Annotated in this window: 220 protein-coding genes, 1 other RNA gene and 4 pseudogenes (2 of these 225 running past the window's edge); 114 read left to right on the top strand and 111 right to left on the bottom strand. The window is 61.5% G+C overall.

The features are described 5' to 3' along the window. The 5 genes from J3P90_RS25530 to tagQ all read left to right on the top strand — a co-directional run. Positions 1-668: the 3' portion of a serine/threonine-protein kinase gene (locus J3P90_RS25530; protein ID WP_434675567.1), read on the top strand. 2,395 nt of this gene lie to the left of the window's left edge; only the last 668 of its 3,063 coding nucleotides appear in the window; its start codon lies beyond the left edge, outside the window; it ends in the stop codon at positions 666-668. After that, the gene (locus tag J3P90_RS25525) at positions 668-1,384 is read left to right on the top strand and encodes an ABC transporter ATP-binding protein (RefSeq protein WP_420767175.1); all 717 of its coding nucleotides are present in this window, start codon (positions 668-670) and stop codon (positions 1,382-1,384) included. Before J3P90_RS25530 ends, J3P90_RS25525 begins: the two co-directional genes overlap by 1 nt. After that, positions 1,384-2,580, top strand: coding sequence for an ABC transporter permease (locus J3P90_RS25520; protein WP_434608843.1), 1,197 nt, complete (start codon positions 1,384-1,386; stop codon positions 2,578-2,580). Before J3P90_RS25525 ends, J3P90_RS25520 begins: the two co-directional genes overlap by 1 nt. Beyond that, complete coding sequence (locus tag J3P90_RS25515) at positions 2,573-4,300, top strand: formylglycine-generating enzyme family protein (protein WP_434608845.1); 1,728 nt, start codon at positions 2,573-2,575, stop codon at positions 4,298-4,300. Before J3P90_RS25520 ends, J3P90_RS25515 begins: the two co-directional genes overlap by 8 nt. 85 nt (positions 4,301-4,385) lie before the next feature. Continuing rightward, positions 4,386-5,327, top strand: a complete 942-nt coding sequence (gene tagQ, locus J3P90_RS25510) for a type VI secretion system-associated lipoprotein TagQ (RefSeq protein ID WP_434675566.1) — start codon at positions 4,386-4,388, stop codon at positions 5,325-5,327. 525 nt (positions 5,328-5,852) lie between these two features. Here tagQ and J3P90_RS25505 read toward each other — a convergent pair. Then, positions 5,853-6,023, bottom strand: a pseudogene (locus J3P90_RS25505) (DUF6124 family protein); the annotation flags it as partial. 225 nt (positions 6,024-6,248) lie between these two features. Here J3P90_RS25505 and J3P90_RS25500 point away from each other — a divergent pair. Further along, complete coding sequence (locus J3P90_RS25500; protein ID WP_434675565.1) at positions 6,249-6,629, top strand: helicase; 381 nt, start codon at positions 6,249-6,251, stop codon at positions 6,627-6,629. A gap of 163 nt (positions 6,630-6,792) precedes the next feature. Here the strand turns inward: J3P90_RS25500 and J3P90_RS25495 are convergent, their stop codons facing one another. The 6 genes from J3P90_RS25495 to exbB form a co-directional block, all read right to left on the bottom strand. Continuing rightward, positions 6,793-8,190: an aminoacyl-tRNA deacylase and HDOD domain-containing protein gene (locus J3P90_RS25495; protein ID WP_420767150.1), complete on the bottom strand. Its 1,398-nt coding sequence runs from the start codon at positions 8,188-8,190 to the stop codon at positions 6,793-6,795. A 78-nt stretch (positions 8,191-8,268) separates the two neighbouring features. Beyond that, entirely contained in the window at positions 8,269-10,344 is a 2,076-nt protein-coding gene (recG, locus tag J3P90_RS25490) for an ATP-dependent DNA helicase RecG (RefSeq protein WP_434675564.1), read from the bottom strand. Positions 10,345-10,353: 9 nt separating this feature from the next. Continuing rightward, entirely contained in the window at positions 10,354-11,274 is a 921-nt protein-coding gene (locus J3P90_RS25485; RefSeq protein WP_039593629.1) for a hydrogen peroxide-inducible genes activator, read from the bottom strand. Positions 11,275-11,585: 311 nt separating this feature from the next. Further along, positions 11,586-12,341: an energy transducer TonB family protein gene (locus tag J3P90_RS25480; RefSeq protein ID WP_434561619.1), complete on the bottom strand. Its 756-nt coding sequence runs from the start codon at positions 12,339-12,341 to the stop codon at positions 11,586-11,588. Beyond that, positions 12,338-12,766: a TonB system transport protein ExbD gene (exbD, locus tag J3P90_RS25475; RefSeq protein WP_030142181.1), complete on the bottom strand. Its 429-nt coding sequence runs from the start codon at positions 12,764-12,766 to the stop codon at positions 12,338-12,340. Before exbD ends, J3P90_RS25480 begins: the two co-directional genes overlap by 4 nt. Positions 12,767-12,772: 6 nt before the next feature. After that, positions 12,773-13,744: a tonB-system energizer ExbB gene (gene exbB, locus J3P90_RS25470; protein ID WP_434675563.1), complete on the bottom strand. Its 972-nt coding sequence runs from the start codon at positions 13,742-13,744 to the stop codon at positions 12,773-12,775. Positions 13,745-13,932: 188 nt separating this feature from the next. Between exbB and J3P90_RS25465 the strand changes: the two genes are divergently transcribed. Then, the gene (locus tag J3P90_RS25465; RefSeq protein WP_434675562.1) at positions 13,933-14,790 is read left to right on the top strand and encodes an SDR family oxidoreductase; all 858 of its coding nucleotides are present in this window, start codon (positions 13,933-13,935) and stop codon (positions 14,788-14,790) included. Between the two features lie 127 nt (positions 14,791-14,917). Here the strand turns inward: J3P90_RS25465 and J3P90_RS25460 are convergent, their stop codons facing one another. The 6 genes from J3P90_RS25460 to J3P90_RS25435 form a co-directional block, all read right to left on the bottom strand. Continuing rightward, positions 14,918-15,658 (bottom strand): hypothetical protein, encoded by a 741-nt coding sequence (locus J3P90_RS25460; protein WP_434675561.1) that lies wholly within the window; start codon positions 15,656-15,658, stop codon positions 14,918-14,920. Between the two features lie 55 nt (positions 15,659-15,713). Beyond that, positions 15,714-16,094 carry a RidA family protein gene (locus tag J3P90_RS25455; protein ID WP_030142177.1) on the bottom strand — a complete coding sequence of 127 codons (381 nt, stop codon included), beginning with the start codon at positions 16,092-16,094 and terminating at the stop codon, positions 15,714-15,716. 33 nt (positions 16,095-16,127) lie between these two features. Further along, complete coding sequence (spoT, locus tag J3P90_RS25450; protein WP_030142176.1) at positions 16,128-18,233, bottom strand: bifunctional GTP diphosphokinase/guanosine-3',5'-bis pyrophosphate 3'-pyrophosphohydrolase; 2,106 nt, start codon at positions 18,231-18,233, stop codon at positions 16,128-16,130. A gap of 60 nt (positions 18,234-18,293) precedes the next feature. Beyond that, the gene (rpoZ, locus tag J3P90_RS25445; protein ID WP_003177259.1) at positions 18,294-18,557 is read right to left on the bottom strand and encodes a DNA-directed RNA polymerase subunit omega; all 264 of its coding nucleotides are present in this window, start codon (positions 18,555-18,557) and stop codon (positions 18,294-18,296) included. A 167-nt stretch (positions 18,558-18,724) separates the two neighbouring features. Beyond that, entirely contained in the window at positions 18,725-19,345 is a 621-nt protein-coding gene (gmk, locus tag J3P90_RS25440; protein WP_047735756.1) for a guanylate kinase, read from the bottom strand. Between the two features lie 12 nt (positions 19,346-19,357). Further along, positions 19,358-20,221 (bottom strand): YicC/YloC family endoribonuclease, encoded by an 864-nt coding sequence (locus J3P90_RS25435; protein WP_420767156.1) that lies wholly within the window; start codon positions 20,219-20,221, stop codon positions 19,358-19,360. 265 nt (positions 20,222-20,486) lie between these two features. Between J3P90_RS25435 and rph the strand changes: the two genes are divergently transcribed. From rph to gltS, 3 genes are all read left to right on the top strand, one after another. Continuing rightward, the gene (gene rph, locus J3P90_RS25430; RefSeq protein WP_420767157.1) at positions 20,487-21,209 is read left to right on the top strand and encodes a ribonuclease PH; all 723 of its coding nucleotides are present in this window, start codon (positions 20,487-20,489) and stop codon (positions 21,207-21,209) included. Between the two features lie 30 nt (positions 21,210-21,239). Continuing rightward, positions 21,240-21,608, top strand: a complete 369-nt coding sequence (locus J3P90_RS25425) for a DUF4870 domain-containing protein (RefSeq protein WP_434675560.1) — start codon at positions 21,240-21,242, stop codon at positions 21,606-21,608. A 492-nt stretch (positions 21,609-22,100) separates the two neighbouring features. Further along, positions 22,101-23,309: a sodium/glutamate symporter gene (gene gltS, locus J3P90_RS25420; protein ID WP_434675559.1), complete on the top strand. Its 1,209-nt coding sequence runs from the start codon at positions 22,101-22,103 to the stop codon at positions 23,307-23,309. Between the two features lie 96 nt (positions 23,310-23,405). On the opposite strand, the gene J3P90_RS25415 is transcribed toward gltS, so the two are convergent. Beyond that, positions 23,406-24,185: an exodeoxyribonuclease III gene (locus J3P90_RS25415; protein ID WP_013694557.1), complete on the bottom strand. Its 780-nt coding sequence runs from the start codon at positions 24,183-24,185 to the stop codon at positions 23,406-23,408. A gap of 83 nt (positions 24,186-24,268) precedes the next feature. Here J3P90_RS25415 and pyrE point away from each other — a divergent pair, with 83 nt between their 5' ends. Next, the gene (pyrE, locus tag J3P90_RS25410) at positions 24,269-24,913 is read left to right on the top strand and encodes an orotate phosphoribosyltransferase (protein ID WP_434675558.1); all 645 of its coding nucleotides are present in this window, start codon (positions 24,269-24,271) and stop codon (positions 24,911-24,913) included. 174 nt (positions 24,914-25,087) lie between these two features. On the opposite strand, the gene argB is transcribed toward pyrE, so the two are convergent. From argB to coaBC, 4 genes and pseudogenes are all read right to left on the bottom strand, one after another. Next, a complete protein-coding gene (gene argB / locus J3P90_RS25405; protein WP_030138216.1) occupies positions 25,088-25,993 on the bottom strand; it encodes an acetylglutamate kinase in 906 nt (301 codons plus the stop codon). Positions 25,994-26,019: 26 nt separating this feature from the next. Then, positions 26,020-27,435: pseudogene (locus J3P90_RS25400) on the bottom strand (phosphomannomutase/phosphoglucomutase); the annotation flags it as partial. Between the two features lie 236 nt (positions 27,436-27,671). Continuing rightward, positions 27,672-28,127, bottom strand: coding sequence for a dUTP diphosphatase (dut, locus tag J3P90_RS25395; protein WP_030138214.1), 456 nt, complete (start codon positions 28,125-28,127; stop codon positions 27,672-27,674). A 5-nt stretch (positions 28,128-28,132) separates the two neighbouring features. Further along, positions 28,133-29,341 carry a bifunctional phosphopantothenoylcysteine decarboxylase/phosphopantothenate--cysteine ligase CoaBC gene (gene coaBC / locus J3P90_RS25390; RefSeq protein WP_420767159.1) on the bottom strand — a complete coding sequence of 403 codons (1,209 nt, stop codon included), beginning with the start codon at positions 29,339-29,341 and terminating at the stop codon, positions 28,133-28,135. Between the two features lie 144 nt (positions 29,342-29,485). Here coaBC and radC point away from each other — a divergent pair, with 144 nt between their 5' ends. Beyond that, positions 29,486-30,160, top strand: a complete 675-nt coding sequence (gene radC / locus J3P90_RS25385) for a RadC family protein (RefSeq protein ID WP_434675557.1) — start codon at positions 29,486-29,488, stop codon at positions 30,158-30,160. Between the two features lie 134 nt (positions 30,161-30,294). Here radC and J3P90_RS25380 read toward each other — a convergent pair whose 3' ends face one another. Continuing rightward, complete coding sequence (locus J3P90_RS25380; protein ID WP_434675556.1) at positions 30,295-31,881, bottom strand: ABC transporter substrate-binding protein; 1,587 nt, start codon at positions 31,879-31,881, stop codon at positions 30,295-30,297. A gap of 448 nt (positions 31,882-32,329) precedes the next feature. On the opposite strand from J3P90_RS25380, the gene rpmB reads away from it, so the two are divergent. Both rpmB and rpmG read left to right on the top strand, forming a co-directional pair. Then, on the top strand, positions 32,330-32,563 hold the full coding sequence (rpmB, locus tag J3P90_RS25375; protein ID WP_003177273.1) for a 50S ribosomal protein L28: 234 nt from the start codon (positions 32,330-32,332) through the stop codon (positions 32,561-32,563). 11 nt (positions 32,564-32,574) lie between these two features. After that, positions 32,575-32,730, top strand: coding sequence for a 50S ribosomal protein L33 (gene rpmG, locus J3P90_RS25370; RefSeq protein ID WP_003177274.1), 156 nt, complete (start codon positions 32,575-32,577; stop codon positions 32,728-32,730). A gap of 115 nt (positions 32,731-32,845) precedes the next feature. Here the strand turns inward: rpmG and J3P90_RS25365 are convergent, their stop codons facing one another. Next, positions 32,846-33,208 (bottom strand): cupin domain-containing protein, encoded by a 363-nt coding sequence (locus J3P90_RS25365; RefSeq protein ID WP_420767161.1) that lies wholly within the window; start codon positions 33,206-33,208, stop codon positions 32,846-32,848. Positions 33,209-33,440: 232 nt separating this feature from the next. Between J3P90_RS25365 and J3P90_RS25360 the strand changes: the two genes are divergently transcribed. Next, positions 33,441-34,934: an aldehyde dehydrogenase gene (locus J3P90_RS25360; RefSeq protein ID WP_434675555.1), complete on the top strand. Its 1,494-nt coding sequence runs from the start codon at positions 33,441-33,443 to the stop codon at positions 34,932-34,934. Positions 34,935-35,378: 444 nt separating this feature from the next. Further along, the gene (locus J3P90_RS25355) at positions 35,379-36,521 is read left to right on the top strand and encodes an MFS transporter (protein WP_434675554.1); all 1,143 of its coding nucleotides are present in this window, start codon (positions 35,379-35,381) and stop codon (positions 36,519-36,521) included. 74 nt (positions 36,522-36,595) lie between these two features. Here the strand turns inward: J3P90_RS25355 and J3P90_RS25350 are convergent, their stop codons facing one another. Continuing rightward, entirely contained in the window at positions 36,596-38,161 is a 1,566-nt protein-coding gene (locus J3P90_RS25350; protein WP_420767164.1) for a phospholipase D family protein, read from the bottom strand. 274 nt (positions 38,162-38,435) lie between these two features. Between J3P90_RS25350 and J3P90_RS25345 the strand changes: the two genes are divergently transcribed. From J3P90_RS25345 to J3P90_RS25335, 3 genes are all read left to right on the top strand, one after another. Then, positions 38,436-39,086 carry a DUF1120 domain-containing protein gene (locus J3P90_RS25345; RefSeq protein ID WP_434608869.1) on the top strand — a complete coding sequence of 217 codons (651 nt, stop codon included), beginning with the start codon at positions 38,436-38,438 and terminating at the stop codon, positions 39,084-39,086. Positions 39,087-39,219: 133 nt separating this feature from the next. Continuing rightward, positions 39,220-39,924, top strand: coding sequence for a fimbria/pilus chaperone family protein (locus tag J3P90_RS25340; RefSeq protein WP_434608871.1), 705 nt, complete (start codon positions 39,220-39,222; stop codon positions 39,922-39,924). Next, the gene (locus tag J3P90_RS25335; RefSeq protein ID WP_434675553.1) at positions 39,924-42,338 is read left to right on the top strand and encodes a fimbria/pilus outer membrane usher protein; all 2,415 of its coding nucleotides are present in this window, start codon (positions 39,924-39,926) and stop codon (positions 42,336-42,338) included. Before J3P90_RS25340 ends, J3P90_RS25335 begins: the two co-directional genes overlap by 1 nt. 39 nt (positions 42,339-42,377) lie before the next feature. Here the strand turns inward: J3P90_RS25335 and J3P90_RS25330 are convergent, their stop codons facing one another. Further along, positions 42,378-43,808 carry a PLP-dependent aminotransferase family protein gene (locus tag J3P90_RS25330; RefSeq protein WP_434675552.1) on the bottom strand — a complete coding sequence of 477 codons (1,431 nt, stop codon included), beginning with the start codon at positions 43,806-43,808 and terminating at the stop codon, positions 42,378-42,380. Positions 43,809-43,989: 181 nt separating this feature from the next. Between J3P90_RS25330 and J3P90_RS25325 the strand changes: the two genes are divergently transcribed. Beyond that, positions 43,990-44,235, top strand: a complete 246-nt coding sequence (locus J3P90_RS25325) for a DUF1127 domain-containing protein (protein WP_420767169.1) — start codon at positions 43,990-43,992, stop codon at positions 44,233-44,235. Positions 44,236-44,281: 46 nt separating this feature from the next. Here the strand turns inward: J3P90_RS25325 and J3P90_RS25320 are convergent, their stop codons facing one another. Next, positions 44,282-45,595 carry an NAD(P)/FAD-dependent oxidoreductase gene (locus tag J3P90_RS25320; RefSeq protein WP_434675551.1) on the bottom strand — a complete coding sequence of 438 codons (1,314 nt, stop codon included), beginning with the start codon at positions 45,593-45,595 and terminating at the stop codon, positions 44,282-44,284. 146 nt (positions 45,596-45,741) lie between these two features. On the opposite strand from J3P90_RS25320, the gene J3P90_RS25315 reads away from it, so the two are divergent. Next, positions 45,742-46,095: a YkgJ family cysteine cluster protein gene (locus J3P90_RS25315; protein WP_420767171.1), complete on the top strand. Its 354-nt coding sequence runs from the start codon at positions 45,742-45,744 to the stop codon at positions 46,093-46,095. A 5-nt stretch (positions 46,096-46,100) separates the two neighbouring features. On the opposite strand, the gene J3P90_RS25310 is transcribed toward J3P90_RS25315, so the two are convergent. Then, on the bottom strand, positions 46,101-46,589 hold the full coding sequence (locus J3P90_RS25310) for an Lrp/AsnC ligand binding domain-containing protein (RefSeq protein ID WP_003206849.1): 489 nt from the start codon (positions 46,587-46,589) through the stop codon (positions 46,101-46,103). Positions 46,590-46,743: 154 nt separating this feature from the next. Between J3P90_RS25310 and dadA the strand changes: the two genes are divergently transcribed. The 5 genes from dadA to J3P90_RS25285 all read left to right on the top strand — a co-directional run bounded on the left by dadA (position 46,744) and on the right by J3P90_RS25285 (position 52,584). After that, positions 46,744-48,048: a D-amino acid dehydrogenase gene (gene dadA, locus J3P90_RS25305; protein ID WP_420767172.1), complete on the top strand. Its 1,305-nt coding sequence runs from the start codon at positions 46,744-46,746 to the stop codon at positions 48,046-48,048. A 127-nt stretch (positions 48,049-48,175) separates the two neighbouring features. Beyond that, positions 48,176-49,249, top strand: coding sequence for an alanine racemase (gene alr / locus J3P90_RS25300; protein ID WP_434561645.1), 1,074 nt, complete (start codon positions 48,176-48,178; stop codon positions 49,247-49,249). A 128-nt stretch (positions 49,250-49,377) separates the two neighbouring features. Next, positions 49,378-49,926, top strand: coding sequence for a cupin domain-containing protein (locus J3P90_RS25295; protein WP_030138196.1), 549 nt, complete (start codon positions 49,378-49,380; stop codon positions 49,924-49,926). A 184-nt stretch (positions 49,927-50,110) separates the two neighbouring features. Beyond that, positions 50,111-50,524 carry a c-type cytochrome gene (locus J3P90_RS25290; protein ID WP_434611694.1) on the top strand — a complete coding sequence of 138 codons (414 nt, stop codon included), beginning with the start codon at positions 50,111-50,113 and terminating at the stop codon, positions 50,522-50,524. Positions 50,525-50,661: 137 nt separating this feature from the next. Further along, positions 50,662-52,584 carry an acetyl-CoA hydrolase/transferase C-terminal domain-containing protein gene (locus J3P90_RS25285; protein WP_434649683.1) on the top strand — a complete coding sequence of 641 codons (1,923 nt, stop codon included), beginning with the start codon at positions 50,662-50,664 and terminating at the stop codon, positions 52,582-52,584. 55 nt (positions 52,585-52,639) lie between these two features. Here J3P90_RS25285 and J3P90_RS25280 read toward each other — a convergent pair whose 3' ends face one another. Both J3P90_RS25280 and rep read right to left on the bottom strand, forming a co-directional pair. After that, entirely contained in the window at positions 52,640-53,212 is a 573-nt protein-coding gene (locus J3P90_RS25280; protein ID WP_420765163.1) for a xanthine phosphoribosyltransferase, read from the bottom strand. 46 nt (positions 53,213-53,258) lie between these two features. Continuing rightward, positions 53,259-55,268, bottom strand: a complete 2,010-nt coding sequence (rep, locus tag J3P90_RS25275) for a DNA helicase Rep (RefSeq protein ID WP_420765162.1) — start codon at positions 55,266-55,268, stop codon at positions 53,259-53,261. A gap of 275 nt (positions 55,269-55,543) precedes the next feature. Here rep and J3P90_RS25270 point away from each other — a divergent pair, with 275 nt between their 5' ends. Beyond that, entirely contained in the window at positions 55,544-57,214 is a 1,671-nt protein-coding gene (locus J3P90_RS25270; RefSeq protein ID WP_434561649.1) for a putative bifunctional diguanylate cyclase/phosphodiesterase, read from the top strand. Between the two features lie 42 nt (positions 57,215-57,256). On the opposite strand, the gene J3P90_RS25265 is transcribed toward J3P90_RS25270, so the two are convergent. After that, positions 57,257-58,657, bottom strand: a complete 1,401-nt coding sequence (locus J3P90_RS25265; RefSeq protein ID WP_434561651.1) for a NorM family multidrug efflux MATE transporter — start codon at positions 58,655-58,657, stop codon at positions 57,257-57,259. A gap of 152 nt (positions 58,658-58,809) precedes the next feature. Here J3P90_RS25265 and J3P90_RS25260 point away from each other — a divergent pair, with 152 nt between their 5' ends. The 3 genes from J3P90_RS25260 to J3P90_RS25250 all read left to right on the top strand — a co-directional run bounded on the left by J3P90_RS25260 (position 58,810) and on the right by J3P90_RS25250 (position 63,425). Continuing rightward, positions 58,810-59,730 carry a LysR substrate-binding domain-containing protein gene (locus J3P90_RS25260; protein WP_420765159.1) on the top strand — a complete coding sequence of 307 codons (921 nt, stop codon included), beginning with the start codon at positions 58,810-58,812 and terminating at the stop codon, positions 59,728-59,730. Positions 59,731-59,913: 183 nt separating this feature from the next. After that, the gene (locus J3P90_RS25255; RefSeq protein ID WP_434675550.1) at positions 59,914-61,890 is read left to right on the top strand and encodes a methyl-accepting chemotaxis protein; all 1,977 of its coding nucleotides are present in this window, start codon (positions 59,914-59,916) and stop codon (positions 61,888-61,890) included. Positions 61,891-62,210: 320 nt separating this feature from the next. Continuing rightward, complete coding sequence (locus tag J3P90_RS25250; protein ID WP_434675549.1) at positions 62,211-63,425, top strand: aldose 1-epimerase family protein; 1,215 nt, start codon at positions 62,211-62,213, stop codon at positions 63,423-63,425. 6 nt (positions 63,426-63,431) lie between these two features. On the opposite strand, the gene J3P90_RS25245 is transcribed toward J3P90_RS25250, so the two are convergent. Next, entirely contained in the window at positions 63,432-64,925 is a 1,494-nt protein-coding gene (locus tag J3P90_RS25245; protein WP_434649687.1) for a YifB family Mg chelatase-like AAA ATPase, read from the bottom strand. A 257-nt stretch (positions 64,926-65,182) separates the two neighbouring features. Continuing rightward, positions 65,183-65,443, bottom strand: a complete 261-nt coding sequence (locus tag J3P90_RS25240; RefSeq protein WP_420765155.1) for an accessory factor UbiK family protein — start codon at positions 65,441-65,443, stop codon at positions 65,183-65,185. Between the two features lie 413 nt (positions 65,444-65,856). Here J3P90_RS25240 and glnK point away from each other — a divergent pair, with 413 nt between their 5' ends. The 4 genes from glnK to sutA all read left to right on the top strand — a co-directional run bounded on the left by glnK (position 65,857) and on the right by sutA (position 68,627). Continuing rightward, a complete protein-coding gene (glnK, locus tag J3P90_RS25235; protein WP_002555808.1) occupies positions 65,857-66,195 on the top strand; it encodes a P-II family nitrogen regulator in 339 nt (112 codons plus the stop codon). A 33-nt stretch (positions 66,196-66,228) separates the two neighbouring features. Next, the gene (locus tag J3P90_RS25230; RefSeq protein WP_420765154.1) at positions 66,229-67,563 is read left to right on the top strand and encodes an ammonium transporter; all 1,335 of its coding nucleotides are present in this window, start codon (positions 66,229-66,231) and stop codon (positions 67,561-67,563) included. 213 nt (positions 67,564-67,776) lie between these two features. Next, the gene (locus J3P90_RS25225; RefSeq protein ID WP_420765153.1) at positions 67,777-68,202 is read left to right on the top strand and encodes a secondary thiamine-phosphate synthase enzyme YjbQ; all 426 of its coding nucleotides are present in this window, start codon (positions 67,777-67,779) and stop codon (positions 68,200-68,202) included. Positions 68,203-68,303: 101 nt separating this feature from the next. Then, positions 68,304-68,627, top strand: coding sequence for a transcriptional regulator SutA (gene sutA, locus J3P90_RS25220; RefSeq protein WP_420765152.1), 324 nt, complete (start codon positions 68,304-68,306; stop codon positions 68,625-68,627). Positions 68,628-68,741: 114 nt separating this feature from the next. Here the strand turns inward: sutA and J3P90_RS25215 are convergent, their stop codons facing one another. From J3P90_RS25215 to lptM, 6 genes are read right to left on the bottom strand one after another with little or no spacing between them, the layout of a single operon-like run. Further along, complete coding sequence (locus J3P90_RS25215; RefSeq protein WP_434675548.1) at positions 68,742-69,446, bottom strand: HAD family hydrolase; 705 nt, start codon at positions 69,444-69,446, stop codon at positions 68,742-68,744. Beyond that, positions 69,443-70,342 (bottom strand): tyrosine recombinase XerC, encoded by a 900-nt coding sequence (gene xerC, locus J3P90_RS25210; RefSeq protein ID WP_434651219.1) that lies wholly within the window; start codon positions 70,340-70,342, stop codon positions 69,443-69,445. The genes J3P90_RS25215 and xerC overlap by 4 nt, the downstream gene beginning before the upstream one ends. Positions 70,343-70,344: 2 nt before the next feature. Beyond that, complete coding sequence (locus J3P90_RS25205; RefSeq protein WP_420765150.1) at positions 70,345-71,067, bottom strand: DUF484 family protein; 723 nt, start codon at positions 71,065-71,067, stop codon at positions 70,345-70,347. A 13-nt stretch (positions 71,068-71,080) separates the two neighbouring features. After that, complete coding sequence (gene dapF / locus J3P90_RS25200) at positions 71,081-71,911, bottom strand: diaminopimelate epimerase (RefSeq protein ID WP_420765149.1); 831 nt, start codon at positions 71,909-71,911, stop codon at positions 71,081-71,083. Positions 71,912-71,915: 4 nt separating this feature from the next. Then, positions 71,916-73,163, bottom strand: a complete 1,248-nt coding sequence (gene lysA, locus J3P90_RS25195; RefSeq protein ID WP_434675547.1) for a diaminopimelate decarboxylase — start codon at positions 73,161-73,163, stop codon at positions 71,916-71,918. A 9-nt stretch (positions 73,164-73,172) separates the two neighbouring features. Further along, positions 73,173-73,343 (bottom strand): LPS translocon maturation chaperone LptM, encoded by a 171-nt coding sequence (lptM, locus tag J3P90_RS25190; RefSeq protein ID WP_033034938.1) that lies wholly within the window; start codon positions 73,341-73,343, stop codon positions 73,173-73,175. A 225-nt stretch (positions 73,344-73,568) separates the two neighbouring features. Here lptM and cyaY point away from each other — a divergent pair, with 225 nt between their 5' ends. The 3 genes from cyaY (at position 73,569) to rnk (ending at position 74,702) form a co-directional block, all read left to right on the top strand. After that, positions 73,569-73,901, top strand: coding sequence for an iron donor protein CyaY (gene cyaY, locus J3P90_RS25185; RefSeq protein ID WP_420765147.1), 333 nt, complete (start codon positions 73,569-73,571; stop codon positions 73,899-73,901). Positions 73,902-73,905: 4 nt separating this feature from the next. Continuing rightward, positions 73,906-74,124 carry a DUF1289 domain-containing protein gene (locus J3P90_RS25180; RefSeq protein WP_420765146.1) on the top strand — a complete coding sequence of 73 codons (219 nt, stop codon included), beginning with the start codon at positions 73,906-73,908 and terminating at the stop codon, positions 74,122-74,124. Between the two features lie 167 nt (positions 74,125-74,291). Beyond that, positions 74,292-74,702 (top strand): nucleoside diphosphate kinase regulator, encoded by a 411-nt coding sequence (rnk, locus tag J3P90_RS25175; protein ID WP_420765145.1) that lies wholly within the window; start codon positions 74,292-74,294, stop codon positions 74,700-74,702. An 8-nt stretch (positions 74,703-74,710) separates the two neighbouring features. Here the strand turns inward: rnk and J3P90_RS25170 are convergent, their stop codons facing one another. From J3P90_RS25170 to J3P90_RS25160, 3 genes are all read right to left on the bottom strand, one after another. After that, positions 74,711-77,554, bottom strand: a complete 2,844-nt coding sequence (locus J3P90_RS25170) for a class I adenylate cyclase (protein ID WP_434675546.1) — start codon at positions 77,552-77,554, stop codon at positions 74,711-74,713. Between the two features lie 178 nt (positions 77,555-77,732). Beyond that, complete coding sequence (locus J3P90_RS25165) at positions 77,733-77,978, bottom strand: TIGR02647 family protein (RefSeq protein WP_030129110.1); 246 nt, start codon at positions 77,976-77,978, stop codon at positions 77,733-77,735. A 145-nt stretch (positions 77,979-78,123) separates the two neighbouring features. Further along, complete coding sequence (locus J3P90_RS25160; protein WP_420765143.1) at positions 78,124-78,414, bottom strand: hypothetical protein; 291 nt, start codon at positions 78,412-78,414, stop codon at positions 78,124-78,126. A gap of 124 nt (positions 78,415-78,538) precedes the next feature. Here J3P90_RS25160 and J3P90_RS25155 point away from each other — a divergent pair, with 124 nt between their 5' ends. Further along, positions 78,539-79,198 (top strand): glutathione S-transferase family protein, encoded by a 660-nt coding sequence (locus J3P90_RS25155; RefSeq protein ID WP_434675545.1) that lies wholly within the window; start codon positions 78,539-78,541, stop codon positions 79,196-79,198. A gap of 130 nt (positions 79,199-79,328) precedes the next feature. Here J3P90_RS25155 and argH read toward each other — a convergent pair whose 3' ends face one another. Further along, positions 79,329-80,723, bottom strand: a complete 1,395-nt coding sequence (gene argH / locus J3P90_RS25150) for an argininosuccinate lyase (protein ID WP_434608903.1) — start codon at positions 80,721-80,723, stop codon at positions 79,329-79,331. Between argH and J3P90_RS25145 the strand changes: the two genes are divergently transcribed. The 9 genes and pseudogenes from J3P90_RS25145 to J3P90_RS25105 all read left to right on the top strand — a co-directional run bounded on the left by J3P90_RS25145 (position 80,722) and on the right by J3P90_RS25105 (position 87,620). After that, a complete protein-coding gene (locus J3P90_RS25145; RefSeq protein WP_434608905.1) occupies positions 80,722-80,994 on the top strand; it encodes a hypothetical protein in 273 nt (90 codons plus the stop codon). The genes argH and J3P90_RS25145 overlap by 2 nt on opposite strands. Positions 80,995-81,037: 43 nt before the next feature. Beyond that, positions 81,038-81,187, top strand: a pseudogene (locus tag J3P90_RS25140) (sensor histidine kinase); the annotation flags it as partial. Then, positions 81,184-81,930, top strand: coding sequence for a LytR/AlgR family response regulator transcription factor (locus tag J3P90_RS25135; protein WP_434675544.1), 747 nt, complete (start codon positions 81,184-81,186; stop codon positions 81,928-81,930). The pseudogene J3P90_RS25140 and the gene J3P90_RS25135, both read left to right, overlap by 4 nt. 127 nt (positions 81,931-82,057) lie before the next feature. Further along, the gene (gene hemC, locus J3P90_RS25130; RefSeq protein WP_434561665.1) at positions 82,058-82,999 is read left to right on the top strand and encodes a hydroxymethylbilane synthase; all 942 of its coding nucleotides are present in this window, start codon (positions 82,058-82,060) and stop codon (positions 82,997-82,999) included. Further along, positions 82,996-83,694: pseudogene (locus J3P90_RS25125) on the top strand (uroporphyrinogen-III synthase); the annotation flags it as partial. The gene hemC and the pseudogene J3P90_RS25125, both read left to right, overlap by 4 nt. Positions 83,695-83,778: 84 nt before the next feature. Further along, on the top strand, positions 83,779-84,909 hold the full coding sequence (locus tag J3P90_RS25120; protein ID WP_434676604.1) for a uroporphyrinogen-III C-methyltransferase: 1,131 nt from the start codon (positions 83,779-83,781) through the stop codon (positions 84,907-84,909). After that, positions 84,906-86,153: a heme biosynthesis protein HemY gene (locus J3P90_RS25115; protein ID WP_420765138.1), complete on the top strand. Its 1,248-nt coding sequence runs from the start codon at positions 84,906-84,908 to the stop codon at positions 86,151-86,153. The genes J3P90_RS25120 and J3P90_RS25115 overlap by 4 nt, the downstream gene beginning before the upstream one ends. 287 nt (positions 86,154-86,440) lie before the next feature. Continuing rightward, entirely contained in the window at positions 86,441-86,983 is a 543-nt protein-coding gene (locus J3P90_RS25110) for a disulfide bond formation protein B (protein WP_434675543.1), read from the top strand. Positions 86,984-87,161: 178 nt separating this feature from the next. Then, positions 87,162-87,620, top strand: a complete 459-nt coding sequence (locus tag J3P90_RS25105) for an Rsd/AlgQ family anti-sigma factor (RefSeq protein ID WP_039590209.1) — start codon at positions 87,162-87,164, stop codon at positions 87,618-87,620. Positions 87,621-87,677: 57 nt separating this feature from the next. On the opposite strand, the gene J3P90_RS25100 is transcribed toward J3P90_RS25105, so the two are convergent. Beyond that, positions 87,678-88,343: an FKBP-type peptidyl-prolyl cis-trans isomerase gene (locus J3P90_RS25100; RefSeq protein WP_420765136.1), complete on the bottom strand. Its 666-nt coding sequence runs from the start codon at positions 88,341-88,343 to the stop codon at positions 87,678-87,680. A gap of 193 nt (positions 88,344-88,536) precedes the next feature. Between J3P90_RS25100 and J3P90_RS25095 the strand changes: the two genes are divergently transcribed. Next, positions 88,537-89,712 carry an AlgP family protein gene (locus J3P90_RS25095; protein WP_434649699.1) on the top strand — a complete coding sequence of 392 codons (1,176 nt, stop codon included), beginning with the start codon at positions 88,537-88,539 and terminating at the stop codon, positions 89,710-89,712. Here the strand turns inward: J3P90_RS25095 and J3P90_RS25090 are convergent. Beyond that, positions 89,709-90,173 (bottom strand): TIGR02444 family protein, encoded by a 465-nt coding sequence (locus tag J3P90_RS25090; protein WP_434608916.1) that lies wholly within the window; start codon positions 90,171-90,173, stop codon positions 89,709-89,711. The two genes, J3P90_RS25095 and J3P90_RS25090, sit on opposite strands and share 4 nt — an antisense overlap. A gap of 50 nt (positions 90,174-90,223) precedes the next feature. Here J3P90_RS25090 and J3P90_RS25085 point away from each other — a divergent pair, with 50 nt between their 5' ends. From J3P90_RS25085 to rhtB, 3 genes are all read left to right on the top strand, one after another. Beyond that, positions 90,224-92,134: an ATP-binding cassette domain-containing protein gene (locus J3P90_RS25085; protein ID WP_420765133.1), complete on the top strand. Its 1,911-nt coding sequence runs from the start codon at positions 90,224-90,226 to the stop codon at positions 92,132-92,134. Next, positions 92,134-92,715, top strand: coding sequence for a mechanosensitive ion channel domain-containing protein (locus tag J3P90_RS25080; RefSeq protein ID WP_420765132.1), 582 nt, complete (start codon positions 92,134-92,136; stop codon positions 92,713-92,715). The genes J3P90_RS25085 and J3P90_RS25080 overlap by 1 nt, the downstream gene beginning before the upstream one ends. A 98-nt stretch (positions 92,716-92,813) precedes the next feature. After that, the gene (rhtB, locus tag J3P90_RS25075) at positions 92,814-93,446 is read left to right on the top strand and encodes a homoserine/homoserine lactone efflux protein (protein WP_420765131.1); all 633 of its coding nucleotides are present in this window, start codon (positions 92,814-92,816) and stop codon (positions 93,444-93,446) included. A gap of 57 nt (positions 93,447-93,503) precedes the next feature. On the opposite strand, the gene J3P90_RS25070 is transcribed toward rhtB, so the two are convergent. The 4 genes from J3P90_RS25070 to J3P90_RS25055 all read right to left on the bottom strand — a co-directional run bounded on the left by J3P90_RS25070 (position 93,504) and on the right by J3P90_RS25055 (position 96,715). Next, the gene (locus J3P90_RS25070) at positions 93,504-94,247 is read right to left on the bottom strand and encodes a penicillin-binding protein activator LpoB (protein ID WP_420765130.1); all 744 of its coding nucleotides are present in this window, start codon (positions 94,245-94,247) and stop codon (positions 93,504-93,506) included. Between the two features lie 3 nt (positions 94,248-94,250). Next, positions 94,251-94,838, bottom strand: coding sequence for a penicillin-binding protein activator LpoB (lpoB, locus tag J3P90_RS25065; RefSeq protein WP_030138155.1), 588 nt, complete (start codon positions 94,836-94,838; stop codon positions 94,251-94,253). A gap of 92 nt (positions 94,839-94,930) precedes the next feature. Beyond that, positions 94,931-95,302 carry a DUF1425 domain-containing protein gene (locus J3P90_RS25060; protein WP_420765129.1) on the bottom strand — a complete coding sequence of 124 codons (372 nt, stop codon included), beginning with the start codon at positions 95,300-95,302 and terminating at the stop codon, positions 94,931-94,933. An 18-nt stretch (positions 95,303-95,320) separates the two neighbouring features. Beyond that, positions 95,321-96,715 carry a COG3014 family protein gene (locus J3P90_RS25055; RefSeq protein WP_434608919.1) on the bottom strand — a complete coding sequence of 465 codons (1,395 nt, stop codon included), beginning with the start codon at positions 96,713-96,715 and terminating at the stop codon, positions 95,321-95,323. Positions 96,716-97,028: 313 nt separating this feature from the next. Here J3P90_RS25055 and J3P90_RS25050 point away from each other — a divergent pair, with 313 nt between their 5' ends. Both J3P90_RS25050 and J3P90_RS25045 read left to right on the top strand, forming a co-directional pair. Next, positions 97,029-98,927: an FTR1 family protein gene (locus J3P90_RS25050; protein ID WP_434675542.1), complete on the top strand. Its 1,899-nt coding sequence runs from the start codon at positions 97,029-97,031 to the stop codon at positions 98,925-98,927. Between the two features lie 113 nt (positions 98,928-99,040). Then, positions 99,041-99,496, top strand: a complete 456-nt coding sequence (locus J3P90_RS25045; protein WP_420765126.1) for a YaiI/YqxD family protein — start codon at positions 99,041-99,043, stop codon at positions 99,494-99,496. A 35-nt stretch (positions 99,497-99,531) separates the two neighbouring features. Here the strand turns inward: J3P90_RS25045 and elbB are convergent, their stop codons facing one another. Next, positions 99,532-100,200, bottom strand: a complete 669-nt coding sequence (gene elbB, locus J3P90_RS25040) for an isoprenoid biosynthesis glyoxalase ElbB (protein WP_434561681.1) — start codon at positions 100,198-100,200, stop codon at positions 99,532-99,534. 125 nt (positions 100,201-100,325) lie between these two features. On the opposite strand from elbB, the gene J3P90_RS25035 reads away from it, so the two are divergent. Next, entirely contained in the window at positions 100,326-101,558 is a 1,233-nt protein-coding gene (locus J3P90_RS25035; RefSeq protein ID WP_434675541.1) for a sterol desaturase family protein, read from the top strand. Here J3P90_RS25035 and J3P90_RS25030 read toward each other — a convergent pair. Beyond that, complete coding sequence (locus J3P90_RS25030; RefSeq protein ID WP_434675540.1) at positions 101,542-102,162, bottom strand: DedA family protein; 621 nt, start codon at positions 102,160-102,162, stop codon at positions 101,542-101,544. The two genes, J3P90_RS25035 and J3P90_RS25030, sit on opposite strands and share 17 nt — an antisense overlap. 206 nt (positions 102,163-102,368) lie before the next feature. Between J3P90_RS25030 and hemB the strand changes: the two genes are divergently transcribed. After that, on the top strand, positions 102,369-103,382 hold the full coding sequence (gene hemB / locus J3P90_RS25025; protein WP_420765122.1) for a porphobilinogen synthase: 1,014 nt from the start codon (positions 102,369-102,371) through the stop codon (positions 103,380-103,382). Positions 103,383-103,399: 17 nt separating this feature from the next. Then, a complete protein-coding gene (gene ppk1 / locus J3P90_RS25020) occupies positions 103,400-105,616 on the top strand; it encodes a polyphosphate kinase 1 (RefSeq protein ID WP_434649709.1) in 2,217 nt (738 codons plus the stop codon). Positions 105,617-105,798: 182 nt separating this feature from the next. On the opposite strand, the gene ppx is transcribed toward ppk1, so the two are convergent. The 5 genes from ppx to J3P90_RS24995 form a co-directional block, all read right to left on the bottom strand. Then, on the bottom strand, positions 105,799-107,301 hold the full coding sequence (ppx, locus tag J3P90_RS25015) for an exopolyphosphatase (protein WP_434608934.1): 1,503 nt from the start codon (positions 107,299-107,301) through the stop codon (positions 105,799-105,801). Between the two features lie 119 nt (positions 107,302-107,420). Then, the gene (locus tag J3P90_RS25010; RefSeq protein ID WP_434608936.1) at positions 107,421-108,155 is read right to left on the bottom strand and encodes an amino acid ABC transporter ATP-binding protein; all 735 of its coding nucleotides are present in this window, start codon (positions 108,153-108,155) and stop codon (positions 107,421-107,423) included. Further along, positions 108,142-108,792, bottom strand: coding sequence for an amino acid ABC transporter permease (locus tag J3P90_RS25005; RefSeq protein ID WP_434675539.1), 651 nt, complete (start codon positions 108,790-108,792; stop codon positions 108,142-108,144). The genes J3P90_RS25010 and J3P90_RS25005 overlap by 14 nt, the downstream gene beginning before the upstream one ends. Then, a complete protein-coding gene (locus J3P90_RS25000) occupies positions 108,789-109,457 on the bottom strand; it encodes an amino acid ABC transporter permease (RefSeq protein ID WP_434675538.1) in 669 nt (222 codons plus the stop codon). The genes J3P90_RS25005 and J3P90_RS25000 overlap by 4 nt, the downstream gene beginning before the upstream one ends. 21 nt (positions 109,458-109,478) lie before the next feature. After that, entirely contained in the window at positions 109,479-110,264 is a 786-nt protein-coding gene (locus J3P90_RS24995) for a transporter substrate-binding domain-containing protein (protein WP_434561687.1), read from the bottom strand. Between the two features lie 254 nt (positions 110,265-110,518). On the opposite strand from J3P90_RS24995, the gene J3P90_RS24990 reads away from it, so the two are divergent. The 6 genes from J3P90_RS24990 to J3P90_RS24965 all read left to right on the top strand — a co-directional run bounded on the left by J3P90_RS24990 (position 110,519) and on the right by J3P90_RS24965 (position 116,708). Next, a complete protein-coding gene (locus tag J3P90_RS24990) occupies positions 110,519-111,226 on the top strand; it encodes a FadR/GntR family transcriptional regulator (protein WP_420765115.1) in 708 nt (235 codons plus the stop codon). 121 nt (positions 111,227-111,347) lie between these two features. Continuing rightward, positions 111,348-111,677 carry a thioredoxin TrxA gene (trxA, locus tag J3P90_RS24985; RefSeq protein WP_003206727.1) on the top strand — a complete coding sequence of 110 codons (330 nt, stop codon included), beginning with the start codon at positions 111,348-111,350 and terminating at the stop codon, positions 111,675-111,677. Positions 111,678-111,917: 240 nt separating this feature from the next. Continuing rightward, complete coding sequence (gene rho, locus J3P90_RS24980; RefSeq protein WP_003206716.1) at positions 111,918-113,177, top strand: transcription termination factor Rho; 1,260 nt, start codon at positions 111,918-111,920, stop codon at positions 113,175-113,177. Positions 113,178-113,297: 120 nt separating this feature from the next. Further along, positions 113,298-114,764 carry a 4-hydroxy-3-polyprenylbenzoate decarboxylase gene (gene ubiD, locus J3P90_RS24975; protein ID WP_420765114.1) on the top strand — a complete coding sequence of 489 codons (1,467 nt, stop codon included), beginning with the start codon at positions 113,298-113,300 and terminating at the stop codon, positions 114,762-114,764. After that, on the top strand, positions 114,764-115,732 hold the full coding sequence (locus J3P90_RS24970; protein WP_434561693.1) for a CDP-6-deoxy-delta-3,4-glucoseen reductase: 969 nt from the start codon (positions 114,764-114,766) through the stop codon (positions 115,730-115,732). The genes ubiD and J3P90_RS24970 overlap by 1 nt, the downstream gene beginning before the upstream one ends. 307 nt (positions 115,733-116,039) lie before the next feature. After that, complete coding sequence (locus J3P90_RS24965; RefSeq protein ID WP_434675537.1) at positions 116,040-116,708, top strand: gamma-glutamylcyclotransferase; 669 nt, start codon at positions 116,040-116,042, stop codon at positions 116,706-116,708. Here the strand turns inward: J3P90_RS24965 and glpT are convergent. Continuing rightward, positions 116,684-118,033 carry a glycerol-3-phosphate transporter gene (glpT, locus tag J3P90_RS24960; protein ID WP_434561697.1) on the bottom strand — a complete coding sequence of 450 codons (1,350 nt, stop codon included), beginning with the start codon at positions 118,031-118,033 and terminating at the stop codon, positions 116,684-116,686. The genes J3P90_RS24965 and glpT overlap by 25 nt on opposite strands. Before the next feature lie 219 nt (positions 118,034-118,252). Beyond that, on the bottom strand, positions 118,253-119,230 hold the full coding sequence (locus tag J3P90_RS24955; RefSeq protein WP_420765110.1) for an NADPH:quinone oxidoreductase family protein: 978 nt from the start codon (positions 119,228-119,230) through the stop codon (positions 118,253-118,255). 150 nt (positions 119,231-119,380) lie between these two features. Here J3P90_RS24955 and J3P90_RS24950 point away from each other — a divergent pair, with 150 nt between their 5' ends. Then, on the top strand, positions 119,381-119,788 hold the full coding sequence (locus J3P90_RS24950) for a flagellar basal body-associated protein FliL (RefSeq protein ID WP_420765109.1): 408 nt from the start codon (positions 119,381-119,383) through the stop codon (positions 119,786-119,788). 135 nt (positions 119,789-119,923) lie between these two features. Here J3P90_RS24950 and J3P90_RS24945 read toward each other — a convergent pair whose 3' ends face one another. After that, positions 119,924-120,376, bottom strand: a complete 453-nt coding sequence (locus tag J3P90_RS24945) for an EVE domain-containing protein (RefSeq protein WP_434608942.1) — start codon at positions 120,374-120,376, stop codon at positions 119,924-119,926. Positions 120,377-120,571: 195 nt separating this feature from the next. On the opposite strand from J3P90_RS24945, the gene J3P90_RS24940 reads away from it, so the two are divergent. After that, positions 120,572-120,718, top strand: a complete 147-nt coding sequence (locus tag J3P90_RS24940) for a hypothetical protein (protein WP_420765107.1) — start codon at positions 120,572-120,574, stop codon at positions 120,716-120,718. A 39-nt stretch (positions 120,719-120,757) separates the two neighbouring features. Here the strand turns inward: J3P90_RS24940 and J3P90_RS24935 are convergent, their stop codons facing one another. From J3P90_RS24935 to J3P90_RS24920, 4 genes are all read right to left on the bottom strand, one after another. Beyond that, complete coding sequence (locus J3P90_RS24935; protein WP_434675536.1) at positions 120,758-121,360, bottom strand: 5-formyltetrahydrofolate cyclo-ligase; 603 nt, start codon at positions 121,358-121,360, stop codon at positions 120,758-120,760. Positions 121,361-121,477: 117 nt separating this feature from the next. Beyond that, a non-coding RNA gene (gene ssrS, locus J3P90_RS24930) (6S RNA) lies at positions 121,478-121,657 on the bottom strand. 30 nt (positions 121,658-121,687) lie between these two features. Continuing rightward, the gene (locus J3P90_RS24925) at positions 121,688-122,005 is read right to left on the bottom strand and encodes a cell division protein ZapA (RefSeq protein ID WP_039590276.1); all 318 of its coding nucleotides are present in this window, start codon (positions 122,003-122,005) and stop codon (positions 121,688-121,690) included. Next, the gene (locus J3P90_RS24920) at positions 122,002-122,211 is read right to left on the bottom strand and encodes a TIGR02449 family protein (protein ID WP_030138125.1); all 210 of its coding nucleotides are present in this window, start codon (positions 122,209-122,211) and stop codon (positions 122,002-122,004) included. Before J3P90_RS24920 ends, J3P90_RS24925 begins: the two co-directional genes overlap by 4 nt. Positions 122,212-122,340: 129 nt before the next feature. On the opposite strand from J3P90_RS24920, the gene J3P90_RS24915 reads away from it, so the two are divergent. From J3P90_RS24915 to gcvH, 8 genes are all read left to right on the top strand, one after another. After that, a complete protein-coding gene (locus J3P90_RS24915) occupies positions 122,341-122,895 on the top strand; it encodes a YecA family protein (protein WP_420765105.1) in 555 nt (184 codons plus the stop codon). Positions 122,896-122,922: 27 nt separating this feature from the next. Then, the gene (pepP, locus tag J3P90_RS24910; RefSeq protein WP_434649717.1) at positions 122,923-124,257 is read left to right on the top strand and encodes a Xaa-Pro aminopeptidase; all 1,335 of its coding nucleotides are present in this window, start codon (positions 122,923-122,925) and stop codon (positions 124,255-124,257) included. Continuing rightward, positions 124,254-125,441, top strand: a complete 1,188-nt coding sequence (ubiH, locus tag J3P90_RS24905; protein ID WP_434561703.1) for a 2-octaprenyl-6-methoxyphenyl hydroxylase — start codon at positions 124,254-124,256, stop codon at positions 125,439-125,441. Before pepP ends, ubiH begins: the two co-directional genes overlap by 4 nt. Positions 125,442-125,502: 61 nt before the next feature. Further along, on the top strand, positions 125,503-126,720 hold the full coding sequence (locus J3P90_RS24900) for a 2-octaprenyl-3-methyl-6-methoxy-1,4-benzoquinol hydroxylase (protein WP_434564068.1): 1,218 nt from the start codon (positions 125,503-125,505) through the stop codon (positions 126,718-126,720). A 209-nt stretch (positions 126,721-126,929) separates the two neighbouring features. Then, positions 126,930-127,934: an extracellular solute-binding protein gene (locus J3P90_RS24895; protein ID WP_434675535.1), complete on the top strand. Its 1,005-nt coding sequence runs from the start codon at positions 126,930-126,932 to the stop codon at positions 127,932-127,934. Between the two features lie 214 nt (positions 127,935-128,148). Next, a complete protein-coding gene (locus J3P90_RS24890; RefSeq protein WP_420765101.1) occupies positions 128,149-129,774 on the top strand; it encodes an ABC transporter permease in 1,626 nt (541 codons plus the stop codon). Between the two features lie 168 nt (positions 129,775-129,942). Continuing rightward, on the top strand, positions 129,943-131,025 hold the full coding sequence (gene gcvT, locus J3P90_RS24885; protein WP_434608950.1) for a glycine cleavage system aminomethyltransferase GcvT: 1,083 nt from the start codon (positions 129,943-129,945) through the stop codon (positions 131,023-131,025). Between the two features lie 53 nt (positions 131,026-131,078). Next, positions 131,079-131,462 (top strand): glycine cleavage system protein GcvH, encoded by a 384-nt coding sequence (gene gcvH, locus J3P90_RS24880; protein WP_434561707.1) that lies wholly within the window; start codon positions 131,079-131,081, stop codon positions 131,460-131,462. Between the two features lie 95 nt (positions 131,463-131,557). On the opposite strand, the gene J3P90_RS24875 is transcribed toward gcvH, so the two are convergent. From J3P90_RS24875 to J3P90_RS24850, 6 genes are all read right to left on the bottom strand, one after another. Further along, the gene (locus tag J3P90_RS24875; protein WP_434675534.1) at positions 131,558-132,226 is read right to left on the bottom strand and encodes an outer membrane protein; all 669 of its coding nucleotides are present in this window, start codon (positions 132,224-132,226) and stop codon (positions 131,558-131,560) included. A gap of 212 nt (positions 132,227-132,438) precedes the next feature. Continuing rightward, on the bottom strand, positions 132,439-132,756 hold the full coding sequence (locus J3P90_RS24870; protein WP_186633889.1) for a DUF2388 domain-containing protein: 318 nt from the start codon (positions 132,754-132,756) through the stop codon (positions 132,439-132,441). A gap of 68 nt (positions 132,757-132,824) precedes the next feature. Then, complete coding sequence (locus J3P90_RS24865; protein ID WP_434675533.1) at positions 132,825-133,274, bottom strand: NfeD family protein; 450 nt, start codon at positions 133,272-133,274, stop codon at positions 132,825-132,827. 7 nt (positions 133,275-133,281) lie between these two features. Further along, the gene (locus J3P90_RS24860; RefSeq protein WP_434675532.1) at positions 133,282-134,202 is read right to left on the bottom strand and encodes an SPFH domain-containing protein; all 921 of its coding nucleotides are present in this window, start codon (positions 134,200-134,202) and stop codon (positions 133,282-133,284) included. 125 nt (positions 134,203-134,327) lie between these two features. Continuing rightward, a complete protein-coding gene (locus J3P90_RS24855) occupies positions 134,328-136,112 on the bottom strand; it encodes a GspE/PulE family protein (RefSeq protein ID WP_434608956.1) in 1,785 nt (594 codons plus the stop codon). A gap of 150 nt (positions 136,113-136,262) precedes the next feature. Further along, entirely contained in the window at positions 136,263-136,601 is a 339-nt protein-coding gene (locus J3P90_RS24850; RefSeq protein WP_434608958.1) for a hypothetical protein, read from the bottom strand. A 126-nt stretch (positions 136,602-136,727) separates the two neighbouring features. Between J3P90_RS24850 and J3P90_RS24845 the strand changes: the two genes are divergently transcribed. Then, positions 136,728-137,198 carry an Lrp/AsnC family transcriptional regulator gene (locus J3P90_RS24845; RefSeq protein WP_434608961.1) on the top strand — a complete coding sequence of 157 codons (471 nt, stop codon included), beginning with the start codon at positions 136,728-136,730 and terminating at the stop codon, positions 137,196-137,198. Positions 137,199-137,342: 144 nt separating this feature from the next. Here J3P90_RS24845 and J3P90_RS24840 read toward each other — a convergent pair whose 3' ends face one another. Then, on the bottom strand, positions 137,343-138,710 hold the full coding sequence (locus J3P90_RS24840) for an inorganic triphosphatase (RefSeq protein WP_434608963.1): 1,368 nt from the start codon (positions 138,708-138,710) through the stop codon (positions 137,343-137,345). A gap of 157 nt (positions 138,711-138,867) precedes the next feature. Between J3P90_RS24840 and argE the strand changes: the two genes are divergently transcribed. The 3 genes from argE to J3P90_RS24825 all read left to right on the top strand — a co-directional run bounded on the left by argE (position 138,868) and on the right by J3P90_RS24825 (position 143,254). After that, the gene (gene argE, locus J3P90_RS24835; protein ID WP_434675531.1) at positions 138,868-140,025 is read left to right on the top strand and encodes an acetylornithine deacetylase; all 1,158 of its coding nucleotides are present in this window, start codon (positions 138,868-138,870) and stop codon (positions 140,023-140,025) included. 137 nt (positions 140,026-140,162) lie between these two features. Further along, a complete protein-coding gene (gene argA / locus J3P90_RS24830; RefSeq protein ID WP_420765091.1) occupies positions 140,163-141,461 on the top strand; it encodes an amino-acid N-acetyltransferase in 1,299 nt (432 codons plus the stop codon). 473 nt (positions 141,462-141,934) lie between these two features. Next, entirely contained in the window at positions 141,935-143,254 is a 1,320-nt protein-coding gene (locus J3P90_RS24825) for an OprD family porin (protein ID WP_420765090.1), read from the top strand. A gap of 83 nt (positions 143,255-143,337) precedes the next feature. Here the strand turns inward: J3P90_RS24825 and hepT are convergent, their stop codons facing one another. Together hepT and mntA are read right to left on the bottom strand one after the other, a co-directional pair. Next, positions 143,338-143,766 carry a type VII toxin-antitoxin system HepT family RNase toxin gene (gene hepT, locus J3P90_RS24820; protein WP_420765089.1) on the bottom strand — a complete coding sequence of 143 codons (429 nt, stop codon included), beginning with the start codon at positions 143,764-143,766 and terminating at the stop codon, positions 143,338-143,340. Further along, positions 143,756-144,151, bottom strand: a complete 396-nt coding sequence (gene mntA, locus J3P90_RS24815) for a type VII toxin-antitoxin system MntA family adenylyltransferase antitoxin (RefSeq protein ID WP_434608969.1) — start codon at positions 144,149-144,151, stop codon at positions 143,756-143,758. The genes hepT and mntA overlap by 11 nt, the downstream gene beginning before the upstream one ends. A gap of 331 nt (positions 144,152-144,482) precedes the next feature. Between mntA and J3P90_RS24810 the strand changes: the two genes are divergently transcribed. The 7 genes from J3P90_RS24810 to J3P90_RS24780 all read left to right on the top strand — a co-directional run bounded on the left by J3P90_RS24810 (position 144,483) and on the right by J3P90_RS24780 (position 150,077). Further along, positions 144,483-145,121 carry a peroxiredoxin gene (locus J3P90_RS24810; protein ID WP_304551669.1) on the top strand — a complete coding sequence of 213 codons (639 nt, stop codon included), beginning with the start codon at positions 144,483-144,485 and terminating at the stop codon, positions 145,119-145,121. A 298-nt stretch (positions 145,122-145,419) separates the two neighbouring features. Then, a complete protein-coding gene (gene ssuE / locus J3P90_RS24805; protein ID WP_434561727.1) occupies positions 145,420-146,013 on the top strand; it encodes an NADPH-dependent FMN reductase in 594 nt (197 codons plus the stop codon). Positions 146,014-146,104: 91 nt separating this feature from the next. Beyond that, positions 146,105-147,070, top strand: coding sequence for a sulfonate ABC transporter substrate-binding protein (locus tag J3P90_RS24800; RefSeq protein WP_434675530.1), 966 nt, complete (start codon positions 146,105-146,107; stop codon positions 147,068-147,070). A gap of 24 nt (positions 147,071-147,094) precedes the next feature. Then, on the top strand, positions 147,095-148,243 hold the full coding sequence (ssuD, locus tag J3P90_RS24795; protein ID WP_434608975.1) for an FMNH2-dependent alkanesulfonate monooxygenase: 1,149 nt from the start codon (positions 147,095-147,097) through the stop codon (positions 148,241-148,243). A gap of 7 nt (positions 148,244-148,250) precedes the next feature. Continuing rightward, entirely contained in the window at positions 148,251-149,033 is a 783-nt protein-coding gene (ssuC, locus tag J3P90_RS24790) for an aliphatic sulfonate ABC transporter permease SsuC (protein WP_420765084.1), read from the top strand. Continuing rightward, complete coding sequence (ssuB, locus tag J3P90_RS24785; RefSeq protein WP_434675529.1) at positions 149,030-149,836, top strand: aliphatic sulfonates ABC transporter ATP-binding protein; 807 nt, start codon at positions 149,030-149,032, stop codon at positions 149,834-149,836. The genes ssuC and ssuB overlap by 4 nt, the downstream gene beginning before the upstream one ends. Positions 149,837-149,861: 25 nt before the next feature. Next, positions 149,862-150,077, top strand: a complete 216-nt coding sequence (locus J3P90_RS24780) for a TOBE domain-containing protein (RefSeq protein ID WP_003177394.1) — start codon at positions 149,862-149,864, stop codon at positions 150,075-150,077. 75 nt (positions 150,078-150,152) lie between these two features. On the opposite strand, the gene J3P90_RS24775 is transcribed toward J3P90_RS24780, so the two are convergent. Both J3P90_RS24775 and J3P90_RS24770 read right to left on the bottom strand, forming a co-directional pair. Next, positions 150,153-150,785, bottom strand: a complete 633-nt coding sequence (locus J3P90_RS24775; RefSeq protein ID WP_434561735.1) for a TetR/AcrR family transcriptional regulator — start codon at positions 150,783-150,785, stop codon at positions 150,153-150,155. Between the two features lie 239 nt (positions 150,786-151,024). Continuing rightward, positions 151,025-152,401, bottom strand: coding sequence for a glutamine synthetase family protein (locus J3P90_RS24770; protein ID WP_420765081.1), 1,377 nt, complete (start codon positions 152,399-152,401; stop codon positions 151,025-151,027). A 278-nt stretch (positions 152,402-152,679) separates the two neighbouring features. Between J3P90_RS24770 and J3P90_RS24765 the strand changes: the two genes are divergently transcribed. The 8 genes from J3P90_RS24765 (at position 152,680) to J3P90_RS24730 (ending at position 161,868) form a co-directional block, all read left to right on the top strand. Then, a complete protein-coding gene (locus J3P90_RS24765; protein WP_434608980.1) occupies positions 152,680-153,456 on the top strand; it encodes a gamma-glutamyl-gamma-aminobutyrate hydrolase family protein in 777 nt (258 codons plus the stop codon). 40 nt (positions 153,457-153,496) lie between these two features. Continuing rightward, on the top strand, positions 153,497-154,855 hold the full coding sequence (locus tag J3P90_RS24760; protein ID WP_030138097.1) for a glutamine synthetase family protein: 1,359 nt from the start codon (positions 153,497-153,499) through the stop codon (positions 154,853-154,855). 55 nt (positions 154,856-154,910) lie between these two features. After that, positions 154,911-156,275 carry an aspartate aminotransferase family protein gene (locus J3P90_RS24755; protein WP_420765079.1) on the top strand — a complete coding sequence of 455 codons (1,365 nt, stop codon included), beginning with the start codon at positions 154,911-154,913 and terminating at the stop codon, positions 156,273-156,275. A gap of 198 nt (positions 156,276-156,473) precedes the next feature. Continuing rightward, positions 156,474-157,571, top strand: coding sequence for a polyamine ABC transporter substrate-binding protein (locus J3P90_RS24750; RefSeq protein ID WP_420765174.1), 1,098 nt, complete (start codon positions 156,474-156,476; stop codon positions 157,569-157,571). A gap of 184 nt (positions 157,572-157,755) precedes the next feature. Beyond that, positions 157,756-158,853: a polyamine ABC transporter substrate-binding protein gene (locus tag J3P90_RS24745; RefSeq protein WP_434561741.1), complete on the top strand. Its 1,098-nt coding sequence runs from the start codon at positions 157,756-157,758 to the stop codon at positions 158,851-158,853. Positions 158,854-158,924: 71 nt separating this feature from the next. Then, positions 158,925-160,067, top strand: coding sequence for an ABC transporter ATP-binding protein (locus J3P90_RS24740; RefSeq protein WP_420765077.1), 1,143 nt, complete (start codon positions 158,925-158,927; stop codon positions 160,065-160,067). Then, positions 160,064-160,981 carry an ABC transporter permease subunit gene (locus J3P90_RS24735; protein ID WP_420765076.1) on the top strand — a complete coding sequence of 306 codons (918 nt, stop codon included), beginning with the start codon at positions 160,064-160,066 and terminating at the stop codon, positions 160,979-160,981. Before J3P90_RS24740 ends, J3P90_RS24735 begins: the two co-directional genes overlap by 4 nt. Then, the gene (locus J3P90_RS24730) at positions 160,981-161,868 is read left to right on the top strand and encodes an ABC transporter permease subunit (RefSeq protein WP_420765075.1); all 888 of its coding nucleotides are present in this window, start codon (positions 160,981-160,983) and stop codon (positions 161,866-161,868) included. The genes J3P90_RS24735 and J3P90_RS24730 overlap by 1 nt, the downstream gene beginning before the upstream one ends. A gap of 128 nt (positions 161,869-161,996) precedes the next feature. Here the strand turns inward: J3P90_RS24730 and J3P90_RS24725 are convergent, their stop codons facing one another. Next, positions 161,997-162,635: an HD domain-containing protein gene (locus J3P90_RS24725; RefSeq protein ID WP_434561743.1), complete on the bottom strand. Its 639-nt coding sequence runs from the start codon at positions 162,633-162,635 to the stop codon at positions 161,997-161,999. Between the two features lie 184 nt (positions 162,636-162,819). Between J3P90_RS24725 and J3P90_RS24720 the strand changes: the two genes are divergently transcribed. After that, on the top strand, positions 162,820-163,785 hold the full coding sequence (locus J3P90_RS24720; RefSeq protein WP_434564069.1) for a GlxA family transcriptional regulator: 966 nt from the start codon (positions 162,820-162,822) through the stop codon (positions 163,783-163,785). Between the two features lie 2 nt (positions 163,786-163,787). On the opposite strand, the gene J3P90_RS24715 is transcribed toward J3P90_RS24720, so the two are convergent. The 3 genes from J3P90_RS24715 to J3P90_RS24705 all read right to left on the bottom strand — a co-directional run bounded on the left by J3P90_RS24715 (position 163,788) and on the right by J3P90_RS24705 (position 167,333). Then, positions 163,788-164,129 (bottom strand): carboxymuconolactone decarboxylase family protein, encoded by a 342-nt coding sequence (locus tag J3P90_RS24715; protein ID WP_434675528.1) that lies wholly within the window; start codon positions 164,127-164,129, stop codon positions 163,788-163,790. Between the two features lie 99 nt (positions 164,130-164,228). Continuing rightward, positions 164,229-166,637 (bottom strand): penicillin acylase family protein, encoded by a 2,409-nt coding sequence (locus tag J3P90_RS24710; protein WP_434675527.1) that lies wholly within the window; start codon positions 166,635-166,637, stop codon positions 164,229-164,231. Positions 166,638-166,745: 108 nt separating this feature from the next. After that, a complete protein-coding gene (locus tag J3P90_RS24705) occupies positions 166,746-167,333 on the bottom strand; it encodes a DUF6436 domain-containing protein (RefSeq protein ID WP_434608988.1) in 588 nt (195 codons plus the stop codon). 107 nt (positions 167,334-167,440) lie between these two features. Here J3P90_RS24705 and J3P90_RS24700 point away from each other — a divergent pair, with 107 nt between their 5' ends. Further along, a complete protein-coding gene (locus J3P90_RS24700; protein WP_434675526.1) occupies positions 167,441-168,388 on the top strand; it encodes an alpha/beta hydrolase in 948 nt (315 codons plus the stop codon). A gap of 98 nt (positions 168,389-168,486) precedes the next feature. Here the strand turns inward: J3P90_RS24700 and J3P90_RS24695 are convergent, their stop codons facing one another. After that, a complete protein-coding gene (locus J3P90_RS24695; RefSeq protein ID WP_420765070.1) occupies positions 168,487-169,230 on the bottom strand; it encodes a DUF2059 domain-containing protein in 744 nt (247 codons plus the stop codon). A 140-nt stretch (positions 169,231-169,370) separates the two neighbouring features. Between J3P90_RS24695 and J3P90_RS24690 the strand changes: the two genes are divergently transcribed. Both J3P90_RS24690 and J3P90_RS24685 read left to right on the top strand, forming a co-directional pair. Further along, the gene (locus J3P90_RS24690) at positions 169,371-170,000 is read left to right on the top strand and encodes a 2OG-Fe(II) oxygenase (protein WP_420765069.1); all 630 of its coding nucleotides are present in this window, start codon (positions 169,371-169,373) and stop codon (positions 169,998-170,000) included. A gap of 2 nt (positions 170,001-170,002) precedes the next feature. After that, positions 170,003-170,494 (top strand): DUF523 domain-containing protein, encoded by a 492-nt coding sequence (locus J3P90_RS24685; protein WP_434561753.1) that lies wholly within the window; start codon positions 170,003-170,005, stop codon positions 170,492-170,494. Between the two features lie 156 nt (positions 170,495-170,650). Here J3P90_RS24685 and J3P90_RS24680 read toward each other — a convergent pair whose 3' ends face one another. Then, a complete protein-coding gene (locus J3P90_RS24680; RefSeq protein WP_434675525.1) occupies positions 170,651-172,024 on the bottom strand; it encodes a GTPase/DUF3482 domain-containing protein in 1,374 nt (457 codons plus the stop codon). Continuing rightward, complete coding sequence (locus J3P90_RS24675) at positions 172,017-173,384, bottom strand: DUF2868 domain-containing protein (protein WP_434675524.1); 1,368 nt, start codon at positions 173,382-173,384, stop codon at positions 172,017-172,019. The genes J3P90_RS24680 and J3P90_RS24675 overlap by 8 nt, the downstream gene beginning before the upstream one ends. Before the next feature lie 77 nt (positions 173,385-173,461). Here J3P90_RS24675 and J3P90_RS24670 point away from each other — a divergent pair, with 77 nt between their 5' ends. Beyond that, complete coding sequence (locus J3P90_RS24670; RefSeq protein WP_434561759.1) at positions 173,462-173,974, top strand: dihydrofolate reductase; 513 nt, start codon at positions 173,462-173,464, stop codon at positions 173,972-173,974. Between the two features lie 49 nt (positions 173,975-174,023). Here the strand turns inward: J3P90_RS24670 and J3P90_RS24665 are convergent, their stop codons facing one another. Further along, positions 174,024-175,415, bottom strand: coding sequence for an L-cystine transporter (locus tag J3P90_RS24665; protein WP_434609001.1), 1,392 nt, complete (start codon positions 175,413-175,415; stop codon positions 174,024-174,026). A 241-nt stretch (positions 175,416-175,656) separates the two neighbouring features. Between J3P90_RS24665 and J3P90_RS24660 the strand changes: the two genes are divergently transcribed. After that, a complete protein-coding gene (locus J3P90_RS24660; RefSeq protein ID WP_434675523.1) occupies positions 175,657-176,712 on the top strand; it encodes a haloacid dehalogenase-like hydrolase in 1,056 nt (351 codons plus the stop codon). 124 nt (positions 176,713-176,836) lie between these two features. On the opposite strand, the gene ilvD is transcribed toward J3P90_RS24660, so the two are convergent. The 6 genes from ilvD to J3P90_RS24630 form a co-directional block, all read right to left on the bottom strand. Further along, positions 176,837-178,678, bottom strand: coding sequence for a dihydroxy-acid dehydratase (gene ilvD, locus J3P90_RS24655; protein ID WP_420765062.1), 1,842 nt, complete (start codon positions 178,676-178,678; stop codon positions 176,837-176,839). Positions 178,679-178,945: 267 nt separating this feature from the next. Then, positions 178,946-180,151, bottom strand: coding sequence for an MFS transporter (locus tag J3P90_RS24650; RefSeq protein WP_434676603.1), 1,206 nt, complete (start codon positions 180,149-180,151; stop codon positions 178,946-178,948). After that, complete coding sequence (locus tag J3P90_RS24645) at positions 180,144-181,097, bottom strand: diiron oxygenase (protein ID WP_434675522.1); 954 nt, start codon at positions 181,095-181,097, stop codon at positions 180,144-180,146. The genes J3P90_RS24650 and J3P90_RS24645 overlap by 8 nt, the downstream gene beginning before the upstream one ends. Then, complete coding sequence (locus J3P90_RS24640; protein WP_434609009.1) at positions 181,094-182,161, bottom strand: SagB family peptide dehydrogenase; 1,068 nt, start codon at positions 182,159-182,161, stop codon at positions 181,094-181,096. Before J3P90_RS24640 ends, J3P90_RS24645 begins: the two co-directional genes overlap by 4 nt. Positions 182,162-182,583: 422 nt before the next feature. Continuing rightward, complete coding sequence (locus J3P90_RS24635; protein WP_434609011.1) at positions 182,584-183,780, bottom strand: class I SAM-dependent rRNA methyltransferase; 1,197 nt, start codon at positions 183,778-183,780, stop codon at positions 182,584-182,586. Positions 183,781-183,889: 109 nt separating this feature from the next. Continuing rightward, complete coding sequence (locus J3P90_RS24630) at positions 183,890-184,429, bottom strand: type 1 glutamine amidotransferase domain-containing protein (RefSeq protein ID WP_434561773.1); 540 nt, start codon at positions 184,427-184,429, stop codon at positions 183,890-183,892. 178 nt (positions 184,430-184,607) lie between these two features. Between J3P90_RS24630 and J3P90_RS24625 the strand changes: the two genes are divergently transcribed. Genes J3P90_RS24625 through J3P90_RS24615 form a run of 3 tightly spaced genes read left to right on the top strand, consistent with a single transcriptional unit; the run spans position 184,608 to position 186,697 of the window. Beyond that, entirely contained in the window at positions 184,608-185,477 is an 870-nt protein-coding gene (locus tag J3P90_RS24625) for an HDOD domain-containing protein (RefSeq protein WP_434609013.1), read from the top strand. Between the two features lie 30 nt (positions 185,478-185,507). Then, a complete protein-coding gene (gene mutM, locus J3P90_RS24620; protein WP_420765055.1) occupies positions 185,508-186,320 on the top strand; it encodes a bifunctional DNA-formamidopyrimidine glycosylase/DNA-(apurinic or apyrimidinic site) lyase in 813 nt (270 codons plus the stop codon). Positions 186,321-186,376: 56 nt separating this feature from the next. Then, positions 186,377-186,697 (top strand): multidrug transporter, encoded by a 321-nt coding sequence (locus tag J3P90_RS24615; RefSeq protein ID WP_420765054.1) that lies wholly within the window; start codon positions 186,377-186,379, stop codon positions 186,695-186,697. Positions 186,698-186,819: 122 nt separating this feature from the next. On the opposite strand, the gene J3P90_RS24610 is transcribed toward J3P90_RS24615, so the two are convergent. The 5 genes from J3P90_RS24610 to J3P90_RS24590 form a co-directional block, all read right to left on the bottom strand. After that, entirely contained in the window at positions 186,820-187,071 is a 252-nt protein-coding gene (locus J3P90_RS24610) for a YfhL family 4Fe-4S dicluster ferredoxin (protein WP_009683359.1), read from the bottom strand. A 145-nt stretch (positions 187,072-187,216) separates the two neighbouring features. Next, positions 187,217-187,696: a pantetheine-phosphate adenylyltransferase gene (gene coaD, locus J3P90_RS24605; RefSeq protein ID WP_007897855.1), complete on the bottom strand. Its 480-nt coding sequence runs from the start codon at positions 187,694-187,696 to the stop codon at positions 187,217-187,219. Between the two features lie 115 nt (positions 187,697-187,811). Next, a complete protein-coding gene (locus J3P90_RS24600) occupies positions 187,812-189,407 on the bottom strand; it encodes a GMC family oxidoreductase N-terminal domain-containing protein (RefSeq protein WP_434675521.1) in 1,596 nt (531 codons plus the stop codon). Between the two features lie 49 nt (positions 189,408-189,456). Continuing rightward, complete coding sequence (locus tag J3P90_RS24595; RefSeq protein ID WP_420765052.1) at positions 189,457-190,002, bottom strand: twin-arginine translocation pathway signal protein; 546 nt, start codon at positions 190,000-190,002, stop codon at positions 189,457-189,459. 27 nt (positions 190,003-190,029) lie between these two features. Further along, positions 190,030-191,460 (bottom strand): coniferyl aldehyde dehydrogenase, encoded by a 1,431-nt coding sequence (locus J3P90_RS24590; RefSeq protein ID WP_434675520.1) that lies wholly within the window; start codon positions 191,458-191,460, stop codon positions 190,030-190,032. A gap of 148 nt (positions 191,461-191,608) precedes the next feature. On the opposite strand from J3P90_RS24590, the gene J3P90_RS24585 reads away from it, so the two are divergent. Together J3P90_RS24585 and J3P90_RS24580 are read left to right on the top strand one after the other, a co-directional pair. Then, positions 191,609-192,280: a TetR/AcrR family transcriptional regulator gene (locus tag J3P90_RS24585; RefSeq protein WP_420765050.1), complete on the top strand. Its 672-nt coding sequence runs from the start codon at positions 191,609-191,611 to the stop codon at positions 192,278-192,280. Positions 192,281-192,317: 37 nt separating this feature from the next. Beyond that, positions 192,318-193,172: a sulfurtransferase gene (locus J3P90_RS24580; RefSeq protein ID WP_434675519.1), complete on the top strand. Its 855-nt coding sequence runs from the start codon at positions 192,318-192,320 to the stop codon at positions 193,170-193,172. 122 nt (positions 193,173-193,294) lie between these two features. On the opposite strand, the gene J3P90_RS24575 is transcribed toward J3P90_RS24580, so the two are convergent. The 4 genes from J3P90_RS24575 to J3P90_RS24560 are packed head-to-tail and all read right to left on the bottom strand — an operon-like array spanning position 193,295 to position 197,774. Further along, entirely contained in the window at positions 193,295-194,293 is a 999-nt protein-coding gene (locus tag J3P90_RS24575; protein WP_434675518.1) for a hydrolase, read from the bottom strand. Positions 194,294-194,324: 31 nt separating this feature from the next. Then, on the bottom strand, positions 194,325-194,936 hold the full coding sequence (rsmD, locus tag J3P90_RS24570) for a 16S rRNA (guanine(966)-N(2))-methyltransferase RsmD (protein WP_420765047.1): 612 nt from the start codon (positions 194,934-194,936) through the stop codon (positions 194,325-194,327). Then, positions 194,936-196,426 carry a M16 family metallopeptidase gene (locus J3P90_RS24565; RefSeq protein WP_420765046.1) on the bottom strand — a complete coding sequence of 497 codons (1,491 nt, stop codon included), beginning with the start codon at positions 196,424-196,426 and terminating at the stop codon, positions 194,936-194,938. The genes rsmD and J3P90_RS24565 overlap by 1 nt, the downstream gene beginning before the upstream one ends. After that, entirely contained in the window at positions 196,419-197,774 is a 1,356-nt protein-coding gene (locus J3P90_RS24560) for a M16 family metallopeptidase (RefSeq protein ID WP_420765045.1), read from the bottom strand. Before J3P90_RS24560 ends, J3P90_RS24565 begins: the two co-directional genes overlap by 8 nt. 344 nt (positions 197,775-198,118) lie before the next feature. Between J3P90_RS24560 and ftsY the strand changes: the two genes are divergently transcribed. From ftsY to rpoH, 4 genes are all read left to right on the top strand, one after another. Continuing rightward, on the top strand, positions 198,119-199,546 hold the full coding sequence (ftsY, locus tag J3P90_RS24555; RefSeq protein WP_434561787.1) for a signal recognition particle-docking protein FtsY: 1,428 nt from the start codon (positions 198,119-198,121) through the stop codon (positions 199,544-199,546). Then, complete coding sequence (gene ftsE / locus J3P90_RS24550) at positions 199,543-200,214, top strand: cell division ATP-binding protein FtsE (protein ID WP_024778908.1); 672 nt, start codon at positions 199,543-199,545, stop codon at positions 200,212-200,214. Before ftsY ends, ftsE begins: the two co-directional genes overlap by 4 nt. Next, on the top strand, positions 200,211-201,233 hold the full coding sequence (gene ftsX / locus J3P90_RS24545; RefSeq protein ID WP_434675517.1) for a permease-like cell division protein FtsX: 1,023 nt from the start codon (positions 200,211-200,213) through the stop codon (positions 201,231-201,233). Before ftsE ends, ftsX begins: the two co-directional genes overlap by 4 nt. 113 nt (positions 201,234-201,346) lie before the next feature. Then, positions 201,347-202,201: an RNA polymerase sigma factor RpoH gene (gene rpoH / locus J3P90_RS24540; RefSeq protein ID WP_003177476.1), complete on the top strand. Its 855-nt coding sequence runs from the start codon at positions 201,347-201,349 to the stop codon at positions 202,199-202,201. Between the two features lie 193 nt (positions 202,202-202,394). On the opposite strand, the gene mtgA is transcribed toward rpoH, so the two are convergent. Beyond that, entirely contained in the window at positions 202,395-203,117 is a 723-nt protein-coding gene (gene mtgA, locus J3P90_RS24535) for a monofunctional biosynthetic peptidoglycan transglycosylase (RefSeq protein ID WP_420765042.1), read from the bottom strand. A gap of 74 nt (positions 203,118-203,191) precedes the next feature. Between mtgA and J3P90_RS24530 the strand changes: the two genes are divergently transcribed. From J3P90_RS24530 to trmB, 4 genes are all read left to right on the top strand, one after another. Then, positions 203,192-203,572, top strand: coding sequence for a DUF423 domain-containing protein (locus J3P90_RS24530; RefSeq protein WP_420765041.1), 381 nt, complete (start codon positions 203,192-203,194; stop codon positions 203,570-203,572). A gap of 91 nt (positions 203,573-203,663) precedes the next feature. Beyond that, positions 203,664-203,864 carry a sulfur carrier protein ThiS gene (gene thiS / locus J3P90_RS24525; protein WP_434675516.1) on the top strand — a complete coding sequence of 67 codons (201 nt, stop codon included), beginning with the start codon at positions 203,664-203,666 and terminating at the stop codon, positions 203,862-203,864. A 54-nt stretch (positions 203,865-203,918) separates the two neighbouring features. Further along, positions 203,919-204,713: a thiazole synthase gene (locus J3P90_RS24520; RefSeq protein ID WP_060740195.1), complete on the top strand. Its 795-nt coding sequence runs from the start codon at positions 203,919-203,921 to the stop codon at positions 204,711-204,713. A gap of 9 nt (positions 204,714-204,722) precedes the next feature. After that, complete coding sequence (gene trmB, locus J3P90_RS24515) at positions 204,723-205,448, top strand: tRNA (guanosine(46)-N7)-methyltransferase TrmB (protein ID WP_434561791.1); 726 nt, start codon at positions 204,723-204,725, stop codon at positions 205,446-205,448. A gap of 129 nt (positions 205,449-205,577) precedes the next feature. On the opposite strand, the gene J3P90_RS24510 is transcribed toward trmB, so the two are convergent. From J3P90_RS24510 to J3P90_RS24470, 9 genes are all read right to left on the bottom strand, one after another. Beyond that, the gene (locus J3P90_RS24510; protein WP_014340681.1) at positions 205,578-205,901 is read right to left on the bottom strand and encodes a DUF3392 domain-containing protein; all 324 of its coding nucleotides are present in this window, start codon (positions 205,899-205,901) and stop codon (positions 205,578-205,580) included. Positions 205,902-205,919: 18 nt separating this feature from the next. Continuing rightward, positions 205,920-207,053 (bottom strand): radical SAM family heme chaperone HemW, encoded by a 1,134-nt coding sequence (gene hemW / locus J3P90_RS24505; RefSeq protein ID WP_434676602.1) that lies wholly within the window; start codon positions 207,051-207,053, stop codon positions 205,920-205,922. 62 nt (positions 207,054-207,115) lie between these two features. Next, positions 207,116-207,712 carry an RdgB/HAM1 family non-canonical purine NTP pyrophosphatase gene (gene rdgB, locus J3P90_RS24500; protein ID WP_434561795.1) on the bottom strand — a complete coding sequence of 199 codons (597 nt, stop codon included), beginning with the start codon at positions 207,710-207,712 and terminating at the stop codon, positions 207,116-207,118. Continuing rightward, a complete protein-coding gene (locus J3P90_RS24495; protein WP_434561797.1) occupies positions 207,709-208,143 on the bottom strand; it encodes a DUF4426 domain-containing protein in 435 nt (144 codons plus the stop codon). Before J3P90_RS24495 ends, rdgB begins: the two co-directional genes overlap by 4 nt. Positions 208,144-208,168: 25 nt before the next feature. Beyond that, entirely contained in the window at positions 208,169-208,789 is a 621-nt protein-coding gene (gene metW, locus J3P90_RS24490) for a methionine biosynthesis protein MetW (RefSeq protein ID WP_420765036.1), read from the bottom strand. A gap of 7 nt (positions 208,790-208,796) precedes the next feature. After that, positions 208,797-209,936, bottom strand: coding sequence for a homoserine O-succinyltransferase MetX (gene metX / locus J3P90_RS24485; RefSeq protein WP_420765035.1), 1,140 nt, complete (start codon positions 209,934-209,936; stop codon positions 208,797-208,799). 281 nt (positions 209,937-210,217) lie between these two features. Beyond that, positions 210,218-210,808: a YggT family protein gene (locus J3P90_RS24480; protein ID WP_420765034.1), complete on the bottom strand. Its 591-nt coding sequence runs from the start codon at positions 210,806-210,808 to the stop codon at positions 210,218-210,220. A gap of 10 nt (positions 210,809-210,818) precedes the next feature. Then, a complete protein-coding gene (gene proC, locus J3P90_RS24475) occupies positions 210,819-211,637 on the bottom strand; it encodes a pyrroline-5-carboxylate reductase (protein WP_420765033.1) in 819 nt (272 codons plus the stop codon). Positions 211,638-211,664: 27 nt separating this feature from the next. Beyond that, positions 211,665-212,357, bottom strand: a complete 693-nt coding sequence (locus J3P90_RS24470; RefSeq protein ID WP_434675515.1) for a YggS family pyridoxal phosphate-dependent enzyme — start codon at positions 212,355-212,357, stop codon at positions 211,665-211,667. A 56-nt stretch (positions 212,358-212,413) separates the two neighbouring features. Between J3P90_RS24470 and J3P90_RS24465 the strand changes: the two genes are divergently transcribed. Beyond that, positions 212,414-213,448 carry a type IV pilus twitching motility protein PilT gene (locus J3P90_RS24465; protein WP_198796877.1) on the top strand — a complete coding sequence of 345 codons (1,035 nt, stop codon included), beginning with the start codon at positions 212,414-212,416 and terminating at the stop codon, positions 213,446-213,448. A gap of 164 nt (positions 213,449-213,612) precedes the next feature. Here the strand turns inward: J3P90_RS24465 and J3P90_RS24460 are convergent, their stop codons facing one another. Continuing rightward, entirely contained in the window at positions 213,613-214,224 is a 612-nt protein-coding gene (locus J3P90_RS24460; RefSeq protein WP_420765030.1) for a C40 family peptidase, read from the bottom strand. Between the two features lie 249 nt (positions 214,225-214,473). Here J3P90_RS24460 and J3P90_RS24455 point away from each other — a divergent pair, with 249 nt between their 5' ends. Beyond that, entirely contained in the window at positions 214,474-214,902 is a 429-nt protein-coding gene (locus J3P90_RS24455; protein ID WP_420765029.1) for an NINE protein, read from the top strand. A 133-nt stretch (positions 214,903-215,035) separates the two neighbouring features. Here J3P90_RS24455 and J3P90_RS24450 read toward each other — a convergent pair whose 3' ends face one another. From J3P90_RS24450 to gshB, 7 genes are all read right to left on the bottom strand, one after another. Continuing rightward, on the bottom strand, positions 215,036-216,307 hold the full coding sequence (locus tag J3P90_RS24450) for a dihydroorotase (RefSeq protein ID WP_434609044.1): 1,272 nt from the start codon (positions 216,305-216,307) through the stop codon (positions 215,036-215,038). Next, positions 216,304-217,308: an aspartate carbamoyltransferase catalytic subunit gene (locus J3P90_RS24445; protein ID WP_420765027.1), complete on the bottom strand. Its 1,005-nt coding sequence runs from the start codon at positions 217,306-217,308 to the stop codon at positions 216,304-216,306. The genes J3P90_RS24450 and J3P90_RS24445 overlap by 4 nt, the downstream gene beginning before the upstream one ends. A gap of 24 nt (positions 217,309-217,332) precedes the next feature. Continuing rightward, entirely contained in the window at positions 217,333-217,839 is a 507-nt protein-coding gene (gene pyrR / locus J3P90_RS24440; protein WP_420765026.1) for a bifunctional pyr operon transcriptional regulator/uracil phosphoribosyltransferase PyrR, read from the bottom strand. 82 nt (positions 217,840-217,921) lie between these two features. After that, a complete protein-coding gene (gene ruvX / locus J3P90_RS24435) occupies positions 217,922-218,359 on the bottom strand; it encodes a Holliday junction resolvase RuvX (protein WP_434649767.1) in 438 nt (145 codons plus the stop codon). Then, positions 218,359-218,928, bottom strand: a complete 570-nt coding sequence (locus J3P90_RS24430) for a YqgE/AlgH family protein (RefSeq protein WP_186612059.1) — start codon at positions 218,926-218,928, stop codon at positions 218,359-218,361. Before J3P90_RS24430 ends, ruvX begins: the two co-directional genes overlap by 1 nt. 180 nt (positions 218,929-219,108) lie before the next feature. After that, on the bottom strand, positions 219,109-220,005 hold the full coding sequence (locus J3P90_RS24425; protein ID WP_420765024.1) for an energy transducer TonB: 897 nt from the start codon (positions 220,003-220,005) through the stop codon (positions 219,109-219,111). Positions 220,006-220,101: 96 nt separating this feature from the next. Beyond that, positions 220,102-221,073, bottom strand: coding sequence for a glutathione synthase (gene gshB / locus J3P90_RS24420; protein WP_420765023.1), 972 nt, complete (start codon positions 221,071-221,073; stop codon positions 220,102-220,104). A 222-nt stretch (positions 221,074-221,295) separates the two neighbouring features. Between gshB and pilG the strand changes: the two genes are divergently transcribed. Both pilG and pilH read left to right on the top strand, forming a co-directional pair. After that, on the top strand, positions 221,296-221,724 hold the full coding sequence (gene pilG / locus J3P90_RS24415) for a twitching motility response regulator PilG (protein ID WP_434561813.1): 429 nt from the start codon (positions 221,296-221,298) through the stop codon (positions 221,722-221,724). Positions 221,725-221,769: 45 nt separating this feature from the next. Beyond that, positions 221,770-221,964 carry the 5' portion of a twitching motility response regulator PilH gene (pilH, locus tag J3P90_RS24410; protein WP_420765021.1) on the top strand. 171 nt of this gene lie beyond the right edge of the window, so only the first 195 of its 366 coding nucleotides appear in the window; it begins with the start codon at positions 221,770-221,772; the stop codon falls past the right edge of the window.

Below are 221,964 nucleotides of genomic sequence, written 5' to 3'. Positions count from 1 at the left end.
GTAAGTTCGGTGATCGGGTCGACGAAATCGGCTCGGTGTTCGCCGACCTCGTCCACCAGGTGCGCAGCAACAAGCCGCAAAGCGTGCCGCTGCTCAGCGCCGCGCCGAGCCTGGCCGACAAATCGGCAGCGGTCGGCTACGCGATGCACATGGACTTCCTGGGGCGCAAAGCCGCCAGCCAGGCGCCGCAATTGGTCAGCGCCTGGACCGCCGACCGCGACCTGACCAACCCGGCGCTGCCGGCATTCCAGGTCTGCGTGATGCTGACCAAGCTGCAACTCAACGACCTGCAGCAATCGCTGAAGCTCATCGTCGACGCGGCCCGCAAAACCCAGAGCTCGCCCAAGGATTTCTTCCAGGAAATCGCCAGCGCCAGCGCCTATATGAGCCGCGACCCATCGGCCCTGCGCAAAGGCGGCAACCTCGCCACGGGTGGGATTCTCGGCGAGTACCTGGAAGGGCTGCCGTACCGCAGCAAATCGCTGAACATGACCCAGGATTTGTGGCTGTCGTTGAGCGTGGCCGAGCAGGAGGATTTCATCGACGAGCTGGAATCAAAGATCCGCCTCTACGAAACCTTCCACAACGACCTCGCCAATTGGGTGCGCTTCGGCGATGCCGAGCCGGGCGACGCCTTGTACCGCGTTCCGTTGTCGACGCTGCCGTGATGCTGAACCTGAGCGCAGTGCACAAGAGCCGGGGCGCCGGTGGCCAACGCTACAGCCTGGTGATTCCACGGCTGCAACTGCGCGCCGGTGAACAGCTGGCGGTGGTCGGTCCCAGCGGCTGCGGCAAGAGCACCTTGCTGGACTTGCTGGCGCTGGTGCTGGCGCCGGATCAGGCGGGGCAGTTCGACTTCACGCCGGCCAACGCGCCGCTGGACATCGCCAAACTGTGGCGCACGTCGCAACAAGGCACCTTGGCTGAGTTGCGCGGCCGCCACCTGGGCTATGTTCTGCAAACCGGTGGCCTGCTGGGCTTCCTGGACGTACGCGGCAACATCGCGTTGTCGCGCAAACTGCTGGGCTTGAAGGATGACGGCAGCGTGAAGCGCCTGGCCGGACAATTGGACATTGCCGATCAACTGGACAAGAAACCCGCGGATCTTTCCGTCGGCCAGCGCCAGCGGGTCAGTTGCGCCCGCGCCTTGGCCCATGGCCCGCGCCTGCTGCTGGCCGACGAACCGACCGCCGCCCTCGACCCGCTGAACGCCGAGCGCGTCATGCAGTTGTTGGTCACCCAGGCCCGCGAGCAGGGTGTCTGCTGTGTGGTCGCCACCCATGACGAGGCGCTGGCCCGCGCCAGCGGCTTGCAAGTGCTGCGCATCAGTTGCCGCCGCGATGCCGACGGCGGCGTCACCGCTACGCTCGGGGAGGCCTGCTGATGCGCGGCGCGCTGGTGGCTTCCCTGGCCTGGCAGGATTACCGCAACGACGCTTGGCTGTCGGCGTGTTCGGTGCTGGCGTTGGTGGCCGTGGTGGCGCCGTTGCTGGTGCTGTTCGGCCTGAAGTTCGGCCTGGTCAGCAGCCTGACCGAGCGCCTGGAACGTGACCCGGCTACCCGGGAAATCATCCCGTTGGGCGGTGGCCGTTTCAGTGCCGCCTTCGTCGAGCAATTGGGACAGCGCAGCGACGTCGCCTTCGCCTTGCCGCGCACCCGACAGATCGCGGCCACGGCGGATCTGAGCAGCGAGGCTGCCGCCGTCACGGTCGAGATGATTCCCACGGCCGCTGGCGACCCTTTGTTCGATCGCCTGCCGGTGCCGCAGGGCTTGGATCAAGTGGTGCTCAGCCAGACCGCCGCCGAGAAACTCGGCGCCAAGGCTGGTGATTGGTTGCAGGCCGGTTTCGGCCGGCAAGTGGCCGGTCGCAGCGAGGCGCAGCGCGCTCGCGTGCAGGTGATGCATGTGCTGCCACTGGAAGCCTTCGCCCGGGACGGCCTGTTTGCCCCGCTGGCGTTGCTGGAGGCCGCCGAGGATTACCGCGACGGCCGTGCCGTGCCCGCGTTCGGCTGGCCGGGCGATGCAGTGGGCGAGGTTGGGCAGCGGGTCTATCCGGCGTTCCGCCTGTACGCGCGCAACCTTGGTGATGTCGAGCCGCTGCGCCAGTACTTCGCCAGGCAGAACCTGTTGGTGTCGACCCAGGCCCAGACCATCGCACAGGTGCAATCGTTGAGCCGCAACCTGTCGATCGTGTTCTGGATCATCGCCGGGTTGGCGTTGGCCGGCGCGTTCGCAGCGATTTTTGCCGGGGCCCTGGCAGCGGTGGAGCGCAAGCGTCGGGAGCTGTCGGTGCTGCGCCTGCTGGGCGTGTCCACGGCGGCGCTGTTGTTGTTCGTGGTGTTGCAGGCGCTCTACAGCGCCACGTTTGCGGCCCTGCTGAGCGCCGGGCTGTATGGCCTGGCGCAGTCGGGCCTCAATTATTTATTTGCGCAGATGCCCGGCGAGTACGCCAGCCATCTGCTGGTGCGTCATTACACCTTGGCCCTGGTGGCCGTGCTCGGCATCAGCGCCGTCGCGGCGGCGTGTGGCGGCTGGCGGGTGGCGCGCATCCAGGCATGTGAAGGAATTCGCGATGTATAAGTTATTGGGCGCCGCCGTGGCGCTGAGCCTGGCCGGTCTGGTCTGTGCCGATGAAGGCACGGACAAGCTGGACAACCCCAAGCCGTTGCCCGACGACGTCAGCCTGCCGCTGCCGTGTGAAGGGCAAATGGTGTTTCGCTACGTCTACATTCTTGCCCAAGGGACCCTGGACGACCGCGAGATCAGCCTCGGCTACCCGTTCAGCGAAGGCGAGGCCGGCTACCAGCAGTCGTTCATTTCCGGCTACCGGCGTGACTTCATCAATGGCCAGTTCACCCTCAAGGATTTGCCCAAGGATTGGAACAAGACCATCACGCCGTTGATGCCCAAGACCGACGCCAAGACGCCGCTCAAGCCGATGCTGTACTTCATCGGCAAATACGAAGTCACCGCTCGCCAGTACGCTCAGGTCATGGCCCAGGCGCAATCCCTGGCCAGCGGCGAGCCGGCGCCGGCCTGCGAAGCCTTGCAAGCCGAGTTGCCCCAGGGTATGGCCGGGCGCTTGCCGAAGGTGAAACTGTCGAAATTCGAGGCCGAGCGCTTTGCGGCGGTGTACAGCGCCTGGCTGATGAAATACCACAAGGACCTGCTGCCAGTGAGCGGTCGCGGCGCATCCGCCGAAGACGGCGGCCTGGGCTTCGTGCGTCTGCCCACCGAAGTGGAGTGGGAATTCGCCGCCCGAGGTGGGCAAGCTGTGAGCCGTCAGGACCTGGAAGGGCGCTTGTTCCCCCGGCGCCTTGAAGGCAGTGAAAGCGACGGGCCGCTGGCCGATTGGGCAGTGTTCAACCAAGTCGCCGGCGGCACGGGCCAAGCGGCGCGTTTGATGCCCATCGGCACCAAGTTGCCGAACCCCATCGGCCTGTTCGACGTGGTGGGCAACGCCGCCGAAATGGTCCAGGAATCATTCCAACTGGTGCACGCCGGTCGCCGTCAGGGCGCCTATGGCGGCTTCGTGGTCAAGGGCGGCAACTACCTGGAAGGCGAGGGCACGTTGTTCACCGGCATGCGCCGCGAGTACCCGTTGTTCGCCGCGGACGGCACCGAGCAAAACAACGAAACCACCGGTTTCCGTGTGGCTGTCGGCGCGTTGTCGGCGCCGCGTTCGCGCTACAAGGAACTGTACGCCCAGTGGCAGAAAGAGGGCCGGCTCGCGTCCCTGACCGACGCCATCGACGACGCCGAAGACCCGACCAAGCGCCTGGACAGCATCATCGCCGCCAGCGCCGACCCGCGCCTTCAAGCGGAGTTGGGCCTGGTCAACGAAGAGCTCAAGCGCAACGTCTCGCTCATCGCCCAACAGCGCGAGGAAGCGGCGGGCAACCTGATCCAGTCTTCGGCCCTGGTGGCCGAGACCATCAACAACTACAACATTCGCCTGACCAACCTGCAGAACAGTCGGCAGGCGGCCCTGGATGCCAAGGACGACGCCAGCGCCACGCTGTTTGCCACGGCCATTGAAAATGGTCGCAGTGCGCTGGACGGCGCGGTGGCGATCTACATCGACAACCTGGCGACCGGCACGCGCTACACCGATGCCGTGATCCAGGCGCAATTGCAGCGCATCAAGGAAGAGCTTGAGCGCAAACCGGTACTGGGCAAGAGCCTGGTGGCGCGTGCAACGTTATTCGTTCGCCATGTCGGGGATTATCGTCAGCAGAAACGAGCCGACCCGGCGGCGATATTGAAGCAATTGCTCGCATCGAGCGCTCAGCGGTCTTGAGTGTTCGTTGTCAGCGAGCTTGGAAGGGACTCAGGCGGCGATGGGGCCGTGCTGAGCTGGTCAAAACTTAAACGAGAACACAACTATGCTTTTCTCCCGTAAACCTTTTGCTTCGGTTTCCAAGCGTCATTTGCTGATGGTTGCTGTGGGCTTCAGCACCGTACTGACTGGCTGCGCTTCGTCGCCGACGTCCAAGGTCGCCTCGAGCACCAAGGTCGAGTACTACCCCAACTGCTACGAGCCGGTGCAGCACCTGCGCTCCACCGAAGGGAACATGACCAAGTCGGTCGTCACCGGCGCAGCCGTCGGTGCCGTCGGTGGTGCGCTGCTGGGCGCCTTGACCGCCGACAAGGAAGACCGTGGCCGTAACGCCGCCATCGGTGCCGCGGGCGGCGCCTTGGCCGGTGGCGCTACCGGTTACTACACCGAGCGCCAGAAGCAGATCGCCGATGACAACATGCGCATCGCCTCCTACGCCGCCGACGTCAGCAAGAGCGCTTCGGACATCGACCGCAGCACCGCCTACGCCAAGGCGTCGCAACAGTGCTACCAGAACGCGTTCAGCAAACTGGTCGCCGACCGCAAGGCCAAGACCGTCAACGACACCGAAGGCCGCAAGCGCCTGGCAGAAATCGTTGCCGGCCTGAAAGAATCCAATGACCTGATCGTCGCGGTGAACGGCAAGGCTTCCGAAGACCTGAACAACTACACCCAGGCCTACGAGAAGGACCTGCAGCAAGTGGGTGTGCAGCGTACTGACGTGGTGACCGTGGCCACTGCTGACACCACGCAGGTTGTGGCGGCGCAGGCCAGCACCAAGACCAAGAAGAAAGTGACGCCGGCGAAGAAGAAAGAACTGCCAGCCGTGCCGAAAGAAGCGGTCGCTACCGAGAAGACCCTGCAGACCGCCAAGGCCAAGCAGGATGAAAGCAAACAGGTTGCCAGCGCGGGTACTACGCAGGTGAACAGCATGTGCAAAAACCCGGACCTGGGCGATTGGGCACCGGTGCCTTGCCCGAATGTTTGATCGGGGGCATATCCGTTGCTGCGGTAACGGCTGCTTAGGGTTTCGCCCTTACGGCGACTCACTTTTTTTCAGACGCCAAAAAAAGTGAGCAAAAAAGCTTGGCCCCACCACTCGGTGCCTCGCCTAGGCTCGGCATGCCCTCACTCCGGCATTGCTCCGTGGGCCCGCCGCGAAGGGTCATCCATGACCCAGCGCGGCTAACCCGGCATCCATGCCGGGTTGCCCACTCCACAATGCCTGCGTTCAGCCATCGTGGTTAACGGGGCCTGACAGATCAAAAGCCGAGCCGAGGCGGCCTTGAAGCCGACCTGGCTCTCGGTGGGACCGCGTTTCCCCTGTGGGAGCGAGCTTGCTTGCGAAGGCGGCCGTTCAGCTTGCATCGATGGCGACTGATCGACCGCTTTCGCGAGCAAGCTCGCTCCCACATTTGTTTTGTGGTGACTGAAATATTTGCGACAACCCCGATCCCTTGTGGGAGCGAGCCTGCTCGCGAAGGCGTCGGTTCAGCTTGCCACTATGTCCGTCCTATCCCTTGGCTGCAGACGCCGCCACCCCCTTCGTCTCCAAATGATCCAACGCGCGCTCGACCAACAACTGAACCCCATCGGCCATACGGCTGATCGCCAGGGCTACACAGCGGCGGGATTCGTCGATGTCGTCGGCCAGGTCGGCGGCGATTTTTGCGATGACGAATAGAGGTTAGCCGCGCTCGGTTGCCCTGCCTAGTTCATGAACAGCCCGGTGTTTTGAAGGAAATCTCCGACGGGTCTGAAGGCCATGGAATGCCGCTTCTAAACATGACTTGGCAGTCATCGTGCGCAAAATGCGGGCGATCTTCCTTAAACCGGATTCGATGATGGCGTTCCGCTGGGGAAACGATAAACTGCGCCAGCCGTTCATTTTTCTCACGAGGCTGTGCCGATGAAATTTCGTTTCCTGTTGTGGATGCTGGGGTGGTTGATGGGCAAGGCCAGCCGCAGCAATCCAGCCTTCCAACAACAGCTTGGCGACAAGGACCTGGTGTTCCAACTGCAAACCCTGGACGGCAAGATCGCTCGGTATTTCACCGTGAAGAACCAGCGCATCACCAGCCAGTCGGGTGTTTATGCAACGCCGGCCTTCGCCATCGCCTTCAAGGACGCAGCCTATGGCTTCGCCACGATGCAGGCGAAGAACAAGCAGCTGGCGTTCATGACCGGGATCCAGGACAAGTCGATCCAGATCAAGGGTAATCCGGCGCTGGTGATCTGGTTTCAGGGGTTGATGAAGTATTTGAAGCCGAGGAAGGCCAAGAAGGTCTAGTCGAGAACCCCGTGGCGAGGGAGCTTGCTCCCGCTGGGCTGCGAAGCAGCCCCAAATAGGCTAGTGCGTTTGCGCTGACGGATCGCGTCGGCAGGTTTTGCGTCTGCTGCGCAGCCGAACGGGAGCAAGCTCCCTCGCCACAACAGCCCTTGTGCCGCTGCGTTTAATGGCTGAACTGCGACGCCAATTCCCGCAGTAGCACCTCGGCTTCAAGCACCTTGCTCACCACATCATTGGCCTTTTCCCGAGTCAGCCCAACGCGTTCGAGCAGGGCATCGGGGATGTCCTCATCCGGTCCGGAGCCGATGCTGCGTGAGCGCAGCAGGCGTACGGCCAGGCACACCAGGTTCGGGTAGGCGGCGTATTCGCCGTCGTAGTGGGGGTCGTGCTGGAAGCGCAGGGCGGTGGCCAGTTCGTCGGGCATGTCCCAGTAGCGCATCAGCCAGGCGCCGATCTGCTCGCGGCTGATGCCCAGCAGGTGTTGCTCCACATAGCTGTGGCACAGGTGCGGGTTGACTTCCAGGTGCCGGCAGATCAAGGAGAAATGCGGCGGGAAGACGTGGGCCAGCAGCAGGTAGCCAAAATTGTGCAGCAAGCCCGACAGGTAGGTCAGGCCGCCCTCCGGGCGCTGGGCGCGGGGCATGGCGCGGGTCAGGCCTTCGATGACGGCGGCGGTGTAGATCGATTGCTGCCAGTACGGCGTGGTGTGTTGCGGGTGGTCCTTGGGCAGGCTCAGGGTCTTGCCCAGGGCCAGGCCCAGCGCCAGGTTGATCACCAGGTCGAAGCCCAGCACCCGGACGATGGCGTCTTCCACCGAGCGAATCTTGCCCGGCGATGCGTAATACGGCGACGCGGCCCAGCTCACCACTTGGGCGGCCAGTGCGGGGTCGGTTTCGACCACGCCGGTGATGTCGTCGATGGTGGCGTCAGGGTCGACCCGCAGCTTGATGATTTTTTGCGCGGTTTCGGCCAGCGGCGGGATCTCGATGGTCTCTTCCAGCCGTTGCTGGATACGCCGGGCGGTGAATGCCTGGACGGCTTGGGTGATTTCCTTGCGGTCGTCATCTGGGCGGTCCAGGTTCGGGGAGATATTGCCCAAGGGTTCGCCAAACGTCGCGGCGCTGGCCTTGGTGAGCATGGTCTTGAAGGCTTCGCTGGTGACTTCCAGCAGCAGCCCCGGCTCGCCTGAGTTGATCAGCAGCTTGGGCTCGCGCAGCAAGCCTTCTTCGTACAGGCATGGCGAGCTGGTCAGCGCGGGTAGGCCCGGCAGCAGGCTTAGGCTGTGCTTGCCCAGCATGCGCTCCAGGCGCTCGGTCGGCACCGCCGTGAGTTTGCGGCCAGTGAGTTCGGCCAGACGGTTGAGGTCCAGCAACTGATTTTGTGGAAACAGGACCATGAGCGCGCCGACGGCATCGTGCAGCAGCACGGCTTGCACTTTGCGAGCAGGATTCAGGCCCGGTCGCTCGATGATTTCGTCGAAGGCGATGCCCAGTTTTTCGAGCAATTGCCGAATAACAGACGGAGCGTGCGGGGTTACGGGGACGAGGGCAGCTTCGGTCATGGTCGGTGTCCGTATTCTACAAGTGGGTCAGTATAACCAGCTTGTCCAGAAGGCGCGTCCAGAAAACTGAGCGCGTGCTCACACTTGGCCGTATTGCTGCCCATGGCGCAGCCAGCGATCCAGCAGCGGGCTCACATGGTCGGGCCAGCGCTCCAGCAGCGCCTGGGCGGCGTCGCGAACCGCCGGGAGCAGGTCGGCGTCGCGCATCAGGTCGGCCACCTTGAATTGAAGCAGACCGGTCTGGCGCGTGCCGAGCATTTCGCCTGGGCCGCGCAGTTCGAGGTCTTTTTCGGCGATCACGAAACCGTCGTTGGTTTCGCGCATGATGCCCAAGCGCTGGCGGCCGATCTGTGACAGCGGCGGGTGATAAAGCAGCACGCAATGGCTGGCGGCACTGCCCCGGCCGACCCGGCCGCGCAGCTGGTGCAACTGCGCCAGGCCCAGGCGCTCGGGGTTTTCGATGATCATCAAGCTGGCGTTGGGAACATCGACGCCGACCTCGATCACGGTGGTGGCGACCAGCAGTTGCAGGACGCCGGCCTTGAACTCGGCCATGACCGCCGCTTTTTCGGCAGGCTTCATGCGGCCGTGGATCAGCCCGACTTTCAACTCGCCGAGGGCGGCGGTGAGGTCTTCAAAAGTAGTCTCGGCTGCCTGGCAGGTCAGCTCTTCCGACTCTTCGATCAGGGTGCACACCCAATAGGCTTGCCGGCCTTCGGCGCAGGCGCTGCGTACGCGCTCGATCACTTCGACCCGCCGGGTATCGGTGACCAGCACGGTATTGACCGGCGTGCGACCGGGAGGCAGTTCGTCGAGGATCGAGGTGTCGAGGTCGGCGTAGGCGCTCATCGCCAGGGTCCGTGGGATCGGCGTCGCGGTCATGATCAACTGGTGCGGGCACATGCGCCCGCCGACGCCTTTCTGCCGCAGGGCCAGGCGCTGTTGGACGCCGAAGCGGTGTTGTTCGTCGATGATCACCAGGGCCAGGTTCTTGAACTGCACTTCGTTCTGGAACAGAGCGTGGGTGCCGACCACCATCGGCGCGCCTTCGGCGATCTGCGCGAGGGCGGCGGCGCGGTTCTTGCCCTTGAGCTTGCCGGCCAGCCAGGCGACTTCGATGCCCAGGGGTTCGAGCCAGCGCTGGAAGGTGATGAAATGTTGCTCGGCCAGGATCTCCGTGGGCGCCATCAAGGCCACTTGATAACCAGCCTCCAACGCTTGCAGCGCGGCAAGGGCGGCGACCACGGTCTTGCCCGCGCCGACGTCGCCCTGGATCAGCCGCAGCATCGGCTCTGGCTGGCTCAGGTCGTAGGCGATTTCGTTGCCGACCCGCTGCTGCGCGCCGGTGGGGGTGAAACCGAGGTTGGCCAGGTAACGGGCCGGCAGCTTCGTCGCCTTGGGCATGGCCGGGGCGCGCAGCGAGCGCAGGCTTTCGCGCAGGCGTTGCTGGGACAGTTGATGGGTCAGCAGTTCTTCAAAGGCAAGGCGATGCTGGGCCCAGTGATGTCCGAGAGCGAGCTCTTCCACATCTGCATCGGCGGGCGGGTGATGCAGATAGCGAATCGCGTCGGCCAGTGGCGCGAGCTGATAGTCCCGGGCCAACTCCTTGGGCAGCCAGTCCGGCAGGCTGGTGGGGCCGAGCATTGTCAGGGTCTGCTGGCAGAGTTGGCGCAGGCGCTGTTGGGTCAGGCCTTCGGTGAGCGGGTAGACCGGCGTCAGGGTTTCCGCGACGGGCGGCGGTTCGTCGCCGGTGATGGCGCGGTATTCCGGATGATAGATCTCCAGCCCCGAGGCTCCGGGCCGCGCCTCGCCGTAGCAGCGCACGCGGGTGCCACGCTTGAGGCCTTCCTTTTGCGCATTGCTGAAATGATAGAAACGCAGACTGAGCCCGCCGGTGCCGTCCTGCAGGCGCACCACCAGGCTACGACGCCGGCCCATGACCACGTCGGCGCCGCTGACGGTGCCTTCCACCACTGCATCCTGCCCAGGCCGCAAATGGCCGATGGGCACCACGCGGGTGCGATCCTGATAACGCAGCGGCAGGTGGAACAGCACGTCCTGGAGGGTTTCCAGGCCGACCTTGGCCAACTTTTCGGCCATGGCTTCACCGACACCCTTGAGTGCCGTGACCGGCACTTTCGACAGCTCAGTCATGGCAGCGGCTTACTTGGCGGCGGGCGGCTTGGCCACGGAACACAGGCGGATCGAGTCGGCGAGGATCTCGATGGCCTTGGGTCGCGGGAAGCTGGCGCGCCAGGCAATGGCAACGGTGCGGAACGGCACGGGCGCGGTCAATGGGCGGACTTCGATCACGCCGGGGGAGTAATGATGGCTGTCCACCGCCGACAACGGCAGGATGGAAATGCCCAGGCCGGAAGCAACCATGTGGCGAATGGTTTCCAGAGAGCTGGATTCCACCGTGGTGTGTTTGGCGCCTTCGCTGCCCTTGGTCAACGTCGGGCAGGCTTCCAGCACCTGGTCGCGGAAGCAGTGGCCTTCGCCCAGCAACAACAGGCTCTTGTCGTTGAGCAGACCGGCGTCGATGGTTTTTTTCTGGGTCCAGGGGTGCTGGGCCGGCATCAGGACGTAGAACGGCTCGTCGTAGAGCGGCAGGGTCAGGACATCGGCTTCGTTGAACGGCAGGGCGATGATGATTGCGTCCAGCTCGCCGTTGCGCAGCTTGTCGCGCAGCACGTGGGTGAAGTTTTCTTCGATGTACAACGGCATCTGCGGGGCGACCCGGTGCAGTTGTGGAATCAGGTGCGGGAACAGGTACGGGCCAACGGTGTAGATCGCGCCGACTTTCAATGGGGCGGTCAGCTGGTTCTTGCCGGCCTGGGCCAGCTCGCGAATGCCCTGGGCCTGTTCCAGGACCTTTTGCGCCTGGGCCACGATGCCTTCACCGACCGGGGTCAGGCGCACCGCGCTTTTGCTGCGCTCGAAAATAAGCACACCGAGTTCGTCTTCAAGCTTTTTCACACCCACCGACAGTGTCGGCTGGCTGACATGGCAACGCTCGGCCGCATGGCCGAAATGCTGCTCTTGGGCGAGGGTCACGATGTAGCGTAATTCTGTGAGGGTCATGGCGAAACGTCCGTGAAGTTGCGAGCCAAGCATACCGGCTGCAATCGATAGACGCACGTTATCAGACTGGAGGCGCGGTGCGACACTGTCGAATGTCTGTGTGGTCGTTGCCGGATATGAAAAAAGGCATCTCTCGATGCCTTTGTTTGATTGTGGCGAGGGAGCTTGCTCCCGCTGGCCTGCGCAGCAGGCCCCGGTTCGGTGGATGCGACCAGCCTGATGCATCGCGTTCACCGGTTTGGGGCCGCTTCGCGGCCCAGCGGGAGCAAGCTCCCTCGCCACCAGGTTCACCCTGTCATCGGGTGTTTGGGTCAGCGGCGTCGCTTGTCGATGGAGTACAGGAACGGCGCCGTCAGCTCGACCGTGCCGTTGGTCAGCAGGTCGGCCGGTGGCTTGGGCAGCGGTTGGGCGCGACGGATCATGTCCAGGGTGGCCCGGTCCAGATCGGCGTTGCCTGACTTGCCCACCAATTCGAAGGACAACACGTTGCCTTCGGCATCCACCACGAACCGCAGGCGGTTCATGCCTTCCTTGCCGCGTGCCTGGGCGCTGGCCGGGTACTTCTTGTATTTGCCCAGGTGCGCCAGCAGTGTGCCTTGCCAGCTCGCCTTGGCCGCCATTTGCGCGGGCGACGGGCCAGGGGCCGGTTGTGCGGACTTTTCGGTCGGCGCCTGGGTGGGCTGAGTGTCGGCGGGCTTTTGCTCCGACGGCGTTTCCTTCGGCGGCTCCGGTTTTTTCTCCACCGGCTTGGGCTTGGGCGGCTGGGGCTTCGGCTTGGGCTTGACCGGCTTGGGCACGGCGATTTCCGCCTTCGGTGCTTCGGCCAGTTTTGGCAATGGCAGCTCTTCCACCGGCTCCGGAGGCGTCGGCGGTGTGACGACTTTCGGCGGTGCAGGCGGTGGCGGGGCAGGAACCGGCGCCAGCTCGACCATCATCGCCTGGGGCGGCAATTCGAGGGGCGGACGCGTCGTCCAGTTCAGCGCCAGCGCGATGGCAAGCGCGTGAACGCCCAGCACCACGGCGAGGCTACCGCTGTAACGCGTCAGTTTTTGGCGCGTCGTGATCATTTCTTCGGCGCCGTCTCGAGTCCGACCAGGCCGACCTTCAAGTAACCGGCGCCGCGCAGGGCGTCCATCACGCTCATCAGGTCGCCATAGTCCACGCCTTTGTCGGCCTGGAAGAAGATCGTCGTGTCTTTCTTGCCCTGGGTCTTGGCATCGAGGGTCGGGCCGAGGCTCTCGACCTTGATTTCCTCTTCGCCCAGGAACAGGCGCTGGTCCGCCTTGACGCTCAGGAACACCGGTTTCTCGGGCCGTGGCGACGGCTTGGCCGTGGACGCGGGAAGGTCAACCTTGATGTCCACGGTGGCGAGCGGGGCGGCCACCATGAAGATGATCAACAGCACCAGCATCACGTCGATGAACGGCGTGACGTTGATTTCGTGGTTCTCGGCCAGATCGTCGTCTGCGCCTTCTTTCAAATGCAGGCCCATGGCCAATTACCCCACTTTCACCATGTGTGGTTGCGAGCCACGCTCGGGCGGCAGGTGATCGAGGTCGCGGCTGACCAGCAGCAGGACTTCGGCCGAAGCGTCGGAAACCTGGGCCTTGTAGCCGGCGATGGAGCGGGCGAAGACGTTGTAGATAACCACCGCCGGGATGGCCGCGACCAGGCCCAATGCGGTCGCCAGCAAGGCCTCGGCGATACCGGGGGCAACGACGGCAAGGTTGGTGGTCTGGGTCTTGGCGATGCCGATGAAGCTGTTCATGATCCCCCACACGGTGCCGAACAGGCCGACGAACGGCGCAGTGGAACCGATGGTGGCCAGTACACCGGTGCCGCTGCTCATGTTGCGACCGCAGGCCGCGACCAGGCGCTCGAGGCGGAAGCTCACGCGCTCCTTGATGCCCTCCTTCTCGCGGCTGTTGGCCGACAGGCGCATTTCTTCGAGCGCATCGTGGACCAGCAGGTTGGCGAGTGTGCCTTCCTTGCCGGCGGTGGCACTGGCTTCCTTGAGAGTGGTGGCTTTTTTCAGCGCGGCGATTTCACCCCGCAGGCGACGCTTGGCGCCAAGCAGTTCAAAGCCTTTGGCGATCCAGATCGTCCAAGTGATGATCGAGGCGATGGCCAGGCCGATCATCACGGCTTTGACGACCACGTCGGCGTTTTTGTACATGCCCCACGGCGACAGGTCGTGGGCCATGCCCAGGGTATTGTCGGCTTCGAGCACTTGAGGCGCCTCGGCCTCGACGGCCTGGCTCGGATCGGCGGCCACGGGCGTTGCAGCAGGTGCGGCCGGGTCCGCCGGTGCCTGGGTGGCAGCAGGCGTGGTGGCGGGGGTCGATACGGGCGTCTGCGCATCAGCGAAGGCGGCGCTCGGCGCCAGCATCAGACTGAGCAGCAAGGCTGCCACGGCGCCCCAGGCGCGGGGTCGGTTGGTTGGCGAAGCGGAAGAGAAAGAACGTGTCATGCTGGCCGGACCTGAGAATAAAAGAAGGTTGATGTTCTTCCAGGCCTCGTGAGGCCGAGAACAAAAGTGGCGAGCATTATTGCAAGTAATTCTTGTTAACAAAAGTAATACAGTAACTTTTTTTGCTTCATGGCTAGCCGCTCGTCCAGTGCGAAGGCTAGTCTGCGGCTTTCCCAGAGGAGTTCTTGATGTCCGCGCCTTCTGTTTTGATCGCCGGTTGTGGCGATATAGGCGGCCGCCTGGCGAGCCAGCTCGTGGCCGAACATTGGCGGGTCCATGGCTTGCGGCGTACGGTTTCGAACCTGCCGGCCGGGGTTGTCGGTGTCGCGGGGGACCTGTTCAGTGCGCAGTGTCCCGTCGACTGGCCTGTGGGGTCGTTGGATTATCTGGTGTACAGCGCCGCCGCTACCGATCATGACGAGGCGGGCTATCGTGCCGCTTATGTCGAAGGGTTACAGCATGTGTTGGGCTGGCTGGAACAGCATGGCCAGCGGCCCAAACGATTGCTCTTTGTGTCCAGCAGCAGCGTGTATGGACAGCAGGGCGGGGAGTGGGTGGACGAAAGCTCGCCCACCGAGGCGGGCGGTTATTCCCGGCGAGTGATGCTGGAAGCCGAGCAGGTGGCACTCGACAGCGGCATCCCGGCCAGTCGCATACGCCTGACCGGCATCTACGGACCGGGGCGGGAATGGCTGCTGAGCCAGGTGCGCCAAGGCTATCGCGTGGTGATCGACCCGCCGCTCTATGCCAACCGCATCCACGCCGACGATGCCGCCGGCCTGCTGGCGTTTCTGCTGAAAGCTGATCATCAGGGCAAGACGCTGGAAGACTGCTACATCGGCGTCGATGACGCCCCCGCGCCGCTGGCCGAGGTGGTGGGTTGGTTGCGTGACTACATGGGCGTTACCGAATGGGCCGACGACGCCAGCGTGCGCCGCGCCGGCAGCAAGCGCTGCAGCAACGCCCGGGCCAAGGCGTTGGGCTGGACGCCGCGTTATCCGAGCTTTCGCGAGGGGTATGCGGCGATTCTGGAAGGTCGTTGCTGATTCGCCTGACAGCCCCAAACCAACTGTGAGAGCGAGCTTGCTCGCGATGAGGCGCTAACAGTCAACACCAAGGTTGACCGTTACACCGCCATCGCGAGCAAGCTCGCTCCCACAGGGGCACACCGGGTTACTGCTTTTCAAGCACCCACTTGCGATCACCCGGCGTGAATGACGGCATTTCATCCGCCAGCGCCGCGTTCACGGTCTGGAAGATTTCCAGTTTCTTGCCGTCGCGGGAAAAAATCCAAGTGTTGCCCTGACCGTTCTGTTGCAGCCAGATGTTGTCGTTGCCACCGCTCATGGAGGCGCAGTCGCCAGCCAGACACAAGGCGTAGCGATCAGTACCCGGCAAGCCGCTGACTTGACCATCGGGCTGGAATTGCACGGTGGCGCCCTGGCCAGGACCTTCGGCAATGTTCCAGATGCCGCCGAGATAAGCCGAATACAGGGCGCGCTCGAAACTGGCGCCAATCGGCGCGCCTTCCGGTACCTGTACTTGGGCGCGGTCGAACACTTGCTGTGGTTCGTTTTCGGTGGCGGCCTGGCTCAACTGGTCGCCGTCGCGCTTGAGTTCGCTGGCCGAGCTGCCGTAGAAGTCGACTTTCCAGGCGCCGTCTTCTTCGCCCAGCAACTTGCCTTCGACATTCTCAAAACCATTGGTGTAACGCGCCTGGCCAGCCCGGGTGTTGACGTCCCATTCCAGGTTCGGGCCATAGGTCTGCAATGCTTCGCGAAGCGGGCCGCCTTTGGCGGCAGCGTCGATGGCGGCCTGGTTGATCCAGGTGCCGCTGATGTCACGGTCTGCAGGGTCGCTGGCGCAGCCGCCCAGGAGCAGGGCGAGCAGGGAGAAAGCAAGCGCTTTGCGCATGGTGGAATCCTTTCAGAACGAAAACGGCGCAGCGGGAAAGGCTGCGCCGGGCGTTTTACTCGATGACCAGGATGGCATCCATCTCGACCTGGGCGCCTTTTGGCAAGGCAGCCACGCCAATGGCAGCGCGGGCAGGGTAAGGCTGGTCGAAATACTTGCCCATGATCTCGTTGACCTTGGCGAAGTGGCTCAGGTCGGTGAGGAAGATGTTGAGTTTGACGATGTCCTTGAACGAGCCGCCGGCAGCTTCGGCCACGGCTTTCAGGTTCTCGAACACTTGCACGGTCTGGGCTTCGAAGCCCTCGACCAGCTCCATGGTTTTCGGGTCCAGCGGGATTTGCCCCGACATGTAAACGGTGTTGCCCGCCTTGATCGCCTGGGAATAAGTACCGATGGCGGCCGGGGCCTTGTCGCTGGAGATAACGGTCTTGGTCATTCATGACTCCTTGTAATGAGGGCGAGTGAGACGCTATGCGCGCATGCGAGTGATGCGGATGACCCCTGTCAGGGCGCGCAGTTTCTTGATCACGCGGGCCAGGTGTACGCGGTCGTGCACGCTGACCACCAGTTGGACGACGCTGATGCGACCGTCGCGTTCGTCCATGCTGATTTTCTCGATGTTGCCGTCGGCGGCGTTGACGCTGCTGGCCAGCAGTGCGATCAGGCCGCGCTGGTGCTCCAGCTCGACGCGCAGTTCAACATTGAATTCGCCGGTGACATCCTTGGCCCACGAAAGCTGGATGCATTTTTCCGGGTTGTGGCGGATTTCGCTGATATTGCGGCAGTTGTCCAGGTGCACCACCATCCCTTTGCCGGCGGACAGATGGCCGACAATCGGATCGCCAGGAATCGGCGTACAACACTTGGCGTAACTGAGGACCAGGCCTTCGGTGCCGCGAATCGCCAGCGGACCTTCAGGGCTCGGCAATTGTTCGCCTTCGCCGAGCAGTCGGCGGGCGACGACGTAGGCCATGCGATTGCCCAAACCGATGTCCTCGAGCAGATCTTCGATCAATTCGAGACGGTATTCGTGGAGCATGACCTGTACGCGCTCGGCCGGGATCTTGTCCAGGGAACTGTCGAAGCCGTTCAGTACCTTGTTCAGCAGGCGTTCGCCCAGGCTGATGGACTCGGAGCGACGTTGCAGCTTCAGCGCATGGCGGATATGCGTGCGGGCCTTGCCGGTGACCACAAAGTTGAGCCACGCCGGGTTGGGGCGCGCGCCGGGGGCGCTGACGATTTCCACCGTGGAGCCGCTTTGCAGCGGTTCGGACAACGGTGCCAGGCGACGATTGATGCGACAGGCAATGCAGCTGTTGCCGACGTCGGTGTGCACGGCGTAGGCGAAATCCACCGCTGTGGACCCTTTGGGCAGCTCCATGATCCGGCCCTTGGGCGTGAAGACGTAGACCTCGTCCGGGAACAGGTCGATCTTCACGCTCTCGATGAATTCCAGGGAATTGCCGGCCCGTTGCTGCATTTCCAGCACGCCCTTGACCCACTGCCGCGCGCGGGCGTGAGTGCTCTTGGGTTGCTCGTCGCCACTGGATTTGTACAACCAATGGGCGGCGATGCCGTTGTTGGCCATCTCTTCCATTTCACGGGTGCGGATCTGGATTTCGATCGGTACGCCGTGCATGCCGAACAGCGTGGTGTGCAGCGACTGGTAACCGTTGGCCTTGGGAATCGCGATGTAATCCTTGAAGCGCCCAGGCAGCGGTTTGTACAAATTATGGACAGCACCCAGCACGCGGTAGCAGGTATCGACCTTGTCGACGATGATCCGGAACGCATAGACGTCCATGATTTCGTTGAAGGCCCGGCGCTTGCCGCGCATTTTCTTGTAGATGCCGTACAGGTGTTTCTGCCGCCCGCTGACTTCGCCTTCGATGCCGTCGATGGCCAGACAGTGGCTCAGGGACTCTTCGATCTTGTTGACGATTTCCTTGCGATTGCCCCGGGCGCGCTTGACGGCCTGGTTGATGCGCGCCGAACGCATCGGGTGCATCGCCTTGAAACCCAGGTCCTCGAACTCGATGCGAATTGCGTGCATGCCCAGGCGATTGGCGATGGGTGCGTAGATTTCGAGGGTTTCCTTGGCGATTCGCCGGCGTTTCTCGCCGGACAGCACTTCCAGCGTGCGCATGTTGTGCAGGCGGTCGGCGAGCTTGACCAGGATCACGCGGATATCGCGGGCCATGGCCATGGCCATTTTCTGGAAGTTTTCGGCCTGGGCCTCGGCCTTGGTTTCGAAGTTCATCTGGGTCAGCTTGCTGACCCCGTCGACCAGTTCGGCCACGGTTTCGCCGAACTGCGCTTGCAGCGCTTCCTTGGCAATGCCGGTGTCTTCGATCACGTCATGGAGCATGGCCGCCATCAGGCTCTGATGGTCCATGTGCATGTCGGCAAGGATATTCGCCACCGCGAGCGGGTGCGTGACGTACGCCTCGCCGCTGCGGCGGCGCTGGCCGTCGTGGGCTTGTTCGGCGTAGAAATAGGCTCGGCGGACCAGGTTGACCTGGTCCGTGCCGAGGTAGGCCGATAAGCGATCGGCGAGGGCGTCTATGCTCGGCATGATAGTGACTCCTGCCGTGTGCTGTGACCCCGCGCCGTGCTACGTCGACCAGGCATAGGCTTAGACCGCCTCGTTGGACTCGTCCTCGAACGCTGCGAACAGCGGTTCGTCTTCAACGATTTCAGCGTTGGCGATGAACTCGTAGCTCATCAGGCCTTCGGCGATTTCACGCAGCGCTACCACGGTAGGCTTGTCGTTTTCCCACTGGACCAATGGCTCTTTGCCGCCGGTGGCCAGTTGACGGGCACGCTTGGTAGAGAGCATGACCAGCTCAAAGCGGTTTTCCACGTGTTCTAGGCAGTCTTCAACGGTTACGCGGGCCATGGTATTCCTCGGAGCGAATGCAATATGCGCGCTGCCCGGTTGGGCGAGCGGACTCGACAGTTTAAAAAAACACCAGCGTTTAGGGAAGCGCTGATTTTTTGATCAAACCCCTCGGCGCGCTGCGAGTACCAATGTAAAGCCGTCGCAGCGGTTTTGGGAAGGGCTGTTCAGCCCAGCAGTTCAGCCAAAAGCTTGCCGAAACGTTGCTGTTGGCGCTTCTGTTGCAGCTGGCTGGCGCGGAAAATCGCCTTCAGGTCGTCCAGCGCGTGGGCAAAATCGTCATTGATGATCAGATAATCGTAATCGACGTAATGGCTCATTTCGCTGACCGCTTCACGCATCCGGCCTTCGATGATTTCATCGCTGTCCTGGCCGCGGTTGGTCAGGCGTTGGCGCAAGGCTTGCTGGCTCGGCGGCAGGATGAAGATGGAGCGGGCCTGGGGCATCAGCTTGCGAACTTGCTCGGCGCCTTGCCAGTCGATTTCCAGGATCAGGTCGTGGCCTTCATCGAGGGTTTGCTGGAGGTAGCTCTGCGAAGTGCCGTAGAGGTTGCCGAAGACTTCGGCGCGCTCGAGGAAGTCGCCGTGCTCGGCCATCCTCACGAACTCTTCACGGTCAACGAAGTGATAGTTCACGCCATTCACTTCGCCCGGGCGCATGGCGCGGGTGGTGTGCGAGACCGAGACGCGGATCTGCGGCTCGGCATCGATCAATGCCTTGACCAGGCTGGTCTTGCCAGCGCCCGAGGGCGCGGAAATGATGTAGAGAGTGCCGGTGCTGTGGGTCATGTCGGGTTAGCCTTACTCAATGTTCTGCACTTGTTCGCGCATTTGCTCGATCAACACCTTGAGGTTGACCGCCGCCTGCGTGCTGCGCGGGTCGAAGGCTTTGGAGCCCAGTGTATTGGCTTCGCGGTTGAGCTCCTGCATCAGGAAGTCGAGGCGGCGACCGGCCGCGCCGCCGGATTTGAGCACCCGGCGAACTTCGATGATGTGGGTGCTCAGGCGATCCAGTTCTTCGGCCACGTCGCTTTTTTGCGCGAGCATGACCATTTCCTGTTCCAGGCGCTGCGGGTCCAGCTCGGCCTGCATGTCGGCGAAGCGGTCGAGGACTTTCTGGCGTTGGGTGGCGAGCATTTGCGGGACCAGTTCGCGCAGGGTGACGACATCTTCTTCAATAGAGGTCAGGCGCTCGTTGATCAGACGGGCCAGCTCCGCGCCTTCACGCTCGCGACCCGCCTTGAGTTCCTTCAGCCCTTGAGTGAAGAGTGCCAGCGCCTCGGCATTCAGCGCTTGGGGATCGCTCGCATCGCCGACCAGTACGCCTGGCCAGGCCAGTATTTCCAGCGGATTGAGGGCGGCGGGGTTCTTGATCAAGCCGGCGACGGTTTCTGCGGCCGCGACCAGTTGCGCAGCGCGTTCGCGATCGACCTGCAGCGTCTTGCCACTGCTTTCTTCGGTGAAGCGCAGGGTGCATTCCAACTTGCCCCGGGACAAGCCCTGGCGCAGCGCTTCGCGCACGCTGCCTTCCAGGTCGCGGAAGGATTCGGGCAGGCGCAGATGCGGCTCCAGGTAGCGGCTGTTGACCGAGCGCAATTCCCAGCTCAGCGTGCCTTGGGCGCCGGCCTTTTCGACTCGGGCGAAGGCGGTCATGCTGTGCACCATGGGGATTCCTCGCAATGCAAGCCGGCCACAATCGGTCGTCGTGGGGCCTGGGGTCTGTGGGTTGATGCTGAAGGACAGCAAAGGCGCAGGATTGTAGCGCAGTGCGACGCAAGCGCCCAAACAGCTCCGGTAACAAAGCGCTGCAGCCCGTCGGCCGGGGCTTTGAGCGCGTTCGTCCGTCGCGTTGGATTTTTAGGCCTGCCTTATGGCAGCGCACGGCTTTATAATGCCCAGCAGTTTTCCGTCCCCTGTACAGGTGTTCCCTATGAAACGTCCAAGTGGTCGCGTTGCCGATCAGCTTCGCTCGATCCGCATTACCCGCAACTACACCAAACACGCCGAGGGATCTGTACTGGTCGAATTCGGTGATACCAAGGTCATCTGCACCGTCAGCGTCGAAAACGGCGTGCCTCGCTTCCTGAAGGGCCAGGGGCAAGGCTGGTTGACCGCCGAATACGGCATGCTGCCGCGCGCCACCGGCGAGCGGAACCAGCGCGAGGCCAGCCGTGGCAAGCAGGGCGGCCGGACCCTGGAGATCCAGCGATTGATCGGCCGTTCCCTGCGCGCTGCGCTGGACATGTCCAAGCTTGGTGATGTGACGCTGTATGTCGATTGCGATGTGATCCAGGCTGACGGCGGCACCCGCACCGCTTCCATCACCGGCGCGATGGTTGCGTTGGTCGACGCCTTGAAAGTGATCAAGAAACGCGGTGGCCTCAAGGGCGGTGACCCGCTCAAGCAAATGATCGCCGCGGTGTCGGTGGGCATGTACCAGGGCGAGCCGGTGCTGGACCTGGACTACCTCGAAGACTCCGCCGCCGAAACCGACCTGAACGTGGTCATGACCAGCGCTGGCGGCTTCATCGAAGTCCAGGGCACTGCCGAAGGCGCGCCGTTCCAGCCGCAAGAGTTGAACGCTATGCTGGAGCTGGCGAAGAAAGGCATGACCGAAATCTTCGAATTGCAAAAGGCCGCGTTGGCCGACTGATTGTTGTGCGCTTCAGACAAGGAGAATGTCATGAGTGATGAGCAAGTCCTGTTGCCCCAACCGAGCAAAGAAGCGCGGCAATGGGCAATGTTTTGTCACCTGTCTGCACTGTTGGGAATTTTCATTCCGTTCGGTTCGCTGATCGGGCCGCTGGTCATCTGGCAGCTCAAGCGTGAGTCCGACCCGTTCATCGATGCCCAGGGCAAGGAAGCGCTGAACTTCCAAATCACTGTGGCGATCGCTGCGGCGATCAGCTTGCTGCTGATGATCGTGGTGATCGGTTTCTTCCTGTTTGGCCTGGTCGCCATCGGTGCGCTGGTGCTGAGCATTATTGGCGGTGTGAAAGCCAATGAGGGGCAGCCGTACCGATATCCCTTTACCTGGCGGTTGGTTAAATAGCGAACAGCGCTGCGATATAAAAATGCCCCGGTTATCGGGGCATTTTTATTAGGAGTGCGAAACTTGGTGTTTCTATAAAAACAATCGGAAAAGTCTGATAACGCTTCGTAGAAATGGATTCTTGCTTGATGTGATTCCATCACTGATGGAAGTATCGAAACAAGAAGTTAAGAACTCAGAGGTTGATGTCACAAAACCGTTCATTGCAACAGCCGTCGTGTCCAGCTGCGCATGGTCTCTTGTAGGTATATTGCCGCTCTTAAACTTTTAGTCACAACTGATCGATGCTCGCGTGGCCCATATGCTTGGCATCGATAGTCTTCGGTTGATAGAGTCGCTCCAAGCAATATTCTCCGTGAAATATTTCGATATATTCAAGCCATTGAAGGCGTTTGAATTAAAGACCAATCAGTGTTGAGCATTCAACCTGCTCAAGTGGCGTGTCCAGGTAAAAAGTTCGCCCTTGAATAGATACAGAAAAGATGGATATTCATGTTTCAGCTCGATTTCTACGGCACGCTTGTCGCCGCCTCCCTGGTACTTTTACTGGGGCGTGGGCTTGTGGGCCGTGTTGGTTTTCTGCGTGTCTACAATATCCCCGAGCCTGTAGCAGGCGGGCTGGTAGTGGCTTTGGTTCTTTTGGCTTTGCGCGCACTTGATATTGAAGTCCGGTTTGATACTTCGTTGCAAACGCCATTGATGCTGGCTTTTTTCGCCACGATCGGCCTGAGTGCGGATTTCGCCAGCCTGAGAAGAGGCGGGCGCGTGGTGGGGATTTTCCTGTTGGCGGTGACCGGCTTGCTGGTGGTCCAGAACGCCATGGGCATCGGGCTGGCAAAAGCGCTGGGGCTCGACCCCTTGATGGGATTGCTGACCGGCTCGATTAGCTTGGCGGGCGGCCATGGAACAGGCGCAGCGTGGGGAACGGTGTTCAGTGAGAAATACGGCCTGGCTTCCGCTTCCGAACTCGCGATGGCTTCTGCGACGTTTGGCTTGGTGTTGGGCGGTTTGATCGGTGGTCCGGTTGCTCGCCTGCTCATCAAGCGTGTCCAAGTGCCCGGTTGCCTTGAGTCGCAAAAGCCTCGCGCGCCCAAGGGGTTCGAGCAGCCGAACGAAGAACGCTCGATCACGCCGTTCTCGTTCATCGAGACACTTGCTCTTATCGCTGTCAGCCTGTTGGCTGGCACGCTCCTGAGCGGGCAGCTCCACGGTACTGCATTCGAGTTGCCGACGTTCGTTTGCGTCCTGTTCGTGGGGGTAATCTTGCGCAACGGTCTTTCGGCGCTTGGCTTGTATCAGGTTTTCGAGCGTGAAGTGTCTGTGCTTGGCAACGTCAGCTTGTCGCTGTTCCTGGCGATCGCCCTCATGTCGCTCAAGTTGTGGGACCTGGCGTCACTGGCCTTGCCAATCTTCATCATTTTGGCAGTCCAGACGTTGATCATGGCTTTGTTTGCGATTTTCGTGACGTTCAGGCTGATGGGTAGCCACTACGACGCCGCGGTCCTGGCGGCAGGGCATTGCGGTTTCGGGCTGGGGGCTACGCCGACGGCGATTGCCAACATGCAGGCGGTGACCCAGCGCTACGGACCCTCGCAGATAGCGTTTCTGGTGGTACCCATGGTGGGAGCGTTCTTCATCGATATCGTCAACGTCATCGTCATCAAGCTGTACCTTGCCCTGCCGTTATTTGCTGCGGCTTGAAGCCTGAAGCGGAAACATGCTCCAAAAAAAATACCCGTATCTCGCGATACGGGTATTTTTTATGACCGGTCGGCCTGAAGCAGCTCGTCCATACGCTTAGATCGTCAGCGTCCAATCGTAGTCCACGATCAGCGGCGCGTGCTGCGAGAACCGTGGCTGGCGCGGCAGGCGGGCGCTGCGTACGAAGCGGCGCAGCCCAGGCGTCAGCAACTGGTAGTCGAAACGCCAGCCGAGATTGAGCATCTCGGCCTGCTCGTTGTCCGGCCACCAGCTGTACTGGTCGCCTTCGCGGCTGACTTCACGCAGGGCGTCGACATAGCCCATGTTGCCAATGATCTCGTCCATCCAGGCCCGTTCCGGCGCCAGGAAACCAGGAGATTGCTGGCTGTCGCGCCAGTTCTTGATATCCAGCTTCTGTTGCGCCACGTACAGCGAGCCACAATAAATGTACTCGCGACGTTTGCGCCGCTGTTTATCAAGGTAACGGGCGAAGTCGTCCATCAACTTGAATTTCTGATTCAAATCTTCATCGCCGTTCTGCCCCGAAGGGAGCAGTAAGGTCGCGATGCTGACCTTGTCGAAATCGGCTTGCAGGTAGCGCCCGTAGCGGTCCGCCGTCTCGAAACCGAGACCGTTGATGACAGCCTTCGGTTGCAGCCGCGAGTACAAAGCCACGCCACCCTGGGCGGGGACTTCGGCATCGCAGGCATAAAGGAAGTAACCATCCAGTTGGAAGGCTGCATCGTCCAGTTCAAAGGCGGAGGCGCGGGTGTCCTGCAGGCAGATGACGTCGGCATTCTGTGCTTGCAGCCAACTGAGCAAACCACGCTCCACTGCAGCCTGAATACCATTGACGTTCACACTGATGATCCGCATAAATGGCCCCAAAAATCACGTGCGTGTATGATACACGCCGTGTACCTATTTAGCTAAATCCGCGGTATTTGAGGCTTTTTTTCATGCAGGCGTATCAGCGCGATTTCATTCGCTTTGCCATCGATCGCGGTGTTCTGCGCTTCGGTGAGTTCACCCTCAAGTCCGGGCGCACCAGTCCGTACTTCTTCAACGCCGGCCTGTTCAACAGCGGCACCGCCCTGGCGCAGTTGGGTCGGTTCTATGCCGCGGCCATCGTCGAGAGCGGCATCCCGTTCGACGTATTGTTCGGGCCCGCCTACAAAGGCATCCCGCTGGCCGCCACTACCGCCGTCGCCCTGGCCGAACACCATGGCCGCGACCTGCCCTGGTGCTTCAACCGCAAGGAAGCCAAGGCCCATGGCGAGGGCGGTAGCCTGGTCGGCGCGCCGCTGAACGGCGATGTGCTTATCATTGATGACGTCATCACCGCCGGCACCGCCATTCGCGAAGTGATGCAGATCATCGCCTCGCAAGAAGGCGCCAAGGCCGCCGGCGTGCTGATCGCCCTGAACCGCCAGGAGCGCGGCAATGGTGAGCTGTCGGCAATTCAGGAAGTTGAGCGCGACTTCGGCATCCCGGTGATCAGCATTGTCTCGCTGAACCAGGTGCTGGAATTCTTGGCCGATGATCCGCAGCTCAAGCAGCATCTGCCGGCGGTGGAAGCCTACCGCGCCCAGTTCGGCGTCTAAAGATTTGCACATTCCCTTGTGGGAGCGAGCCTGCTCGCGAAGCGGTTTATCATTCAAAACTAGTGCTGACTGATTCCCCGCTTCGCGAGCAGGCTCGCTCCCACAGGTAATCGGTGCATAAAAAAAGACCCCGCTCAACCAGGTTGAGCGGGGTCTTTTTTTTGCAGGTATCGCTTAAGGACGCTTGCGATTGCTGATCAACGTACCCACGCCGGTATCGGTGAAGATCTCCAGCAGGATCGCATTCGGCACGCGACCGTCGATGATCAACGAACTTCCCACACCGCCCTGTACCGCTTCCAGCGCGCAACGAATCTTCGGCAGCATGCCGCCGTAGATGGTGCCGTCGGCGATCAAGTCGTCGACTTGCTGGGTCGACAAGCCGGTCAGGACCTTGCCGGTCTTGTCCATCAGGCCGGCAATGTTGGTGAGCAGCATCAGCTTCTCGGCCTTCAGCGCCTCGGCGACCTTGCCGGCCACCAGGTCGGCGTTGATGTTGTACGACTCACCGTTGGCGCCCACGCCGATTGGCGCGATGACCGGGATGAAGTCGCCCTTGACCAGCAAATTCAGCAGGTCGGTGTTGATGCCGACCACTTCGCCCACCTGGCCGATGTCGATGATTTCCGGCTGGGTCATCTCCGGGGTCTGGCGCGTAACGGTGAGCTTCTTCGCGCGGATCAGCTCGGCGTCCTTGCCGGTCAGGCCGATGGCGCTGCCGCCGTGACGGTTGATCAGGTTGACGATGTCCTTGTTGACCTGGCCGCCGAGCACCATTTCCACTACATCCATGGTCTGTGCGTCAGTGACGCGCATGCCGTCGATGAAATGGCTCTCGATGGAGAGGCGCTTGAGCAGGTCGCCGATCTGCGGGCCACCACCGTGCACCACCACCGGGTTGATGCCCACGGCCTTCATCAGCACGATGTCGCGGGCAAAGCCGGTTTTCAGCTCCTCGCTTTCCATCGCGTTGCCGCCGTACTTGATCACCAGGGTCTTGCCGACATAGCGTCGGATATAAGGCAACGCTTCGGACAGGACCTTGGCGGTGTTGGCGGCGGCTTCGCGTTCGAGGGTCATTCAGGGCTCCGGTGGTGATTCAAAAATCAGAACGGTAGTTGGAGATCGGGTGCAACACGTTTGAGTTGGGTGTGGAACACGTCCTTGATGCGCTGCAGTTCGGCCTCGTTGTCGGCCTCGAAGCGCAGCACCAGCACCGGCGTGGTGTTGGAGGCGCGAACCAGGCCCCAGCCTTGTGGGTAGTCGACCCGCACACCGTCGATGGTGGTCAGTTCGGCGCCTTCGCCCCACTGGGCATCGTGCAGTGCATCAATGATGCTGAATTTGCTCTCTTCGGTCACATGGATATTGATTTCCGGCGTAGAAATATCGTTCGGGAAGGTTGCGAACAGTTCTTCCGCAGTGGATTTTTCCTTGCTCAGAATCTCCAGCAGGCGTGCCGCGCTGTAGATGCCGTCATCAAAACCGAACCAACGCTCCTTGAAGAAGATGTGGCCGCTCATTTCGCCGGCCAGCAGGGCACCGCTCTGTTTCATTTTCTTTTTGATCAACGAATGGCCGGTTTTCCACATCAGCGGACGGCCGCCGTATTCCTTGATCAGCGGCACCAGGCGACGGGTGCATTTCACGTCGAAGATGATTTCCGCATCGGGGTTGCGTGCCACGACGTCCTTGGCGAACAGCATCAGCAGGCGGTCCGGGAACACGACGCTACCGGTCTCGGTCACCACGCCCACGCGGTCGCCGTCGCCGTCGAAGGCCAGGCCCAGGTCGGCATTGGTTTCCTTGACCTTGGCGATCAGGTCTTGCAGGTTTTCCAGCTTGCCCGGGTCCGGGTGGTGGTTCGGGAAGTTGCCGTCGACTTCGCAGAACAGCGGGATAACTTCGCAGTTCAGGGCTTCGATCAGTTGAGGGGCGATCACGCCAGCCGCGCCGTTGCCGCAATCGACCACCACTTTCAGGCGGCGAGCGAGCTTCACGTCCTTGACGATCTCATCGTTGTAGCGCGGGAGAATGTCGACCTTGGTCACGCTGCCCTGGCCGCTGCTCAAGTCATTGGTCTTGAGGCGGGTGTGCAGGGCCTGGATCTGCTCGTTGGCGAGGGTGTCGCCGGCGATGACGATCTTGAAGCCGTTGTAGTTCGACGGGTTGTGGCTGCCGGTGAGCATCACGCCGGATTTACCAGCCAGCACGTTGGCGGCGTAGTACAGCGCCGGTGTTGGCACCAGACCGACGTCGCTGACATGGCAACCACTGTCGGCAATGCCCTTGATCAATTGCTCGACCAGTTCCGGGCCGGACAAACGACCATCGCGGCCGACGTTCACGTTCGGTTCGCCCTGGGCCAGGCTCTGGGAACCAATGGCGCGGCCAATCCAGTAAGCGGTTTCAGCCGTCAGGGTTTCCGGCACGACGCCACGGATGTCGTAGGCGCGGAAGATACTGTCAGGAAAGATCGGGGCGATTGCGGCTGGGGTGTTCATGGGCGGGCGCTCTATCAGGAAAGTGACTGGACACGCCGACAGGGGCGTCGGCAGGCTCAAGCTGAAGGGTATGACGGCGTTTTTGGCAGAGAGTTCGCGGTGGGAGCGTGCCATGAGACAGCGGTATCCCGGTCTGAACCGTCTAAAACCTTGATTCCCGGTGGGAAACCTTGTCGCCAGCCGTTGCGCATTTTTCGTCCTGAAACAGAAGCTTAATAAAGCAGCCAGGCAAGGTGCCCGGCTGCGACGCAGTATCAATGACTGCCGGAATGCCCGAAGCCGCCGGCGCCACGTTGGCTTTCATCGAATTCCTGGACCAGTTCGAAGTGGGCCTGGACCACTGGCACCAGCACAAGCTGAGCGATGCGTTCGCCCACTGCGATGTTGAAAGCGGTCTGGCCACGGTTCCAGCAGGACACCATCAGTTCGCCCTGGTAGTCCGAATCGATCAGGCCGACCAGGTTGCCCAGCACGATGCCGTGCTTATGGCCCAGGCCCGAGCGTGGCAGGATCAGCGCGGCAAGGCCCGGGTCACCGATATAGACCGACAGGCCGGTCGGAATCAGCAGGGTCTGGCCCGGCTCCAGGACGGTGTCCTGCTTGAGCATGGCCCGCAGGTCGAGGCCGGCGGAGCCCGGTGTGGCGTACTGCGGCAATGGAAATTCGTTGCCGATGCGTGGGTCGAGGATCTTGGCTTGTAGAGCGTGCATTGAAATTAAACCTGGTTCAGCCGTTCGGCGATGAAAGTGATCAGTTGGCGGGCGATCTTGCCCTTGCTGGTCTGGGCGAAAAGCGTGGCGTGCAACTGGCGGTCGATCACGCTGCAGGCGTTTTCCTCGCTGTTGAACCCAATGCTCGGGTTGGCGACGTCGTTGGCGACGATCAGGTCCAGATTCTTGTCCTTGAGCTTGCGCGCGGCGTAATCGAGGAGGTGTTCGGTCTCGGCGGCGAAACCCACGCTGAACGGACGGTCGGGGCGGGTGGCGATGGTGGCTAGAATGTCAGGATTGCGCACCATTTGCAGGAGCAGGCCGTCGCCGCTCGTAGGGTCTTTCTTCAATTTTTGCGGGGCGACGACTTCAGGCCGGTAGTCCGCCACTGCCGCCGAGGCGATGAAGAGGTCGCACGGGATGGCGGCTTCGCAGGCGGCAAGCATGTCCCGGGCGCTGACGACGTCGATGCGCGTAACCCGGTCTGGGGTCGGCAGGTGCACGGGGCCGGTAATCAGCGTCACCCGGGCGCCAGCCTCTACGGCGGCTTCGGCCAGGGCGAAGCCCATTTTCCCTGAGCTGTGGTTGGTGATGTAGCGCACCGGGTCGATGTTTTCCTGGGTCGGCCCGGCGGTGATCAATACGTGCTTGCCCGTCAGGGCTTCGCGCTTGAAGCAGTCGGCGGCGCATTGGGCCAGGTCGGTGGCTTCTAGCATGCGGCCCATCCCGACATCGCCGCAGGCCTGGCTGCCGGAAGCTGGACCGAAGACTTTCAGGTTGCGACTTTCAAGCAGTTCCAGATTGGCCTGGGTGGCCGGGTCGCGCCACATGGCCTGGTTCATGGCCGGTGCCACGGCGACCACCGCGTCGGTGGCGAGCACCAGGGTGGTCAACAGGTCATTGGCGATGCCCTGGGCCAGGCGGGCGATGAGGTCGGCCGTGGCCGGGGCGATCAACACCAGGTCGGCCCACTTGGCCAGTTCGATATGGCCCATGGCGGCTTCAGCCGCCGGGTCGAGCAGATCCAGGTGGACCGGGTGGCCGGACAGGGCCTGCATGGTCAGCGGCGTGATGAATTCACTGCCGCCACGGGTCATGACGACCCGCACTTCCGCGCCCTGGTCGATAAGCCTGCGAACCAGCTCGGCGCTCTTGTAGGCGGCAATGCCGCCGCCGACGCCCAGAACGATGCGTTTCCGATACAGCCGCTGCATAGGCCTGCCTTTCGATTTCAGTGGTCAGCGCAGAGCGAAACCCTTGGCGTGAGCTGCCTGGGTGAAAATCGCCTGCAAAAAAGATGGGCTAAGATATCACAGCGTCCGCTATGGAACAGCGGCGCCCACTATCAGGGAGATGCCATGAGTATTCGGGATTGGCCCGTGGCCGAGCGGCCGCGGGAAAGGTTACTGGCGTCGGGAGCGGAGAGTCTTTCGGACGCCGAGTTGCTGGCGATTTTCTTGCGCACGGGAGTGGCGGGCAGAAGCGCGGTGGATCTGGCGCGACACCTATTGAGTCAATTTGGCTGCCTGCGCGCGCTGCTTGAAGCGGACCAGGTTACGTTCAGCGGTCAGATGGGCCTGGGCCCGGCGAAATTCGCACAGTTACGGGCAGTTCTCGAAATGGGCCGGCGACATCTGGCAGAGCGGATGCGGCAAAAATCAATGCTTGGGGATCCGCAGGCTGTTCGTGACTATCTGAAGTCAATGCTGCGCCACGAGCCTCATGAGGTTTTTGGTTGTCTGTTCCTTGATTCACGGCACCAGGTGCTGGCGTTTGAAGCACTGTTTCGCGGCTCGATCGCCACGGCCACCGTTCACCCTCGGCAAGTGGTCAAGCGGGCCCTGGCCCACAATTGCGCTGCCGTGATCCTGTGCCACAACCACCCCTCCGGCAACACCGAGCCCAGCCAGGCCGACCGAATGCTCACCGAGCGGCTTCAGGAGGCGCTGGAGCTGATCGATGTGCGGGTGCTCGATCATTTCATCGTTGGCGATGGGGAGCCACTGTCCATGGCGGAGTATGGGTGGATGTAGGTTCGATCTGACGAACAAGACCCTTTGTGGGAGCGAGCTTGCTCGCGATAGCGGTTGCTCAGTCAGCATTGATGTGTCTGATGCGCGGCTATCGCGAGCAAGCTCGCTCCCACAGGGGGGCTGTGGGGCTGGGGTTACTTGAAGCTGACCTTGGAGTAATCCTGGCGCCCAAACGGGTTCACCGCATACCCCTGCACATCCTTGCGGGTCAATGCGAAGGCGGTCGGGTGCGCCAACGGCAACCAAAGGGCCTGCTGCTGGATCTGAGCCTGTGCCTGTTCGTAGAGCTTGGTGCGGACACCTTGCTCGCCAGTGGTCTTGCCGGCACTGATCAGCTTGTCCAGATCCGGGTTGCAATAACGGGCGAAGTTGGTGCCGGACTTGACCGCCGCGCAGGAAAATTGCGGCGTGAGGAAATTGTCCGGATCGCCGTTATCACCGGCCCAGCCCATGAACAGCAGGTCATGCTCGCCAGCCTTGGCGCGGCGGATCAGCTCGCCCCATTCGATCACGCGGATTTCCGCCTGGATGCCGATTTCCGCCAGGTCCGATTGCAGCAGTTGGGCGCCAAGGCTCGGGTTGGGGTTGAGCAGGCTGCCGGAAGGGCGAGTCCAGATGGTGGTCTTGAAGCCCTCTTTCAACCCGGCCTTGGCCAGCAGGTCCCGAGCTTTGGCCGGATCATGGGCATAGCCGGGCAGGTTTTTGGCGTAGCTCCAGGTGTTTGGGGGGTAAGGACCGTTGGCCGCTTCGGCGGTGCCTTCGAAAACGGTCTTGAGGTAGCTGGGCTTGTCAAACGCGAGATTGATAGCCTGACGGACTTCAGGTTTGTCCAAGGGGGGATGCTGGCTATTAATCGCCAGGAAGGCGGTCATGAAGGCGTCAGTCTGTTCCACTTTCAAAGTAGGCTCTTGCTTGGCGGCCTGTACGTCCAACGGCTTGGGCGACAACGCGATCTGGCATTCATTGCGCCGCAGTTTCTGCAGGCGAACATTGGCGTCCGGGGTGATGGCGAAAATCAGGGGGTCGACCTGAGGCTTGCCGCCAAAGTATTCGCTGTTGGCCTTGTAGCGGATCGAGGCGTCTTTCTGGAAACGGCTGAAAATGAACGGGCCGGTGCCAATGGGCTGGCTGTTGAGTTGTTCCGGCTTGCCGGCCTTCAGCAACTGGTCTGCGTATTCGGCTGAATAGATTGACGCAAAGCCCATGCTCAGCGTCGCCAGGAAGGTCGAGTCGGCATGGTCCAGTGTGAATCGCACCGTTAGCGGGTCCAGGGCGTCGATTTTTGTGATCAGCGACGGCAATTGCATGGATTGAGCGTGTGGGAAGCCACTCTGCGCCACTTTATGCCAAGGGTTGGCGGGATCCAGCATGCGGTCGAAGCTGAACTTGACGTCTTCGGCGGTCAAGTCGCGGTGCGGTGTGAAATAGTCGGTGTGGTGGAACTTGACCCGAGGACGCAGCTTGAACACATAGGTCAGTCCATCGGGCGACACTTCCCAGCTGTCGGCCAGGCTCGGGACCACTTTCCCGCTGGCCGTATCGAAGTCCACCAGGCGGTTCATCAGCACGTCGGCCGAAGCATTGGTGGTGGTCAACGAGTTGTATTGAACGACATCGAACCCTTCCGGGCTGGCCTCGGTACATACGCTCAGGGCGGCGGCCTGGGCCAGCGGGCTGATCAGCAGAGGGGCGAGCATCAGTGGTAGGGCAGCGAGGCGCATGATTTGATTTCCTGTGCAGGTCGGAGGCCCATCTGCGAGTGCAGTCTGGAAAAGGTCTACCCTAGTGGGCTCGCCTGCAAATGACTATCCCCATTTTGCATTTTCCGGCACTCTTTCCTGCGCTTCGCAGGAGGTGCCCAGGGTTGGAACCCGGCATCGATTGAAAAAAACCTGCGCGCCGCGACGAGCGGTAAGGCCATCGCCGGCCCTTGCCCCAGCCGCCCGGGGCTGCCGATTGATGATTTCCAACGAAGACAAATCACACCGGCTGTTGTTGTGCTTGGGTCTTTCTGGTATAAAGCAGCGCTCTTTTCTAGGGGCCCGGTTCCTTCACTGTAGGTGTAGCCGGTAAGACCCTTAAAGAAACGCGGCGCCTGGCGCCAAATGACTGAGAGATTAAGCGGCCAACCCATGCCGGGTTGGGCATGTGGTTTTAGAGGGCTGAGGCATGTCGAGAGTCTGTCAAGTTACCGGTAAGGGTCCGGTGACTGGGAATAACATTTCCCACGCAAACAACAAAACCCGTCGTCGTTTCCTGCCGAACCTGCAGCATCACCGCTTCTGGGTTGAAGAAGAGAAACGTTTTGTACGTCTGCGCGTATCTGCCAAGGGCATGCGCATCATCGACAAGCGTGGCATCAGTGTCGTGCTGGCCGAACTTCGTCGCGATGGCAAGGTTTAAGGGAGCTAATCATGCGTGAATTGATTCGTTTGATCTCGAGCGCCGGTACTGGTCACTTCTACACTACCGACAAGAACAAGCGTACTACCCCGGACAAAATCGAGATCAAGAAATATGATCCGGTTGTTCGCAAGCACGTGATCTACAAGGAAGGCAAAATCAAGTAATTGATTTTTCCTTCTTTACGAAAAAGGCCCGTATCGCGAGATACGGGCCTTTTTTGTTAACGGTGTCTTGTCTGTCAGGGCGCCCTCGCGAGCAAGCCCAGACAGCACAAAGCCCTCAGGCCTTCTGCTCGAACACCACATAAATCTTGCGGCAAGGCTCCAGCACTTCCCAGGTGCCCTTGAACCCGGCCGGAATCACGAAGCGATCGCCCGCCCGAAGTGTCTTGGCATTGCCTTCGGCATCCCGCAGCACCGATACGCCCTGAACGATTTCGCAGTATTCGTGTTCCGTATAGTTGACCGTCCACTGGCCGACCGCACCTTCCCAGACCCCGGCATTCATCTGGCCGCATGGGCTGTTGTAATGATTGAACACCGCCTGTTCAGGATCACCCTTGAGTATTTTGGTGGGGTCCGGGCGATAGCGTTCGGGGGTAGTGTTGGCCTGGCTGAAATCGACGATGTCCTGAATATGCATGCAAGTGATCCCCGGAGATAGCGTGGAAGGCCTCGAGTCTATGTTTATTAAAACGAACATCGCAAGGCCGTTTGCCAGCGTTATGTCAAATATATTGAAACATTAGCAGCGGCTGGTTTAGGGTGGCGGATGTTCCGTGCCGATAACAGCGCCGAAAACGGGCTGGCCGGGCAGAATTCTTGAGCGCTGCGGGTGCCGCGGCGTTCCTACCCAATAAGAGGAGGACACTCGCATGACCACCCTGACTCGTGCCGACTGGGAACAGCGTGCCCGCGACCTGAAGATCGAAGGCCGCGCTTTCATCAACGGCGAATACACCGATGCGGTGTCCGGCGAAACCTTCGATTGCCTCACCCCGGTCGATGGCCGCCTGCTGGGCAAGGTCGCCAGCTGTGACGTGGCCGATGCCCAGCGCGCCGTCGAAAATGCTCGCGCCACGTTCGATTCCGGCGTCTGGTCGCGCCTGGCGCCGAGCAAGCGCAAAGCCGCCATGATTCGCTTCGCCGGGCTGCTCAAGCAGAACGCCGAGGAGCTGGCCCTGCTGGAAACCCTGGACATGGGCAAGCCGATCAGCGATTCGCTGAATATCGACGTGCCCGGGGCCGCCCAGGCGCTGAGCTGGAGCGGTGAAGCCATCGACAAGATCTACGACGAAGTGGCCGCGACGCCCCACGATCAGTTAGGCCTGGTGACCCGCGAACCCGTCGGCGTGGTCGGCGCCATCGTGCCGTGGAACTTCCCGCTGATGATGGCTTGCTGGAAGCTCGGCCCTGCGTTGTCCACCGGTAACTCCGTGGTGCTGAAACCATCGGAAAAATCCCCGCTGACCGCGATCCGTATCGCCGCCCTGGCAATTGAGGCGGGTATTCCCAAAGGTGTGCTGAACGTTCTGCCGGGCTACGGCCATACCGTTGGCAAGGCGCTGGCCTTGCACATGGATGTCGATACGCTGGTATTCACCGGCTCGACCCGGATCGCCAAGCAACTGATGGTCTATTCCGGAGAGTCCAACATGAAGCGCGTCTGGCTGGAAGCCGGCGGCAAGAGCCCGAACATCGTGTTTGCCGATGCCCCGGACCTGCAAGCCGCCGCCGAATCCGCCGCCAGTGCCATTGCCTTCAACCAGGGCGAAGTCTGCACCGCCGGCTCGCGCCTGCTGGTGGAGCGTTCCATCAAGGACACCTTCCTGCCGCTGGTGATCGAGGCCCTCAAGGGCTGGAAGCCTGGCAACCCGCTGGACCCGGCCACCAATGTCGGTGCCCTGGTCGATACCCAGCAGATGAATACCGTGTTGTCCTACATCGAGGCCGGTCACAGCGACGGCGCCACGCTGGTGGCGGGCGGCAAGCGGATCCTCGAAGAGACCGGCGGCACTTACGTTGAACCGACGATCTTCGATGGCGTGAGCAACGCAATGAAGATCGCCCAGGAAGAAATCTTCGGCCCGGTATTGTCCGTCATCGCCTTCGACAGCGCCGAAGAGGCCATCCAGATCGCCAACGACACGCCATACGGCTTGGCTGCCGCGGTGTGGACCAAGGACATCTCCAAGGCCCACCTGACCGCCAAGGCGCTGCGCGCCGGCAGCGTCTGGGTCAACCAGTACGACGGCGGTGACATGACCGCGCCGTTCGGTGGCTTCAAGCAGTCCGGTAACGGCCGGGACAAGTCGTTGCATGCGTTCGACAAATACACCGAGCTGAAGGCGACCTGGATCAAGCTCTGATGAAATGACGGCTCCGGATCCGGTTCGGGCCCTCAAGTAGCGCTAGTCCCCTGTGGGAGCGAGCTTGCTCGCGATCAGCGGTATGACAGTCGACGACATCGTTGAATGTCGCGCCGCCATCGCGAGCAAGCTCGCTCCCACAGGTTTTTCTGGCGTTCAGAAATCATCATTCCAGCCCAGCCACAGTGGCGAGGGAGCTTGCTCCCGCTGGGTTGCGAAGCGGCCCCAGCTTTTACGACTGCTTCGCAGCCGAGCGGGAGCAAGCTCCCTCGCCACGGGGTAGCGTCGTCGCTGATCGCTGATATTCCGCGTTCTGTGACCTCTGTGTGGGAGCGAGCTCGCGATAGCGGTGTGACAGTCGGCAAATATGATGAATGTATGACCGCCATCGCGAGCAAGCTCGCTCCCGCATTGGTTTTGAATGATTGCTACAGGAGCGGGGAAATGCGTTGGGCGACTTATTTCGCCGTGTTGGCGTCTGTCCTGAGTGTCGGCCTGGCCCTGGGCGTGAGCATGCCGCTGGTGTCGCTGCGCCTGGAGGGCTGGGGTTACGGTTCGTTCGCCATCGGCGTTATGGCCGCCATGCCGGCCGTTGGGGTGCTGGTCGCGGCCAAGGTATCGAGCCGATTGGCGGCGCGCTTCGGCACGGCGGCATTGATGCGCCTGTGCCTTTGGGGCGGGGCGCTGTCCATCGGGTTGCTGGCGCTGTTGCCCAGTTATCCGGTGTGGTTGCTGCTGCGGCTGTTGATCGGCGTGGTCCTGACGCTGGTGTTCATCCTTGGCGAGAGCTGGATCAATCAATTGGTCGTCGAACAATGGCGCGGCCGGTTGGTCGCGCTGTACGGCAGCAGCTATGCGTTGAGCCAACTGTCCGGTCCGTTGCTGCTCGGCGCCCTTGGGACCGACCACGACTATGGCTTCTGGGTGGGCGTCGGCCTGCTGCTGGTCTCGCCCTTATTGTTGCTTGGCCGTAGCGGGGCGCCCAGCAGTGAAGCAAGCAGTGTCACCTTCAAGGATCTCTGGGGCTTTTGCCGGGGCTTGCCGGCGATTGGCTGGGCCGTGTCGTTGTTCGCCGCCTTTGAAGCCATGATCCTGACGTTGCTGCCCGTCTATTGCTTGCGCCAGGGCTTCAGCGCCGATGTCGCGCTGGCGATGGTCAGCACAGTGGTGGTCGGCGATGCCTTGCTGCAATTGCCCATCGGTGCGCTGGCCGATCGCCTTTCGCGTCGCTCGCTGTTCACTGGCTGCGCGGTGGTCTTGATGTTGTCCAGCCTGGCAGTGCCGCTGCTGATCGACACGCTCTTCATCTGGCCGCTGTGGGTGCTGTTTGGTGCCAGCGCGGGAGGGCTGTTCACCTTGTCGCTGATTTTGATCGGCGAGCGTTATCGCGACGATGCGTTGGTCCGGGCCAACGCTCATATTGCCCAGCTTTGGGGCATTGGATGCCTGGTTGGACCTTTGTTGGCGGGGGCGGGCAGCCAATGGATCAGCGGGCACGCGCTGCCCCTGTTCATGGCTGCGGGGGCGTTCGGGTTGGTGATTCTGTTGTTGCGACAAGGCGCGTTCGGAGCGACACAGCCCGCCTGAAGTTAGAAGAGGCCGGCGACGAGGGAGCTTGCTCCCTCGCCACAAAGGCGGACTGCCAGAAAAGCAGTCAACCCTCAGAGCATGCTCTCAAGCCCGATCGTCGTGGCGAACCAGGCATTGAACCGGCGCCACCAACTGCCTGGCTCGCGGTCCAAGTCGTGTAGCTTGCCGTTGTCTTCGGTGGTCCATACCATTCTTCCCTCTTCAAGCCGCGCTTGATAACTCAGGGTCGGCGCCATCCCCTGTAACGCCAGCTCGCGCACCTGGTCGGCAAGCTCCGGGCTGTCCACCAGGACACCGACCTCGGTGTTCCACAGGACCGAACGCGGGTCGAAGTTGAACGAGCCGATGAAGGACTTCTGCCGGTCGAAGATGATCGCCTTGCTGTGTAGGCTGGAGTCCGACTCGCCGTAGGATTTGCTATAGAACAGATGTGGGCTGCTGCCATTGTCGCCCGGCTGTCGTCGCAGTTCGAACAGGCGCACGCCGTGCTGCAACAGGGCCTTGCGATACGGCGCGTAGCCGCCGTGAACAGCGGGCACATCAGTGGCTTCCAGGGAGTTGGTCAGCAGACTCACCGATACGCCGGCATCGGCGCGACTGGTCAGGTACACCAGGCCCGGCTGGCCGGGGACGAAGTAGGCCGAGATCATGATCAATTCCTTGCTCACTCCGGTCAGCTCCGGCCCCAGTTGCGTTGTCAGCAGCAATTGGGGGTCAGGCTCATCCCTTGACAGTACTTTGCTAGGCGCGTCCCACAATGCCTGGTTCCAGGCCCAGATCAATTGACTGCGCCAGGTGTCCAGGCGTGGCTGGGTCTTGTAGGTGGTCAGCTGTTGATACAGCGCCTGGTTTTCCTTGTGCGTCTGATCAAGGGACGCTTGCAGGCGCAAGCGGCTGTCGGCCAAGTCCTGGGCAGTGGGCCGATGGGACATGAACTGCTCGATGGGCTTGCTCAGGGCGCTGTTCCAATACTGGTCGAAGCTATGTCCCAGCTGCTCGGCCACCGGCCCGACGCCGAGCAGGTCGATGTCGGTGAAGTTCAGGTTGGGTTCGGCATCGAAATACTCATCCCCCAGGTTTCGGCCTCCGACGATCGCCATGCTGTTGTCCGCCAGCCAAAGCTTGTTGTGCATCCTTCGATGCTGCAACGACAGGTTGAACAGCCGCCCGAGGCCGCGGGTCACGCCGGTGGCGCGGCCAAGATGCAAAGGGTTGAACAGGCGGATCTGGACGTTGGGGTGGGCAGCGAGCGTCGCGATGGTCTCCTCTTGCCCGTCGCTGGTGGTGTCATCCAGCAAGATGCGCACGCGTACGCCCCGGTCGGCGGCCTTGAGCAACTCGTCCACCAGCATTCGCGTGCTGATCCCGTCATGGACGATGTAGTACTGCAAGTCCAGGCTGCTTTGAGCGTTGCGGATCAATTCGGCACGGGCGGTGAACGCCTCGGAGCTGTCCGACAGTAGACGAAAGCCCGAGCGGCCCTCGTGAAGAGCGGCTTGGGCCTGGACTGAGCGACCGAAGGTCGAATGCTCCGCCGCTAGCGCCTGGCTGGGCTCGCGAGTGATATCCAGGCTCGCGCAGCCGCAGAGAGTCGTGGCGAGCAACAGAGCGAATGTCAGGGGAACGTGGGGTTTCAAGTCGAATCATCCCGGGTCGTTGCGAAGGAGTATGGCACGGCTTTTTGATCCGTCATGCCTGCGAGATGCGATGCCCCTTGGGTGTGGGACACCGCCTCCAAGGCCAAGAGAGCCACGCGTTTTGCTGAAAAACATGGCGCGTCGAGGAGCCTTTTCCTACAGAAAAATCCCATCTGGTAGGCAACGATACGCAGGCATTGCTGCCGGTGGCTGGTTTCCTTCCCTGATAGCCATCGCATGACTCCACTCCCTCCCATTCCACAGGTAAGTAATCATGAAAAAAATATTCCTGGCCAGCATGCTGGCTGCTGCTTCCACGCCCATGATCGCCCAGGCGGCCAGTGTTGATTTGAATGTAACTGGCCGGGTCATTCCGACCTCCTGCGTTCCGGCATTTGCCGGTGGTAGCGATGTCAACCTAGGCCGGATTTTTTCGTCCACCCTGGCCCCCGATCGGCAGAACGATCTTCCTCAGCGGGACGTCAGCCTGCAAATCACCTGCTCCGCTCCGGCGGCCGTGGAAATTGCCGTGACTGACAACCGCGGTGCTTCCAAAGTGCCGGGCCTGTCCTTCAACGGAAGCCGAGGCGATGATCTGTATTACGGCCTGGGTAGCACCCAGGGGGTCGGCATCGGTGGTTTCGGTTTGTTGGGTGGCCAGCCTCGGGCCGACGGCGCTTTGCAGTCACTGCTGCTACGAACGGCGGCCAATCCGGGCTGGAGCGTGCCGACCAATGGTTTGGTGACCAATGCGCCAACGACTTACTCCTGGGGGGGTAGCCCGGCAGCCGGTCCCGCACCGGCTCGTCTTCACACCTTCCCGATGAAAGTCGCCGCGGTCATTCGCGCCACGTCCGAATTACCGGCTACCACCGATGACTTCGATCTCGACGGTTCGGTTACGTTCGATGTGTTTTACCTCTGACTCCTGGCGCATGCGACGCGTGATGCGCGTCTGAAGGGCTATCGATTCGCCTGAGGAGCCGTGCTCCTGCGGGTAGGTTTGATGCCGACGAGACGTGCCTGGCATGTCTCGGTCGGTGCCTCTGGAGATTCCCATGTTTGTTCGAAATTGCTCGCTGTGGACGAGTGCGATGGCAGCGCTGTGCCTGCCATTCATAGGCCTTGGCGCCCAGGCGGCCGGAATGGTCCCGGAAACGCCGGTTGTGATTGTCGACCAGGGCATAGGGGAGGCGACCCTGAATGTCAGGAATACGGACGATCAACCGGCATTGCTCTATAGCGCTGTCCTTGACCTTCCGCAGGACAAGGAACCGTTGCTCCTGGTCAACCCTCCCGTGGCTCGACTGGAACCCGGCCAGAGCCAGCAAGTGCGTTTTATCCTTCACAGTGCCGCTGTCTTGCAGACGGAGCGGCTCAAGCGCGTCGTGTTCGAGGGCATCAAAGCGCGTCCGGCGGCGAGCGGCGCACAAATCTCCATGGGCGTGCGCCAGAACATCCCGGTGATTATTCGTCCGGCTGGCCTGGCAACGGAGCGAATGCCTTGGAAACGGCTGGTCTGGAGCGCCAGGACCGGTGAGATAAGCGTGAGCAATCCCAGCCCCTATGTTGTGAGGCTGGCACGGTCGGTGAGTCTGATTCCCGGTGGTGCAACACTGGATATCGGCCGTACCTATATCCTGCCGGGGGAAACGCTGGCGTTCGCCACGCCATCGAGCCTGGGCACACATGTCCGGTTGTTCCCAGCCACCACCTACGGGTTTGCCGCTGGTAGCCACGACGCACGTTTGAGCTTGCAGTAGTGGGCCTGGGTGTCTTCTGGCGGCCTGTCGGCAGCCTGGTCCTGATGTCGATTGCCTGGACCGAAGCCTCGGCACAGGCGTCCGATGAATTTGACCGTTCGGTGCTCGAAGCGCGAGGGATCGATCCGAATGTCGCCGAGTACTTTCGCAGCGCCGCGCGGTTTGCCGCAGGACGCAACCGCGTCGCCCTGAATGTCAATGGCGTACCTTCCGGGCAGATCTTCGTGACGTTCGATGACGAAGGGCAGTTGTGCGCCGATGCGAACTTGTTTGAGCACGTGGGAGTCGCCGCGCCGTCGAACGTGAATCCAGGCGTTGATGAGGCGCTTTGCCTGTCTGCCGTACAAGCGTTGGCCGGCTTCCAGGTGCAGCTTGATCCGGGACAGAACCTAGTTTCATTGGTGGTGCCCGCCGACTTGCTGGCGACGCCAGGGCAGCGTCCCGGCGGCTGGGACTCCGGAGGGGTGGCGGGTGTGTGGAATTACGATGCTCTGGTCATCGACGGTTCCGCTGCGGGGCAGTCCAGCCACTATCGCAGCTTGGGCACTGAGCTGGGTTTCAATGCCGGAGATTGGGTCGTACGCAGCCGCCAGAATTACACGTCGTTCCAGGGCGTGACGCGTTTCGAGACGCTGTACACCCAAGCATCCAAGACCTGGGAGCGATTTGGCGCGCAGGTGCAGTTGGGCCAGTTGAACATGCGTTCCTCGTTGTTTTCCACGGGCCCGTTCACCGGGGTGCAAATCTTCCCGGAAACGGCGCTTTCCGCGGATGCGGGTGGGCTGGGCGCGGGATCCGAGGTCCAAGGGTTGGCCTATTCGACGGCCCGAGTCGAGGTCCGTCAGAGTGCCATCGTGATCTATACCACTCTGGTCCCCCCCGGGCCGTTCACCTTGCGCGACCTGCCGCTGATCAGTGATAGGTTGGATCTGGAAGTCAGCGTGTTCGAAGAAAGCGGTGAGCGTCGCGACTTTCATGTGCCTGCCGCGCAAGTGCGTCCCGCGAGACTAGGCACCCTGCCCAGTTATGGATTGGCGGCAGGCAGGATCGGGCAGATCGGGCGTGACCGTGACACTCCGTCATTTTTTGCCGCCAGCCGGGACTGGCGATGGGGCCCGCGGACGCAGACGAGCGCAGGGTGGATGGGGGCCGACGGTTACCAATCCATTGGATGGGGCGTTTCTCAAGCGCTGACCCCAGCGACCGTGCTGACCCTGCAGCAGCTCGGTTCACGCACGACACGAGGCATCGGCGGCCAAGAGATCCAGGCCACACTCAACACGACGCTGGGCGTCGGGCTATCGGTCGGTTTGACAGCGGGCCAGCGCAGCCTTGGGTTTCGATACTTGTCTGAGGCCGGGCGTGATGCCGTTGGAGGTGACCCGTTTGCCCGCGCGGCCAATCACTGGAGCCTATCGCTGAGGAGAGCGGATCCGGCTTGGGGTGCGCTGAGCGGATCATTGGCTCGCTATCAGGGCGGGGGTGGAAAAGCTCATTCGAGGGTCAGCGCGGCATGGTCGCGGGGTTTCGACTGGGCGACGTTTTCGCTGAGCCTTGAACACGACAGGTTTGAGCAAGCGGTTAGATCAGGTGCGTTCGTCAACGTGGGTGTGCCCCTGGGACGCAACCGAAGAATAAGCACTTCTGTACGTTACGATGATTCGAGAGGAGTGCGCAGTGGCGCACGTTATTCGGAGCAGGTCAGTGACAGCCTTGGCTATAGCATCGGTGCCGATCGCTTCGCCGACGACCGGAACGACTTCAACGCCAGGCTTAACGCCGTGCCCCGTTATACCAGCGCAGAACTGGGGTATTCCCGGAGCAGCGCCGGCGCGCGCCATTATGACCTGACGCTACGCGGGGGGTTGGCTTTGCACGACGAGGGCGTGACGCCTTCGCCGTATCCGCTGCGCGACACGTTTGGCCTGCTCAAAGTCGGCGACTACGCCGGAGTCAAGATTGGAACGCCCCAGGGGCCCGTCTGGACCGATGGAGCCGGGCGTGCGGTGGCGGCTGAACTGCCGCCTTACCAGGCGAGCCGTGTTGAAATCGACACGGTTAGCCTCCCTCGCAACATTGAGGTGCCAAATGGTTACCAAGAAGTGCGGGCAGCGCGCGGCGCTGTGCCGCGGCTCGACTTCCAGGCCGCCAGGGTTCGTCGCTTGTTGCTATACGTGCGCAACGAAGAGGGGGTGCCCATGGCCAAGGGCCTTGGGGTTTACGACCACGCGGGTCAGTACTTGACGACGGTGGTCGATACGGGCCTGGTATATCTGGAGGATGCCCCTGTCGTGGCAAAACTCTCTATAGCGCTTGCCGATGAGCAAATCTGCCGCTTGGAAATCGATACTCGCCAGATGCCGGCATCCTCAGCGCCTATTGATCGTCTTGAGGTGGCTTGCCAGGTTGGCTGAGCGTACCTGCACCGCCGATCACTCAGTGAGCGATGAGCTTCATTGGACGTTGGCGACATCGCTCAACAGCTTGCTCGCGGCGGCACCCACCTTGCGTACAGCATCTTCGATTTGCGCCGTTGGCTTGGCAGCGTAGTTCATGCGCAGGCAATTACGGTATTTGCCAGATGCCGAGAAAATACTGCCGACCGCGATCTGGACCCCTTGGTCATGAAGCATGCGGTTGAGCTTCAGCGTATCGAAGCCTTCCGGCAACTCGACCCAGAGCATGAAGCTGCCACGAGGGCGGCTGGCGCGGGTGCCCTGGGGGAAATATCGGCTGACCCAGTCCATCATTACGTCGCGATTGCGCTGGTATTGCCCGCGCATGCGGCGTAAATGCGGCTCGAAATGACCAGCCTTGAGAAACTCGGCAATAGCGATCTGGGGCTGCGGCGCGGTAGATCCCGTGCTGATGTACTTCATGTGCAGCACCCGTTCCAGATAGCGGCCGGGAGCAACCCAACCCACTCGCAGGCCCGGCGCCAAGGTCTTGGAAAAAGAACTGCAGAGCAGGACGCGCCCATCTTCGTCGAAAGACTTTATGGTGCGCGGACGCGGGTAGGTGTAGGCCAGTTCGCCATACACATCGTCTTCGATAATCGCCACATCAAAGCGCTGTGCCAAGGTCAGGAGGGCGCGTTTGTTGGCCTCGAGCATGATGTAACCCAAGGGGTTATTGCAGCTAGGGGTCAACTGTATGGCCTTGATCGGCCATTGCTCCAACGCCAGTTCCAAAGCTTCCAGGCTGATGCCAGTGAGTGGGTCGGTGGGGATTTCCAGGGCTTTCATGCCCAGGCCTTTCAGCGTCTGCATGGCGCCATGGAAGCTGGGTGAATCCACCGCGACGATGTCACCTGGCTCGCAGGTGGCGCGGACGCTCACTGACAGCGCTTCGTGGCAGCCGGTAGTGACAATCAGATCGTTGGCGCCCAGTTGGCAGCCGGAGTCCAAGGACAGCCGGGCGATCTGTTCCCGCAGTTCCAGGTTGCCGTAGATGTTGTCGTAATACAGGCCGGGCATGTCTTGCCGTCGGCTGATCTGCGCCAGGCTGCGAAGCAATGGCTTCATGGTTGGCGAATGGATATCCGGCATCCCGCGACCCAGCTGCACCACGTCTTTGCGCGGTACGGCGCGTATCAGTTCCAGCACTTGGTCCCATTGTGAAATGTCCACCGGGCGCTGGGCTGGACGGCCCACCGCCGGCAGGTCCGGCAGTTCCCGGCTGACCGGCACGAAATAGCCAGACTTGGGTTTCGGCATTGCCAGCCCGCTGTCCTCCAGCACGCGATAGGCCTGCTGGACCGTGCTCAGGCTGACCCCGTGTTCGGTGCTCAAGGCGCGCACCGACGGCAGCCGGTCACCGGGGCGGTAGAAGCCTTGTTCGATACGGGTGCCGAGCAGCTCGGCGAGGTTCACGTACAGCGTCATGGTGCGTTCTCAGTGAAGTGGGAAAGCGACAACCAATACAGTTGCGGCGCAAAACTTCGATTCAGTGCCGAAAACGCCGATTCTGTATGCTTATAAAAGACATCGCCTGAATCTGTATTGCTTTTGGCCGTCCGCGCATCATGAAAGCTCTGGCTACCCAAGTAAACAGGAGCGATCAAAAATGAACGGCTTGAGCGATGTACGGCTGACGTTACACAGTCAGGAACTGGCGGCTGGGCAGGAAAAGGAGCTGCGCAGCGGGGCTTTGCGCAATGCGCCAGCCGGCCTGAGTCGCTGGGGACTGTTCTGGCATCGTTTGCATACACGCAAAGCCCTGTTGGACATGTCGACCGAACAGTTGCGTGATATTGGACTGAGTCGGGAGCAGGCGCGGGCGGAAGGCTTGAAGCCGTTCTGGCGGATTTGAATCGATAAGAAACCTGTGGCGAGGGAGCAAGCTCCCTCGGCCCCTGTCACACCAGTTCTTTCAATCTATGCCACAACATCCCCAATGCCAGCAGCGGTGAGCGCAAATGTTTGCCCCCTGGGAATGTCATGTGCGGCACCTTTGCAAAAAGATCGAAGCCACCTCCCTGTTGCCCACTGATTGCTTCGGCCAGCAGTTTGCCCGCCAGGTGCGTGGCGTTTACGCCATGGCCCGAGTAGGCCTGAGCGTAATACACGTTCGGCTGACCCTTGAGGCGGCCGATCTGTGGCAAGCGGTTGGCGCCGATGCCGATCATCCCGCCCCATTGATAATCGATTTTCGCGTCCGCTAACTGAGGGAAAACCTTGAGCATTTTCGGACGCATATAGGCGCCGATGTCCTGCGGATCGCGCCCGGAATAATGACAAGCCCCGCCGAACAACAAGCGGCGATCCGCCGAAAGCCGGTAATAATCCAGCGCCACCCGCTGATCACAAACGGCCATGTTCTGCGGTAATAGCGCATGTGCCTGAGTTTCGCTCAACGGCTCGGTCGCGATGATGTAGCTGCCGGCCGGCAGCACTTTGCCGCTCAACTCCTGGTTCAAGCCATTGAGGTAGGCGTTGCAGCCCAGCACCAGGGTATTGGCGCGGACCGAGCCGTGCTCGGTATGTACTTTTACTTGATGGCCATAGTCGATGCGGGTGACGGCTGATCGTTCGAACAGTCGAACTCCCAATTGCTGGGCCGCCATGGCTTCTCCCAGCGCCAGGTTGAGCGGATGCAGGTGACCCGAACCCATGTCGACCAAGCCGCCAACGTAACGATCCGAGCCCACCACGCTGTGCATTTCGTCAGCGCGCAGCAGTCGGGTCTCGTAGCGGTAGCCCAGGCTGCGCAATTCTTCGGCGTCTTCGGCGAAGCCCTCGAGGTCGCCGGGTTTGTTGGCAAGGTCACAATAACCCCAGGTCAGGTCGCAAGAAATCTGAAAGCGCTCGACTCGTTGTCGGACGATTTCCACCGCCTCAAGCCCCATCAGTTTCATCTGACGGACGCCGTCGTTACCGACGACCGAAGCAAACTGGTCGAGGCCGTGCCCAACGCCGCGAATCAACTGGCCGCCGTTGCGTCCGCTGGCACCCCAGCCAATTTTATGTGCTTCGAGCAACACCACGCTCATCCCGCGCTCGGCCAGTTCGATGGCCGTGTTCAACCCGGAGAACCCGCCGCCGACCACACAGACGTCCGCGATCAGCTCGCCTTGCAACACCGGATGGTCCGGCTGCGGCAGGCTGCTGGCGGCGTAATAAGAGGCGGCGTGCGCGTGGCTCGGGACAGGTTGCTGAACACGGGCGTTCATGTGCGTAATCCTGATTGATGTGTTTGAGAAATTTTACGGAGCATAAGCCGTGCTTTCCTCCATCGGCAACTCTGGTCGGCTGACGCTGTCTGGCCTGCGCCTTTTGAGGCAGAATCCAAGGCTGTCCCGACCCGGTACTCGCCTCGATGAGCTGCAACAGCCAAAAAATCCGCACGCTGCGTCAGCAGATCCCTACGTTTGAGTGCGTGCCGGGCTGTCACGACTGCTGCGGCCCGGTGACCACCTCGCCCGAGGAAATGTCCCGGCTACCGCGCAAGACCCGCGCCGAACAGGACGCCGCCATGGAAGCGCTCGATTGCGTGCACCTGGGGCCGAACGGTTGCACGGTCTACGACGAGCGGCCGTTGATCTGCCGTCTGTTCGGCACCACGGCGACCTTGCCATGTCCCAATGGTCGACGGCCGGTGGAGCTGATCCACCCGCGTGTCGAGAAGCAGATTCATGAGTACATGGCGAGTACCCGGCAGGTGTTGGTCTAGGCCTCTCAATCCGGGATCGGCAGGTTCAGGCTCTCCTTCACTTCTTCCATCACGATATAGCTCTTGGACTCACGCACGTGGGGCAGCTTGAGCAGGATGTCGCCCAGCAGCTTGCGGTACGAGGCCATCTCGGAAATCCGCGCCTTCACCAGATAATCGAAGTCGCCCGACACCAGGTGGCATTCCAGGACGTGTGGCAATTTCAGCACTGCGCGTCGGAATTCTTCGAAGGTATCGCCGGACTTGTAGTCGAGGCTGATCTCGACAAACACCAGCAGGCTGCCCTTCAGGTGCTGCGGATTGAGCCGGGCGTTGTAGCCCATGATGATGCCTTCGCGCTCCAGGCGCCGGACCCGCTCGGTACATGGCGTGGTGGAGAGACCGACCTTTTCGCCCAGTTCGGTGAAGGAAATCCGCCCGTCCGCCTGGAGGATGCGCAGAATGTTGCGGTCGATCTTGTCCAGCTCGCGCTTGGTCTGGGTATTGGTACGCACAGGTGATGCGCCTCCATGAAAAGGGTTTTTGCCGAGAATTCTCGCCAAATATAGGGATTTATATAGTGAAAAGCACTGGCTGATCTTTTTTACACTGCGCCCATCTAAGCTTTGTACAACAAACGTCAGCGGTCATCCGCGATGAGGATTCAACATGCGCGTTCTGGTCTTGGGTAGCGGCGTCATCGGTACCGTCAGTGCTTACTATCTGGCCCGTGCCGGGTTTGAAGTGGTGGTGGTCGACCGTCAGCCGGCGCCGGCCATGGAAACCAGCTTCGCCAACGCCGGCCAGGTGTCGCCGGGTTACGCCTCGCCGTGGGCCGCGCCCGGTGTGCCGCTCAAGGCCATCAAGTGGCTGTTGCAGCGTCACGCGCCGTTGGCGATCAAGGCCACTGCCGACATCGATCAATACCTCTGGATGGCGCAGATGCTGCGCAATTGCACTGCCAGCCGCTACGCAATCAACAAGGAGCGCATGGTCCGCCTGTCCGAGTACAGCCGTGACTGCCTGGACGAGTTGCGCGCCGAGACCGGCATTGCTTACGAGGGCCGCAGCCTGGGAACTACTCAACTGTTCCGCACCCAGGCCCAGCTCGATGGCGCGGCCAAGGACATCGCCGTGTTGAAGGAGTCTGGCGTGCCGTTCGAAGTGCTCGACCGCGCAGGCATCGCCCGGGTCGAGCCGGCGTTGGCCAACGTCACCGACATCCTCGCTGGTGCGCTGCGCCTGCCCAATGACCAGACCGGCGACTGCCAGATGTTCACCACCCGCCTGGCGGAAATGGCTGTCCAGCTCGGCGTGCAATTTCGGTTCGACCAGAATATCGAGCGCCTGGATTTCGCCGGTGACCGCATCAACGGCGTCTGGATCGACGGCAAGCTGGAAACAGCCGACCGCTACGTCCTGGCCTTGGGCAGCTACTCGCCACAGTTGCTCAAGCCCCTCGGTATCCGCGCGCCGGTGTATCCGCTCAAGGGCTATTCCCTGACCGTGCCGATTACCGACCCGGCGATGGCGCCGACCTCGACCATTCTCGATGAGACCTACAAGGTCGCGATCACCCGGTTCGACAACCGTATTCGCGTCGGCGGCATGGCCGAAATCGCTGGATTCGACCTTTCGCTGAACCCGCGTCGGCGCGAAACCCTGGAGATGATCGTCAACGACCTTTATCCTCGGGGCGGCGACCTGGCCCAGGCCAGTTTCTGGACAGGCCTGCGCCCAACTACACCGGACGGCACGCCTATTGTGGGCGCTACCCCGTTCAAGAATCTGTTCCTGAACACTGGCCACGGCACCCTCGGTTGGACCATGGCCTGTGGTTCCGGTCGCCTGCTGGCGGACCTGATGGCGAAGAAAAAGCCACAGATCAGCGCCGAAGGCCTCGACATTTCCCGTTATGGCAGCAAACCCCAGGAGTCCGCAAAACATGGCAATCCAGCGCCAGCTCACCAATGACTGCTTGAGTGTTTCGGCCGCGCTGCCCTGACAGCTGTCAAAACTCTCCCTCTCCCGGCGCTGTTGGTGGTTGATGCTGTCAGCCTGCGCCGGTTTTTTATCCATGACTGCCTAGAAGCGTGCCGCCATGCGTCCTGCCCGTGCCCTGATCGACCTCCAAGCCTTGCGTCATAACTATCAATTGGCCCGCGAAGTCACGGGGGCCAAAGCCCTTGCGGTGATCAAGGCCGACGCCTATGGGCACGGGGCGGTGCGCTGCGCCGAAGCCTTGCAGGAAACGGCCGACGGGTTTGCCGTGGCCTGTATCGAAGAGGCCCTGGAGCTGCGAGCGGGCGGTATTGGTGGACCGATCCTGCTGCTGGAAGGATTTTTCGAGGCCGATGAGCTTGCCTTGATCGTCGAACATGATTTCTGGTGCGTGGTGCATGCGTTGTGGCAACTCGAAGCGATCGAGCGCGCGACGCTGGGCAAGCCGATCACGGTCTGGCTCAAGCTCGATTCGGGTATGCATCGGGTCGGATTGCATCAGGACGAGTTCCAGCCGGCGTATCGTCGCCTCCTGGCCAGTGGAAACGTGGCGAAGATCGTATTAATGAGTCACTTCGCCCGTGCCGATGAACTGCATGACCCCAGCAGCCTGCAACAATTAGCGGTATTCGAGCAGGCCCGCCAGGGCCTGATGGCAGAGGTCAGCCTGCGCAATTCTCCGGCGGTGCTGGGTTGGCCGCAGATCCCCAGCGACTGGGTGCGGCCCGGCATCATGCTGTACGGCGCAACGCCTTTCGAGGAGGCCAATGCCGTTGCTTCGCGCCTGCAGCCGGTTATGACGCTGGAGTCTAGAATCATCAGCGTGCGCGAGCTTCCCGTCGGCGAGCCCGTGGGTTATGGCGCACGCTTTGTCACGGCGCAACCGACACGCGTGGGCGTGGTCGCCATGGGCTACGCCGACGGCTACCCGCGCCAGGCGCCCAACGGCACGCCGGTGCTGGTGGACGGGCAGCGTAGCCAACTGGTCGGGCGGGTATCGATGGACATGCTGTGCGTGGACTTGACCCATATCCCCCAGGCCGGGCTCGGCTCCACGGTCGAGCTATGGGGCAAAAATGTCCTCGCCAGCGACGTGGCGATGGCTGCCGGCACGATTCCCTACCAGATATTCTGCAACCTGCGGCGGGTGCCAAGGCTCTATTCCAAGGGGTGAGGCTGAGCGCTATCTACCGAAAGTCGCTTCACCGCACAGGATTCGGGCCAAAGTGTTGTAAATACTGAACGCTGTCGCCATGATAACGCTCACTTTACACACAACCTGATTCCCTGGAGGCTCCAGCATTGGACGTCGGTGAACGACTGCAATCCATTCGTAAACTCAAAGGCCTTTCCCAGCGTGAACTCGCCAAGCGCGCGGGCGTCACCAACAGCACCATTTCGATGATCGAGAAAAACAGCGTGAGCCCCTCGATCAGCTCGCTGCGCAAGGTCCTTGGCGGGATTCCCATGTCCATGGTCGAGTTTTTCTCCGAAGAAATCCTCCAGGAGAAACCGACCCAGATCGTCTACAAAGCCAACGAACTGATCGACATCTCCGATGGCGCCGTGACCATGAAACTGGTGGGCCGGGCGCATCCGAGCCGGGCGATTGCGTTTTTGAACGAAATCTATCCGCCTGGCGCCGACACGGGCGACGAGATGCTCACCCACGAAGGCGAAGAAACCGGGATCCTGGTGGAAGGGCGGTTGGAATTGGTGGTGGGCGCCGAAACCTTCGTGCTCGAAGCCGGTGACAGCTACTATTTCGAAAGCACCAAGCCCCACCGCTTCCGTAACCCGTTCGACGTGCCGGCGCGACTGATCAGCGCAGCCACACCGGCCAATTTCTAGACCAAGAGGCGCCGAGCCCGCAGGGGCAAAGGCGCCCGAAGGTTGGCCTGTCATGACAAACAAGACCCTTGCGACTTTGGGGTTGTTTCGGAGTGACAGGCTTACCGCTATACTTGCGCCCGCCTGCAAACCGTGGCCGCAGGCGTGACTAGCCACCATTGAGGGTGTACGCGTGAACCTAATTATGAAAATGCTGGCTGCACCAGCAACCGTATTGGCCCTATGGGCTGCGAGCGCTCAAGCGGCGCCCAACGATGACATCGCCAAGCGCCTTGAACCCGTCGGCCAGGTTTGCGTCCAGGGCAAGGAATGCAAGGGGATGGAAGTGGCTACAGCGGCGGGCGGTGCCGGCGGTGCCAAGGCGCCAAAAGACGTCATTGCCAAACATTGCAACGCTTGCCACGGTACTGGTCTGCTGGGCGCGCCGAAAATCGGTGACAAGGCAGCCTGGAAAGAACGCGCCGACCACCAGGGCGGTCTCGATGGCATCCTGGCCAAGGCCATCACGGGCGTCAACGCCATGCCGCCTAAAGGCACCTGCGCCGATTGCACCGATGATGAACTCAAAGGCGCCATCAAAGAGATGTCCGGTCTGTAACAGGCATTCATCTTCCGCAAAAAAGCCGCTTACGAGCGGCTTTTTTGTGCCTGGGATTTTTTTCCGGACTGGTCATCGCAACCAAGACCCGGCAAGCTCGGTCCAACCCACATTCATGGAATGTCCCGGAGGGTCGGATGGTGCAGTTGTGTTCAATCGAACAGGCGGTGGATGACGTACTCGAGCGTCTGCCCGCGCATATCCACCTCGGCATGCCCCTTGGGCTGGGCAAACCCAATCTGTTCGCCAACGCGCTGTACCGGCGCATCGCGCAACTGCCCGAGCGACAGCTGACCATTTACACCGCCTTGAGCCTGGGGCGGCCGACCTTGGGCGATGGGTTGCAGAAGCGCTTCCTGGAACCCTTCGTCGAACGGGTCTTTGGCGATTATCCCGAACTCGATTACCTGGCCGACCTGCAGCGCGATAGCCTGCCGGCCAATATCCGCGTCCAACAATTCTTCATGCAGCCCGGCAGCCTTTTACACAGCGCGTCGGCCCAGCAGGACTATGTCAGCAGTAACTACAGCCACGCGGCCCGGGACATCAACGGGGCAGGCTTGAACCTGATCGCCCAACTGGTGGCGAGCGACCCGGAGCACCCGGATCGCCTTAGCCTGAGTTGCAATCCGGACATTACCCTGGATCTGTTGCCGATGATCGCCAAGCGGCGCGAGGCGGGGGAGACCATTCTCCTGGTGGGCCAAGTCCACAGCGACTTGCCGTACATGCCCGGTGACGCGGAAATCGGCATCGATGGCTTCGACTTGTTGATCGACGAGAAGGACAGCCACACGTTGTTTTCCACGCCCAACATGCCGGTGGGGTTCCAGGATCACTTGATCGGCCTGCATGCCAGCACCCTGGTGCGCGATGGCGGTACGTTGCAAATCGGCATCGGCTCCATGGGCGACGCACTGACAGCGGCACTGCTGGCGCGCCAAGCCGATAACGCCGGTTACCAGGCTCTGTTGGCGGAACTGAACCTCAGCCAGTGGGCGCAATTGATCGAGCGCGAAGGCGGGGTCGAGCCTTTCGCCAAGGGGTTGTACGGTTGCAGTGAGATGTTCGTCAACGGTTTGCTGGTGCTGGCGGAAGCCGGAATTATCCGGCGCAAGGTCTACCCCGACGAGCCGACTCAGGAGCGGGCCATTGCCGGAACCCTCGACGAGGCGGCGCAACCCGATGGCATCTGCATTCATGGCGGGTTCTTCCTCGGCCCGCGCAGTTTCTACGAGCGCTTGCGCGAGTTGCCGCAGAGCCGTCTGCTTGAATTCAACATGACGCGTATCAGCTACATCAACGAGCTGTACGGTCAGGAGCAGCTCAAGCGCTTGCAGCGCCTCGATGCTCGGTTCATCAACACGGTCTTCACCATGACTTTGATGGGCGCGGGAGTGGCTGACCAATTGGAAAACGGGCGGGTGCTCAGCGGCGTCGGTGGGCAGTATAACTTCGTCGCCCAGGGCCACGCGCTTGAAGGGGCGCGTTCGATACTGCTGTTGCGTAGCTGGCGGGAATCGGGAGGGGTGGTCAGTTCGAACATTGTCTGGGAATACGGTCACTGCACGATTCCACGCCATTTGCGTGACATTGTGGTAACCGAGTACGGCATCGCCGACCTGCGGGGCAAGACCGACGCCGCGGTGATCGAGGCCTTGCTGAACATCAGCGATTCACGCTTCCAACCCGGATTGATCGAGCAAGCGCAAAATGCCGGCAAGCTGCCGAAGGACTTTCGCCTCGATCCACGCTTTGCCGACAACACCTCGGAGCGTTTGCAGGGGATCCAGGCGCGGCATCCCAACCTGTTTCCGGAGTACCCGTTGGGCTGTGATTTCGATGAGGTCGAGCGGGACTTATTGCGGGCGCTGAATTGGCTGAAAAGCAAATTCAAGCTCACCGAGATCCTGGATCTGGGCAAAGCCGCCCTGGATGCGCCGCAGCCCTGGGAATATGCCGGGCATCTGGAGCGAATGCAGCTGACGAGCCCGGAGGGGCTGAAGGAAGAGCTGTATCAGCGGCTGTTGCTGGCGGGGCTCAAGGCGACCGCGCCTTAGAAATCGGCCATCCCCTGTGGGAGCGAGCAGGCTCGCTCCCACAGGGGAATGGGTATTAGTCGAGGAAGGTCACAACCCCACCCGCCAACGACTTCACCCGGGCCAACGATTCGACGCGATAGCCCTGGGCATCCAGTTCGGCGCGGCCGCCCTGGAACGACTTCTCGATCACGATCCCCAGCCCGGCGACGGTGGCGCCGGCCTGCTTGATGATGGAAATCAGCGCCTGAGAGGCTTTGCCGTTGGCCAGGAAATCATCAATGATCAGCACGCGGTCGCTGCTGGTCAGGTGGCGCGGGCTGATGGCGACGGTGCTTTCGGTCTTCTTGGTGAAGGAATACACGGTGGCCGACAGCAGGTTCTCCGTCAGGGTCAGGGACTGTTGCTTGCGGGCGAAGATCACCGGCACGCCAAGATTCAGCCCGGTCATGATCGCCGGGGCGATGCCCGAGGCTTCGATGGTGACGATCTTGGTGATGCCCGAATCCTTGAACAGTGCGGCAAATTCATCACCGATCAGCTTCATCAACTGCGGATCGATCTGGTGGTTGAGAAACGCATCGACCTTCAATACCTGGTCGGAAAGCACGATGCCTAGCTCTCGGATTTTCTGGTGCAGGGCTTCCATGAAGCCTCCTCTGGGACGCGTTCAGCGCCTGAAATAGTGGAAAATTCTAGCGCTTCAACATCGCGCGTATATCCGCCAAGGCACTGTTGCCGCGAACGGCTTTGACCTCTGTCGGCGTGTCGTCGTTGCCTTCCCAGGCCAAGTCGTCGGGCGGCAACTCATCGAGGAAGCGGCTCGGGGCGCAGTCGATCACTTCGCCGTATTGCTTGCGCTTGGCGGCGAAGGTGAAGGCCAGCGTCTGGCGCGCCCGGGTAATCCCGACGTAGGCCAGGCGCCGTTCTTCTTCGATGGTGTCGGCCTCGATGCTGGAACGGTGCGGCAGGATTTCTTCTTCCATGCCCATGATGAACACGTAGGGAAACTCCAGGCCTTTGGAGGCGTGCAGCGTCATCATTTGCACACCTTCGGCGCCTTCTTCCTCTTCCTGCTGGCGTTCGAGCATGTCCCGCAGCACGAGCTTGCCGATGGCGTCCTCGACGGTCATGTCGCCGTCTTCGTCTTTTTCCAAGGTGTTCTTCAACGCCTCGATCAAGAACCAGACGTTGCTCATGCGGTAGTCGGCGGCCTTGTCGCTGGAGCTGTTGGTGCGCAGCCAGTTTTCGTAGTCGATGTCCATGACCATGCTGCGCAGCGCAGAGATCGGATCTTCCCCGGCGCACTGCTCGCGGACCTTGTCCATGAAACGCTTGAAGCGCGCCAGGCGATCGGTGAAGCGGCTGTCCAGATGCTCGCCAAGGCCGATTTCGTCGGTGGCGGCGTACATCGAGATCTTGCGCTCGGTGGCGTAGTTGCCGAGTTTTTCCAGGGTGGTCGAACCGATTTCCCGGCGCGGCACGTTGATCACCCGCAAGAAGGCGTTGTCGTCGTCCGGGTTCACGATCAGGCGGAAGTAGGCCATCAGGTCCTTCACTTCCTGGCGGCCGAAAAAGCTGTTGCCCCCCGACAGACGATAGGGAACCTGGTGATGCTGCAGTTTCAGCTCGATCAGCTTGGCCTGGTAGTTGCCGCGGTACAGGATCGCAAAATCGCTGTACGGCCGGTCGGTGCGCAAGTGCAGGCTGAGGATTTCCATGGCCACGCGCTCGGCTTCGGCGTCTTCGTTGCGGCAACGGATCACGCGGATCTCGTCGCCGTGGCCCATCTCGCTCCACAGTTGTTTTTCGAACTCATGGGGGTTGTTGGAAATCAGCACGTTGGCGCAGCGCAGGATCCGGCTGGTGGAGCGGTAGTTCTGTTCCAGCATCACCACTTTGAGCGACGGGTAGTCTTCCTTGAGCAGCATCAGGTTTTCCGGCCGCGCGCCGCGCCAGGCGTAAATCGACTGGTCATCGTCGCCCACCACGGTGAACTGGTTGCGTTTGCCGATCAGCAGTTTCACCAGCAGATACTGGCTGGCGTTGGTGTCCTGGTATTCGTCCACGAGCAGGTAGCGGACCTTGTTCTGCCATTTCTCGAGGATGTCGGCGTGGTCCTGGAACAGTTTGACCGGCAACAGGATAAGGTCGTCGAAGTCCACCGCATTGAACGCCTTGAGCGTGCGCTGGTAATGGGCGTAGACGATAGCGGCGGTCTGTTCCTTGGGGTTGCGGGCGTTTTCCAGTGCTTCGGGCGGCAGGATCAGGTCGTTTTTCCAGGCGCCGATCATGTTCTTGATCTCATCCACGCCGTCGTCGCCGGAATATTCCTTCTGCATGATGTCCGTCATCAGGGCCTTGACGTCGGCCTCGTCGAAGATCGAGAAGCCCGGTTTGTAGCCCAGCCGCGCATGTTCCTTGCGGATGATGTTCAAGCCCAGGTTGTGGAAGGTGCAGACCGTCAGGCCGCGACCTTCGCCGGCGCGCAGCAGGCCGCCGACCCGCTCTTTCATTTCCCGGGCGGCCTTGTTGGTGAAGGTCATGGCGACGATGTACTGGGCGCGGATGCCACAATTCTGGATCAGGTGCGCGATCTTGCGGGTGATCACGCTGGTCTTGCCGGAGCCTGCACCGGCGAGCACCAAAAGAGGGCCGCCGACATAGTTCACGGCTTCTTGCTGCCGGGGGTTGAGTCGGGACATGACAGGGTTCAGGGAGTCGTTTGCGAAATGGGCCGGCATTTTAACAGGCTCTGAGAATTGTGCTGCCCTGTCCGACTTGTGACGTTGCGCATCATTGCAATTGCCGCTTTCGTCACTTTCCCTCAGGATGCGGACGGAAATTGGTTCCAACGTTCGTTTTTTGAGATGAAAAACCTTCAAAAAGCGGGTATCTGAGAACCATTGGCATTGGTGATTGCCCATCGGCGCGTCATAATGCCCCGCGCCTACCACCTTGCAGAGTCTAGGGAGTCAGCTTGTCCACGCCTGTCGAACCCTTGCGTTTGCTGTTGTTGGCCGAAACGCCTGAGTGGTCAGCGATATTGCGCGAGTGCCTGGCGCCCATGGGGCCCTCGGTCGTGTTGATCAGCGCCCCGAACTGGGACTCGGTCAGCAGCTTGTTCGAGGACAACCGCAACGCGGTGCTGCTCACTGTTGCCGCCCTGCAGCCGGCACCGGGTCGTTGTCGTTTGCCGACAGTTCTGTTGCTCGAGCATGAACCTTCGGTTTCCCCGGATGGCGTCAGCGACTGGCTGGTGCGCGACGCCCTCGATGAGGCGACCCTGCGTCGTTGCCTGCGTCACGTGCGCGAGCGGGGGATGCTCGAAAACACCCTGCAACGGCTCGCCGAGCAGGACCCGTTGACAGGCATCGCCAACCGCCAGGGCTTTCAGACCTTGCTGGCGGCTCGCCTGGCTGAAAACGAAGGCCGTGGCCTGGCCCTGGGTCACCTGGACCTCGACAATTTCCGCCACGCCAATGACGCCCTCGGCCACCAGGCCGGCGATCGGCTGATCCTGCAGGTTGTCTCGCGGCTCAAAGGCGCGCTTGAGGCCGGTGATCAGCTGGCACGGCTGGGGAGCGACGAGTTCGCCTTGTTGATCGACACCCGCCGGGCGCCTCAGCGAGCGGAGTGGATGGCAGAGCGCATCATCGAAGCCATGGCCGAACCCTACTGGGTCGACGGTGAAAGCCTGTTGATCGGTTGCAGCCTGGGCATTGCCCACGCCCGGGCGCAAGCCGGTGCGGACCCCTTGATGTGGCACGCCCACATCGCCATGCAGCAGGCCAAGAGCACCCAAGGCTGCACCTTTCATATTTTCAACGAGCGCATCAACCGCAACGCCCGCAGCCTCGCCGACCTGGAAAGCGAGCTGCGGCGGGCGTTGCGACGTGATGAGCTGGAATTGCATTACCAGCCTCGGCTGAACCTGGCAGATGGCACGATTGTCGGCCTCGAAGCCCTGGTGCGCTGGCGCCATGGCGAGCGCGGCTTGTTGCCACCGAGTGAGTTCGTGCCGCTGGCCGAGCAGAGCGGGCTCATCGTGCCGTTGGGTTACTGGGTGATTGCCCGAGCCCTTCGGGACATGCAGGACCTGCGTGAACGTGGGCAGGCGCCGTTGCACATGGCGATCAACCTGTCATTCCGGCAGTTCCAGGACAGCCAGTTGCTGCCGACCCTGAGCCGGTTGATCGCCGAACGGGGTGTCGAGGCCCAATGGCTGGAGTTCGAGCTCACCGAAACCGCCGTGATGCGTCGCAGCGAACTGGTCAAACAGACCATGGATGCCCTGGGTCGCCTGGGGGTACGGTTCTCCCTGGATGATTTCGGCACCGGATTCTCCTCGTTCGTGCACCTCAACAGCCTGCCCATCGCCCTGCTCAAGATCGACAAGAGCTTCGTCGGCGGCATGGAGCAGCGCGAAGAGAACCGCAAGCTGGTCCACGCGATGATCAACCTGGCCCATAACCTCAACCTCGAGGTGGTGGCCGAAGGCGTCGAGACCCGCGAGCAACTGGAGTTGCTGCGCGGTTTCGGATGCGACCAGGTGCAGGGGTTCCTGATCAGCAAGCCGTTGCCGCTGGCGGAGTTGGTTGAATACCTGATGTCCGAGGGTGATCAGCAGTCGATGCTGGAAATCAGCTAACCCAAAACCCGGTGGGAGCGAGCTCCCACAAGGGGCTTTGTTTCATTTGGCCTGGATCGCTTCGAAACCTTGCTGTCCCGGCTCGCTGCGAATCATCCGCTTCATCTTCCACTCGAACGCCAACGTCAGGCTCACCGCCGCGCAGGCCAGGCCCAGGGCGAGGCCCCACCAGACGCCGGTCGGGCCCCAATGCAAATGGAACGCCATCCACCACGCCGCCGGCGCGCCGATCAACCAATAGCAACCCAGGCCCACCAGGAACGTGGTCTTGGCGTCCTTCAATCCGCGGATGCAACCCATCGCGATGGTTTGTGTGCCGTCGAACAGCTCGAACCACGCCGCCACGGCCAACAGGCTCACCGCCAGGTCGATGACCGCGCGGAACGCCGGGTCCTCATGGTCCAGGAACAGGCCGATCAATTGATTCGGCAGCAGCCAGAACACCATGGCGAACGCCAGCATGGCGGCCGCGCCAAAACCAATCCCGACCCTCCCGGCCAGGCGCGCCATGAGCAATTGCCCGGCACCGTAATGCTGGCCGATACGCATGGTGATGGCGTAGGACATGCCCGCCGGAACCATGAAGGCCACCGAGACGATTTGCAGCGCGATCTGATGGGCCGCCAGCGGCGTGCTGCCCATGGTGCCCATGCACAGGGCGGCGAATGCGAACAGGCCGACTTCCACCGCGTAAGTACCACCAATCGGCAAGCCCAGTCGCCACAGTTCCTTGAGGTATTGGCGATTGGGTCGCGACAGGCCGGCAAGCAATGGATAAGCGCGGTAGGCCGAGTGCCGATGAATGTGCCAGGCCAGCGCCAGGGCCATGCAGTTGGCGACGATGGCCGTGACCAGGCCGATCCCCATCAGGCCGAGCTTCGGCAGGCCGAACATGCCGGTGATGAGCGCATAGTTGAGAAGGAAGTTGGCCACCGTGCCGCCGAGGCTGATCACCATCACCGGCGTGGCCCGCCCGATGGCGCTGGTAAAGCCACGCAGGGCCATGAAACTCAGGTAACCGGGCAGGGCGAACGGCAGTGCCAGCAGGAATTGCCCGGCAGAGAGCACGTTGGTTTCGGTCTGGCCGAACATCAACAGCACCGGCTTGAGATTCCACAACAGCAGGCCCGCCACCAGCGCCATCAACCAGGCCAGCCATAATCCGGCCTGGGTCAGCCGGGTGGCGCCTTCGATGTCGCCCGCGCCCTGGCGGATCGCTACCAGGGTGCCCACCGCCGCGATCACGCCGATGCAGAAAATCGATACGAATGAATAGCTCGCCGCCCCGAGCCCGCCGCCTGCCAGGGCTTCGGGGCTCAGGCGAGCCATCATCAGGGTGTCCGTCAGCACCATCAGCATGTGCGCCAACTGCGAAGCAATCAACGGTCCCGCCAGGCGCAGGATGGCCCAGAGTTCGGTACGCACAGGATGCCGCATGATCATCACACTCCATGTTCCAGCAAGGCAGTAAGACGAAGATTCTCGGCCCTCCCGCCGGATTGCACAAAAGGATAAAAAAGATCGCTGGCATGATTAAAACTCATGCTGAATGGGTTTCTGGTAGGGTTTGCAAACCACGCCATGGAGCTTTTGCGATGTCACGCCGTCTTCCTCCGCTTTATGCGCTACGGGCATTCGAAGCCGCGGCGCGCTACAGCTCGTTTACCCGCGCCGCCGAGGAGCTGTCGATCACCCAGAGCGCCGTCAGCCGGCACATCCGCACACTCGAAGATCACTTTGCCTGTCGACTGTTCCAGCGCAGCGGGCGCAACCTGCAACTGACCGAGTCGGCGCGCCTGCTGCTGCCGGGCGTGCGGGAGGGCTTCATGGCGCTGGAGCGGGCTTGCCACACATTGCACGGAGAAGACGGCATCCTGCGGATGAAGGCGCCATCGACCCTGACCATGCGCTGGCTGCTGGCGCGCCTGAGCCGCTTTCGCCATCTGCAACCGGGCAACGAAGTGCAGCTGACAAGCGCCTGGATGGACATCGACTCGGTGGATTTCAATACCGAGCCCTTCGATTGCGCAGTCCTGCTGGGCAATGGGCATTTCCCTGCGGACTGGGAGGCCAGCCTGCTGTTTCCCGAGGAGTTGATACCGGTCGGCGCTCCGAACCTGCTCAATGACCAACCCTGGGATGTGGCGCGATTGGCCAAGGCCGAGCTATTGCATCCCACTCCGGATCGCCGCGACTGGCGCAATTGGCTGCAGCGCATGGGCTTGGCTGACAAAGTCTCGCTCAGGGGCGGTCAGGTGTTCGATACCCTGGAACTGGGCATGATCGCGGCCGCGCGCGGCTACGGCGTATCCATGGGCGATTTGTTGATGGTGGCCGAGGACGTTGCCCAGGGGCGCTTGAGCCTGCCATGGCCAACCGCTGTCGCCAGCGGCGAGCATTATTACCTGGTCTGGCCGAAAACCCGGCCCGGGGGTGAACGTTTGCGCCGGCTCAGCGACTTTCTCCAGAGCGAGGTGAAGGCCATGCAACTACCTGAGGTCAAGCGCCTGGGCTGAAACGTTGCAGTCGCCGTGCTAGCCACTTGGTATTATTCCTTCCAAAGCCCTCAAGTATTCGGCGTTACGGCCGAAGGTGAACATAGAACCTTCGTTCAGAAAGGGCCAATACCTACCTCATCGAATCAGATGCCGAGCGTGCGATGTGATCAAGATGATCCAGTCTCTCGGCCAGGAGCCGTCATGTCTCAACCTCGTGCCCGGATCGCCTCACAGCTAGGCCTTGCCCTTGCCGTGATACTGGCGGTCGTGATCTCCGGCAGTACTGTCTTTGCCTTGCGTTCGCTTGACGCTGCAAACCTTTCTACCCGTGAAGAGCATCTCGCGAGCGAAGCGCGGCTGATGGCCGATCAGCTCAACACGTTCCACAGCACGTTGCGCGAAAGCACCCAACGGCTGGCGGGTCTGTTCGAAAAGCGTTTCAGCGCCGGCTTGAGCGTGCATCCGGACCAGCCGGTGACGGTGGCGGGCGTTCAGACGCCTGGCTTGAGCCTTGGCAGCGAAGTGTTGAACAACAATTTCAAGGAAGTGGATGATTTCAAGACGATGACCGCCGGCGTGGCCACGGTATTCGTGCGCAGCGGCGACGATTTTGTCCGCGTCAGTACATCCGTCAGCAAACAGGACGGTACGCGCGCCATCGGTACTGTGCTCGACCGCGCCGGACCGGCCTACGGCCCGGTGATCAGCGGCCAGAGCTACATTGGCCGGGCGTTGCTGTTCGGGCGCTTCTACATGTCGCAGTACACGCCTGTGCGTGATGGCAGCGGCAAGATCATTGCCGTGTTGTACGTAGGATTCGATTACACCGATGCGCAGAATGCGCAGCTCGAAAACCTCAAGCGCTTCCGAATCGGACAGACCGGCTCGCTGGCGTTATTGGACGAGCAGAACAAATGGTTGGTGCCGCCGGCCGGTGTGCAGGCACTGGACCGTGCTACCGCGGCCATCACAGCGTTGGTCAAGAAGCCTGGCAAGGGTGCTTTCTGGGACGACACCGCGGAAGAGTTCTATAGCGTTGCCGTGCCGTTCGAGGGCGGGCCCTGGTCGGTCGTGGCGAGCATGCCGAAAACCGAGATCAACGCAGTGACCTGGAACGTCGGTACGCAACTGGCGATCGGCAGTTTGCTGGCGATGTTGCTGGCGGTCGGTGCGGCGGTATGGCTGTTGCGCAGCAAACTGGCTCCCCTCGGTGACTTGGTGCGTCAGGCCGAAGCCTTGGGCGCCGGCGACCTGAGCGTGCGCCTGAATGTGTCGAGCCACGACGAGATCGGCCAACTGGCCCGTGCGTTCAACCAGATGAGCCAAGCCTTGTCGACCATGGTCGAGCACATTCGCAAAGCCTCCCAAGAGGTCAACAGCCGTGCCCAGGCGCTCTCCGGATTGTCCAGTGGCGCCTATGAAGGGATGGAGCAACAGTCCGGCGAGATCACCAGCATGGCCGGGGCGGTGGAAGAATTCAGCGCCACCTCCCTGAACATCGCCGACAACATGGGCAATACCGAGCGCCTGGCCCAGGACAATGCCCAACAGACTCGCATCGGCCGTACCTCGATGGACGAAGCGTCATCGTCCCTGGAACAGATCGCGGGCGCCTTGAACAGCACTGCAACGGTCATCAACACGCTGGGCCAGCGCTCCCAGGAGATCGGCGGCATTGTCGGTGTGATCACTTCGATCGCCGAGCAAACCAACCTGCTGGCGTTGAACGCCGCCATCGAAGCTGCACGGGCGGGCGAGCAGGGTCGTGGTTTTGCCGTGGTAGCTGACGAGGTTCGGAGCCTGGCCTCGCGCACTCGCCAGGCCACTGACGAAATTTCCGGCATGATCAACAGCATCCAGCAGGAAACCGGCAACGCCATCAGCACCATGGAGAAGGGCAACCTGCTCATGCAGGAAGGCCTGTCGCGTAACGCCAACGTGGCCTCGGCCCTGGCGCGTATCGATGAGCAAAGCCGCTCGGCCGGCCAGCAATTCGCCGCGATCACTACGGCTACGCAGGAGCAAAGCAGCACCGCGACCCTGCTCAGCAGCAACCTGCAGAGTATTGCCATGGCCAACAGCGAACAGCGCGAAGTGGTTTCGAACCTGGCGATCACCGCCAAGGAACTGGAAAAACTGGCGCAGGACCTTCGCAAAGAAGTCGATCGGTTCCGCTGAAACCGTCCCCTCACGAGCAAGCCAACCCAATCCCGTTGCAAGGGAGCTTGCTCCCGCGGGCCTGCATAGCAGGCCCGTGGCTTTTCAGGCAGACCTTATCGTCGCGTCTTGCGACTGCTGCGCAGTCGAGCGGCAGCAAGCTCCCCCGCCACCGGTTCTAGGCTGCATAGGCAAAAAATCACCGCGAGCAAGCTCGTTTCCCGCAAAAAATCTCCAATCTGTAGCCGTGTGCTTTTTCAGGTAGTTGCTGTTTTTTTGGCTTGCTGAAACGTTTCTTCAAGTCTATAAAAACCGCACAACTCCAACAAAAGGCCGTCTCCATGAATTCCCTAAGACTCTTCGTTGCCCTCGGCGCCTTGGGCGTAGCTTCCCATGCGATGGCGTGGGATTACGTACTGCTCGACTCCGATAAAGCCGCCCAACCCTGGCAAATCACCAGCCAACAACTGGGCGTGAAAACCGATAAGCCGTTTTCCGTGACGATGCGCACCCTCCACGGGGGGCGTCAGGAAGGCGTGAGCATTGTCGACATCGACAACGGCACTCTTAAGCTGTCAGTCGTCCCGACCCGCGGCATGAACGTGCTTCAAGCCTCGGTCGGCGATGTGCGCATGGGCTGGGATTCGCCGGTCAAAGAAGTGGTCAATCCAGCATTCATCGAACTCAACGGCCGAGGTGGCCTGGGCTGGCTCGAAGGCTTCAATGAGTTGGTGACCCGCTGCGGCTATGAGTGGGTCGGCCACCCCGGCATCGACAACGGTGAACTGCTGACCTTGCATGGGCGCGCCGCGAACATTCCGGCGAACAAAGTCACCTTGCACATCGATGAAAAGCCACCTTACGCCATCACCCTGCGAGGCGAGTTGAAGGAGCAGGCGTTCAAGAAGGTTGACTTCTCGGTCCAGACTGAATTGGTCACCGAGCCCGGCAGCGTGACCTTTTCCCTCAACGACACGCTGACCAACAATGGCGATTATCCAAAGGAATACCAGGCGCTCTATCACAGCAATTTCAGCACGCCATTCCTGGAGCAGGGGGCCCGCTTCGCCGCCCCGGTCAAACAGGTTTCGCCGTTCAACGACAAGGCCAAGGGCGACCTGAAGGATTGGACCACCTATCGAGCTCCCACCAAGGACTACGATGAAACCGTTTACAACGTCGTGCCTTACGCCGACGCCAAGGGCGATACGCTGACCGTCCTGCACAACAAGGCCGGTAGCCTCGGCGTTTCCGTGGGCTTCAATACCGGGACGCTTCCGGTGTTTTCCCTGTGGAAAAACACCGATACCCAAGGCCAGGGCTACGTGACCGGCTTGGAGCCAGGTACCAGTTTTTCCTATAACCGCCGCTACCAGCGTCCGCTGGGCCTGGTGCCCAGCATCGCACCGAAAGAGCGCAAGCAGTTCCAGATCCACTACAGTCTTCTGGCGGACAAGGGGGCCGTGGACAAAGCCCTCAAGCGCATTGATGACATCCAGGGCGATCGAAAAGTCGAGGTGCGAGACATACCGCTGGTGGACCTGAGCAAGCCGTGACCTGTTTCATGGCGTTGCGGGCCGGTATTGCAGGGCTTCGGCCAGGTGCTCGCGGCTGATCCGTTCCAACTGCTGAAGGTCGGCCAGCGTGCGGGCGACCTTCAGCAAGCGGTGGGCGGCTCGCAGCGACAGGGACAGTCGTTCGCAGGCGGTTTCCAGCCACGCCTCGTCGGTCGAGGACAGTTTGCAATGGCGGCGCAGCCCCGGTAGATCGAGGAATGCGTTGGCACAGCCTTGGCGGGTTTGCTGGCGTTCCCGGGCTTCGGCCACCCGCTCGGCCGCGGTGGCGGTGTCGTCACCCGGTTCGCCTTTGGGATTGAGCGCCGTTGCTTCCCGCGCCACGGTCAGGTGCAGGTCGATGCGGTCGAGCAAGGGGCCGGACAGCTTGTTGCGATAGCGCTGCACCATGTCCGGTGTGCACGAGCAGCGGCCGCTGGGCTCGCCAAGGTATCCACAGGGGCAGGGGTTCATGGCCGCTACCAACTGGAAGCGGGCCGGGAAGCGCACGCGATCGCGGGCGCGCGAAACCACGATATGCCCCGACTCCAAGGGCTCCCTCAGGACTTCCAATACCTTGCGATCAAACTCTGGAAGCTCGTCCAGGAACAGCACGCCGTGGTGGGCGAGGGTGATTTCCCCCGGTTGCGGCTTGGAGCCTCCACCCACCAGGGCAGGGCCGGACGCCGAATGGTGTGGCTGGCGGAACGGCCGTTGCGGCCAATGGCTCAAGGGCACGCAACTGGCGACCGACTGTATAGCCGCGACCTCCAGGGCCTCGCTTTCGGCCAGCGGTGGCAGCAACCCCGGCAAACGACTCGCCAGCAGCGTCTTGCCCGTACCGGGTGGGCCACTGAACAACAGGTTGTGAGCTCCCGCTGCCGCGATCAGCAGGGCGCGCTTGGCTCCGGCTTGACCTTGTACTTCGCTGAGGTCGGGATAGGGTTTGCTGGCCGAGAGCAGCCCGTTGGACACAAAAGGCTCGACTGGGACGTGGCCGTTGAAATGCGCCACTGCTTCGAGCAGATGGTCCACGGCGATCACCTTCAGCCCCGACGCCAGGCAAGCTTCCTCGGCGTTGGCCCGGGGTACCAACAGCATGCGTCCAGCCTTGCGTGCCGCCAGCGCCGCGGGGAGCACGCCGCGTACCGGTCTCACGGCGCCGGACAATGCCAGTTCGCCGAGGCACTCCACGTCGTCCAGCATCAAGGTCGGCACCTGCACGCTGGCCGACAGGATTCCCAAGGCAATCGCCAGGTCGAACCGGCCTCCGTCCTTGGGGAGATCCGCTGGCGCCAGGTTCAGGGTGATGCGCCGCGCCGGGAAATTGAGCCCTGAATTGATGATCGCGCTGCGCACCCGGTCCTTGCTCTCCTTCACCGCCGCCTCCGGCAGGCCGACCATCGTCAGTGACGGCAAGCCGTTGGCCAGATGAACCTCAACGGTAACGGCAGGGGCTTCGACCCCCACTTGGGCGCGGCTGTGGACGATGGCGAGCGACATGAAGCGTTCCTTGACTGATGGAGAGCCGCATCCTGCGGCTCTTGAAGACTAGTCCGGGGAAACTGAGAGGGCGGGGCAATTGAAGGGGCAAATTTTCGCAGGATGTTGCGCAAGTGGGGGCATGAATGAACAACCGTCATTCAGACGGTTGTTTTTCAGTTGCCGTTACAGGCGGCGAGCCCCTGCCGGCGCTTTGGATGATCTGGTGGGCCTGGGACAAATCACGCGCTTAAGGCCGCATCCCTGGCGCGAGGTACTCACTCGTCCTTGGGGTCGAGTCGCGCCTCCAGCTCGGCCACCTTGGCTTCCAGGCTCTCCAGCCGTGCCCGGGTCCGGGCCAGCACGACCATCTGGCTGTCGAATTCTTCCCGGCTGACCAGGTCCAGCTTGCTGAACCCGCTTTGCAGCAGGGCCTTGAACTGGCTTTCGATTTCATTCTTGGGGAGTGGCGTGTCGCCGCTCAACAGGCGGGAGGCGTGGCCGCTCAGGGCGTCGAGGAGGTCTTTGGGCGCGAGCATGTCAGGTGTCCTGGAAACAATGGCGGGCAGTGTATCACGCAGTGTCTATAGTCAATTCGCGGCTCGGGTTGCACGCTTTTCGCGCACGGCCCCGGGCATCATCGCACCGTTGTTGTGCGTATCGCTGCGGTTCGTGGTTCGGCGCAGACCGGCGCAACGGGTAAAGGGTTGAAATCAGGGGGGTTGGGTACAGATGGCAAGCTTTCTGCTTAGTGGCTGGTGACCCATGCACTGATGCAGTCGCTGTGACGAATGCAGTGCAGCAGGCGGAGCGCGGAGTTTCGTCAGGAGTAGTCAGCTGGCACCGGTCGGGCAACTTGGGCCGACGACGCGTTACAAAGCCAGGCACTGCGCTTAGACTTGAGTCGGGTTTGTTTTCCTGGGGCAAGTCCACCAATTCGGGAGAGAGTTTCATGAAGCTAGTCACTGCCATCATCAAGCCGTTCAAGCTGGACGACGTACGCGAGTCGCTGTCCGAAATCGGCGTGCAGGGCATTACCGTTACTGAAGTCAAAGGCTTCGGTCGGCAGAAAGGTCATACCGAGCTGTATCGCGGCGCGGAATACGTGGTCGACTTCCTGCCCAAGGTGAAGATCGATGTCGCCATCGACGACAAGGATCTTGATCGGGTCATCGAGGCGATTACCAAGGCCGCCAACACCGGCAAGATTGGTGACGGAAAGATCTTCGTGGTCAATCTGGAACAGGCCATTCGCATCCGTACCGGCGAAACCGATACCGACGCTATCTAAGCCGTCAAACCCAACGCCCCAGGAGAAAACAATATGACTCTGCGTAAATTCGCAGGGCTAGGAGCCCTGTTGTCCTTCGTAATGCCTGGCCTGGCCATGGCGGAAGAAGCGGCAGCCCCAGTCCTCAACTCCGGCGACACTGCCTGGATGCTGACTGCCACGATTCTCGTCCTGTTCATGACCATCCCTGGCCTTGCGCTGTTCTACGGCGGCATGGTTCGGTCGAAAAACATTCTTTCGGTGATGATGCAGTGCTTCGCCATCACCGGTCTGATCAGCGTCCTGTGGGTCATCTACGGCTACAGCATCGCGTTCGACACCACTGGCATGGAACAGGGCGTCGTCAACTTCAATTCCTTCATCGGCGGCCTGGGCAAGGCATTCCTGGCGGGCGTCACCCCGGCCAGCCTGACCGGTCCGGCTGCATTGTTTCCAGAAGCGGTGTTCATCACTTTCCAGATGACCTTCGCCATCATCACCCCAGCGCTGATCGTCGGTGCCTTTGCCGAGCGGATGAAATTCTCCGCCATGCTGATCTTCATGGGCGTGTGGTTCACCCTGGTGTATGCGCCGATTGCGCACATGGTCTGGTCCGGCAACGGCGGCCTGATGTGGGATTGGGGCGTGCTGGACTTCGCCGGCGGCACCGTGGTGCATATCAACGCCGGTATCGCCGGTCTCGTAGCCTGTCTGGTATTGGGCAAGCGCAAAGGTTTCCCGACCACCCCAATGGCACCGCATAACCTGGGTTATACCCTGATGGGCGCGGCCATGCTGTGGGTAGGCTGGTTCGGCTTCAACGCCGGCTCCGCCGTCGCGGCCAACGGCACTGCCGGCATGGCGATGCTGGTCACCCAGATCGCCACGGCTGCCGCGGCACTGGGCTGGATGTTTGCCGAGTGGATCACCCACGGCAAGCCAAGCGCGCTGGGCATTGCCTCGGGCGTGGTGGCCGGCCTGGTTGCAATCACCCCGGCTGCCGGCACCGTGGGCCCGATGGGCGCCTTGGTCATCGGCCTGGCGGCGGGCGTGGTGTGCTTCTTCTGCGCCACCACCCTCAAGCGCAAGCTCGGCTATGACGACTCCCTGGATGCCTTCGGCGTACATGGCATCGGCGGTATCCTCGGGGCGATCCTGACCGGTGTATTCGCTGCACCGGCACTGGGTGGCTTCGGCACCGTGACCGATATCGGCGCACAAGTGTGGATTCAATTCAAAGGCGTGGGTTTCACCGTGATCTATACCGCGGTCGTGACCTTCATCATTCTCAAGGTACTGGACGCCGTCATGGGCCTGCGTGTCTCCGAGGAAGAAGAAGCCGTGGGCCTGGACTTGGCCCAGCACAACGAGCGTGGTTACAACCTGTAAGCAACGCGCAAAAAAAATGCCCGGTTCGCCGGGCATTTTTTTGTCTGGAATTTGTCATTGCTCACAAGGTTCGCCGGTTTTTTCCGACGCCTTTTGTTGTGTATACGACATGGGTTTTTCTACCGCCAAAGACTTACATCGAGGCAGGAATATTAGGCCCTTTGTTTTTTTCCAGAGCGCGCTAGAATGCGCGCCGAACGTGCGGAGATCTGTATGTGGCAACAGACGCTGATAACCCTGCGGGCGAGGCCCCGGGGCTTTCATCTGGTGACGGACGAGCTACTCGCCGGCCTGCCTGAACTCAAGGCATGTCGTGTCGGTCTGTTGCATCTGTGGCTGCAGCACACCTCGGCCTCGTTGACCATCAACGAGAACGCCGATCCGGCGGTACGTCGAGACTTCGAACGATTTTTCAATCGGCTGATCCCACAAGGAACCGCCGGCTATGAGCACAACGACGAAGGCCTGGACGACCTCCCGGCGCACTTCAAGGCCAGTGTGCTGGGATGTCAGCTCAGCCTTCCGGTGACGGCGGGACGGTTGGCGTTGGGTACCTGGCAAGGCGTTTATCTGGGCGAGCACCGAGATCATGGCGGTGCTCGTAAAGTCCTCGCCACCTTGCACGGTGAAGGGGCATGACCGCTGCTTGTCAGCGGATCTTGAATTTTTTCTGGCAGCCTTCGACAGATGGCGAAGCTGGGCTATAACTAATCTGCTTTTCGCAAGTCATGAGGTAGAACATGAGCGACGATGATCTGGAAAACGACGACCTCGAAGTAGGTGACGAAGACGAGACCGAAGAAGGCCTGGAAGCGGCGGCTGAAGATGTTGCCGACGACGAAGGTGCCGATGTTCCGGTCCCCACTGCCAAAGGCAAGGCCAAGGCAGCGGTATCAGTCGACGAGTTACCGAGCGTAGAGGCCAAGAACAAGGAGCGTGACGCGCTTGCCAAGGCCATGGAGGAATTCCTGGCCAGGGGCGGAAAGGTGCAGGAAGTGGAGGCCAACGTGGTCGCCGATCCGCCCAAGAAGCCCGACAACAAGTATGGCAGTCGCCCTATCTGAGCCTCTGTTTCTTGCTTGCTGAAAAAGCCCGCCGTCGCTGCGGGCTTTTTCATGGGCGGGATAAACTCCCCTGACAGGCTCGGCCCTGTGGGAGCAAGCTCGCTCCCACAAGGTTCAGGGTTGGCTATGCCACGCCGCTAATAATCCTGGCAGTTCGGTCAGGCTGCGAATCTCCGCATCCGGTGCGTGATCGGCATCCCAGGCCTTGCCCATCGGGTTGAACCACACCGCACGCAGGCCGGCCTGCTGGGCGCCGGCGATGTCGTCGCCCGGGTGATCGCCTACATGCACGGCGGTCTGTGCCGTGGCACCGCCGCGCTGCAAGGCTTCCTCGAACAGTCTTACGTCAGGCTTGGCGATGCCAATGTCCTCGGCGCACAGGGCAAACTTGAAATAATCCGCCAGCCCCAGGCGTCGCACGTCGGCGTTGCCGTTGGTGACGACGCCAAGTGCGAAATGATTGGCGAGGATTTCCAGGGTCGGCTGTACGTCTGGAAAGATCTCCAGTTGATGGCGGGCATGCAGGAATGCTTCGAATCCTTGGTCCGCCAACTCAGAGGCTCGCCACTGGTCGTAGCCGGCATCTTGCAGCGCCCGGAACAGCACGCGCCTGCGCAACGCACTGATGCGGTGCTTGAGGTTCGGTTCTTCGCTGAGCACTTGGGCGCGGATCGCCCACAAGCGCTCCACGGGAAAATCGCCCAGGTCGGGTGCGTTGTCGGTCAGCCATTGACGTAGTACGGCTTCGGCGCTGGCGATCACCGGCGCGGTGTCCCACAGCGTGTCGTCCAGGTCGAAGGTGATGAGCTCGATGGTCATGATTCGTCGCCTTTGATGCGTTTGGCCCTGGGGTGGGCACTGTCATAGACCGACGCCAGGTGCTGGAAATCCAGGTGGGTATAGATCTGGGTCGTCTTGATGTCCGAGTGGCCAAGCAGTTCCTGGACGGCACGCAGGTCCTGGGAAGATTCCAGCAGATGACTGGCGAACGAATGCCGGAGCATATGCGGGTGCAGGTTCTGACCGAGCTCCCGTTCGCCGGCGGCCTTGACCCGCAGCTGGATGGTACGTGGGCCCAGGCGTCGGCCTTGCAGGCTGACGAAGACCGCGTCATCGACGGGGTTGGTCAGCGCTCGTAGTGGCAACCAAAGCTCCAGGGCTTCTCGGGCCTTGCGGCCGATAGGCAGCAAGCGGGTCTTGCTGCCTTTACCGAGTACCTGAACCAGGCCGTCGGCCAAGTCCAATTGGTCCAGGTTCAGCCCCGTCAGCTCGGAAAGCCGCAGGCCTGAGGAGTAGAAGAGTTCGAGGATCGCCTGGTCCCGTCGCGCCATGAAATCATCCTCGACGGCGCCATCGAGCAATTGCAAGGCACGGTCGGTGTCGAGGGTCTTCGGCAACCGGCGTTCGCCCTTGGGGGGTGCCAGGCCTGTGGCTGGATCGTGATCGCACAGGCCCTCGCGATTGAGGTATTGATACAGGCCGCGCACCGCCGACAACAGTCGCGCCAGGCTGCGGGAGGATTGCCCTTGCTGATGCAGGCGAGCAACGAGGCTGCGCAGGCGCTGGATATCGAGGGCCGACCAGTTGTCGATGTTTTGCTTCTGGCACCAGCCCCGCACCTTTTCGAGGTCACGACGGTAGGCCGACAGGGTGTGAGGGGACACCTGGCGCTCACTGCGCAGGTGTTCGCAGTAGGCGTCCAGTTGCCGCTCCATCATCAGCGTACCGAACGCAGCGAACCGGCAACCCGTGGCAGCACACGGCCGGTCACTTCGGCGATATAGCTCAGGAACAGCGTACCCACCGAGCTCTTGTAGTGCTGCGGATCGCGACTGGCGATGGCCAGCACGCCATGCACGCCTTGGTGGGCGATGGCGACAACGGCGGTGGAGCCGATCTGCTTGCGCTGTTCTTCGCCAAACAGGAAATCCAGCTCATGTTCGCGCAGGCTGCCACTGACGCTTTTGTTTTCGGTAAGCAGCCCGCCAATGGCCGTCTGCGCGTCGGCGTGGGTGACCCAGCGGCCCACCGGCATCGCGTTGTCGCCAAACAGGATCAGGCTGACAAAGGGCACCTGGAAATCCTGGCGCAGGCTGTCTTCGACGCTCATTACCAGGTCTTCAAGAGTACTGGCGTCCATCAGCGCGAGGATCAGCCGACGGGTCTTGTCGAAGAGCCGGTCGTTGTCCCGGGCGACGTCCATCAGGTGCGAGAGGCGATGGCGCATTTCGATGTTGCGTTCACGCAGGATCTTCATCTGGTGCTCGACCAGCGACACGGTATCGCCGCGCCGGTGGGGGATCCGCATCGTTGCAAGCAGGTCTTCATGCTCGACGAAGAAGTCCGGATGCGCCTCCAGGTAGGCGGCCACGGCCGCGGCGTCTGAGGGGCTCGAGGATTCGTCGGGCTGCGGGGCTGGAACCTTTGGCTTGTCGGTCATGGGTTTGGCTCACTCAAAGACGAACTTGTCCTTCGTATACGCGTACGGCCGGGCCGGTCATCATCACCGGTTGGCCTGGGCCTGCCCATTCGATGGACAGACGCCCGCCGGGCAGGTCGATCAGCAGCGGCGAATCCATCCACCCCTGGCTGATCGCGGCGACGGCTGCGGCGCAGGCGCCCGTGCCGCATGCCTGGGTTTCCCCGGCGCCACGTTCCCATACACGCAGTTGGGCGCGGTGGCGATCGATGACCTGCAAAAAGCCGACGTTGACGCGCGCCGGGAAGCGCGGATGGTTTTCGATCTTTGGTCCCAGGTCGTGTACGGCAGCGCTGTTGATGTCGTCCACGCGCAGTACGGCATGGGGGTTGCCCATGGAGATCGCCGCCAGTTCCACCGCGGTGCCGTCGACGTCCACGGTATAGCTCAGGGCTTGGGCTGGCGCTTGGAATGGGATATCCGCCGGCACCAGGCGCGGGGCGCCCATGTTGACGCCGATCTGGCCGTCACTGCGCACATCCAGTTCGATGATGCCGCTTTTGGTCTCGACGCGAATCTGCCGCTTGGCGGTCAGGCGCTTGTCCAGCACGAAACGGGCGAAACAGCGCGCGCCGTTGCCGCACTGCTCCACTTCCGAACCGTCGGCATTGAAGATCCGGTAGCGGAAATCCACGTCCGGGTTGTTTGGTGCCTCGACGATCAGCAATTGGTCGAAACCGATGCCGGTGTGCCGGTCGCCCCATTGTTTGGCGTGCTTGGGCAGGATATGCGCGTGCTGGCTGACCAGGTCGAGGACCATGAAGTCATTGCCCAGGCCGTGCATCTTGGTAAAACGCAGCAGCATGGTTTTACTCCGGCAGCAGGCTTTCGCCGGCAAACAGTTCGGCTACCGTCTCGCGGCGGCGTACTTCGAATGCCTGATCACCGTCCACCAGCACCTCGGCGCAGCGGCCGCGGGTGTTGTAGTTGGAACTCATGACAAACCCGTAGGCGCCCGCCGAATGAACGGCCAGCAGATCGCCTTCTTCCAGCGCCAACTCCCGGCCCTTGGCAAGGAAGTCGCCGGTTTCGCAGATCGGCCCGACGATGTCGTAGGGGCGGGCCGCGGTATCGCGAGGGCGCACGGCTGTGACGTCCATCCAGGCCTGGTACAGCGCCGGGCGGATCAGGTCATTCATCGCCGCGTCGACGATGGCGAAATCCTTGTGCTCGGTTTGCTTGAGGTACTCGACCTGGGTCAACAGCACGCCGGCGTTAGCGACGATGTAGCGGCCGGGCTCGAACATCAGCGCCAGGTCACGGCCTTCGAGGCGCTCGCGCACGGTCTTGATGTAGTCGGCCACCAGCGGTGGCTCTTCATCGCGATAGCGCACGCCGACACCGCCGCCCAGGTCGATGTGACGCAGGTAGATGCCGCAATCGCCGAGGCGATCGACAAGCGCCAGCAGGCGGTCGAGGGCGTCAATGAACGGTTCCAGGGTGGTCAGTTGCGAGCCGATGTGGCAATCGACGCCCAGCACTTCCAGGTTCGGCAGTTGGGCGGCGCGTACGTACACGTCCTCGGCGTCGGCAATGGCGATGCCGAACTTGTTTTCCTTAAGGCCCGTGGAAATGTACGGGTGGGTGCCGGCGTCGACGTCCGGGTTCACGCGCAGGGAAACCGGCGCACGAACACCCAGTTCGGCGGCGACGACTTGCAGGCGCTCCAGTTCGTCAGTGGATTCGATGTTGAAGCAGTGCACGCCGACTTCCAGGGCGCGACGCATGTCTTCGCGGGTCTTGCCGACGCCGGAGAACACGATTTTGTCGGCACTGCCGCCCGCGGCCAGCACGCGCTCCAGCTCGCCACCTGACACGATGTCGAAGCCTGCGCCCAGGCGCGCCAGGACGTTGAGCACGCCCAGGTTCGAGTTCGCTTTTACAGCGAAGCACACCAGGTGCGGCATGCCTTCGAGGGCATCGGCGAACGTCCGGTACTGGGCTTCGATGTGGGCCCGGGAATAGACGTAGGTCGGCGTGCCGAAACGTTCGGCGATCGCGGACAGGGCAACCCCTTCCGCGAACAGCTCCCCGCCACGGTAGTTAAAAGCGTCCATGGCGGTCCCTTAGTAAGTGGTCTGGGTGTCGTGCGAGTGGGACTTGGATTGCGACGACTTGGCCTGCTCTTCAGGGGACTTGCTGTCATCAGGCAGGTACAGCGGACCTTTTTGACCACAGGCTGTCACAAGGCAGGCAACCGCGACGAGCGCAGCAAGGGAAGAGATCAGGCGCTTCATGGCGAAATCCTTGAAAATGCGTTAATTGCGCCGGAGTATACCGGCCACCCGACAGCTTGCCTATGCAACGGGGCGCCCGTCCGGCGGGCCTTGGGCTCCAGGGGCGTTCATTCGATGGACAATGTTCAGCACCCACGGGCCCTTGGTCGTTATCCTTTGCATTCAGCCGGGCGCGTCCGTATCTTGCGGCGCTTGAGCATGATCAGACATTTTGAGGTTGTCGCAATGAGTTTGACTGAAGCCCGTTTCCACGATCTGGTCGATGAAACCCAGGAAAAGCTGGAGGATATCTTCGACGAGAGCGACCTGGACATCGACCTGGAAATCTCCGCCGGCGTACTGACCGTCAAGTTCGAAAATGGCACCCAGCTGATTTTCAGCCGCCAGGAGCCGTTGCGGCAGTTGTGGCTGGCGGCGGTGTCCGGTGGTTTCCACTTCGACTACGACGAGGAAAGCGAGCGCTGGATGTGTGACAAGAGCGAAGAGCAACTGGGCGAGATGCTCGAGCGCATCGTCAAGCAGCAGGCTGGCGTCGAATTCGATTTCGAAGGTTTGTGATTCCGTGAGCCAGACCGTCCCGGCGCGGCCGCCCAAGCCGCTCTACAGCAATGTCAGCCCGGCCGTGCCGTCGCCGTGCACCAGTGTGTGCAAGCTCGATGAACGCAAGGTCTGCCTGGGGTGTTTCCGGCATGTGGAGGATATACGCGAATGGCGCTCGGCTGATGATGAGCGTCGGCGGTTGATTTGCGCCGAGGCGCTCAAGCGCAAGTCGCTGGTTTAATCGCTGGATTGGCGAGAGCGCTTTTGTGGCGAGAGCCCTTGGGTTGTATATTTTTTGAGCTGTGGTAGTGTCCAGCAACGCCTCAACTCATCGAGGCGCGTGAAAACCCCGTCTTTATGTGGCGGGGTTTTGCTTTTTCGTGCAGAAGAAAGGAGTCTGCCTGAATCATGACCGCACCTTCCATCACCCTTACTCGCTTGGACGTGCAGCGTCTGGAGCGTTTGATCGACAGCCTGGATGAAACGCTTCCCGGCGTGATCGCCTTGCAAACCGAACTGGATCGCGCCGAGAACCTGGTGGGTCACGATGAAGTGCCTGCCGATGTCGTAACCATGAACTCGCGGGTGCACTGTCGCGAGGAAAGCAGCGGCAAGGATTATCACCTGACGCTGGTCTACCCCAAGGATGCCAACGCCGACGAGGGCAAGATTTCGATCCTGGCGCCGGTGGGCAGCGCCTTGCTGGGCTTGAAAGTCGGCCAGCACATCGACTGGCCGGCGCCGGGCGGCAAGACCTTGAAGCTGACATTGCTGGAGGTCGAGTCGCAGCCGGTCAACGGTGGCGACTGCGCATTCTGAAGCCCGCCTCAGACCTGGTTCAGCGCCTCGTTCAGTGCCCGTTCCAGGTCGGCTTTGTAGCGCAGGAACAGGATACTTGGGCTGGCGCCGTCACCCACCAGGCCCGAGAGGTCCAGGTCGGTGATGTAGCAACGATAGCGTTCGGCGTCGCGGCGCTGCCCGACAATTTCCCTGGCGACCACATGAAACAATTGGTCGCCATGCTCCAGTTCCGAAAATTCCCGCTGATCGCAATACAGGGTGACGTGCACTTGTCCGTGCGCCGCTTTGCCGATGATTGCTTGTACGTCATAGAACGGTTTGTTGACCGGCGTCTGCGGCGCCTGTCGTGATTCGACCCTCCGGGCCCGCCCGTTCCCTGAAGGCAGGAGCTGGTAATAGAGCATTTCCAGCGTGACCGGCTGGGCAGCGTCCATCGGTAGCAACGCATCGCGGCGGTACAGCACCGATTGCAGGAACCGCTGCAGCGGTACCAGCAGGCTCTGTTCGTCGTGATAAGGCAAGCGCTGCTGCCACAAGGCGTTGAGCTCATCGAGCACGTACAGCTCGGCTTCGTCCTCATAGACCCGGTAGAACACCTGGATGCACTCGGGTTGGCCCATGGGCAGGATCAGCGCCACATCGTGATCTTCCAGCGCCATTGAATCCAGGTGCAGCGGGCTATAGGCCGTCAGCTCTTCCCCCAGATAATCCATCAATGCCGACAGGCTGCCCAGCGCCACGTGGCTGACCTGGCCCGGCACCAATTCCAGTACGTGGTAGTGCTGCTGGACTTGCAGCAGATAACGGTAATTGAGCTTGCTCAATAGCAGGGTCTGGGTGGTCTCGATGACTTCTTCGACCCGGCGTGCGATGAATTGCGCGCGGTTGTGACAGAAGCACCGGACCTGCAAGCGCGGCTGGCGTTGTATCGCAGGCAAGGCGTTGAGGTAGTCGCGCAAGCAATCGAGCAGGGCATGCTCGCCGTCGAAGCGGTTGACCAGCACTTCATTCCAGCTATTGAGCGTGACCTGGTCGAGGGTCAGCACCAGGTTTTCCCGGACCCCGGCGTAGCTCAGGGAATCGGTGCGCTCGGTGGTCATCAGGATGTTCAGGTCGCGGTGATGCTTGAGTGGGTCGACGCCCACGTTTACCAGAATCAACACTTCACTGGGCACGCTGGCGTGGAGCAACTGTTCTTCGTCGACCGTGGCCAGGGGCAAAGCGATGGCCTGCTGCAAACTGCCCAACAGGTTGAACAGTTCAAACTCGCTCAGGTCGCTTTCGCCCGGGTGCAGTGCCAGACGCGTGCTGCTGTCGACCACACCGTTGCGATGGCACCAGGTGAGTAATTCAAGCAGCTCGCGGCTGCGTTTGATGGGGGCGAAATTTTCCCATTCCAGCGCGTTCAGGCTGCCGTTGTACAAACCCCATTGGTTTTGCCCGGGCTCTTTCTTGTTCGGCGACTGGACCAGGGTCAGGGTGTCTTCCGCCAGGTCCGGGGCAATCCCGGGATTGATGAACTCGACCTTGTCGGCCTTGCGCTCGAAGGCCGCGTACAGCCGGCGACCGAGAACATTGAGGTCGCGCTTGTTGATCAGGCTGACGGTTTTCTCGGTGCGGGCGAACTGGGTCAGGAAGCGATAGCTGTAGGTCAGCTCGTTGACCAGGGCCCGCCGCTCGTTGCTGACTTGGCGCACCTTCCACTGGCTGCGGCTGTCCAGCAGCGCCAGTTGACGTTGGTCCCAGCCCCAATCCCGGGCCAGGCGCTCCAGCAGGTTGCGCTGCCAGCCGCTGCTGCGAGCATGGCCGGTGAGCTTGCGATTGACCTTCAGGTACAGGGCGCGCCGGATCAGTTCCAGACGTTCCGGCTCGCCGCGGGCGATCAGGTATTCCTCGAGGCGGCGATAAACGACCATGTACGGATCCAGCTCATCCAGATCCAGGTGATTGGCGAACACCGCCTGCTTGAAACGCAGGCTCAGGCAGCGGACATCCGGATGTTCGCTGGCGTAGACCTCGGTCAGCAGTAGCTTGAGCACCGACTTGTAGGGCGATTCGATTCCCTTGAATAACTGCCAGAGCCCGGCGCCGATGAATTCTCCCGGCGGGATGTAGGCCAGGTGACCCAAGTCCAGAGTCTCGTCCGCACGAATGAAACGCTTGGAGATCAGCGTATGGGTGTACTGCTGGTAGTTTTCCTCTTCGTAGACCGGCACCAGCCACCAGATTGGCGTACGCCCGGCCAGCCAGATCGCGGTGCGATAGAACTCATCCAGCAACAGATAATGCTGGGTGGTTCCACAGTCGTCGGAGCTGAGCTGATTGTCCCGTTCGCCGCGGACGAATCGCTGCGGGTCGATGAGGAAGAAGTGCGCTTCGGCGCCCTGGGTGGCCGCCCAAGTCTCCAGCAACTGGCATTTCTTTCGCAGTTCGGCCAGTTCGTCGTCGCTCAGGTCCGGGCCATGGCACACCCAAACGTCCATGTCGCTCTGATCGGCCTGGGCCAAGGTGCCGAGACTGCCCATCAGGAACAGGCCGAGGATGGGCCGCGGTGGGTTGCTGCCGTGGCGAGGTTTGTACGAGAACGAGCGAGTCAGCCGCTGGGCCTCGGCGAGGACGTCGGTGTCGGGTTCGTAATTGGACAGCCCGGCCGGTGTGCTGCCCGAGACATAACCGGGCAACAAGGGATGGTTGACATGAAAAAACAGCGGAAGCAGCGTCAACACGCCCTGCTGGCGGGTCGACAGCCCTTCGAGGGCGCGCTCCATTCGGCCGCTGTTGAGCTTGAGGAAACGCGCGCGCAGCTGGCTCAGGACCTTGCGGTCGATTCCCTCGTCCAGATCGGGGCGTATTTCATGGTTGCGGGTCATGTCAGCTCAAACCGGATCGCGGCGTCGAACGTGGGGAAAAAAACAGGTGATGGCAGGATAGCGCCCGGTTCCTGGAATTCTTGAGCTGGAAAACGCGGTCGAGCCAAGTATTTTTACGGAGGCGCCACGCGCCTGCGGAAATCCCGAGCAGAGGGATTCCCGTGGGCGAGGCGGAAAATCAGGCGGTTTCTTGGACGCTAAGAATCGTCAGGACCGTTTGCACATTCTGTGCGGCATCACGGCCCAGGCTGGTCAGGTAACCGCCATCGGGTTGGGTGATGAGTTCTTTGTCAAACAGGCGTTGGGCAGCGGCGATGGCTTTGGGGGCAGCGGTCTGATGAATTTTCAGGCCTTCCTGGGAACTGTCCAGGTTGAAGAGTGCAAGGATTTCCAGTTCGGCAACCAGCTCAGGGGTAAGCGACATAAGGACTCCAGACTTTCTAGGAATTTGGACGACAGCGTCACTAAGGTGAGCGCACTTGGGCGAGCTGTCCAGTGTCAGAGTCATGGTTTTTTGTCCGGGAACTTTTTCATGGCGAGGGAGCCAGCTACCTCGCCACAAGAACAGCTTAGTTTTTTTCCGGCGGCAACTCGGGCAGGGCGCGCAATGCAGCTTCGTACCACTCGGTATTGAACGGACGGTCTTCTTCGAGGATCGCGTCGATTTCCACCGCCAGTACGTGGGCCATCAGGTTGAGAATTTCTTCACGCTCATAACCCACCAGGGTCAGCTTGTTGAACGTGGCCTTGGCCGCTGGTGGATTGTCGCTTTCGATCTGATTCTCGATGGCCTGGATCAGCGTATTCTCGACGAACTCTTCTTCGTCAATGTCGTTGCCGTTGTCGATGGGCTCGCTCATGGCAGCCTCCTCTGGGAAAAGGCGCCAGTTTACCTGTATTCAGCGGCGTGATGCGCCTGGCGCGAAACACGCCGGCGGTCTATAACCCAAGGCTGCCAACCCCGCACGGCCTGGAGGCTATGGAATGCTCAAGCTTTATGGTTTTTCTGTCAGCAATTATTACAACATGGTCAAGCTGGCTCTCCTGGAGAAGGGAGTGCCCTTCGAAGAAGTCCAGTTCTTTGGCGCCCAGACTCCGGAAGCGCTGGCCATCAGCCCGCGCGGCAAGGTTCCGGTGCTGAAGACCGAGCAGGGTTTCATCAACGAGACCAGCGTGATCCTTGAGTACATCGAGCAAACCCAGCCAGGCAAGGCCTTGCTGCCAACGGACCCGTTCGGGCGAGCCCAGGTATTGGCCTTGTGCCGGGAAATCGAGCTGTACATCGAGCTGCCGGGGCGCGCCTGTTATCCGGAAGCGTTTTTCGGCATGTCGGTGCCCGATGCGATCAAGGAAAAGGCCAGAGGTGAATTGCTGTTGGGGTTCGCTTCGCTCCGCCGGCACGGCAAGTTTTCGCCTTATGTGGCGGGAGAGGCGTTCAGCATCGCGGACCTGTATTTCTACTACAGCCTTTCGTTGGTTTTGCAGGTGGGCAGGAAAGTCTTCGACATCGATCTGTTGGCGGACATGCCGGCAGCCAGGAGCTTGATGGAGTTGTTGGAGCAGAATCCGCACGTGCAGCGGATCGCGGCGGATCGGGATGCTGAGATGCCCGCGTTTTTGGCGAAGATCGCTGCCAGGAAATGAAATTCTAGCGCCTTGCAGATCGCCATCGCGAGCAGGCTCGCTCCACGGTTAGATCTTCAGTGAACACATATTGTGTGAGCCTGCGCAGATCAAATGTGGGAGCGAGCCTGCTCGCGATGCTTTTGGCTTTTTAGCGGCTGGCAATCAGCGCCTGGCCACGCATCACGGCGGCCTTGACCTGCGCCGGTGCGGTGCCGCCAATGTGATCACGTGCATTGACCGAACCTTCCAAGGTCAGCACGGCGAACACGTCTTGCTCGATCTGGTCGCTGAACTGGCGCAGTTCGTCCAGGCTCATCTCTGCCAGGTCCTTGCCGCTGTCTACGCCATACTTCACGGCATGGCCGACGATTTCATGGCAGTCCCGGAACGGCAGGCCACGGCGCACCAGGTAATCGGCCAGGTCAGTGGCGGTGGAGAAGCCGCGCAGGGCCGCTTCGCGCATGACCGCATGCTTGGGCTTGATGGCTGGGATCATGTCGGCGAACGCCCGCAGCGAATCACGCAGGGTGTCGGCAGCGTCGAACAGCGGCTCCTTGTCTTCCTGGTTGTCCTTGTTGTAGGCCAGCGGTTGGCCTTTCATCAGGGTCAGCAGGCCCATCAATGCGCCGAACACCCGGCCGCTCTTGCCGCGTACCAGTTCCGGTACGTCGGGGTTTTTCTTTTGCGGCATGATCGAGCTGCCGGTGCAGAAACGGTCGGGCAAATCGATGAACTGGAACTGCGCGCTGGTCCAGAGCACCAGCTCTTCGGAGAAGCGCGACAAGTGCATCATGGCAATGCTCGCGGCGGCGCAGAATTCGATGGCGAAATCGCGGTCCGAGACATTATCCAGCGAATTGCCACCGACGGTGTCGAAGCCCAGCAACTGGGCGGTGTATTCACGGTCGATCGGGTAGGTGGTGCCGGCCAGCGCGGCGCTGCCCAGGGGCATGCGGTTGGTGCGCTTGCGGCAATCCACCAGGCGCTCGTAGTCACGGCTGAGCATTTCGAACCAGGCCAGCATGTGATGCCCAAACGTTACAGGTTGGGCGGTCTGCAGGTGCGTGAAGCCCGGCATGATGCTCTCGGCCTCGCGCTCGGCTTGTTCCAGCAGACCTTTTTGCAAGCGGGTGATTTCGGCCAGGATCAGGTCGATCTCATCGCGCAGCCACAAGCGGATATCGGTGGCGACCTGGTCGTTGCGGCTGCGGCCGGTGTGCAGTTTCTTGCCGGTCACGCCAATGCGATCGGTCAGGCGCGCTTCGATGTTCATGTGCACGTCTTCGAGGTCAACGCGCCAGTCGAATTGGCCGGCCTCGATCTCGCCCTGGATGGTCTTCAGGCCATCGATGATGCTGTCGCGCTCGGCATCGGTCAGCACGCCGACCTTGGCCAGCATGGTGGCGTGGGCAATCGAGCCCATGATGTCGTGGCGATACAGGCGCTGGTCGAAGTTGACGGAGGCGGTGAAGCGGGCGACGAAAGCGTCGACGGGTTCACTGAAGCGGCCGCCCCAGGACTGATTGGTCTTGTCAGTGCTCATGAATTCGCTCGTGATCGGCTGGAAAAAGATAACGGTTAACGCTGGCCCGGATGATAACAGGGTTGCCGGGGCTGGCGCTGGCACTGCTCGGCAGGTTTTTTACCGTGCGGGTCAACCATTGCATGGGTTTTTTGCACAAGGATATTTTTCGATTGAGCAATATCGTCGTGGCAACCGTCTACAGTGGACGGTAGGTCTTTGCTTTTTCATCCTGGACGCATCGGACGCACCATTAAAGGGGGGTGCTCATATTGGTCAGATCGAGTCTTAACAAACCCTGTGGCGACGCTGTGCGACAACAGGCCTCGAGCATCGGTGGGCAAGCGCTGGTAAAGATCGACAACCGCCTCGCGGCACTTTTTGGCCCTCGGACGAGTCTTAGCGTGGATCGCGGTGACGGATGTCACTTCCCCTGTCTACGCTATCCTTGTGCGAGACTCACGCAGGAATCCAGCGCTATATGAATGTCCTGATCGTTGACGACGAACCACTGGCCCGCGAGGACCTGAGCCGATTGCTCCGTGAACTCGAGGGTTACAGTGTCCTGGAGCCGAGCGCCACCAATGGCGAAGAGGCATTGGCCCTAATCGACAGCCACAAGCCGGATATCGTGCTGCTCGACATTCGCATGCCGGGTCTCGACGGCTTGCAGGTCGCGGCGAAGCTCTGCGAGCGCGAGTCACCTCCGGCGGTGGTGTTTTGCACCACGCGTGACGAGTTTCCTCCCGAGGTATTGCAGACCGGTGCCGTGGGCTATCTGCTCAAGCCAGTGTCCATCCAGGCGCTGGAGGAGGCGTTGCGCAAGGCCGAGCGGCCGAACCGCACGCAGTTGGCGGCGCTCACCCGCCCGGCCGCCGAGACTGGCAGTGGCCCACGCAGCCACATCAGCGCGCGGACCCGCAAGGGCATCGAATTGATCCCCTTGAACCAAGTGGTTTATTTCATAGCCGACCACAAGTACGTGACCTTGCGTCACGAAAGCGGTGAAGTGTTGCTGGACGAGCCGCTCAAGGCTCTCGAGGATGAGTTCGGCGAGCGGTTCGTGCGTATCCACCGCAACGCCCTGGTGGCCCGCGAACGTATCGAGCGCTTGCAGCGTACGCCGCTGGGGCATTTCCAGCTGTACCTGAAGGGATTGAATGGCGATGCGCTGATCGTCAGTCGGCGGCATGTCGCCGGCGTGCGCAAGATGATGCAGCAGCTCTAGCGCGACGTCCTCGAGCGTTCCGTTTCCAGGATAGGCGGCCAGGGAGGCCGCGACGTCGTGATTCAAGTCAAAGCGGTTTTGGCTGAGCTGTTATTATCTGCCGTATCTTTTAAGTACGGATTGATCCATGTCCCCTCGCGAGATCCGCATCGCCACCCGTAAAAGCGCCTTGGCCCTCTGGCAGGCCGAATACGTCAAAGCCCGCCTCGAAACGGCCCATCCGGGGCTGGTCGTGACGCTGGTGCCCATGGTCAGTCGCGGCGACAAGCTGCTGGACTCGCCACTCTCGAAAATCGGTGGCAAGGGCTTGTTCGTCAAGGAACTGGAAACAGCCTTGCTGGACAATGAAGCCGATATCGCCGTGCATTCAATGAAAGACGTGCCCATGGACTTCCCCGAAGGCCTGGGCCTTTTTTGCATCTGCGAACGAGAAGATCCGCGCGACGCATTCGTCTCAAACGACTTTTCCAGCCTTGACGCGCTGCCCGCCGCGAGTGTGGTGGGCACATCGAGCCTGCGCCGCCAGGCACAGCTGCTGGCCCGTCGCCCTGATCTGCAGATCCGCTTCCTGCGGGGCAACGTCAACACGCGCCTGGCCAAGCTCGACGCCGGCGAGTACGACGCGATCATCCTCGCCGCAGCGGGCCTGATCCGTCTGGGTTTCGAAGAACGCATCACCTCGGCCATCAGCGTCGATGACAGCCTGCCGGCCGGAGGGCAGGGGGCGGTGGGCATTGAATGCCGCAGCGCCGACAGCGAGATTCACGCTCTGCTGGCACCGCTGCACCATGAAGACACGGCTATCCGAGTCTTCGCCGAGCGGGCACTCAACAAGCATCTGAACGGCGGCTGCCAGGTGCCGATCGCCTGCTACGCCGTCCTTGAAGGTGAGCAGGTCTGGTTGCGGGGCCTGGTGGGCGATCCGAGTGGCGGCCAACTGCTCGCCGCCGAGGCCCGGGCGCCGCGTCGCGATGCCGAGGCGTTGGGCGTGCGCGTCGCCGAGGACCTGTTGAGCCAAGGCGCCGACGATATTCTCAAGAAAGTCTACGGCGAGGCCGGCGACGCGTGACGGGATGGCGGCTGCTACTGACCCGGCCGGCGGACGAGTCGTCTGCGTTGGCGGCCGTTCTGGCGCAGGCGGGCATCCATAGCAGCGCCATGCCGCTGCTGGATATCACGCCGGTCCCCCTGTCCGAGTCCGAGCGAGACAAGTTCCAGGCTCTGGATCGGTACAGCGCGGTGATCGTCGTCAGCAAGCCTGCGGCACGCTTGGCCGTGGAGTTGCTGCGTCAATACTGGCCGCGCCTTCCAGAGCAACCCTGGTTCAGCGTAGGCGCCGCGACCGGGCAAATTCTGGCCGATGCCGGCCTCCGCGTTTTTTACCCCGAAAACGGTGACGACAGCGAAGCCCTGCTTGAGCTGGCGGCGTTGCGCCAGGCTATCGACCGGCCTGACGCACGTGTCTTGATCGTGCGTGGCGAGGGTGGGCGCGGTTTGCTGGCAGAGCGTTTGCGAGAGCAAGGTGCTAGTGTCGACTACCTGGAGTTGTACCGTCGCGGCTTGCCGCACTACGGCGAAGGCGAGTTGCCAGCGAAGGTCGAGGCGGAACGCTTGAACGCGCTGGTGGTCAGCAGTGGGCAGAGCTTCGAGCGTCTGCACCGGCTGGCCGGTGACGCGTGGCCCGCCCTGGCGCGGCTACCCTTGTTTGTTCCAAGCCCCAGGGTCGCCGAGATGGCGCGTGCCGCCGGGGCCAGGACAGTTGTGGATTGTCGTGGCGCCAGTGCCGCGGCTTTGCTGGCGGCTTTACGGGAACAGTCCGTGCCGTTTTCTAATGCAAAGGATGGATACGTGAGCGAAACAGCCTTGCCAAAAGATCAAGATCAGCCAGCGGTCGAAGCTCCGACTGACCCGTCGGTGCCGGTGGCGCCGCGTCGCGGTAACGGGCTTGCGATTGTCGCGTTATTGTTGGGCGCTGCCGGCGTGGCCGTGGGCGGATGGGGTATCTGGCAAGTGCGTCACCTGCAAGCCAATACCCAGCAGCAGGCCGCTCAGGTCCAGGCACTCAACGACCAGGCCCAGAACCTCAAGCTCAACGAGCAGCGGCTGAGCGAACGCCTGGAGCAGTTGCCTGCGGCTCAAGAGCTGGAAGAGCGGCGACGTCAGGTCGCCCAGTTGCAAGGCGACCAGCAGCGCCTGAACCAGCGCCTGGAAACCGTGCTTGGTTCCAGCCGCAAGGACTGGCGCCTGGCCGAAGCCGAGCACCTGTTGCGCCTGGCCAGCCTGCGACTTTCCGCCCTGCAAGACATCAACAGTGCCCAGGCCCTTGTGCAGGGTGCCGATGAAATCCTTCGCGAGCAAAACGATCCCGGGTCCTTCGCTGCCCGCGAACAGCTGGCCAAGACCCTCGCTGCGTTGCGCAGCACAGAGCAGCCAGATCGCACCGGCCTGTTCCTCCAGTTGGGCGCCCTGCGTGACCAGGTCTTGCAGTTGTCGGAAATCGCTCCCGAATACAAGGACCGCGGTGAATCCCTGCTGGGGCTGACCGCCGATGGCGACGGCGCCAGCCAGTGGTCGCAGTGGTGGGATCGTATTTCGCGCTACATCCGCATCGATTTCAATGCCGATGAAAATGTCCGTCCGCTCCTCGCCGGCCAGAGCCTGATGCAGGTGCGCCTGGCCTTGAGCCTGGCCCTGGAGCAGGCGCAATGGGCCGCCCTCAACGGCCAGGCGCCGGTGTACACCCAGGCACTGGCCGAAGCCCGTGACGTCCTCAAGAACAATTTCAACCAGGACAACCCGCAAAGCAAAATCATGCTGGAACGAGTCGTTGAGCTGGGCAAGATGCCGGTGACGGTGGTCACGCCAGACCTTACCGGCACGCTCAGCGCCGTCCAGGCCTATCTTGAACGCCGCAACGTGAATGCCGAAGAATCGGTCAAGCCGTTGCCCAAGGCAGGTGAGCAGGAGGCCACGCCATGAAGCGCCTCTACGTGATTCTGTTCGTGGTCATCGCCGTTGCCGCTGTGCTGGGCGTCGCGATTGCCGAGCATTCGGGTTACGTGTTGGTGGCGTACAAGAACTTCCGCTACGAGGCCGGGTTGTGGGTCACGCTGGCATTGATCGCGGTGCTTTGGTTGCTGTGGCGAGGTGTCACCGCGCTGATTGGGCTGGTGACCACCTCGACCGGCGTGGTCAACCCGTGGTCGCGGCGCAACCGCAGTCGTCGAATCCAGGTTGCAATCGAGCACGGACAGTTGGACCTGGCAGAGGGACGCTGGGCCAGCGCCCAACGGCACTTGCATCGTGCCGCCGAAGCCGAGCGGCAGCCGTTGCTGTATTACCTCGGCGCCGCTCGCGCTGCCAACGAGCAGGGCCTTTACGATCAGAGCGACAGCTTGCTGGAGCGCGCCTTGGAGCGTCAGCCCCAGGCGGAGCTGGCTATCGCGCTGACTCACGCCCAGTTGCAGATGGACCGTGGCGACACAGACGGTGCATTGACTACCCTGCAAGCCATGCACGAACGCTACCCCCATAACACCCAGGCCTTGCGTCAGCTGCAACGCTTGCACCAGCAGCGGGGGGATTGGCCGGCGGTGATCCGGTTGCTGCCCGAGTTGCGCAAGGACAAGGTCCTGCCTGCCGCCGAACTGGCAGAACTGGAGCGCCGGGCCTGGGGCGAAAACCTCACCCTGGCAGCCCACCGCGAGGCCGATGGCAGTGTTGGCCTGCAATCGCTTGATCGCGCGTGGCAGCAACTGACTTCCGCCCAGCGCCAGGAACCGGCACTGGTATTGGCCTACGCCGAGCAGCTTCGGCAGCTGGGTGCCCAGGTAGAGGCGGAAGAGGTGCTGCGCGCTGCGCTCAAGCGCAACTACGACAGCCACCTGGCGCGCCTGTATGGCCTGGTTCGTGGCGCGGATTCGAGCCGGCAACTGCAGGTGGCTGAAGGCTGGCTCAAGGATCATCCGAATGATCCGAGCCTGCTCCTGACGCTCGGGCGCCTGTGCCTGCAGAACAGCCTGTGGGGCAAGGCAAGGGATTATCTGGAAAGCAGCCTGCGCATGCAGCGCAACCCCGAAGCTTGCGCCGAGTTGGCGCGGCTGCTGGCGCAGTTGGGGGATGCCGAGCGAAGCAACCAGCTGTTCCAGGAGGGGTTGGGGTTGCTGGATGAGCGCTTGCTTGCGGCGCCGCTGCCGGTTTCGCCTCAAGTCCTGTCAACTTGAGGCGGGACGAAGACTCTTTGAGGTGGGTATGAACCGCAGGGAAGGGAGAGCACACTCTCTCGCCACGGCGTCGTGCCCATCCTGAGGCAAACGGTGGCGAATCCCGGCCCGGTTTTTGGAGGTCTGACCAAGCGCTCAGCGAAGTCCTACAGCACACTGAGCTGAATCCTCTTTGGCCTGTCGGGAATTCCCTACACCTCTGGTGAAGTGTCTGCGCGGGGCTGCCTTGAAAGGCCCAGGGGCTTTCCTCTACCGTTACAGCTTGTCTCTTCTGTTACGGATCCGCCATGTCTCTGGCCAGCTCACGCTTCTTGTTTCTCATGGCTTCCATCGCTGCTGCCCTGGCTATGGGCGTCGCCAGTTATCTGGAATACGCGGTTGGCCTGTCCCCTTGCAGCCTGTGTATCTTGCAGCGGCTGTGCCTGATGCTCTTCCTGGTGAATTGCCTCGTGGCGTGCGTGCATGGCCCAACCCGCAAGGGCTGCATCGCCTATGCAGCGATGGGGGCTGCCTTTGCATCGGCAGGGTTGGCGTTGGCTTGGCGCAATGTACTGGTGCAAAGCGAGTCACATGAGCTGCTGCCTGACTGCATGGCCCAATTGCCGGAGGTGGACTCGTGGTGGAGTGCCGCGCATCGCGTCGCCAATGGTGCCCCCGACTGTGCGAGTGTCACCTGGACGCTGTTCGACCTGAGCATCCCCGAATGGAGCCTGCTGTTCTTCCTCGCCGTTGCTGTCTCGATGACTTACCTGCTGTTGCGCCTGGTCTGGGATGCCCTGGTACGGCCGCTCGGCGGCGAGACGTCGCAGTTGGTCCGGGCGCTGGATTAAACACTTGTATGAACTTTCTCTCCTGCGTACCTTGAAGCAGTTGTCGCGCGGGCATAATCTGGCCCGCACGTATCATTGGAATCATGCCACTCGATCATGTTGTGTCTGGCTTGCTCCTGATCATTCAGGCGGGTGTTTCAGACGGCGAGGGGCGTGACTCAGAAGGGAAGAAATCACCATGCTCGAAAGTTGTCAGAATGCTCAGGAACGCTGGGGTGGGGTGCATCTGCTGATCGACCGCTGGTTGCAGGAGCGTCACGAACTGGTTCGAGCCTATGATGCTCTTGGCGACAAGCCTGAAGCACTGAGTGAAAGCCGCAAGCCCTTGCAAGAGTTCTGTGGTGTGCTGGTGGACTATGTGTCCGCGGGTCATTTCGAGATCTACGAGCAACTCACGGGCGAGGCCAAGGCCTTCAATGACAAGCGCGGCCTGGAACTGGCCGACACGATTTACCCGCGCATCGATGTCATCACCGAGAAGCTGCTGGCCTTCAACGACCTGTGCGATGAAGGCAAATGCGTGGCGGAAAAATTCAAGGAACTGGGCGGCTTGTTGCACGAGCGTTTCGAGCTGGAAGACTGCCTGATCGAAGTGCTGCACAACGCCCACAAGGAAGAAGCTGCGGTCCAGGCTTGAGAACATCTTCGGGACAGAAAACGGTGCGCATTGCGTGCCGTTTTTCTTTTCAGGGCGTCAAGTCGTCGCGCCCAGCAGTTCAATTTCAAATACCAGGGGCGTGAAAGGTGGAATAACGTCTCCGGCACCTTCGGCGCCATAGGCCAAGGCTGAAGGAATCACCAACCGCCACTTTGCGCCTACGGGCATCTGCGGTAATGCACTGCGCCAGCCATCGATCACGCTATCAAGATTGAACCACTGTGCCTGATGGTTGGAATCGAACACCGTGCCGTCCGGCAGACGACCGACATACAACACTTGGACCTTGCCGTGGGGGCCGGCTTTCGTGCCACTGCCCGGCTTGAGTTCGGTCAACAGGATGCCGTCCGGCAATTGCTGGACGCCTGGCCGGCCTTTTTCCTCGTTGAGAAACTTCTGCTCGGTCTTCAGCGCCACTTGGTCTTGCGGCGTCGCCGATTGCGCCGTCAACTGCGCCTGGTGTTCGGCCAGGATCCTTTCGATGCGTTCATCATCCAACGCCAGCGGCTTGCCAAGATAGGCCTGTTGCAGGCCTTCGACCAAGGCTTGTATCTGCAGGTCGGGTACGTCTTGGCGCAGGCGTTCCCCCAGGCTCGCGCCAAGACTGTAGGCCAGCTCCCGGGCTTCGTTTGCGTTGGGTTTTTCTGTGGCTTGGGCCACTGGGAAAATCATGCAAAGAAGTAAAAAAAGATGACGCGACATGTGTACTTTCTCCGGCCTCGATTCGAGGGATTATGCCAGTGCCGCAAACAGTAAAAGTGAATTGCCCAGGCGCCGGCGCAGAAGATTTCTTGTGCCGTGCAACGCAACGCCTTGTGTAGTGTCAACATGCCCTAGCGGCGGTTGCAGCAGAGGTCTAGTATGAGCCGCACTCACGTCAGTCAGGAGGTAAACCATGTCGGCCACTAAGAAGCCTGTAAACACTCCGTTGCACTTGCTCCAACAACTGTCGGGCAGCTTGCTCGAGCATCTGGAAAATGCCTGCTCCCAAGCCCTGGCTGATGCTGAAAAACTACTCGCCAAGCTGGAAAAACAACGCGGCAAGGCGCAGGAAAAACTTCACAAGTCGCGCACCAAACTGCAAGACGCGGCAACCGCTGGCAAAGCCAAGGCACAAGCCAAGGCCAAGGATGCCGTGAAGGAACTCGAAAACCTGCTCGATGCCCTGAAGGATCGACAATCCGAAACCCGCGCCTACATCCTGCAACTCAAGCGTGACGCCCAGGAAAGCCTGAAGCTGGCCCAAGGCGTAGGTCGCGTCCAGGAAGCCGCAGGCAAGGCGCTGACGCTTCGCGCGGCCAAGCCTGCCGCTGTATCGGCCAAGAAGCCAGCGGCTAAACCTGTCGCGGCAAAAACTCCAACAAAAGTGGCCGCCAAGCCAGTGACCAAGGTAGGAGCGAAGGCAGCCAGCAAACCAGTGGCCAAACCTGCCGTGAAAAAACCGGTTGCTGCCAGCGCGGCGAAACCCGTTGCGAAAAAATCGGCCGCCAAAGCTGCCGCCAAGCCTGCCGTAAAAGCAGCCGCTGCCAAACCTGTCGCCGCTAAGCCTGCTGCCAAAGTGGCTGCCAAGCCCGCTGCGAAAACCGCTGCCGCCAAGCCTGCGGCAACGAAAGCCACCGCTGCCAAACCGGCTGTGAAAGCGGTCGCCAAACCCGCTGCGAAGCCGGCTGCCAAGCCAACTGCGACCAAGGCCACTGCTGCCAAACGTGCTGCTGCCAAACCTGCTGCGAAATCCGCGGCCAAGCCAGTCGCCGCCAAGGCGCCTGCCAAAGCTGCGGCTAAGCCTGCGGCTAAACCGGCTGCAGCCAAACCAGCGAGCACCGCTGCCGCCAAGCCTGCCGCGACCAAGCCTGCCGCCAAACCTGCCGCCGCCAAGCCCGCTGCGAAGCCGGCCGTGAAAAAGCCAGCCGCCGCCAAGCCAGCCGCTGCAAAACCGGCAACCGCTCCGGCTGCCAAACCTGCTGCGCCAGCTCCGGCGGCGACCCCCGCGCCAACGGTTGGTACGCCAGCACCGGCACTGAACCCGAGTGTAGCCACCGTCCCAAGCCCCACTCCAACCCGCGCTTCCTAAGTGCCGGAAACCGCGACGCGCAGCTGATGCAGCGCGTCGTGGTTGGCTTGGCCGGCATTTGCCGCAAGCCTTTGCAGCCACTGCGCTGAATCCAAGGATTGTCCCGTTGGCCATTCCTTGACCGTTGCCTCCAGCCGCTCAAGCAATAGCCGTTCGGCTTCCAGTTCCAGTTTCTTGACCTGTTCGCGCAAGCCACCCAGCCCTGGATCCTGAAGGGCAAGGTTTTTCCATTGGGTGCGTAACTTGCGCAACGGTTGCACGACGGTCGAGTCCCAAGGTCCGGCCAGATGCTTAAGCTGCTGCAGCTTTTGCTCATCACAGCTCACGCCGCGTTGTTCCAACCACAGCCCACAGAGCAGCAGGCACACGTTCGCGCCCCCTGTCTGTAGTGCCAGGCACGCGGATTCCACACCAGGCTTGGCGTAGAGGTTGATCGAAAAGCTCCACAGATCAGACGACATCGTGCTACTCGCGCCAGTTGCGGGCGAAGCTGGTAGACTCCGCCGCCATTATGATTCGACTTCAGAACCTGACTTTACAGCGTGGCCCGCAACGTCTGCTAGAAGACGCCGAGCTGACCCTGCACGCCGGCCACAAAGCCGGCCTCATCGGTGCCAACGGCGCCGGCAAATCGAGCCTGTTCGCCTTGTTGCGCGGCGAGTTGCACCCGGACTCCGGCAATTGCTTGCTGCCCGCCGATTGGCGCATCGCCCATATGCGTCAGGAGGTCGACACCCTCGAACGCCTGGCGGTGGATTATGTGCTCGATGGCGACCTGCGCCTGCGTCAGGTCCAGCGCGACCTCGCCGCAGCCGAAGCCGCCCATGACGGCGCCGCCCAAGCTCGCCTGCACGCGGAGCTCGACAGCGCCGACGGTTATACCGCCGACGCCCGGGCTCGTAAATTGCTCGCCGGGCTGGGCTTTACCAATGAACAGATGGACCGTCAGGTCGGTGATTTCTCCGGGGGTTGGCGGATGCGCCTGAACCTGGCGCAAGCCCTGATGTGCCCGTCGGACTTGCTGTTGCTCGACGAACCGACCAACCACTTGGACCTCGACGCCATCATCTGGCTCGAAGACTGGCTCAAGAGCTATCCGGGCACGTTGTTGTTGATTTCCCACGACCGGGATTTCCTTGACGCCGTGGTGGACCACGTGGCCCATGTCGATCAGCGCAAGCTCACCTTGTATCGCGGCGGCTACAGCGCCTTCGAGCGTGCCCGCGCCGAGCGCCTGGCCCAGCAACAGCAAGCCTATGAGAAACAGCAGGCGCAGCGCGCGCACATGGAAAGCTACATCGCTCGCTTCAAGGCCCAAGCCACCAAGGCTCGCCAGGCGCAGAGCCGGATCAAGGCCCTGGAGCGGATGGAAGAGCTGTCGGCGGCCCATGTCGATTCGCCATTCGATTTTGTTTTCCGCGAGTCGTCGAAGATCTCCAGCCCGTTGATTGACCTGTCGGATGCACGACTGGGCTATGGCGAAAAAACCGTGCTGGAGAAGGTCAAGTTGCAACTGACCCCCGGCGCGCGGATCGGTCTGTTGGGGCCTAACGGCGCCGGTAAATCGACCCTGATCAAAAACCTTTCCGGTGAGCTCCAGCCCCTGGCCGGGCGCCTGACGCGCGGTGAAAACACCGTGGTCGGCTACTTTGCCCAGCATCAGCTGGATTCCCTCGATGCCAAGGCCAGCCCGCTGCTGCACTTGCAGCGCCTGGCGCCAACCGAGCGTGAGCAGACACTCAGGGACTTCCTCGGTGGTTTCGATTTCCGCGGGGCGCGCATCGACGAGCCGGTTCTGAATTTCTCCGGCGGCGAAAAAGCCCGCCTGGCCCTGGCGTTGATCGCCTGGGGGCGGCCGAACCTGCTGTTGCTCGACGAACCGACCAACCACCTGGACCTGGAGATGCGCCTGGCCCTGACCATGGCCTTGCAGGAATTCAGCGGCGCGGTGCTGGTGGTTTCCCACGACCGGCACTTGCTCAAGAGCACCACGGACAACTTTTATCTGGTCGCGGACGGTAAAGTCGAAGAGTTCGACGGCGACCTTGAAGACTATGCGCGCTGGCTGGTGGATTATCGCCAGCGCAACGCACCGGTTAGCAGCGCGCCGGTCAACCCGGACAAAACCGACAAGAAAGCCCAACGCCAGGCCGCCGCGGCGTTGCGCCAGCAACTGGCGCCGCACAAGCGCGAAGCCGACAAGCTCGAAGGCGAGCTGGGCAAGCTGCATGAAAAGCTGCAAAAAATCGAAACCAGCCTCGGGGACAGTGGTCTCTACGAGGCGGCACGCAAGGACGAGCTGCGTGATCTGCTGGCTGAACAGGCCAAGCTGAAGGTTCGGGAAGCGGAACTTGAGGAGGCGTGGATGCAAGCCCTGGAGTTGCTGGAAAACCTGCAAGCGGAGCTGGAGGCGTTGTCCTGATGGAAGCGTTGTCCTTGCCCATACCGGTCCTGTGGATCGAGCCGATCTGGCTCGGTGTGCAAATCCTGCTGATCCTGTTGGTAGGTTATGTTGCCCAGCGGTTCGTGGCGCGCTTCCTCACGGGGCTCGGCGAGCGCTATCCATTGCCGACCCAGCTGATGATCATCCTGCGCGGCGTGCTGCGCTGGTTGATCATGGGCAGCGCAGTGCTGGTGGCGCTGGAGCGCCTCGGTGTCTCGGCCACGGTGCTCTGGACCGCGCTGTCGGGGTTCGTTGCCGTTGCGGCGGTCGCGTTCTTTGCCATCTGGAGCGTATTGTCGAATTTGCTGTGTGCCATCCTGATCTACACCGTCGGCCCGTTCCGCCTGGGCGATGTAGTCGAGCTGGTGGAAGCCACCGACAAGCCAGGCATCAAGGGGCGGGTGGTGGCGATCAATCTGCTCTACACCACGTTGATCGAACCCGAGGAACTCGGCACCGGCAGTTCCATGGTTCAGGTGCCCAATAGCCTGTTTTTCCAACGGTCGGTGCGGCGCTGGCGCGGCAGCGAGGCGTTTCCGGTCGGCGGTTTCGTCGAATAACCCGACACCTACCCTGGCGACCCCTGAAAAAAAGAATGGCCACCGGCCCGGCGGCGCATTAGCTTAGTCGTTTCGATGGATCTGAGCCGAGGTGTGCAATGTTGCTGGAAACGTGGCTGGCGTTTTTCGCCGCTTGCTGGGTCATCAGTCTTTCGCCGGGCGCCGGTGCCATTGCATCGATGTCCAGTGGCTTGCAATACGGCTTCTGGCGCGGTTATTGGAACGCCTTGGGCCTGCAATTGGGCCTGGCGCTGCAAATCGCAATTGTCGCGGCAGGCGTGGGCGCGATCCTCACCGCGTCGGCAACCGCCTTCTATGCAATCAAGTGGTTCGGCGTGGCATACCTGGTCTACCTGGGCGTCAAGCAGTGGCGGGCCGTCCCCGGCGACCTCAGCGACGACGCGGCGGTGCGCCCCATCGGCAAGCCCTTGGCGCTGGTGTTTCGCGGCTTTCTGGTCAACATCAGCAACCCCAAGGCCCTGGTGTTCATGCTCGCCGTGCTGCCACAGTTCATCGATCCCCATGCACCTTTGGTCAAGCAATACCTGATCCTTGGCGTGACGATGATTTGCGTCGATCTGATTGTCATGGCCGGGTACACCGGACTGGCGTCCAAGGTGTTGCGCCTGTTGCGTACCCCTAAGCAGCAACGGCGGATGAACCGGACCTTTGCCGGATTGTTCATTGGCGCGGCGGGTTTGCTGGCGACGATCCGCAAGGCTGCGGTGTAAACCAATGGGGTGAGGGGAGCCATCCCCTCACCCCAAAATCAGTTACCCGACTGAGGATCAGCGCAGGATCACTGGCGCCGTGTCCCTCGGCAGATTGTTGCGCTGCACAGGTTCGCCGGCTTGCTCCTGGATCGGGCCGCCGAGCTGTTCGCTCAACTGCCGTGCCACATCCTCCCCCAGCGCCTTGGACACTTCACGCACGACCCGCGGACGATTGAGGCTGATGCGCACGTCACGGTGGTTCAGTAGCTTGGTGTCCTGGCCTTCGCCCATGGCGGTGAAGGCCGAGGTGATCTCAAAGGTCTTGGTGTTGATCAGGCTGAAATCCGCCACCAACGTCAGGGCCAGCACCGCCGAGTAGCTGTCGGCTGTGCCAAGTTCATTGATGTCGCGGGTGAAGTCGATGTCCGACACAGTGCCGAACAGCACGTAATCGGCCCCCTTGAAGTTCCCCGCCTTGATACGCTTGATCACGTCGTATACGTCGCCCTTGGACGACGCGGTATAAGGCGTACCCTGCACCAACTGGAACATGCCGCTGCGCAGCATCTCGCCCTTGATATCACCGGTGAACTTGCGCAGCTCACCCTGCTCGATGTAACTGCTGGTGGCCTCCATCTCGTCGTAGCTCGACGACGCGCTGGCGCTGTACGGGCTCGCCTGGAAGTTGCTTTGGGCCGAAACCGTGTGGATGTATTCCTCGACGCGTTCTTGGTACGCCAGATCCGTCACCGCGACTTTTGGGGCCGCTTGCGCAGTGAATGCGCAAGCCAGGGCCATCATTGCGATCCATGTGCGCATGGCTTAACGCTCCGTGGTCTTGCGGATTTCTTTTTCGTCCATCCATTCGGCCAGGCCGCTTTCGACGTCGATCAGTTGCAGGCTGAACTTGTAGAACACGTCCTTGTAATCTTCGCTGCGCTTGACGATCGAGCTGATGGAGCCCTCGATACGATATTTGGCGGCGATCATGTTGCCGGTCTTGGCCACGGTGCTCTTTTTGTACAGGCCGCTCTGGTTCTGCAACTTCAGCTGGTCGACCTGGCTGTCCATGGCGTTGTTGTCGCTGGCGAAGCGCGCCGCGCCAGTCTTCATGAGTTGGGTCTTGATGCTGGTGGTGATTTCCCGGGTATCGATGTACTCGCTGGTCTTGTTCTTCACGTCATAGACCTGGACCACTGGGCGACCCTGCAGCACGCCGGACTGGGCGAGGGAGCGGGTCATGGATTCGGCGATCATTTGCAGATCGGTGGAGCCGAATTCGTTGGTGACGGTTTCCACGGCCTTGGTGTCGCCATAGCTGATGTTCTTGTTGCCCAGGACCGGTGAATTGTTCGCACAGCCGCTGACGAGCAGGGCGGCGAGGGCAAGGGAGGAAATGCGTAGGAACATAGGGTTGCTCTCAAAAGCTGAATAAAGGGATCAGGCATCACTCGGGGGCTGGTGTGGGAGCGAGCAAGCTCGTTCCCACAGGTTTCAGCACCTCACGGGGTGTTGATTTCCAGTCGGAAATCCACCGCCTTGGGTGTCGGTGCGATGGCCGGCAGGAAGCGGGTCTGTTCGCCGTACAGCGTCAGGCTTTTCCAGCTTTCTTCCTCGGCGATGGGGAAGCCTTCCGGTCCCAGCCAGGCGAAGCGGTAATACATGTTCTTGTTGTTGAAACTGGTGTTGCTCAGCTGCACATTGACGGTCATGTAGCCGTTTTCCCGAGCGACGCGCATGGCGCCCACCACGATGTTCTTGGTCTTGCCCATTGCCACGACCTTGCTGGCGGCGCTGCCCGGCTCCGGTGGCGGTGGGGTGGCGCAGCCGGCCAGCAAGGCCAGGGCGCCGACGGCGATCAGTTTTAAACGCATGTGAACAAGACTCCGTTCTTAAGGTTGCTTGAGGGCGATGGCGGTGGGATTGGCGCTCGGGATTACCTGGGCCGCCAGGCCGCCGGCGAACACCTGGTTGCCCACCGCCCGCAGGGTGATGACCTGGTAACGCTGATCGACCTTGACCTTCACCACCGAGCCGCCGACCACGCTTGGCAAGGTGACCTGGTGCTCGCCTTTTTTCAGGCGCAGGCGCACCACCTGGGTGTAATCCGGCAGGGTGCGCCAGGTCCGGGTGTCGGCCCCTTCAAGCACGGCCGAGGTAATGCCCACGGCCAGGCCGGCCAGGGGATTGGTTTCGTTGATCTGCTTTTGCGCCACGCCACGGCTCACCGCGCGTACGGTGGTACGCAGGATGATCCCCGGCATGTCATCGCGCAGGGCGCGGCGCGACATGGCCGTGGTGCTGTTGAGTGAGGTCAGGTCCAGTTGCCGGCCGTCGACGCCGATCTGGGCGAAGGTGGCGGTGGACGTGTCCGGCTTGATCAGCGGGAATGACAACGGCGTGATAACCACGTTGCCGCTGATGGGCAGGGGCAGCGGGATACGGATCGAATCCCGGGAGGGCGCCAGCCCGCTCTGCACCACGATCAGGATATCGCTGTCGTCGTCCTTGGCGGCGGGCTTGTCGAGATTGAGCAGCGCCTGCTCCAGCAGAGGGGTATTGGGGCGCAGTTCGGCGGCTTTACGGTAACCCGGCGCGGCCAGGTCTTTTTCGCCCAACGCCTCGTACACGAAGCCCGCCAGGTAATGGCTGAACGCGCTCTGGTAACTGTTTTTCAGGCTGACCACTTCCGGTGCGTCCAGGCTGGCAACCGGGTAACCCTTGAGGTCCTTGTATTCGGTCTGGACTCCTTGCTTTTCGGCGTCCTCTTCACGCTTGAGATATTCCTTGTCCCGCAGGTCGGCAATCACCGCTTCGCGCTCGTGGGTCTTTTTGATCTGCATCCGTGCGCCGTCGAAGTCATTCACCGCCAGCAGGTTCAAGGCCATCTGCGTGGTGAGCATGACCTTCTCATAGTCATAACCCTCGTAGCGCCGGACCTTGTCGTTGACCAGGAAGCTGCCGAACTGCGCCAGGTACTTGGCGGTGTCGAGCTTGACCGCGTCTTCCCATTGGCCAACCTGCTGGTCTGCGCTGCCCCAGGCCGCCTGGCTGCCGGAGAGGTCACCCTTGGCCCGCAGCAATTCGCCCTTCTCGAAGAAATACAGCAGGTCTTTATCTTGGCTGGAGTTGTTCTTCTCCAGCAGGGCCAGCGCCGCGTCGACATTGCCGGAGGTCAATTGCTGATTGGTCTGGGCCAATTCACTGTCGTAGTTGCGAAAGGCCGAGCAGCCGGACAGCAGAGTGATCGCGCAGAGGGCGACCGGAAAACAGGCACGGGATGCCATGAACACTTCTTCCCTGAATATCAGCCAGGTGTGCGGGTCGGGCTGGGGCGATCCACGAACGGGGCACTGGAGCGCCGTCGGTTCCTCATGGACAGAGGAGCTCTTATGCCTTCAACAAATAAGAGGGCGGCGCATTATAAACAGGAGGATTGACCGCGTAGTGGCTTTTTAATCGCCAAATGATGTTTTTGTGATGTCACTTCCAAACCATGAAGATCCGATGAAAATGTGCGTGGAAAGCACATCGGTACTTGAGCCAAGCGCATTGGGAGTGAACAATATGTTACTTCTTATTTCCAATCGAGAGTCATTCATGCCTGCCCCGTTTCGTTTCCTGGCTTGGCTAGCGCTGCCGTTGTTGGCGCTGTGCAGCGTCGATCTGCTGGCCGATACCACTGAAGGCGCTCCCCAGGCCTTGCACCTGCTTGATTACATCGGCGCGGATTACCCAGCGACTGTCGAAGCGGGGAAAGTCATCGACGATTCGGAATACCGCGAGCAACTGGAGTTCACCCAGGTGTTGGAGGGGTTGATTGCTGCGCTGCCGGCCAAGCCGGAAAAGGCTGAGTTGACCCAAGGCATCGGCACGTTGCGCGGGGCTATCACCGAACGCCGGGACGGCGACGACGTCGCCCGCCTGGCTCGGCAGTTGGGGGCAAGGCTGGCGGTGGCGTACGAAGTCAGCCAAGCGCCGATCATTACCCCGGATCCGGCGCGCGGTGCGCCGTTGTACGCGCAGAATTGCTCGGTTTGCCATGGTGACACCGGTGCTGGCGATGGTCCGGCCGGCGTCGGCCTGGAGCCGCCACCGGCGAACCTGCGTGATGGCCAGCGCCTGGATCGCCTGAGCCTCTACGCGATCTACAACACCCTGGGCATGGGCGTCGAGGGCACGGACATGCCAGCTTTCGCCGACCAGCTCGACGACCGCCAGCGCTGGGACCTGGCAACTTACATTGCCAGCTTCAGCGCCGACCCGGCCGCGAAAAAAAGCGAGCTGACCTACAATCTGGCCGATCTGGCCCGCCAGACTCCGGCCGAAATCCTGGCTGCCCAAGGGCCCGCGGCAGCAGCGACGTTTCGCGCCCAACGTGCCCAGCCGCCGCAAGTGCAGCGCGGCCCGGCGCAGTTGCTCGACTACACCGCCACGACGTTGGACAAAAGCATCGCGGCGTATCGCGCCGGTGATCATGACCAGGCCTACGACCTTTCGGTCGCGGCTTACCTGGAAGGCTTCGAGCTGGTGGAGAGTTCGCTCGATAACGTCGACGCCAATGTGCGCAAGGACACCGAAAAGGCGTTGATGGCTTTCCGTCAGTCTTTACAGGATGGCTTGCCAGTGGACCAGGCCCAACAACGCCTGGACGCGGCGAAGGCCAAGTTGAAGGAATCCGCCGGCCTGTTGGGTGGCGATGGCTTGAGCTGGTCGTTGAGCTACATCTCTGGCTTGCTGATCCTGTTGCGCGAGGGGTTGGAAGCGATCCTGGTGCTCGCGGCAATCCTGGCATTCTTGCGCAACACCGGCCAGCAGTCGGCGGTTCGCAGCGTCAACATCGGCTGGGGGCTGGCATTGCTCGCCGGCCTGGCGACGTGGGGGCTGGCCGCCTATGTGATCGACGTCAGCGGCGCCCAGCGTGAGTTGCTCGAAGGCGCCACCGCGTTGTTCGCCAGCGTGATGGTGTTGTGGCTGGGTGTCTGGATGCACGACCGGCGTCACGCCGCGGCCTGGCAGGATTACATCAAAAGCAGCCTGGTGGGCGGCGGTGGCCGTTTCGGATTCGCGATCCTGGCGTTTTTCTCGGTCTATCGCGAATTGTTCGAAGTGATCCTGTTCTACGAGACCCTGTGGTTGCAGGCCGGTCCCGCCGGTCATGACGCCGTATTGGCTGGCGGCGCGACGGCGATGGTGTTGCTGGTCGGGTTGGCCTGGGTGATCTTGCGGGGCTCTGCGAAACTGCCCCTGGCGCTGTTCTTCAGCATCAACGCCGCGTTGCTTTGTGCGCTGTCGGTGGTGTTCGCTGGCCATGGCGTGAAGGCGCTGCAGGAAGCCGGGATATTCGGCACGCGGCCGGTGGCATTCTTCGAGTTCGACTGGCTGGGCATTCATGCCGATGCTTATTCGCTGACCGCCCAGGTGGTGGCGATCCTGGCGATCGTCGTACTGTACGGGCGCAGTTGGGTGGCGGAGAAGCGTCGGGTCCAGGTTTCCTGAACGGCCGCATTCGCTGCGCTCATAATCGCGAGCAAGCTCGCTCCCGCAGGATGTAGGCTGTCTCTGTGGAAGCGAGCTTGCTCGCGATGCTTTTTAGATAGAGGAAACCACTTATGCGCGTATGGATCGACGCTGACGCCTGCCCCAAGGCCGCGAAGGAACTGGTGGTCAAGTTCGCCTTGAAGCGCCAGTTCGAAGTGGTGCTGGTCGCTGGGCAGCCGCAAATAAAGCCGGGCCTGGCCCTGGTCAAGCTGATCGTGGTGCCAAGCGGTCCTGATGCGGCGGATGACTACCTGGTGGAGCACGCCGTCCCGGGTGAGTTGGTCATCTGCAGCGACGTGCCGCTGGCGGACCGCCTGGTCAAGAAGGGCGTCGCCGCCCTCGATCCGAGGGGCAAGGAATTCGACGCGCAGAACATGGGCGATCGACTGGCGGTGCGCAACCTGTTTACCGACTTGCGTGAGCAGGGCCATGTGGGCGGCGGCCCGGCGGCGTACAGCGAGCGGGACAAGCAGGGTTTCGCCAATGCGCTGGATCGGATATTGACGCGGTTGGCTCGCTTGTCCTGATGCTGGCCCCCTCCCACAGGAAAGAGGAAATGGGGTCAGGCGTCGTTCTCGTGGGTCAATTCCAACACCCGGTCCACCAGCTTGTTGATTCCCGAAGCCGCCTCGCTGATGTTCTTCGCCAGCATATAGGCGGGTGTGCTGACGAGTTTGCGCGCAGTGTCCTCGACGATATCGGTGACCAGGCATTCTTCATGGGTGCCGCCCATCTTGGTCACGGCAGCGGCGGTATCGGCATCCGTGCCGATGGTGCACGTCACGCCGGGGCCGTAGATCTTCGCCGCCAGGGCCGGTGAGATGCACATCAGCCCCACGGGTTTCCCCGCTTCGGCGAAAGCCTCGGTGAGCGCCAGGACGTCCGGCTGCACGACGCAACCGGCCCCTTCGACAGCGAAGTTGGACAGGTTTTTCGCCGAGCCGAAACCACCGGGCACGATCAGCGCGTCAAAGTCCTCGGCCTTGGCTTCGCGCAGGTCTTTCACATCGCCTCGGGCGATGCGCGCCGACTCCACCAGCACGTTGCGGCTTTCGGGCATTTCCTCGCCAGTCAGATGGTTGATGACATGCAGCTGGGCAATGTTCGGGGCGAAACATTGGACCTGTGCGCCTCGCTGGTCGAGACGCAGCAAGGTAATCACGCTTTCGTGAATCTCCGCGCCGTCGTACACGCCACAGCCGGAAAGGATCACTGCAACTTTTTTGCTCATGGGCTTTTTCTCCAGATTCATGGCGTTAAATGTCTACTAATTTGTCACTCGTTGCCATAGGGGTCTCGGGCAGCTACACCTAATCTGCCGACTATCTTCCTTGCCTTGCCTGCCCGGGTCGCATCATGAATTTCATTCTGTATGCCGTGCCGTTTTTCTTCGTGTTGATCGCCGTCGAGTTGCTCGCCGATCGTTGGCGCGGCGTGAGCCATTATCGGCTGGCGGACGCCATCAACAGCCTGAGTACCGGCGTGCTGTCGACCACCACCGGGCTGCTGACCAAAGGTGTCGGCTTGGTCACCTATGCCTTTGCACTGGAGCACCTGGCAATCTTCCAACTGCCGGCTGACCAGGCCTGGACCTGGGTGGCTGCCTTCGTCTTCTATGACTCCTGCTACTACTGGCTGCACCGCATGGGCCATGAACGCAATATCCTCTGGGCCGCTCATTCGGTGCATCACCAGAGCGAGGATTACAACCTCTCCACCGCCTTGCGCCAGACCAGCACAGGCTTTCTGCTGAGCTGGATTTTCTATCTGCCGCTGGCGATCCTGGGCGTGCCGCTGGTGGTGTTCGTTAGCGTCGCGGCGCTGAACCTGCTGTATCAGTTCTGGGTCCACACCCAACACATTCCAAAGCTCGGCTGGCTGGAATGGTGCTTCGTCACGCCGTCCAATCATCGTGCCCACCATGCGCAGAACCCTCTCTACATGGATCGCAACTACGGCGGCGTGTTCATTATTTGGGACCGTCTGTTTGGCACCTTCCAGGAAGAGGACGAGGATGAGCCGGTGGTGTTTGGCGTGACTACGCCGCTGGCGAGCTGGAATCCGTTGTGGGCGAACGTGCAGTTCTATGGGCAGCTCTGGGCTGATGCCCGGCGGGCCGAGCGTTGGTGGGACAAGCTGCGGATCTGGTTCATGCCCACCGGTTGGCGCCCGGCCGATGTGGCCGCCAGATACCCGCTGAACAAGCCTGACCTGTCGCAATTCCGCAAATTCGAAGTGCCGCTGGACGCACGCCAGCGGTGGTATGTGGCGCTGCAGTTCTGTATCTACATCGCCTTGGGCAGCTATCTGATGAACCTTGAAAACAGCCTGCCGGTTGCCGCCCTGGTATTGGGCTGGGGGGCGATTGCGTTGGGGCTGTTTGCCTTGGGCGTGGCCCTTGAGAATCGCCCTTGGGCGCTGAAGCTGGAGTTGCTGCGGCTGGCGGCGAACCTGCCGCTGGTAGGGTTGGCGCCGGTGGCAGGGTTGTGGCCAGCGAGCCCGGTGGCTTGGGTGGGGTTGTTGACCTACAGCCTGGTCAGTGGCATCGGGCTTTACTGCTGTCGCAACCGACTCACTCGCCTGGCGTAGATTCGCTGGCCCTGGCTTGTTCCTGTCGCTCGGTCTCGAGATTTTTCCTGGCCAGCCGGGCATTTTTGATGCGACGGCGCAGCCACAGGCCCAAGCCCAGCAACAGCAGGGCGCAGAGTACCCAAAGTTCGTATTTCTTGATACTGCCCAGCATGCCTTCGAGCACCGCGCCAAAGTGATACGCGGCGGCAGCCAGCGCCGTGGCCCAAATCGCCGCACCGATACCGTTGAGCAACAGATAGCGGCCCGGTGGATAGCCTGACAAGCCGATCGCCACTGGCATCACGGTGCGCAGGCCATAGACGAAGCGGAAGCTCAGGACCCAGATGTCCGGATGCCGGCGGATGTGCTCCAGCGCCCGATCACCCATCAACTGCCAACGCGGTTTGCGCGCCAGCAGCTTGCGACCGTGCTTGCGCCCCAGGAAATACCACAGCTGGTCACCGGCGTAGCTGCCGCAAAACGCCACGACGACCACCAGGTTGATGTCCATGTAGCCACGGAACGCCAGGAAACCTGCGAGCACGAGGATGGTTTCACCTTCGAAGAACGTGCCGATGAACAAGGCCAGGTAGCCGAAGTCGTGGAGAAATTGTTGGAGCATTGTCTGGGTGCTGGCGAAATGAACGCGCAGCCTAACCCTTCAGGCACATCCAGGAAAGTATCGAAATGTGTCTCGACGTGAACATTTCCTACAGAAGACAATGACTGCGACTACCGGTCACGCTTTAGCACAACTGTCATGTGTTCGTCATAATGGCCGCTTATAACTGTCACGCTCGCCCGTTTTTGCGGGCTCAGGAGTCTGCCGTGAGCTTTACCCCCGCCAACCGTCTGTTTCCCGCCACTCGCCTGCGTCGCAATCGCCGGGATGAGTTCTCTCGTCGGCTCGTGCGCGAAAACGTGCTGACCACCGACGACCTGATCCTGCCGGTGTTCGTGCTGGACGGCGAGAATCGCCGTGAGGCGGTGGCCTCGATGCCAGGCGTGGAGCGCCTGACTATCGACCTGTTGCTGGAAGCGGCGGCCGAGTGGGTCGAGCTGGGTATCCCGGCGTTGGCACTGTTTCCTGTCACGCCGCCGGGCCTGAAATCCCTGGATGCCGCCGAAGCGTGGAACCCCGAGGGCATCGCACAGCGCGCGACCCGTGCCCTGCGCGCACGTTTCCCGGAGCTGGGGGTGATTACCGACGTGGCGCTGGACCCGTTCACCACCCACGGGCAGGACGGCATTCTCGACGAAGAAGGCTATGTGCAGAACGACATCACCGTCGATGCGCTGGTCAGGCAGGCGCTGTCCCACGCCGAGGCCGGTGCCCAGGTGGTGGCGCCGTCGGACATGATGGACGGCAGGATCCAGGCAATCCGCGAAGCCTTGGAAGTGGCCGGGCATGTCAATGTGCGCATCATGGCCTACTCGGCCAAGTACGCCAGCGCCTATTACGGCCCGTTCCGCGACGCGGTCGGCTCGGCCCTGAACCTGGGCAAGGCCAACAAGGCCTCCTATCAGATGGACCCGGCCAATGCCCACGAAGCCTTGCACGAAGTGGCTGCCGACTTGTCAGAAGGGGCAGACATGGTCATGGTCAAGCCGGGGATGCCTTACCTCGACATTCTCTGTCGGGTAAAGGATGAATTCAAAGTGCCGACCTTTGTTTATCAGGTCAGCGGCGAGTATGCGATGCACATGGCGGCGATCCAGAACGGCTGGCTGAGCGAAGGGGTGATTCTCGAATCCCTGACCGCTTTCAAGCGCGCGGGTGCTGATGGCATCCTGACGTACTTTGCCGTGCGCGCCGCCCAATTGTTACGAGAGCAGAAATAGCCTCCCAGGAACTTGCGATGAATACCGAAGGACTCACAGAAGTTGCCGTAAAAGACGCTCAGCCCGTGGTCGAGCCAGTCGCCGAAACGCCACCGGAGCTGGAACCGGCCCCCGCTGCGGCGCCCGAGCCGGCCCCAGCGCCGGCGATTGCGGTGCCCAACCTGGATGACAGCAGCCTGTACATCCATCGTGAGCTGTCGCAACTGCAATTCAACATCCGCGTCCTTGAACAGGCGCTGGATGAGTCCTACCCACTGCTGGAGCGGCTGAAATTCCTGCTGATCTTCTCCAGCAACCTGGACGAGTTCTTCGAGATTCGCGTCGCCGGGCTGAAAAAGCAGATCACCTTCGCCCGCGAGCAGGCCGGTGCCGACGGCCTGCAACCGCACCAGGCCCTGGCACGCATCAGCGAACTGGTACACGGTCATGTCGATCGCCAGTACGCGATCCTCAACGACATCCTGTTGCCGGAGCTGGAAAAGCACCAGGTGCGCTTCATCCGTCGCCGCTACTGGACCACCAAGCTCAAGACCTGGGTACGCCGTTACTTCCGTGACGAAATCGCTCCGATCATCACCCCGATCGGCCTCGACCCGACTCACCCGTTCCCATTGCTGGTGAACAAGAGCCTGAACTTCATCGTCGAGCTGGAAGGCATCGACGCCTTTGGCCGTGATTCCGGCCTGGCGATCATCCCGGCGCCACGCCTGCTGCCGCGGATCATCCGCGTCCCGGAAGACGTCGGCGGCCCGGGCGACAACTATGTGTTCCTGTCGTCGATGATCCACGCCCACGCCGATGACCTGTTCCAGGGCATGAAGGTGAAGGGCTGCTACCAATTCCGCCTGACCCGCAACGCCGACCTGTCGGTGGACACCGAGGATGTAGAAGACCTGGCCCGCGCCCTGCGCGGCGAGTTGTTCTCCCGTCGCTATGGCGATGCGGTGCGCCTGGAAGTGGCCGATACCTGTCCGAAACACCTGTCCGACTACCTGCTCAAGCAGTTCAACCTGCATGAGACCGAGCTGTACCAGGTCAATGGTCCGGTGAACCTGACGCGGCTGTTCAGCATCACCGGCCTGGACAGCCATCCGGAGCTGCAATATTCGCCGTTTACACCGCAGATCCCGAAACTGCTGCAAAACAGCGAAAACATTTTCAGTGTCGTCAGCAAGCAGGACATCCTGCTGTTGCACCCCTTCGAGTCGTTCACCCCGGTGGTCGACTTGCTGCGCCAGGCCGCCAAGGACCCACATGTCCTGGCGGTGCGCCAGACGCTGTACCGCAGTGGCGCCAACTCCGAGATCGTCGATGCCCTGGTGGACGCGGCGCGAAACGGCAAGGAGGTCACGGCGGTGATCGAATTGCGCGCGCGCTTCGATGAAGAGTCCAACCTGCAACTGGCCAGCCGTCTGCAAGCGGCCGGTGCGGTGGTGATTTACGGCGTGGTGGGCTTCAAGACCCACGCCAAGATGATGCTCATCCTGCGGCGCGAGGCCGGCGAGATCGTGCGCTACGCCCACTTGGGCACCGGCAACTACCACGCGGCCAACGCCCGCCTGTACACCGACTACAGCTTGCTGACGTCCGACGACGCCTTGTGTGAAGACGTCGGCAAGTTGTTCAGCCAGTTGATCGGCATGGGCAAGACGTTGCGGATGAAGAAGCTGCTGCATGCACCATTCACCCTCAAGAAGGGCATGCTCGACATGATCGCCCGGGAAACCCAGTTCGCCCTGGACGGCAAGCCTGCGCACATCATCGCCAAGTTCAACTCGTTGACCGATCCGAAAGTCATCCGTGCGTTGTACAAGGCCAGCCAGTCGGGCGTGCGCATCGACCTGGTGGTGCGTGGCATGTGCTGCCTGCGGCCGGGTATCCCGGGGGTGTCCCATAACATCCACGTGCGCTCGATCATCGGGCGTTTCCTGGAGCACACGCGGGTGTTCTATTTCCTCAATGGTGGCGAAGAGCAGATGTTTCTTTCCAGTGCCGACTGGATGGAGCGCAACCTCGACAAGCGCGTCGAGACCTGCTTCCCGGTGGAGGGCAAGAAGCTGATCCTGCGGGTCAAGAAAGAGCTGGAGAGTTACCTCACCGACAACACTCACAGCTGGAGCTTGCAGTCGGACGGTCGCTACATCCGCAACACACCGACCGGCAACCAGAACCCGCGCAGCGCCCAGGCGACTTTGCTGGAGCGCTTGAGCAGCCCGGTGTTGGCGGTTAGTTAAAGCCCGGAGTAGATTGGTTTTTCGTGGCGAGGGAGCTTGCTCCCGCTGGGCTGCGTGAAGCAGCCCCGAAGCCATTCAGCTCGGTGGGTCAGGAAAAATTCCATTTCAGGCAGATCCTGCGGCTGCTGCGCAGCCGAGCGGGAGCAAGCTCCCTCGCCACGGGGGAGCTTGCTGTGTGCCGATCAGTGAATGTTCAGCAAAATCCCCACCCGCGTCAGCCATTCGGCTTCCTGGGCAAAGTCCGCCTGGGTCAGTTGGTTCTCGTCCAGCCAGCCTTCGGGGAATATCACATCCAACTGATCGCCGTCGGCGTGCAGGGTAACCTGGGGCATTTGCTGGGTGCCGCGGATGTGGTGGAACAGGATCGCGAAGCGCAACAGCACGCACAGGCGAATCAGCTTGATGCCGTCATTGCCGAATTCGGCGAATTTGTCCTTGGGAATATTGCGTCGATGACCACGTACCAATAGCGCCAGCATTTGCTGGTCTTCGCGTGAGAAACCCGCCAGATCGGAGTGCTCGATCAGGTAGGCGCCGTGCTTGTGGTAATGGTAGTGGGCGATGTCCAGGCCCACTTCATGCACCTTGGCGGCCCAACCCAGCAGTTCGCGCCAAACGCCGTCGTTCAGGTCCCAATCGTCGGCCACCTGGTCGAAGGCATGCAGCGCCTTGCGCTCGACCCGCGCCGCCTGCTCCTGGTCGACGTGATAACGCTCCATGAGCGAGCCCAGGGTGCGTTCGCGCACGTCTTCGTGATGATGCCGCCCGAGCAAGTCGTAGAGCACGCCCTCACGCAGGGCGCCTTCGCAATGGTCCATGCGTTGCAATTCGAGCGCGTCGAAGATCGCCTCGAGAATCGCAAGGCCCGCCGGGAAAATCGCCCGGCGATCAGGCTTGATGCCCTCGAAGTCGATCTTGTCCGAATCGCCAAGCTTGAACACCTTGCGCTTGAGCCAGGCCAGGCCCTCGGCGTTGACTTCACCGGTGCCGTGGCCGCCAGCCTTGAGCGCCAGGCCGATGGCGCGGATGGTCCCCGAGGAGCCGATGGCTTCGTCCCAGGTCAACCGGTGCAAGGCATGTTCGATGCTCATGATTTCCAGGCGAGCTGCGGTGTACGCCTGGGCATAGCGGGCCGGGGTGATCTTGCCGTCGCGGAAATAACGCTGGGTGTAGCTGACGCAACCCATCTGGAGGCTTTCGCGCAACAGCGGTTCGAAGCGCTGGCCGATGATGAACTCGGTGCTGCCACCGCCAATGTCCGCCACCAGGCGTTTGCCGGGGGTGTCAGCCAGGGTGTGGGAAACGCCGAGGTAGATCAGGCGGGCCTCTTCACGGCCGGAAATGACTTCCACCGGATGGCCGAGGATCGCTTCGGCGCGATGGATGAACTCGCCACGGTTGCGCGCCTCGCGCAGGGCGTTGGTGCCCACGATCCGCACCGCGCCCAAGGGCATGCCGTTGATCAACTGGGCGAATCGCTTGAGGCAATCGAGCCCGCGTTGGATGGACTCCTCGCTCAACCTGCGTTCTTCGTCGATCCCGGCGGCCAGCTGAACCTTTTCACCGAGCCGCTCAAGAATGCGGATTTCCCCGTTCTGGGCCTTCGCGACGACCATATGGAAGCTGTTGGAGCCCAGGTCGATAGCGGCGATCAGGGACAGATTCTTGGCTTGGGATGGCGGCATGGTCAGAGAGTCTCGGTCGATAACCTTGCCATCCTGCCACGATCGACCGCCTACGCCAACGCACCTGATCCAAACCCTTGATCCAGAGCCGTTCACAGAGTGTTCTTTGGCAGCAAAAATCAGGCAGGCTCCACCGTCCCGATGAAGTTCGCCAGCTCCGCCGTCTGCGGATCGGCGAACAGCAACTTGGGATCACCCACCTCGTGCACCTTGCCCTGGTGCATGAACACCAGTTTGTCGCCCACTTCCCGGGCGAAACGCATTTCATGGGTGACCATGACCAGTGTCATGCCTTCCTTGGCCAGTTGACGCACTACGCTGAGCACCTCGTTGACCAGCTCTGGGTCCAGCGCCGAGGTGATTTCATCGCAAAGCAAGACTTTCGGCGACATCGCCAAGGCACGGGCGATCGCCACCCGTTGCTGCTGCCCGCCAGACAAGCGGTCGGGGAAGGCGTCGAATTTTTCGCCAAGCCCGACCCGTTCGAGCATCTGGCGGGCCAGTTCCACCGCCTTGGCCTTGGGCACTTTTTGTACAACCTGCGGCGCGAGCATGACGTTTTCGCCGACGGTCAGGTGCGGGAACAGATTGAACTGCTGGAACACCATCCCGACTTTCTGCCGCAGGCTGCGCAGGTCGGCGCGGGCCGCGTCGAGGTATTCGCCGTCCACTTCGATTACGCCGTCGTTGATCGATTCCAGGCCATTGAGGGTGCGCAGCAGGGTGGATTTGCCCGAGCCGCTGCGACCGATGATCGCCACCACCTGGCCTTCTTCGATACTCAGGTCGATGCCTTTGAGTACATGGTGATCGCCGTAGTATTTATGCAGGGCGGAAATTCTAAGCAGAGGCATGCAGTCTCCTTTCCAGGTAGCGCGCGCTGAGGGACAGGGGGTAGCAAAGGAGGAAGTAACCGAGGGCGACCAGGCCATACACCATGAACGGCTCGAACGTGGCGTTGGCGAGCATGCCGCCGGTCTTGGTCAGTTCGGTAAAACCGATGATCGACGTCACGGCCGTGCCCTTGACCACCTGCACGGAAAAGCCCACGGTCGGCGCCACGGCGATGCGCAGGGCCTGGGGCAGGATCACGTAGCGCAACTGCTCCAACGGGTTGAGGGCCAGGCTCGCGGAGGCCTCCCATTGGCCGTTGGCAATCGAGTCGACACAACCGCGCCAGATCTCCGCCAGGTAAGCGCTGGTGAACAGCGTCAAGGCAATCGCCGCCGCCATCCACGGCGAAATCTCCATCCCGGCCAGGGCCACGCCGAAGAACACCAAAAACAGCTGCATCAACAGCGGCGTGCCTTGGAACAGCTCGATATACGTGCGGGCAATGTTGCGGGGCAGGGCGCGTTTGGAGATGCGTAGCACCATCACCAACAAGCCGACCACACCACCGCCGATAAACGCCACCAGCGAAAGCGCCAGAGTCCATTGCAGGCCGGTGAGCAGGTTGCGCACCACGTCCCAGAACGTGAAATCGCTCATTGGCTGCTCCTGGCGATGTAGCGACGCCCGACCCAATTCAGGAACTGGCGGATCAGCAGTGCCATGCACAGGTAGATCAGCGTCGTCAGTGCGTAGGTTTCAAAGGCGCGGAAATTGCGCGATTGGATGAAGTTGGCGGCGAAACTCAGCTCTTCGGTGGCGATCTGCGAACAGACCGCCGAGCCGAGCATCACGATGATGATCTGGCTGCTCAAGGCCGGCCAGACCTTGCCCAGCGCCGGCAGCAGCACCACGTGGCGGAACGCTTCGAAGCGGCTCATCGCCAACGCCGCGGCGGCTTCCAGTTGCCCTCGTGCAATGGCCTGGATACCGGCCCGGATGATCTCGGTGGAATACGCCCCCAGGTTGATCACCATCGCCAGCACCGCCGCTTGCCACTCGGAAATCTGCAAGCCAAGGGACGGCAAGCCGAAGAAGATGAAAAACAGTTGGACCAGGAACGGCGTGTTGCGGATCAGCTCCACGTACACGCCAAAGACCGCCGCGAACGGACGGATATTCCACGCCCGCACCACCGCGCCGACGATGCCCAGGCCAACCCCGAGCAACGCGCCGATGGCTGTCAGTTCCACGGTGAACAGCGCACCGCGCAACAGCAGCTCGGTGTTTTGCACCACCGGCAGAAAATCGAACTGGTAAGCCATGCTCAGCCTCTCAAAGGACGATCAGAGGTCGGCCGGCAGCGGTTGCTTGAGCCAGGTCTGCGCGTTCTTTTCCAGGCTTCCGTCCGTCTTGGCGGTGGCGAGAATCTGGTTGACCTTGTCCAGCAACGCCGGCTCGTTCTTGTTCACGCCCACGTAGACCGGAGAATCCTTGAGTTTCACTTTCAGCGCCGGGACGCGCTTGGGGTTGCGCTCGCTGATGGCGACCATCACCACGTTACCGCTGGCGATCAGGTCCACCTGACCGGCCAGGTAGGCGGCGATCGTCGAGTTGTTGTCTTCGAAACGCTTGATGGTGGCGCCTTCGGGGGCGACCTTGGTCAACTCGATGTCCTCGATAGCGCCACGGGTGACGCTGATGGTCTTGCCCTTGAGGTCGTCCAGGCCGGTGATTGCGGCATCGGGCGGGCCGAACACGGCGAGGTAGAAGGGCGCATAGGCGCTGGAGAAATCGATGACCTTTTCACGCTCCGGATTCTTGCCCAGGCTGGAAATCACCAGGTCGACCTTGCCTGTGGTCAGGAAAGGGATGCGGTTGGTGCTGTTGACCGGCGTCAATTCCAGCTTGACCTTGAGCTGGTCGGCCAGCAGTTTCGCCGTGTCGATATCCAGGCCGCGCGGCTTCATGTCCGGGCCGACCGAACCGAACGGTGGAAAATCCTGGGGCACCGCGACCTTCAGCGTGCCGCGTTTTACCACGTCTTCCAGGCCATCGGCGTGGGCGGGCAATTGGCAAAGCATCAGGCTGGCAAACAGGGCAGTGAGCAGGACGCTGCAACGCTGGATCATGGTGAATCTCCGCGGTCGATGGTGTGATTTCTCCGATCGGACACAGCACAGGGCATGCCAAACCGGGCGTCTGTCCGCCAAAGCCACGGTTTTGCAGGCACCGGTCGGTCTGACTGGTCTGAACAGTTGGGTGGTTTTTCGCACCGTTATCGAGCGTCGCTTCGGGCGGCCGAACCCCGCTGGGGCACGACTTGCCGGGGGCTTCGAATAGCTTTACAACTAGCCGCTCATTCGTCCGGGTTGTCTGGAAAACCATGAATTCCATCGCTCGTGCCGTGCCTGAAGTGGCGCTGCAAGCCATCCGCAAACTCATCGTCGACGAAGGCTTCGGCCCGGGCGATGCGCTGCCCTCTCAACGGGACCTGGCCTTGCAACTGGGCGTCAGCCGGGCGTCTCTGCGCGAGGCGCTGTCATCGTTGAGCGCCCTGGGGTTGATCAGCGTCCAACCGGGTAGGGGCGTTTTCGTCCAGGGAGCAGCGCAGGTCGCGCGCGACGACTCGACAGCGCGCTGGCCGTTCGCCGCCCAGGCCTCGCCGGTGGATATCTTCCAGCTGCGCTATGCCCTTGAAGGTTTCGCGGCCGGATTGGCGGCCGTGACGTTGAGCGCCGATGAACTCGACGCACTGGATGACAACGTCGAGGCCATGCGCCGCGAATTGAAGGCCGGGGAGTTCGACGCAGCGGCACAACTGGATTTCGAATTTCACCGGCGCATTCTGCTGGCCAGCGGCAACCAGGCGATGTTGAGCATTCTCACCGCCAGCGCCGATATCTTCCTTGAGAGTCAGAAGCTACCGTTCATCAGGGCGGAGCGGGCGATGGAAACGTGGCAGGAACACCGCAAGATCCTTCGCGCCCTGGCCCGTCGCGCATCGGTTTCGGCGCACAAAACCATGCAAGAACATGTACGTAATGCTGCGTTGCGCACCGGTATTTCCTTCATCGCCCCGACCGCTTCCTGACGTGGGCCATACGTAAACCCATCGGTCACCATAGGGAGACTCAATCAACTGCGGCTTCCTGAACCTGGGAAGGGCAGCTATGATGGGCCACGTTTTTTTGCTGATTACCCCGGAGATTTCCATGAGCAGCGATCTGATCAAACACGTTAGCGACGCTAGCTTCGAAGCTGACGTACTCAAAGCCGAAGGCGCAGTGCTGGTCGACTATTGGGCTGAGTGGTGCGGTCCTTGCAAAATGATCGCTCCGGTCCTGGACGAAATTGCCGAGACCTACAAGGGCAAGCTGACCGTTGCCAAGCTGAACATCGACGAAAACCAGGAAACCCCGGCCAAGCATGGCGTGCGTGGCATTCCGACCCTGATGCTGTTCAAGAACGGCAACGTCGAAGCCACCAAGGTCGGCGCGCTGTCGAAGTCGCAACTGGCCGCGTTCCTCGACGCCAACATCTAAGCGCCGAATGCCTTGCCAAAAGCCCCGCAAATCGCGGGGCTTTTTCGTTATCCGGGGCTAGACGCTCGCAAATCCAGGTGTTACATTCGGCCCCGCACTGGTTTCTCCATTGCCCCCTGCAAGCCGTCGCCGACGCTCTCCTTTCGAATAAGTACGCGATCCTGTCGCCTTCTCCGCGGCGCGGCCTCATTAAGCCAAAAGCTTAATTTCCCCCTCCATAAATGATTACGTCATTCCTATATGAATCTGACTGAACTCAAGCAAAAGCCGATTACCGAACTGCTCGAATTGGCCGAACAGATGGGCATAGAAAATATGGCCCGTTCGCGCAAGCAGGACGTGATTTTCTCCCTGCTCAAGAAGCACGCGAAAAGCGGCGAGGAAATCTCCGGTGATGGCGTGCTGGAGATTCTCCAGGACGGCTTCGGCTTCCTCCGCTCCGCAGACGCTTCCTATCTCGCCGGCCCGGACGATATCTACGTCTCGCCGAGCCAGATCCGTCGCTTCAACTTGCGCACCGGTGACACCATCGTTGGCAAGATCCGCCCTCCTAAGGAAGGCGAGCGTTACTTCGCACTGCTCAAGGTCGACACCATCAACTTCGACCGTCCGGAAAACGCGAAGAACAAGATTCTCTTCGAGAACCTGACTCCGCTGTTCCCGACCGTGCGCATGAAGATGGAAGCCGGCAACGGTTCCACCGAAGACCTCACCGGTCGTGTCATCGACCTGTGCGCACCTATCGGCAAGGGCCAGCGTGGCCTGATCGTGGCGCCGCCGAAGGCGGGCAAGACGATCATGCTGCAGAACATCGCGGCCAACATCGCCCGTAACAACCCTGAAGTCCACCTGATCGTGTTGCTGATCGATGAGCGTCCGGAAGAAGTGACCGAGATGCAGCGCACCGTGCGCGGCGAAGTGGTTGCCTCGACGTTCGACGAGCCGCCGACCCGTCACGTGCAGGTTGCCGAAATGGTGATCGAGAAGGCCAAGCGCCTGGTCGAGCACAAGAAGGACGTGGTGATTCTGCTCGACTCCATCACCCGTCTGGCCCGTGCCTACAACACCGTCATCCCGAGTTCCGGCAAGGTACTGACCGGTGGTGTCGATGCCCATGCCCTGGAAAAGCCGAAGCGTTTCTTTGGCGCCGCGCGGAACATCGAAGAAGGCGGCTCGCTGACCATCATCGCCACCGCGCTGGTCGAAACCGGCTCGAAGATGGACGAAGTGATCTACGAAGAGTTCAAGGGTACCGGTAACATGGAACTGCCCCTTGACCGTCGCATCGCCGAGAAACGTGTATTCCCGGCCATCAACATCAACCGTTCCGGTACCCGTCGCGAAGAATTGCTGACGGCCGATGACGAGTTGCAGCGCATGTGGATCCTGCGCAAGCTGCTGCATCCGATGGATGAAGTCGCGGCCATCGAGTTCCTGGTCGACAAGCTGAAAACGACCAAGACCAACGATGAGTTCTTCCTGTCGATGAAACGCAAGTAAATCGAGCAGGCCAGCAAGAGCCGGGGAAACCCGGCTTTTTGCTGTCCGTGCATTCACTATTCTGGACGGGCGGCGTTAAACTCGGGCCCCCGAACGCCACGGCCACCATGAGGCTTTTGCATGCAGTATCGCGACTTGCGCGACTTTATCAGCGGTCTGGAACAGCGCGGCGAACTCAAGCGCATCCAGGTGCCGGTGTCACCCGTCCTGGAAATGACCGAGGTCTGCGACCGCACCCTGCGCGCAAAAGGCCCGGCGCTGCTGTTTGAAAACCCCACGGGTTATGACATTCCGGTGCTGGGCAACCTGTTTGGCACGCCGGAGCGCGTGGCCCTGGGCATGGGCGCCGAGGCGGTCAGCGAGCTGCGCGAGATTGGCAAGCTGCTGGCGTTCCTCAAGGAGCCCGAGCCGCCGAAAGGGCTGAAGGACGCTTGGTCCAAGCTGCCGATTTTCCGCAAGATCATTTCCATGGCACCGAAGGTGGTCAAGGACGCGGTCTGCCAGGAAGTGGTGATCGAGGGTGACGATGTCGACCTGGCCATGCTTCCGGTGCAGACCTGCTGGCCGGGCGACGTCGGGCCGCTGATCACCTGGGGCCTGACCGTCACCAAAGGCCCGAACAAGGACCGTCAGAACCTGGGTATCTACCGTCAGCAGGTGATTGGCCGCAACAAGGTCATCATGCGTTGGCTGAGCCATCGGGGCGGCGCGCTGGATTATCGGGAGTGGTGCGAAAAGCATCCCGGCCAGCCATTCCCGGTGTCGGTCGCGTTGGGCGCCGATCCGGCGACCATCCTCGGCGCTGTCACGCCCGTGCCCGACAGCCTCTCCGAATATGCGTTTGCCGGCCTGCTGCGCGGCAACCGTACGGAGCTGGTGAAGTGCCGGGGCAACGATTTGCAAGTGCCGGCCACCGCAGAAATCATCCTTGAAGGCGTGATCCACCCCGGCGAAATGGCCGATGAAGGTCCCTACGGCGATCACACCGGTTATTACAACGAGGTAGACAGCTTCCCGGTGTTCACTGTCGAGCGCATCACTCACCGGATCAAGCCGATCTACCACAGCACCTACACCGGTCGTCCGCCTGATGAGCCGGCGATTCTTGGCGTGGCGCTGAACGAAGTGTTCGTGCCGATCCTGCAGAAGCAGTTTCCGGAAATCACCGATTTCTACTTGCCGCCCGAAGGTTGTTCCTATCGCATGGCCGTGGTGACGATGAAGAAGTCGTATCCTGGGCACGCCAAGCGAGTGATGCTGGGCGTCTGGTCGTTTTTACGACAGTTCATGTACACCAAGTTCGTTATCGTCACCGACGACGATATCAACGCACGGGATTGGAACGACGTGATCTGGGCCATCACGACGCGCATGGACCCCAAGCGCGACACGGTGATGATCGAGAACACGCCGATCGACTACCTCGACTTCGCCTCGCCGGTATCCGGCCTCGGGTCGAAGATGGGGCTCGATGCCACGCATAAATGGCCCGGTGAAACCACCCGCGAGTGGGGTCGGGTTATCGTCAAGGATGAAGCCGTTACCCAACGGATCGATGCCATTTGGAATCAGTTAGGAATAGATTGATGCGTGTAACCTTGCAGCCTTCCGGCGCGGTGCTGGAGATACAGCCGGCCGAGCGGATTCTCGACGGCGCGCGGCGCCTGGGCTACGACTGCCCCCAAAGCTGTCGTAATGGCAACTGCCATGTCTGTGGCGCATTGTTGGTGGAAGGTCGCGTGGAGCAGGCCGGTGAAGTGCGTGACCATGGCGAGATCTTCACGTGCATCGCCGAGCCGCTGGAGGACTGCGTGGTGTTGTGGGATGGCGTGTTGGCACCGGGCGAGCTGCCGGTGCGCAACCTGGCGTGCCAGGTCAGCGAATGCGTTGAAGTGGGCGGCGACGTCTGGCGGGTACGCTTGCGCGCGCCAGCGGGCAAACCGCCGCGCTACCACGCCGGGCAATACCTGTTGATCGAGCGCGACAACGGTGAAAAATCAGCCTTCTCCCTCGCTTCGGCGCCGCACTCGGGGCGCGACCTGCAACTACACGTGCTGGTGCGCGAAAGCAGTGCGCAAAAGCTCCTGGAGCAACTGCAGCGCAACCCCAATGTGCGCATCGAGATGCCGTTTGGCGACACCCACCTGTCCGAGCTTCCTGACGGTCCGCTCGTGCTGATCGCTGCCGGGACCGGCATGGCGCAGATGCACAGCTTGATCGAGCACTGCCGCGCGGCGGGCTTCAAGCACCCGGTGCATCTGTATTGGGGCGTACGGCGACCGGAAGATTTCTACGAAATCGAGCATTGGGACGAATGGAAAAAACTGCCGAACCTGTTCCTGCATAAAGTCGTCAGCGACTTGTGTGGCTGGGAAGGGCGCTGCGGGATGCTCCATGAGGCGGTGTGTGAGGACATCAGCGACCTTTCTGGTGTGCACGTCTACGCCAGCGGCTCGCCGGCCATGATCTATGCCACCCTCGACGCCCTGGTGGAAGCCGGCATGGACGCTCACCAGATGCGCGCCGATGTGTTTGCGTATGCGCCAAGGGCTTGACCCAACCGAGCCTTGAGCTGTGCCGTTGTGGCGAGGGAGCTTGCTCCCGCTGGACCGGTCCGACGCCTCGGGCGAAGCAGTCCCAAAAGAGGCGGTCGCTGCGCAACCGAGCGGGAGCAAGCTCCCTCGCCACAAAAGCCCTGATCGCCCTCGATATAACTTCATATATTGCGTTTCGGTATTTAGTTGGCCGGCCAGATACCGATAACGTATATAGCGTCGGGCTGGCATTTAACTTGCCTCGCTCCTCACGAACGTCAACACACTGGCGTCCCTTTATTTTCTGAGAAGCCAACCGCTAACGGCCATGACCGCTATCGAATCCGCCATTACCTGCGCCCTGTACCCGCCACGACTCGAGCTGGGTGCGCAGCTGACCCATGAACAACTACTCGCCTCGATGCGATTGACCATGAGTCTCCACCAGGGCGGTCCGGTCTGGTTGTTCGCGTACGGTTCATTGATCTGGCGGCCGGAATGCACGGCGGTGGAGCGGGTGCGCGGTCGGGTCCATGGCTACCATCGCGGTTTATACCTGTGGTCCCACGAACATCGCGGCACTCCGGAGTTGCCAGGGTTGGTGTTCGGACTGGATCGCGGCGGTTCGTGCAGCGGTTTCGCCTACCGGCTGCCGGAGGAAAACCTCGAGGATTCGCTGTTCGCGTTGTGGCAGCGGGAAATGCCGGTGCCGTCCTATCGCCCGCACTGGCTCAGTTGCCGTCTCGAGGGTGGCAGCCGGGTGCAAGCCTTGGGTTTTGTGTTGGAGCGACACCTGCCCAGCTATGCCGGCAACTTGCCGGACCATGTGCTGAGCCAGGTCTTTGAAAGCGCCTGTGGGCGTTACGGCACCACTCGCGATTATGTCGAGCAGACCGTACACGCCCTGCGCAGCCACGCCATGCCAGACCGGAACCTGGAGGCGCGGCTCAAGCGCTGCCAATCAATGTGGGATCAGGCGACCGCTTCGCGGCTCTGACTGGCGATCTGCTTGTGCCACAAGGTTGGCGCAAGGAACGCCATCGCCAGCAGACAAGCGCCGACCAGCAGTACAAAACCGCCGTCCCAGCCGAAATGGTCGACGGTATAGCCCATGGCGGCGCTGGCCGCGACCGAACCACCCAGGTACCCGAACAGGCCGGTGAAACCGGCGGCGGTGCCGGCGGCTTTTTTCGGCGCCAGTTCCAATGCCTGCAAGCCGATCAGCATGACTGGGCCATAGATCAGGAAGCCGATGGATACCAGGGCAATCATATCGACGGTCGGGTTGCCGGCCGGGTTCAGCCAGTACACCAGGGTGGCCACGGTCACCAGGGCCATGAATACCATGCCGGTCAGGCCACGATTGCCACGGAAGATCTTGTCCGACATCCAGCCACACAGCAGCGTGCCGGGAATGCCCGCCCACTCGTAGAAGAAATAGGCCCAGGAGCTCTTGTCCACCGTGAAGCCCTTGGCTTCCTTGAGGTAGGTCGGTGCCCAGTCCAGCACCCCGTAGCGCAGCAGGTAGACGAAGACGTTAGCCATGGCGATGTACCAGAGCATCTTGTTGCGCAGCACGTACTTGACGAAAATTTCCTTGGCGCTGAATTCCTTTTCGTGGCTGTCGTCGTAGCCTTCCGGATAATCGTCCTTGTACTTCTCGATCGGCGGCAGGCCCACCGATTGCGGGGTGTCGCGCATGGTCGCGAAGGCGAACACCGCAACGGCAAGTGCTACGGTAGCGGGCACATAGAATGCCGCATGCCAGTCATTGAACCAGCCCATGCCCAGCAGGAACAACGGGCCGATAAGGCCGCCGCCGACGTTGTGCGCCACGTTCCACACCGACACCACGCCGCCGCGTTCCTTCTGCGACCACCAGTGCACCATGGTCCGTCCGCTCGGCGGCCAGCCCATGCCTTGTGCCCAGCCGTTGATGAACAGCAGGATGAACATGATCGTCACGCTGGACGTCGCCCAGGGCGCAAAACCGAAAATGAACATCACGCCGGCTGATACCAGCAAGCCGAATGGCAGGAAATAGCGGGGGTTCGAGCGGTCGGACACCAGGCCCATCAAGAACTTCGACAAGCCATAGGCAATCGCGATGGCCGACATGGCCAGGCCGAGTTGACCACGGGTGTAGCCCTCGTCGATGAGGTAGGGCATGGCCAGGGAGAAGTTCTTGCGCAGCAGGTAGTAACCGGCATAGCCGATGAAAATCCCCGCGAAGATCTGCCAGCGAAGGCGTCGGTAGGTGCTGTCTATTTTTTCTTCAGGCAGGGTTGCCTGATGTGCGGCGGGTCGAAAGAAAGCAAACATTCAAGTGCTCCAGAATTCTTGTTTTGACTGCGGATGCGAATGTTACAGTTTCGTTACCGAAAATAGCATTGGTTCGAATCAGCAAAACAGTGGAAATGCTGGATTTGGCATGTTCTTTTATGAACATGTCGCTCAGATATAAATGAAGGGCGTTGCGGGAATGGCGAAGCCGGGTCGTAGGGCTTCGACCCGGTACAGAAGAAAGAGAATCGCAGCCAATCAGCGAACCTGCACCACCACCTTGCCGACCGCCTTGCGCTGCCCCAAGTCATTGATCGCCTGGGCGGCATCGTCCAGCGGGTAGACCTGCGACACCAGCGGCTTGAGCTTGCCTTCGGCGAACCAGCCGAACAGCTGCTGGAAGTTGGCGGCGTTGTCCTGGGGCTGGCGCTGGGCGAAGGAGCCCCAGAACACACCGACCACCGAGGCGCCCTTGAGCAAGGCCAGGTTCACCGGCAATTCGGGAATGCGCCCGCTGGCAAAGCCAACCACCAACAACCGGCCGTTCCAGGCGATGGCGCGCACGGCCTGGTCGAACAGGTCGCCGCCCACCGGGTCGTAGATGACATCGGCGCCCTGGCCGTCGGTGAGGCGCTTGATTTCGTCCTTCAGGCTGGTTTCGTTGTAGTTGATCAACTCGTCAGCACCGGCGGCCTTTGCCACGGCGAGTTTTTCCGCGCTGCTGGCGGCCGCGATGACTCGCGCACCCATGGCCTTGCCGATTTCCACCGCCGCCAGGCCGACCCCGCCGGAGGCACCGAGCACCAGCAGGGTTTCTCCGGGCTTCAGGTTGGCGCGCTGCTTGAGGGCGTGCATCGACGTGCCGTAGGTCATGCTGAACGCGGCCGCGGTGTTGAAATCCATGGCGGAGGGAATCGGCAGCACGTTGTAGCCCGGTACCGCTACTTGCTCGGCGAAGCTGCCCCAGCCGGTCAGGGCCATGACCCGATCACCAACTTTCAGGTGGCTGACCTTTTCCCCTACTTCGCTGATGACCCCGGCCGCTTCGCCACCCGGGGAAAACGGGAAGGGCGGCTTGAACTGGTATTTGCCCTCGATGATCAGCGTGTCAGGAAAATTCACCCCGGCGGCGTGCACATCCAGCAACACTTCATTCTTCTTTGCGACAGGGCTGGCGACGTCTTCCAGCACCAGCGATTCGGCGGGACCGAATTCTTTGCACAGCACGGCTTTCATCAGGGCTATTCCTTTGGGAGTGATGGCCGATAAGTGTAGGTGTGAGAGTCAACGGGTCAACGAGCATGCCCCGCCCTGATAGCCGGCCATAAGCTTGTGCTTGGACGGCGGGTCGGTATGCTGGGCCGCAAACCGGATGAGGAGTGGAATGTGAAAGCGTGGATGATGTTGATGCTGGCCCTGTCGCTGCCTGTGGCGGCGATGGCCGAAGAGAGCAAGGAAGGCGAGGCACCCAAGGTCAGTTACATCACGTTGAGCCCGCCGTTCGTGGGCAACTATGGGCTGGATGGTACGACCAAGCTGAAGGTCTACAAGGCTGACGTCGCCTTGCGCGTGACCGGCGATGCCGCCGCTGCGGCGGTGAAAGCGAACGAGCCGTTGATTCGCAACCAGTTGGTGGCGCTGTTCGCTCAGCAGACGACCGAGACCATGAACAACCTTGAAGCCAAGGAAAAGCTGCGTCAGGAAGCGTTGAAGCAGACCCAGCAAGTGATGAACGACGAGACCGGCAAGCCGATGGTTGAGGATCTGTTGTTCAACAACCTGATCATTCAATAAGTCTTGTGGTAACCAGGCGGGCCCTTTCGCGAGCAGGCTCGCTTCCACAGTGGATCTGCAGTGAACAGTGAGCAACCGAGATTCCCTGTGGGAGCGAGCTTGCTCGCGATGGTGGCCTACCGGACAGCGAATCACTCAAGGCTTCAGAGCAACCACCGCCGCCCATTGCTCCGCCGTCACCGGCATCACTGACAGTCGCGAGCCTTTCTGCACCAGCGGCATTTCTGCCAGGGCGGTCTGTTGCTTGAGGTGGTCGAGCTTCAGGACGTGGCGGAACGTTTCGACATGGGCCACGTCGATCGCGGTCCAGGGGTTTTTCTCCGGGCTGGCCTTGGCGTCGAAGTAGTGGCTGTCAGGCTCCAGCGCCGTGGGATCGGGGTAGGCGGCCTTGATGATTTTTCCGGTGCCCGCGATGCCAGGCTCCGGGCAGCTGGAGTGATAGAAAAAAAATAAATCGCCTTCTGCCATGGCGCGCAGGAAATTGCGTGCCTGATAGTTGCGAACTCCGTCCCAGCGAGCTTGGCCGAGCTTTTCCAAGTCCTGGATGGACAATTCGTCGGGCTCGGATTTCATCAGCCAATAAGCCATGATTTCTACTCCTGGGCGATATATTTAAAAATAGTTCAGCGATTTTATGACAAACCGACAGTCGGTTGACGCCAGAGTTTGCGTGTGGGTCCGGGTTATCGCAAAATGCCGGCCTTCCAAGCGTGACGCTGCTGCACGGCCAATAAGAAAACCGCTGCTGTCATCGTGTGTGATATGCCTTGAGGGGGGCAATCGATGAAACGCAAACCGGATTTGTTGTGGATACTGGTCATTCTGTTCGGCCTGGGTGTCGTGACCACGGGTTACGCCCAGAGCTTGTGGAGCAGCAAGAACGATGTTCCGATGAACATCGCCCAGCCTGCCCCATCGCTCAAGCGCTGAGCGCTTTCTTTCAGGCGCCGCTGATTCCGGTGGCGCCTATCATGCGATGTACCAACGCCTGTCGCTGACTGTTCCTTGCAGCGGCACGTCCCAGCTTGCCTGTACCAATCGATCGACCCGTTGGCATTCGTGGGCCAGCCCCAGCAAGGTCGGCTTGCGCCATTGTTTGCGGCGCGACAGATACGCCAGGCTGCGATCGTAGAATCCCCCGCCCATGCCCAGCCGACCCCCGGCATCGTCAAACCCGACCAGCGGCAACAGCACCAGGTCCAGCGTCCAGACCTTGCGTTGCCGGGCTATATTCTTGCGTGGTTCCGGGATGCGAAAGCGATTGGGCTGCATCTTCTCGCCGGGATGGATTCGCTGGAAAACCATTTTCGTCTGCGGCCATGGGCTGAGCACCGGCAGGTACGTCGCCTTGCCCCGACGCTGGGCCGCGCGCAGTAGCAGGCGTGGATCGATCTCGCCGTCGTTGGGCAGGTACAGGGCGATGTGTCGCGCGCGGCGAAACAGCGGGTGCTGGGCCAGTTGCCGGTAGAGGCCTTGGGCGGCGTCCCGTTGCTGGGCCGGGGTCAGGGAGCGACGCGCCTGGCGCAGCAGGCGGCGAAGTTGCGGGCGGGTCGGCAACGCAGGTTCGGTCATATCGAGGTTTCCGAGGCGGTGGCATCGAAACAGCGTAACCGCAAACAACGGCGCCAGAAATGCCAAACGCCAGAAACGACAATGCCAGTCATGATGACTGGCATTGTTTCGAGAATCAGGCTCCCCGGATGAACCGCTGTCGGCTTAGCCCTTGAACCCGAAAGTTCAAGGTGGAAGTTGCAGGAGGCGTTAAGGCTTTCCGTCAAGCGGACATGCACACCGGCCCCAACGTGCAACCCCCGTGGTTGTGCGTATCGGCTCAGGGACATCACCAACTGGCAAGCACCCCAGGGAGTGACGCAAGTATACCCCAGGCAGCCTCGCGAATCAGCCCTTGCTGACGTCCGGATCGGTGGCCAGTACCAAATCCACTCGATCCAGTAGGTCGCGGACTTGTTCGCGGGTCGAGCCGCTGACCTGTACGTCCGGCGTATCCTGGCGGTGCAGCAGGTCGTGGGTGATGTTCAAGGCGGCCATCACGGCGATGCGATCGGCGCCGATGACTTTGCCGCTGCTGCGGATCTCGCGCATCTTGCCGTCCAGGTAACGGGCGGCACTCACCAGGTTGCTACGCTCTTCCTGGGGGCAGATGATCGAATATTCTTTATCGAGGATCTGCACGGTAACGCTATTGCTTGAACTCATGAGTCTTGCTCCAGGGCCTTGAGGCGCGAAATCATCGATTCGACCTTACGCCGGGCGATTTCGTTTTTTTCAATGAGGTGCGCGCGTTCCTCGCGCCAGGTTTTTTCCTGAGCTAATAGGAGTCCGTTTTGGCTCTTAAGTTGCTCGACCCGTTCAATTAGCAGCTCGAGTCTGGCCATCAGCGCTTGCAGGTCGGTGTCTTCCATTGTGTCCACTGAAGATTGTGTCTGATGGGGGATAAAGGTCGCACAGCCTTTAATGGTCTTGGCGAGTCTGTCGATGTAGGATACAAGGCCTCCATTCTAGACATAGCGCCGTCTGGCGCCTAGCTGCCCATGCCCATTCAGAATTCCCCGTATCAAGCGTTCGCCACCCTGCTGAGCACCAGCGGTCATCCTGTCTCGCCCGCCGAACTCCACGGCCTGTTGCTTGGCCGCAGCTGCGCCGGCGCCGGCTTCGAGGCCGACGGCTGGTTGGCCGACGCCGCCGAGCTGCTCGAAGGCGAGCCGGCGGACAACGTGCGTAATGCGCTCATCGGCCTGCAGGAAATGGTCAAGGGCGAGCTGACCAGCGATGACATGACCGTCGTCCTGCTGCTGCCGACTGACGATGCGCCGCTGAGCGAGCGCGCCGCTGCGCTGGGCCAGTGGTGCCAGGGCTTTCTCGCCGGTTTCGGCCTGACCCGCCGCGAATACGCCCTGAGCGATGAAGCGAAGGAAGTCCTGCAAGACCTGGCGGCGATTTCCCAGGTACAGGATGCCCTGGAAGAGTCCGACGACGGCGAAAGCGACTATATGGAAGTGATGGAGTACCTGCGGGTCGCGCCTCTGCTCCTGTTCACCGAGACCAAGAAGACCGCTGAACCGGCCGCCAAACCGTCCTTGCACTGATCGCTTGAAAGGGAACACCGTCTGCCCATGATTCATATCCCGAAGTCGGAATACAGCCGTCGCCGCAAGGCCCTGATGGCGCAGATGGAGCCCAACAGTATCGCAATCCTGCCCGCCGCCGCCGTTGCGATCCGCAACCGCGACGTCGAGCATGTCTATCGCCAGGACAGTGATTTCCAATACCTGAGCGGCTTTCCGGAGCCGCAGGCCGTCATCGTGTTGATGCCCGGCCGGGCCCATGGCGAATACATCCTCTTCTGCCGCGAGCGCAATGCCGAGCGGGAAATGTGGGATGGCCTGCGTGCCGGCCAGGAGGGAGCGATCCGTGACTATGGCGCCGACGACGCGTTCCCCATCACCGACATCGACGACATCCTGCCGGGGCTGATCGAAGGCCGCGACCGGGTGTACTCGGCCATGGGCAGCAACCCGGAGTTCGACCGGCACCTGATGGAGTGGATCAACGTGATCCGCTCCAAGGCCCACCTCGGTGCCCAGCCGCCGAACGAATTCGTTGCCCTGGATCATCTGCTGCACGACATGCGCCTGTATAAATCGGCGGCGGAAGTGAAGGTGATGCGCGAAGCGGCGCGGATCTCCGCCCAGGCACATATCCGGGCGATGCAGGCGGCGCGGCCTGGGCTGTATGAGTACAGCCTGGAAGCCGAGCTCGATTATGAGTTTCGCAAGGGCGGGGCAAAGATGCCGGCGTACGGTTCCATCGTCGCGGCGGGGCGCAACAGCTGCATTTTGCATTACCAGCAAAATGATGCCGTGCTCAAGGATGGCGACCTGGTGTTGATCGATGCCGGGTGCGAAATCGATTGTTATGCCAGCGATATCACCCGCACCTGGCCGGTCAGCGGGAAGTTTTCTGCCGAGCAGAAGGCGATCTACGAAGTGGTGCTGGCGGCCCAGGAAGCCGCATTTGCGCAAATCGCGCCGAACAAACATTGGAACCAGGCCCACGAGGCGACCGTCAGGGTAATTACCGAGGGGCTGGTCCGCCTGGGGCTGCTGGAAGGCGAAGTGGACGAACTGATCGCAAGCGAAGCCCACCGGGCGTTCTACATGCACCGCGCCGGCCACTGGCTGGGAATGGATGTACACGATGTGGGCGAATACCGCGTGGGTGGCGAGTGGCGAGTGCTGGAGGTCGGAATGACTTTGACCGTCGAGCCGGGCATCTACATTGCCCCGGACAATCGCGGCGTAGCGAAGAAATGGCGCGGCATTGGCGTGCGCATCGAGGATGACGTGGTAGTGACCAAGACCGGTTGTGAAATCCTGACCCGCGGCGTACCGAAGACGGTCGCCGAAATCGAGGCCTTGATGGCCGCCGCACGGACTCAAGCGGCATGAACCGGGTCAACGTTGCAATCATCGGTGGCGGCCTGGTCGGCGCGAGCCTGGCGCTGGCGCTGCAAGCCGGTGCCAAGGCACGGGGTTGGAAGATCATGCTGATCGAGCCCTTCGCTCCCGGTGACGCCTGGCAGCCGAGCTACGATGCGCGCTCGTCGGCGCTTTCGTTCGGCGCGCGGCAAATTTATCAACGCTTGGGCCTGTGGCAGGAAGTTTCCCGCCGGGCCGAGCCGATCAAGCAGATCCACGTGTCCGACCGCGGGCGGTTTTCGACGGCGCGGTTGTCGGCAATGGAGGAGGGCGTGCCGGCCCTTGGCTACGTCGTGGAGAATGCCTGGCTCGGCCAATGCCTGTGGCAAGGCTTGGACAAGGATGTCGTCAGTTGGCGCTGCCCCGCGCAGGTCGCTCGGATGGAGCCGCAAATCGCGGGCTATCGCCTGACGCTGGACGACGAAACTGTTGTGGAATGCGACCTCGCGGTATTGGCCGACGGCGGTCGCTCCGGCCTGCGGGAGCAGATGGGGGTCGGGGTGCGCAATCGTCCCTACGACCAGAGCGCCTTGATTGCCAACATCACGCCCAGCGAAGCGCACAACGGCATGGCTTTCGAGCGCTTCACCGATGACGGCCCGATGGCGTTGTTGCCGCTGCCGGAAAATCGCTGTGCATTGGTCTGGACTCGCCAGGGCATGGATGCGCAACGACTCGCGGCCCTTGACGAGCGCAGCTTCCTCAGTGAATTGCAGAATGTGTTCGGCTATCGCCTGGGCACGCTGAAGCAAGTAGGCGCGCGTCATCTTTATCCATTGGCGCTGGTGGAAGCCGAGGAACAGGTGCGTCCGCACCTGGCCATCCTGGGCAATGCTGCCCACAGCTTGCATCCGATTGCCGGGCAAGGCTTCAACCTGTCCCTGCGTGACGCCCAGGCCTTGGCCGATACCTTGCTTGAGAGCGACAGCACGCCCGGCGACTTCACCGTATTGCAAGCCTATCGCGAGCGTCAGCGGATGGATCAGGCCTTGACCGTGGGCTTCTCCGACCGGGTGACGCGGCTGTTCAGCAGCGATCTGCCGCTGGTGTCCCTGGGCCGTAATCTCGGCCTGCTGGGCCTGGACCTGCTGCCGCCCGCCAAGCGCTGGTTCGCCCGTCAGGCCATGGGTTTGGGAACACGCCCTGATGCTTGATACGGATCATTCCTTTCACCGGCGGCTGATGTCGCCAGCAACACAGGCTTAAAGCATGGAATTGCGTGCAGATCTGTTGATTGTCGGTGCCGGCATGGTCGGCAGCGCCCTGGCGCTGGCGTTGCAGGGCAGTGGCCTGCAAGTGCTGCTGCTCGACGGCAGCCCGATGAGCGTCAAGCCCTTTGATGCCCAGGCCGCATTCGAGCCACGGGTCAGTGCTCTGTCGGCAGCCAGCCAACGGATCCTCGAACGCCTGGGTGTCTGGGACGGGATCACCGGCCGACGGGCCAGCCCATACACCGACATGCACGTCTGGGATGGCAGCGGCACTGGGCAGATTCACTTTTCCGCCGCCAGTCTGCATGCCGACGTGCTGGGGCATATCGTTGAAAACCGCGTCGTCCAGGACGCGCTGCTGGACCGACTGCACGATTGTGATTTAGGCCTGCTTGCCAACGCGCGCCTGGAGCAGATGCGCCGCTCAGGTGATGACTGGCTACTGACGCTGGCCGACGGCCGTACCTTGCGCGCGCCGCTGGTGATTGCCGCCGACGGCGCGAATTCAGCCGTGCGTCGCCTGACCGGGGTGGCCACGCGGGAGTGGGATTACCTGCACCACGCTATTGTCACCAGCGTGCGTAGCGCCCGTCCTCATCGGACGACGGCTTGGCAGCGTTTCACCGACAACGGCCCGCTGGCGTTTCTGCCACTGGCCCGCGAGGGTCAGGAAGACTGGTGTTCGATCGTCTGGTCCACCACTCCCGATGAAGCGCAGCGCTTGATGGCTCTTGATGACACTGTGTTTTGCAACGAGCTGGAGCGTGCCTTCGAAGGCCAGCTCGGCACGGTACTGAGCGCCGACCCGCGCCTGTGCGTGCCACTGCGCCAGCGCCATGCCAAGCGCTATGTGGCCGAAGGGCTGGCACTGATCGGTGATGCGGCCCACACCATCCATCCGCTGGCCGGGCAGGGCGTGAACCTGGGCTTGCTGGATGCCGCCGTGCTGGCCGAAGTGCTGCTGCAAGCGGCCGGGCGTGGCGAACGCTTGGCTGACGTGAAGGTATTGAGCCGCTACGAGCGCCGCCGCATGCCCCATAACCTGGCGTTGATGGCGGCGATGGAAGGTTTCGAGCGGTTGTTCCAGGCTGATCCGTTGCCGGTTCGCTGGTTGCGCAACGCCGGTCTGAAGTTGGTGGACCGCCTGCCTGAAGCCAAGGCGTTGTTCGTGCGCGAGGCGCTGGGGTTGACCGGGGATTTGCCGGAGCTGGCCAGGGCCTGAGAGGTGTGTCGGGGCTCATGACCTCATCGCGAGCAGGGTTATGTGAAAGCAAGTCAATGTAGGAGCGAGCCTGCTCGCGATGAGGCCGGAACCGCTACCTCGACCCCACCGTTGCAACATTTGGAAACGTGTCTGCCCACTGTTCGATTGTGGTGCTAAATGTGAGTCCTTATCATTTGCGCTCTGTTCACAATCGAGAGATCGCCACCATGTCGGCCACAAAACGCCTGCTGTCCGCCCTCGCCTTGGCCCTGATTGGCACTACCACGGCCCAGGCCGCCGATGAGGTGGTGGTCTATTCCTCGCGCATCGATGAATTGATCAAACCGGTTTTCGACGCGTATACCAAGAAGACCGGCGTAGCGGTGAAGTTCATTACCGACAAGGAAGCGCCGTTGATGCAGCGGATCAAGGCCGAAGGTGAAAACGCCACCGCCGACCTGTTGCTCACCGTGGACGCCGGGAACCTCTGGCAGGCCGAGCAGATGGGGATCCTGCAGCCCTTCACCTCGTCGGTCATCGACGCCAACATCCCGCCTCAATATCGCGCGTCCTCCCATGCCTGGACTGGCCTGAGCCTGCGGGCGCGGACAATCGCCTATTCCACTGGCCGGGTCAAACCGGGTGAGTTGACCACTTATGAGGCGCTGGCGGGCAAGGAGTGGGAAGGCCGCCTGTGCCTGCGGACGTCGAAGAAAGTCTACAACCAGTCCCTGACCGCGACGCTGATCGAAACCCACGGCGCGGAAAAAACCGAGGAAATCCTCAAGGGTTGGGTCAAGAACCTCTCCACCGACGTGTTCTCCGACGACACTGCGCTGCTTGAAGCGATCAATGCCGGCCAGTGTGATGTCGGCATCGTCAACACCTATTACTACGGTCGCCTGCACCAGCAGAAGCCGGACCTGAAGGTCAAGTTGTTCTGGCCGAACCAGGCCGATCGGGGCGTGCACATCAACCTCTCGGGCATCGGCCTGACCAAGCACGCGCCGCACCCGGAAGCCGCGAAGAAGCTGGTGGAATGGATGACCACGCCTGAAGCGCAAAGCATCTTTGCTGACGTGAACCAGGAGTTTCCGGCGAATCCAAAAGTGGAACCCTCCAAGGAAGTCGCTGCCTGGGGCAAGTTCAAGGCCGATACCTTGCCAGTGGAAGTGGCCGGTAAGCGCCAGGCCGAAGCCATCCGCATGATGGACCGTGCTGGCTGGAATTGAGACGGGATCGCTCAGTCCATCGATGAAGTGTGGCGAGGGAGCTTGCTCCCGCGGGATCGGGCTGGCGCTCCAGGGCGAAGCCCTCCCCAACTATCGACCGGGTCTATCTGACGGGGCATGATCCGGATCGTTAGGGCTACTTCGTAGCCCAGCGGGAGCAAGCTCCCTTGCCACATGAGCCCTTTGTCAGTAATGACGCGAACGAGAACTTTCCTTGACCCACCCCGCCCAACGCCGCTGGTATCCCCTGGTCTTCGCCGTCGCTGCGCTAGTCTTGTTGCCCTTGAGCGTGCTGCTGCTGTCCTGGCAGAGCATTGATCTACAAATCTGGTCCCATTTGTGGGACACCCAGATGCCACGCCTGTTGGGTAACACCCTCACGCTGATCTTTGGTGTAGGTGTTGGGGTGACGCTGCTGGGCGTGAGCCTGGCCTGGCTCACGAGCCTTTGCGAATTTCCCGGCCGTCGATGGCTCGACTGGGCGCTGATGCTGCCGTTCGCGGTGCCTGCCTATGTATTGGCATTTGTCTTCGTAGGCCTGCTGGACTTTGCCGGTCCGGTGCAAACGTTGCTGCGCGAATGGTTTGGCAGTGGCCTGCGCCTGCCTCGGGTGCGTTCCACTGGCGGTGTGATCCTGGTGCTGGTCCTGGTGTTCTACCCCTATGTCTACCTGCTGGCGCGAAGCGCTTTCCTGGCGCAAGGCAAGGGCCTGATGGAAGCGGCGCGGGTGCTCGGGCAATCGCCTTGGCAGGCGTTCTGGCGTGTGGCGCTGCCGATGGCCAGGCCGGCAATCGGCGCCGGCGTGGCGCTGGCGCTGATGGAAACCCTGGCGGACTTCGGTGCGGTATCAGTGTTCAACTTCGACACCTTCACCACGGCCATCTACAAGACCTGGTACGGGTTTTTCAGCCTTTCCAGCGCAGCCCAGCTGGCCAGTCTCCTGTTGTTGACGGTCATGGTGGTCCTCTACGGCGAACGCCGCGCCCGGGGCGCCCAGCGGGCCGGCAACGAGCGACCGCGAGCCCAGGCGCTATACCACCTGCGAGGACTCAAGGCGGTGGCGGCCAGCGGCTGGTGCCTACTGGTTTTCGCCTGTGCGTTTGTCATTCCGCTCATGCAATTGGTGGTCTGGTTTTGGCAGCGCGGTCGTTTCGACCTGGATGAGCGTTACGCCGGGTTGATTCTCCATACCCTCTATCTGGGCGGACTCGCGGCACTTGTCACGGTTTGCGTCGCCTTGCTGCTTGCCTTCGCTCGACGTCTGGCGCCGACCCGGTCGATCCGCGCCGGGGTCGGTCTGGCGAATCTGGGCTACGCCTTGCCCGGTTCGGTGCTGGCGGTATCGATCATGCTTGCGTTCAGTTATCTGGATCGCGAGCTGGTCATCCCGCTGTCGACACTGCTCGGAGGCGCGGGCAAGCCGTTGCTGCTGGGCAGTTTGTCGGCACTGTTGCTGGCGTACCTGGTGCGTTTCCTGGCCGTGGCCTATGGCCCGTTGGAAAGCAGCCTGGCGCGTATTCGCCCGTCGTTGCCCGAAGCCGCACGAAGTCTCGGGGTGAGTGGGCCGCGACTGTTTTTCAAAGTGTATCTGCCGTTGCTGCTTCCTGGCACCCTGAGCGCCGCGCTGCTGGTATTCGTCGATGTGCTCAAGGAAATGCCGGCGACTTTGCTGATGCGCCCGTTTGGCTGGGACACGCTGGCGGTACGGATCTTTGAAATGACCAGCGAAGGGGAGTGGGCGCGGGCCGCCCTACCGGCGCTGAGCCTGGTGCTGGTGGGGCTGCTGCCAGTCATCGGATTGATACGGCGTTCGGCCCATCGACGCGTTCTGAGTGAATAGAGCACACGCCTAGGTGCCAGCCTTGGATCATGCGGATACAATGCGCGGCATTCGGTGCGGTCCGTCTGTCGGACCGGGTAGCTAGGAGCGTCGGAAAATTCTTTTTTCAGGCGTTCGGGCTGTGGCAGTACCCATCCGCACCTTCGCCAAGCCCGGAAGGAGAAACCCATGGGACAGCGTACGCCTCTGTATGACCTTCATCTCGCCCTCGGCGCGAAAATGGTCGATTTTGGCGGTTGGGATATGCCCTTGCACTATGGATCGCAAGTTGAAGAGCACCATCAGGTGCGTCGCGACTGCGGTGTGTTCGATGTATCCCACATGACCGTGATCGATGTAGCCGGCCCCCAGGCCAAAGCCTGGCTGCAGCGCCTGCTGGCCAACGACGTCGATCGCTTGCAGGACACTGGTCGCGCGTTGTACAGCGCGATGCTCAACGAGCGCGGCGGCATTGTCGACGACATGATCATCTATCGTGTCGAGGACGGTTACCGGTTGGTGTTCAACGCCTCAACACGCGACCAGGACCTGGCCTGGATGCAAGCGCAACTCGGCGATTACGCAGTGCAGCTGCACGAGCGTGCCGAACTGGCGATGCTGGCTATCCAAGGCCCCCAGGCCCGGCACAAGATTGCCGAGCTGGTTACGCAACCACGCGGCCAGTTGATCCAGCAACTCAAGCCCTTCGAAGGTCGCGCCGACGGTGATTGGTTCATTGCCCGTACCGGCTATACCGGAGAAGACGGCCTGGAAATTGTCCTGCCGGCCCGTGAGGCCCCGAGTTTCTTCAACGACCTGGTGGGTGCCGGTATTCCTCCCATCGGACTCGGCGCCCGCGATACCTTGCGCCTGGAAGCCGGCATGAACCTCTACGGCCAGGACATCCACCAGGATATTTCACCGTTGGCCTCGAACATGGCCTGGAGCATTGCCTGGGAACCGGCGAGCCGTCAGTTCATCGGTCGCGCTGCGCTGGAGGCTGAACTTGCCGCCGGCGTGCAGCACAAACTGGTGGGGTTGGTGCTGGAAGAGCGCGGTGTATTGCGCGCTCACCAAGTGGTCCGTATCGCCAATGTTGGCGAAGGAGAGATCACCAGTGGTAGTTTTTCTCCTACGCTTAGCAAGTCGATTGCCCTGGCACGCGTTCCGATGGCTACCGCCGACCGTGCCGAGGTGGAAATTCGTGGCAAGTGGTACCCGGTACGAGTGGTCAAGCCGACCTTCGTCCGCCATGGCAAAACCCTGATCTGATTTTTTACGGCGGGCCGCCGGCCGCTGACACTTTTTCTTGAGGACACAGAATTATGAGCGATATCCCTGCCGAACTGCGTTTTGCCGAAAGCCACGAGTGGGCACGCCTGGAAGCCGACGGTACCGTCACCGTGGGCATCAGCGACCATGCACAGGAAGCGTTGGGCGACGTGGTGTTTGTCGAGCTGACTGAAGTCGGTAAAGTTTTTGCTGCAGGCGATCAAGCCGGCGTGGTGGAATCGGTCAAGGCCGCTTCCGATATCTATGCCCCTGTTTCGGGAGAAGTGATTGCAATCAACGAAGAGCTGGGTGGTTCACCAGAGCTGCTGAACTCTGATCCGTACGGCGCCTGGATTTTCAAGCTCAAGCCAAGCGACGAGGCCGAGCTGGACAAGTTGCTTGATGCGGCCGGCTACAAAGCTGCAATCGGCGAATAACCCGGACCTGGCTAGAGCTCACCGGGCCAAAAATGCCGCTCAACTGAGCGGCATTTTTTATGAGAGTGCACCGCAGTTCTGATTTGTGTCTCAGATCAGAACGCCATCCGTGCCTCGACGTAGAGGTTCTGTTCGCGCAATTTGCCCTTGAGCTGTTCGTCCCGAGCGTTGATGCGATTGGCAAAGGTGTTGTAACCGGTTTCGATATCGCCCATGTCAACGTAGCGATAACCAGTGCCAAGGGTGAGTTGCTGGCTGAGCTTGATATCCGCCCCTACGCCCAGTGCATAGGCGAAGTTGTTCTGGCTGTTGTTTGCGAATCGTCGCGAAGGGTTGGACTGGTAACCCTCGGAATCGATAAACGCCACACCCAGGCCAGCCATGGCGTACAGCGAAAAATGTTGGTTAAGCGGGAAGTTTTTGTACCCGTTGATCATCAAGCGGCTGGACGAAACTTGCATATTGTTGACGTTGGCATCGAACGGCGCCCAATGACTCTTGAACTCCGAATTCTGTTTGAGTGAATACTCGGTTTCCAGCCGCCAGTTGCCTTCGAATCCATAGCCAACCGCTACAGATCCGCCAACGTCTTTGTTGCTGGTCGAGCTGACAACACGATTGTTGACCCTGGGACTGGTAAGGAGGGCATCGGAAAGATCTAGCTGCACGCTCAGGATTTTTATCGAGCCGTATAGGCCCTCGGCATGTGACGTGGTGCTAAGTGTGGCGGTGATCAGCAGCAACGAAAGGCATGGCTTGTTCATGAGTATCGGTTCGCATTGTGGGGAATGTTCGAATCGATAGAGTTTGCGGTGCCAGCCTCGCACGTTTGTATCAGAGCCTTCCTCCGCGGGCCGGTGAACTTTCATCGTAGCGGCGGGGTTGTTGGCCGGTTCGATGTAGGAAAGAAGCTCAGCAGTTGTTTGCCCATAAAAAAATGCCGCTCGATCGAGCGGCATTTTTCATGGGGCGGGAATCACTCCTGGGCGATGGCGTTCTTCGCCAGGATCGCGTTGGCCAGTTCCATGTCGGTGGCTTGCAGGCCAGGGTTGTCGGCACGGACTTTCTGCATGGCCGCTTCCAGGTAAGGGCCACGAATGCCGCCGTCACTGGCGACGAAGCTGCCGGCGTCGTCCTGGGCGGCGACGATCAGCTTGTTATCCTTGAAGGTCAGGTAGGTGGAACCGGTGGTTGCGCCGGACGAAATGACGTTACGCCAAAACGTGTCGGCCATTGCCGAGCCCACGGGGAGAGAAAGCAAGGCCAGGGTCGCGACAGCAAGTTTGAGACGCATGATAGGTGACTCCACAGGGTTAACTATGACGTTGGATTACGGTTGCCCCGGTTCAGTTCCATGGCACGTTAGTCAGCCCTTTCCACTGTCAATACCGTACCTTCCTGTGCCACCACCCTGACCCGCGTGCCAATGGACAGGTCGGGACCCTTCGCCAACCAGACGCCGTCGGCCACCCTGATCTTGCCGCGCCCATCGACAATCGCCTCGTGGACCTGGAACACCTTGCCGATCAGCTCCTGCCCGCGCAGGTTCAGGTGCGGCTGGTCGCTTTGGCGGATGGCGCTGCGCTGGCGTCGCCACCAATACAGGGCTGTCGCGATAGCGAACAGGCCGAACAGCAGGAACTGGATCTCCCACACCAATTGCGGCAGGACGAACGTCAGCACGCCGACCGCTGCGGCGGCCATGCCAATCCACAGCAGGTATCCGCCCGCGCCGAACACTTCCAATATCAACAGGATGACGCCCAGCGCCAGCCTGTCCCAATAAGACAATTGCTGCAGGAACAGCCACATACGCGCCTCAGGCTTTCTTGTTGTCGAAGGTGGCCTTGACGATTTCGCCAATGCCGCCCACCGCACCGATGACCTGGCTGGCTTCCAGCGGCATCAGGATCACCTTGCTGTTGTTGGCCGAGGCCAGTTGCCCCAGCGCGTCGATGTATTTTTGCGCAACGAAGTAGTTCACGGCCTGTACGTTACCGTCGGCGATTGCCTGGGACACCACCTGGGTGGCGAGGGCTTCGGCTTGCGCCTGGCGTTCACGTGCCTCGGATTCAAGGAACGCGGCCTGGCGGCTGCCCTCGGCTTCGAGGATCTGGGCCTGTTTCTTGCCCTCGGCGGTAAGAATCGCCGACGCTCGCAGCCCCTCGGCTTCCAGGATCTGTGCACGCTTGATACGTTCGGCTTTCATCTGCCCCGACATGGCGGCCATCAGGTCGGCCGGCGGGCTGATGTCCTTGATCTCGATCCGCGTGATCTTGATGCCCCACGGCGCCGTGGCTTCGTCGACCGTGCGCAGCAACTTCTCGTTGATACCGTCGCGCTGGCTCAACATGGCGTCCAGTTCCATGGAGCCCAGCACCGTGCGGATGTTGGTCTGCAACAGGTTGCGGATGGCGTGTTCGAGGTTGTTGACCTCGTAGGCGGCCTGGGCGGTATTGATCACCTGGAAGAAGCACACGGCGTCGATCTGCACTGTAGCGTTGTCGGCGGTGATGACTTCCTGGGGCGGGATGTCCAGCACGCTTTCCATGACGTTGATCTTGCGCCCGATGCGGTCCATCACGGGAATGATGATGTTCAGGCCAGGCTTGAGCGTATTGGTATAGCGGCCGAACCGCTCGACCGTCCATTGATAACCCTGGGGCACCACCTTGAACCCCATGAACAGGATGGCGACCACGAGGCCGATGAAGAGTAGAAGCACGCTGCCGATCTGCATGACGGTTCCCTGTACGAATTGAATGGATCTGCTAACCCTGAGTGTAGGGCAAGCGGCCATTATCTTCGCTACGGTCCGTTCCGGTATGTCTGTGGGACGTTTCCGGTCCCTGAGCCGGACCGCGCCTACTTCTGCTCGCTCTGTGGTGTCACTCGTAATACTTCCTCGACCGTGGTCAAGCCCGCCGCCACCTTTTGCGCGCCCGAGAGTCGCAAGCTTCGCATGCCTTCCTTGAACGCCTGGCGGCGCACGGCAAGCAGGTCGGTGTCGGGATGGATCAAGGCTCTGACGCTGTCGCTCAGTTGCATGATCTCGTACACCCCGGCGCGACCGCGATAACCGGTGTCACGGCATTCCGAGCAACCCACGGCCTGCTGGGCATTGGTGGGCAACGGCGCCTGCCAGGGACGCGTCAGGGTTTGCCAGTCGTCTTCGTCCAGGGTCAGGGGAGCCTTGCAATGCGGGCACAATGTTCGCACCAGGCGCTGGGCCATGACGCCGAGCACCGTCGCTTTGATCAGGTAATGCGGCACGCCGAGTTCGAGCAGCCGGCTGATGGCGCTCGGTGCATCGTTGGTGTGCAGGGTCGAGAGCACGAGGTGCCCGGTGAGCGCTGCCTGGATCGCCATTTCAGCGGTTTCGAGGTCGCGGATCTCGCCGATCATGATGATGTCCGGGTCTTGCCGCATCAATGCGCGTACCCCCGCGGCAAACGACAGGTCGATGTTGTGCTGGACCTGCATCTGGTTGAATGACGCCTCGACCATTTCAATCGGATCTTCGATGGTGCAGAGATTCACTTCAGGCGTCGCCAGTTTCTTCAGCGTGGTGTACAGGGTCGTGGTCTTGCCAGACCCGGTGGGGCCCGTGACCAGGATGATGCCGTTGGGCTGGCGAGTCATGTCCTGCCAGCGGCGCAGGTCGTCGACAGAGAAGCCGAGCTGGTCGAAATCCTTGAGCAGCACTTCCGGGTCGAAGATCCGCATGACCATTTTCTCGCCGAACGCGGTCGGCAAGGTCGACAGTCGCAACTCCACCTCGCCGCCGTCCGGGGTCTTGGTCTTCACGCGGCCGTCCTGGGGCTTGCGCTTTTCGGCAACGTTCATCCGGCCCAGGCTCTTGAGCCGGCTGATGATGGCCATCGTCACCTGTGGCGGAAATTGATAGACGGTGTGCAGCACGCCGTCGATGCGGAAGCGCACGGTGCCTTGCTCGCGGCGCGGTTCGATATGGATATCGCTGGCCCGTTGCTGGAAGGCGTATTGGAACAGCCAGTCGACGATATTGACGATATGCGCGTCGTTGGCATCCGGCTCCTGATCGCTGGCGCCCAGGTTGAGCAGTTGTTCGAAGTTGGTCAGATTGCTGGGTTGCTGGTCGACCGTGGTCGCGCCGCTGACCGACTTGGCCAGTCGATAGAACTCCACGCTCAGGCGCTGGATGTCCACAGGGTTGGCCACCACGCGCTTGACCGGCAACTTCAGTACGTGGGTCAGGTCCGCTTCCCAGCTGCTGACATAGGGCTGGGCGCTGGCGACCGTCACGGCGTCCCGGTCCACCGCTACCGCGAGAATCTTGTGGCGTTGCGCAAAGGCGTAGGACATCAGCGGCGTAACGGCCGCGACGTTGATCTTCAATGGGTCGATGCGCATGTAGGGCTGGTCGGCCTGCTGGGCCAGCCACAACGTCAGGTTTTCCAGGTCCAGGCGCTTGCCGGGACGGCTGAGGTCGTCGAGATGCTGGTTGGCGATGAATTCCAGTGGATGCAGCTGGCTGTTGGCGTTATGGCGCCGGCGGGCATTGAGCGCAGTCTCGGCAGAGTCCTGGCTGATGAGGCCTTGGGCAACCAGTTGGCGCAGCAGGTCGTTGAGGTCCAGCCAGCGGTCCTGAGTGGCATGTTTGGTGGACATGGGCGTTCGGGTTCCTATTGGACAATTGCAGCAAAGCCGCGATACAGACGCTTCGGCGTCGTGGCTCGTTCTGCAAAAGAATAGTCCCGACCCTGCGGACCGTTGGGCCACTACCCGACCAATGCGTTTCCAATTCTTGCCTGGAGGCCCTCAACCTGCCGCCAGCATCGGCTCGGCGCGCGCGATATCAGCGTCTTGCAAGTCGACTGAACAGACGCTTATCAGGTTACGCAATTTTTCAGCGATGACTTGGGCGCGGTGCCAGCTCAGCCCGGTCAGGAGGCATTCCATCGAGAGCAATTCGTCGAGACGTTCGATGCGTGCGGTTTCCAGAACAAGGCCCTGCAAGGCGAACAGGTTGAGCACCCGGCAGGGCAGGTCCGCCTCGGCTTCCCCGAGCAAATGAAAGCGGGCGCGACAATAGGGATTGGCGGTGTGCCAGACGTCGGCGCGGAGCGCGGCGGTGCCGGGGGCTTGCAAAGAGGGCATGGCATTTCTCCTGAGATTGGAGAGAAATCTTTGCATGGGATTGGGGGTATTTCTTATCTAAAATAAGCTTATTCGCCAACCTGGCGAATTGGATAAACCATGTGATGGCCTTATCGGGGATTTTTTATGCAAAGCGAGCTGGACGGGTTTGATCGCAAGATATTGGCCTTGTTGCAGGACGACGCTTCGCTCTCCAGCGCGCAGATCGCCGAACGGGTAGGTTTGTCCCAATCGCCATGCTGGCGGCGGATTCAGCGGATGAAGGAAGAAGGGATCATTCGCGGGCAGGTGACGTTGCTGGATCGTAAGAAAATCGGCCTGAACACGCAGATCTTCGCCGAAATCAAACTCAACGCCCATGGACGCTCGAATTTTACCGAGTTCACGGAGGCGATCCGCGGCTTTCCGGAAGTGTTGGAATGCTACGTGCTGATGGGGTCGGTGGATTTCTTGCTGCGCATTGTCACGGCGGACATCGAGGCCTACGAGCGCTTCTTTTTCGAGAAGTTGTCGATGGTGCCGGGGATCCAGGAAGTGAATTCGATCGTGGCGCTGTCGGAGATCAAGTCGACGACGAGTTTGCCGGTGGTGCGCTGAGCTTGTTTTTGCGATGTTTGGGCTGGCCTCATCGCGAGCAAGCTCGCTCCCACAGTTGATCTTCAGCGGCCACAAGATCTGTGTGCAACGCTGGACCCCTGTGGGAGCGAGCTTGCTCCGGGCGGCGATCCGACGATGGCGATCTTACAGGCGCAACAAAGTCTTCCAGGCCCGATTCTGATACACCGCGATCGCCTGTTGCTTGCGCGCGTCCAGGAGTTCGTCGGTGATCGGTTCGTTGGCCAGCTGCGCCAGCTTGTTCAGCTCACCGTAGAGTCGGTCCATTTCAGGGATTTCCAGCACCTGGCGGGCGTGATGCAGCCAGGCCTGGATGCGTTCGATGCGCGGCAGTTGTTCGGCGAGGTCTTCCGGCTGCTGTTGGTAGCGTTGCAGTTGCAGCGACGAAGCTTCTTCGCCCAGCAGCCGTGGCAGCCAACTGCCCAGTTGCGCCGCGCCCTGGCGATTGCCCCGGGTGTTGCGGTCGGCGGCCCAACTGCGGGCCAGCAGCCAGCGTGACGCTTGGAGAGAGAAGAGGCCCCAACGCGGGTCCTGCAGCTCCTCGAGGAATTGCTCCGGCGCGGCCTTGCGCACGTCTTCGTCTTCGATGCCGGCCTGAACCAGTGGACGCCAGTCCTCCAGCAGCGCGTCCAGGGCCACCCGCAGGTCGTGGGTCGACTGGCGCGGCGCGGCCTGGCCGAGGCTGCTGAGCAGGGCACGCAGTTCGGCGAGATTTTCCACCCAGTCTTGCAGCAGGCGCCAATGGCCGTTGAAACGGTACTGCTCGGCCAGGCGCTGGCTGCTCCCTAGCAGGTGCCAGCTCAATGCGGCGAAGGCGTCGTCCAGCGGCGTTTCAGCGGTCAATTGCGGGGCCGGAAGGCTCAGGGCATAACTGCTCGCATCATGCAGGCGATAGCCGCGTTCGGCCTTGCTGATGTCGCACGGCATCAAGGGCAGGGTCACGGCCAGTTCGGCGGCCAGTTCCAGCAAGGCGGCGGGTTCGCCTTCGCGCAGTTCAAGTTCCAGCTCGCAGATTTCTTCCTTCTGCTTGCCCACCACGACGTGGCCCAGGTCCAGGGCGGCTTCGATGACCACTTTGCTCTTGCCACGGCCCCAGGCGATTTCGGCGCGTTCGCGAACGAAGTCGGTGGTGAAGATCGCTTTGAGGGTTTTTTTGTCCAGGTCAGCCAGCGCCTCGGGCCAGCATTCGCCGTCGAGTTTCTTCAGGTCGAGCTTGGCCTTGGGCAGGTGCCAATCGTATTCGTTGCGCTCGGATAGGCCAGCGATGCTCTGGCCCCGCGTCTTGAGGGTCTGGATCACTGCTTCGCCATCGCGACGCAGGCGCAGGGCGACCTTGGCCCGAGCCAGGTCGCGCTCTGGTGTGTCGAAGTACTGGTTCATCAGTTCGTGGCGTTCCCAGCCACTCTTGTTGCGTTTTTTCAACAGCGGATGCTCACGCAACGCTGCCAGGGTCTCGCGGCTGACGCGGAGTTTGATTTCGGTTTCTTTCTGCATGGCCGGAAAATCCAGGGATCGGGTGCGCAGCCGGGGGAAGGTGTGGCTGCCAAGGCCGTGCAGTGTACAGGACTCGTCGAGCCTACGCGCCGAACGGTTCCATCCTTGCGCTCGATGGCTCTATGATGGACTTCAATTTGCAAGTCCGGAGCCAGCGATGCCTTTGCCGTCCATGAAAGACCAATTCGCTGCCCTGATCGCTGCACCGTCGGTCAGCTGCACCCAGCCCGCGCTGGATCAGTCCAACGGCACCGTCATCGAACTGCTGGCGGGCTGGCTCTCCGAGCTTGGGTTTCGCTGCGACATCCAACAGGTCAGCCCGGGCAAGTTCAACCTTTTGGCCAGTTTCGGCACGGGCCCTGGCGGGCTGGTACTGGCCGGCCACAGTGACACGGTGCCGTTCGACGGCGCGTTATGGCAGACCGATCCGCTGAAGCTCACCGAAATCGATGGGCGTTGGGTGGGCCTGGGCAGTTGCGACATGAAAGGCTTCTTCGCCCTGGCCATCGAGGCGGTCAGGCCGCTGCTGGACCAACCGTTCAAGCAACCGTTGCTGATCCTCGCCACCTGCGATGAAGAGAGCTCCATGGCCGGCGCCCGGGCCCTGGCGGATGCCGGTCGTCCGTTGGGCCGCGCTGCGGTGATCGGCGAGCCCACCGGCCTGCGACCGATTCGCCTGCACAAGGGCGTGATGATGGAGCGCATCGACATCCTCGGGCGCAGCGGCCATTCATCCGACCCAAGCCTGGGCCACAGTGCCCTCGAGGCCATGCACGACGCCATGGGCGAACTGCGCGGTTTGCGCCTGCAATGGCAGCGTGAATTCCGTAATCCACAATTCACCGTGCCGCAACCGACGCTGAATTTCGGCTGCATCCACGGCGGTGACAATCCCAATCGAATTTGTGGGCAATGTTCCATGGAGTTCGACTTGCGCCCCCTCCCGGGCATGGACCCTGAAGTGCTGCGGGCGGCGATCCGGCAGAAGCTCGACCCCATCGCCGAGCGGCATAAGGTCAAGATCGACTACGCTCCGTTGTTCCCTGAAGTCCCTCCGTTCGAACAGCCCGAAGACTGCGCATTGGTGCGCGTAGCCGAGCGGCTGACCGGTTATCGCGCCGAAGCAGTGGCGTTCGGCACCGAAGCGCCTTATCTTCAGCGCCTTGGCTGCGAAACCCTGGTGTTGGGCCCTGGCGATATCGCCTGCGCTCATCAGCCGGGCGAGTACCTTGAAATGTCACGTTTGCAACCTACCGTGCAATTGCTCCGTCAGTTGATCGGTCATTACTGCCTGACGCCGACCACGGCCGATTAAATTGCCCGCGTGCGGGCCCGTATCCATTACATGAGGAGAGCGCGCGTGTCGCCAAGCCTGTTCCGACGATAACCACCAGCCCGCTGTGCGTTCTGTTTCGTCTTTTTTCGGCTGTTATTTATTACAGGTCCAGGTTCATGCCCGAATACGTCAATTGGCTTCGTCACGCTTCGCCTTACATCAATGCCCACCGCGATTGCACCTTCATCGTCATGCTGCCTGGCGACGGGGTCGAGCACCCCAACTTCGGCAACATCGTCCATGACCTGGTGCTGCTGCACAGCCTCGGCGTGCGCCTGGTGCTGGTCCATGGTTCTCGCCCGCAGATTGAAACCCGCCTGGCCGCACGGGGCCTGACGCCCCATTACCATCACGGCATGCGCATCACCGATGCCGCGACGCTGGAATGCGTGATCGACGCGGTCGGCCAGTTGCGCATCGCCATCGAGGCACGCCTGTCCATGGACATGGCGTCATCGCCGATGCAGGGTTCGCGGTTGCGGGTCGCCAGTGGGAACCTGGTCACCGCCCGGCCGATCGGCGTGCTCGAGGGTGTGGATTATCACCACACCGGCGAAGTGCGCCGGGTCGATCGCAAGGGCATCAATCGCCTGCTGGACGAGCGTTCCATCGTGCTGCTGTCGCCGTTGGGCTATTCGCCCACCGGGGAGATCTTCAACCTCGCCTGCGAAGACGTCGCCACTCGGGCCGCCATCGACCTGGCGGCGGACAAGCTGCTGCTGTTCGGCGCCGAGCAAGGCCTGATTGGCGAAGATGGCCGACTGGTCCGTGAGCTGCGCCCGCAACAGGTCCCGGCCCATATGCAGCGCTTGGGCAGCGACTACCAAGCCGAACTGCTGGATGCGGCGGCCCAGGCCTGCCGCGGCGGTGTTGCCCGCAGCCATATCGTCAGCTATGCCGAAAACGGCGCGCTGCTGGCAGAATTGTTCACTCGCGATGGCAGCGGCACACTGGTGGCCCAGGAGCAGTTCGAGGTGGTGCGCGAAGCGGCCATCGAAGACGTCGGCGGATTGCTCGACCTCATCAGTCCTCTGGAAGAACAGGGCATCCTGGTGCGCCGTTCCCGTGAGGTGTTGGAGCGTGAGATCGAACAGTTCAGCGTGGTAGAGCGCGAAGGAATGATCATCGCTTGCGCGGCGCTCTACCAGATCGCCGATTCGGATGCCGGTGAACTGGCCTGTCTGGCGGTGAATCCGGAGTATCGCCACGGTGGCCGGGGCGATGAGTTGCTGGAACGGATCGAAACCCGGGCCCGTGCCCAGGGGCTCAAGACGTTGTTCGTATTGACGACGCGCACGGCCCATTGGTTTCGTGAGCGGGGCTTCGAACCCAGCAGCGTCGAGCGCCTGCCTGCGGCCCGGGCATCGCTTTACAACTACCAGCGCAATTCGAAAATCTTCGAAAAAACCCTGTAGGCAGCCATTCGGCAAACTGGCGTTACCGCGGTCTTCTTGATTTCAGACAATGAGCAGCTAGTCTGGATCCCGTCAAGATCGCGGCATACGCGAGCGGTTGTTGACTGGGTCGAAGGCGCAGGAGGCGCGCAAACACATCTCTGCGCCAGACTTTTGCGGGTCTCCAAAGCTGGCGACAAAACACCATTCAGTAATCCTTTGCGCCGCCGATAAGACGTTTCACGGCTTGATGACGCAGTGATGGCACTTATATGTCAAAAAACGCTGAAAACTGCCGAAACAATTCTTTTTGGATTTATAAATAATCCTTTATTCTCCGGGCCGGTGTCGCGGGGTTAGACCATGGTCGTAGGCCGAAAGGGTTACGGTTGACTTGCCAGTCACGGTCTGGCGCTAATCGCGCATCCGCGGATTCCGGGCGTTCGATTCGGAACCAAAGACACACAAGAATTAGAAAACGAGAGGAGCGAAGCATGAAGAAGTCTACCTTGGCCATGGCAGTGGCCTTTGGGGTATTGGCGCAGCAGGCAGGCGCCGCCGGTTTTATCGAAGACAGCAAGGCGTCCGTCAGTTCCCGCACGCTGTACTTCAACAACGACAACCACGAGACGGGCAGTGAAGACCTGCGCGAAACGGGCACCGGCCTGAAGTTCGACTACAAGTCTGGCTTCACGCAAGGTGTCGTTGGCTTCGGTATCGACGCCCAGGCTCTGGTGGGTATCCGTCTCGATGGCGGCAGGGGTCGTAACAACGGTTCCTATATGCCAGCCGATACCGACGGTGCGGCGGTCCACGAGTGGAGCCGTTTGTCCGGTAACGTAAAGGCTCTTTTCTCCAAGACCGAAGCTCACCTGGGCGGTGCCTTGGCGCCTAGCCTGCCGATCCTGGTGGCCAACGACAGCCGCCTGCTGCCGCAGACCTTCGAGGGTGGCACGATCACCTCCAAGGAAATCGACAACGTCACGCTCAACGCTGGTCAGCTGGAGCAGGCCACTGGCCGTGCATCGAGCAACAGCACTGGCCTGGCCGTGGCGGGCGGTACCCAGGACAGTAACCAGTTCCGTTACGCGGGTGCTGATTGGAAGGTCACCAAAGACCTGACGCTGCAGTACTACTACGCGAACCTGCAGGATTACTACAAGCAACACTTCCTGGGCGCGGTCCATGTTTTCCCGATCAGCGAAGGTCAATCCTTCAAGACCGACTTGCGTTACTTCGACAGCAGTTCGGATGGCCGCAACGGTGACCTGGGCTATCGCTTCAACAACAACGGTGGCTATGCCAAGAACCCGGGCGAGGTCGATAACAAGACCTGGAGCGCCATGTTCACCTACACCCTGGGTGGCAGTGCCTTCCTGTTGGGTCATCAACAAGTCGGCGATGACGGTGGCTTCGTCTACCTGAACCAAGGCAACGTGGTTGACGGCAACAACCGTCCTGAAGGTGCTGGTGGTGCGAGCTTCTACCTGTTCACCGACAGCATGATCAACGGTTTTGTCCGTGCCGGTGAGAACACCACCTTCGGCCAGTACTCCTACGACTTCGCTTCCATGGGCGTTCCAGGCCTGAAAGCCTCGGTTGCCTACCTGCGTGGCGACGACGTCAAGACCGCTAGCGGCACAAGCGATTACTCCGAGTGGGAACGCGACATGCGTGTGGATTACGTGATCCAGCAAGGCGCGTTGAAAGGCTTCGGTACTACTGTGCGTCACGGTAGCTACCGCAGCGGCGGTGTCGGCGACGACCAGGATCAGACCCGCGTAATCTTCAACTACACTTACAGCTTCATGTAAGACGTAGCGAAGTAAAAAAGCCCCGCCCGGCATCGCGCCCGGCGGGGCTTTTGCGTTTTTGGCTCAACGAGCCGGCTATCGCCTTATCCCCTGGGTTCCATCGCGTCCTTACGCAGGATGAATGCGCTGAACGCCAGGAAATCATCCAGATGGCCGGTAATGATCGCGACCATGATCGGCAATTGCAGGGCTTGGTAGTCATGCACGGCGATATTCCTGAACCCCACCATGTTCTTCAGGTTTTTCACCAGACCTTCTTCGACCCAACCGCCCTGAAAAAGCAACTCGAACGTATCGCGGGCGCTTTGCGGGACCCCCAATCGTTCACGCCGAATCAGATGCTGTCCCATGTCCAGCGCGGCTTCACAGGCACGCTGAATGTTCAGGACGGCCGAGTCCTGGCGAGTGAAATCCGTAGCAAAGGTAGCGGGGTCCTTCTCGTATTCCTCCCGCACCCTGGCAACGCAACGCTCGATGCTTGCTGCTTTATTGATCAGTACATCATCGACCATACACCCTGCCTTCTTCCTGGATATCCTTGAGCAATCGCGCTCGAGCCTCATCGAGAGCAGTCTTCTCGCTGAGAATGAAGCATTCGAACAACCCCGCCTGTACGTCCTTGGCCCAGAGTCTTCGGCCTCGGGTCACGATCTGGTGCTGCATGACGGTGGAGGCCGCCCGTAGATCAATCAGATCCACCGGGCTGCCAGCGATGTCCGCCAAATCGCCTGAAAGTTGCCACAACGACACTGGGTCGACCTTGCCTGATAACAGCACAGCCAAATCCACATCACTGTCAGGCCCGGCGGTCTCCTGGGCGTGGCTGCCGAACAGGTAAACAGCCAACAGGTCAGGCAGATGATTTTGCAAGTGAGTCAACAAGGCATGAGCGTTCATGCTGCCTATCCTAGCCGCTCGTCCGGAGATCGCGTCAACAATTTCCGAAATGTACCTACAAAACAAAAAAGCCCCGCCCGGCATCACGCCCGGCGGGGCTTTTGCGTTTCGGGTCCGGCCCACCCCTGTAGCCTTTCCCGAACCTTCTCCTCTTTTTCAGCACTCGAGGCCTTCTCGAAACCTCGGGAATGATCTTGGGCCGCTATACGCTGCGGCACCAGTGAACAGTTTTTTATATTTCTTAATGATCTAGATAAATGGGTATTCATTCTTTTTAAAGCAACGAAAAGCGGTGCACAGTTGGGCTCCAAAAACATTCAGGAGCCGCATCATGAGCCTCAGACTCGGCGACATCGCCCCCGATTTCGAACAGGATTCCAGCGCCGGCAAGATTCGCTTCCACGAATGGCTCGGCGACAGCTGGGGCGTGTTGTTCTCCCATCCGGCGGACTTCACCCCGGTGTGCACCACCGAGTTGGGTCTCACTGCCAAGCTCAAGGACGAGTTCGCCAAACGTGGCGTCAAGGCCATCGCCCTGTCGGTGGACCCGGTGGACTCGCACCACAAGTGGATCGACGACATCAACGAAACCCAGAACGCCGTGGTCAATTTCCCGATCCTGGCCGATGCCGACCGCAAGGTGTCCGACCTGTACGACCTGATCCATCCCAACGCCAGCGACACCTTGACCGTGCGCTCATTGTTCGTGATCGACCCGAACAAGAAGATCCGCCTGACCATCACCTACCCGGCCAGTACCGGGCGCAACTTCAACGAAATCCTCCGGGTCATCGATTCCCTGCAACTGACCGACAACTACAAAGTCGCCACGCCCGCCAATTGGCAGGACGGTGATGAAGTGGTGATCGTGCCGTCGCTCAAGGATGAAGAAGAACTCAAGCAGCGCTTCCCCAAGGGCTACCGTGCCGTGAAGCCCTATCTGCGCCTCACGCCTCAACCTAATCGTTGACGCAGAACCTGTGGGAGCGAGCCTGCTCGCGAAAGCGGTCTGTCAGATGCATTTATATTGACTGGTACGCCGCCTTCGCGAGCAGGCTCGCTCCCACAGGACTGGATTTGTACCAAAGGATTTTGGCCGTTTCGACGGCCTTTTTTATTGTGCTGAAAAAAGCAGAACGTATATCTCCGTAAAGAATAACTAAATGAACAAATATGATTTAAAGATATATGAAAGCGCTGTTATGGTTTGGTCCATACAGCGAGATCGCCCACCGCGAATCGCGCGTGACTCTTAAGGAATGGTTGGCATGTTGGTTGTCTCGCTCGGCGGCAGTCCCAGCCAGCGCTCACGTTCAGGTGTGCTGTTGGAGCGCTCGCAACGTTGGTTGCAACATCAAGGTGTGGAAGTGGTGAGTTATCAGGTACGGGACTTCCCGGCCGAGGATCTGCTCCATGCCCGCTTCGACAGTCCCAAGGTGGTAGACCTGCTGGCACAGATCGAAAACGCCGATGGCCTGTTGATCGCCACGCCGGTATACAAGGCGTCTTTTTCCGGTGCGTTGAAGACCGTCCTTGATCTGCTGCCGGAACGGGCCCTGGCCCACAAGGTGGTGTTGCCCATGGCGACAGGTGGCAGCATCGCCCACATGCTGGCGGTGGATTATGCCCTCAAGCCGGTGCTGTCGGCGCTCAAGGCCCAGGAGATGCTCCATGGGATCTTCGCTGAAGACAACCAGATAGCCTACGGCGAAGGCAGCGCTCAAGCGCGGTTGACGCCTGCCTTGCAACAGCGCCTGGATGAAGCGCTGGAGCAGTTCTACAGCGCCATGGCCCGTCGGCCCAAACCGTTGGATCCCAGCGTACTGAACGAACGTCTGTTGAGTGCTCGCTGGAGCATTTGACGCGCTACATCCCTGATTCAACTCCACCTTACTCAGCCGCCAACGGCCCAGCAGGTGCAGCCAAAACCCCATAGCAAAAAGGAGAGGCGCCATGCGCACTGTCATTTTGCGTCGCGGGCTGGTCGCTCTGTTTGCTGCGGCTGTGTCCTTCGGCGTCATCACCCACGCTCAAGCCGAAACCTTGCGGATCGGTTATCAAAAGTACGGCACTCTGGTGCTGCTCAAGGCAAAGGGCACCCTGGAAAAACGCCTCGCCGCCCAAGGCGTGGACGTGCAATGGACCGAGTTTCCTGGCGGCCCGCAACTGCTTGAAGGCTTGAACGTCGGCTCCATCGATTTTGGCGTGACCGGCGAAACCCCGCCGGTGTTTGCCCAGGCAGCCGGCGCGGACCTGCTCTATGTGGCCTATGAACCGCCGGCGCCCAACAGTGAAGCGATCCTGGTGCCCAAGGGCTCGCCGATCCAATCGGTGCAGGATCTCAAGGGCAAGAAAATCGCGCTGAACAAAGGCTCCAACGTCCATTACCTGCTGGTACGGGCGCTGGAAGATGCGGGCCTGCAATACGCCGACGTCCAGACGGTTTTCCTGCCACCGGCCGATGCCCGCGCGGCGTTCGAACGAGGCAGCGTGGACGCCTGGGTGATCTGGGATCCGTACCAGGCCGCCGCTGAGCAGCAATTGCAGGCGCGCACCCTGCGTGACGGCAAAGGCATCGTCGACAACCACCAGTTCTACCTCGCCACCAAACCCTATGCGCAGAAAAATCCCCAGGTGATTACGGCTCTGGTGGAAGAGGTGCGGGCGGTAGGGGAGTGGTCCAGGGCCAATCCTGAAGACGTGACGCGGCAGGTCTCGCCGCTGCTCGGCTTGCCTGCCGATATCACGCTTACCTCGGTCAAGCGCCAAGGCTACGGGGCGTTGTTCCTCACGCCGGAAGTCGTCGCGGCGCAGCAGAAAATCGCCGACAGCTTCTACCAGCTCAAATTGATTCCCAAGCCCTTGAGCATCAAGGACGTGATCTGGACGCCGCCGGCGGCCGTTGCGAACGCGCAGTAATTCGATCCCTTAGGAGACCACTCCATGAGCCTTAATATTTTCTGGTTCCTGCCCACCCACGGCGACGGCCATTACCTTGGCACCGCTGAAGGCGCCCGCGCCGTCGATCATGGTTACTTGCAACAAATTGCCCAGGCGGCCGATCGACTGGGTTTCGGCGGCGTGCTGATTCCTACCGGGCGTTCCTGCGAAGACTCCTGGCTGGTGGCCGCTTCCCTGATTCCGGTGACCCAGCGCTTGAAATTCCTGGTAGCCCTGCGGCCCGGGATCATTTCCCCGACGGTGGCGGCGCGTCAGGCCGCGACGTTGGATCGACTCTCGGGAGGACGCGCGCTGTTCAACCTGGTCACTGGCGGCGACCCGGACGAGCTGGCCGGCGACGGGCTGTTCCTCGATCACGAACAGCGCTACCAGGCCTCGGTGGAATTCACCCGGATCTGGCGCCGGGTGCTGGAAGGCGAGACCGTGGATTACGACGGCGAACACATCAGCGTGAAGGGCGCCAAGCTGCTCTATCCGCCGATCCAGCAACCGCGCCCGCCGCTGTACTTCGGTGGGTCGTCGGAAGCTGCCCAGGACCTGGCCGCCGAGCAGGTGGAAATGGTGCTGACCTGGGGCGAACCGCCCGCAGCCGTCGCCGAAAAAATCCAACAGGTGCGGGCCAAGGCCGCACAGCAAGGACGCACTGTGCGCTTCGGCATTCGCCTGCATGTGATCGTACGGGAAACCAACGCCGAGGCCTGGCAAGCGGCCGACCGCTTGATCTCCCATTTGGACGACGAAACCATCGCTCGCGCCCAGGCCTCCCTCGCGCGCTTCGACTCGGTGGGTCAGCAGCGGATGGCCGCGCTGCACGGCGGTCGCCGCGACAAACTGGAGGTGAGCCCCAATCTGTGGGCCGGTGTCGGCCTGGTTCGCGGCGGTGCCGGGACGGCGCTGGTGGGCGATGGCCCGACCGTGGCCGCGCGGGTGAAGGAGTACGCCGACTTGGGCATCGACACGTTCATCTTCTCGGGTTATCCACACCTGGAAGAGTCGTATCGGGTGGCGGAGCTGCTGTTTCCGCACCTGGACGTGGAACGCCCGCAATTGCCGAAAAGCCAGGGCTACGTGAGCCCGTTCGGTGAGATGGTCGCCAACGACATTCTGCCCAAAGCCGCGTCCCAGAGTTGAGGCGGCCATGAAGAAAGTTATCCACAACCTGGCGCCGTGGGCGGTGCCGCTGCTGTTATTGGCGGTGTGGCAATTGTCGGTATCGGCCGGCTGGCTCTCCACGCGGATCCTGCCGGCGCCAGTGGCAGTGATCGAGGCTGGCGTGAGCCTGGTGCGCAGCGGCGAGATCTGGACTCACCTGGCGATCAGCGGTTGGCGCGCGGCGGTCGGCTTCCTGATCGGCGGCGGCATCGGCCTCGCGCTGGGCTTTATCACCGGCCTGTCGAAGTGGGGCGAGCGGCTGCTGGACAGCTCTGTGCAGATGGTGCGGAACGTGCCGCACCTGGCATTGATTCCGCTGGTGATCCTGTGGTTCGGCATCGACGAGTCGGCGAAGATTTTCCTGGTGGCGCTGGGCACGCTGTTTCCCATCTACCTCAACACTTACCACGGGATCCGTAACGTCGACCCGGCGCTGGTGGAAATGTCCCGCAGCTACGGCTTGTCCGGTTTCAGCCTGTTTCGCCAGGTGATCCTGCCGGGCGCCTTGCCTTCGATCCTCGTGGGTGTGCGTTTCGCCCTGGGCTTCATGTGGTTGACGCTGATCGTGGCGGAAACCATCTCGGCCAGTTCCGGCATCGGTTACCTGGCGATGAATGCCCGGGAATTCTTGCAAACCGATGTGGTGGTGCTGGCGATTCTTCTGTACGCCGTGCTTGGCAAGCTGGCTGACCTCGCCGCCCGTGGCCTTGAACGGGTCTGGCTGCGCTGGCATCCGGCCTACCAAGTGAACAAGGGAGGTGTCGCATGACCGCCCAACAACCACCGCGCCTGCTGCGAGGCATTCCGCTGGCGGTGCGCAATCTTCAGAAGACGTTTGGCTCGCGACAGGTATTGCGTGACATCGACCTGCATATCCCGGCTGGGCAGTTCGTCGCGGTAGTGGGGCGCAGTGGCTGCGGTAAAAGCACCTTGCTGCGTTTGTTGGCCGGGTTGGATCAGCCCTCGGGCGGCCAGTTGCTGGCCGGCTCGGCAGCGCTGAGCGCCGCGCGAGAAGACACTCGGCTGATGTTCCAGGAAGCGCGTCTGCTGCCTTGGAAGAAGATCATCGACAACGTCGGCCTTGGCCTGAAGGGCAACTGGCGGCCACAAGCCTTGCAGGCGCTCGATGCCGTAGGCCTGGCGGATCGTGCCCATGAATGGCCGGCGGCGTTGTCCGGCGGCCAGAAGCAACGGGTGGCGTTGGCTCGCGCGCTGATCCATCAACCGCGCCTGTTGTTGCTGGACGAGCCCTTGGGCGCGCTCGATGCCTTGACCCGGATAGAAATGCAGCAACTGATCGAGCGTCTGTGGCAGCAACACGGCTTTACCGTGCTGCTGGTGACCCATGACGTCAGCGAAGCAGTGGCGATTGCCGATCGGGTCATCCTGATCGAGGACGGCCAGATCGGCCTCGACCTGGCCATCGACCTGCCACGCCCCCGTGCTCGCGGCTCGCATCGCCTGGCGAGCCTGGAAACCGAAGTTCTCAGCCGTGTGCTGTCCTTGCCCGGCCAACCGCCGGAACCCGAACCCGTTTCACCCTTGCCCACGCAGTTGCGTTGGGCGCAATAACTTCATCCAGACAGGAATCGACACCATGACCATCAAAGCCATCAACGTACGCAACCAGTTCAAAGGCACCATCAAGGAAATCGTCGAGGGCGACGTGCTGTCGGAAATCGACGTGCAGACCGCTTCGGGCATCGTCACGTCGGTCATCACCACGCGTTCGGTCAAGGAGTTGGAGTTGGCGATCGGCAGCGAAGTGATTGCCTTCGTCAAATCCACCGAGGTGTCGATCGCCAAGTTGTGATCCGTTTTTTACCCCGGGCCCCGGACGGCGTGAGCCCTTCGGGGCTTATCGTTCCCACGCGGAGCGTGGGCACGATCAATCAGGGCGCTTGGGCAGATACGGTGGCAGATACAGCCCCAGGTACGCGTCAAACACACGCATCCCTTCTTCAGCCATTCGCGGAGTGATCTGGCCGTGTTGCTGGACCGAGCGGGCGTAGACGCGGTCGCCCAGTTCCATGGCCAGGGCGAATACGTCGACGTCGGAGGGGAGCGTCGGCAGCTCGAAATGCCGGGCGAACACGGTGTGCATCAACGCGCCCAGTTCCAGGTCGTGCTGGCGGTCAGCCTGGGTGACTTCGGTGAGGCCATGCTGGGCCAGGATCAGTTGCCGAGCGGCGGCGTCCTCGCTGTAGATCACCAGCATCCGTTGTTCCACCAGCCGCGACAGGTCGTGCCAATGGTTCAGCGCGCCATGGTCGATCGGTGCTTGCAGGCAGGCGCGAAAGGCGGCGTGAACGTCGGCGGTCAGGGCTTCGAGCAGTGCCGGGACGCTGGCAAAGAAGTGGTAGACGGAGGAGGGCGGGATCCCCGCGCGTTCGGCGACGCTGTAGATCGACAGGCTGGCCACGCCTTCGGCGGCAAGCAGCGTACGGGCGGCATCGAGGATCGAGTCGATCCGGGCCTGGCTGCGTGCGCGAGGTTTGCGAGGGGTGGCGATGCGCGTCATGGACGTCTCCTGCGGGGCTGGCGGGCATTGTACGAGTCGGTTCTTGTGTTGTCTGCCAGGCCGTCATCGCGAGCAAGCTCGCCCCCACATTGGGTGTGCGGTGCCCCTTGAATCATGTGCGCTGAAAATCCCTGTGGGAGCGAGCTTGCTCGCGATCGGCCGAAGGCGGCCACCCGCCCAGACATAAAAAAACGCCGCAGGCCATAAGGTCTGCGGCGTTTTTTTTTTACCGCAACCGCTTACACGGTATGCAGGTACCAGTTGTATTCAAGGTCGGAGATGGAATGTTCGAACTCTTCCAGCTCACTTTCCTTGCAGGCCACGAAGATATCGATGTATTTCGGGTCGATGTACTTGGCCATGACTTCGCTGTCGTCAAGTTCGCGCAAGGCATCGCGCAGGTTGTTCGGCAGGCTTTGCTCGTTCTGCTCGTAGCTGTTGCCTTCGACCGGCGCGCCGGGCTCGATCTTGTTGACCAGGCCGTGGTGAACGCCCGCCAGCACGGAGGCCATCAGCAGGTACGGGTTGGCGTCGGCGCCGGCAACCCGGTGTTCCAGGCGCACGGCATCGGCTGAGCCGGTCGGCACGCGCAAGGCCACGGTGCGGTTGTCCAGGCCCCAGGACGGCGAGTTCGGCACGTAGAATTGCGCGCCGAAACGACGATAGGAGTTGACGTTCGGGCAGAGGAAAGCCATCTGCGCGGGCAGGGTCTCGAGCACACCGCCGATCGCGTGACGCAGCGCGGCGTTCTGCTCGGGATCCTCGCTGGCAAAGATATTCTTGCCGTCTTTGTCCAGGATCGAGATGTGGACATGCAGGCCGTTGCCCGCCTGGCCCGGATACGGCTTGGCCATGAAGGTGGTGTCCATTTCATGGTCGTAGGCAATGTTCTTGATCAGGCGCTTGAGCAGTACCGCGTAGTCGCAGGCCTTGATCGGGTCGGCCACGTGGTGCAGGTTCACTTCGAACTGCGCCGGGGCGCTTTCCTTGACGATGGCGTCGGCGGGAATGCCTTGCTCCTTGGCCCCTTCGAGGATGTCCTGGAGGCAATCGACGTATTCGTCCAGGTCATCGATCAGGTAGACCTGGGTCGAATGCGGGCGTTTGCCGGAGATCGGTGAGCGGGGTGGTTGCGGACGGCCGTTCACGTTCTCCTGGTCGATCAGGTAGAACTCCAGCTCGAATGCCGCGCAAATGGTCAGACCCAATTCGTCGAACTTGGTCACGACCTGGCGCAAGACTTCCCGAGGGTCGGCGAAGAACGGGTCGCCTTCGAGTTCGTGCATGGTCATCAGCAGTTGCGCGGTCGGGCGCTTCTGCCAGGGTTCATTGCTCAGGGTGCCGGGGATGGGATAGCAGATGCGGTCCGCATCGCCGATGTCCAGGCCCAGGCCGGTGCTTTCCACCGTCGAGCCGTTGATATCCAGGGCAAATAGAGAGGCCGGCAGGTTGATGCCTTTCTCGTAAACCTTGTGGAGGCTGGTGCGTTCGATGCGCTTGCCGCGCACCACACCATTCATATCCGCAATCAGAAGGTCAACGTACAGAACCTCAGGATGTTCCTTAAGGAACGCGTTCGCTTCGTTAAGCTGAACGGCACGCGGGGGTACCGACATGATGCAACACCTTTGTTGTTAAAAATATCAATCATTGATCTCTTCGAAAGCCAGTCAACCCGAACGGCATGCCGAAGTCAAGCTGGGCCTTTTGTGCCCTAAAAAAGCACCCGAGGGGCATTTTTGGGGCAGTTTGGGGCGTTTTTTTTCCTTTGAGGGCCTTCGCGCCCGCAGGCTTGAGCGTGCCGTGTTGTATTTTTTACGGGGGTGTTGTGTAAAAAAATGAACAAGGCTAAGCTCGATTCAAACCCATAACAGCAATAATACCGGGGTGCTTCATGTCTCGCCTGCCGTTAATCGGCGTCACCACCTGCTCCAGGCAGATCGGTTTGCATGCGTATCACACCACTGGCGACAAATATGCCCGGGCTGTCGCAACAGCCGCCAAGGGTTTGCCAGTGCTGATTCCCTCCCTGGCGGATCTGTTCGCACCGTCCGATATTCTGGACGCCCTGGACGGTATTCTTTTTACCGGCTCTCCTTCCAATGTAGAACCTTTTCACTATCAAGGCCCGGCCAGCGCGCCAGGCACTGCCCATGATCCTGCACGGGATGCCATTACCCTTCCACTGATACGCGCTGCCGTCGATGCGGGCGTTCCGGTGCTGGGCATCTGTCGGGGTTTCCAGGAGATGAACGTAGCCTTTGGCGGTAGCCTGCATCAGAAAGTTCATGAAGTCGGAACCTTCATCGATCATCGTGAAGACGACACCCAGCCGGTGGACATTCAATACGGCCCGGCCCATGCCGTGCATGTCCAGCCAGGCGGGGTCCTCGCGGCCCTGGGCCTGCCGCCGAACATTGAGGTCAACTCGATTCACAGCCAGGGCATCGAGCGCCTGGCACCGGGGCTGCGGGTTGAAGCGCTGGCGCCGGATGGCCTGATCGAAGCCGTCTCGGTTGTACAAGGCAAGGCTTTTGCTTTAGGTGTGCAATGGCACCCGGAATGGGCGGTAGGCTCTAATCCGAACTATCTTGCGATTTTCCAGGCATTTGGCGATGCCTGCCGAGCAAGGGCAACACAACGCGACGCCGATGCGTCAAACAACGCCTGACTACTAATAGCAGCCAGGAAACTCACGCCTAGAGGCATTTATGAGTAACAACCTCGACCAGCTCACCGATTGGTTGAAAGACCACAAGATCACAGAAGTCGAATGCATGATTGGCGACCTGACCGGCATCACCCGGGGCAAGATTTCGCCGACCAACAAGTTCATTGCCGAAAAAGGCATGCGCCTGCCCGAGAGCGTCCTGCTCCAGACCGTAACGGGCGACTATGTCGAAGACGACATCTATTACGAACTGCTCGACCCTGCCGACATCGACATGATGTGCCGCCCGGACGAAAACGCAGTCTTCCTGGTGCCCTGGGCCATCGAGCCCACCGCTCAAGTGATCCATGACTCCTACGACAAGCAGGGCAACCCCATCGAGCTGTCGCCCCGCAACGTATTGAAGAAGGTGCTCAAGCTCTACGCGGACAAGGGCTGGCAGCCGATTGTCGCGCCGGAGATGGAGTTCTACCTGACCAAGCGCAGCGACGACCCGGACTTTCCGCTGCAACCACCGATCGGCCGCTCCGGTCGGCCGGAAACCGGTCGCCAGTCGTTCTCGATCGAAGCGGCCAACGAATTCGACCCGCTGTTCGAAGACGTCTATGACTGGTGCGAATTGCAGGAGCTGGACCTCGACACACTGATCCACGAAGACGGCACCGCGCAGATGGAAATCAATTTCCGTCACGGCGATGCGCTGTCCCTGGCCGACCAGATCCTGGTGTTCAAACGCACCATGCGCGAGGCCGCGCTCAAGCACGACGTGGCCGCCACGTTCATGGCCAAGCCCATGACCGGCGAGCCGGGCAGCGCCATGCACCTGCACCAGAGCATTATCGACAAGGAAACAGGCAAGAACGTCTTCTCCAATGAAGACGGGACCATGAGCGATCTGTTCCTGCACCACATCGGTGGCCTGCAGAAATTCATCCCTGAGCTGTTGCCGCTGTTTGCACCCAACGTCAACTCGTTCCGCCGCTTCCTGCCCGACACCTCGGCGCCGGTGAACGTGGAGTGGGGCGAAGAGAACCGCACCGTGGGCCTGCGGGTGCCGGATGCCGGGCCGCAGAACCGTCGGGTGGAAAATCGCCTGCCGGGCGCCGACGCCAACCCGTACCTGGCGATTGCCGCCAGCCTGCTGTGCGGCTACATCGGCATGGTCGAAGGCATCAACCCGAGCGCGCCGGTGGTGGGTCGAGGGTATGAGCGCCGCAACCTGCGCCTGCCGCTGACCATCGAAGACGCCCTGGAACGCATGGAGAACAGCACCACCATCGAGAAGTACCTGGGCAAGAAATTCATCACGGGCTACGTCGCGGTCAAACGGGCCGAGCATGAAAACTTCAAGCGCGTCATCAGTTCGTGGGAGCGGGAATTCCTGCTCTTTGCCGTCTGATGCGCCGGGCGGGGCTGCCATAGGCCCCGCCCTCATGGAACAAAGGAGAATTCGCATGACCCGCAACAACCCGCAAACTCGCGAATGGCAGGCTCTTAGCAGCGATCATCACCTGGCACCGTTCAGCGACTTCAAGCAACTGAAAGAGAAAGGCCCGCGCATCATCACCCACGCCAAGGGCGTGTACCTCTGGGACAGTGAAGGCAACAAGATTCTCGACGGCATGGCCGGCCTCTGGTGTGTGGCCGTTGGTTACGGTCGCGATGAACTGGCGGACGCCGCCAGCCAACAGATGCGTGAGCTGCCGTACTACAACCTCTTCTTCCAGACCGCTCACCCGCCCGTGCTGGAATTGTCCAAGGCCATCGCCGATATCGCGCCGCAAGGCATGAACCACGTGTTCTTCACCGGCTCTGGCTCCGAAGGCAACGACACCATGTTGCGCATGGTCCGCCACTACTGGGCGATCAAGGGCCAGCCGAACAAGAAAGTCATCATCAGTCGCAAGAACGGTTATCACGGTTCGACCGTGGCCGGCGCGAGCCTGGGCGGCATGACCTACATGCACGAGCAAGGCGACCTGCCGATCCCGGGCATCGTCCACATCGCCCAACCGTACTGGTTCGGTGAAGGCGGCGACATGAGCCCTGAAGAGTTCGGCATCTGGGCGGCCAATCAGCTGGAAGAAAAAATCCTCGAGATCGGCGTGGATAACGTCGGTGCGTTCATCGCCGAGCCGATCCAGGGCGCCGGTGGCGTGATCGTGCCGCCGGACAGCTACTGGCCGCGCATGAAGGAAATCCTCGCCAAGTACGACATCCTCTTCGTGGCCGACGAGGTCATCTGTGGTTTCGGGCGCACCGGCGAGTGGTTCGGTACCGACCATTACGGGTTGAAACCACACATGATGACCATCGCCAAGGGCCTGACCTCCGGCTACATCCCCATGGGTGGCCTGATCGTGCGCGACGACGTGGTCGCGGTGCTCAACGAAGGCGGCGACTTCAACCACGGGTTCACCTACTCCGGCCATCCGGTGGCTGCGGCAGTGGCCCTGGAAAATATCAGGATCCTGCGCGACGAGAAAATCATCGAGCGTGTCCACGGCGAGACGGCACCCTATTTGCAGCAACGTCTGCGGGAACTGAACGATCATCCGCTGGTGGGTGAAGTGCGCGGCGTCGGTTTGCTGGGGGCGATCGAGCTGGTCCAGGACAAGGCCACGCGCAAGCGTTACGAAGGCAAGGGCGTGGGCATGATCTGCCGGCAGTTCTGCTTCGATAATGGGCTGATCATGCGCGCCGTGGGCGACACCATGATCATTGCGCCACCGCTGGTGATCAGCAAGGCCGAGATCGACGAACTGGTGGCCAAGGCGCGGCAATGCCTGGACCTGACGCTCAGTGCGTTGCAGGGCTAAGTGCTAGGCTCTGAGCGAGGTGCCAGCATGGGCCTCGCCCAGCGTGAACAAAAGGCTGGGCTTTTGTTGAAAGCTTGCCCTGTAACTTGCCAGACTACCCCCGCTGTTCAAGTTGCCAGAGAGCCGGCTACGCAACCGTGGCCAAGAAGAATAACTGGAGCACTTTTCATGAAGGCATTAGGCATGAAGACATTAGGTATGAAGTTAGCTGGCAAGACCCTCCTCGCCATGTCCCTGATGGGCGTGATGGCGGGCGCCGTCCAGGCGGACGACAAGGTGCTGCACGTCTATAACTGGTCCGACTACATCGCGCCGGACACGGTCGCCAAGTTCGAGAAGGAAACGGGGATCAAGGTCGTCTACGACGTATTCGACAGTAACGAGACGCTGGAAGCCAAGTTGCTGGCCGGCAAATCCGGCTATGACGTCGTGGTGCCGTCGAACAACTTCCTCGCCAAGCAGATCAAGGCCGGCGTCTACCAGGAGCTGGACAAGTCCAAGCTGCCGAATTGGAAGAACCTGGACCCCGACCTGCTCAAGGCCGTCGGCGATGCCAGCGACCAGGGCAACAAGCACGCGTTTCCGTACATGTGGGGCACCATCGGCATCGGGTACAACCCCGAGAAGGTCAAGGCCGCGTTGGGCGTCGACAAGATCGACTCCTGGGACGTGCTGCTCAAGCCCGAGAACATTGCCAAGCTCAAGAGCTGCGGCGTGAGCTTCCTCGATTCGCCAACCGAAATGATTCCCGTGGCTCTGCATTACCTCGGCTACCCGACCGACAGCCAGGACAAGAAGCAACTGGCCGAAGCCGAAGCACTGTTCCTCAAGCTGCGCCCATCGATCGGTTACTTCCACTCTTCCAAGTACATTTCGGACCTGGCCAACGGCAACATCTGCGTGGCCGTGGGTTACTCGGGTGACATCGAGCAATCCAAGAGCCGTGCGGCTGAAGCTGGCGGCAAGGTGAAAGTGGCCTACACCATTCCGAAGGAAGGTGCCGGTTCGTTCTACGACATGGTCGCCATTCCAAAAGATGCCGAAAACGTCGAAGCCGCCTACAAGTGGATGAACTTCATCATGCAGCCGGAAATCATGGCTGAGATCACCGACAACGTGCGTTTCCCTAACGGCAACAAGGCCGCCACCGCGCTGGTGGACAAGGAAATCTCCGGTGACCCGAGCATCTACCCATCGGACGAAGTGAAGGCCAAGCTGTACGCCATCGCCGACCTGCCGTCGGCGACCCAGCGGATCCTGACCCGCAGCTGGACCAAGATCAAATCCGGCAAATAAGCCGGCTTGAAGCACGCTCCGGTTGTCGCCGTCCCCGGGAGGGCGGCAACAGGAGCAATTAAATAACTAAAAATTTTGCTGGATCGGTTTATCGAGGGTAAGTTGCGCGCCGGTTTTGTTGCAGGGCATATCGTTGCCCGGTAACGGGGGCAACTTGGGCCCAACTATTTAAGAGGACCTCCACGTGCCTGTCTTTTCTTTGTTGCGCAACGCCTTGCTGGTCGGTGCTGGCCTGACACTCGCTGTCAGTGCCCAAGCGGCTTCCACCGTGCATATTTATAACTGGTCGGACTACATCGGCGAATCCACCCTGGCAGACTTCGAGAAAGCCACCGGGATCAAGCCGGTCTACGATGTGTTCGATTCCAACGAAACCCTGGAAGGCAAGTTGCTGGCCGGTCGCACCGGTTACGACGTGGTCGTGCCGTCCAACCATTTCCTGGGCAAGCAGATCAAGGCCGGGGCGTTCCAGAAGCTCGACAAATCGCAGCTGCCGAACTACGCCAACCTCGATCCTTCGCTGCTCAAGCGTCTGGAAAAAAACGACTCGGGCAATCAATACGCCGTGCCTTACCTGTGGGGCACCAACGGCATCGGCTATAACGTCGAGAAGATCAAGGCGGTACTGGGTGTCGAAAAAATCGACTCGTGGGCCATGCTGTTTGAACCGGAAAACATCAAGAAGCTGTCCAGCTGCGGCGTTTCGTTCCTCGACTCGGGCGACGAGATGATCCCGGCGATGCTCAACTACCTGGGCCTGGACCCCAACAGCCAGAACCCCGAAGACTACAAGAAGGCCGAGGCCCAGCTCCTCAAGATCCGGCCTTACGTGACCTACTTCAACTCCTCCAAGTACATCTCGGACCTGGCCAACGGCAACATCTGCGTGGCTGCCGGGTTCTCCGGCGATATTTTCCAGGCCCGTGAACGTGCCAGCGAGGCCGGCAAGGGCGTCGAAATCGCCTACGTGATTCCCAAGGAAGGCGGCAACCTCTGGTTCGACATGCTGGCAATCCCACGCGACGCCGCCAACGTCAAGGAGGCCCACGCGTTCATCAACTATCTGCTCAAGCCTGAGGTCATCGCCCAGGTGAGCGACTACGTCGGTTATGCCAACCCGAACCCCAAGGCTGGCGAACTGATGGACCAGGAAGTGCGCACCGACGAAGCGGTTTATCCCCCGCAGGAGGTTGTCGACAAGCTCTACGTCAACTCCGAGTTGCCGCCCAAGATCCAACGACTCATGACCCGCAGCTGGACCAAGGTCAAGTCGGGTAAATAGCGTCAAGCGCTCTAACTTTTCCAAGGTTCGCCCGTCTTGGGCGAGCTGCAAATTTTGTGGGAGTTTCGTAAATGGCAGTTGCCTCCGGCGCCTATAAGAAAGCCCTCGAGGGCGACCAGACACCCAAGCAGGTGCTGGTCAAGATCGACCGGGTCACGAAGAAGTTCGACGAGACGATTGCCGTGGACGACGTGTCCCTGGAAATCAAGAAAGGCGAGATCTTTGCCTTGCTCGGCGGTTCGGGATCGGGCAAATCCACTTTGCTGCGCATGCTGGCAGGCTTCGAGCGGCCCACGGAGGGGCGGATTTTCCTCGATGGCGTGGACATCACCGACCTGCCGCCCTACGAGCGGCCGATCAACATGATGTTCCAGTCCTACGCCTTGTTCCCCCACATGACCGTGGCACAGAACATCGCCTTCGGCCTGCAACAGGACAAGATCCCGAAAGCCGAGATCGACGCCCGCGTGGCTGAAATGCTCAAGCTGGTGCAGATGAGCCAGTACGCCAAGCGCAAGCCGCACCAACTCTCTGGTGGCCAGCGCCAGCGCGTGGCCCTGGCCCGATCCCTGGCCAAGCGGCCCAAACTCTTGCTGCTCGACGAGCCAATGGGCGCTCTGGACAAGAAGCTGCGCTCGCAGATGCAACTTGAGCTGGTGGAGATCATCGAGCGGGTCGGCGTGACTTGCGTGATGGTGACTCACGACCAGGAAGAGGCCATGACGATGGCCGAGCGCATTGCGATCATGCACCTGGGATGGATCGCCCAGATCGGCAGCCCGATCGATATCTACGAGACCCCGACCAGCCGCCTGGTCTGTGAATTCATCGGCAACGTCAACATCTTCGAGACCGAAGTGGTGGACGACGCCGAGGGCCACGCGGTGCTGACGTGCAAGGACCTGGACCGCAACATTTACGTCGGCCACGGCATCAGCACCTCGGTGCAGGACAAGTCCGTCACCTACGCCATCCGCCCGGAAAAACTCTTGGTCACGCCCGAGCAGCCAACCTGCGAGCACAACTGGTCCAGTGGCAAGGTCCATGACATCGCCTACCTGGGCGGCCACTCGGTGTTCTACGTCGAGCTGCCGAGTGGCAAGCTGGTGCAGTCGTTCGTCGCCAACGCCGAACGCCGAGGCCAGCGTCCGACCTGGGGCGACCAGGTATTCGTCTGGTGGGAAGACGACAGCGGCGTGGTGCTTCGCTCATGAACATGCGCAAGTTCAAACGCCGACTCGCCCGAATAACGCCCGGTGGCCGTCAGATGGTCATCGGGGTGCCCTTCATCTGGCTGTTCCTGTTCTTCATGCTGCCGTTCTTCATCGTCCTGAAGATCAGTTTCGCCGAAGCCGACGTGGCGATCCCGCCTTACACCGAAATCTACAGCTACATCGACCAGAAGCTGCAGGTGCTGCTCAACCTTGGCAACTATGTGATGCTCAGCGAGGATGAGCTGTACATCTCCGCCTATCTCGGCTCGCTGAAGATGGCGCTGATCAGCACCACGTTGTGCCTGCTGATCGGCTACCCCATGGCCTATGGCATCGCCAACGCCCGCAAAGAGATGCAGACGGTGCTGGTGCTGCTGATCATGATGCCGACCTGGACCGCGATCCTGATTCGCGTCTACGCGTGGATGGGTATCCTCAGCAACAACGGCTTGCTCAACGGCTTTCTGATGAGCATGGGTTGGATCAGCGAACCCCTGCAAATTCTCAACACCAACCTGGCGGTCTATATCGGCGTGGTCTATTCCTACCTGCCGTTCATGATCCTGCCGCTCTACGCCAACCTGGTGAAGCATGATGCCAGCCTGCTGGAAGCCGCGTCGGACCTGGGTTCGAGCACCTTCAACAGCTTCTGGAAGATCACCGTGCCGCTGTCCAAGAACGGCATCATCGCCGGCTGCATGCTGGTGTTCATCCCGGTGGTGGGCGAGTTCGTGATTCCGGAACTGCTGGGCGGCCCGGAAACGCTAATGATCGGCAAAGTGCTGTGGCAGGAATTCTTCAATAATCGAGACTGGCCGGTGGCATCCGCCTTGGCGGTGGTGATGCTGGCGATCCTGATCGTGCCCATCATCCTGTTCAACCGCAGTCAGGCCAAAGAAATGGAGGGCAAGTAATGAAGCGCTTCAGTTTTTCAAGCCTGATGCTGGTGCTGGGTCTGTTGTTCATCTACGCGCCGATGCTGATTCTGGTGATCTACTCGTTCAACGCCTCCAAACTGGTGACGGTGTGGGGCGGTTGGTCAGTCAAGTGGTACGTCGGCCTGCTGGACAACAGCCAGCTGATGGGCTCGGTGATGCGCTCGTTGGAAATCGCCTGCTACACGGCGATTGCCGCGGTGGCCCTGGGCACGCTGGCGGCCTTCGTGCTGACCCGCATCACCCACTTCAAGGGTCGGACGCTGTTCGGCGGCCTGGTCACCGCGCCATTGGTGATGCCGGAAGTGATCACCGGCCTGTCGCTGTTGCTGTTGTTCGTGGCCATGGCGCAAATGATCGGCTGGCCTCAGGAACGTGGCATCGTCACGATCTGGATCGCCCACACGACGTTCTGCGCGGCCTACGTGGCGGTGGTGGTCTCGGCGCGCTTGCGTGAGCTGGACCTGTCCATCGAAGAGGCGGCCATGGACCTCGGCGCGCGGCCGTGGAAGGTGTTCTTCCTGATCACCATTCCAATGATCGCGCCGTCGCTGGCGGCGGGCGGCATGATGTCGTTCGCGCTGTCCCTCGACGACCTGGTGCTGGCAAGCTTCGTCTCCGGCCCTGGCTCGACCACCTTGCCGATGGAAGTCTTCTCGGCGGTGCGCCTGGGGGTGAAACCGGAAATCAACGCCGTGGCGAGCCTGATCCTGCTGGCGGTGTCCCTGGTGACCTTCCTGGTCTGGTACTTCAGCCGCCGTGCCGAAGAAAACCGCAAGCGGGCGATCCAGCAAGCGATCGAGGAAAGCGCCGCCGATTCCTGGAAGCAACCGGAAGTACGCCGGGCGGAAACCGCTTCGGCCTAACCGACTCTGGGACCAAAATGTGGGAGCGAGCTCGCTCCCACTGGTGTTTTTTTGCCTGCAAATCCGTGGCTCACTGCAGATCCCCTTGTGGGAGCGAGCCTGCTCGCGATAGCGGTGGGGTGTGCTGGCTATGAATTCCAGGGCGAGCTGCGGATCACTTCAACGAAGTTCATCGGCTTGAACCCCGGCTCCTGATCCCTCAGCACATCGGTTTTCACATTGCCGAAGGTGGTATGTGGACGATGCCGCAAGCCGTCGGCGAAGGCGCAGATGATGCACTCCTTGAAGCCTTCTCCCCGGGGATGCGCATGCACCACGGCGTCGCGCTGTGCGGCGGGGAACGCGGCGTAATCCATGCCCAGCACGTCCATTTCCACGCCAGCGGTCACCAGGGCGACGTTGGGGCGCAGGTGCTTCGGCACGCCGGGCGTGGTGTGCAGCGCGATCGACAGCCACACTTGCTCGATGTCGTCATCGCTCAACCCGTAGGGTTTGAGGAAGGCCGCGGCGGCATTCGCGCCGTCCACTTCGAAGCGCTCATCGTCGCTGCGGTAGCCTTCCACCAACCCGAGGTCGTGGAACATCGCGCCGACGTAGAGCAGCTGCGGATCGTAAGCCAACTGCTGGCGCTGGCCGCTCAAGGCGCCGAACAGGAACACCCGGCGGGAATGGTGATACAGCAGGTCCGATTCAATGTCGCGGATGTATTCGGTGGTGGCCCGGGCGAGGGCGCTGTCGGGAATCTGGATGCCGGCGATGCGGGTCATGCTGCTCTCCTCTTGACGGTGCGCCGTGGCGGCGCTGAGGGTTCAGTCTGTTCGCCGGGATACGGCGCAGCAATCGCGCCATGGCTGCGATTACGGCCAATGAACTTGGGTTTCATGCCATCTGGCTTCTGCACGCCGGATTGGCTAGGGTTCTGTGGTCAACCCGGACAGGTAAGTGAGCACCATGGAAAAAACCGTCGCCATCGTGGTGTTCACGGGCGTCCAGTCCCTGGACGTCAGCGGCCCCCTGGATGTGTTCTGCGAAGCCAATCGCTTTCTCGCCGCGCAGGATCACTATCGGCTGGAAGTGATCGGCGTCGAGCGCGGTGCGACGTCTTGCTCCAACGGCATGTCCCTCAATCCCCACCGCCATTTCAGCGAAGCGTCAGGGCCGTACGACCTGCTGCTGGTCGCGGGCGGGCCGCAATTGCCGTTCATGGACGTTGGCCCAGCGTTCAATGCCTGGCTGCGCGAAGCCTGCGCCCGGGCCCGGCGCTTCGGTTCGATCTGCAATGGCGCGTTCATGCTCGCTCGGGCGGGATTGCTCCAGGGGCGGACCGTCACCACCCATTGGGGCGATGCTTCGGCGCTGGCGCAGCTGTGCCCCTCGACCCGGATCGAAGCCGATCGGCTGTACGTGCAGGACGGCGAGCTGTATACCTCGGCGGGCGTTACGGCGGGAATCGACCTGTCGCTGTTTCTGCTGGCTCAGGACCATGGGCCGGAGGTGGCACTGAATGTCGCCAAGCGGCTGGTGGTGTTCACCCAGCGTTCAGGCGGCCAATCACAGTTCAGTCCGTTTCTCGCGCCCCATGCCGAGCCGACCTCCACCGTGGCCCAGGTCCAGGCGTACGTGCTGGCGAATCTCAACGGTGATCTGGGCATCGCCAACCTCGCCAGCGCGGCGAACATGAGCCCACGCAATTTCTCCCGCGTGTTCGCCCGGGAGGCGAAGGTCACGCCAGCCGAGTTCGTCGAGCAGGCCCGGGTAGACGCGGCGCGCGTGATGCTGGAAAGCACTCGGGCACCGCTCAAGACCGTCGCTTACCAATGCGGCTTTCGCGATGCCCAACACATGCGCAGCGTCTTCAATCGGCGGTTGGGCGTGACGCCGCAACAGTTCAGGTTGAATTTTGCCGCGTTGCTTTAAGCTCATTTTTTCAGTGCGTCATGGGCCTCCAGCGCCCGCAGGGAATAGATATAAGCCGCTCCGGCATTCAGCGAGACCGCCGTTGCCAGGGTGGCGGCGATTTCTTCGCGGGTCGCGCCGGCCTTGATCGCGGCGTCGGTGTGTACGCCGATGCAGCCGTCACATCGGGTGGTGATCGCCACGGCGATGGAGATCAGTTCACGGGTCTTGGCGTCGAGCACGCTGTTCTCGGCGGCAGCCTCATCCAGGGCCATGTAGGCCTTGACCATTTTCGGATTGCTTTTGCCCAGGGCGCCAAAGGCACTCTTGATGGTGGGCAGCAGTTCGGACCAGTTATTGAACATTGCATCGACTCCATTGAGATAAACGGGTTGGGCTTTTGCAGTCCTGACGATCATTGATGTCCAAGCCTGTCGATCGTCAGAAACATTCCGATGCCATGGTCAGGGCTCGGCCCTGGCGGGCAGCAGTTTCAGTGTGCCGTGGGTGTTGGCGGTGACTTCTTCCTCGGCCAGGTGCGCCTGGTGATACAGCCCTTCGATGTAGGCGTCGGCCTGGTCCTCATAGTGCTTGTCGAATGGTACGCCGCTCTGGCCGACAGGGTTGATGGTGACGCTGTGGGCCGGGTCGACGAAGTCAATGATGCGCCGAGTGGAAGGGCCATAGGTCACGGGCCAGGGCGCCGGTCCGATCTTGGCCGAGAGATTGTTCGGCACTTCATGGGTGCCGGGTGCGGCGAACGGTCCAACGTTGAAGACCCGGTCCAGTGGCTTTTGCTGGCCCAGGGGATGCCCGTGGGTCAGGGTGTGTGCCTGACCCCACCGCCATTGGGCGGGGTCGGCCCCCAGCGTCGCCCTCAAGTGCGCCAGGGATTTGTCCCAGGCTTTGATCACCGTGTCGGCGCGGGTTTCGGTGCCCAGCGTCGATCGGTCGTCCCACCACGGCGAGTCTTTCTCGGCGGCCAGGCGTGGCAGCGCGGCGTCGATGACACGGGTCGATAGCGCGGTTTCGAAGAATCCGTCGCCCAGTTCGTCCCGCAGGGCGGTGTTGGCCAGGTCATACAGGAACTGGTTGAACAACGTGGCGCTGATGGAGTCCAGCGGGTAGTCGCCCTTCCACTCAGCCAGTTGTTCCACCCACTTGCGCTCCTGCGGGTCGCTGACCGCTTCGCGCAGGATCGGCAACAAAGGTGCAAGCAGGCGCGGGCCATAGGCGGTGGTGGTGCCCAGTTGCAGTTTCTGGGTGGTCTGGATGTCCCATTTGGCCTGTTTGTCGCTCAGTTGTCGGTCGAGTTGCTGACCCCGGTCGGCGAGGTTGTAGTAGCCAGGGATCTCGATCCCGCTGGCCGCCACCGGCTGGAAATTCGCTGAGAGGATGTAGCCCCGGGCCGGGTTCTCTTCCTGGGGATTGCTGCTGAAAGGGTAGAAACCGTCTTTTTCCGCTTCGGCGCTGGTGCCGTCGAGAATGAAGCCGGGTTTCACGCCAGCCGGCCGCTTGGGCAATTGCGCCGCGGCCCACCAGCCGATGTCGCCCTTGGCATTGGCCCAGACCACGTTTAGCCCCGGCGCATGGATATTGGCCGACGCACCGCGGGCCTTCACCAAGGTGTCGGCGCGGTTGAGCTGGTAGAACGCCTCGAGGATCGGATTGCGGCTTTCCAGGAACCCCCACCACATGGCGATTGGCGTCTTGCCCGCATTGGCGCCGAGGGCATCGTTGACGATCGGGCCGTGGGGCGACTGGCGCAACACCAGCGTTACCGTCGCCTGGCCTTTGACGGCGATCTGCTGTTCGCTGCGGGTCATGTCCACCCATTGGCCGCGGTACCAGACCTGTTCGGGGTTGTCCGGGTTGATCTTCTCGGCGATCAGGTCCAGGTCGTCGTTCTGGAACATGGTGATGCTCCAGCCGAAATCCTTGTTCATGCCCAGGGAGGCGAACGGCATGAGGGCCTGATACTGGCCGTAGAGTTCGAAACCTGGCGCCGACAGGTGGGCTTCGTACCACACCGACGGCGTGGAAAAGCGGATATGCGGATCGCCCGCCAGCAAAGGCTTGCCGCTGTGGGTGCGGTTGCCCGAGACCGCCCAGGCGTTGCTGCCTTCGAACTGCGGCAGGCCATGGTCGGCCAAGGCCTGCTCACTCAGGCGGGCGAGGGCGTTGAGGTCTTTCCAGTCAGTGGCGGACAATGTCGTGCCGCCTGCCGGATCCTGAGGCAGGACGCCCTGGGGCTGCCAGTCGAGGTCGAAAATCTTCAGGTACTCGGCACCGAGTTCGTCGCGCACATAGCTCAGCAAGGGTTCGGTGCGAAAGGCCGCGGCGAAGCTGTAGGCCATGTAGCCGACGATGCTGGCGGTGTCTTCAGCGGTAAAGGGACGCTTGGGAATGCCCAGCACATCGAACTCCAGCGGCCGCGTGTGGGTTTGCTGATAGGCGTTGATGCCGTCCAGGTACGCTTGCGTAGCGATCCAGGCCGGCGACTGTCGATCCTGCTCGGCGACGTAGCTGGCGGCGCGCTCGCGAATGCGCAGGCTGCGCATCAGCTTGTCGGTGTCGAGCAACTTGGGCCCGAGGATCTCGGCCAACTCGCCCCGGGCGAGGCGCCGCATGATCTCCATCTGGAACAGCCGATCCTGGGCGTGGACGTAACCGAGGGCACGGTACAGGTCGGTTTCGTTCTCGGCGCGAATATGCGGCACGCCGCGTTCGTCGTAGCGCACCGTCACCGAGCCTTGCAGCCCTTGCAACTGCACCGTGCCCTGGCGGGTGGGCTGCTTGCTGTAGAGGTAGCCGCCCGCGACGATAACGGCGGTGACGACCAGTGACAGGAAGGCAACGAGGGTCCGTTTCATGGTCATTCCTTATTCGAGTGGCAGCGGTCCCACGATCTCGCTGTGGATCGCCTGTTTAACACGTGACCGCTTCCCGGTGCATCGTTCCTCGGAGGGATATCTTCGGCCCTACTGTTTGCTGGATGTGTCCTGGGCCCACGGACAATAACAACCCACCGCCATGGTGTGGGTTGCGTCGACTTGCCGGCCGGTACTCAACGCTTCGAGAATCGGTTCGATAAAGCTGTTGCTCGAATTGCAGGTCAAGCCTTCGCTGTACGGGCCGAAATACGCCAGTTTGCCGTGGCGGTCCCAGATCGCCACGGCGGGGCTGGCAGGAATCTGTTCCGAACCGGGAAGCGCCGGCAGTGTCTTGAGGCTATTCAGCGTGGCAGGCAGGCGGCCCAGGCTGCCGGTTTTTTGTACTGCGTAGAACGCCACGCCAAGGGGGGTGTATTTCTCGACCAGCTCGGAGAGGTGCTGCTGATTGCCAACGTTGCACGGGCAGGCCGGATCCCAGAAATGCACCAGGCGGATTGCGCCGGGGCCGGCCAGGTCGGGCGGCAGGCGCAGGGGGTCGCCGGAAAATACTGCCGTGTGTTGGCTGAACGTCCTCAGGAATCGGCCCTGGAACCAGTCGTAGGCGAGCCACAGCACGACGGCGCACGCGAGGGCGAGCAGGCTGGCAAGCAAGGTCGTGCGGTGGGACGGGCGCATGGAGTCGATCCTCTGGAGCCGCGTAGCTTGCCATGCCCGACGCGACAGATGAATATCACAGGCTTACAAAGCCTGTTTCGCGCGATGCGCTCCTGCCTGGAATACCAATGCCCGCTTCTTTTGACCCTGATCATCTGCGCGCCAGCCTGCAACCTTTGGCGCAGTGGCAGCCGCTGTCTGCGCAAGCGCAGGCCTACCAGCAATTCTATGGACTGGATTTCCCGGCACGCACGCTGCGCAGCGGCCTGGGTCGTTTCGACGTTGCGGGGTATGAGCTGGTCGGCCAGGTCTGGTGGCCGGAAAAAGCCGTGGCGACCCTGTTCCTTTTCCATGGCTATTACGACCACATGGGCCTTTACCGGCACTTGATCGACTGGGCGCTGGAGCAGCGGTTCGTGGTGATCAGCTGCGACTTGCCGGGCCATGGATTGTCCAGTGGCGAGCGCGCCAGCATCGGCGATTTCGCCGACTACCAGGCGACATTGCAAGGTTTGCTGGCAGAAGGGGACAGCCTTGGCTTGCCGCAACCCTGGCACCTGTGCGGACAAAGCACCGGCGGGGCAATTGTGGTCGACCATGTCCTCAACCAGGGCGCAAACAGCCCGGCCCAGGGCCAGGTCATCCTGTTGTCGCCCCTGGTCCGGCCTCGCGCCTGGGGCTGGTCGCGCCTCAGTTATTACCTGCTCAAGCCGTTCGTGACCGGCATTGCCCGGCGGTTCACCGAGAATTCCACCGACCCGGATTTCCTTCCGTTCCTGCAGGCCGACCCGCTGCAACCGCTGCGCCTGCCCACCGCGTGGGTCGGGGCGCTCGCGCAGTGGATCAAGCGCATAGAGGCGGCGCCGAGCAGCCCGCGCCAGCCGTTGATCGTCCAGGGGCAGGCGGACATGACGGTGGATTGGCGACACAACTTGCAAGTGTTGCAGGCCAAATTCGACCGGCCGCAGGTTCTGATGTTGCCGCAGGGGCGGCATCACCTGGCGAATGAGAGGTTGGCGATGCGTCAGGAAATGTTTGAGTTCTTGAGCAGGCGGATGAGTCGGGTCCGGCGGTGATCGATCTATCGCGTTCGCGAGCAGGCTCGCTCCCACGATGGATCTGTGCAATCAGTCCCTGTGGGAGCGAGCCTGCTCGCGATAGCGATGTTGAATCCCTACTGCCCTAAGTTCTGCCCCACCGCCAACCCCGCCCGAATCGCCGCCAGCGCCGCCTGGTAATAGGCCTGCCCCTCGGCCGACTCGGCGAAGGTGGCGAATTCTTCCAGCTCGGTGTCGGTCAGGTCACGGTAGACGTACAGCAACGTGTTGTTCAGGTCCGCACCGATCTGGTCCATCAGGCGCTGGCGCTGGCCGTTCAACATGCCTTGAGCCTGCCCGCCGCCCAGCAAGCCTGGAATCATCGAACTCAGGCTGTCGGCCGCCACGCCGGCGATCGCCAGGCTGACTTCGGCACCGGCTTCACGGGCGGGCAGGGCCTGGGCCAGATGGCCGATGATCAGCAGGCGGTTATCGCTGGCCTGCATCTTCGGCAGGCCCTTGGCGTTCTTCGCCAATTGGTCGCGGCGGGTGGCGAGCAGTTCGGCCGCGACGACTTTGCGGCCCAGGGGCGATTGGAAAAAGGTCAGGGCCGGGTCCGGGTCGGCAAGGTTATTGCGCAACTGGGCCTCGGCCCGCTGGTCCATGGCCTGGGGCGCGAACCGTTGGTTGCTGTTGTTCACCAACGCCTGGAACACCGCTGGCGGCAGGCTGTTCTGATAGCGCTGCTGCGCGGCATTCAAGGCGTCATTGAAATGCGCCCGTTGTTCCGGCCAGCCGGCGACCTTGTACAACTGGTCGTAGCTGTCTGCCCAGGCGGGCAATACGCAGAACATCAACAGTGAGAAAAGCAAACGGCGCATAGGGACTCCTGTCAGCAGCCGACTATTCTCCGTGGGGTGCGGGAACTTGTCGAGAATTCGTATCAAGTTCGTACGGCAGTGCCACCTGGCGCAGCGAACCCGCTGCGCGGCGCTGTCGGTTTTGCAGGCACAGGAATACTATGCGCGCCATGCAAATACCTTCTGATCATCCGTTGCTGTTACGTATCGTCGACGACCTGGCCGAGCGCGGCTGGTCGCAGCAGAACATCTTCCTGCCGGATGCGCTGACGCGCGCCTTGGCGGCCGAGTGCCGCCAGCGCGCCGCTGAAGGTGAACTGGCCCCGGCCGCCGTTGGACGCGGGCCGTTTTCGGAAATTCGCGAAGGGATCCGTGGCGATCACATCCAGTGGATCGAGCCCGGCCAGGTTGACGCCTGCGACCGTTACCTGGGGTTGATGGACAGTCTGCGCGAGGCCTTGAACCGGGGCCTGTTCCTGGGACTGGAGGATTTCGAGAGCCACTTCGCCCTGTACCCGCCCGGTGCGTTCTACCTCAAGCACGTCGACCGCTTCCGTGACGATGACCGGCGCATGGTCTCGGCGGTGCTCTATCTCAATGACGCGTGGCTGCCGGAACACGGCGGTCAGTTGCGCATGTACCTGGGCGAAAGTGAGCACGATGTAGTGCCCACCGGCGGCTGCCTGGTGGTGTTTCTCTCGGGGGACATTCCCCATGAAGTGCTGCCGGCGACGCGTGAGCGCCTGTCCTTGACCGGTTGGTTCCGACGCCGCGGCAACGAGTTGTTCTGAGCATGGAAAAAATCCTAGTCAGTCGCTGTCTGCTCGGTCATCGCGTGCGTTACGACGGTGGCGCCAGCGGGCCATTCGATCAGCTCCAGCAATGGCTCGACGAGGGTCGTGTCGTGCCGCTGTGCCCGGAGGTCGCCGGCGGCTTGCCCACGCCCCGGCCGGCGGCGGAGATTCCTGGCGGGCAAGGAGTGAAAGTGCTCGATGGCGACGCGGCGGTCATCACCACCGATGGCGAGGATGTGAGCGCGCAGTTTTTGTCGGGTGCCTATCAAGCGTTGGATTTGGTGCGCGAACACGGCATCCGGATCGCCGTGCTGAAGGCCAACAGCCCCTCCTGCGGCAACCTGCTCACCTATGACGGGACATTCAGCGGTGTGAAAGTCCTCGGCGAGGGCGTGACGGCGGCGTTGCTCAAGCGCCATGGCGTACGGGTGTTCAGCGAGCTGGAGCTGGCGGAAGCGGCGTCGGCGCTAAAAGCGTTGGCCGCGGAATAATTGCGGCGAACCGTTTTTTTGTGGCGAGGGGATTTATCCCCGCTGGGGTGCGAAGCGCCCCCAAAAAAATATCGACCACAGCCGCACATCCAAAAAGCAGGGGGCCGCTTCGCGACCCAACGGGGATAAATGCCCTCACCACAGAAATGACGGTGTCTAAAGCTGCTCGGCCAATAGCTCGATCTGCTCTTGCCGCTCGGCCTGGCTCAAGCGGGGACTGGGGTTGAGCGACGACCACTGCGGATACGCCCGGGCCTTGTTCAATGCTTCGGGCAACCTGCCTTCGCGCCATGTCTTATCGTGGGGCGTGGCGATACGGATACTGTCCATCGCCGCATGACCGCGCTGATTGATCGCTTGCAGCAATTGCCGTTGGCGCAAGGCCAGGAGGCGCAGCACGCTGTCGTCCACGGTCAGTTCGCGCTGGCCCTTGAGCTTGCCCATCAACCGGTTGCCATAGCTGCGGGCGGTTTGCAGCGCACCGCCGGCAATGGCTCCGGCCAGGGCTGCGGCGCCAAGGGTCAACCCTCCCACCAGCAAATCCACGCCCGCACCCGCCGCTGCCCCGGCCGCGATCCCGCCACCGACTCGCACGCCCAATTGCTTGAGGGTGTCGGGATTGAACAGGTCATCGCCCCAGCGACCGTCCAGCAGAGGCAAATCGCTGGCGGCCGCGTCCTGGGCACGGAAAGCGTAAAGCTTGAGCAGCGCTTCAACGCAGCGCTGCTCGCGCTGACGGACGGCGTCGCGCAATTGGCCGATGGCCTGGTGCTCCAGATCCGCATCGCTGACGACGCTGCGTCGGCAGGCGGCACAGTCGATCAGAAGTTCGGCGATCAGGCGCTTTGCGCTCTGCTGGCGAGCCTGGCGCTGGGCCTGTTGATCATCGATCAGTCGCTCCAGCTGTTCGCGAGCGTTTTCCAGCAACAGCGCAAGGCTTTCGTACAGACGTCGTTCGCCGTCTTCCGGCGGGGCGACGCTGTCGAAGCGCACCAGCGCATGCAGGCCCAATCGCGCCAGGGCTTCGCGCCACTCAGGTTCGCGATGCTGGGCGCTGCTGACGAAGTTGAGCACCGGTAGCAGCGGTTTGCCGCAACTGGCGAGGACTTCCAACTCATCGCGGTATTTGGCCAGCACCGGCTCGCGGGCATCAATGACATACAGTCCGGCATCGCTGGCGAGCAACTGCCGCAGCACCTTGGCTTCCTGCTCGAAGCGTTGCCGGGCCTCACTGCCATCGAGGAAGCGCGCCAGGCGTGCCGGGCCGTCCAGGCGTTCGCCCGGCCGCTCCAGGCGTTCCAGGTAATCGAGCAGGGCGATGGCGTCTTCCAGCCCCGGCGTGTCGTACAGTTCCAGCAGCGCCTGGCCATCCACCGACAGGCGAGCCCCTTCGACGTGACGGGTGGTGCTCGGGCGATGGGACACCTCGCCGAAGCCGACGTCGCGGGTCAGGGTGCGCAGCAAGGAGGTCTTGCCGACATTGGTGTGGCCGACCACCGCGAGCTTCAGGGGCTTGATGGATTCAGTCATGGCCGGTCTCCAGCCAGTTCATCGGGGCGCAATCGGCGAACGGCAACTCCAACTGTTGCAGCGCGTTATGCCAATCACCCAGGCGCTCGCCGTCCAGCGCTTCGCCGGGTGGCGCTTGCAATAACCAGATACGGGTAGCACTGGCGCTGCGGGCCAGCTCGGCAATCAACGCTAGGCTTCCACGGTCCGGCGAACGCCGGGGGTCGCAGGCAATCGCCAGGCGTGCGGGTGGGAAACGCGACAGTTGTTCCAAGAGTCTGTGGCGGGACTCGCGGCTGTCGAGGATGCCGGCGTTTTTAACGGAGTCGGGCAGCTTGGGCGGCCAGGGACGTTCGTCCAGCTCGATCGCCACCAGCAACGCGCCGTCACTTTCCATTGCCCCGACGGCGCTGTCGATTCTGTGCAACTGTGCGGGCGCGGCATCGTTGACGCCCAGGCGCTCGCTGCTGGGCATCAACCGCTCGCACAACTGCGCGTAACCGGGCAGGTTCAAGTCCAGGCGAAGTCTGGCGCGGCCACGACGCCATCGCCACAGGCACAGCAGCGCCAGGCACAGGCGCGGCAGCACGCCGTAGACCAGCAAGACGCCGACCAACCACCCGGCCCAGGCCTGGCGGGCGCTCTCGATATCCAACGCGGCGTCACCGCTGGCGCGGATCATCTCGACGGTCGGCACGCTGAAGCCCAGCAGGGCGGGCAGCGCACCGAGGGCCTGGGTCATGGCGACAAAGGTATCGCCGCCCAGAATCGTGGTTTCCCAGACGAAGCCATAACGCCGGGTCGCCATCAGCATCAGTACGATGACCAGCGCGCTAAGCATCGCCAGTAGCCACAAGCCGTTGACCAGCACGCCGAGCGCCCAGCGATTGAGCCGGTGCCGTTGCAACAACAGCAGCAGGGCTGGCGCCAGTTGGGCAGCCTTGGCATCGCGCGCCAGTTTTTCGCTGAGCCACAGCCAAAGGCGTCCCAGCGTGGCGCCTTGCTCCCCAGCGAACAGCAGGCCCAGGAGCCAGCCAATGAGCAGGAGCAGGTTCAGCCCCAACAGGCTGCCCAAGGCCCAGAAAACGTTGACCGGCGCGCGTCCATCGCCGAGGGCGGCGAAGCCCAGGCCGGCGCCGCTGGCGATGGCGAGCACCGCCAACGCCATCAGCGCCAGCCGCGCTCCCTGCAGCCAGTGGCGCAGGGCTTGAGCAAGGCCGTCGCGGTCGGCCAGCCAGCCGGCGCGGTGGCGGATGCGGGTAGATAGATCGCCTCCTGCCGCGCGGGCCAGGCGATTGGCTTCCTGGTCCTCGAGCGGGCCGGCGTGTTCTTCACGCAGGCGTATCGTCTCGGTCAACCAGAGGTTCTGCAGTTCTGTCACGGGCGCTTCCGTTGCTCGAATGAGCAAAGAGCATAACCGCTGTGGCGCCAGTCCGGGCCTCTGGTATCCTCGCCCCCATGAAAAAAACTCTTCCCTTAAGCCTGATCGCAGCCCTCGGTGAAAACCGCGTGATCGGCATCGACAACACCATGCCCTGGCACTTGCCGGGGGATTTCAAATATTTCAAGGCCACCACTCTGGGCAAGCCGATCATCATGGGCCGCAAGACCTGGGACTCCCTCGGTCGACCGCTGCCGGGTCGCTTGAATATCGTGGTGAGCCGCCAACCCGGCCTGGTTTTGGAAGGCGCGCAGGTTTATTCCACGCTTGAAGCCGCAGTGGAACGGGCCGAAGCCTGGGCGTTGGAACAGGGCGTGGACGAGCTGATGCTGATCGGCGGTGCCCAGCTCTATGCCCAGGCATTGGATCAGGCGGATCGGCTGTACCTGACCCGCGTGGCGCTGAGCCCGGAAGGGGATGCTTGGTTCCCGGCGTTTGATTCGAACCAGTGGAAGCTGGTTTCGAACCAGCCGAATCCGGCCGAAGGGGACAAGCCGGCCTACAGTTTCGAAGTCTGGGAAAAACGCTGAAGCATCGCGAGCAAGCTTGCTCGCGATAGCCGATTTAGCAGGCCCCCCGTCAAGCCTGCGCCAACTCCCCATGCTCGTCGGCATCGAGCAGTGCTTTGTCAGTCTGCTGCATCACCTGGCTGGTAATCGCCCCCGCAGTGATCGAGCCACTGACATTCAATGCAGTGCGGCCCATGTCGATCAGCGGCTCCACCGAAATAAGCAGCGCCACCAGCGAGACCGGCAAACCCATGGCCGGCAGCACGATCAGCGCGGCGAACGTCGCGCCACCACCGACTCCCGCCACGCCCGCCGAACTCAAGGTCACGATGGCGACCAGCGTTGCGATCCACACCGGATCCAGCGGGTTGATGCCCACGGTGGGCGCGACCATCACCGCCAGCATCGCCGGATACAGCCCAGCACAACCGTTCTGGCCGATGGTGGCGCCGAACGAGGCGCTGAAGCTGGCGATCGCCCGGGGAATGCCGAGGCGACTGGTCTGGGCCTCGATGCTCAACGGAATGGTCGCGGCGCTGGAACGGCTGGTGAAGGCGAACGTTAACACCGGCCAGATCTTGCGGAAGAAACGCAGCGGGTTGATCCCGGCGGCCGACACCAGCAGGCCATGGACCACGAACATCAAGCCCAGCCCCAGGTACGACACCACTACGAAACTACCGAGCTTGATGATGTCCTGCAGATTCGAGCCGGCGACCACCTTCGTCATCAGCGCCAGCACGCCGTATGGCGTGAGCTTCATCACCAGGCGCACCAGGCGCGTCACCCAGCTTTGCAGGGTGTCGATGGCGTCGACCACCTTCTGGCCTTTCTCAACGTCATCCTTGAGCAACTGCAACGCGGCGACACCGAGGAACGCGGCGAAAATCACCACGCTGATGATCGACGTCGGCTTCGCCCGGGCAAGGTCGGCAAAAGGATTCTGTGGAATGAACGAAAGCAGCAGCTGCGGGATGTTCAGGTTGGCGACCTTTGCGGCGTAGTCGCCCTGGATCACTTGCAGGCGCGCCAGTTCCTGGGTGCCGGCCACCAGGCCCTCGGCGGTGAGGCCGAACAGGTTGGTCAGGCCGATGCCGATCAGCGCCGCGATGGCGGTGGTGAACAGCAGCGTACCGATGGTCAGGAAGCTGATCTTGCCCAGGGACGCGGCATTGTGCAGGCGGGCCACGGCGCTGAGGATCGAGGCGAAGACCAGCGGGATCACGATCATCTGCAGCAACTGCACATAGCCATTGCCCACGAGGTCGAACCAACCGATCGACGCTTTGAGCACGGGATTCGCTGCCCCATAAATCGTATGCAGGGCGATACCGAACACCACGCCCAGCGCCAGCGCCAGCAAGACTTTTTTGGCCAGGCTCCAGGTGCCGTGGCGGGTTTGCGCAAGGCCGAACAGCAGGCCAATGAACACCAGCAGATTGAGTATCAGCGGCACATTCATGAAAAACTCCGATAAGACTTTGCCAGTCGCCACGAGCCGCGACTGTGAGCCGGAAAGCCTAACAGTCTGATATCTAAAGAATTAATACTAAAAAAGAATGTTTACTGTCGCTTTTGGAATAAGGCGTTGGCGTCCACGGACATGCCGCTGCCGTTATCGGGACGCAAGCGGTCGCCCACAGGCGGGATCCGTCACAGGCATTTGTTAGCGTCAAATTCTTACAAACTGGGAGTAAACGCCGATGAAGCTCGTACCGCACCTGCTCGCTGTCGCTCTAGGCTTGGGCCTCGTCGGCCAAGCGCTCGCCACCGATCTCAAGCACTGGCCGGCGGAACAGGCCAAGGCGCTGGAAGCGATGATCGCGGCCAACGCCAACAAGGGTAACTACGCGGTCTTTGACATGGACAACACCAGCTACCGCTACGACCTGGAGGAGTCGCTGTTGCCGTTCATGGAGAACAAGGGCCTCATCAGCCGTGAAACCCTGGACCCATCCCTGAAGCTGATGCCGTTCAAGGATACGGCTGAACACAAGGAAAGCCTCTTCAGCTATTACTACCGCCTGTGCGAACTGGACGACATGGTTTGCTACCCGTGGGTGGCCCAGGTGTTCTCTGGGTTCACGCTCAAGGAGCTGAAGGGTTATGTCGATGAATTGATGGCTTCAGGCAAACCGGTGCCGACCACCTATTACGATGGCGACAAGGTGGTCCAGTACAACGCCAACCCGCCGAAAATCTTCACCGGCCAGACCGAGCTGTACAACAAACTGATGGAAAACGGTATCGAGGTCTACGTCATGACCGCGGCTTCCGAAGAGCTGGTGCGCATGGTCGCGGCCGATCCGAAGTACGGCTACAACCTCAAGCCGCAGAACGTGATCGGCGTGACCACGCTGCTCAAGGACCGCAAGACCGGCGAGCTGACCACCGCGCGCAAACAGATCACAAACGGCAAATACGACGAGAACGCCAACCTGGGCCTGGAGTACACCCCCTACCTCTGGACCCCGGCGACCTGGATGGCCGGCAAGCATGCGGCGATCCTGACCTACATCGACGAATGGAAAAAACCCGTACTCGTCGCCGGCGATACGCCGAGCAGCGACGGCTACATGTTGTTCCACGATGTGGACGTGGCCAAGGGCGGCATCCACCTGTGGGTCAACCGCAAGGACAAGTACATGACCCAGATCAACGGCATGATGGCCAAGCACGCCGCCGCCCAGGCCAAGGAAGGATTGCCGGTGACGGCTGACAAGAACTGGGTGATCGTCAAGCCCGAGGACATTCAGTAAACCCGTCCCCCACACTGATACCAAGTAACCCTGTGGCGAGGGAGCACTTGGCCCAAAAGGGTCAGACTGAAGCCCAAAAAAATGCCCCGCGCTTGGCGGGGCATTTTGTTCGAAGCTAGGACGCTTACAACCCGTCAAGCATCGCCTTGTTGCGCACCGCACCTTTGTCGGCGCTGGTGGCGAGGAGGGCGTAGGCCTTTAGGGCGGTGGTGACTTTGCGCGGACGCACTTCCACCGGCTTCCAGCCTTTCTTGTCCTGCTCGACGCGGCGTTCGGCCAATTCTTCGTCGCTGATCAGCAGGTTGATCGAGCGGTTGGGAATGTCGATCAATACCTTGTCGCCATCGCGCACCAGGCCAATGGCGCCGCCAGCCGCCGCTTCCGGCGAAGCGTGGCCAATGGACAGGCCAGAGGTGCCGCCAGAGAACCGCCCGTCCGTCAGCAGCGCGCAGGCTTTGCCCAGGCCTTTGGACTTCAAGTAGGACGTCGGGTAGAGCATTTCCTGCATGCCCGGGCCGCCTTTCGGGCCTTCGTAGCGAATGATCACGATATCGCCGGCCTTCACTTCATCGGCAAGGATGCCGCGCACGGCGCTGTCCTGGCTTTCGAAGATCTTGGCGTTGCCTTCGAATACATGGATCGACTCGTCGACGCCGGCGGTTTTTACCACGCAGCCGTCCAAGGCAATGTTGCCGTACAACACAGCCAGGCCACCTTCCTTGGAGTAGGCGTGCTCGACGCTGCGGATGCAGCCGTTTTCACGGTCGTCATCCAGGGTTTCCCAGCGAGTCGATTGGCTGAAGGCAGTTTGGGTCGGGATGCCCGCCGGACCGGCCTTGAAGAAGTGATGCACGGCTTCGTCGGTGGTCTGGGTGATGTCCCACTTGGCGATGGCCTCGGCCATGGTCTTGCTGTGTACCGTTGGCAGGTCGGTATGCAACAGACCGCCTCGGGCCAGGGAGCCGAGGATGCTGAAGATGCCGCCGGCGCGGTGCACGTCTTCCATATGGTACTTCTGGATGTTCGGCGCGACTTTGCACAGCTGCGGTACGTGACGGGACAGGCGGTCGATGTCGCGCAGATCGAAGTCGATCTCGGCTTCCTGAGCGGCAGCGAGCAAGTGCAGGATGGTGTTGGTGGAACCGCCCATGGCGATGTCCAGCGTCATGGCATTCTCGAACGCCTTGAAGTTGGCAATGTTGCGTGGCAGCACCGATTCATCGTTTTCGCCGTAGTAACGCTTGCACAGCTCGACGATGGTCCGGCCGGCCTGCAGGAACAGTTGCTCGCGGTCGCTGTGGGTGGCCAGGGTCGAACCGTTGCCTGGCAATGCCAGGCCCAGGGCTTCGGTCAGGCAGTTCATCGAGTTGGCGGTGAACATGCCGGAGCACGAACCGCAGGTCGGACAGGCGCTGCGCTCGTACTCGGCGACCTTCTCGTCAGAAGCGCTGGAGTCGGCGGCGATTACCATCGCGTCCACCAGGTCGAGGCCGTGGCTGGCGAGCTTGGTCTTGCCGGCTTCCATCGGGCCGCCGGAAACGAAGATCACCGGGATGTTCAGGCGCAGTGCGGCCATGAGCATGCCGGGGGTGATCTTGTCGCAGTTGGAGATGCAGACGATGGCGTCGGCACAGTGGGCGTTGACCATGTACTCGACCGAGTCGGCGATGATCTCGCGACTGGGCAGCGAATAAAGCATGCCGTCGTGGCCCATCGCGATGCCGTCGTCCACGGCGATGGTGTTGAATTCCTTGGCAACACCGCCGGCACGTTCGATTTCACGGGCAACCAATTGGCCCAGGTCCTTGAGGTGGACGTGACCCGGTACGAACTGGGTGAAAGAGTTGGCAATGGCGATGATCGGCTTCTTGAAGTCGTCATCCTTCATCCCCGTGGCGCGCCACAATGCACGGGCGCCGGCCATGTTGCGGCCATGGGTGGATGTTTTCGAACGGTAATCAGGCATGGAGCACTCCGGGCGGCAAATCAGGTACTTATCAGGTATCAATGGGGAGTGAGCTTCTGTCGACGTCTGGAACACTCGGGATTGGCGGTGTGTCCGGAAGTGGCCGATGACTTTGCAGGATCGCTGCGTGCCTCAGCATGAGCTCATAAACCCGCCGGGGATGAATGGCGATGAATGCCCCGATTCTACACCGCTGGCGCCAGGATGAAATGACGCAAAGCGCCGATCTGTCGCCAATCTCACGCTCGGGATGACGACTGGCAGCGTTCAGCCGGGCAATAACCTTCGGTGACGAAGCCTGACCAGCGTGTTGAGCGTCATGCCAAGGAGGCTGAACGCGGTCAGGCATAGCGCAAGCGTGAAAGGCAAGGGTAAGGGAGAGAGGCTGATGCCGGCGCTGGCCAGGCCGCCCGTGATGAAGATCAGCACGCTGCCCGCCGATGCGGAGGTACCCGCTTGCTCCGCAAAGGTGTTCATCGCCCGGGTATGGGCGGCGGCGCGCGCAATCGTTGTGCCAGTGGTGCATACAACCATGGGCAGCAGAACGGTCGTGATGGACAGGCCAATGATGTAGAAAAGCACCAGCATCGATAGACCCGCCGTCAGGATCAGGCTCAGGCCAGTGATGATCTGGGTGTGCGAGTCGATTCGGTTGTCGAGTACGGTCGCGAATGCGCCGCCGCCGATATAGGCCAGCCCATAGCCCAGCAGCATCACTGAGAAAGCCTGCTGCGAGAGCTGCAATTGGTCGATGAAGATCAATGGCGAAATGACAATGAATGAAAAATGACAGGAAAACGCGAGTGCCGAAATCAGCCAATAGGCCATGAAGCTGAAATGACCGCAGACTCTGCGATAAGACGCAAAGAAGTTCATCCGCGTGGATCGGCAGTTTTGGGCCGGGCCTTCAAGTAAAAGACAGGCGCCGGCAAATGCGCCGATTGCCAGTACGATGAACACCAGAAAACTGCCGCGCCACCCCATCCAACCTTGGAGGCCAGTGCCGGCCAGTGGCGAGATGGAAATAAAGACGCCGCCGCAGGTGACCAGAAAGATACGCAGCCGCTGCTGTTGCGTTCCGGTAAACAGGTCCTGGACCAGTGCCTGGGAGAGCACAAAGCAACCGCACCCCAACGCCTGGATGATCCGAAAAACCAGGAACAGCCGGAAGTCGTCAGTCAAGGTGCACCCCGCTGCGCCGACAACCGAGACGGCGATGCCGACCAACAACAGTGTCTTGCGGCCCATGGCATCGGAAAGCGGGCCAATCAATAGCTGTGAGAGCGCAATGCCTACGGCAAACAGGCTGACAGACAGGGCAATGTCTGAGGATGAGTTGCGAAAGTGCCCAGCCAGCGCCGGAAACGAAGGCAGTACAACATCGATCGGAAACACGCCAAGCAGCGTCAACATCGTCAGGAGCCCGACGATGGCTGGCTTGTCCACAAATGGACGACTGGATAGGTCAGCCATCAAGGAACCCCGCCTCGCAAAAGAGCGCTCGGTTGTGGTCATTGTCAAAAAAACCGGCTCGTTGCATGGCCGCGAATGTCGATACCGCACCTGAGCGAACCCGTGCGGCATGGGCGTGTGGCGGCACGATGTCGGCAACGATCTGGAGGGATGCCGTCTCGTCGAAGCCCACGCTGGCGAGGCTGCCCATCAACCAGGGGATATCCGGTTCGAAATAGAGCCCGATGATCTCCAACAGCAGCCTCGCCGCCCACTCGTGTTGTGTTGCGTCGAGAATCGGCCAGAGGTAGCCGAAGACCTCGCTGAAGTATCGGCTGTGGCGCGCTTCGTCCTGCAGATGAGTTTTGAGCATGCGGTAGACCGTACAGACCAAGGTTTTCCGGGTGAGGGTGAGCAGCTCCCGAGCAATGATCGTTTCGGAGACAAACCCCAACAGGAACCACGCGAGGGGGCGGTCCGGGGGTGGGCATTTTTGGATCACGCCCAACAGCCGACCGATTCGCCTGGCCGGAGGGCGATCCTGGATGCCGTACAAGGCAGCGATCTGTTCAGCCACCTCGTTGGAAAACAGTGCGTGGTAGCCCTCGTCCGTATACAGCTGCAGGGCCGCGGTTTTCATTTCGGTCGGAATCGGCACGGCCAGTTCGCCATGGACCAGTGCCTCCACGGAGCGGTTGACGATCCGGTGTTCCAGCATCGTCGTGTAATCGAGGAAGTACACCAGGTGATTGGCCGCCAGCCGTTGGGCAACGGATTGACCTGCGTGTATGACCAACGGGTGTTCGACATAGGGAATGAAGGCTGGTGGAAACCAGTGCCGGCTCGATAACTGCCGCTCCAGATCGTCAGGCAGGCGATAGTCGTCCTTACCTGCTCGTACGGCGGCTTTGCGATTCCAGTCGGCCAAGGAGTAAAGCGGTGGCTGGACAAAGGTCTGCTCGCTCATGGCGCAGCGTCCTGTTCGTCGAGCAACGATATCAACTCGCGGCAGTGGACCTGGCCGTCACCGTGGCCGCAGCCGACAAAGAACAACGGTTGTTCGGGGGTTCCCTCAAGGCCGAGCAAGTGCTCCACCTGGCAGTCGGCCAAGGCCCCTGTCAGCCATGTATCGAGGCCCATGGCGGTGGCTACCATCAGGAAGCTCTGGGAGACATGGCCGGTCTCGACAAAAGCCATCCGATAGGCGCGCGAATGTTCGTACTTCCACCAGAGCTTGTCGAAGCGCGAAGTAATGAACAGCCCGAACGGCAGGTTGTTGATGAAATGCTGGCCGCACAGCAGCTGGCCCAGGGATTCATCCGGCAGCGTCCGGATCAGGCTGACCGAATGTTCGTCCGGGTGATAGGCATAGAGGCCCGCATCAAGTCCCGTGACGTTACGCACGTACAAATAACCTTCGCAGGCATTAAGACCACCACCCGAGGGGCTGCTTCTTCGCGCGGCGAACCGTTCGAGAGGGCATGATCGTTCGTTCAGGTAACCCAAGGCCAGGTAAAGGAGAGTGCTGACCTGAGCAATGGAAATGGCGCGATTGTCGAATGAGCGGGAGGTGCTTCGGCTGACGAGCGTCCGTACCAGCGACACCTCTTTGAGTTCATCCCATGAAGGGCGCTCAAGGACGGTTCGCCCGACGGGACAGGGTGTTGTCCTGGCTGGGGGCGCGGGAGAGGAGAGGACTTCGGCGCAATGGTGCAGGTAAAGCGTCGCCCATTCGTCCACATCCTGGGGGACGCTCTCGCAGGGAATGTTTTTTGTTCCGATATGAAAGATCCTGGAGAGTTCGTCCCACTTCCAGTCAATATTCTTAGTCCGACCCTCGACCAATATATCGACTTTGGCAAATTCCCTGTCGATGGGGTTTGAACGATCGAATCGTGAAGGGTCGTTTATAAGTTGCGCCAGTCTGGTTGCGTAATAGATGTCCAGTTCGAACTGGGTGTGTTGTTCATAATTCCATACGACTTGATGGGGTGGGCGCGCCAATATGAACAGGCAAGGGTTTATTTGCATGGCATCGTTTCCGCTGTGGCGAAGAGAAAGAAGGGGGCGAGGCGCCGGCAACCGCGTCCCCGTCGTCTTGCTTAGCGGGCTTTAGGCGTCACCAAGCCTGCCAGGTTGGCGATTTTGCTGACTTCGAGGGTAATTGTTTTCATGACGAAACTCCTTGTTCGTTAAGTGTTGTTTTTTACTATGGGTTGTCACTTCCGGTGTGACAGCTCAATCATAGTTTCTAACGAATGCATGGCAAGCAAATATCAGGTAGGACGGCTCCAGTAATTGCGTGGGATAGTTCATACAAGATCTACTAATACAATTATTTGCTTCCTGATGCGGTAACTTTTCTTACGACCAAAAAAAACGCAGCCTGGGCTGCGTGGGGACGTTCTAATTGTTGCAGGCTGGGCGCAGCAGCGGCTACGCCCAACAAGGCCTTAGCTGTTGGGCAGCAGACGGCAGGTAATGCTCTTGATGTAGCGCGTTTCGGCGATTGCCGGATGCACCGGATGGTCTGGGCCTTGGCCGCCGCGTTCGAGCAATTGGATGTTGCGGTCCAGGTGACGGGCGCTGGTCAGCAGGATGTTTTGCAGGTCGTCCTCGGGCAAGTGCATCGAGCACGAAGCGCTGACCAGGATGCCGTCCTTGCTGAGCAGGCGCATGGCTTGCTCGTTGAGGCGTCGGTAGGCGCCTTCGCCGTTCTTCAGATCCTTCTTGCGCTTGATGAAGGCGGGCGGGTCGGCCACGATGACGTCGAAACGCTCCTCGCCGGCCTTGAGCTCCTTCAAGGCTTCGAATACATCGCCTTCGATGCAGGTCAGCCGTTCGGCGAAGCCGTTCAGGGCAGCGTTGCGCTCCACGCCGTCAAGGGCGAATGCCGATGCGTCGACGCAGAAGACTTCGCTGGCCCCGAACGCGGCGGCTTGCACGCCCCAGCCGCCAATGTAGCTGAACAGGTCCAGCACGCGCTTGCCCTTGGCATACGGCGCCAGGCGCGCGCGGTTCATGCGATGGTCATAGAACCAGCCGGTCTTCTGGCCTTCCATCACCGGGGCTTCGAACTTCACGCCGTTCTCTTCCAGGGCGACCCATTCCGGTACCAGGCCGAACACGGTCTCGACGTAGCGTTCGAGGCCTTCGGCGTCACGGGCCGCGGAGTCGTTCTTGAACAGGATGCCGCTTGGCTTGAGGACCTGGGTCAGGGCGGCGATCACGTCGTCTTTATGGGCTTCCATGGTGGCGGAAGCGATCTGGACCACCAGGATGTCGCCGAAACGGTCGACCACCAGGCCCGGCAGCAAATCGGAATCACCATAGACCAAGCGATAGAACGGCTTGTCGAACAGGCGCTCGCGCAGGGACAACGCCACGTTGAGGCGATGCACCAGCAGGGATTTGTCCAGGGGCAGCTTCACGTCACGGGACAGCAATCGGGCGCAGATCAGGTTGTTGGGGCTCATCGCGACGATGCCCAGCGGCTTGCCGCCCGCAGCCTCCAGGATGGCCTGGTCGCCAGCCTTGAAACCGTGCAGCGGGGTGGCGGCTACGTCGATTTCGTTACTGTAGACCCACAAATGGCCGGCGCGCAGGCGACGGTCGGCGTTGGCTTTGAGGCGCAGGCTAGGCAGGGACATGACGTCGCTCCGGAAAAAAGAGCGGGAGTATACCGTGTTGCAACCGTTGCGGGGCTTGTGCTGGACATGCGGCGAAGGAGCGCGCTCGCCTCGCCGCAATGTAACGGCTTCAGGCGGACAGCGCGCTGATCAGCTCGCGGTTGAATGCAGGAATGTCATCAGGCTGGCGGCTGCTGATCAGTTTGCCATCCTTGACCACTTCCTGATCGACCCAGTTCGCGCCGGCATTGGTCAAATCATCCTTGAGGGTCTTGTAGCTGGTCATGGTCTTGCCTTTGACCAGCCCGCTCGACACCAGCAACCAGCCGCCATGGCAAATCACTGCGATGGGCTTGCCGGCCGCCTCGAAGCCCTTGACCAGGTTCTGGGCGTCGGGGTCGATACGGATCGTGTCGGAGTTCTGTACCCCGCCGGGCAGCACCACGGCATCGTATTGCTCGACATTGGCGGCCTTGAACGTCAGGTCGACCTGGAAATCGTCGGCCGGCTGGTCATGGTTCCACCCTTTGACCTGGCCTTCGCTGGCCGAAACGATTTCCACCTTGGCCCCGGCCTGCTCCAGCGCCTGCTTCGGACCGGTCAGTTCGGCCTGTTCAAAACCATTTGTCACCAAGATGGCCACGCGTTTGTCATTCAGGGAGCCGGGCATGAAAAATCTCCTCAAGCTGAGTGGGTGAGCTGCCGACCTAAGCCGGTAAGCAGGCTTGGTTGTCGGTCCTACAAAATCCGAAGCCGAGGCTTGAATGAAAGTTCCGCCGGTCTACCCGGCGGTGTGCCGGATTTATCTTTAAGGGTTAGAATCCCCGCCTGGCCCAGAGTGCGTACCCATGTCCAAAGAGCTTTCCACCGAACAGATCCAACAGTCCCTGCAAGGGATCAGCGTCCCGCCGCAGCCGCAAATCATGGTGGATCTGCAGATGGAGCAGTACATGCCCGATCCGGACCTGGAGACCATCGCCAAGCTGATTTCCCAGGATCCGGGCCTCTCCGGGGCCTTGCTCAAGATCGTCAATTCGCCGTATTACGGCTTGAGCAACAAGATCACCTCGATCCAGCGCGCGGTGAACCTGCTGGGCAGCCGTTCGATCATCAACCTGATCAATGCCCAATCGATCAAGGGAGAGTTGCACGACGACACCATCGTGACCTTGAATCGTTTCTGGGACACCGCCCAGGACGTGGCGATGACCTGCCTGACCCTGGCGAAGCGCCTCGGTATGCAGAATGGTGACGAAGCCTACGCCCTCGGGCTGTTCCACGACTGTGGCGTGCCGCTGATGCTCAAGCAGTTCCCAACCTACATGAGCGTGCTGGAGGAGGCCTACGCCAACGCCAGTGCCGAATGCCGGGTGGTGGACACCGAAAACCGTGTGTTCAATACCAACCATGCCGTGGTCGGTTACTACACGTCCAAGTCCTGGCGCCTGCCGGACCATGTCAGCCAGGCCATCGCCAATCACCACAACGCCCTGGCGATCTTCAGCGACGAAAATGCGCGCAATAACTGCCCGCTGAAAAACCTGCTGGCGATCCTGAAGATGTCGGAAAACATCTGCTCGTCCCACCGCGTGCTGGGTAACCAGGCCGACGATCACGAGTGGGAATGCGTCGGACCGCTGGTGCTCGACTATATCGGGTTGTCGGAATATGACTTCCAGACCCAGAAACAGGAAATACGCGACCTGGCCAGTCGTTGAATGCCAGTCTTCGCCTGATTCGAGAACCCCATGCCAGAACTGCCGGAAGTCGAAACCACTCGCCGCGGAATCGCGCCACATCTCGAGGGGCAGCGGGTCAGCCGCGTGGTGGTGCGCGATCACCGCTTGCGCTGGCCGATTCCTGAAGACCTCGATGTGCGCCTCTCGGGGCAGCGCATCGTTCAAGTGGAACGGCGGGCCAAGTATTTGCTGATCAACGCCGAAGTCGGCACGTTGATCAGTCATCTGGGCATGTCCGGCAATTTGCGGCTGGTTGAAACCGGCATGCCCGCCGCGAGGCATGAGCATGTCGATATCGAACTGGAGTCGGGCCTGGCTCTGCGCTACACCGACCCTCGTCGCTTCGGCGCGATGCTCTGGAGTCTTGATCCGCTCAACCACGAACTCCTGATCCGCCTTGGGCCTGAGCCGCTGACCGATCTGTTCGACGGCGAACGGCTTTTCCAGCTTTCCCGCGGCCGCTCGATGGCGGTCAAGCCGTTCATTATGGATAACGCGATCGTCGTGGGCGTGGGCAATATTTATGCGACGGAAGCGCTGTTCGCCGCCGGAATCGACCCGCGCCGCGAAGCGGGGGGCATTTCCCGGGCGCGCTATTTGAAACTGGCGATCGAGATCAAGCGCATCCTCGCCCATGCCATCGAGCGCGGCGGGACCACGCTGCGGGATTTCATTGGCGGCGACGGCCAGCCTGGGTATTTCCAGCAGGAACTGTTTGTGTACGGACGAGGCGGGCAGACGTGCAAGATGTGCGGCACGGGGCTGCGGGAGATCCGCCTGGGGCAGCGAGCGAGTGTCTGGTGTCCACGCTGCCAGAGTTGATTCGTCCTACGGTCTATAGTCAGTAGTCATATTGATTTAGCCGAAGGATCGCACCCATGAGTCTGATTCGACCTGTCGTTCTGGCGCTCTCGCTGAGTGTCGGTTTGCCTGTATTCGCAAACACCGAAAGCGGTGATCCGCGCTACACCATCCAGAACCCACCGGCCTACGCCATGATCGGCGACTTGCTGATCGCGCGACCGCTGCTGCTCGCTGCCACTGTGATCGGCGCCGGCGCGTTTGTCGTTTCGTTACCCTTTACCGCGCTGGGCGGCGGCGTGGGCGATGCGGGCAAGGCGTTGGTGGTGGACCCGGCGAAGGCCACGTTCGTGCGATGCCTGGGGTGTATCGGTGAGGGGTTCGAGCGGCAGGAGTGAATCGTCACTTGTGTGCATTGGTGGTGTGGCTGATGGCCCTGTCGCGAGCAGGTTCGCTTCCACAGGGATCTGCTGTGTGGCAGAAATAAATCACTTGCTCGCGATAGGGCCGGCAAGGCCGCTCAAGCCTTGCCAGTAATCCTGCGATATTTCGCCATCAGCTGTTCTTCCGTCTCCGGATGAGCCTCGTCCAGCGGGATGCAATCCACCGGGCAGACTTGCTGGCACTGGGGTTCGTCGTAATGGCCGACGCACTGGGTGCACAGGTTCGGGTCGATGACGTAGATCTCTTCGCCTTGGGAAATGGCCTCGTTCGGGCACTCGGGTTCGCAGACGTCGCAGTTGATGCAGTCGTCGGTGATGATAAGGGACATGCAGACTCCGGCCGGGGCGTAGGGCCCGGGCAGTTGAAAACGAATAGACGCAATTGTGCCGCAATCACGCGCGCAGTGCACGCGGGCGCGATGGACTGCGCACGCATGACTGTCGAGCAGCGTTAGGGATCGTCGCCCGTAGGGGTTATTTCTTGAAGCGCAGGGTCAGCGCGTCGGCCACCGCCGGGTGGACGAACTTGGTGATATCGCCGCCCAGGGCCGCGATTTCTCGCACCAGCGTCGAAGAAATGAAGGAATAGCGTTCCGACGGCGTCAGGAAAAGACTCTCGACGTCCGGCGCCAGCTGGCGATTCATGTTCGCCAATTGGAACTCGTACTCGAAATCCGAGACCGCTCGCAGGCCACGAAGGAACACGTTGGCGTTCTTTTCCTTGGCAAAATGCGCGAGCAGGGTCGAGAAACCGACCACTTCCACGTTGGGCAGGTGCTTGGTGACCTCGCGGGCCAGCTCCACTCGTTGTTCCAGCGGGAACAGCGGGTTTTTCTTCGGGCTGGCGGCGACGGCGATGATCACATGGTCGAACAGGCGCGAGGCGCGTTCGACCAGATCGCCATGGCCCTTGGTAATAGGGTCGAAGGTACCTGGGTACAACACTCGGTTCATCGCGTCGTCCTGGCGGGAGTCCGTTGGGGAGTCGGATGGTATCGCAGCCATCTCGGCCGGCCAAGTCGGCTGTTGGCGAAGAAAGCACTATAGACGCTGCGAATAATCCATGTTTTCAAGGTTTTTCCAGACGTTCGGCCAGGGATGTCGCCAGTTGTGCCGTCAATCCATACACCGACAATTGCGGGTTGGCGCCGATGCTGGTGGGGAACAGCGAGCCGTCGTGAATGGAGAGATTGCCCAATTGATGATGTCGGCCGAGGCTGTCTGTCACGGCAGCCTTCGGATCTTCTCCCATGGCGCAGCCGCCCATGACATGGGCACTGCCCAGGCGCGTGCGGTACAGGACCATATCAAGCCCGTCGATCATTTCGCGGGCCTCCGCCAGGGTTTTCACATAATGGGCATCGCTGTGCAGGGGCATCACGGCCCGGGCGCCTCCGGCGAACTGGATTTCGGCCATGCTGTGAAATGCCCGGCGCAGGCCATCCCAGGCGTAGGGCGACAGCTGATAGTCGAGCACTGGCGTGCCGTCGCTGCGCAATTCGACGCTGCCGCCGGGGCTATCCGGATGGAAGCCGTCACGCAGCAACGCCAGCATGGCATGGGTATGGGGCAGGTGAGCCATGTGCGCCGCATTTTCGCCGCCGAAGCCACCCAGCAGCGTGGCGGCAAGGGCGGGATGCAATGGCGGCACCTCCAGCTTGTACGACATCCTGCCGCTGACGCCGTCCTGCCATTGGAAATGATCCGAATAAATCGACTGCGGAGCGCCGTAGAACGGGTTGATCACTTCATCGAACTGGCCGGCCGACATGTTCACGAGGTGCAGGAACGTGCGCTGGCCCAGCCGTCCGTGCGGGTCCGGTGCCTCGGAGCGCAACAGCAGGGCAGGGCTGTTGATACCGCCGCCGGCCAATACATAATGCCGCGCCTTGATCGTGATGCGCCGCCCGGTCGGTGCCACGCAATGCTCGTCCATGGCCAGGCAATCCAAGCCGACGACCGCGTCGTTTTTGATGACCAGACGCTCAGCCCTCGCGAGGTAAAGCAGCGCGCCGCCCTTGTCCAGCGTGGCGGGTATGGTGGTGACGAGCATCGATTGCTTGGCGTTGGTCGGGCAGCCCATGCCGCAGTATCCCAGGTTCCAGCAACCTCGCACGTTGCGTGGGATGACATGCCAGGCGTAGCCCAATTGGTCACAGCCCTTGCGGATCACGTCGTTGTTGGCGTTGGGTGGAATCATCCAGGGTGCCACGCCGAGGCGTTGTTCCATCCGTTCAAACCAAGGGGTCATGTCGGCGGGGCCGTGGCCTTTGACGTTGTGTTCGGCCGCCCAGTGCTCAAGGGTTTGCGTTGGGGTGCGCAAGCTTGAAGTCCAATTGATCAACGTCGTGCCGCCCACCGCACGTCCCTGGAGGATGGTGATGGCGCCGTCCTTGCTCATGCGTCCGAGGCCTTCCTGGTACAGGCTGGTATAGGCCTGGTCCTCCCGCAGCGTGAAGTCGTGGCTGGTCTTCAGCGGCCCTTCTTCGATGAGCAATACCTTGTAACCGGCGGCGCTGAGGATTTCCGCCGTGGTGCCACCGCCGGCGCCGCTGCCGATGATCGCCACGTCCGCTTCCAGCGTGAGGTCCTGGCTCAGTTGCGCGCCGTTGTAGGTGGTCCAGCCACGGGCGAGGCCTTCACGGAACGGGTCGGGTACGGGCATGCTAGGGGTCCCTTGTTGTTATGGACGGCGCTGGAGTCCACTGTGGCTTTCAAACCATCGGTGGTCCCGGGTACCCGCAATGGGCCCAGGACTCGGGCCGGCTGTACCACGCCATCATCACCATTTGCAGCAAGGAGCCGTGGCCTTGGCGCAACAAGCTCAGCGAGCTGTTTTCCCACCGCGTCAGAAACTGTCGAATGTCATCGGCGCTGGCGTTTTCCCACGCGCCCCAGATCCCGGTCAGCGGCCCGCGGGTAATCCCCAGCGTCAGCACGTCGAATAGCTGGTGCGTTAGCTTGAGCATGGCGGGCGACAGGTGCGCCAGCCCTCGATCCAGGCTTTGCAGCGTGGCATCGGTGGCGGCGGGGAGCGTTCCAGCTGTTGTGGCCCCGTCGAGCATGACGGCAATCACGGCACGCAAGAACGGCAAGTCGCTGTCGCGCAATGCCGCCAGCCCGAGGGCCGGTTGGCTGGAGGAGCAGCCGCTCAGGCTGGCGCCCAATCCCACCGTGGCCAGGAAGGCGCTGGCGCCGAAGCTCAGTTGCAGTAAACCGCGTCGTGACAGGGCGGGCTTATCGGTCAGGCTTGGGTTCATTATTGTTATTACCCGGGAAGACACTGGTTAGCGGATAAACAGCTTCTGGATCAGTTTCTGCAACGGCTTTCCATAGGGCGGGTAGATCAGTTTCGCCGCGTTGAACCGCTGCTTGACCAGCACGCCCTTGGCCTTGCTGAAGGTCAGGAACCCCTCATGTCCGTGGTAGTGCCCCATCCCCGAGGCGCCAATACCGCCAAACGGCATATCGTCCTGGGCCACGTGCAACAGCGTGTCGTTGTGGCAGACGCCGCCGGAATGGGTTTCGTCGAGCACGCGATTCTGTTCGGTCTTGTTGTAGCCGAAATAGTAGAGCGCCAAGGGGCGAGGTCGCTGATTGATGTAGGCAAATGCCTGGTCGAGGTTCTCATAAGGGACGATGGGGAGCAGCGGCCCGAAAATCTCGTCCTGCATGACCGTCATGTCGTCCGTGACATTGAGCAAAAGGCTGTGGGCCATGCGTTGTCCCTGGCTTTGCTCGAACAGCTCGATCAGCAACGCCCCTTTGCTTGTTGCATCGCCGATGTAGCCGTTAAGCCGTGCCAGTTGTCGTTCGTTAATTACGGCGGTGTAGTCCGGGTTGTCAATCAACGTCGGATAGAACCCGCGTACGGCCTCGCGATACGCCTCGACGAACGCCCCGACACGATTTTGCGGCACCAGCACGTAATCCGGTGCGAGACAGGTTTGCCCGGCGTTGAGGGTCTTGCCGAAGGCGATGCGCTCGGCAGCGTGTTCAAGCGGGACGTCATCGGAAACGATGGCCGGAGATTTTCCGCCCAGTTCCAGGGTGATGGGCGTCAGGTTTTCCGCGGCCGCACGCATGACGTGCTTGCCGATGCTGGTGGCGCCGGTAAACAGCAGGTGATCGAACGGCAGCCTGGAGAACGCGATGCCTACGTCTGCTTCGCCAAGCACGACGGACACCAGGTCCTGGGGAAATATCCGGGCCAGCAGTTGCTTGAGCAACAAGCCGGTGGCAGGGGTCGATTCGCTGAGTTTTAGCATCACCCGGTTGCCCGCCGACAAGGCTCCGACCAAAGGCCCTATGGCCAGGAAGAGCGGATAGTTCCAGGGCACGATGACCCCGACCACCCCCAGCGGCTGATAGACCACTTTGGCCGATGCCGGCTGGAAGGCCAGGCCAACCTTGCGTCGAGAGGGCTTCATCCAGCCTTTGAGGTGTCGCCTGGCGTAATGGATACCGTGCAGGCTCGGCATCAGCTCGGCCAACAATGTTTCGTCCGCGCTGCGGTGGCTGAAATCCTCGCTGATGGCGTCGATCAAGGCCTGCCGTTCATTGCTCAACAGTTCGCCCAATGCCTTGAGCCATTGCAGTCGCTGCGCCGCCGGTGGCATCGGGTGAGCCGCGTAGGCTTGGCGCTGGGCGATGAAGAGCGCTTGGAGCTCGTCCAGCTGCTGTTGAGACTCGTGCAGGTAAGCGACATCAGCAGGCATGGCGGGCACCGGATTATTATTGGCATCGGTGTTTTCTAGAGCTTATGCTCTAGAAAGTCAAATGAGCCTCTGTAAATCCCTTGGGTTTTATCCTGTGACCGATAGGTCGTAAGATGCCCTTCGATCACTTTTTATTAAAGCCCAAGCCATGGCCCCACGAATGAAAACCAGCGAGCGCATCGTGCAGAACAGCCTCGAGTTGTTCAACCGCCAGGGCGAGCGCAGCGTCAGCACCAACCATATTGCCGCTCACATGGAGATGTCCCCTGGCAACCTCTACTACCACTTCCCCAACAAGCAGGCGATCATCGCCGTGCTGTTCAGTGAGTATGAAAACCTGGTGGACAGCTTCTTGCGCCCGCCCCAAGGCCGCCTGGCCACGGTGGACGACAAGCGCTTTTATCTGCAAGAGCTGCTGTCGGCGATGTGGCGTTACCGGTTCCTGCATCGCGACCTGGAACACCTGCTCGACAGCGACCCGGAACTTGCGGCGCGTTATCGGCGGTTTTCCCAGCGCTGCCTGATCCATGGCACCGCCATCTACGAGGGCTTCGTCGAAGCCGGTATCCTGAAGATGGACCGTGTGCAGATCGAATCCCTGACCCTCAACGCCTGGATCATCCTCACGTCCTGGGTACGGTTCCTGTGCACGACCCGTGAAAACTCCAGCCACTTGAGCGAACAAGCCATCAAGCGTGGCGTATACCAGGTCCTGGTGCTCGAGGCGGGTTTCGTGACTGACCAGGCCCGTGAAGCGGTGGATGCGTTGTTCAAAGAATTTTATGTCCCCCTGGCCCAGACCCTGGAGGAAGGGCAATAAGGATCGGACCTGCTTGATTCAGCCACAGGAGTTCACCATGCCCATCGCGCAACTCATCAGCCCCCAGGCCCTAGAACAGAGGCGATCACAGCCTGGGCTGGTGATCCTTGATTGTCGTTTTGCCCTGGAGGACCCGGACTACGGCCAGCGCAGTTATGCCGAAGGCCATATCGCCGGTGCGTCTCACGCGGACCTTGAGCGCGACCTGAGCGGTCCGGTGGTCAAAGGCGTGACCGGGCGCCATCCTTTGCCCGCACCTGAGGCCTTGGTTACGCGTCTGCAGACCTGGGGCATTAACAATGAGAGTGACGTCGTGCTGTACGACGATGGTCCCGGTACCTACGCTGCCCGGGCCTGGTGGCTGCTGGCCTGGCTGGGCAAGCGCGAGGGCGTCTACATTCTCGACGGCGGGCTCAAGGCCTGGCACACGGTCGGTTTGCCCCTGAGTCTCGATCCGCCGGCCATCCAGGCCGGCTCCTTCAGTGGTTCGCCGGACGCGAATCTGCTGGTCAGTGCCGACATATTGCAGCAACGCCTCGGCCAGCCGGACATGACGTTGCTGGATGCGCGGGCGTTGCCGCGATTCAAAGGTGAGGTCGAGCCGATCGATCCGGTGGCCGGGCATATCCCGGGCGCGCAATGCGCGGCCTTCACCGATAACCTTGGCGCCGATGGGCGGTTCCTGCCGACCGACCAGCTCAAGCAGCGCTTTGCCGCAAAATTCGGCGATCGCTCGCCGAGCGGCCTGGTGGCCTATTGCGGCTCGGGCGTGACAGCATGCCATAACCTGTTCGCCTTGTGCCTGGCAGGGTATCCGTTGGGCAAGCTGTACGCCGGCTCGTGGAGCGAGTGGATCAATGATCCGCGGCGGGGCGTGGCGAAGGGCGAATAACGAGGCACCTACAACCAATTGGGAGCGAGCTTGCTCGCGATGGCGGTGTATCAGTCATGTCGCTGATCTGTCGCTATCGCGAGCAAGCTCGCTCCCACAAAAGTTTTCTCGCTTGCGAATCGTCAGCCATGGCCCAGGGTGGCGAGCCATTTGGGGATGCGTCGTTCCAGATAGTAGCCGGGACGCCGTAACGTCCCGTCGACGAATCCGACATGTCCGCCTCGGGCATGCAATTCAAGCCGGGTCGACGCTGACAACTCTTCAGGGGCGGGCAGGCTGTAGGGAAATACGAACGGATCGTCGGCGGCCTGGATAAGCAAGGTCGGCGTTTTGATCTCCGCCATGAAATAGCGGCTGGAGGCGCGACGATAATAGTCCGCCGCATCCGAGAATCCGTGTAGGGGCGCGGTGACGCGCCCATCGAAATCCCAAAACGTGCGCATATTGTCCAGCGAGCCCAGCGCGGCCAGGGCCGCAAGCCCTTCCTGGCGTCCGTCGTGCTGGAATTGGCGCTGTTTGTTGCGCATGTAGGCGACCATCTCCCGCATGAAATGCGCTTGGTAGAATTTGGAGAAGCCCTGCCCGATACGATCGGCGCACTGGTCCAGGCGAAACGGCACCGAAACGGCCACCGCGCCCAGCAGTTGGCTGTCGCTGCCGGTCTCGCCCAGATGCTTGAGCAAGACGTTGCCGCCCAGTGAATAGCCCACGGCAAACAATGGCGCCAGAGGTCGCCGGGTGCGCAGATGCGTCAGGGCGGCGGCCAGGTCTTCGCTCACTCCTGAATGGTAGCTGCGGGGCAGCAGGTTCGGCTCCCCCGAACACCCGCGCCAGTTCAACGCGACGCTGGCCCAGCCTTGGTCGTTGAGTGCTTGTTGCAGCCCGGTCACGTAGGGCGAGTTGGAAGAACCGGTCAGCCCGTGAAGTATCAGTACCAATGGCGCCTCGGCGCTATGGGGTCCATACCAGTCGAGGTCGAGGAAGTCGCCGTCTTCCAGCCACAGCCGCTCCCGTTCGCGATCGATGGGGCAGGACTTCCGCCATAACGGCCCCCACAATGTTTGCAGGTGCGGGTTGCCAAGCCCAGGGGCAGGGACGAAAGGTTCGGATGCGGCGGACATTCTGACTATTTCTCGATGCACGGCCAGCCGTTCAGCCAATGTCCTTTGGTAAACGCTGCCACAACGCGTAATGCACCTGTCCGGATTTCTGCTCGCGATGCAAGCGCCAATTGCTCGGCAAGCCCAGGGTGGACGGAGCGGTCTCGCTTTCAGTGTAGACCCAGGCATCCTCGGCCAGCCACTGACGTTCCTCGAGCAAGGCGCATACCGTCGGCAGCAGATTCTGGTTGAATGGCGGGTCGAGGAAGACGAGGTCGAATGGAGTTGCCGGCTGGCTGTCAAGGTAACGCAGCGCATCGGCTGTCTGCACCTGGCCGACGGTGCAGCGTAGGGTGCCGAGGTGTTCCTTCAGGCTGGACACGGCCAGGCTGCTGGCGTCCAGCGCCTGGCCCATGGCGGCACCACGGGACAACGCCTCGAGAAACAGTGCGCCGCTGCCGGCAAACGGGTCGAGCACCTTGGCGCCCGCCACGTAAGGCGCTAGCCAGTTGAACAGGGTTTCACGAACCCGGTCCGGTGTCGGTCGCAATCCTGGAGCATCCGGAAAACTCAGCCGCCGGCTGCGCCATTCGCCGCCAATGATGCGCAACTGGTTCACGCCGTTGTGCACGGGTTTCTTGCTGGAATTGGATGGGCGGGCCATTAGTGCTCCGGAACCCCGAGCGGCTGCTCGGCAGGTTTGTCAGTGGGGGCCGGCAATGGCTTTTGCGGCACGGTCGGGCCAGCGGTGACGATGACCATCTTGTCGGTGCTCAGGTGTTTATTCAACGCAGCCTTGACCTGCTCGACCGTCAGCGCCTGGGACTGGCGCATGAAATCTTCCAGGTAGCTCAGCGGCAAATCATAGAAGCCCATCGCGCCGAGCTGGCCAACGATGTCGGCATTGCTGGCGGTGGACAGCGGGAAGCTCCCGGCCAACTCGCGCTTGGCGTCGTCGAGTTCTTTCTGGGTCGGGCCATTGTTGAGGTAATCGGCAAACACGTCCTGCACCAGCTTGAGCGTGCCCTCGCTCATTTCCGCGCGGGTTTGCAGATTGATCATGAACGGACCGCGAGCCTGCATTGCCGTGAAGCCGGAGTACACGCCATAGGTCAGGCCGCGTTTTTCCCGGACCTCGGTCATCAGTCGTGTACCGAAACCCCCGCCGCCCAGGATCTGGTTGCCCAGGGACACGGCGGCATAATCCGGATCGTCCCGGTCGATGCCCAACTGCGCGAGCATAAGGTTGGTCTGCTTGGACGGGAACTCGATATGGTTGACGCTCGCTTTCGGCTCCACCGGTGGCGGGGTCTTGGCCAGCGCAGGGCCCTTGGGCAGCGCGGCTGATACTTGGTTGGCGATGGCTTCGGCGTCAGCGCGGGACAGGTCCCCCACCAGGGCGATCACGGCGTTGCCGGCGGCATAGGCCTTGGCATGGAAGGCCCGGGTTTGGGCCAGGGTAATCGGTGGAATGCTCTGTTCGGTGCCGTCGCTGGAGTGGGCGTACGGATGATCGCCATACAGGCGCTTCATCAACTCCAAGCCCGCCAGTTTGCCGGGGTTCTGCTTCTGATACTCGAAACCGGCGAGCATCTGGTTCTTGATTCGGGCGAACGAGTCGGCGGGGAAGGTCGGTTTGCCGACGACTTCGGCAAACAGCTTCAGCGCCGGCTCACGCTTGTCCGTCGCGCTGAGGCTGCGCAGGGAGGCCACGGCCATGTCCCGATAGGCGCCGTTGCCGAAGTCCGCGCCGAGGCTTTCGAAGCCTTGGGCGATGGCGCTGACATCCTTGCCGGCCACGCCTTCGTTGAGCATGGCATTGGTCAGCAGGGCCAGGCCGGGGGCGTCGCCGTCCTGGCTGCTGCCGGCGGCAAAGGTCAGGCGCAGGTCGAACATTGGCAATTCCCGGGCCTCGACGAACAGGACCTTGGCGCCGTCAGCGGTTTTCCAGGTCTGCACATCGAGCTGGCGGCGGCTCGGTGCCTTGTCATCCAGTTCGGCCAGCGATTGCAACTTGTTGCCTGACTTGGCCTTGTCCAATGCCTGGCTGGCATCGGTGTTCTTCGATGGCGACAGGTAGACGGCCAGGGAACCGGCCAGGGCAACCAACACCAGGCCCATCAGCACCAGGCGTGATGATTGGCGCTTACTCATGGGCTTTCTCCTCGGGCAGGACGTGCGCAACGCTCAAGCGCGAGCGGGTGAAATACAGCTGGGCTGCCTTCTGGATATCCTGCGGGGTCACGCTTTGCAGTTCGGCAAGCTCGGTGTCCATCAGCTTCCAGGACAGGCCGACGGTTTCCAATTGCCCGATGGCGGTGGCCTGGCTGGTGATCGAGTCGCGCTCATACACCAACCCGGCGATGACCTGGGCGCGGACGCGCTCCAGTTCGTCGACGGTCGGGGCCGTGGTTTTCAGTTGTTCGAGCAAGCGCCACAAACCTGCTTCGGCCTGGGCGAGGGTTTTGTTTTTCTGTGTGTTAGGCGTTGCCGACAAAGTGAACAACGAGTCGCCACGGGTGAATGCGTCATAATTCGACGAGCCCCCCGACACCAGTTCCTCGCCACGCTCCAGCTGGGTCGGAATCCGGCCGCTGTAGCCGCCGTCCAGCAAGGCCGAGATCAAGCGAAGCGCGTTGACCGAACCCTTATCCGTCGCGGTGGCGATGCTGGGCACGTTGAAGGCCAGCATGACGCTGGGCAGTTGGGTCTGTACATGCAGGGTGAGCTTGCGCTCGCCCGGTTCGGCCAGCTCCAGTGGGATCTTGGCGGCGGGCACCGCGCGCCGCGCTATCGGACCGAAATAGCGCTGGGCCAGGTTCTTGACCTCATCCGGCGTCACGTCACCCACCACCACCAGGGTTGCGTTGTTCGGGGCGTACCAGGATTCGTACCAGTGACGTAGCTCGCCGACGGTCATCCGGTCCAGATCGGCCATCCAGCCGATGGTCGGCGTGTGATAGCCGCTGGCTGGATAGGCCATGGCCTTGAAGCGCTCGAAGGCCTTCGACATCGGCTTGTCGTCGGTGCGCATGCGGCGCTCCTCCTTGATCACCTCGATCTCGCGGCTGAACTCTTCCGGCGGCAGGCGCAGGCTGGCCATGCGATCGGCTTCAAGTTCGAAGGCGACGCCCAGGCGATCCCGGGCCAGCACTTGGTAGTAGGCAGTGAAGTCATCGCTGGTGAAGGCGTTTTCTTCGGCGCCCAGGTCGCGCAGGATCAACGATGCTTCGCCGGGGCCGATTTTATCGCTGCCTTTGAACATCATGTGTTCCAAGGCATGGGACAAACCGGTCTGGCCCGGCGTTTCGTAGCTGGAGCCGACCTTGTACCAGACCTGGGAAACCACGACCGGGGCGCGATGGTCTTCACGCACCACGACCTTGAGGCCGTTGTCGAGGGTGAATTCGTGGGTAGGTTGTGGATCGGCAGCAAAGACTGAAAAGGGCAGACAAACCGTGCTGAGCAGCAGGCCTGCGGCGCGGCGGGCAAGAGCATTCATTCGTGTTTAAACCTGTCGGGCTGCCTGCCGGGTCTTAGCCTCAGCAGGCGAGGAGGTGCTAGGATAACGGTCCGTTTTACTGGCGGCCACGCCTATCGGGTCTTTTATCGGCCCAAGGCTGTCTGGGTTCCGTGCACAAACGTTGGGTTTGTTCCTGTATCCCCGCGTTTTCGCCGACGATGCCGTACCAGTCCTTCGAAAAAATCGACCATGAGGTGTCCTGGCGACATTTCGACAATCTGTTGCGCGTGAACAAGCTCGATGAAACGCAGTCTGTTCAGCATCGAATATTTATCACCGAGGCGCCCTCCAGGCGCGTCGCTACCGTGAGATAGCCGTCCTCCATGTTTGGTTCCAACGACGACAAGAAGACCCCAGCTGCGGCTGGCGAGAAAAAAAGCCTGTTCGGATGGCTGCGCAAGAAGCCGCAGGAAACCGTGGGCGAACAGCCGCAACCGCAGCCTGAGCCCGCCGAAGAGACGGTGGTCGAAGAGGCTGCGCCCATTGTCCTGCCGATCGCCGAGCCGGTGCTGCAACCGGCCGAGGCCGAAGCCGAGCCAGTGGCTGAACCGGTGGATGAGCCGGTGGTCGAGCAACCCCTTACCCCGCCTCCCGGGCAGGCCCCTTGGCTCACCTTGCCCGTGGCGGAAGAACCGGTCGCGCTGGTAGAGGACGCCCAGGCACCCCACGTCACGCCGCCAATCCCAGCCCCGACGCAACCGGAGGAGGCGCCGGCTGCCGTGCTCGCGCCTTCGACCCCGGAGCTCGCTCCCGAGCCGGAACCTGTCGTGGTAGAGGCTTCGGCCCCGGTCGAACCGCCGCGGCCCGTTGAAGAGAGCAAGGTCGGTTTTTTTGCCCGCCTCAAGCAGGGCCTGTCCAAGACCAGCGCCAGTATTGGCGAGGGCATGGCCAGCCTGTTCCTGGGCAAGAAAGTCATCGATGACGAGCTGCTGGAAGACATCGAGACCCGCCTGCTCACCGCCGACGTAGGCGTCGAGGCCACCTCGGTGATCATCCAGAGCCTGACCCAGAAAGTCGCGCGTAAACAATTGACCGATGCCGATGCGCTGTACAAGTCCCTCCAGGGTGAACTGACCAACCTGCTCAAGCCCGTGGAGCAGCCGCTGGTGATTGCCTCGCAGAACAAGCCGTTCGTGATTCTGGTCGTTGGCGTCAACGGTGCCGGCAAGACCACCACCATCGGCAAGCTGGCGAAGAAGCTGCAGCTCGAAGGCAAGAAGGTCATGCTTGCCGCCGGCGACACCTTCCGCGCCGCCGCTGTCGAGCAACTGCAAGTGTGGGGCGAGCGCAACAAGATCCCGGTCATCGCCCAGCACACCGGTGCCGACTCCGCTTCGGTGATCTTCGACGCCGTGCAGGCCGCCAAGGCCCGTGGCATCGATGTGCTGATCGCCGACACGGCCGGTCGCCTGCACACCAAAGACAACCTGATGGAAGAGTTGAAGAAGGTCCGCCGGGTGATCGGCAAGCTCGACGCCGATGCGCCCCACGAAGTGTTGCTGGTGCTGGATGCCGGGACCGGCCAGAACGCCATCAACCAGGCCAAGCAGTTCAACCAGACCGTCGAACTGACCGGGCTGGCCCTGACCAAGCTCGACGGTACCGCCAAGGGCGGGGTGATCTTCGCCCTGGCCAAGCAGTTTGGCCTGCCAATTCGCTACATCGGCGTGGGTGAAGGCATCGATGACCTGCGCACCTTCGAAGCCGAGCCCTTTGTCCAGGCGCTGTTTGCCGAGCGGGAGCATTCATGATTCGTTTCGAACAGGTCGGTAAACGCTATCCGAACGGTCACGTCGGCTTGCACGAGCTGAGCTTTCGGGTCCGTCGGGGCGAGTTTCTGTTTGTGACCGGCCACTCCGGTGCCGGTAAAAGTACCTTGCTGCGCCTGCTGCTGGCGATGGAACGGCCCACCACCGGCAAGCTGCTGCTGGCCGGCCAGGACTTGAGCACCATCAGCAACGCCCAGATCCCTTATCTGCGGCGCCAGATCGGCGTGGTATTCCAGAATCACCAACTGCTGTTCGATCGCACGGTATTCAATAACGTGGCGCTGCCTTTGCAGATCCTTGGGCTGTCCAAGGCCGAAATCAACAAACGCGTGGATTCGGCCCTGGAGCGCGTGGCTCTGTCGGACAAGACCGATCTGTACCCGGGCGACCTGTCCACCGGCCAGCAACAGCGCGTCGGCATTGCCCGCGCCATCGTCCATCGCCCGGCCTTGCTGTTGGCGGACGAACCCACCGGTAACCTCGACCCGCGACTGGCGGCGGAGATCATGGGCGTATTCGAAGACATCAACCGCTTGGGCACCAGCGTGCTGATCGCTAGCCACGACCTGGCACTGATCGCGCGTATGCGTCACCGCATGCTGACCTTGCAACGCGGTCGACTGATCGGCGACGGGGAGGCAGGCGTATGAGTGCTACTCGCAGCCCGAAAGTGGCCGAACGCGTGGCCCCGAAGGGCACCGATCCGCAGCCGCAGAAGAAAAAGCGCGACGATGACGATGGCCCGGATTTCACCACGCTGTTGCACGCCTGGATCGAAAGCCATCGCGCCAGCCTGCTGGACAGCCTTCGGCGCCTGGGCAAGCAACCGATCGGCAGCTTCTTTACCTGCATGGTGATGGCGGTGGCCTTGAGCCTGCCCATGGGCCTGTCATTGCTGCTGAGTAATGTGGAGCGCCTGGGCGGTTCCTGGCAGCGCGCGGCGCAGATCTCCCTTTATTTGCATCTGGATGCGACGCCAGGCGAAGGCGAGGCGCTGCGTGAGCAGATCAAGACCATGCCGGGCGTGGCCGATGCCGAATACGTGGGTCGCGAGCAGGCGCTGGAAGAGTTCCAGCAGCAGTCGGGCCTGGGCGAAGCCCTCAAGGAGCTGCCGGAGAACCCGCTGCCAGGCGTTGTGCTGGTCACCCCAAATGAGGTCGACAAGCCGACCCTTGAAGCATTAAGACAAAGACTTTCCGAGCTGCCGAAGGTACAACAGGCGCAACTTGATCTAGTCTGGGTCGAGCGTCTTGCGGCGATCCTCAAGCTCGGCGACAGGTTTGTCTTCGGCCTGACGGTGCTCTTGGTTTCTGCATTACTTTTGGTGATAGGCAATACCATTCGTCTTCATATTGAAAACCGCCGCACCGAGATAGAAGTGATTAAACTCGTCGGCGGTACGGACAGTTATGTACGCAGGCCTTTCCTTTATATGGGAGCGTTGTATGGCTTCGGCGCAGGCATCCTGTCCTGGGGCGTATTGGCGTTCGGCCTGGACTGGCTAAACGATGCGGTAGTGGGACTGGCCGGTTTGTATGGCAGTGACTTCGCGCTGGCCGGAGTGCCAGTCGCTGACGGTCTGTCGCTCTTGCTTGGCGCGGTGCTGTTGGGTTATATCGGTGCATGGATTGCGGTAGCACGCCACCTACGTGAGCTTGCGCCAAAATAGTTGTTTTTTGCGCGTATTGACCTTTCGGTTTTTGTGGGAACTTGTCCTACGGTTCCCGGTCAATTTTCGCAGTGCTGAACTGCACGAGTTATGTGAGTCGGAGGTTTTTTCGTATGACCACTTCTTTGCAACCTGCTTATGCTCTGGTCCCAGGTGCGAACCTGGAGGCCTATGTGCACACGGTCAACAGCATCCCGCTGCTGACCCCCGAGCAGGAGCGTGAACTGGCCGAGAGTCTCTACTATGAGCAGGATCTTGAGGCGGCTCGGCAGATGGTGCTCGCCCACCTGCGTTTTGTCGTACATATTGCCCGCAGCTATTCCGGCTACGGGCTGGCCCAGGCCGACCTGATCCAGGAAGGCAACGTTGGCCTGATGAAGGCGGTCAAGCGTTTCAACCCGGAAATGGGTGTGCGCCTGGTGTCGTTTGCAGTGCACTGGATCAAGGCGGAAATCCACGAGTTCATCCTGCGCAACTGGCGCATCGTGAAGGTCGCGACCACCAAGGCCCAGCGCAAGCTGTTTTTCAACCTGCGCAGCCAGAAGAAGCGCCTGGCCTGGTTGAACAACGAGGAAGTCCATCGCGTGGCCGAGAGCCTCGGTGTGGAACCTCGTGAAGTGCGCGAAATGGAAAGTCGCCTGACCGGCCATGACATGGCTTTTGACCCGGCCGCCGAAGCGGACGACGACAGCGCTTTCCAATCGCCGGCCAACTACCTGGAAGACCACCGGTACGACCCGGCGCGTCAACTGGAGGACGCCGACTGGAGTGACAACTCCAACACCAACCTGCACGAAGCGCTGGAAGTGCTGGACGAGCGCAGCCGCGACATTCTCTACCAGCGCTGGCTGGCCGAGGAGAAAGCCACGCTGCACGACCTGGCGCAAAAGTACAACGTGTCGGCCGAGCGAATTCGCCAGCTTGAGAAGAGCGCGATGAACAAGCTCAAGGTGTCGATTGCGGCTTGACCTGCGACAGCTATCACAAAAACGCCCCGATCATTACTGATCGGGGCGTTTTTGTTTGTGCGATGCAAGCGTCAACTCAGCCTTTGTGGGAGCGAGCTTGCTCGCGATGGCGGTGGGTCAGGCGACATCTCTGCTGAATGCTCGATTGTCATCGCGAGCAGGCTCGCTCCCACAAGAATCCGTGGTGTCGCGGCTATTGAGCCCAGGGCGCCGGCCGAGACTCATCTAACCGCAACAGATAACCATCACCTCCCAATTGGCTCATCTGCTGGCGAATCCAACTCGCACGCCTGAGCACATAAGGGCTCGGCCGACTGGCGCTCCAGGCCCTCGGGTTGGGCAGGACTGCGGCCAACAGGCTGGCCTGTTGTCGGGACAAGGCGTTTGCACCGACACGAAAATGATGCCGCGCCGCCGCTTCGGCCCCAAACACCCCGTCGTCCCACTCGACGCTATTGAGGTACACCTCGAGGATCCGCTGCTTGGGCCAGAACACTTCGATCAGCGCGGTGAACCAGGCCTCCAGCCCCTTGCGCAGCCAACTGCGGCCCGACCACAGGAAAAGGTTCTTGGAAACCTGCTGGCTAAGGGTGCTGGCGCCACGAATCGAACCGCCGCGCCCGTTGTGGGCGAACGCGGCCTGGATTGCGCCGATGTCAAAGCCCCAATGCTCGGGAAATTTCTGGTCTTCCCCGGCAATGACCGCAACCTTGAGATGATTGGAAATCTTGTCCCAGGGTTGCCAGTCACGCTGCAGGTCGATCGGTTCGCCTCCGAACCAGGATTGCACCTTGCGCTCGATCATCAGCGCGGTGAACGGCGGTGGCACCACGCGAAACAGCAGCACCAGCACAACGCTGCAGGCGGCGAACCAGAACAGGGCTTTAATGAATCGTCGAAACAATGAACGCAGCATAGAGATGGCTTGGCCGAACCCGTCGAGCGGGCCATTATACAGACCCTGTCCATCGAGTCTGACCGGAGTTCCCCATGTTGCGTAGCTTTCTGATGCTGGCGGCTTTTTTCGGCTTCACGGGCGTGGCGCTGGGGGCGTTTGCCGCCCATGGCCTGAAAAACCGCCTGAGCGCCGATTATCTGGCGATTTTCCACACTGGGGTGACCTACCAACTGGTGCATACCCTGGCGCTGTTCGGCGTTGCGCTGTTGGCCACGCACATCCCGGGTCGTATCGTCACTTGGGCCGGAATTTCATTCGTGATCGGCATCCTGCTGTTCTCCGGCAGCCTGTATCTGCTGACCCTTACCGGTGTCACCAAGCTGGGCATGATCACGCCCCTGGGCGGCGTGGCTTTCCTGATCGGTTGGTTGTGCCTGGGCATCGCGGCCTGGCGCCTGCAACTTGCCGCTTGAAGCTTGTCGCTCGTAGCTGACCAAGGGGCTTGGGTCACCCAGACTGATCGGGCTAGAATGCCAGCCCCTAAAAATGATGGCGGCATCCGGCATGCGCATTCAGTTGAACGGCGAACCCCTTGATCTGCCCGACGGTGAAACCGTCGCGGCCCTGCTGACCCGTCTGGAACTCACCGGACGCCGCGTCGCGGTGGAACTCAATCTGAATATCGTCCCGCGCAGCCAGCACGCCGAAACCAAATTGAACGACGGTGATAGCGTCGAAGTGGTCCACGCCATCGGTGGCGGTTAGTCGCCTCGGTTTCGCAGCCTTTCGCAAGAACCTCACCCCAACAGAGGATTTCCCATGAGCATCGTTCGTAGCGACAAGCCCTTCGTCCTGGCCGGTCGTACCTACCAGTCGCGCTTGCTGGTAGGTACCGGCAAATACCGCGACATGGAAGAAACCCGCCTGGCCATCGAGGCCTCGGGCGCCGAAATCGTGACCGTCGCCGTGCGCCGCACCAACATCGGCCAGAACCCGGGCGAACCGAACCTGCTGGATATCCTGCCGCCGGATCGCTACACGATCCTGCCGAACACCGCTGGTTGCTTCGACGCCATCGAGGCCGTGCGCACCTGTCGCCTGGCCCGTGAACTGCTCGACGGTCACAACCTGGTGAAGCTGGAAGTGCTGGCGGACCAGAAAACCCTGTTCCCCAACGTGATCGAAACCCTCAAGGCCGCCGAGACCCTGGTCAAGGAAGGTTTTGACGTGATGGTCTACACCAGCGATGACCCGATCATCGCCCGTCAGTTGGCGGAAATCGGCTGCATCGCGGTCATGCCGTTGGCCGGCCTGATCGGCACCGGCCTGGGGATCTGCAACCCATACAACCTGCAGATCATCCTGGAAGAAGCCAAGATCCCGGTGCTGGTGGATGCCGGTGTCGGTACCGCTTCCGACGCCACCATCGCCATGGAGCTGGGTTGCGAAGCGGTGCTGATGAACTCGGCCATCGCCCATGCCCAGCAGCCGGTCCTGATGGCCGAAGCCATGAAGCACGCCATCGTTGCCGGCCGCTTGGCCTACCTGGCCGGCCGCATGCCGAAAAAACTCTACGCCAGCGCGTCCTCGCCGCTGGATGGTCTGATCAAGTAAGAGCCATTGATGACTGAATCGAACGACACGCCTGTCCTGCCGGAAGAAGGCGAAGAGCGCCAGCACCGCCGCATCAAGAGTTTCGTGATGCGCGCCGGGCGCATGACCGAAGGCCAGCAACGCGGCCTGGAACAGGGCGCCCCGCTGTATGTCCTGCCCCTGGCCGATGCACCGGTCGACTTCGACCAGGTCTTCGGACGCTCGGCGCCGCGCTCGCTGGAAATCGGTTTTGGCATGGGCCACTCGCTTCTGGAGATGGCCGCCGCCGCGCCGGAACAGGATTTCATCGGCGTGGAGGTCCATCGTCCGGGTGTCGGTGCGCTGCTCAACGGCGTGCTGACCCAAGGGCTGACCAACCTGCGGGTCTACGATTGCGACGCTATCGAAGTGCTTAATCGTTGCGTGGCCGATAACAGCCTCGATCGGCTGATGCTGTTCTTCCCGGATCCGTGGCACAAAAGCCGACACCACAAGCGCCGGATCGTCCAGGCGTCGTTCGCTGAGCTGGTGCGTAGCAAGTTGAAGGTCGGCGGTGTGTTGCACATGGCCACCGACTGGGAGCCCTACGCCGAATACATGCTGGAAGTGATGAACGTCGCGCCGGGTTATCGCAACCTGGCCGAGGACGGCAAGTGCGTACCGCGCCCGGCTGAACGGCCGATCACCAAGTTCGAACGCCGTGGCGAACGGCTCGGGCATGGGGTTTGGGACTTGAAGTTCGAGAAGCTGCCTTAAACATCACGCAATAAAACTGTGGGAGCGAGCCTGCTCGCGAATACGGTGTGTCAGCCAACAAAGCATTGCCTGACACTCCCTCTTCGCGAGCAGGCTCGCTCCCACATGTGTTTTATGTGATGGCTTAAATCAGCGGCGGTCAGCCACCACACCAATCAACACCAACACCACCAATAACACCGGCGCCAGGCTGTAGTTGTTGAACTGGCTCAAGCCCCGGACGATCCACGGCGTGGCGTAGATCAGCGCGGCGCCGCTGCCGATCATGCATAGCAGGGCGATCAGCGGGACGCGCAAGGCGCCGGCGATGCTGCCCAGGCGCTGTTCGACCCAGCCCTTGATATCCGCACCAAACAACACCAGCAGGCAGCCTACCAACGCCAGGGAGATTTCCGACAGGTTGCTGCGGCTCCAGCGGGATACGGTGGCGAGCAGGTCGAGTACCAGATCCATTCGATTTCCTTGTGTTGATCAGCTCAGAAATTTCTGCAGCAAGTCGTTGAGAAACAGCTGTCCGCGCTCGGTCGCCACCAGACGTGACGGTTCGACCTGCAACAACCCACTTTGTTCGGCCTCGCGCCGGCCGTCGGCCAGGCTTTCCAAAGACAGGCCGGTGCGCTGCGGATAAAGCTGCGCCGCTACACCTTCGGTAAGACGCAGCGCGTTCATCAGGAACTCGAAAGGCAGTTCTTCGTTGGCCAGGCTCTTTTCGCCGGCCAGGAAACGTTTGGCCGGGTTGAGATAATCCTTGGGCAGGCGAGTCTTCCAGGTGCGCACGATGCGCCCGTCCGGATGGCTGAGCTTGCCGTGGGCCCCGGCGCCGATGCCGATGAAGTCACCGAAGCTCCAATAATTGAGGTTGTGCCGCGCCGCGCGCCCTGGCTGGGCATAGGCGGAGACCTCATATTGGGCGTAGCCATGCTCGGCGAGCAGCGCCTGCCCGGCTTCCTGGATGTCCCACAGCGTGTCGTCTTCCGGCAAGATTGGCGGCTGGTTCCAGAACACCGTGTTCGGCTCCAGCGTCAGTTGATACCAGGACAAATGGGTGGGCTTCAGGGCAATGGCCTGGCGCAGATCGCTCAAGGCATCTTCGAGGGATTGATCCGGCAGGCCATGCATCAAGTCGAGATTGAAATTATCGAACCCGGCCTGGCGGGCCATGCCAGCGGCACGCACCGCCTCGTCGCCGTTATGGATTCGGCCAAGCGCTTGGAGCTTGGCCTGTTGGAAGCTCTGGATGCCAATGGACAGACGATTGATGCCCAGCGCCCGGTAGGCGACGAATTTCTCTTGCTCGAAGGTGCCTGGGTTGGCTTCCAGGGTGATTTCAATATCGGGCGCAAAAGGGATGCGCGCCTCGACGCCCCGCAGCAGACGCCCCAGGGCTTGGGCGCTGAACAGGCTTGGCGTGCCGCCGCCAAAGAAAATGGAGGACAACGGCCGGCCGTGAACCCCATGCAAATCCTGGTCGAGATCGGCCAGCAAGGCGTCGACGTATTCCTCCTCCGGCAGCTGCGGGCTGGCGGTGTGGGAGTTGAAGTCGCAATACGGGCATTTGCGCACGCACCAGGGGATATGGATGTACAACGCCAAGGGCGGCAGCATGGGCAGCGGCGCCCGAGGTGTCTGTGCGCCGCCGTGGATCAGCGGTGCGGGGGAGTCGGTGGTCATTGCAGGCCCAGGCGTTGGCGCAGCAGGGCCATGGCGCGGGCGCGGTGGCTCAGTTGGTTCTTTTCAACGGGGCCCAGCTCGGCGCTGGAACAATTGCGCTCAGGCACCCAGAACAACGGGTCGTAGCCAAAGCCGTGTTCGCCGCTGGCCTTGGCGAGGATGCGCCCGTGCCACAGGCCTTCGCAGAGGATCGGCAGTGGATCGTCGGCATGGCGCACAAGCGCCAGCACACAAACGAATTGCGCGCCGCGCTCGGCTTCGGGCACGTCCTTGAGGGCTTCGAGCAGCTTGGCGTTGTTCGCTGCGTCACCTTTGCCATCGGCGTAACGGGCCGAATAGATGCCCGGCGCGCCGCCGAGGAAGTCCACCGCCAGACCGGAATCGTCGGCCAGCGCCGGCAGGCCGGAAATGCGCGCCGCATTGCGGGCCTTGAGGATGGCGTTCTCGACGAAGGACAAACCGGTTTCCTCCGGCTCGACCTGGCTGAATTCACCGATCGAGCGCAGCTGCACCGATCCGCCGAGCATCGCCTGGAGTTCCTTGAGTTTGCCGGCGTTGTGGCTGGCCAGTACGAGTTGGGTAAGGTTGATCATTGGCCCGGAAACAGTTCCTGGTTGAAGTTGATGGTGTTGATTTTGTCGCCGGTTTGCACCTTGATCTCGAAGGTGCGGGTTTCCTGCTGTTCCACTGGATACTGGGCGATGTAGTAGATCGCGCCTGCTTCGGTGACCTGGCGGAAGGTGAGCGGGACTGTCTTGCTGGTCAGGTCCTTGACCGTACCGCTGACCTGGGCCATCAACGGCTTGCCTTCCTTGATCACCGAGACGTTGATGACGCCCTGGTGCTTGCTGCGAATCAGCTCGGCGCCCTTGGCGATGTCGGGGGTCAGGAAGGTGGAGTTGAACGTGTTGTAGTGAACGGTGACGTCACCGAACACTTCCTTGCGCTCGGCCTTGATGACATCGGCGGCCATGGCGCCGATGCTCAGGCAGGAGGTGATTAACAGCAACGCTAGACGCTTCATGTCGTGCTCCTGAAAAGGCGGGTGCTCACACCGCGACCTGATGGTCGGCAAGGCCCGGGCTGCTGACCCGGTAAATGCCAATCTCACCTAACAGATTAGGCCATAGCTTGCTGGCCCACCCGTGGCGGTGCTGCTGGTCCACCGCCAGCCGGTCGATGACCTTGGCCTTGCGCTCGCGGCACAGTTCTTCGAAATCCTCGAACGTACAGAAATGGATGTTCGGGGTGTTGTACCAGGTATAGGGCAGGAATTCCGACACCGGCATCCGTCCCTTGCTCGCCAGGTACCAGCGGCAGCGCCAGTGACCGAAGTTGGGGAAGGTAATGATGCACTGGCGCCCGACGCGCAGCATTTCGTCGAGAATCTTGTCTGGGTAATGCACGGCTTGCAGGGCCTGGGTCATGACCACGATGTCGAAGCTGTTGCTGGCGAAGTTGCCCAGCCCTTTGTCCAGGTCTTGTTCGATGACGTTGATGCCCTTGGCCACGCATTCGGCGATGTTGTCCGGGTCGTTTTCCAGCCCGTAGCCCGTCACTTGCTTGTTGTCGCGCAGCCAGGTCAGCAGTTCGCCGTTGCCGCAGCCCAGGTCGAGCACGCGGCTGCCGGCGGGGATCCATTCCTGGATGATGTCCAGATCGGCTCTCATGGCGTCCTCACAGCGTAATACGGTTCATGTAGTTGCCGAACGCCTGCAGGTAGCGCGGGATCGGAATCAAAAAGGCGTCGTGGCCCTGGGGTGCGTCGATTTCCAGGTAACAGACGTCCTTGCGCGCGGCCATCAGCGCGTCCACCAGCTCCCGGGAGCGGGCCGGGGAGAAGCGCCAGTCGGTGGTGAACGACATCACGCAAAACTTGGCGGTGGCATTGGCGAAGGTTTTCGCCAGGTCATCGTCGAAGTTCGCCGCCGGATCGAAGTAGTCCAGCGCCTTGGTCATCAGCAGGTAGGTGTTGGCGTCGAAGCGCCCGGAGAATTCCTCGCCCTGATAACGCAGGTAGCTCTCGACCTGGAATTCCACGCTGTGGAAGTCGTAGTTGAGCTTTTCGCTCTTGAGGCCTCGGCCGAATTTTTCACCCATGGAATCGTCGGACAGGTAGGTGATGTGCCCGACCATCCGCGCCAGCATCAACCCGCGCTTGGGAATCACGCCATGTTCCTGGAACGAACCTCCGTGAAACTCGGGGTCGGTGAGGATCGCCTGGCGCGCCACTTCGTTGAAAGCAATGTTCTGCGCCGACAGCTTGGGCGCCGAGGCGATTGCCAGGCAATGGCGCACGCGATCCGGGTAGGTGATGGTCCATTGCAGGGCCTGCATGCCGCCGAGGCTGCCACCGATCACCGCCGCCCATTGACCGATGCCGAGGCGGTCGGCCAGGCGGGCCTGGCTGTGGACCCAGTCTTCCACGGTCAGTACCGGGAAATCGGCGCCGAAGGGCTTGCCAGTGTCGGGGTTGAGGCTGCTGGGGCCGGTGGAGCCGTTGCAACCGCCGAGGTTGTTCAGGCTGACCACGAAGAACCGGTTGGTGTCGATGGGCTTGCCGGGGCCGATGCAACTGTCCCACCAGCCGGGCTTGCGGTCATCGACGCTGTGGTAGCCGGCGGCGTGGTGATGCCCCGACAAGGCGTGGCAAATCAGCACGGCATTGCTCGCCGTGGCGTTGAGGGTGCCGTAGGTTTCGTAGATCAGGTCATAGGCTGGCAACGAACGGCCGCAGGCCAGGGCCAGGGGCTCGCTGAAATGCGCCGTTTGCGGCGTCACCAGACCAACGGAATCGGGGGGAAAGGCAGCTGGCATCGACCCTGCTCTCGTTGAAATGAGGCGTAAGTCTAAAGACCGCTGGGGTTAGCGGCAAGCAAAGGGCGGCGCTGATTGTCCGCTGATGCAAACCCTGTGGTGACTGGATCAATCTGTGGCGAGGGAGCTTGCTCCCGCTGGGCCGGGCTGGCGCTCCAGCGCGAAGCGGCCCTGAATGCTGCCGCCCGGGGCTGTCTGGACGACGGTGGCGCCCGGTTTGGGGCTGCTTCGCGGCCCAGCGGGAGCAAGCTCCCTCGCCATAGGAAAAGTTGCAGCGTGCTTTAGATCAGCACCCGCAGGATCTCCGGCATCATCGTCATCGCCGCCAGGTTGTTGATCACCAGCATATCGATCAGTTTGAGCACCATGAATGCCAGGATCGGCGAGATGTCCAGGCCGCCGAGGTTCGGCACGATGCGGCGGAACGGCGCCAGGGCCGGCTCGCAGATCTGGTTCACCAGTTCGGCGCCCGGGTTGTGGCTGCCCGGCGCGACCCAGGACAGGATCACGCTGATGATCAGGGCAAAGAAAAATATCTTCAGGAACAGTGCGGTAACGCCGATGATCGACCAGATCAGCAATTGCAGCGGATTGCCGGTGATGCCATAGGTCAGCAGCAGCGTCAGGGCCATCAGCGCCATTTGCAACAGGATCGCCAGCAACAGCGAGGACATGTCCAGGCCGAACAGGCTCGGAATGATCCGGCGCAATGGTTTAAGCAGCGGTTGGGTCGCCTTGACGATGAACTGGCACAACGGGTTGTAGAAGTTGGCGCGCACCAGTTGCAGCACGAAGCGCATCAGCACGATCAGCAGGTACAGGCTGCCGAGGGTTTGCAGGACATAGACCGCTGCAGTGTTCAATCCAATCATGAATGGCTCCTTATTGGCCCAGTTGTTCGGCCATTTCGGCCGAGCGGTGCGCGGCGGCGCCGAGTGCTTTTTCAACCAGGGCTTCGAAGCCTCCGGCCTGGAATGATTTGATGGCCGCTTCGGTGGTACCGGCCGGCGAAGTCACGCGGCGACGCAGCTCCGCCGCATCGACATCGCTGGCGACCGCCATATGCGCGGCGCCCAGGGCAGTCTGCAAGGTCAGCTGAGCGGCGGTTTCCCGGGGCAGGCCGAGTTTCTCGCCGGCGGCGGTCATGGCTTCGATCAGCAGGAAGAAGTACGCCGGGCCAGAGCCGGAGACGGCGGTGACCGCGTCCAGTTGCTGCTCGGTTTCCAGCCACAGCGCAAGACCCACGGCCGACAGCAATTCTTCAGCCTGCTGGCGTTGGGCGGCCGTCACCTGTTCGGTGGCGAACAGGCCGCTGACGCCCTGGCGCAGCAGTGCCGGGGTGTTGGGCATGCAGCGCACGATGGGCTGGGCGCCGAGCCAGTTGTTCATGCTCGCGCAAGTAATACCAGCGGCAATCGACACGATCAGTTGATGTGGCTTGAGATGCGGGCGAAGGGCTTCGCACACGCTTTTCATTGCTTGCGGCTTGACCGCGAGCACCACGACGTCCACGCCGTCGATGGCCTGGGCGTTGTCGGCGAAGGCTTCGATGCCGTGCTCTGCGCTCACCCGCTGGCGGGTTTCTTCACCCGGATCGCTGGCGCGGATCTGCGCTGCATCCAGGCCCTTGGCCCGCAGGCCGCCGATCAGGCTGGCGGCCATGTTGCCGGCGCCGATAAAGGCAATACGCGTGTTGCTCATAACGGATCCTTATGAAAGATGAGTGAGTCAGCTGGGCGATTGACCGTAGTCGCGAGCCCCAAACAGCGCAGTACCGACGCGCACCCAGGTGGCGCCTTGAGCAATGGCGGATTCGAGGTCATGGCTCATGCCCATGGACAGCGTATCCAGGGGCAGGTCCAGGCTGGCTTGCAGGCGCTGGACAGCAGCAAAAGCCGCGTCCTGTTCAGCGCGATCGTCGGTCGGTTCGGGAATCGCCATCAACCCGCGCAACGTGAGGCGTGGCAACGTGCTGATGGCGCTGGCAAGGGCGGGCAGGTCCGCTGGCGCGCAGCCGGATTTACTGGCTTCGCCGCTGACGTTGACCTGAATGCAGATGTTCAATGGTGGCAGCTCGGCTGGCCGCTGCTCGGACAGGCGCTGTGCAATTTTGAAGCGATCCACGGAATGCACCCAGTCGAAATGTTCGGCGATAGCGCGCGTCTTGTTCGATTGAATGGGGCCGATGAAGTGCCAGATCAAGGGCAGGTCAGTCAGTTCGGCCTGCTTGCCCAAGGCTTCTTGCAAGTAGTTCTCGCCGAAGTCACGCAGGCCGGCGGCGTAGGCTTCGCGCAGGGCCTGGGCGGGCTTGGTCTTGCTGACGGCCAGTAGATGGACGCTGTGTTCGGCGCGTCGGGCGGCCTGTTCCGCCGCATGGATGCGCGATCTAACCTGAGCAATGTTGTCTGCTATCGTGGTCATAAAGAAAGGCCAGCGGGTCTGAGGTTCGCGGCATTCTACTGGAATTGAGGAGCGCTATGGATATCACTGAACTGCTGGCGTTCAGCGCCAAACAGGGGGCGTCGGACCTGCATCTGTCCGCCGGGTTGCCACCAATGATCCGTGTCGATGGCGATGTGCGGCGTATCAACCTGCCGGCGTTGGACCACAAGCAGGTCCATGAACTGATCTACGACATCATGAATGACCGGCAACGAGTGGATTACGAAAAGTTTCTGGAGACCGACTTTTCCTTCGACGTGCCAGGCGTTGCGCGGTTTCGGGTCAATGCCTTCAACCAGAATCGTGGCGCGGGGGCGGTGTTCCGGACCATCCCTTCGAAAGTCCTGACCATGGAAGACCTGGGTATGGGCGAGGTGTTTCGCAAGATCACCGAGGCCCCACGTGGGCTCGTGCTGGTGACCGGGCCGACGGGGTCCGGCAAGTCCACCACCCTGGCCGCGATGATCGATTACCTGAACAGCCACAAGCATCATCACATCCTCACCATCGAGGACCCGATCGAATTCGTCCATGAACCGCGCAAATGCCTGATCAACCAGCGCGAGGTGCACCGCGATACCCAGGGCTTTTCCACGGCGCTGCGCTCGGCCCTGCGGGAAGATCCGGACGTGATCCTGGTGGGGGAAATGCGCGACCTGGAAACCATCCGGCTGGCGCTGACTGCCGCAGAAACCGGGCACTTGGTGTTTGGCACGCTGCACACCACATCGGCGGCCAAGACCATTGACCGGGTGGTGGACGTGTTTCCCGGTGACGAGAAGTCCATGGTTCGTTCGATGCTGTCGGAGTCGTTGCAGGCGGTGATCTCCCAGACGCTGGTCAAGAAGATCGGCGGCGGCCGGGTTGCGGCGCATGAAATCATGCTCGGCACCTCGGCGATCCGCAATCTCATCCGGGAAGACAAGATCGCGCAGATGTATTCGTCGATTCAGACCGGCGGCTCGCTGGGGATGCAGACGCTGGACATGTGCCTGAAGGAGTTGGTGAACAAGGGACTGATCAGCCGCGAGCATGCGCGGGAGCGGGCGCGTACGCCGGATAATTTCTAGGGCAAGAAGGCAGTACCGCTCTTGTGGCGAGGGAGCTTGCTCCCGCTGGGTTGCGAAGCAGCCCCAAATCAGACGCCACCGTCACCCAGGCATGCACCGTCGGGGCCGCTCCGCGCCCCAGCGGGAGCAAGCTCCCTCGCCACAAGGACCAAGTGGTCTTCAGATCAGCGCTGAACCACCCGCATCGCACCCGGCTCTTTGGGCAGTACCCGCTTGGCAACCACGTAATGGGTGTTCCAATACGGCTTGTTCAGCGTGTCGATGGTCACCGACTTGCCACGGCGCGGGGCGTGAATGAAGCGGTCATTGCCCAGGTAGATGGCCACATGGTTGACTCGCCGGCTCTTGAGCTTGAAGAAAATCAGATCCCCAGGCTTCAAGTCCTTGCGCTCGACTTTTTCACCATGGCCGGCTGCCATCGCGTTGGATGTGCGCGGCAAATCGAAGGTGGCGTCGTTGAAGGCGTATTTCACCAGCCCACTGCAATCGAAACCTTTACTTGGGCTGCTGCCGCCCCAACGGTAAGGTGTGCCGAGTACATTCACGGCGCGGCTCAAGACATTGCTGGTGGTCTTGGTCGCCATGGGTGGCACCAGTCGACTCTGAGCCGTGCTCACGCGCTGGACGCCTTGCTTGTTCTTGCTCGACGGAGCAGAAACATGGGATTTAGGGGTGTAGCCATTGATGTTGGGAAGACGTTGCTCACGGTTGGTGGCGTGGGCGGCCAGTGGCAATAATAGGCAGATGGTCAGCCATGTCTTTAAAAATGGACGCATTAGGCAGGGCTCATAAAGGTTAGCGCGCAACTTTATAACAGCTTTTTTTCGCTTTCCGAGGCCGTTTGTCGATCCGAAACCCAGCGTAAACGCCGCACAGTACCGTCATTTTGGCCTGATTGTCCGACACAGGCCCCGTAGTACGGGCGTTTCCCCGGCTCGGGCCGACCAGGACCGCTTGTCGGCGAGACACAAAAAAGTCACAAAAAGTCCGAACAAATTTTTCTATCGAGGCAAAAGAGACCATTCATGAACAGCTATCAACAGGACGCAATCCGCGATACCCACAGCAAAGTCATCGGGTATCTGCTCTGGATTCTCGGGTTTACCGGCGCTCACCGTTTCTATTACGGCAAGCCGGTGACCGGCACGATCTGGTTTTTCACCTTCGGCCTGCTGGGCATTGGCTGGCTGATCGACCTGTTCCTGATCCCTGCCATGGACCGCGAAGCGGACCTGCGCTTTACCCCTGGCCCCATCGAATACAGCGTGGCGTGGATCCTGCTCACGTTCCTCGGGGTGCTTGGTGTGCATCGCATGTACCAAGGCAAGTGGCTCAGTGGGCTCCTTTACCTGCTGACCGGTGGGGTGTTTTTCCTGGGGGTGCTGTATGACTTCTGGACGCTGAATGACCAGGTCTCGATTCGTAATGCGCAGAAGCGTGGGGCTTTCCATTAAGACAGGTAGATCGTGTCGCCTGCATTCGCGAGCAGGCTCGCTCCCACACTGGATCGAGGGTGTTCACATATCCTGTGTTCACCAAAGATCCCCTTGTGGGAGCGAGCTTGCTCGCGATAGGGGCGACGCGGTATCAAACCTGGTGAGTGATCCGCCCATCCATCAGGGTATAGCGCACCACCCCCGGCAGGCTGTGACCCAGGAACGGACAGTTGTCACCCTTGGAACGCCAGGCTTCACCGGCCACGGTGGACGCGGCGGGGTCGAACAGCACCAGGTCCGCCGCGGCACCCACGGCCAGTTTCCCGGCAGGCAATTGCAGCGCTTGGGCCGGGCCGGCGCTCAGGCGTGCCAGCAGGGTCGGTAGATCCAGTAATCCGTCTTCCACCAGTGTCATGGCCAGCGGCAGCAACAGCTCGACGCTGCTGATGCCCGGCTCGGTGGCGCCGAAGGGGGCCAGCTTGGCATCGCGCTCGTGGGGTTGGTGATGGCTGGAAATGGCCGAGATCACCCCGGACTTCACCGCCTCGCGCAAGCCATCGCGGTCGGCGCGGGTGCGCAGCGGCGGCTGGACGTGATAGACGCTATTGAAGTCGATCAGCGCTTCGTCGGTGAGGATCAACTGGTACAGCGCCACATCGGCGGTCACTGGCAAACCACGTGCCTGGGCCTGGGCGATCAGCGCGGCGCCGCGGGCGCTGGTCAGTTGGCTGAAGTGCGCGCGCACGCCGCTTTGCTCCACCAGCAGCAGGTCCCGGGCAAGTGCCACGGTCTCGGCGGTTTCCGGGATGCCCGGCAGGCCAAGGAAACTGGCGGTGGGGCCTTCGTGGGCCAGGCCGCCTTCGGCCAGGTCAAGGTCCTGCGAGTTGAAGATCACCGTCAGGCCGAAGGTCGCCGCATATTCCAGCGCGCGGCACAGGGTACGGGTGTTGCGGAAATTGTTCAGGCCATTGCCGAACGCCACGCAACCGGCGTCGCGCAGGGCGATGAGCTCGGCCAGTTGCTCGCCTTCCAGGCCCTTGCTCAGTGCGCCAATGGGAAAGACCTTGGTGTTGCCGGCTTCGCGGGCGCGGTCGAGGATCAGTTCGGCCACGGCCGAGGTGTCCAGCACCGGTTTGGTTTGCGGTGGGCAGCACAGGCTGGTCACGCCACCGGCGGCGGCCGCCCGGGTTTCGCTGATGATGCTGCCTTTGCGGCTGTAGCCCGGCTCGCGCAGGGCGACGTTGAGGTCAACCAGACCGGGGGCGGCTACCAGGCCGTGGGCGTCGAGGGTCTCGACCGCCGCGAAGCCTGTCGGCGCGGCGCCCAGAGCGACGATCTTGCAGGCATCGATATGAATGTCAGTCACTTGATCCAGGCCGCTGGCCGGATCGATCACGCGTGCGCCGAGAATGCTGAGCTTCACTGGGCGTTCTCCTGGTCGAGTTGGCGCTGGGCCGTTTGCCCGCTCATGGCCATGGACAGCACGGCCATGCGGATGGCGATGCCGTAGGTCACTTGGTTGAGAATCACCGAACGCGGCCCGTCGGCCACCGCCGACTCGATCTCCACGCCGCGGTTGATCGGCCCCGGGTGCATGACGATGGCGTCCGGCTTGGCTCCGGCCAGGCGTGCCGTGGTCAGGCCGAACAGGCGGTAGAACTCGCCTTCGCTGGGCAGCAGGCCGCCGGTCATACGCTCGCGTTGCAGGCGCAGCATGATCACCACGTCCACGTCCTTCAAGCCTTCGGTCATGTCGGTGTAGACCTTCACGCCGTACTGCTCGACGCCGATGGGCAGCAGGGTTTTCGGCGCGATTACGCGGATGTCCGGGCAGCCCAGCGTCTTGAGGGCCAGCATGTTCGAGCGCGCCACCCGCGAATGCAGGATGTCGCCAACGATCGCTACCGACAGGTTTTCAAAGCTGCCTTTGTGACGACGGATGGTCAGCATGTCGAGCATGCCCTGGGTCGGGTGGGCGTGACGGCCGTCGCCGCCGTTGATGATCGCCACTTGCGGGCAGACATGTTCAGCGATGAAGTGTGCCGCGCCGGAGTCACCGTGGCGCACGACGAACATGTCGGCGGCCATGGCCTCGAGGTTGCGCAGGGTGTCGAGCAGGGTCTCGCCCTTGCTCGCCGAGGATGTGGACACGTTGAGGCTGATCACATCCGCCGACAGCCGCTGGGCCGCCAGTTCGAAAGTGGTGCGGGTGCGAGTGGAGTTTTCAAAAAAGACGTTGCACACGGTCTTGCCGCGCAGCAACGGGACTTTCTTCACCGCTCGGGCGCCGACTTCGAGGAATGAGTCGGCGGTGTCGAGGATTTCCGTCAGCAGCTCGCGGCGCAGGCCGTCGAGGGACAGGAAATGCCGCAGCTGGCCCTGATCGTTGAGCTGCAGCGGGCGCTTGGTTTCGAGAGGCGTCATCGCGATGGACTCTTACAAGGGCAGTTAAAGGGCAAGGTCTTGCAGTTCGAGTTGCAGCGGCGACGGCCCGGAGAGCTTGACCCGCTCATGGGTGGCCAGCGTCAGCGTCGCGCCGACCACGTTCGGGCGGATCGGCAGCTCGGCGGCGTCCAGGTCCAGCAGGCACACCAGCGTCACGCTGGCCGGGCGGCCATAGTCGAACAGTTCGTTCATGGCGGCGCGGATGGTCCGGCCGCTCATCAGCACGTCGTCGATCAGCACCAGGTGCTGGCCTTCGATCTCGAACGGCAGGGCCGAGGGACGTACTTGTGGATGCAGGCCGTTCTGGCTGAAGTCATCGCGGTAGAAGGACACGTCCAGGGTACCCAGCGGCGAATCGCTGCCCAGTTCATCGAGCAAGGCCTGGGCAACCCAGACGCCGCCGGTGCGAATGCCGATGTAGCGCGGTTCGCTAATGCCGCGTTGTTCCAGGTGCGCCGTGAGACGGATCGCCATCTGGCTGATCAGTTCGGCGGGATTGGGCAGGCTCATGCTGGCTCCTTCAGGTTTCCGGGTCGGTGCTGGTGACTCGGTTTATCGCTAAAAGAAAGCGCCTCGCGGCGCTTTCAAAAAATCAGGTTTCGAACAGGGCGGCGTTGGCATCGAGCCAGCCTTGCAGCAGCAGGGCGGCGGCGATGGCGTCCACCGGGTTGTCGCGGTAACTGCCTTTCTGCCCACCGCGGACCAGGCGTTCGCCCTTGGCCTCGAACGTGGTCAGGCGTTCGTCATGGGTATAGAAGGGCAGATTGAAGCGGCCGTTGAGCCGTCGAGCGAACTTCTCCGCGCGCACGCACATGTCGCTGGGCGTGCCGTCCATGTTCAACGGCAGGCCGACCACCACGGCGTCGGGTTTCCATTCCTTGATCAGCGCTTCGACCTGGTTCCAGTCCGGAACGCCGTTCTGTGCTTTCAAGGTGCACAGTTCGCGGGCCTGGCCGGTGACGACCTGGCCGACCGCAACGCCGATCTGTTTGGTGCCGTAGTCGAAGCCCAGCAGCAGGCGGAGAGCCATCAGGCGTGTCCTGCCTGGCTGGTGAGCAAGCTGAGGTTGACGCCCAGCCTGCTGGCGGCCGCTTCCAGGCGCAGTTCGCTGCTGGTGTTGAACAGGATGTCGGCGTCGAACGGGCAGGTCAGCCAGGCATTGTCGGCCAGTTCGGCTTCCAGTTGCCCGGGTTCCCAGCCGGCATAGCCAAGGGCGATCAGGCTCTTTTCCGGGCCGACGCCGTCGGCGATGGCAAACAGCACGTCCTGGGATGTGGACAGCGACACACCGTTCAAATCGACGGTGGCCTGGAATTTGGGACCCGACGGGTGGAGCACGAAACCGCGATCGGTCTGCACCGGGCCACCGATGAAAATCGGCACATGCTGGCACAGCAATGGCGGCTCGACCTCGGGGCGCAGTTGCTCGAGGATATCCGCCAGGTTCAGCTCCTGTGGGCGATTGACCACCAGTCCCATGGCCCCATTGGCCGTGTGCTCGACGATGTAGGTCAAGGTATGGGCAAAATTCGGATCGGCCATGTGCGGCATGGCGATCAGGAAGTGATGCTTGAGGTAGGTGGGGCTGACGTTTTTCATAGGCGCTAGTGTGGCGGCGTGGGGGCGAACTGACAAGCTGGGAAATGCTTGGGGCTGTCACCAATCCCCTGTGGGAGCGAGCTTGCTCGCGATGCGGTGTGTCAGTCGCCATTCATGCTGAATGATCGATGGCAATCGCGAGCAAGCTCGCTCCCACAGGGTATTGATACTGTCTGAAGATCAGTTACTGGACAGCCGATCACCCCGGGCGAACTTCCAGGTGCGGATGATTTCCAGGCGGTCGATGTCCGACAGGTCACCAGTAAACGGTGCGAAGGGCGCGGCCAGGCGCACGATTCGCTGGGCCGCCTGGTCCAGCAGCGGCTGGCCGGAGGATTCGAGCACCAGCACTTCGTACAGCGAGCCATCGCGGTTGATCGAAACCATCAATCTCAGGTTGCCGTAGATCTGCTTGCGCCGGGCTTCGTCGGGGTAGTTCAGGTTGCCGATGCGCTCGACCTTCTTGCGCCACTCGTCCTTGTACCAGGCGCCCTTGTCGCGCATGGTCGAAGCTGCGCTCAGGCGATGGATGCGCGGGCGCTTGGCGTACAACTGCTGTTCCTGGGCCAGTTCGGCTTCCAGGCTGGCGATATCGCTGGACAACTGCGAGCTGTCGAAAGTCGGTTCTGGCGCCTTGGGTTTCGGATCGGGCTTGACCTCTTCCTTTACCGGGGCTTTTTTCGGCTTCGGCGCCACGGTGGTCACGGCAGCCTTGGGCGCCGTCTCCTGGACCTCCGGCTTGGCCGTGGGCGGCGGGGTCACCTTCTGCACTTTATTGTCTTGAAACGGCGCGATCTCGGTGGTCTTGGGGGTCGCTTTCTTTTCCAGGGTGCCACTGCCCTGCTGGTTTTCCTGGGCCAGGAAGTCCGCCTTCTGTGGCTTGGTTTCGCTCTTGAAGGTGGCCAGGGTGATTTCCAGGGTCTGGCTGATCTGCTTGGGTTCGACCGTGGCAAAGCCGACGCCCAACAACAGCGCCAGGTGGATCAATGCCGCCAGGAAAAGGGTGAAGCCAAGGCGATCAGCCGGGCGCACGCCACGATGGGCGAGCTCTTGGGGCAGATCGGACGGGAGTGTCATGGCAAAAAAACCAACATCGCGGGTTTCACAGGCCGGGCATGATAACGCAATGTTGGTTTTTAGCTTCAAGCCTCAAGCAGCAAGCGACAAGCTGCATCAAGCTTGCCGCGTGTGGCTTGCCGCTTGCAGCTGCTTCTCGATGGCGTCCATCAGCATGCCGCCGATGTCCGTGCCGAAGGCATTGTCGATCTCGCGGATGCAGGTCGGGCTGGTGACGTTGATCTCCGTCAGATGCTCGCCGATCACGTCCAGGCCGACGAATAGAAGGCCTTTTTCGCGCAGCGTCGGGCCGACCTGGGCGGCGATCCAGCGATCCTTGTCGGTCAGCGGACGAGCTTCGCCACGACCACCGGCCGCCAGGTTGCCACGGGTTTCGCCGGCCGCCGGGATGCGCGCCAGGCAATAATCGACGGGTTCGCCGTCGATCATCAGGATGCGCTTGTCGCCGTCGACGATGGCCGGCAGGTAGCCCTGGATCATGATCTGTTGCTGGCCGTGCAAGGTCAGGGTTTCCAGGATCACCGACAGGTTCGGATGGCCTGCGGTGTGGCGGAAGATCGAAGAGCCGCCCATGCCGTCCAGGGGCTTGAGGATGACGTCGCCATGATGATCGGCAAATTCGCGCAACACGTCCGGGCGACGGCTGACGATGGTGGGCGGCGTGCATTGCGGGAATAGCGTGGCGAACAGCTTTTCGTTGCAGTCGCGCAGGCTCTGCGGCTTGTTGACCACCAGCACGCCCGCGCTCTCAGCTTGTTCCAGCAGATAAGTGGAATACACGAATTCCATGTCGAACGGCGGATCCTTGCGCATCAGGATCACGTCCAGGTCGCTTAGCAGCGCGTCGTTCTCGTCACCCAGTTCGAACCATTTCTCGGGGTTGGCGAAGACTTTCAGCGGCTTCATCCGTGCCCGGGCCTGGCCTTCGGCCTGGTAGAGGTCGCGCTGTTCCATGTAGAACAACTCCCAGCCGCGCTTTTGAGCGGCCAGCAGCATGGCCAGCGAGCTATCCTTCTTATAGGAAATGCTGGCGATTGGGTCCATGACAATGCCGACGCGTACGCTCATGGCTTGGTTCCTCGAAATTTGATGGGCACAAATGGCTGAAAAAGTGGCGTCAGAGTGGCGCCCCGAAGATTGGCGGTCAAGGAAAAACCACCGTACCGAGCGGCGGATAGATCGTTGCTGGAGACTGTGCTAAAAAGGCTGCCATGTGACGTGCGGGCCTTGAACATCAAGGGTTTGCGCTGTCGATCACACTTATGCGTTAAAAACCGGTTCGCAGTGGCAATGGCAGAGCATCTTACGCAGCAGCAACCCAGCGCTTTGAAGGTGATGGTCATCGACGACTCGAAGACCATCCGCCGCACCGCCGAAACCCTGCTGCGCAACGTTGGTTGCGAAGTGATAACGGCGGTCGACGGCTTCGATGCCCTGGCCAAGATCGTCGATCATCATCCAGGCATTATCTTTGTCGATATCATGATGCCGCGCCTGGACGGTTACCAGACCTGCGCCCTGATCAAGAACAACAGCGCCTTCAAGGCGACGCCCGTGATCATGCTGTCGTCCCGCGATGGTCTGTTCGACAAGGCCAAGGGGCGCATTGTCGGCTCCGATCAATTCCTGACCAAGCCTTTCAGCAAGGAAGAACTGCTGGGCGCGATACAGGCCCATGTCCCGGGCTTTGCCGCTGTCCAGTCGCACCAGGCACATTAATGACGCTCGGCCTCGGGCCCGAGGTCCAGAAGAATGGGGAACACCATGGCACGCGTTCTGATCGTCGATGATTCGCCGACTGAGATGTACAAGCTCACTGGCATGCTGGAAAAGCACGGCCACGAGGTCCTGAAGGCCGAAAACGGCGCCGATGGCGTGGCATTGGCCCGCCAGGAAAAACCCGATGCGGTATTGATGGATATCGTCATGCCCGGCCTCAACGGTTTCCAGGCCACGCGC

The sequence above is a fragment of the Pseudomonas sp. D3-10 genome, from assembly GCF_051132175.1.
Classification (GTDB): Bacteria; Pseudomonadota; Gammaproteobacteria; order Pseudomonadales; family Pseudomonadaceae; genus Aquipseudomonas.
This window is presented reverse-complemented; position numbering and strand designations above follow the sequence as displayed.

Excerpts from the sequence above, each read along its gene's own strand:
- J3P90_RS25525 (WP_420767175.1), top strand. The coding sequence starts at position 668 with ATGCTGAACCTGAGCGCAGTGCACAAGAGCCGGGGCGCCGGTGGCCAA.
- J3P90_RS25520 (WP_434608843.1), top strand. The coding sequence starts at position 1,384 with ATGCGCGGCGCGCTGGTGGCTTCCCTGGCCTGGCAGGATTACCGCAAC.
- J3P90_RS25515 (WP_434608845.1), top strand. The coding sequence starts at position 2,573 with ATGTATAAGTTATTGGGCGCCGCCGTGGCGCTGAGCCTGGCCGGTCTG.
- tagQ (WP_434675566.1), top strand. The coding sequence starts at position 4,386 with ATGCTTTTCTCCCGTAAACCTTTTGCTTCGGTTTCCAAGCGTCATTTG.
- J3P90_RS25500 (WP_434675565.1), top strand. The coding sequence starts at position 6,249 with ATGAAATTTCGTTTCCTGTTGTGGATGCTGGGGTGGTTGATGGGCAAG.
- J3P90_RS25495 (WP_420767150.1), bottom strand. The coding sequence starts at position 8,190 with ATGACCGAAGCTGCCCTCGTCCCCGTAACCCCGCACGCTCCGTCTGTT.
- recG (WP_434675564.1), bottom strand. The coding sequence starts at position 10,344 with ATGACTGAGCTGTCGAAAGTGCCGGTCACGGCACTCAAGGGTGTCGGT.
- J3P90_RS25485 (WP_039593629.1), bottom strand. The coding sequence starts at position 11,274 with ATGACCCTCACAGAATTACGCTACATCGTGACCCTCGCCCAAGAGCAG.
- J3P90_RS25480 (WP_434561619.1), bottom strand. The coding sequence starts at position 12,341 with ATGATCACGACGCGCCAAAAACTGACGCGTTACAGCGGTAGCCTCGCC.
- exbD (WP_030142181.1), bottom strand. The coding sequence starts at position 12,766 with ATGGGCCTGCATTTGAAAGAAGGCGCAGACGACGATCTGGCCGAGAAC.
- exbB (WP_434675563.1), bottom strand. The coding sequence starts at position 13,744 with ATGACACGTTCTTTCTCTTCCGCTTCGCCAACCAACCGACCCCGCGCC.
- J3P90_RS25465 (WP_434675562.1), top strand. The coding sequence starts at position 13,933 with ATGTCCGCGCCTTCTGTTTTGATCGCCGGTTGTGGCGATATAGGCGGC.
- J3P90_RS25460 (WP_434675561.1), bottom strand. The coding sequence starts at position 15,658 with ATGCGCAAAGCGCTTGCTTTCTCCCTGCTCGCCCTGCTCCTGGGCGGC.
- J3P90_RS25455 (WP_030142177.1), bottom strand. The coding sequence starts at position 16,094 with ATGACCAAGACCGTTATCTCCAGCGACAAGGCCCCGGCCGCCATCGGT.
- spoT (WP_030142176.1), bottom strand. The coding sequence starts at position 18,233 with ATGCCGAGCATAGACGCCCTCGCCGATCGCTTATCGGCCTACCTCGGC.
- rpoZ (WP_003177259.1), bottom strand. The coding sequence starts at position 18,557 with ATGGCCCGCGTAACCGTTGAAGACTGCCTAGAACACGTGGAAAACCGC.
- gmk (WP_047735756.1), bottom strand. The coding sequence starts at position 19,345 with ATGACCCACAGCACCGGCACTCTCTACATCATTTCCGCGCCCTCGGGC.
- J3P90_RS25435 (WP_420767156.1), bottom strand. The coding sequence starts at position 20,221 with ATGGTGCACAGCATGACCGCCTTCGCCCGAGTCGAAAAGGCCGGCGCC.
- rph (WP_420767157.1), top strand. The coding sequence starts at position 20,487 with ATGAAACGTCCAAGTGGTCGCGTTGCCGATCAGCTTCGCTCGATCCGC.
- J3P90_RS25425 (WP_434675560.1), top strand. The coding sequence starts at position 21,240 with ATGAGTGATGAGCAAGTCCTGTTGCCCCAACCGAGCAAAGAAGCGCGG.
- gltS (WP_434675559.1), top strand. The coding sequence starts at position 22,101 with ATGTTTCAGCTCGATTTCTACGGCACGCTTGTCGCCGCCTCCCTGGTA.
- J3P90_RS25415 (WP_013694557.1), bottom strand. The coding sequence starts at position 24,185 with ATGCGGATCATCAGTGTGAACGTCAATGGTATTCAGGCTGCAGTGGAG.
- pyrE (WP_434675558.1), top strand. The coding sequence starts at position 24,269 with ATGCAGGCGTATCAGCGCGATTTCATTCGCTTTGCCATCGATCGCGGT.
- argB (WP_030138216.1), bottom strand. The coding sequence starts at position 25,993 with ATGACCCTCGAACGCGAAGCCGCCGCCAACACCGCCAAGGTCCTGTCC.
- dut (WP_030138214.1), bottom strand. The coding sequence starts at position 28,127 with ATGCACGCTCTACAAGCCAAGATCCTCGACCCACGCATCGGCAACGAA.
- coaBC (WP_420767159.1), bottom strand. The coding sequence starts at position 29,341 with ATGCAGCGGCTGTATCGGAAACGCATCGTTCTGGGCGTCGGCGGCGGC.
- radC (WP_434675557.1), top strand. The coding sequence starts at position 29,486 with ATGAGTATTCGGGATTGGCCCGTGGCCGAGCGGCCGCGGGAAAGGTTA.
- J3P90_RS25380 (WP_434675556.1), bottom strand. The coding sequence starts at position 31,881 with ATGCGCCTCGCTGCCCTACCACTGATGCTCGCCCCTCTGCTGATCAGC.
- rpmB (WP_003177273.1), top strand. The coding sequence starts at position 32,330 with ATGTCGAGAGTCTGTCAAGTTACCGGTAAGGGTCCGGTGACTGGGAAT.
- rpmG (WP_003177274.1), top strand. The coding sequence starts at position 32,575 with ATGCGTGAATTGATTCGTTTGATCTCGAGCGCCGGTACTGGTCACTTC.
- J3P90_RS25365 (WP_420767161.1), bottom strand. The coding sequence starts at position 33,208 with ATGCATATTCAGGACATCGTCGATTTCAGCCAGGCCAACACTACCCCC.
- J3P90_RS25360 (WP_434675555.1), top strand. The coding sequence starts at position 33,441 with ATGACCACCCTGACTCGTGCCGACTGGGAACAGCGTGCCCGCGACCTG.
- J3P90_RS25355 (WP_434675554.1), top strand. The coding sequence starts at position 35,379 with ATGCGTTGGGCGACTTATTTCGCCGTGTTGGCGTCTGTCCTGAGTGTC.
- J3P90_RS25345 (WP_434608869.1), top strand. The coding sequence starts at position 38,436 with ATGAAAAAAATATTCCTGGCCAGCATGCTGGCTGCTGCTTCCACGCCC.
- J3P90_RS25340 (WP_434608871.1), top strand. The coding sequence starts at position 39,220 with ATGTTTGTTCGAAATTGCTCGCTGTGGACGAGTGCGATGGCAGCGCTG.
- J3P90_RS25330 (WP_434675552.1), bottom strand. The coding sequence starts at position 43,808 with ATGACGCTGTACGTGAACCTCGCCGAGCTGCTCGGCACCCGTATCGAA.
- J3P90_RS25325 (WP_420767169.1), top strand. The coding sequence starts at position 43,990 with ATGAACGGCTTGAGCGATGTACGGCTGACGTTACACAGTCAGGAACTG.
- J3P90_RS25320 (WP_434675551.1), bottom strand. The coding sequence starts at position 45,595 with ATGAACGCCCGTGTTCAGCAACCTGTCCCGAGCCACGCGCACGCCGCC.
- J3P90_RS25315 (WP_420767171.1), top strand. The coding sequence starts at position 45,742 with ATGAGCTGCAACAGCCAAAAAATCCGCACGCTGCGTCAGCAGATCCCT.
- dadA (WP_420767172.1), top strand. The coding sequence starts at position 46,744 with ATGCGCGTTCTGGTCTTGGGTAGCGGCGTCATCGGTACCGTCAGTGCT.
- alr (WP_434561645.1), top strand. The coding sequence starts at position 48,176 with ATGCGTCCTGCCCGTGCCCTGATCGACCTCCAAGCCTTGCGTCATAAC.
- J3P90_RS25290 (WP_434611694.1), top strand. The coding sequence starts at position 50,111 with ATGAAAATGCTGGCTGCACCAGCAACCGTATTGGCCCTATGGGCTGCG.
- J3P90_RS25285 (WP_434649683.1), top strand. The coding sequence starts at position 50,662 with ATGGTGCAGTTGTGTTCAATCGAACAGGCGGTGGATGACGTACTCGAG.
- J3P90_RS25280 (WP_420765163.1), bottom strand. The coding sequence starts at position 53,212 with ATGGAAGCCCTGCACCAGAAAATCCGAGAGCTAGGCATCGTGCTTTCC.
- rep (WP_420765162.1), bottom strand. The coding sequence starts at position 55,268 with ATGTCCCGACTCAACCCCCGGCAGCAAGAAGCCGTGAACTATGTCGGC.
- J3P90_RS25265 (WP_434561651.1), bottom strand. The coding sequence starts at position 58,657 with ATGATCATGCGGCATCCTGTGCGTACCGAACTCTGGGCCATCCTGCGC.
- J3P90_RS25260 (WP_420765159.1), top strand. The coding sequence starts at position 58,810 with ATGTCACGCCGTCTTCCTCCGCTTTATGCGCTACGGGCATTCGAAGCC.
- J3P90_RS25255 (WP_434675550.1), top strand. The coding sequence starts at position 59,914 with ATGTCTCAACCTCGTGCCCGGATCGCCTCACAGCTAGGCCTTGCCCTT.
- J3P90_RS25250 (WP_434675549.1), top strand. The coding sequence starts at position 62,211 with ATGAATTCCCTAAGACTCTTCGTTGCCCTCGGCGCCTTGGGCGTAGCT.
- J3P90_RS25245 (WP_434649687.1), bottom strand. The coding sequence starts at position 64,925 with ATGTCGCTCGCCATCGTCCACAGCCGCGCCCAAGTGGGGGTCGAAGCC.
- J3P90_RS25240 (WP_420765155.1), bottom strand. The coding sequence starts at position 65,443 with ATGCTCGCGCCCAAAGACCTCCTCGACGCCCTGAGCGGCCACGCCTCC.
- glnK (WP_002555808.1), top strand. The coding sequence starts at position 65,857 with ATGAAGCTAGTCACTGCCATCATCAAGCCGTTCAAGCTGGACGACGTA.
- J3P90_RS25230 (WP_420765154.1), top strand. The coding sequence starts at position 66,229 with ATGACTCTGCGTAAATTCGCAGGGCTAGGAGCCCTGTTGTCCTTCGTA.
- J3P90_RS25225 (WP_420765153.1), top strand. The coding sequence starts at position 67,777 with ATGTGGCAACAGACGCTGATAACCCTGCGGGCGAGGCCCCGGGGCTTT.
- sutA (WP_420765152.1), top strand. The coding sequence starts at position 68,304 with ATGAGCGACGATGATCTGGAAAACGACGACCTCGAAGTAGGTGACGAA.
- J3P90_RS25215 (WP_434675548.1), bottom strand. The coding sequence starts at position 69,446 with ATGACCATCGAGCTCATCACCTTCGACCTGGACGACACGCTGTGGGAC.
- xerC (WP_434651219.1), bottom strand. The coding sequence starts at position 70,342 with ATGGAGCGGCAACTGGACGCCTACTGCGAACACCTGCGCAGTGAGCGC.
- J3P90_RS25205 (WP_420765150.1), bottom strand. The coding sequence starts at position 71,067 with ATGACCGACAAGCCAAAGGTTCCAGCCCCGCAGCCCGACGAATCCTCG.
- dapF (WP_420765149.1), bottom strand. The coding sequence starts at position 71,911 with ATGCTGCTGCGTTTTACCAAGATGCACGGCCTGGGCAATGACTTCATG.
- lysA (WP_434675547.1), bottom strand. The coding sequence starts at position 73,163 with ATGGACGCTTTTAACTACCGTGGCGGGGAGCTGTTCGCGGAAGGGGTT.
- lptM (WP_033034938.1), bottom strand. The coding sequence starts at position 73,343 with ATGAAGCGCCTGATCTCTTCCCTTGCTGCGCTCGTCGCGGTTGCCTGC.
- cyaY (WP_420765147.1), top strand. The coding sequence starts at position 73,569 with ATGAGTTTGACTGAAGCCCGTTTCCACGATCTGGTCGATGAAACCCAG.
- rnk (WP_420765145.1), top strand. The coding sequence starts at position 74,292 with ATGACCGCACCTTCCATCACCCTTACTCGCTTGGACGTGCAGCGTCTG.
- J3P90_RS25170 (WP_434675546.1), bottom strand. The coding sequence starts at position 77,554 with ATGACCCGCAACCATGAAATACGCCCCGATCTGGACGAGGGAATCGAC.
- J3P90_RS25165 (WP_030129110.1), bottom strand. The coding sequence starts at position 77,978 with ATGTCGCTTACCCCTGAGCTGGTTGCCGAACTGGAAATCCTTGCACTC.
- J3P90_RS25160 (WP_420765143.1), bottom strand. The coding sequence starts at position 78,414 with ATGAGCGAGCCCATCGACAACGGCAACGACATTGACGAAGAAGAGTTC.
- J3P90_RS25155 (WP_434675545.1), top strand. The coding sequence starts at position 78,539 with ATGCTCAAGCTTTATGGTTTTTCTGTCAGCAATTATTACAACATGGTC.
- J3P90_RS25145 (WP_434608905.1), top strand. The coding sequence starts at position 80,722 with ATGAATTCGCTCGTGATCGGCTGGAAAAAGATAACGGTTAACGCTGGC.
- argH (WP_434608903.1), bottom strand. The coding sequence starts at position 80,723 with ATGAGCACTGACAAGACCAATCAGTCCTGGGGCGGCCGCTTCAGTGAA.
- J3P90_RS25135 (WP_434675544.1), top strand. The coding sequence starts at position 81,184 with ATGAATGTCCTGATCGTTGACGACGAACCACTGGCCCGCGAGGACCTG.
- hemC (WP_434561665.1), top strand. The coding sequence starts at position 82,058 with ATGTCCCCTCGCGAGATCCGCATCGCCACCCGTAAAAGCGCCTTGGCC.
- J3P90_RS25115 (WP_420765138.1), top strand. The coding sequence starts at position 84,906 with ATGAAGCGCCTCTACGTGATTCTGTTCGTGGTCATCGCCGTTGCCGCT.
- J3P90_RS25110 (WP_434675543.1), top strand. The coding sequence starts at position 86,441 with ATGTCTCTGGCCAGCTCACGCTTCTTGTTTCTCATGGCTTCCATCGCT.
- J3P90_RS25105 (WP_039590209.1), top strand. The coding sequence starts at position 87,162 with ATGCTCGAAAGTTGTCAGAATGCTCAGGAACGCTGGGGTGGGGTGCAT.
- J3P90_RS25100 (WP_420765136.1), bottom strand. The coding sequence starts at position 88,343 with ATGTCGCGTCATCTTTTTTTACTTCTTTGCATGATTTTCCCAGTGGCC.
- J3P90_RS25095 (WP_434649699.1), top strand. The coding sequence starts at position 88,537 with ATGTCGGCCACTAAGAAGCCTGTAAACACTCCGTTGCACTTGCTCCAA.
- J3P90_RS25090 (WP_434608916.1), bottom strand. The coding sequence starts at position 90,173 with ATGTCGTCTGATCTGTGGAGCTTTTCGATCAACCTCTACGCCAAGCCT.
- J3P90_RS25085 (WP_420765133.1), top strand. The coding sequence starts at position 90,224 with ATGATTCGACTTCAGAACCTGACTTTACAGCGTGGCCCGCAACGTCTG.
- J3P90_RS25080 (WP_420765132.1), top strand. The coding sequence starts at position 92,134 with ATGGAAGCGTTGTCCTTGCCCATACCGGTCCTGTGGATCGAGCCGATC.
- rhtB (WP_420765131.1), top strand. The coding sequence starts at position 92,814 with ATGTTGCTGGAAACGTGGCTGGCGTTTTTCGCCGCTTGCTGGGTCATC.
- J3P90_RS25070 (WP_420765130.1), bottom strand. The coding sequence starts at position 94,247 with ATGCGCACATGGATCGCAATGATGGCCCTGGCTTGCGCATTCACTGCG.
- lpoB (WP_030138155.1), bottom strand. The coding sequence starts at position 94,838 with ATGTTCCTACGCATTTCCTCCCTTGCCCTCGCCGCCCTGCTCGTCAGC.
- J3P90_RS25060 (WP_420765129.1), bottom strand. The coding sequence starts at position 95,302 with ATGCGTTTAAAACTGATCGCCGTCGGCGCCCTGGCCTTGCTGGCCGGC.
- J3P90_RS25055 (WP_434608919.1), bottom strand. The coding sequence starts at position 96,715 with ATGGCATCCCGTGCCTGTTTTCCGGTCGCCCTCTGCGCGATCACTCTG.
- J3P90_RS25050 (WP_434675542.1), top strand. The coding sequence starts at position 97,029 with ATGCCTGCCCCGTTTCGTTTCCTGGCTTGGCTAGCGCTGCCGTTGTTG.
- J3P90_RS25045 (WP_420765126.1), top strand. The coding sequence starts at position 99,041 with ATGCGCGTATGGATCGACGCTGACGCCTGCCCCAAGGCCGCGAAGGAA.
- elbB (WP_434561681.1), bottom strand. The coding sequence starts at position 100,200 with ATGAGCAAAAAAGTTGCAGTGATCCTTTCCGGCTGTGGCGTGTACGAC.
- J3P90_RS25035 (WP_434675541.1), top strand. The coding sequence starts at position 100,326 with ATGAATTTCATTCTGTATGCCGTGCCGTTTTTCTTCGTGTTGATCGCC.
- J3P90_RS25030 (WP_434675540.1), bottom strand. The coding sequence starts at position 102,162 with ATGCTCCAACAATTTCTCCACGACTTCGGCTACCTGGCCTTGTTCATC.
- ppk1 (WP_434649709.1), top strand. The coding sequence starts at position 103,400 with ATGAATACCGAAGGACTCACAGAAGTTGCCGTAAAAGACGCTCAGCCC.
- ppx (WP_434608934.1), bottom strand. The coding sequence starts at position 107,301 with ATGCCGCCATCCCAAGCCAAGAATCTGTCCCTGATCGCCGCTATCGAC.
- J3P90_RS25010 (WP_434608936.1), bottom strand. The coding sequence starts at position 108,155 with ATGCCTCTGCTTAGAATTTCCGCCCTGCATAAATACTACGGCGATCAC.
- J3P90_RS25005 (WP_434675539.1), bottom strand. The coding sequence starts at position 108,792 with ATGAGCGATTTCACGTTCTGGGACGTGGTGCGCAACCTGCTCACCGGC.
- J3P90_RS25000 (WP_434675538.1), bottom strand. The coding sequence starts at position 109,457 with ATGGCTTACCAGTTCGATTTTCTGCCGGTGGTGCAAAACACCGAGCTG.
- J3P90_RS24995 (WP_434561687.1), bottom strand. The coding sequence starts at position 110,264 with ATGATCCAGCGTTGCAGCGTCCTGCTCACTGCCCTGTTTGCCAGCCTG.
- J3P90_RS24990 (WP_420765115.1), top strand. The coding sequence starts at position 110,519 with ATGAATTCCATCGCTCGTGCCGTGCCTGAAGTGGCGCTGCAAGCCATC.
- trxA (WP_003206727.1), top strand. The coding sequence starts at position 111,348 with ATGAGCAGCGATCTGATCAAACACGTTAGCGACGCTAGCTTCGAAGCT.
- rho (WP_003206716.1), top strand. The coding sequence starts at position 111,918 with ATGAATCTGACTGAACTCAAGCAAAAGCCGATTACCGAACTGCTCGAA.
- ubiD (WP_420765114.1), top strand. The coding sequence starts at position 113,298 with ATGCAGTATCGCGACTTGCGCGACTTTATCAGCGGTCTGGAACAGCGC.
- J3P90_RS24970 (WP_434561693.1), top strand. The coding sequence starts at position 114,764 with ATGCGTGTAACCTTGCAGCCTTCCGGCGCGGTGCTGGAGATACAGCCG.
- J3P90_RS24965 (WP_434675537.1), top strand. The coding sequence starts at position 116,040 with ATGACCGCTATCGAATCCGCCATTACCTGCGCCCTGTACCCGCCACGA.
- glpT (WP_434561697.1), bottom strand. The coding sequence starts at position 118,033 with ATGTTTGCTTTCTTTCGACCCGCCGCACATCAGGCAACCCTGCCTGAA.
- J3P90_RS24955 (WP_420765110.1), bottom strand. The coding sequence starts at position 119,230 with ATGAAAGCCGTGCTGTGCAAAGAATTCGGTCCCGCCGAATCGCTGGTG.
- J3P90_RS24945 (WP_434608942.1), bottom strand. The coding sequence starts at position 120,376 with ATGGCTTATTGGCTGATGAAATCCGAGCCCGACGAATTGTCCATCCAG.
- J3P90_RS24940 (WP_420765107.1), top strand. The coding sequence starts at position 120,572 with ATGAAACGCAAACCGGATTTGTTGTGGATACTGGTCATTCTGTTCGGC.
- J3P90_RS24935 (WP_434675536.1), bottom strand. The coding sequence starts at position 121,360 with ATGACCGAACCTGCGTTGCCGACCCGCCCGCAACTTCGCCGCCTGCTG.
- J3P90_RS24925 (WP_039590276.1), bottom strand. The coding sequence starts at position 122,005 with ATGAGTTCAAGCAATAGCGTTACCGTGCAGATCCTCGATAAAGAATAT.
- J3P90_RS24920 (WP_030138125.1), bottom strand. The coding sequence starts at position 122,211 with ATGGAAGACACCGACCTGCAAGCGCTGATGGCCAGACTCGAGCTGCTA.
- J3P90_RS24915 (WP_420765105.1), top strand. The coding sequence starts at position 122,341 with ATGCCCATTCAGAATTCCCCGTATCAAGCGTTCGCCACCCTGCTGAGC.
- pepP (WP_434649717.1), top strand. The coding sequence starts at position 122,923 with ATGATTCATATCCCGAAGTCGGAATACAGCCGTCGCCGCAAGGCCCTG.
- ubiH (WP_434561703.1), top strand. The coding sequence starts at position 124,254 with ATGAACCGGGTCAACGTTGCAATCATCGGTGGCGGCCTGGTCGGCGCG.
- J3P90_RS24895 (WP_434675535.1), top strand. The coding sequence starts at position 126,930 with ATGTCGGCCACAAAACGCCTGCTGTCCGCCCTCGCCTTGGCCCTGATT.
- gcvT (WP_434608950.1), top strand. The coding sequence starts at position 129,943 with ATGGGACAGCGTACGCCTCTGTATGACCTTCATCTCGCCCTCGGCGCG.
- gcvH (WP_434561707.1), top strand. The coding sequence starts at position 131,079 with ATGAGCGATATCCCTGCCGAACTGCGTTTTGCCGAAAGCCACGAGTGG.
- J3P90_RS24875 (WP_434675534.1), bottom strand. The coding sequence starts at position 132,226 with ATGAACAAGCCATGCCTTTCGTTGCTGCTGATCACCGCCACACTTAGC.
- J3P90_RS24870 (WP_186633889.1), bottom strand. The coding sequence starts at position 132,756 with ATGCGTCTCAAACTTGCTGTCGCGACCCTGGCCTTGCTTTCTCTCCCC.
- J3P90_RS24865 (WP_434675533.1), bottom strand. The coding sequence starts at position 133,274 with ATGTGGCTGTTCCTGCAGCAATTGTCTTATTGGGACAGGCTGGCGCTG.
- J3P90_RS24860 (WP_434675532.1), bottom strand. The coding sequence starts at position 134,202 with ATGCAGATCGGCAGCGTGCTTCTACTCTTCATCGGCCTCGTGGTCGCC.
- J3P90_RS24855 (WP_434608956.1), bottom strand. The coding sequence starts at position 136,112 with ATGTCCACCAAACATGCCACTCAGGACCGCTGGCTGGACCTCAACGAC.
- J3P90_RS24850 (WP_434608958.1), bottom strand. The coding sequence starts at position 136,601 with ATGCCCTCTTTGCAAGCCCCCGGCACCGCCGCGCTCCGCGCCGACGTC.
- J3P90_RS24845 (WP_434608961.1), top strand. The coding sequence starts at position 136,728 with ATGCAAAGCGAGCTGGACGGGTTTGATCGCAAGATATTGGCCTTGTTG.
- J3P90_RS24840 (WP_434608963.1), bottom strand. The coding sequence starts at position 138,710 with ATGCAGAAAGAAACCGAAATCAAACTCCGCGTCAGCCGCGAGACCCTG.
- argE (WP_434675531.1), top strand. The coding sequence starts at position 138,868 with ATGCCTTTGCCGTCCATGAAAGACCAATTCGCTGCCCTGATCGCTGCA.
- argA (WP_420765091.1), top strand. The coding sequence starts at position 140,163 with ATGCCCGAATACGTCAATTGGCTTCGTCACGCTTCGCCTTACATCAAT.
- J3P90_RS24825 (WP_420765090.1), top strand. The coding sequence starts at position 141,935 with ATGAAGAAGTCTACCTTGGCCATGGCAGTGGCCTTTGGGGTATTGGCG.
- hepT (WP_420765089.1), bottom strand. The coding sequence starts at position 143,766 with ATGGTCGATGATGTACTGATCAATAAAGCAGCAAGCATCGAGCGTTGC.
- mntA (WP_434608969.1), bottom strand. The coding sequence starts at position 144,151 with ATGAACGCTCATGCCTTGTTGACTCACTTGCAAAATCATCTGCCTGAC.
- J3P90_RS24810 (WP_304551669.1), top strand. The coding sequence starts at position 144,483 with ATGAGCCTCAGACTCGGCGACATCGCCCCCGATTTCGAACAGGATTCC.
- ssuE (WP_434561727.1), top strand. The coding sequence starts at position 145,420 with ATGTTGGTTGTCTCGCTCGGCGGCAGTCCCAGCCAGCGCTCACGTTCA.
- J3P90_RS24800 (WP_434675530.1), top strand. The coding sequence starts at position 146,105 with ATGCGCACTGTCATTTTGCGTCGCGGGCTGGTCGCTCTGTTTGCTGCG.
- ssuD (WP_434608975.1), top strand. The coding sequence starts at position 147,095 with ATGAGCCTTAATATTTTCTGGTTCCTGCCCACCCACGGCGACGGCCAT.
- ssuC (WP_420765084.1), top strand. The coding sequence starts at position 148,251 with ATGAAGAAAGTTATCCACAACCTGGCGCCGTGGGCGGTGCCGCTGCTG.
- ssuB (WP_434675529.1), top strand. The coding sequence starts at position 149,030 with ATGACCGCCCAACAACCACCGCGCCTGCTGCGAGGCATTCCGCTGGCG.
- J3P90_RS24780 (WP_003177394.1), top strand. The coding sequence starts at position 149,862 with ATGACCATCAAAGCCATCAACGTACGCAACCAGTTCAAAGGCACCATC.
- J3P90_RS24775 (WP_434561735.1), bottom strand. The coding sequence starts at position 150,785 with ATGACGCGCATCGCCACCCCTCGCAAACCTCGCGCACGCAGCCAGGCC.
- J3P90_RS24770 (WP_420765081.1), bottom strand. The coding sequence starts at position 152,401 with ATGTCGGTACCCCCGCGTGCCGTTCAGCTTAACGAAGCGAACGCGTTC.
- J3P90_RS24765 (WP_434608980.1), top strand. The coding sequence starts at position 152,680 with ATGTCTCGCCTGCCGTTAATCGGCGTCACCACCTGCTCCAGGCAGATC.
- J3P90_RS24760 (WP_030138097.1), top strand. The coding sequence starts at position 153,497 with ATGAGTAACAACCTCGACCAGCTCACCGATTGGTTGAAAGACCACAAG.
- J3P90_RS24755 (WP_420765079.1), top strand. The coding sequence starts at position 154,911 with ATGACCCGCAACAACCCGCAAACTCGCGAATGGCAGGCTCTTAGCAGC.
- J3P90_RS24750 (WP_420765174.1), top strand. The coding sequence starts at position 156,474 with ATGAAGTTAGCTGGCAAGACCCTCCTCGCCATGTCCCTGATGGGCGTG.
- J3P90_RS24740 (WP_420765077.1), top strand. The coding sequence starts at position 158,925 with ATGGCAGTTGCCTCCGGCGCCTATAAGAAAGCCCTCGAGGGCGACCAG.
- J3P90_RS24735 (WP_420765076.1), top strand. The coding sequence starts at position 160,064 with ATGAACATGCGCAAGTTCAAACGCCGACTCGCCCGAATAACGCCCGGT.
- J3P90_RS24730 (WP_420765075.1), top strand. The coding sequence starts at position 160,981 with ATGAAGCGCTTCAGTTTTTCAAGCCTGATGCTGGTGCTGGGTCTGTTG.
- J3P90_RS24725 (WP_434561743.1), bottom strand. The coding sequence starts at position 162,635 with ATGACCCGCATCGCCGGCATCCAGATTCCCGACAGCGCCCTCGCCCGG.
- J3P90_RS24720 (WP_434564069.1), top strand. The coding sequence starts at position 162,820 with ATGGAAAAAACCGTCGCCATCGTGGTGTTCACGGGCGTCCAGTCCCTG.
- J3P90_RS24715 (WP_434675528.1), bottom strand. The coding sequence starts at position 164,129 with ATGTTCAATAACTGGTCCGAACTGCTGCCCACCATCAAGAGTGCCTTT.
- J3P90_RS24710 (WP_434675527.1), bottom strand. The coding sequence starts at position 166,637 with ATGAAACGGACCCTCGTTGCCTTCCTGTCACTGGTCGTCACCGCCGTT.
- J3P90_RS24705 (WP_434608988.1), bottom strand. The coding sequence starts at position 167,333 with ATGCGCCCGTCCCACCGCACGACCTTGCTTGCCAGCCTGCTCGCCCTC.
- J3P90_RS24700 (WP_434675526.1), top strand. The coding sequence starts at position 167,441 with ATGCCCGCTTCTTTTGACCCTGATCATCTGCGCGCCAGCCTGCAACCT.
- J3P90_RS24695 (WP_420765070.1), bottom strand. The coding sequence starts at position 169,230 with ATGCGCCGTTTGCTTTTCTCACTGTTGATGTTCTGCGTATTGCCCGCC.
- J3P90_RS24690 (WP_420765069.1), top strand. The coding sequence starts at position 169,371 with ATGCGCGCCATGCAAATACCTTCTGATCATCCGTTGCTGTTACGTATC.
- J3P90_RS24685 (WP_434561753.1), top strand. The coding sequence starts at position 170,003 with ATGGAAAAAATCCTAGTCAGTCGCTGTCTGCTCGGTCATCGCGTGCGT.
- J3P90_RS24680 (WP_434675525.1), bottom strand. The coding sequence starts at position 172,024 with ATGACTGAATCCATCAAGCCCCTGAAGCTCGCGGTGGTCGGCCACACC.
- J3P90_RS24670 (WP_434561759.1), top strand. The coding sequence starts at position 173,462 with ATGAAAAAAACTCTTCCCTTAAGCCTGATCGCAGCCCTCGGTGAAAAC.
- J3P90_RS24665 (WP_434609001.1), bottom strand. The coding sequence starts at position 175,415 with ATGAATGTGCCGCTGATACTCAATCTGCTGGTGTTCATTGGCCTGCTG.
- J3P90_RS24660 (WP_434675523.1), top strand. The coding sequence starts at position 175,657 with ATGAAGCTCGTACCGCACCTGCTCGCTGTCGCTCTAGGCTTGGGCCTC.
- ilvD (WP_420765062.1), bottom strand. The coding sequence starts at position 178,678 with ATGCCTGATTACCGTTCGAAAACATCCACCCATGGCCGCAACATGGCC.
- J3P90_RS24650 (WP_434676603.1), bottom strand. The coding sequence starts at position 180,151 with ATGGCTGACCTATCCAGTCGTCCATTTGTGGACAAGCCAGCCATCGTC.
- J3P90_RS24645 (WP_434675522.1), bottom strand. The coding sequence starts at position 181,097 with ATGAGCGAGCAGACCTTTGTCCAGCCACCGCTTTACTCCTTGGCCGAC.
- J3P90_RS24640 (WP_434609009.1), bottom strand. The coding sequence starts at position 182,161 with ATGCAAATAAACCCTTGCCTGTTCATATTGGCGCGCCCACCCCATCAA.
- J3P90_RS24635 (WP_434609011.1), bottom strand. The coding sequence starts at position 183,780 with ATGTCCCTGCCTAGCCTGCGCCTCAAAGCCAACGCCGACCGTCGCCTG.
- J3P90_RS24630 (WP_434561773.1), bottom strand. The coding sequence starts at position 184,429 with ATGCCCGGCTCCCTGAATGACAAACGCGTGGCCATCTTGGTGACAAAT.
- J3P90_RS24625 (WP_434609013.1), top strand. The coding sequence starts at position 184,608 with ATGTCCAAAGAGCTTTCCACCGAACAGATCCAACAGTCCCTGCAAGGG.
- mutM (WP_420765055.1), top strand. The coding sequence starts at position 185,508 with ATGCCAGAACTGCCGGAAGTCGAAACCACTCGCCGCGGAATCGCGCCA.
- J3P90_RS24615 (WP_420765054.1), top strand. The coding sequence starts at position 186,377 with ATGAGTCTGATTCGACCTGTCGTTCTGGCGCTCTCGCTGAGTGTCGGT.
- J3P90_RS24610 (WP_009683359.1), bottom strand. The coding sequence starts at position 187,071 with ATGTCCCTTATCATCACCGACGACTGCATCAACTGCGACGTCTGCGAA.
- coaD (WP_007897855.1), bottom strand. The coding sequence starts at position 187,696 with ATGAACCGAGTGTTGTACCCAGGTACCTTCGACCCTATTACCAAGGGC.
- J3P90_RS24600 (WP_434675521.1), bottom strand. The coding sequence starts at position 189,407 with ATGCCCGTACCCGACCCGTTCCGTGAAGGCCTCGCCCGTGGCTGGACC.
- J3P90_RS24595 (WP_420765052.1), bottom strand. The coding sequence starts at position 190,002 with ATGAACCCAAGCCTGACCGATAAGCCCGCCCTGTCACGACGCGGTTTA.
- J3P90_RS24590 (WP_434675520.1), bottom strand. The coding sequence starts at position 191,460 with ATGCCTGCTGATGTCGCTTACCTGCACGAGTCTCAACAGCAGCTGGAC.
- J3P90_RS24585 (WP_420765050.1), top strand. The coding sequence starts at position 191,609 with ATGGCCCCACGAATGAAAACCAGCGAGCGCATCGTGCAGAACAGCCTC.
- J3P90_RS24580 (WP_434675519.1), top strand. The coding sequence starts at position 192,318 with ATGCCCATCGCGCAACTCATCAGCCCCCAGGCCCTAGAACAGAGGCGA.
- J3P90_RS24575 (WP_434675518.1), bottom strand. The coding sequence starts at position 194,293 with ATGTCCGCCGCATCCGAACCTTTCGTCCCTGCCCCTGGGCTTGGCAAC.
- rsmD (WP_420765047.1), bottom strand. The coding sequence starts at position 194,936 with ATGGCCCGCCCATCCAATTCCAGCAAGAAACCCGTGCACAACGGCGTG.
- J3P90_RS24565 (WP_420765046.1), bottom strand. The coding sequence starts at position 196,426 with ATGAGTAAGCGCCAATCATCACGCCTGGTGCTGATGGGCCTGGTGTTG.
- J3P90_RS24560 (WP_420765045.1), bottom strand. The coding sequence starts at position 197,774 with ATGAATGCTCTTGCCCGCCGCGCCGCAGGCCTGCTGCTCAGCACGGTT.
- ftsY (WP_434561787.1), top strand. The coding sequence starts at position 198,119 with ATGTTTGGTTCCAACGACGACAAGAAGACCCCAGCTGCGGCTGGCGAG.
- ftsE (WP_024778908.1), top strand. The coding sequence starts at position 199,543 with ATGATTCGTTTCGAACAGGTCGGTAAACGCTATCCGAACGGTCACGTC.
- ftsX (WP_434675517.1), top strand. The coding sequence starts at position 200,211 with ATGAGTGCTACTCGCAGCCCGAAAGTGGCCGAACGCGTGGCCCCGAAG.
- rpoH (WP_003177476.1), top strand. The coding sequence starts at position 201,347 with ATGACCACTTCTTTGCAACCTGCTTATGCTCTGGTCCCAGGTGCGAAC.
- mtgA (WP_420765042.1), bottom strand. The coding sequence starts at position 203,117 with ATGCTGCGTTCATTGTTTCGACGATTCATTAAAGCCCTGTTCTGGTTC.
- J3P90_RS24530 (WP_420765041.1), top strand. The coding sequence starts at position 203,192 with ATGTTGCGTAGCTTTCTGATGCTGGCGGCTTTTTTCGGCTTCACGGGC.
- thiS (WP_434675516.1), top strand. The coding sequence starts at position 203,664 with ATGCGCATTCAGTTGAACGGCGAACCCCTTGATCTGCCCGACGGTGAA.
- J3P90_RS24520 (WP_060740195.1), top strand. The coding sequence starts at position 203,919 with ATGAGCATCGTTCGTAGCGACAAGCCCTTCGTCCTGGCCGGTCGTACC.
- trmB (WP_434561791.1), top strand. The coding sequence starts at position 204,723 with ATGACTGAATCGAACGACACGCCTGTCCTGCCGGAAGAAGGCGAAGAG.
- J3P90_RS24510 (WP_014340681.1), bottom strand. The coding sequence starts at position 205,901 with ATGGATCTGGTACTCGACCTGCTCGCCACCGTATCCCGCTGGAGCCGC.
- hemW (WP_434676602.1), bottom strand. The coding sequence starts at position 207,053 with ATGCTGCCGCCCTTGGCGTTGTACATCCATATCCCCTGGTGCGTGCGC.
- rdgB (WP_434561795.1), bottom strand. The coding sequence starts at position 207,712 with ATGATCAACCTTACCCAACTCGTACTGGCCAGCCACAACGCCGGCAAA.
- J3P90_RS24495 (WP_434561797.1), bottom strand. The coding sequence starts at position 208,143 with ATGAAGCGTCTAGCGTTGCTGTTAATCACCTCCTGCCTGAGCATCGGC.
- metW (WP_420765036.1), bottom strand. The coding sequence starts at position 208,789 with ATGAGAGCCGATCTGGACATCATCCAGGAATGGATCCCCGCCGGCAGC.
- metX (WP_420765035.1), bottom strand. The coding sequence starts at position 209,936 with ATGCCAGCTGCCTTTCCCCCCGATTCCGTTGGTCTGGTGACGCCGCAA.
- J3P90_RS24480 (WP_420765034.1), bottom strand. The coding sequence starts at position 210,808 with ATGATTGGATTGAACACTGCAGCGGTCTATGTCCTGCAAACCCTCGGC.
- proC (WP_420765033.1), bottom strand. The coding sequence starts at position 211,637 with ATGAGCAACACGCGTATTGCCTTTATCGGCGCCGGCAACATGGCCGCC.
- J3P90_RS24470 (WP_434675515.1), bottom strand. The coding sequence starts at position 212,357 with ATGACCACGATAGCAGACAACATTGCTCAGGTTAGATCGCGCATCCAT.
- J3P90_RS24465 (WP_198796877.1), top strand. The coding sequence starts at position 212,414 with ATGGATATCACTGAACTGCTGGCGTTCAGCGCCAAACAGGGGGCGTCG.
- J3P90_RS24460 (WP_420765030.1), bottom strand. The coding sequence starts at position 214,224 with ATGCGTCCATTTTTAAAGACATGGCTGACCATCTGCCTATTATTGCCA.
- J3P90_RS24455 (WP_420765029.1), top strand. The coding sequence starts at position 214,474 with ATGAACAGCTATCAACAGGACGCAATCCGCGATACCCACAGCAAAGTC.
- J3P90_RS24445 (WP_420765027.1), bottom strand. The coding sequence starts at position 217,308 with ATGACGCCTCTCGAAACCAAGCGCCCGCTGCAGCTCAACGATCAGGGC.
- pyrR (WP_420765026.1), bottom strand. The coding sequence starts at position 217,839 with ATGAGCCTGCCCAATCCCGCCGAACTGATCAGCCAGATGGCGATCCGT.
- ruvX (WP_434649767.1), bottom strand. The coding sequence starts at position 218,359 with ATGGCTCTCCGCCTGCTGCTGGGCTTCGACTACGGCACCAAACAGATC.
- J3P90_RS24430 (WP_186612059.1), bottom strand. The coding sequence starts at position 218,928 with ATGAAAAACGTCAGCCCCACCTACCTCAAGCATCACTTCCTGATCGCC.
- J3P90_RS24425 (WP_420765024.1), bottom strand. The coding sequence starts at position 220,005 with ATGACACTCCCGTCCGATCTGCCCCAAGAGCTCGCCCATCGTGGCGTG.
- gshB (WP_420765023.1), bottom strand. The coding sequence starts at position 221,073 with ATGAGCGTACGCGTCGGCATTGTCATGGACCCAATCGCCAGCATTTCC.
- pilG (WP_434561813.1), top strand. The coding sequence starts at position 221,296 with ATGGCAGAGCATCTTACGCAGCAGCAACCCAGCGCTTTGAAGGTGATG.